The following is a 225,591-nucleotide window of genomic DNA, read 5'->3' as shown; positions in this document are numbered from 1 at the left end:
CGATCCGGTGGTGGCGCTGCGCACCGCGCGGGTCGGGGCGTACCGCGCGCTGGTCCGGGCCCGGGCTCTGGCACTCGCCCGGCTGGACCGGCGGGCGGAGGCCGCGGCGCCGCTGACCGCGCTGGCCCGGGAGCTGCCGCGGGACGAGGAGGTGCTGGCGGAGCTGCTGCGGTGCGAGGCCACGACCGCCGGGCGGGCCGCGGCGCTGACCCGGTACGACGCCTACCGCCGCCGGCTGCGGGACGAGCTGGGGACCGATCCGGGGCCCGGGATCAGATCGGTGTACCAGGAGCTGGTGCGGGCGGACGTGCCGAGGGTCAGGCACGGGGTGCCGCACGAGCCGAACCCCCTGGTGGGGCGGGACGCGGATGTCGCCGCCGTGGGCGGGTTGCTGCGCACGTCCCGGGTGGTGAGCGTCGTCGGCCCCGGGGGTCTGGGCAAGACCCGGCTCTCGCACGCGGTGAGCCGGGCCGCCGAGCAGCCCGTGGTGTACTTCGTCACCCTCGCCGGTGTCCTCGCCGACGACGACGTGGCCGGCGAGGTGGCCTCGGCCGTCGGCGCCGGGGAGGGCGGGCGGTTCAGCGGGGGCGGGGACCCGGTGAGCGTCATCGTCGCCGCGCTGGGCACCGGATCCGCGCTGCTGGTGCTGGACAACTGCGAGCAGGTGATCGCCGGTGCCGCCGGTCTCGTCCAGGCGCTGGTCTCGCGGTCGAGGGAGCTGCGGGTGCTGGTCACCAGCCGGGCTCCGCTGGGGCTGACCTCGGAGTCCGTGTACGCCCTGCCGGAGCTTTCGCCGGCGACGTCGGTCGAGCTGTTCGGGCAGCGGGCGCGGGCCGCGCGGCCCGGCGTGGAGCTGCCCGCCGACCAGGTGGCCGAGATCTGCCGGCACCTGGACGGGCTGCCGCTGGCCGTGGAGCTGGCCGCGGCCCGGGTGCGGGTGCTGTCCGTGGCCGACATCGCGCGCCGGTTGCAGGACCGTTTCACGCTGCTGCGCGGTGGCGCCCGGGACGCGCCCGAGCGGCATCGCACCCTGCGGGCCGTGGTCGAGTGGAGCTGGAACCTCCTGGAGGCCGACGGCCGGGCCGCGCTGCGTGCCCTGTCGGTGTTCCCCGGCGGCTTCACCGAGGAGGCGGCCGAGTACCTGCTCGAGGAGAGCGGGGACGCGCTGTCCCTGCTGGAGCAACTGGCCGGCCAGTCCCTGCTCAAGGTGGGCGACAGCCCGTCCGGGGTGCGTTTCCACATGCTGGAGACGCTGCGGGAGTTCGGTGCCGCCCGGCGCGCCGAGGCCGGCGAGGAGGAGGCGGTGACCGGCCGGTTCCTGGTCTGGGCCCGGGAGTTCGGGCGGGCCCACCACGACCTGCTGTTCAGCCACCGTCCGGGGCCCGCCTGGAGCCGTATCCGCACCGAGCAGGACAACCTCGTCCTGGCCCTGCGATACGCGCTGGCCCGCGCCGACGGACCCACCACCGCGGGCGTCGCCGCCGTACTGTCCTCCTTGTGGTCCACCGGCTCCCACTACGGCCGGCTGGCCTCGCTGGCCGCCGACACGGCGGGCCCCCTCTCCCACTTCCGGCCCGAGAACCCCGAGGACGTGGAACCGGCCCGCAGCGCGGCGGCGGTGTGCGCGGCGAGTCTCTTCATGGGCCACGGTCCGCACGCCGTACGCCAGTTGGTGACCCTGCGCCGGCTGCCGGCCGCCCAGCCGGACACCGTGCTGCGGGCGCTGTCCGTCGTGCTGTGCGCCGTGCCGGAGATACGGCCGCCGGAGTTCGCCCGGCTCCAGGAGTTGTGCGAGGCCGACGAACCGATGCTGGCGGGCATCGCCTCGGCCGTCGCCAGCTACGTCTGGGAGGCCGGGCACGACATGGAGCGGGCCCTGGGCAGCGCCCGCCGGATGCTCGACGCGCTCGCGCCGCTGAACAATCCGGCCATGCACCTGCTCAGCCACGGCCGGGTCAGCGAGCTGTGCCTGCAGTCCGAGCGGGGTGCGGAGGCGTACGACCATCTGCGTGCCGCGCTGACCGCGCTCGACGCGTTCGGCGACGGGTCGGACACGCTCGGCATCCGCTGGGGGCTGGTGCTGGCCTGTCTGCACAGGGGCGAGATCGACGAGGCCGAGTACTGGCTGGGCCTCGCCGCCGCGGAGCAGCCGCCGGAGTCGGACCAGGTGTTCAGCCCCGAGCTGCCGGCCAGGGCGGAGATCGCGCTGGCCCGGGGACTGACCGAGGTCGGGCTCGGGCAGTGGCGCCGGGCCGCGGAGCTGGTACGGGAGGCCGGTGACCTGTTCGCCGACGACCCCTTCGTGGACTCGTGGGTCCTTCAGCTGCAGTCGGCGGCGGTGGCCGCGCACGCGCAGCACGGCCTGCCGGATCCGGTCGCCGCGCTCACCGAGAAGTTGGGGGCGTACCTGCTCGGGCTGCTGTCCGGTGGCCCGGCCGACGGCTCATCGGCCGACGGGTCCCCGGTGGAACTGCCGGTGTACGGCACGCTGTTGCTGGCACTGGGACACGCCCGGCTGGCCAAGGGCGATCCGGCGGCCGTACGGCTGCTGGCGCTGACCGAACGGATGCCGGTGGTACGGGAGTTCCCCACCCTGTCCCTGGCCCGCTCCCGGGCGGCGGCCGAGGACGCGGACCGGGCCGCGTACGCCGACGCGAGGTCGGAGTACGCGGCCCTGGGGCGGGATCAGCTGCGGGTCGTGGCCCTGCACGAGCTCACTGCCGGGGCTCGCGGGTGAACCGCGCCCTGGACCACAGGTAGCCCAGCACGGTCAGCGCCAGGCCCCAGGCCAGGGCCAGCACGGCGTTCTTCGTACCGATCCCGCTGCCCAGCAGCAGGCCGCGCAGGGTCTCGATGAAGGGCGAGAAGGGCTGGTACTCGGCGAACCACCGGAACCAGCCCGGCATGGCGTCCACCGGCACGAACGCGCTGGACAGGAACGGCAGCATGACCAGCGGCGTCCCGATGTTGCTGGCCCCCTCGGGGTTGGGGCTGATCAGACCGATGCCGACCGCCAGCCAGGTCAGCGCGAGGCTGACCAGGGCCATCAGCCCGACCGCCGCGATCCACTCCACCGGCGTCGCGTCGGGCCGGAAGCCGATGGCCAGTCCGATGCCCAGGACCACCACCAGCGCCATCATCGTCTGGATCACGCTGCCGATCACATGGCCGACCAGCACGGAGGCGCGGGAGATCGCCATGGTGCGGAACCGGGCCATGATGCCCTCGGTCATGTCGGTGCACACGGACACCGCGGTGCCGAGCGAGGTCATCGCCACGGTCAGGAAGAGGATGCCGGGGACGAGATAGGCGACGTACTCGGACCGGTCGGCGTGGCCGCCGGTGATGCCTGCGCTCATCACGTTGCCGAAGACGTAGACGAACAGGAGCAGCAGGATGACCGGGGTGAGCAGGAGGTTCAGGGTGAGGGAGGGGTAGCGGCGGGCGTGCAGGAGGTTGCGCCGCAGCATGGTGAGATTGTCGCGGAGGGCGTAGGAGCCGGTGCTCATCGGACGGTCTCCTTGGCGGTGTTGATGGTGCTGTCGGCGTTGGCGGCAGTCGCGGGGTTGCCCGTCAGGGCGAAGAACACGTCGTCCAGGTCGGGGGTGTGCACGGAGAGTTCGTCGGCCTCGATGCCGGCGGCGTCGAGCCAGTCGAGGATGGCGCGCAGCTCGCGCTGGGTGCCGCCGCTGGGGATCTGCAGGGCGAGCGCCTCGTCGATGGGGGTCCCCCCGCGCGAGCGAAGCCGAGCGTGGGGGAGGGTGGTCTCGCGCAGCGCGGTGGCCGCCTGCTCGTAGGCCACCGGGTCGGAGAACCGCAGCCGTACGTGGCCGCCCGGGACGAGTCGCTTGAGTTCCTCGGCGGTGCCCTCGGCGACGAGCCTGCCGCCGTTGAGCACCGCGATGCGGTCGGCGAGCTGGTCGGCCTCGTCCAGGTACTGGGTGGTGAGGAAGACGGTGGTGCCGCCGGAGACCAGCTCGCGGATGATCTGCCACATGGTGTGACGGGAGCGCGGGTCCAGGCCGGTGGTCGGCTCGTCGAGGAAGATGATCCGCGGGCTGCCGACCAGGGTCATGGCGATGTCGAGGCGGCGCCTCATGCCGCCGGAGTAGGTGGACGCGGCCTTCTTCGCGGCCTCGGTGAGGTCGAAGCGCTCCAGCAGTTCGGCGGTGACCCGCCGTCCCTCGCTCTTGGAGAGGTGGTGCAGGTCGGCCATGAGGAGCATGTTCTCCTCGCCGGTGATCAGGCCGTCCACGGCGGAGAACTGCCCGGTGACCCCGATGGCGGCCCGTACCGACTGGGCCTCGGCGGTGACGTCGTGGCCGGCGATCCGGGTCTGGCCGGCGTCGGCGGAGATCAGGGTGGAGAGGATGTTGACCGCCGTGGTCTTGCCGGCGCCGTTCGGTCCGAGGAGGGAGAAGATCGTGCCGGCCGGCACCCGGATGTCGATGCCGTCGAGGACGCTCTTGTCCCCGTAGGCCTTGTGCAACCCGGTGGCCTCGATGGCCAGTTCGCTGTCTGTCGTCGTCATGCCGCAGAGCTTGCGGCCACGGCGGTTCAGCACGGCTTCAGCCGGGTTTCAGCGCGGGGCGGTCGGTTTCAGCGGACGGTTTCGGCAGACAGTCGCAGGGGAAGCGGACAGTCGCAGGGAAGCGGACAGTCGCAGGGAAGTGGAGGACACCGTTCCATACCTTTCCCATAGGAATGGTGGTTAAGGTCCGCCCCATGGATTCCACCGGCCCGATCATCATCGCGGGAGCCCTGGTCGGCTTCGCCGTGGGTCTCACCGGCATGGGCGGCGGAGCCCTCATGACCCCGATCATGGTCATGGTGTTCGGGGTGAACCCGACGGCGGCCATCGGCAGCGACCTGGCCGCGTCCGTGTTCATGAAGCCGTTCGGCGCGCTGGTGCACCAGCGCGCCGGCACCGTGCGCTGGGACATCGTGCGCCGGCTGCTGCCCACCGCGGTCCCGGCCGCCTTCGGCGGCGTCTTCCTGCTCCGCACCCTCGGCGACGGCGACGACCTGCAACAACGCGTCAAGTACGTCGTCGGTACGGCGCTGATGCTCGCCGTCGTCGGCATGCTCACCCGCCTGTGGCTCGACCGCCGCCGCGCCGCCACCGAGGCCGACGCCGAGGACGCCCATGTTCCGGTACGGCCGGTGGCGACGCTGCTCATCGGGCTGGTGGGCGGGGTGATCGTCGGGATGACCTCGGTCGGCTCGGGCTCCCTGATCATCGTGATGCTGATGCTGGCCCACCCCCGCCTCAAGGCGAACCATCTCGTCGGTACGGACCTGGTGCAGGCCATCCCCATGGTGGCCGCCGCGGCCCTGGGCCACCTGCTCGTCGGCGACGCCGACCTGGGACTCGCGGCCACCCTCCTGATCGGCGCCGTCCCGGGCGTCCTGCTCGGCTCCGTCGTCTCCAGCCGGGTGGCCGGAGGCGCGGTGCGCTGGGCGCTGGTCGTCCTGCTGACCGGGTCGGGTCTGTCGATGCTGAAGGCGTCGTCCACCGTCATCGTGCTCGGCTGCCTGGGGATGGCGCTGCTCGGCGGGATCGTCGGCGTGCGCGACCGCCGTACCGCGCACCCCCGGGCGGCGGCCGGGACGGCGGACGAAACGGCAGCCGAGACGGTGGGCGTCACCCACCAGACCGACCTGTTCGCGACGGTCCGCGAGGCGCTGCGCCTGCGCTGACCGGGACGACCGGGACCACCGCGCGCGCGGGTGGAGCGGCCGCCACCGCCCTCCCCCGCTTCCGTTCTCACTCCTCCGGCGGCGAGCCCGACTCGCGAAGGTCGCCGCCCGCGCGCGACCATGGCATGAGCCGGCCTCGAAGGAGCGCGCATGCGACGGAACCGACTGCTCACCTCGGCCGCGGCCCTGAGCGCGGCCGCCGCACTGGGCCTGGCGGTGCCCCACACCGCCGCGGCCGCCCCCGAGCACAGCTGTTCCTACGTGACGTCGGGCATCCGGCCCACCCTCACGTACGGCGACAGCGGCGCGGCGGTCCGGCAGGCCCAGTGCCTCAGCAACGCGTGGGGCGGCGAGCCACCCCGACTCGACCCCGACGGGCTCTACGGCACGCTCATGCTGAAGAAGATCGAGTGGATCCAGGTCTGCCACGGCCTCCCGGAGAGCGGCGTGATCGAGGGCCGCACCTGGCAGGCCCTCTACCACCCGGCCCTGGACTGCTACGTGCCGTACCCGACCTGACGGCCGCCCGGCCGCCCGGCCGCCCCCGGTTTTCACGTTCGCGCCAGGGCTCCCGCGCCCTGCCCCTTTCCTCTGCCTGCGCCACCCGTCCCTTGCCCCCTCCCCGCACCGCTCGTCGGCGTTCATCGGTCGGCCGTTAGGCTGTAGTTAAAGAAATCGCAAAGGGACAGCGGAACGAGTCGACGAGACAGGGGAGACAGCCTTGGGGGCGCCACGCCTGAGCAGGACGCCGTTGCCGGGAATCGGGGTCCGTTACGACCTCACCACGCGGGAGCAGCGCAGGCTGTCCGTGGTCGCGCACCGGGACGGTTCGCGGATCCTGAGCGCCTACCACCAGGACGACCCCGACGCCTGTGCCCTGTCGGTGCGGCTGTCCTCGGGTGAGACGGACGCGCTCATCGACGCGCTGATGCCGACGCACCACAGCCCGAACCTGCTCTCCACGACCGATCTGGGGCTGGTGGCCGAGCGGATCGAGCTGGGCGCGACGTCGTACTGGAACGGCCGGCTCCTCGGCGAGACCCGGATGCGTACCGAGACGGGGGTGTCCATCGTCGCCGTGCTGCGCCGCGCCGAGGCGGTCCCCTCCCCCACGCCCGACTTCCGGCTCGCCGGCGGGGACACGCTCATCGTGATCGGCACCCGCGAGGGCGTCGACGCGGCCGCCTCCATACTCGGGCGGGAGTGAGGCCACCGTGCACGACTCCGCCGTCTTCCTGATCGAGTTCGGGGCGATCATCCTCGGCCTGGGCCTGCTCGGCCGGCTCGCCGGACGCTTCCGGTTCTCGCCCATACCCCTCTACCTGCTGGCCGGGCTCGCCTTCGGCAACGGCGGGATCTATCCGCTCGGCACGAGCGAGGAGTTCGTCGCGATCGGCGCCGAGATCGGTGTCGTCCTGCTGCTGCTCATGCTCGGCCTGGAGTACACGGCCAGCGATCTCGTCTCCAACCTCAAGACCCAGTACCCGGCGGGCCTGGTCGACGCCGCGCTCAACGCGCTGCCCGGCGCCGCCATGGCCCTGCTGCTGGGCTGGGGCCCGGTGGCGGCCGTGGTGCTGGCCGGCGTCACCTGGATCTCGTCGTCCGGCGTCATCGCCAAGGTCCTCGGCGACCTGGGGCGGCTCGGCAACCGGGAGACCCCGGTGATACTGAGCATCCTGGTCCTCGAAGACCTGTCCATGGCCGTCTACCTGCCGATCGTCACCGCGCTGCTCGCCGGTGCCGGCCTGGCCGCGGGGAGCCTCACGCTGGCGATCGCCCTCGGGGTGGCGGGGCTGGTGCTGGTGGTGGCGGTGCGCTACGGCAGGCACATCTCCCGGTTCGTCTCCAGCGACGACTCGGAGAAGCTGCTCCTCGTGGTGCTGGGTCTGACCCTGCTGGTCGCGGGGATCGCGCAGCAACTCCAGGTGTCCGCCGCCGTCGGCGCGTTCCTGGTGGGCATAGCGCTCTCCGGCGAGGTAGCGGAGGGCGCCCACCACCTGCTCGCTCCCCTGCGTGACCTGTTCGCCGCCGTCTTCTTCGTCTTCTTCGGCCTGCACACCGACCCGGCGAGCATTCCTCCGGTACTGCTGCCCGCGCTCGCCCTGGCCGTGGTCACCGCGCTGACGAAGATCGCCACCGGCTACTGGGCCGCGCGGCGCGCCGGGATCTCCGCCAAGGGCCGCTGGCGGGCCGGCGGCACGCTGGTCGCCCGCGGCGAGTTCTCCATCGTCATCGCGGGCCTCGCCGTCACCGCCGGCATCGAACCCTCCCTGGGCCCCCTGGCCACGGCCTACGTCCTGATCCTCGTCATACTCGGCCCCCTCACCGCCCGCTACACCGAACCCCTGGCCCGCCGCCTCACCCGCGGGTCCGGGACGGCGGAGCCCCTTCCGGTCGAGGACGCGGTCCCCGTCCCGGCCGGCGCGGAAGAGCAGGACACGGTCGGCCGGGCCTGAACGGGACCGGTGCGGACCACCGGACCGCTTTCAGCCATTCCGGCTCTCCCAGGACGACGGGGCCGACCGAGTCGGCTGCGTCGCCGACCACTGGAGCAGGAAGCGAAGTGCCTCGTGCGACGCGGAGTCGGGTTCCGCGGTGTAGGCGATCAACTGCTGGTCGGGGTGGGTGTCCACCGAGAACTGGTGGACGTCGAGGGTGAGCGGGCCCGCCACCGGGTGGTGGTAGGTCTTCAGCAGCTGGCGGGGGCCACGCACCTGATGGCTGGACCACCAGGTCCGGAAGTCCCGGTCCTGGCTGGTCAGTTCGGCGATCAGCGCGGTCAGCGCGGGGTCGTGCGGGGTCCGGCCCGCCTCCATCCGGAGGACCGCCACGCATTCGCGGGCCGCGCGCGGCCAGTCCGCGTACAGGGCGCGGAAGGCCTCGTCCAGGAAGGTCAGGCGGATCAGGTTGCGTTCGGGCGGGGGCACCGCCGTGAAGTCGGTCAGCAGGGCGACGGCCGCGCCGTTCCAGGCCAGTACGTCCATGCGACGGTTGAGGACCATCGCCGGGACGTCGGGCATGGTGGACAGGAGGTGGCGCAGGTGCGGGGCGATCTCCGGCGGGCCCGGCCGGCGGACCGGACGCGTGGGTGCCGTCTCGGCGAGGGTGAAGAGGTAGTCCCGTTCGTCCGGGGCGAGTTGGAGGGCGTCGGCCAGCGCGTCCAGGACCGGGCCGGAGACCCTGCGGGTGCGGCCCTGCTCCAGCCGGACCACGTAGTCGATGCTCACGTGCGCCAGCTGGGCGAGTTCCTCGCGGCGCAGGCCCGGTACGCGGCGCGGCCGGCCGTCGTCCGGGAGGCCCGCCCGCTGCGGGGTGAGGGCGGCGCGGCGGGCGCGCAGGAACTCGCCCAGTTCGTTGTCGGAGGCGGCGGCACCGGGGCTGCTGGTCATGGGTTCAGTGTCCGCCCGGTCGGTCGCCCCGTGCCTGGTACTGGAGTGCATAGGCAGAGTCCTCCCTGGTGGCGGCCGTTCGTGCGGGGCGAACGTGGGGGCATGAGGACCGACATCACCTTCCCCAGCGCCGGACTGAAGATCTCCGGCCATCTGTACCTTCCCGACGAGGCCGCCGCCGGGCCGCGTCCCGCCGTCGTCGTCGGGCACCCCGGCACCGGGGTGAAGGAGCAGGCCGCCGGGCTGTACGCGCGGCGGCTCGCCGAGCACGGCTTCGTCACCCTGGCCTTCGACGCCGCCCACCAGGGCGAGAGCGAGGGCGAGCCACGGGGTCTGGAGGATCCCGCCCAGCGGGTCGAGGACCTCAGGGCCGCCGTCTCCTTCCTCACCACCCGGGAGGAGGCCCACCCCGACCGCGTCTCGGCGCTCGGCATCTGCGCCTCCGGCGGGTACGCCCTCGCCGCCGCCGCGACCGACCGGCGGATCAGGGCCGTCGCCACCGTCAGCGCCGTCGACATCGCCCGCCAGTTCCGCCACGGCGCCGACGGGGCCCAGGATCCCGCCGTCCTCCACGGCATGCTGGCGGCGGCAGCCGCGGCGCGCACCGCCGAGGCCCGGGGCGAGGGGGTGGGGAGCTTCCCGCTCTTCCCCGCCACCGAGGAAGAGGCGCTGGCCGGCGGGGAGCACGTGCACGCGGGGTGGGAGTACTACCGCACGCCCCGCGCCCACCACCCCCGCTCGGCCGAGACCCTGACCTGGAACAGCGTCGACCGCATCGCGTCCTTCGACGCCTTCCGCTCCCTCGACCTGCTCGGCCCGCGCCCGCTGCTCATGATCGCCGGACGGAAGGCGGTGACCTCCTGGATGAGCGTGGAAGCCTTCCAGCGGGTCTCCGGTCCCAAGGAACTGTTCTGGATCGACGGCGCGACCCACGTCGACCTCTACGACCAGGACGCGTACGTCACCCCGGCGGTCGAGAAACTGGCCGGCTTCTTCCGGTGATCCCTCAGTTGTTCCAGGTCTCGTCGTACGGGTCGGCCGGCGTCGGGATCGGCTTGGCCTCGGTGACCTGGAGGAACGGGATCGGGCCGCCGTTCACCGGGTCGCGGGTCTGCCGGGCCGTGTATGTGCCGGTCACCTGGAGCCAGGCGTCCGGCTGGAGGACCGGGGGGATCTTGCCGGTCAGGGCCACCTTCACCGGCTGGGCGTCCGCCGCGCAGCAGTTGAGGGCCATGCGGACCAGGTAGGGGGTGCCGGCGGTGTCCACGGCCACGAAGCCGGAGATACGGACGCTGTGGCCGTCGAGCGAGCGGCCGTGGTCGTACACCGCCCGGCCCGCGTAGTCGACCAGGGCGAGCGGTATCGGGTCCCCGGCCGGCAGCTTCGTGTAGCCGTACGGCTGTTGCAGGGCCGTGCCCGCGCGCAGGGCGCTGTAGGAGCCGAGCGCGGGCGGCGCGATGAGGATCAGGGCCAGGAGGGGGAGGACCAGGAGCCAGGAGATCCGGGGTTCGGGGTGGCTGTGGTCCGTAGCGGTGGAAGTAGCGGTCGATGCGGTACGACGGCGGCTGCGGCGCCACTCGTACCACGCCGTCGCCAGGGCCGAGACGATCAGGACCACGCCCGCCGCCAGCAGCAGCGGGCGCAGTCCCGCCTTCACGTAGCGCAGATAGAGGTCGGTGGCGCCCGCGTGCAGCAGGGCCGCCCCCACCAGGAACATCATCGCCGCCTGGGCCTGCCGGTTCACAGCAGCACCGCCCCGGTCAGGACGGCGCCGGCGATCGCCGCGGCGAAGGTGGCCGGGGCGAACCGCAGAGCGAAGCCGCGGCCGAAGGTGCCCGCCTGCATCGCGAAGAGTTTGAGGTCGATCATCGGGCCCACGATCAGGAACGCCAGCTTCGCGGTGAGCGAGAACTGGGTGAGGGACGCCGCCACGAAGGCGTCCGCCTCCGAGCAGATGGAGAGGAGTACGGCCAGGATCGACAGGGCGAGGATCGCGATCACCGGGTTGGCGGCGGCCGTCCGCAGCCACTCCGCCGGGGCCACCGCCTTCAGCGTCGCCGCCGCCATCGCACCGACGACCAGGAAGCCGCCCGCGTGCACGGTGTCGTGACGGACCGAGTCCCAGAACGCCTCGGCCTTGGTCTCGCCCTCGTGGTGCGCGTGCGCCGGCAGGCGCAGCCAGTCGGTACGGCCCAGGCGCTGCCACAGCCAGCCCATCCCGCACGCCACCAGCAGGCTGCCGGCGAACCGCGCCAGCACCATCTCGGGGTTGCGCGGGAACGCCACCGCCGTCGCCGTCAGCACGATCGGGTTGATCGCGGGGGCGGAGAGGAGGAAGGCGATGGCCGCGGCCGGGGTGACGCCCCGGCGGACCAGGGCGCCGGCCACCGGGACGGACGCGCACTCGCAGCCCGGCAGTACGGCGCCGGCCAGCCCCGCGACGGGGACGGCCAGCGCGGGGCGGCCGGGCAGGGCACGGGCGAAGAAGGACGGGGGCACGAAGACCGCGATCGCCGCCGAGAGCAGCACGCCGAGGACGAGGAACGGGAGCGCCTGGACGACCACCGCCACGAACACCGTCATCCAGCTCTGCATCACCGGCTTCGACAGCGCGCCGCGCACCGGGCCCTGGAACACCACGACCAGGAGGAGGAGCAGGGTCAGGGCCAGGGGGGAGCTGAGATGCCAGCCCTCCTGGCCGGGCGGGGTGCGGGTGTCGTCGCCGGGGGTCCCGTCCTCGGACGCGTGGCCGGGCGGGGCGGCTTCTTCGGTGATGGCCACGGGTGGGATACCTCCGGCACTTCGGTCAGATCCGGGATTATGCTCCCTCCCCTTCCCTACGGGCGGTTCGGGGCGGCTGTTCACTTCGTTGCTGGAACCATGCGTCCCGTTGAGGCAGTCTTTTCCCTTGTGGCGAGCGTTCCGTATCAAGGTGGTGGCGCCCCGGCGCCCATGGTGGTCTGCGGCGACGACGGGCTCGCGCACCGGCTGGCGGCCGAGTTGCGTGTCGTGTACGGCGAGCAGGTCACCCTTGTCGTACCGCCGAACTCGCGGATCGCCAGGCCGCCGGTGGTCGGACGGGCCCGGGCCGCCTCGGCCGCGCTGCTCGACCGGGTGGTCAGCGCCGCCGTCGGACGGGCCAACGGGAACGGCAACGGCAACGGCGGTACCGGCCCGGTCACCGGTGAAGGCCCGCGCGGGGAGCGGGTGCTGGAGGCCGTCGAGGCCACCGAGGCCGTGCTCGCCGAGGCGGGCGTGGAGCGGGCCGCCGCGCTCGCGCTCGTGTACGACGACGACGAGACCAACATCCGGGCCGCCCTCACCGCCCGCCGGCTGAACCCCCGGCTGCGGCTCGTGCTGCGGCTGTACAACCGGCGGTTGGGGCAGCACATCGAGGAACTCCTCGACCAGGCCGCCGTGTTGGCGGTCGGCGACACGGACGGCGGGGCGGGCGACACGTCCACGACCGTACTCTCCGACGCCGACACCGCCGCGCCCGCGCTCGCTGCCACCGCGCTGGCCGGTACCGGCAAGGTCATCCAGACGGACGGGCTGGTGCTGCGGGCCGTGGACCTGCCGCCGGGGGCCCTCGCCGGTCCTGACGCCGACCAGGGGCTGTGCACGCTGGCGCTGTTCTCGGCGAACAGCAACGGTCCCGAACCGGCCGAGGGCACCGGGGAGCAGGGGCCGCGGCTGCTGCCCGACGACGCGGAGGTACGGGCCGCGGGTGAGCGTGGCGTGATGGTGCTGGAGCAGGTGTCCTCGTCCGCGGCGGCGGCGCAGGACCGGCGCCGGGTCGGGGTCGGGGTCGGGTTCGTACCGCTGCTCGTGTCGCTGTTCTCGCGGCGGCTGCGGTGGTCGCTGGCCGGGGTCGTGGGGTGTGTGGTCGCGCTCGCGGTCGCACTGTCGGTGGTGACGGGTATTCATCCGGTACGGGCCTTCTACTACACGCTCCTCGACCTGTTCGCCATCGACGATCCCGCGATCGGACAGTCGCTCGGGCGGCAGATCCTTCAACTGCTCTCCGGGTTGATGGGGTTGCTGTTGCTGCCGGTGCTGCTGGCGGCGGTGCTCGAAGCGCTCGGTACCTTCCGGACGGCTTCTGCCCTGCGGAAGCCGCCGCGGGGGCTGAGCGGGCATGTGGTGCTGCTCGGGCTGGGCAAGATCGGGACGCGGGTGCTGACGCGGCTGCGTGAACTGCATGTCCCCGTGGTGTGCGTCGAGTCCGATCCGGAGGCGCGCGGGCTGGCGGTGGCCCGGCGGCTGCGGGTGCCGGTGGTGCTCGGGGATGTCACCCAGGAGGGGGTCCTGGAGGCCGCCAAGATCCATCGGGCGCAGGCGCTGCTCGCGGTGACCAGCGCGGACACGACGAATCTGGAGGCCGTGCTGTACGCGCGGGCGGTACGGCCGGACCTGAAGGCCGTACTGCGGCTGTACGACGACGACTTCGCGACGGCCGTGTACCGGACGCTGCGGGCCGCGCATCCGCGTGCGGTCACCCGGAGCCGGAGTGTGTCCTATCTGGCGGCGCCGTCCTTCGCGGGGGCGATGCTGGGGCGGCAGATTCTCGGGGCGATTCCGGTGGAGCGGAAGGTGTTGCTGGTGGCGGCGGTGGATGTGAGCGGGCATCCGCAGTTGGAGGGGCGGACGGTGGACGGGGCGTTCCGGGCGGGCGCGTGGCGGGTGCTGGCGCTGGAGGGGCGGCCGGTTGCCGGGGACTATCAGCTGCGGGCCGGGGACCGGGTGGTGGTCGCGGTCACTCGCAGGGGGCTGGCGGAGCTGTCCGGACGCCGGGTCCCGCCTGCCCACCCACCCGACTCGCTCGGTTGAGAGGTGGGGTGGGTGGGTCGCTCGGGCTCAGTCCGTCGGTGCGGTCGCCGTGGCTGTGAGGTGGGTTTCCGCGAACTCCATTTCCAGTCTCAGCTGCTTGATCCGTTCGTCGACGACCAAGGAGCCGTGACCCGCGTCGTAGCGGTAGACCTCGTGGGGAGCCGAGCGGGCGGCCAGGCGGGTGACGTAGTTGTCGATCTGGCCGATGGGGCAGCGGGGGTCGTTGACACCGGCCGAGATGTAGACCGGGGCCTTGACGTCGTCCACGTAGGTCAGGGGCGAGCTGGCGGCGAAGCGGTCCGGGACCTCCTCCGGCGTGCCGCCCAGCAGCGTGCGGTCCATCGCCTTCAGTGACTCCATCTCGTCGTGGTACGCCGTGACGTAGTCGGCGACCGGGACGACCGCGATGCCCACCGCCCAGGAATCGGGCTGGGTACCCAGGCCGAGCAGGGTCAGGTAGCCGCCCCAGGAGCCGCCGGTCAGGATCAGCCGGTCGGGGTCGGCCAGCCCGGACGCGATCGCCCAGTCCCGTACCGCCGCCACGTCCTCCAGCTCGATCAGGCCCACCCGGTGCTTCAGCGCGTCCGTCCAGGCGCGGCCGTAGCCCGTGGAGCCCCGGTAGTTGATGCGGACCACCGCGTAGCCGTGGTCCACCCAGGCCGCCGGGCCCGCCGCGAAGCTGTCGCTGTCGTGCCAGGTCGGGCCGCCGTGCAGGTCGAAGACGGTCGGCAACGGGCCCTGCGCTCCCGCCGGCTTCTGGATCAGCGCGTGGATACGGCCGCCGGGACCCTCCACCCAGGCGTCCGAGACCGGGACGGACGGGGGGCACTTCATGCCCGGAGGGTCCAGGACCACCTCGCCCGTCGTCGAGCGGACCACCGGCGGCTCGGCGGCGGAGGACCAGAGGTACTCGACGGTTCCGTCGGGGCGGGCCGTGGCCCCGGAGACCGAGCCCGCCGGGGTCGGGATCGGGGTCAGCTCGTGCGTCGCCAGGTCGTAGCGGAACAGTTCGCTGCGGGCCTTGTTGCTATGGGCGATCAGCAGCGCGCTGCCGTCCGGATACCACTCCGCGCTCACGTCACCCGGCAGGTCGACGGTCAGGTCCGTCTGCTCGCCGGTCACGACGTCCCAGACCAGCGGTTCCCAGCGGCCGCGCCGCTGGTGGCCGATGAGCAGCCGCGGGTCGCCGTCGACCGGGGCGAAGCCCAGCACCTCCAGGCCCAGTTCCTCCGTGCCGCCCTTGGTGTCGTCCAGCTCGGCGACCGGCGTGGCGTCCGGGCGCAGCACGCGCAGCGCCGAGTGCATCGCGTCACCGTGCTCGGTGTGCTCGATCGCGATCAGCGAGCCGTCGTGGGAGAGGTCGCCGACGCCCGCCGACTCGGCGTGGCGGTAGATCTCCAGCGGCGCCTTCCCCTCCTCGGCCAGGTAGATCGTCGTACCCTCGTCGTCCGTGGAGCGGCCGACGACCGCCGTACGGCCGTCCCGGCCCAGGGCCAGGCCCGAGGGGTACGACGGCTCCAGGCCCGGCGTCGCCTCCTCGTCCGCGCCGCCGCCGAAGGGCTGGCGGCGCCAGACGCCGAACTCGTCGCCGTCCTTGTCGTCGAACCACCAGATCCACGCGCCGTCCGGGGAGAGCAGCCCGTCCGTCGTGCCGTTCGGCCGGTTCGTCGCCTGGCGCTGCTCCCCGCTCGCGCGGTCCCAGGCGTACAGCTCATACGTCCCCGTCGCGTTCGACACGAACAGGGAACGGTGGGGGGCGTCCTCCGCCCAGTCCGGAAGGGAGACCCGAGGAGCGCGGAAGCGCTTCTCCCAGTCCGGCATGTCGCTCTCACTCATGGCCGCAGTCATGGCCCCATAGTGCCCGTCTCCGCCCACAATGCGCTGGCGGGTGTCCTCAGCCTGTGGATAACTTTGCGAGCGGCCGCACACGCGGGGCCGACCCCACTCCCAACCCCCCGCAAAGCGCCCCGTACCGTGGACGGCGTGTACCGCTTTCTGCTGACACCCCGTTGGTGGGGCATCAACGTCTTCGTGCTGCTCGCCATCCCGTTCTGCGTCTTCATGGGGTCGTGGCAGCTGAGCCGCTTCGAGTCGCGGGTCGCGGCGCACCGCAGCGCCGACAGGCAGGTCGAGGCCGCCCGGACGGAAGCGGCCCGGCCACTGGCCGACCTGCTCCCCGTCGACCAGTCGACCTCCGGCAAGCGGGCCACCGTCAGCGGCCGGTACGCCAAGCAGCTGCTGGTGCCCGACCGGCAGCTCGACGGCAGGAACGGCTTCTACGTCCTGACCCTGCTGCGCACCGACTCCGGCCAGGCCCTGCCCGTGGTCCGCGGCTGGCTGCCCGGCAAGGCCGACGCGGCCAAGGCGCCCGCCCCGCCGGCCGGCGAGGTCACCGTCACCGGCGCCCTCCAGGCCTCGGAGACGCCGGGGGACAACGGCGTCAGCGCCCAGGGCGGGCTGCCGTCGGGGCAGACGGCGGCGATCAGCGCGGCCTCGCTGGTGAACCTGGTGCCGTACCGGGTGTACGACGCGTGGATCACGCTGGAGAAGGCCGACTCGGGCATGAGGCCCGTGCCGGCGACCGCGCCGGACAACTCGGGGCTCGACCTGAAGGCGTTCCAGAACCTCGGCTACACCGGCGAGTGGTTCGTGTTCGCGGGGTTCGTGGTGTTCATGTGGTTCCGGCTGCTGCGCCGCGAGGCGGAGTTCGCCCGGGACGCGGCGCTCGGCCTGGTTCCGGACGAGGAGACCCAGGCCCAGCAGCCGACCGCCGTCTGACGGGCGCCGCCGGCGCCGCCCCCGCGCCGCCGGTCACACCGCCGGCAGGACCCCGGTCCAGTAGACCGTCCCGGCGCACGCGTTCGTCACCGTCGCGGAGCCGGTCGGGGACCCGGCCTCCGGGGTGTACGAGATCGCGACGCTGCCGTCGGCCGTGCCGTCCTCGGTGAGCAGCTGGGTGGTGGTGCCGTCCGACCCGGATGTGGTCGTACCGGTGCTGCTGCCGGTGTCCTCGGAGGGGCTCGGGGAGGGCGTGCTGCCGCCGGTGCCGCCGGTGTCGGTGGAGCCGTCGGTGCCGGAGCCGCTGGTCGGGCAGGTCTCCAGGGGTACGAAGCCGAACTTCTCGTCGTAGGCCGCGCCGGGTGCCAGGACCAGGCCGGTCAGCTCGGTGGACGGGTCGGGGAGCCCGGCCGCCGCGTCGCCCGAGGTGTGCCGGACCGCGCTGAGCTTGGTGCCGTCGGCCGCGCCCTGCGGGAGCAGGCCCACGCTGCCGGGGCCGCCGACCGTACAGCTCGTCTTCGAGACGTTCACGACGCGGAAGGTGCCGTAGACGACGCCCGTCGAGTCGGGGGCGTCGACGGTGGCGGTCGGGGTGGCGAGCTGGTCCGAGGTGCAGACCGGGGCCATGGTGTCGGCGCTGGCCGAGGGGACGACCTTGGTGCCGCCGACGGCGCCGGTGCTCTCGTCCTTGCCGCTGCCCTTGGTGCCGCCCGGACGCTGGCTGGCGGCCTGGCCGCTGGTGCCGCCCGCGGTGCTGGAGCCGCCGTCCGGGTTCTTGCCGCCGGTGGCGCCGCCCTGGGCCTGGGAGGCCTGGCCGGCCATGGACGTGTTGGGGTCGGTGCCGCCGGAGTTGGAGACGTGCACGAGGGCGGGGATCGCGGTGCCGATGAACAGGGCGGCGGCCGCCATGCCGACGGTGGCATGCCGCTTGCGGGCGCGGCGGGCCGGCACCGCGCGGCGCAGGTGGTCGAGGACACCGTCGCGCGGTGCGAGATCGTCGACCGCGGAGTGCAGCATCCGGCGCAGGGCCAGTTCGTCGCCGCCGAGCCCGTCATGCCCGGGGCCGAGCCCGTCAGAGCCCTGTCCGAGCTCCTCGGGGCCCTTTTCGTCGGGGCCGTGGTTCACAGTTCCGTTCCCAGCGTGCGATTGCGTGTGCTCTTGCTCGTGGTCCCGCGCCGGCTCTCGCCGACCGGCAGGTTCATGATCCCGCACCGGCTCCCCCACTTCGCGGGAACCCTGCGGCTCGTGACCGGCACCGCGCGGCACACCGTCCCCCGGTGCACCGTCCCGTGTCGGCTCGTGCCAAGCGTAGGGCTCGTGGCGATCATGTGAGTCGCCTCCCTCGGGGCTGTCCGTCATGCCAACGACTCCATCGCCACCCGCAGCGCCGCGATGCCGCGCGAGCCGTACGCCTTCACCGAGCCCAGCGAGATGCCGAGCGTCTCGGCGACCTGGGCCTCCGTCATGTCGGCGAAGTAGCGCAGCACGAGGACCTCGCGCTGGCGGCGCTGCAGGCCCTTCATCGCCTGGATCAGGTCGCGCCGCTCCAGCTGGTCGTAGGCGCCCTCCTCGGCGCTCGCCATGTCGGGCATCGGCTTGGAGAGGAGCTTGAGGCCGAGGATGCGGCGGCGCAGCGCGGAGCGGGAGAGGTTGACGACCGTCTGGCGGAGATAGGCCAGGGTCTTCTCCGGGTCGCGGACGCGTTTGCGGGCGGAGTGGACACGGATGAACGCCTCCTGGACGACGTCCTCGCAGGAGGCGGTGTCGTCGAGGAGGAGCGCGGCGAGGCCGAGAAGCGAACGGTAGTGCGCCCGGTAGGTCTCGGTGAGGTGGTCGACGGTGGTACCGGCCGCCGCCGTCTCCTCGGTGCCGTCGCGCTGGCTGGGTATGCGGGTGGGCCGCGCTGCGGGCATGGGCGCGATCACCGGCATGCCGCCGGCCGCGCCGGACACGCGGGGCCGCAGGCCCGCGCGGGGCGGCCGCAGGGCCGTCGCGCCGAGGGGCGCACTGAGTTCGAGTACCTCTGCCACGTCAGTTGGACACGCCTACCCCCGTCGAGGTTGTACGTGCCGGGCATTACTTTCGTGTCAGGCGCGCCGGGCGGGGTCGCGCCGGGCATGCCGGGTCGGCCGGCCCGCGCGGTCGAGACCGTTCTCCGCGCGCCCGGCAATACACCCGGCGGTGCCTCACATGCCGTCATGCGTCCCGCTCTTCCCTTGTATCCCATTTGAACGGGCGTCCCCACGCCCCGATCACGGCGTCCCCACGCCAGGATCATGCGTCCTCACGACCCGAGGGCCGGCCGCGTAAGCGCCCAGTAAGAGCGCGACCGCAAAGACGCTCCCCGCCGTCCGCGTGGTTGCGGAGGACGGGGAGGAAAATCTTCGAACGCCGAGGGGGCGGGATTCAAGTGGTTTGGACCATGCTCATGGCCACATTTCTTACCCGGACCCTGCATGTGGGCCCGCTCCCACCCGGGGCGTTTGCCGTGGTCACCGGCTGTTCACGCGAACTCCGCCAGGCCTGAACGGCCAGTCAGTTCCGCCGCCACCAGCTCGGCGATCTGCGCGGTGTTCAGAGCGGCACCTTTGCGAAGATTGTCCCCGCAGACGAAGAGCTCCAGCGCGGTCGGGTCGTCGAGCGCCCGCCGTACCCGCCCGACCCAGGTCGGATCGGTGCCCACCACGTCGGCGGGCGTCGGGAACTCCCCGGCGGCCGGATTGTCGAAGAGGACGACACCTGGGGCGGTGTCCAGGATCTCCCGGGCCCCGTCGACCGTGACCTCGCCCTGGAACCGGGCGTGCACGGTCAGCGAGTGCGTGGTGATCACCGGGACCCGGACACAGGTCACCGCGACCGGCAGCTTCGGCAGCCCGAGGATCTTGCGGGACTCGTCCCGCACCTTCATCTCCTCCGACGACCAGCCGTCCTCGCGCAGCGACCCGGCCCACGGTACGACGTTCAGCGCGACCGGCTCCGGGAACGGCCCGGTGAGGTCCCCGACGGCCCGCCGTACGTCACCGGGCTTGGTGCCCAGCTCCGTACCGGCGACCATCGACAGCTGGGCCCGCAGCGTCTCCACGCCGGCCCGCCCGGCCCCGCTCACCGCCTGGTACGACGACACCACCAGCTCGCGCAGCCCGAACTCGGCGTGCAGCGCGCCCAAGGCGACGATCATCGACAGGGTGGTGCAGTTGGGGTTGGCGATGATCCCGCGCGGCCGGCTGCGGGCGCAGTGCGGATTGACCTCGGGGACGACCAGCGGCACCTCCGGGTCCATCCGGAAGGCGCCGGAGTTGTCCACCACGACGACACCCTTGGCCGCGGCGATGGGCGCCCAGCGCGCGGACACCTCGTCGGGCACGTCGAACATCGCGACGTCGATCCCGTCGAAGGCCTCCTCCGACAGCGCGACGACCTCGACCTCCACCCCGCGCACGGTCAGCTTGCGGCCGGCCGAGCGCGCGGAGGCGATCAGGCGGATCTCGCCCCAGACGTCCGCCCGCTGGGACAGGATCTGGAGCATGACCGTGCCGACGGCCCCGGTCGCCCCCACGACCGCGAGCGTCGGCTTGGCGGTCATCGGCCGGTGCCTCCGTAGACCACGGCCTCGTCGCTGTCGGAGTCGAGCCCGAAGGCGGTGTGCACGGCGCGCACGGCCTCCGGCACGTCGTCGGCGCGGGTGACGACCGAGATACGGATCTCGGAGGTCGAGATCAGCTCGATGTTCACGCCCGCGTCGGACAGCGCCTCGAAGAACGAGGCGGTGACCCCGGGGTTGGTCTTCATACCCGCACCGACCAGCGAGATCTTCCCGATCTGGTCGTCGTACCGGAGCGAGTCGAAGCCGATGCCCGACCGGTTGCGCTCCAGGGCGTCGATGGCCTTGCGGCCCTCGGTCTTGGGCAGCGTGAACGAGATGTCCGTCAGGCCGGTGGCCGCGGCGGACACGTTCTGCACGACCATGTCGATGTTGACCTGGGCGTCGGCGATGGTCCGGAAGATCGCGGCGGCCTCACCCGGCTTGTCCGGCACACCGACGACCGTGATCTTGGCCTCGGAGGTGTCGTGCGCGACACCGGAGATGATGGCCTGCTCCACCTTCTTGTCCCCAATCGGCTGACTGCTGACCCACGTGCCCTGGAGTCCGCTGAAGCTGGACCGGACGTGGATCGGGATGTTGTAGCGGCGGGCGTACTCCACACAGCGGTGGAGCAGCACCTTGGAACCGGAGGCGGCGAGCTCCAGCATGTCCTCGAAGGAGATCCAGTCGATCTTCCGCGCCTTCTTCACCACGCGCGGGTCGGCGGTGAACACACCGTCGACGTCGGTGTAGATCTCGCAGACCTCGGCGTCGAGCGCGGCGGCCAGCGCCACGGCCGTGGTGTCGGACCCGCCGCGCCCCAGCGTGGTGATGTCCTTCTTGTCCGCGCTGACGCCCTGGAACCCGGCCACGATGGCGATGTTGCCCTCGTCCAGCGCCGTCCTGATCCGTCCCGGCGTGACGTCGATGATCCGGGCTTTGTTGTGGACCGAGTCGGTGATGACGCCTGCCTGGCTGCCGGTGAACGACTGGGCCTCGTGGCCCAGGTTTTTGATCGCCATGGCCAGCAGCGCCATGGAGATCCGCTCTCCGGCGGTCAGCAGCATGTCGAACTCACGCCCGGCAGGCATCGGGGACACCTGCTCGGCCAGATCGATCAGCTCGTCCGTCGTGTCGCCCATCGCGGAAACGACGACAACCACCTGGTTGCCGTTCTTCTTCGCTTCCACGATTCGCTTGGCGACGCGCTTGATGCCCTCGGCATCGGCAACGGAGGAACCTCCGTACTTCTGCACGACAAGGCCCACGTGCGCTCCTCGCTCGGTTTGTCTCTGTCGGCTCAGTTTAACGAGCGGTCGAATTCCACCAGCGTGCTCCCGCATGGTGAGACGTCCTGGCGGGGTGTTCCGCCGCTCGCTTCCGGGACGGAACATGCCCCGTGCGCGGCACACCACGCGGAAAGTGCCCCGGCTCACAGTGCCGCCGGCTCGCGTCCGCTCAGCCCCGCAGCAGGCTGACCCCGGCGCCGAGCGAGACGACGCCCATGCCGACGGCGGTCAGCACGCCCTGTGTGCCGTCCACGGCGAAGGGGGCGACGGCGGCGACGACGAGGTTGAAGAGGAAGAGGAACCACAGGACGGGGCGGGAGGAGAGCAGCGGCTTCATCGGGGAGATCCTTGTCGGCTGGTCGGGCTGGTTGACCTGGCGGGATCAACCATTCCGGCTCCGGAGGGCAGCGACGAGGGAGTGCGCTGCCCGACCGTTGGTGTAGGCAGGTACACCATGACGGCGCTGATCCTTCTCTCCGGCATCGTGCTGCTGGGCGCGAGCGTGCAGTGGCTGACCGGCATGGGCTTCGCGCTGGTCGCCGTACCGGCCCTGATCCTGCTGCTCGGCCCGGCCCAGGGGGTCGCCCTGGCGAACTGCGCGGCGGGCGCGATCAGCGTGGTGGGCCTGGCGGGCGGCTGGCGCCGGGTCCGCCCGGCGGCGATGGTCCCGCTGTGCGCGGCGGCGGCCTGCACGGTCCCGGCGGGCACCTGGGTCACCCGGCAACTCCCGCAGCCATTACTTCTGTTGCTGATGGGCGCCCTGGTGACGGTGGCGGTCGCGCTGGTCATGCGGGGCGCCCGGCTCCCCGCGCTGCACGGCCGGGCCGGGGCACTGACGGCCGGCGCGGTGGGCGGCTTCATGAACTCGGCGGCGGGCGTGGGCGGCCCCCCGGTCTCCCTGTACGCGCTCAACGCGGGCTGGACGGTACGGGAGTTCGTCCCCAACGCGCAGTTCTACGGCGTGGTCGTCAACGCGTTCTCGGTGACCGCGAACGGGATACCGGCACTGAACGCCGGGGAGTGGGCGGCGGCGGGCGGGGCGATGGCGGTGGGCGGGGTGATCGGCCGCGCGGTGGGCGACCGCATGCCGGACCGGCACGCCCGCCGACTGGTCCTCCTGCTGGCCCTGACGGGCGGGGTGACCGCGGTGGCGAAGGGGGTGTGGACGCTGTGACTGTCGCGGTAGGGCGCCTCAGTCCACGAACTCCTTGAGGGTCTCGGTGTCGAGAGTGATGTTCACCGGTTCCGGAAGCTTCACGGCGGCTCCGAACGGCAGTTTCTCCTCGTGCCGGTAGCGGCCGTCCTCCGGCTGGTTGAAGACGACGATCGAGCAGTCGTCACGGTCGATGAGGAGATAGACGGGGATGCCGGCGGCGGCGTAGCCGTCGGGCTTCTCGACGCGGTCGCGCTGGTTGGTGTCGGAGTCGAACGAAGTGATCTCGACGGCCATCGCCACGCCGCTGGTTTCCGACCACTCGCCCTTACCCTTGAGGCTGCCCTTGGGCACGAGAACGCCGTCCGCGCGGGCGCGCCCCTTGCGATACGCCTCCGTCTTGAGGCCTCGCTCAGGATGCAGCCTCAGATCAGGGCGCAGCTGCATGCACTGTTCCAGGAGCCACATGTAGATCTCGCTGTGGTTGCCGTCCGGCAAGGGCTTGACCTGGACCTTCCCATTGATGAACTCCAGCCACACGGTTTCGGGGGCATGGCGTTCGAGCTGCTCGAACTCCTCGACGGACATCTGCGGCTGGTGCTCGGTCCTGGGGGTCATGGCGTCGCCTCCTCGACTCCATACTGCCCTGACCGGCACTTCCTGCACGCTCATACGTCCCTCCCGGTCCGCGAACTCCCGAGCTTCGGACGCATGCCGCCTGCCGCCCGTACCTCCGCCGCCCGGCGGGCGACATCCACAACGTCCGGGCCCGGACCCGGCAGGAAGGTGTCGGGGACGTATCCGAGGGGCGGCTCGCCGGCTTCCTCCGCCTCCATCTCCGCGCGGCACTCGGGGCACAGACCGTTGACGATCTCCGTCGTCAGCTCGTCCTCGTCGCAGGTGACGCAGCACATGATCACGCGGGTGACACGGGCGCGGCGCGGGGCGGCCTTCTGCCGTACCTTCGCCTTCTTCGGGGGCATCTTGTCCTCCAGTCGTCTGCGGGCGAGTCCGCCCGGGTTGGTGACATCGGACGGGAGTCCGTCCGTCAGGGCGCGGACGATCTCCTGTGGTGTCGACCCACGTGACAGCCACTCGGCGGTGAGGGATTCGAGGGACCGGCAGTCGGACTCGGACAGCGGCATCCGGGGGTCGGCGTCACGGAGTCCGGCGAGGGTCCGGTACGCCGTGCTGGTCGCCGGTTCGGTGTCGGACTCGCAGACGGGCGCAGTGTCCGGCTCAGCCTTCTCCGCCGCGTCCTCCTCCTCGGCACGGGCCAGGCCCGGCCGGTAGTACTCGTCGACGATCCTCCCGTCGCGCTTGCGCGCGAACTCCGCCCACCACTCCGGTGACCTGGGCGTACGCGACCAGTACGTCCGCGTGACCCAGCGCATCGAGTTGTCCTCGACGGTGATGTGCTCCCTGATCTGCTTCAGGTGACCGGCGTCGCTCAGCCGCCGCAGCGACGTACGCGTGGCCTGCTGGCCGTAGCGGGGGTGTTCCGCCGCGATCGCCTTGTAGCCCATCGCGTGGCCGTCGTCGAGGTGGTCGACGAAGACGGCGAACTCGCGGTCACGGGGGCTCAGGTGTGCGAAGTCCGCGTCCGCGTGCGGGTCTTCGTCACCTGTTGAGCGCTTCCCGTAACCCGTTTTGGCCATGGGGTGTGACGGGGACGGCAGGGCAGGACTAGGCTGGCAGTAAGCCGCCATCGAAAGCTCGATTCGATGAGTAGGTCGAGGCCCCGGAGCCGGTGTTCCCGCACCGACCGGGGCCGATCTATTGCCGCGAACCTAGAGCGCCTTTACGTTCCGACGCAAGCCGATCACGGAACGTCACTCTTTCGAGGTAGGCGGGCTCAACTCACGTTCAGGCTTGGCTGGTTGGGTTGGTTTTCGACCATCCCCAAAACCCAGAAACCAATGGAGGAGCTCGAAGCCCGAGGCTCGGAGCCCGGGGCTCGGAGCCCGGGGCTCGGAGCCCGGGGCTCCGGTCGCAGCCACCGCCGGGATTACTCGTTCCGGAAGAAACTCGCAAGCCGACTTCGGCGTGTGGGAGCGGGAGTTTGCGGGACGACGGGGTCCGTGGCCTTCTTCAGGATGGCCAGTTCGGCGCGAGAAGGATGGCTGCGGCGCGCGAGCTGCAACAGCCCTGGAAACGTCGTGTCCTCGCCAGGGCCATTGCCCTGGCGCAACTTCACGAGGATGTCGCAGAGTTCCGTAAGCGACAGCATCCCGGCATAGTGGTCCATGAGCACTGCGCGCTCGTCCGTCTTGGCCATCCGGAGAGCATGGACCAGTTCGTCGGTGGAGCACGGTCCGGTGTAGGCGTGCAGAAACCGTGCGGCTTCCGCCGGCTGCGACGCAGCGGCCAGCGTTGCAGCGAGACGGGGAAACAGCCGGCGGCTCGCGGGGTCCTCACTTTCCTCGAACGCCGCTCCCGAATTGCGCAGTGACTCCAGCAGCAGGACCACGTCCGTGACCCCACGGTGCCTCAAGAACAACTCCAACGAACCGGGGTCGAGTCCGTCCTGATCGAGCAATGCCTTGTACACCATGGCCGAGACAAGGTCAGACCGCGGACAGATCCGCATGGCCCAGGGCTGGACAGCACTGGGCAGGAGCGCCTCGGCAGCCAGCAACTCCGGCGGAAGACACTCGGCCAGTTCGCCCAGGATGCGGTCGAGGCGCTCCCGGGACGCGAGGGGCCGTAAGGCCTCCAGTACGTCAGGCAACCGTCGGCCCTCAGCCGCCGCCGTCAGCAGGCGGCCGCGGCTCTCGCCGAGCGGCCCCGTCCCTGCCCCATTGACGACGGCGGCCAGTTCCATGGCCGAACGCCGCACGGCGGAGTCCAGCACGGCCGAAGCGGCCGCTGTCAGGCCCGCCTCACGCAGAACGCTCTCCTGGTCCAGCAATGCGGGCAGCAGTTGTCCGGCGAGGAACCCGCGAAAGGCCTGCCATTCGGGCGCGGGCGCTGCGGTGCCTGGATCCGGCCTCGTCATGCCCAGGCCCCGGACCAGCCCGGCCAGATCCCCCGGAGCCACCTGATCGAATGCGGCTCGCAGCACGAGCACGGCGGGCATGAACCGGTCGGCGCCGTTCAGGGCACCGGCGATCCGGGCCAGGCTCGTCGGCGGGGTGTGGGCGGCCAGGCCGTGCAGGATTCGCGCCTGTCGCAGCGCCTCGGGTGCCACGTCCCAGAGCAGCGTCAGCAGGTCGGTGAGCTCCTGGACATCACGGTGCCGTGCGGCGGCTCCCAGGAACTTCCGCGCCCAGTCCATCTCCTCCCGGGAGAACAGGCGACGCAGAGACTCCACGATCTCCGGAACCGGCCTGGCCTGGGCCGCCGTTTCCAGCACCTCCCGAGCCTCCGCACGCATCCTTCCACGGTCCAGCTGACGGATGAGTTCCGCCAGAGCCCTCGGATCCGACAACTCGGCGGCCAAGCTCAGCATGGTGCCGGCGTCGGCAGTAAGCTCCGCCGACCCCAGACGGTGCATCGTGTCGTATATCTTCCCTGCCCCTCCCCTCATGGCGACGCCGCGAAGGAAGAGCCGTACATCACGGGGCACATCGCCGCCCCTCCCGTCGGCTCGCATCCCACGCACCACCTCGACCACCGTCTCGGGCGGGGACCACCCGCCCAACTGGCACAGCACATGATCGGCGGCGGTGTTCGGGGCGCTTCGCCGCAGCCCCGTCACCAGTTCGCGCAGTACCTTGAACGGATTTTCGCTTAAGAGCAGTTCGACCATCCTGCGGGCGCTCCCCGTCGCCTCCCCGGTCGTCAACAGGTTCACCAGGGCGGTAGCAGAGCCGATGGGATCCCTTCGGCTGGCAACGGCGAACAGCTGGTCGGCCTCCGTGGTCATCCCCCTCGCGCCCAACCTGGTGGTCAGCAAGATCAGATCGACCACAGGCCGACGACTGGCCCCCTTCAAGATGGTTCGTACCGCGTCGTCAGCCCCGGCTTCTCCGAGCGCGCCGACCAGACCGGGCAAGTCGGCGACGGGGCGGTACTCACCCACGCGCTCCCCCATCTGTCGCCCGGCATCGCTGTTCTCCCTTGTGCTCAGGGTGCCGAGCAGATCGGTCAGCTCGTCGAGTGGGCGCCGCCCGGCCACCGCGTTGCGCAGAAAGACGTGCCATCTCGTCAGGCGCGCTCGAGGTACCAGGGCATCGGAGAGTTCGGCCAACGGCAGCCGCAGCGCGGCCCTCTCCGCCGCCTCCCGAATGTCGTCCTCGGCTCCCGCATCGCACAACTCCTCGCAGACCGAGGGCAGGTCATCCCGTACCCCCGGCGAGAACAGGCTCCCGATCAACCGCACTGCCTCCGTGCCCATCCCGGCGGTACGGATCGCGCGGCACACGTCGACGACGGCGGCCACGTCAAGCCCGGCGACCCCGGCCACAACGTGCTCGGCCTCCTCGTCGTGGCCGCTGACGGTCAGCGCCTCGATGAGGCGGGGCAACTCGTCGATGGGGCGGCCCCGCAGCCACAGTTCGAGCACGACCCGCACATCCCGGTCAAGCCAGCGCGAACCGAGCAGCCTGACCAGGCAGAGGAGCTCCACAAAGCCCCGGCGTCGGATGCAGTGACCCAGGAAGTCGTCGACCAGATCGTGCTCGACGTCCTCCTCACCGTGACCGACGTCCCTCAGCGACCTCACGACGTCGACCAATTGGGTCACCGTCAAACGATCGACCGCTGCCTCAAGTACCACGTTCACATACATGTCCGTGTCAGGGACGCGAGCGAGGAGGTGCAGCACCAAGGCGACCGCGACCGGTCCGGCCGTCGCCACGTGGCCCAACAACGCGGGCAGATACTGGTCCCGTTCCTCCGCCCGCAGCACCTGGACGCAGGCAAGCAGTTCCGGCGCCGCACGCCTTGCAGCCGCAGCCAGCAGCCGCTCGCGGTCGCCTCGACGCCCGCCCGGACCGCTCAACGCATCGAGCACGGCGCCGAGTCCATCACTCGGGCAATGCCGACCATATTGATCCAGGACGGCATTCGCGGCGCGCAGCAGTCCTGCCCGTCTCAGCACCGCGACCAGGGCGGGGAGTTCATCGGGCAGGCGGCTCCACACCGTGCCGTACAGCAATCGCCCCGACTTCTCGGCGAGCCCGCTTGCGTACAGCGCCTCCACGACCGCCACCACGCCGGCCGAGTCCCGGGTGGTCGCGAAGCGGTTGAACGTGTCCTCCACCGACCCCGGCGGTACGCCTTGGAACACTTCGTCCGCCGGACGGACACGCAACGCGGCGCTGAACACGGCGAGTTCCGTGTTCTCCAGCCCCATGCCGTGCAGCGTTCGCAGCAGGTCGAACAGGGCCGGCCCAGGGCGGCGCACCGCACAGGCGTCCCAGATGCGTGTCCGTGCCTCCTCGGGGACCAGCTCCGCCAGCTGGACGACGAGGGCCGGAGAACCGGTGGCGGCGAGATCGAGTAGCGGGCCGTCGTCGTCGTGGTGCAGGAACCGGTACTGGGCGAAGGCCAGTTTCCGCAAGGGGTCCTCGGCAGGGCCGTGGTCGGAGCCGTCCGAGCGCTCGTCCTCGTCCTGCTCGGTCGGCGGTTCCGCTTCCGTGTCCGCCAAAGGCCCTGCCACCGGGAAGTCGTCGCGGTCACCGCGGATACGCACCCGCTGCACGATCGTCGTCTTGCCGTAGGCCCTGTGCAGTTCCTCCACCCGGTCCTGGACGTCCTCCTCCAGAGCGCGCAGGTCCAAGGCGCCCCGGTGGCCCAGCAGCACGTCCCGGACCGCGCGGGAGAAGAGGCTGAAGGACTCACCGGACCGCGTGCCGCAGTCGACGCCGTCACGAACGCGTTCGTCCGCGCGTACGAACCGCGCTTTCTGTCCCTCCGAGCAGGCGTACACCCACGCAACCTTCTGGTGCAACGCATGGTCGATGTCGCCTCGCGACCAGCCCAGGCTCGGGCTCATGGTGTCACCGTGGAAACCCGGTCGGAGCCCGTCCCGGCAGGCATCGACAAGAATCACGATGCGGCCGGCCGGTGCGGCCTGCAACTCGCGCCGCCAGTCGAGAGCGACCAGGCCGGTGTGGAAGGGCTCGATCTCCGGATGCGCGTCCTCCGGCAGGAAGTAGTCCTGCGCCCCGGCGTGGTAGCCATGCCCGCTAAGACAGATCAACAGTGTGTCGCCGGACCTGGAGCGTCGGAGAAAACGGCCCACCTCCAGGTTGACGAAGTTCGCGCTGACCTGTTTCCGCGGGCGGGCGATGACGACGTCGTCGTACGACCGCTGCCGCAGGGCCTTGCCCAGCGCGGCCATGTCTTCCGGGACGAAGGGCAGCGGTGCGATGCCCGGTGCGTCGTAGTCACTCGCTCCGATCAGGAGCGCCATCATCCGGCCCATGATGCGCGTCCGGGCGCGTGCTACTGCCGGAAGACCAGCGTGATCGCGCGGGTGCCCTGCACCTGGGACGTACCGACGAGTTGGATACCGCCGCTCGCCGTTACCTGGAACTGCAGCTGTGCCTCCCGCAGGGGCAGCGTGCCGTCCTGTGCGGCCACGTCGGCGAAGACCTGCTGGAGTGCGGTGACCGTCTCGGTGAGGTTCTTGCGGAGCGGCCCGAGCGGCACCTGCCTCAGAACGGTCTCACCGCCGCGCCCGAACATCCCCATCGCATCGGAACCGTCGTCCTCGTCGGCCGACACCCAGAACGCCAGCGAAGGCTCACCCACCAAGACCTCATCGGCCGCACCAGTTTCACTGGACTCGCTCAACTGTCCCCCCGCACAACGAACTTCGGGCTCTGCGGAAACGCTCCCGAGCATGCACCCAGGTTAGCCCCGAGCCCGCCCATGCAGGAGCCGTCGGGGGCAGCATGAAGAGGTTCGCGCGTCTATTTCTTCGCCGGTCCCAGCCCCAGCGACCCGCCGATCTCCTCCTGCATGACCTGGCCCGCCTCGAACTCCAGCGTCTCGTCGCCGATCGTGTCCTGGTCCGTGTCCAGGCCGTCCAGCTCCGCCAGGGGCTGGTTGAGGCGGACGTGGATGAGGATGGACTGGAGGGCGCGCAGGGTGGCGGAGGCGGTGGGGCCCCAGTTGGAGAAGTAGGAGAACTGCCACCACCACAGGGCCTCCGTGGTGCGGCCGGCCCGGTAGTGGGCCATGCCGTGCCTCAGGTCGGTGATGACGTCGGCCAGGTCGTCCGAGATACGGGCCGGCACGGGCGCCCTGCGGGGCTCGTACGGGTCGAAGACCTCGGAGTAGACGTCGATGGGCTCCAGGAGGCGCGCGAAGTTCTCGCGGAGCTGGTCGACGTCCGGCTCGGGGCCCAGGTCCGGCTCGTAGCGCTCGTCGGGGACGATGTCCTCGTGCGCGCCGAGGCGGCCGCCGGCCAGCAGCAGCTGGGAGACCTCCAGGAGGAGGAAGGGGACCGCCGAGTCCGGCTCGTCGCCCTTCGCCACCTCCGTGACGGCCACCAGGAAACTCTCGACCTGGTCGGCGATCTGGACCGCGAAGTCGTCGGGGTCCTGGGCGGTAGCGTGCAGTGTGGCGTCAGACATCTAGGAGTCGTCTCCCCTCGAAGGCGCGGCCGAGGGTGACCTCGTCCGCGTATTCCAGGTCGCCGCCCACCGGGAGGCCGCTGGCCAGGCGGGTGACCTTCAGGCCCATGGGTTTGATCATGCGGGCGAGGTAGGTGGCGGTCGCCTCGCCCTCCAGGTTCGGGTCCGTGGCCAGGATGAGTTCGGTGACCGCGCCGTCTGCCAGACGGGCGAGCAGCTCCCTGATCCGCAGATCGTCGGGGCCGACGCCCTCGATCGGGCTGATGGCGCCGCCGAGCACGTGGTAGCGGCCGCGGAACTCACGGGTGCGCTCGATGGCGACCACGTCCTTGGGCTCCTCAACCACACAGATCACCGTCTGGTCGCGGCGCGTGTCGCGGCAGATGTTGCACAGCTCCTCCTGTGCCACGTTGCCGCAGGCCGCGCAGAAGCGGACCTTCGCCTTCACCTCCAGGAGGGCCTGGGCGAGCCGTCGTACGTCCGTCGGCTCCGCCTGCAGGATGTGGAAGGCGATCCGCTGCGCGCTCTTCGGACCGACGCCGGGCAACCGCCCCAACTCGTCGATGAGGTCCTGGACCACGCCTTCGTACAACGGACTGCCCTTCCTGGAGTCTTTCGGTACGTACCGTAGTTGGCTGCCGCCTGTCCTAGGAAGGCGGTGCGGGTGTCGCGTGGGCGACGAACATCAGAACGGCGTGATCACGGCGGTGGGATCAGAACGGCAGACCGGGGATTCCGCTGCCGCCGCCCAGGCCCTGCGCCAGCGGGCCGAGCTTCTGCTGCTGGAGCGCCTGGGCGTTCGCGTTGGCCGCCTGGACGGCCGCGACGACCAGGTCGGCGAGGGTCTCGGTGTCGTCCGGGTCCACCGCCTTCGGGTCGATCTTCAGCGCGCGCAGCTCGCCGGCGCCGGTCACGGTGGCCGTCACCAGGCCGCCGCCCGCCTGCCCGTCGACCTCCGTGTTCGCCAGCTCCTCCTGAGCCCGTGCCAGGTCCTCCTGCATTTTCTGGGCCTGCTGGAGCAGCTGCTGCATGTTGGGCTGGCCACCACCGGGGATCACGATCAGCTCCTGGGTCCGCGTCCGTGTCTTGTTGGTTCTGCTCTGCTGTGGATGAGCCTACGTGGTCGACGCAGCCATCGCCCCGCCACTCTTTCGAGTGAGAATCCTGGCGGCCCTATACCTGATCAAGGCCCACTTCCGAGCGGAAAAGAGGCGAAAGCAAGGCCTTCGCCACCCATTGGGCGGTAGGAAGGGTTCCCGTCGTCAGCATCCATTGTCACGTCCAGTGCGAGGGCCGGGGCCATGCGCAATGACGGTCTGATATCACGGAACGTGATCGGTTGTGATCAGTAGGGAGTGCCGGGTGGGCCAGCCGGAGATGCAGCCCGAGGGACCGCCTCAGGACGGGCGGGGCGAGGGTGCGGCCGGACTGCGGCCGGGTGATCTGACCGGGCGGCCGTTCCCGCTCGGGGACTGGGGCGAGCCGGCCGAGCGGCTCGACGAGCTGTACCGGTGGGTGGAGCGCGGGGCACTGGTGACCGCCGAGTGGTATCTGTCGGACCGGGTGTGGAAACGGCGGGGGGCCCGGGCGCTGCGGTGCGGCGCGGCCGTGGGCGCGGTACTGGGCGCCGCGCTGCCGCTCCTCGACCTCACCGGGGTGGTCAGCGGGGTCGCGCCCTGGGGATACCTCGCGCTGCTGATGGCGGTGGCGTGCGTCGGCATCGACCGGTTCTTCGGGGTGACCTCCGGCTGGATAAGGGACATGGCGACCGCGCAGGCCGTGCAGCGACGGCTTCAGGCGCTTCAGTTCGACTGGGCGGCGGAGAGCGTGCGGGAGGTGCTGGGACCGGCGGAGGGCACGGCGAGCGAGGCGGCCGAGCGGTGCCTGGCGGTGCTGCGGCGGTTCTCGGAGGACGTGACCGAGCTGGTCCGCACGGAGACGGCCGACTGGATGGTGGAGTTCCGCACGGGCCCGGCACCGCTCGGCATGCAGGCGACGGTGACGGCGGGCCCCCGCGCGGACGCGGGACATCTGAACGGCCGCTTCCCGCTGCCCCCGGGCACGAACGGAACCCGCCCGAACATGCCCAGACAGCGGCCGCCGGAACCCCGGTGAGCAGATTTGTTAAGACGGCCTAATGTCTTGACATCGGCGGAAGCGGCCCCGCATCGTGAGCGGACAGTCTCCGGAACGGTCCGAAGAGGGGCAGCCACATGGTGCGTACGCTCGGCGTCGCCGTCGTCGGGTTCGGCTGGATGGGGCGGGTGCACACCCAGGCCTACCAGCGGGTCCCCCACCACTTCCCGCAGCTGTCCGTACGCTCCGAGCTGGTGACCGTCGCCGAGGAGGTGCCGGGCCGGGCCGAGGAGGCCGCCGCACAGTTCGGGTTCGCGTCCACCACCCGGGACTGGCGCGAGGTCGTCGCCGACCCGCGCGTGCACGCCGTCAGCATCACCGCGCCGAACTTCCTCCACCGGGAGATCGGCGTCGCCATGGCCGAGGCCGGCAAGCACATCTGGATCGAGAAGCCGGTCGGTCTCACCGCCGAGGACGCCGGCGCGGTCGCCGACGCCGTCGGGAAGGCGGGCGTCCAGGGCACGGTCGGCTTCAACTACCGCAACGCGCCCGCCGTCGCGTACGCCCGTGACCTCATCGCCTCCGGCGACCTGGGCACCGTCACACACGTCCGCATCCGGCTCTTCAGCGACTACGCGGCCCACCCCGACGGCGCCCTGACCTGGCGCTACGAGCGGGCCCGCGGCGGTGGCGGGGTCCTCGGCGACCTCGCCTCGCACGGCGTCGACCTGGCCCGCTTCCTGCTCGGCGACATCGAGTCGCTGGCCGCCGACACCGCCGTCTTCATCCCGGAGCGCGCCCGCCCCACCGGCGCCACCGCCGGCCACACCCTGGCCACCGGCGGCGCACTCGGCCCGGTCGAGAACGAGGACTACGTCAACTGCCTGCTGCGCTTCGCCTCCGGCGCCCGGGGTGTCCTGGAGGCCTGCCGGGTCTCGGTCGGCGAGCAGAACAACTACGGCTTCGAGGTGCACGGCACCAAGGGCGCCGTCTTCTGGGACTACCGGCGGATGGGCGAACTCGGCGTCAGCCGCGGCACCTCCTACCAGGACCAGCCCGTCAGCACGGTCCACGTAGGCCCCGGGCACGGCGAGTACGGCGCCTTCCAGCCCGGCGCGGCCAACGCCATGGGCTACGACGACCTCAAGGTCGTCGAGGCCCGCAACTTCCTGCGCTCCATCGCCGAGGACACCCCGTACGGCCCGACCCTGCGGGACGCCGTGCACAGCGCGACCGCCCTCGACGCGATGAGCCGCTCGGCCGCCCAGGGCACCTGGGTGAGCCTCGACTGACCACCACGGCTCAGCGACCGGGCACCTGCCCGTGCGTGCGGATCACCGTTTGCTGTACGTGAGGCTCTCCTCGCCGTCCTTCTGGACCCGCTTCAGCCTGCCGTCCGACAGCAGGGTCACCTCGGTGGCCTTTCCGGCGCTGCACGACGAACGGGGCTTGCCTGTCGTGACCGAGGAAGGACCGATCTCCAGCGGGCCGTCCGAGCCGGGCTGCGCGGCGAGCTTCGCGTCGAACTCGCAGTGGTAGCCGGGGCCGTCGGCGACCAGGGTGAGGACCGTGTCGCCCACCGCGCCCTGGCGGATGGTCAGTTCGCGGGTGTTGTGGCCGGTGGAGTTGTCTATCGCCGTGGTCCAGGTGCCGAGGAAGGCCGTGGGCACGGTGTCGGCGGCGGGGGCCGAGGAGGAGGGCGACTCGCTGGGCGTCGGTTCCCCCGACGAGGTCGGGGCGGTCGCCGAGGGGGTGGGGGTGGCGGCGCCGCCCGCCTTGTCGTCGCCGCCGCCGTTGTTCATGAGCGCGTACACGGAGCCGCCGGCGGCCAGCAGCACGACCAGGGCGACGGTGACGAGGAGCGCGGTGGAACGGGAGGTACGGCGGGACTCGCCGTCGGGGGTGGGGTCGTACGGCGGGAGCGGCGGGGGTGTGTAGAGCGGCTGGGTGGGCTCGGGGGTGGCGACGGTGGTGTGGGGGGTGGTGTAGGGGTTGTACGGCTGCGGGTGCTGGTGGGGTTGGTTCGGGTAGCCGTAGGCCGGGTGGGCGGGGGCGTGTTCGGGGGAGGGCGGGTCGAAGGCCGGCTGCGGGTGGCTCGGGGCCGGCCGCACCCCCGCGGCGGCGGCCGCGGATTCAGCACTGCCCCGCGCCCACTGGTCGGCCGACCCGCTTCGGGGCGCCTCCGCCACGGTCCCGTACACCGTCGGGTCCTCCACCTCCAGCAACTCCACCGCGTGGCGGCCCAGTTGGGCCACCAGGGAACCGGGGAGCCAGGGGTCCCTGGAGCGGCCCTCCTCGACCGTGTCGACCGCTCCCGTCCTCGCCAGGATCGCGTCCAGGGAGGGGCGGGTCGCCGGGTCCTTGCGGAGGCAGTCGCGGACCACGTCGGCGATGCCCTCGGGGACCCCGGACAGGTCGGGTTCCTCCTGCGCGATGCGGAACAGCTGCGCGTGTGCGCCGCCCTCGGTCGAGCCGAAGGGGAGCCGGCCGGTGGCCGCGTAGGCGAGCACCGAGCCGAGGCTGAAGACGTCGGAGGCCGGGGTGATCCGGTCGCCGCGCACCTGCTCGGGGGCCATGAAGCCCGGCGAGCCGACGAGTGACCCGGTCTGGGTGATGCCCTCGCCGGGGAGGGTCTCCAGCGCCCGCGCGATGCCGAAGTCGATGACCCGGGGTCCCTCTATGGTGAGCATCACGTTGGAGGGCTTGAGGTCGCGGTGGACGATCCCGGCCGCGTGGATGTTGGTGAGCGCGTGCGCCAGCCCGGCGGCCATGATGCGCACCGACCGCTCGGGCAGTGGCCCGTGGTCGTGCTCGACGACCCGCTGGAGGCTCGGTCCGGCGACATAGCCGGTGGCCACCCAGGGCACGGCGGCCTCGGTGTCGGCGTCCAGGACGGGCGCGGTCCAGAACCCGCCGACCCGCTGGGCGTTGCGCACCTCCTGCCGGAAGCGGGCCCGGAAGTCCTCCTGCGCGGCGAGTTCCGTCCGTACCAGCTTCACGGCGACGGTACGGCCGCGCTCCGACCGGGCGAGATACACGTGCCCCATGCCGCCCGCGCCCAGCCGCGCCAGCAGCCGGTACTTCCCGATGTGCTGCGGATCACCGGGCCCCAGCTTCTCCATGGCAGATCCGCCCCTTCTCCACACTTGTGATCGAGCCGAGAATATTCCGGCCGCTCCGGCAGCCGGGACCCGCCTTGTCTACGGTTCCGTAACAGGTACCGTTCGCTCCGGTGTATCCGCGGCTGTGTCCACGGGCTGTGGACAACCTGTCGCGGAATCCCCCTGGCCATGGAACATGTCGCCGATATCGCGTCCGCACCGGGTACTCCTAGGCTCGGCGCCATGACCCCTCAGCCCAGTCCGCAGGCCGGAGCCGCCGTCAAGGCGGCCGACCGTGCGCATGTCTTCCACTCCTGGTCCGCGCAGGACCTCATCGACCCGCTGGCCGTGGCCGGCGCCGAAGGGTCGTACTTCTGGGACTACGACGGCAGGCGTTACCTGGATTTCACCAGCGGGCTCGTCTTCACCAACATCGGCTACCAGCATCCGAAGGTCGTCGCCGCGATCCAGGAGCAGGCCGCGAGGATGACCACCTTCGCGCCCGCCTTCGCCGTCGAGGCCCGGTCGGAGGCGGCCCGCCTGATCGCCGAGCGGACGCCCGGCGACCTGGACAAGATCTTCTTCACCAACGGGGGCGCGGACGCGATCGAGCACGCCGTCCGCATGGCCCGGCTGCACACCGGCCGCCCGAAGGTGCTGTCCGCCTACCGCTCGTACCACGGGGGCACCCAGCAGGCGATCAACATCACCGGCGACCCGCGCCGCTGGGCCTCCGACGGCGCCGCCGCAGGGGTCGTGCACTTCTGGGCGCCCTTCCTCTACCGCTCCCGTTTCTACGCGGAGACGGAGGAGCAGGAGACCGCGCGGGCGCTGGAGCACCTGGAGACCACGATCGCGTTCGAGGGGCCGGGCACGGTCGCGGCGATCGTCCTGGAGACCATCCCCGGGACCGCCGGGATCATGGTGCCGCCCGCCGGGTACCTGGCCGGTGTCCGGGAGATCTGCGACAGGCACGGGATCGTCTTCGTCCTGGACGAGGTCATGGCCGGGTTCGGGCGCACGGGTGAGTGGTTCGCCGCCGACCTGTTCGGGGTCGTACCCGACCTGATGACCTTCGCCAAGGGCGTGAACAGCGGGTACGTGCCGCTCGGCGGTGTCGCCATCAGCGAGCGGATCGCCGAGACCTTCGCCAGGCGGCCCTACCCCGGCGGGCTGACGTACTCCGGGCATCCGCTGGCCTGTGCCGCCGCCGTCGCCACCATCAACGTGATGGCGGAGGAAGGCGTCGTCGAGAACGCCAAGCGGCTCGGCGCGGACGTCGTCGGGCCCGCCCTGGCCGCGCTGGCCGAGCGGCACCCGAGCGTGGGCGAGGTGCGCGGTACCGGCATGTTCTGGGCGCTGGACCTGGTGAGGAACCGGGAGACCCGGGAGCCGCTGGTGCCGTACAACGCGGCCGGGGAGGCCAACGCACCGATGACCGCGTTCGCGGCTGCCGCCAAGCAGCAGGGTCTGTGGCCGTTCGTGAACATGAACCGGACGCATGTCGTGCCGCCGTGCAACGTCACCGAGGCGGAGCTGAAGGAGGGCTTCGCGGCGCTCGACGCTGCGCTGAGCGTGGCCGACGAGTACACGGTGTAAGGGCGCCGATTTCGGGTGCGGGGCGGTGGGGGCTGAGCGCGCAGTTCCCCGCGCCCCTAAAGGGGCGCTCATGCAACCCGAACGCGTAAGGTGGCGTGCTCGTAGATGTACATGTAAGCGAGCACGTCACCCGAATGCGTGAGGAGAGGCACCCGACGATGCCCGGCAACGGCGCTGTGACCCGCAGTACCCTGCGCCAGCAGATCGCGGACGCGCTCCGTGACGAGGTGCTCGCCGGGCGCCTCCAGCCGGGCCGGGAGTTCACGGTCAAGGAGATCGCCGAGCAGTACGGGGTCTCCGCCACACCGGTCCGCGAGGCGCTGGTGGACCTGTCCGCGCAGGGCGTCCTCGACGCCGACCAGCACCGCGGCTTCCGGGTCCCGGAGTACTCGCTCACCGACTACCGGAACATGATCGAGGCCCGCAGCCTGGTCATCGACGGGATGTTCCACGCCCTCGCCGAGGGCCACCACCCCGCGTTCAAGGACCCCCAGGAGCCGCGGGTCGCGGCCGCCCTGGCGGCGGTCCGCCGGCGCGGCGAGGAGGCCCAGCGGGCCGCGACCGCCGGCGACCTCACCGTGCTGATCGGCTACGACCTGCGCTTCTGGCGGGAGCTGTCCACGCTGTTCGGCAACCCCTATCTCGGGGACTTCCTGCACCGGCTGCGCGTGCAGTCCTGGGTGTGCGCGGTGCAGCAGCTGCGCCGGCTGCCCGATCTACGCGGGTATCTGTGGTCCCGGCACACGGAGTTGGTCGACGCGCTGTCCCGGCGGGACACCGAGGCCGCCCGGGGGATCGTCACCGCGTACAACACACACTCCCTCGCCCTCATCGAGCGTCTGTCGGAGAACGGATGACCGCGCCCCCGGAGACCGTCGACCTGTCCGTGGTCATCCCCGCGTACAACGAGGAGGGACGGCTCGGCCCGACGCTCGACGCCGTCACCCGTTACCTCGCCGACAACGAGTCCCGCTTCGGCACCTGGGAAGTGATCGTCTCCGACGACGGTTCCACCGACGGGACGCGCGAGGTCGCCGCCTTAGGGCATCCGCAGGTCCGGCTGGTCACCGCTGAGCGCAACCGCGGCAAGGGCAACGCCCTGCGCCTCGGGGTAGCCGCCAGCGGCGGCCGCCGGGTACTGGTGACCGACGCCGATCTCGCGGCCCCGATCGAGGAGCTGGAGCGGCTCGACAAGGCGCTCAGTGAGGGCAACGCGGCGGCGATCGGCTCGCGCGCGGTGGCGGGCGCGGAGATATCCGACCACCAGCACCGGCTGCGCGAGCTGCTCGGCCGCGCCGGGAACCTGCTGATACGGGCCACCGCGGTGCCCGGCATCAAGGACACCCAGTGCGGTTTCAAGCTGTTCGACGGCGACCGGGCCCGCGAGGCCTTCGCCGACTCCCGCCTCGACGGCTGGGGCATCGACGTCGAGGTCCTCCAGCATCTGCACCGGGGTGGCGGGTCCATCGCCGAGGTGCCGGTCCGCTGGAGCCACCAGCCCGGCTCCAAGGTCGGCCCGCTCGCCTACCCGAGGGTCCTCGCGGACCTGGCCCGCCTCCGGCTGCGCCGCCTGCGCCCGGCCGACCTCCTGGTTACGGTCCTCTTCCTGGCCCTGTCGATCGCCCTCTACTCGGGCCGCTTCTTCGACCCGGACCACCGCTATCTCACCGACTCCCTCCAGGACCAGAACCAGTGGGAGTGGTTCTTCGCGGTGACCGCGGACAACCTCGCGCACTTCCGCAACCCGCTCTTCTCCGACTTCCAGAACTTCCCCGACGGCGTCAACCTGATGGCCAACACGGTCATGCTCGGCGTCTCCGTCCCCTTCGCCCCGCTCACGCTCCTGGCCGGACCGGCCGTCTCGCTCTCCGTCTGCATGGCGCTGGGCCTGACCGCGACCGCCGTCGCCTGGTACTGGCTGATCGTGAAGCGGGTGGTACGGCACCGGGGTGCCGCCTTCCTCGGCGCGGCCCTCGCGGCCTTCGCGCCGCCGATGGTCAGCCACGCCAACGCGCACCCCAACTTCGTGATCCTGTTCATGATCCCGCTGATCATCGACCGTGCCCTGCGCCTGGCCACGGGCGCCCGGGTCCGGCGGGACGGGATCGTGCTCGGTCTGATGGCCGCGTACCAGATCTTCCTGGGCGAGGAGCCGTTCCTGCTGGCGGCGCTGGGCATGGTCCTGTTCGCCGTCGCCTACGCGGCCGTACGACCGCAGGTGGCGAAGGAGTCCTGGCGCCCGCTGGGCAAGGGCCTGCTGATCGCGGGCGCGGTCTGCCTCCCGGTCGTCGCCTTCCCGCTCTACTGGCAGTTCGCCGGGGCGCAGAGCTACCACAGCGTCCTGCACGGCGACAACGCCGGAAACAGCCCGCTCTCGCTTCTCGCCTTCGCCGAGCGCTCGCTGCTCTTCGGGGACGCGGGCCGCGCCAACGAGCTCGCCCTCAACCCCACCGAGCAGAACGCCTTCTACGGCTGGCCGCTGGTCCTGCTCGCCTTCGGGATCGTCGTACGGCTGTGGGAGCGGCCGCTGGTCAAGGCGCTGGCGTTCACGTCCGTGGCCGCGGCCGTCCTGTCCCTGGGCCCGAAGATCCGCGTCCCGCTGACCGACACGGTGTATCCCGGCCCCTGGGCGCTGGTGCGGAAGCTGCCGCTCTTCGAGTCGGTGATCGAGGGCCGGGTGGCGATGATCTGTGCCCCGGCGCTGGGTGTGCTGCTCGCGCTCGCGATCGAGAAGGTGCTGGCCACCCGCCGTATCGGCACCCAGTACCTCGGCCTGCTCGCCATCGCGCTCGCGGTGCTCCCGATCGTCCCCGCCCCGCTCAAGTCCGAGCAGCGGACGGCGGTGCCGGAGTTCATCGCGAGCGGGATGTGGAAGTCGTACGTAGGGAAGGGCGAGTCCCTCGTCCCGATCCCGCTCCCCGATCCCGGGTACGCGGAGGCGCTGCACTGGCAGACGTCGGCGGACGTCGGCTTCAAGCTCCCCGGCGGATACTTCAACGGCCCCTACGGCGACGACCGCATCGGTATCTACGGTGCCGTCCCGCGCTACACCTCCAGCATGCTGCGGGACGTCCGCTACAGCGGGAAGGTGCCGGTGATCGGCAAGAACTGGCGGGCGCAGGCGGCGAAGGACTTCGCGTACTGGAAGGCGGGCGTCCTGGTGGTCGCCCCCCAGCCCAACGACGACAAGCTGCGGCAGGCGGTCCGGGCTCTGACCGGAAAACCCGGTAAGTGGACGGGTGGGGTCTGGGTATGGGACCTGCACGAGGGGAGCTGACCGGCGCCGCACCGATTACTCTTCCCTGACCACCTAGCTGAGCACTTGCTGTGAACGCGCTGATATCGCGCTGATATGAGGAGCCCTCTTTGGCCTGTGACCTCTGGCTGGTACCGCTCGTCGACGTGTTGTGCCACACGCCCGACAACCCGTTCGCCGAGGAACTCGCGCAATACAACAAGGTGCTCGCCGAGGCCGGGCTGCCGCCGGTGCCGGTGTACCAGTACATGCCGGGCCTGTCCGGCGAGGTGGCCCCGGTGGCCGGCTTCGACTACGACGCGCTCCATTTCCTCCGCCGCGTGTACCTGCTCCAGGTCTGCGGTCTGCCGGTGACCCCGGTCGACGACCTGGGCGGCGACTACGAGCAGCTCCTGGAGATGTTCGAAGCGACGGCCCAGCAGTCCCACCTCGTCTGGCACTACGACCACGCGGGCGCGTACGTCCCGGTCGACTTCCCGAACCCGCTCTCCAGCGACGAGCTCCTCGCGAGCGGCGGCCCCTTGGGCTCCTCCCAGTCTCTGCTGCGCGAGCTGGAGTACGTCGCCCCGTCGATCGGCATCGACCCTGCGAACCCGCCGGCGGCCCCGCAGGCCCCTTCTGCCCCCACCGACCTGGAGGAGCCGGCGAACCCGGCCCCCTACGACCCGAGCCCCTTCGCCCGCGAACGCCACGTCTGGCTCGGCCTGCACGCGGCGGCGACGCGGAGCCTGGCGCAGGGGTCGATGATCGTGTTCAGCTGACGGCCGGGGCGCCAGGCGGAGAGGTGCCCCGGCCGTAATGCGGTTACCGCTGGTGCGGCAGCCTGATGGTGCGGACGAGGGGCATGTCGGCGTAGAGGTCGGGGTCGACGGTCACCACATGGCGCCCGTCGGGCCAGTCGACCGTCGGCCGGGACAGATGGACCGCGTGCCCGAGCCGCCATTCCACGCCGTCACGCAGCAGCGCGCCGACCGTGGAGGCACCGGCGAAGTCCAACTCCACGATCTCGACGGCCGGAAGCGCGCCGATGTGGTCCGCGACGCCCTTGCGCATGCCGTCGGCGGCGGCCAGGCAGAGTGCGGGGACGTAGACATGCCGGGTGGGCCCGTGCTCCGTGTTCGCCACGAAGTGGGAGGCCAGCGAATTTCCCGAGCCGAGCGCCAGCAGCGCGGACTCGTCGAATACGACACCGGTGGAACCGGTCCTCATCGCGCTCACAGACTGTCCACCGGCCGACCGGCTTCAAGGTCCTGCCAGATCTTCTCCACCCGGTCGTGCTCCTCGTCGGTGAAGGTCACTCCGAAGTGCGTCTCGCAGTACGCCTTTGCCTCTTCGTACCGCTTGCGCAGCTCCTCCTGCGTGGGCGTGGCCCCCGCGAGTTCGGCGATCAGGTCGCGCATGGTCATCCCGCGCTCTCGGGCGAGCACCATGAGGCGGTCACGGACAGCGGGGTCGACCTTGACGGTGGTGTCAGCCATGACGCAAGTATACCTCCGGTATACCGTGTCCGGCCGTTCCAGCAGGGCAGTCATTTCGTTCCTTTCGTTTTGGAGCTAGGCCGCCACGGGGTGAACTTTTTGCAATTCACCCACCGGGGGCCGAGATTCGTACGGCCTCTCGAATACTTCGCACACCGTCGAGTACTGCCGGGTCACCGGGTCCCGCGACACCACCCGCCGCAGATAACGCCGTTCCTCCAGCTCACGCAGGGAGGCGACAATCGCCATGCACCCTTCCCGGCGCCGCTCGGCGAGGTTGCGCTCCGTGATCCAGGAGCCGTTCGGAAGGCACAGGAGGTACGCCAGTACGCCTGCCGCGCCCCAGGACAGGCGCCGGTCCCCAGAAAGGGAGTTGGCGAGGGCTGCGAAGGCGCGCAGAGGCGCCGTACGATGAACGCGCATCGGGTGGTTCCTTACGCATCGGGACCTGATGTCGAGCCCCCGGGTGTTGGCGCACCGCGGGGGCAATCTGTTGATCGTGACTTTAGGGCCACACAAAGCGCCGCACGCAAGCCACAATCCCCTTTTCCTGGCTGCTTGTTCGCGCATTTCACTCCGGCGAGTGAAGCGTGGAGCGCAGCAGTCGCGTGTGCACGAAACGGTCGGGACAGGTCGGCCGATAGCGCCACGACAACGGCCAGGTCATGTCGTCCAGCGCGGGGATCGGGATGTACGACACCCGGGCCGGAGCGGCGGTCAGTCTGGTCACCTCCGCAGGCCACGGCAGGTGGTCCGTACTCCCGGCCGGCACCAGGAAGTACACACACCGCCGCCCGCCGGCGACCTCGATCACGGGCCCGGGGTCACCTCCCGTCAGCTCCGCGAGCCGGTCGGCGAGCCGCCGCCCCCACTCCCCGTCGTCCACCCGCACGGCGTCGAACTGCACACCGGCTTTGCGGAGTTGAACGCCGGAGGCGGGAAGCCAGCCGAGGTTTAAGGGGTCACTTTGCGTGTTCATGGGATCAGTGTCGGCACGTAGGGCTACCGTCGCCATAACTCAGAGTCAAGAGCAGCAAACTCTGGGAATTCGGGGTCCGGTGGTTGTGACCGTTTGAGTTCGGTTGAGTTCGGGGGTGACCGCAATGGCGCGGGCTGAGAACAAGGCGGAGGCGGGCAGCACGGCACAGCTCCTGGCCGCCCTCGCGAAGGCCTTCCGCGAGCAACAGGAGTTGACACAGGAGGAGTTGGGGAAACGCATCGGCTACACCGGGTCCGCGGTCAGCGCGATGGAGACGGGAGCGCAGCCCGCCAGCGACAAGATGCTCGCCAAACTGGAGGAGGCGATCGGCGGCGGGCTGGGGATCTTCGAGAAGGCACGCAGGTTCGTATTGCTGGACAAGTATCCGGCCCAGTTCAAGAACTTCGCGCTGGTGGAGCAGGAGGCGGTGACGCTGTCGTCGTACCAGACGTTCGTGGTCGACGGTCTGTTCCAGACACCGGAGTACGCGCGGGCGCTGATCGGCGGAGGCTTCCCGAAGCTGCCGGAGGAGAAGGTGGAGGAACTGGTCGAGGCTCGGGTGGCGCGGCGGGCGCTGTTCGAGCGGGCAGACCCGACGCCCATGATCGAACTGATCCTGGAGGAGTCGGCACTGCGGCGGCCGTTCGGAAGCTGGGAGGTGACGCGCGACCAATTGCGGTCGCTTGCGGAGGACGCGGAGAGGGACAATGTGAGCGTCCAAGTCATGCCGATGGAGCGGGGTTTGAGGGGTGGCCACGCAGGTGCACGCGGCAACATGGTGCTGGTGAAGACCAAGGAGCACCACGACGTGGTCTACCTGGAGATCGAGGAGGAAAGCTTCCTGGTCAGCGATCCAGCGAAGGTCGCTCGGCTCACCCATCGGTATGCGAAGATCCGAACGCAGGCTCTGAGTTCGGATGACTCACTAAGCCTCATCCGGAAGTTGGCGGGAGAAGACCGGACATGACCAACACTCTGCGGTGGTTCAAGTCGAGCTACAGCGACGACAGTGGCGGGCAATGCGTCGAAACCGCCTACACCTGGCGCAAGTCCTCCTACAGCAGCGCCACCGGGCAGTGCCTCGAAATATCCCCCCGCCCCCACACCATCCACATCCGCGACTCCAAAACCGGCCCCGACGGCCCCCGCCTCGCCCTCTCCCCCGCCGCATGGGTCGGCTTCCTCACGCATCTCGCGAAGTGACCGTCGGGCCACTCGCTTCTCGGCAGTGTCGTGCTTCCGCGAGGTGAGTCAAGGGCGCTCCACTCCGCTGCGCTGCGTTCCGCGTCGGCTACGCCGATGGGCCTCCGGCCCACCCTTGACACACCTCGCTCCAGCACGGGTCAGAAGCGAGCGAGCGGCCGGAAAGAAGCGGGGGCCCTGACCGGCGTTCGCGGTCAGCCGTCGGCCGCGTCCGCATCGTTGCCCGACGGGCGCGCTCGCACCTCGCAAGCACGCCGGGCCGGCCAAGCGGCGAACGGCCGAGTGTTCTGTCGTGGGCGCGCCCACACCTCACCACACGAGTCACGCGTTCCTCATCAGTCACGCAGGGAGGAGTGATTGGTGGATTTGTGCCAGGCCTCGGCCCGTCCTCCCAGGCAGAGCAGGCCCGGATCCGTTCGGACGTGGCACAAGTCCTCCAATCGTCCCCTCCCACTCCCACCTCCGCGCCCAACCATTCACCACCCCAACCCCTGACCCACCAGCCCTGCCCCCTGCACCGCCCCTCCCTCACCGGCCGCTCGCCGCTTAGCCGGCCCGGCGTGCCCCCGTGCCCCGCCCGCGCTCGTCGACCGGCGGTGCGGGTGCGGCCGACGGCCGTCGTGAACGCCGGTCGGGACCCCGTCTCTCCGGGCCGCTCGCTCGCTTCTGACCCGTGCTGGAGCGGGGTGTGTCAAGGGTGGGCCGGAGGCCCATCGGCGCAGCCGACGCGGAACGCAGCGCAGCGGAGTGGAGCGCCCTTGACTCACCTCGCGGAAGCACGACACTGCCGAGAAGCGGGCGGCCCCAACGGTCACTTGGTGGCGTGCGTGAGGCCCTGGGGCCATACCCCGGGCGATCGGGCGACCGGACGGCCTACCTGCGGGCCGTTGCCGTGATGGTGGCCGTGCCGATCACGTGGCTCGACATGGTGAACGTGGTGATCGCGGCCGGGGTCGCCGCGGGCAGTTGCAGGGTCGGGGTGTCCAGGGCGTAGACCGTGATCCGGTAGTGGTGGGTGATGTCGCCGACCGGCGGGCAGGGGCCCAGGTAGCCGGTCTGGCCGGCGCCGTTGGTGCCGGCCACCGCGCCGGTCGGCAGGGCGGCGCCCAGCTGGGTGTCCGTGGCGGGGATGTCCCAGGTCAGCCAGTGCCACAGGCCGGAGCCGGTGGGGGCGTCGGGGTCGAACATGGTGACCGCGTAGCTGCGGGTGTCCTTGGGGGCGCCGTGCCAGGACAGTTGTATCTGCTTGTTGCCGCCGGAGCAGCCGAACGAGTCGGCGTAGGAGGCGGCCGGGATGGTGCCGCCGTCGCGGATGTCCGGGCTGGTGACCTTGAAGCGGGCGGCGGAGTCGGGGACGCCCTGGCGGACCCTGGTGTAGCCGTATCCTCCGTCGTCGGCCCGGCCGGTGTGGGTGTCGGCGGTGGCGGTGGTCACGCCGGTGGTGACGGCGGCGGCGACCGCGGCCAGTGCGGCGGCGGCTCGGATCGGTGCTCTCATCGTGCCCTCCTGGGCGGCTGGTGCCTGTCGGTGCGTCCACGATCAAGGGCGCGGGGCGGCCGGAGGAAGGCGCTCGGGATCCTGGCATCCGGGATGCCAGGATCCGGGGTCGACAGGGCACGGGCCGGGTCAGGATCATGGCGGGCATGGCGAGCGACCGGGCACCGAAGCGGGCGGAACTGGGTGAGTTCCTGCGTGCCATGCGGGCGCGGCTGCGGCCCGAGGACGTCGGGTTGCCGGAGCTAGGCCGGCGCCGGACGCCGGGGCTGCGGCGGCAGGAGGTGGCGCAGCTCGCCGCCGTCAGCATCGACTGGTACATCCGGCTGGAGCAGGGCCGGGTCGGCACCCCGGGTGCCGCCGTGCTGGACGCGGTGGCGCGGGCGCTGCGGCTGTCGCCCTCCGAGCGGCACCATCTGCATCTCATCGCGCGGGACGAGACCCCGGTGACCCGGCACCTGTCCGCTCCGGTCGGCGACTCGCTGCGTGTGCTGCTGGCGGGGATGCCGCTGATCCCGGCCTATGTCGTGGACTTCCGTTTCGACGTGCTGGCGCACAACGCGGCCGCGACGGCCCTGTTCGGCGCGGACTTCGGCACCGCCGGGGAGGTCACCGGCAACACCGCGCGCGTGCTGTTCCTGGAGCCGGGGATGCGCGAGGTCCACCTGGACTGGGCGCGGGTGGCCCGGGAGACGGTCGGCAACCTGCGGGCGAACCTGGCCCGCCACCCGGACGACCCCCGGCTGCGTGAGGTGATCGCCGAACTGCGGGACCGGAGCGCGGAGTTCACCGCGTGGTGGGACGACCACACGGTGAAGCAGCGCGCCCACGGCCGCAAACGCCTCCGGCACCCGGTCGCCGGCGAACTGGCCGTCTGCTACGACACGCTGGCCACCCTCGACGACTCGGACCAGTGCCTGATCGCCGTCACCCCGGCCGACCCGGCGGCCGAGGCGGCCCTGCGCAGACTCATGACCGGCCCGGGTCTGCACGCCATCGGGGCCTGAGCCACGCGCCGCAGCACCCGGGCAGGTGCTCGTTCGAGAGTTCCGGCTCCCGCGAGGCGATGTCGGGTCAGGAGAAGACCGGCGTGCCGCCCTGCGTCAGCTTCCAGTTGGTCGCCGCGAACGTCGACGGGTCGATGCTGCCCTTGGCCGTGGCGTAGGCGACCATCAGGTCGCGGACCTGGTTGGTGGAGCTGTAGGCGATCTCCGCGGCGGCGATGTGCGGGTAGCCGGAGCCGCCGTTGGCGCGGTAGTTGTTGACGGCGACGACGAAGACCTGGTCGTCGGCGACCGCGGTGCCGTTGTAGGTCAGGTTCTTGATGCGCGAGCCCTCGGCGGCCGCGATGTCGATCTCGTAGTCGACGCCGGTCGCCATGTCGTACATGTAGTCCCAGAAGCTGTTGGCGTTGGTGAGGGTGGCGGTGTCCACCGCCGTGCCCACCGGGACCTGGTGGTAGTACTTCGCCGCGTACTCCAGGTAGTCCTTGACCTGGGCGCCGGTGAGCTTCTTGCCGTACAGGGTGTTCTCGTAGACGTACAGGCCCGCGACGTCGCGGATCGTGACGTCACCGGCCGGGATGGTGGCCGTGCGGCTGAAGCACGCGGCCACCGAGATCAGCGGGAGCGCGGCGTCCGCCGCCGACAGGCCCGCCTTCACCGCGTCCATCTGGACCTGCTGGATGAAGTCGATGGCGGGGACGTCCTTCCAGCAGGCCTCCGCCGTCGACATCGCCACGGTGCTGGTGCCGATCGCGGTGTTGACGTACTTGACCACCAACTCGTGGTCGGCGGTGAGGAGTTCGGTGATCCGCGGGTCCTCCGCGACCGTGTTGCTGTTCAGGGTGGTGGCGGTCTTCCTGGTGACCTTCCAGGAGTGGTTCACCAGCTCCAGCTCGAAGTCGAAGACGGAGAGGCGGTAGCCGTAGCAGTACGGCTCGGAGAGGAGGACGTCCTCGCCCGTCTCCGCGTTCTTCACCGTGTACGTCGGGACGTCGACGTGGGTGTGGCCGACGAGGATCGCGTCGATGCCGGGGACCTGCTCGGCGACCAGGTTCGACGCGTTCTCCACGTAGGGGAGTTCGTCGCCCCACGAGGTCGAGCCGTCCAGGCCCGAGTGGTCGGTGAGGAAGACGACGTCACAGCCGAGGGCGCGCAGCCGCGGCACGTACTTCTTCGCCTGCTCGACCAGGCCGGTGAAGGCCATCTTCCCGGAGACGTTGTCCTTGTCCCACAGGGCGATGCCCGGGTTGGTGAGGCCGAGGATGCCGACCTTGATGTCCGGGCCGTGGGGCACCTTGATGTGCTTGACGGTGTAGGGCCGGAAGGCGGGCTGCAGCGTCTTGGCGTCCAGGGCGTTGGCGCCGAGCAGCGGGAAGTCGCACTGCTTCTCGAAGGTGCGGACGACCTCGATGCCGTAGTTGAACTCGTGGTTGCCGAGGGCGGCCGCGTCGTAGCGCATCTCGTTCATGGCGATCGCCATGGGGTGCTTGGGGCCGCGCTTGCCGTTCTTGCCGGTGATGGGGTCGACGCTCGCGTAGTAGGAGGCGAGCGAGGTGCCCTGGATGATGTCGCCGGCGTCGACGAGGAGGACCCGGCCCTCGCCCTTCTCCTTGCGGATGTTCTTCACCAGGGTGGCGATGCGGGCGACGCCGTAGGTGTTGCCCTTGGCGTCGACGGGCGCCGCGTTGGTGTAGTAGTCCCAGTTGAAGACGTGGCTGTGCAGGTCGGTGGTGCCCAGGATGGAGAAGCTCCAGGTCTTGGGGGCCTTCGGCGGCTTGGGGTGGCCGTGGCCCTGCTCGGCGGCCTGGGCGCTGCCGGCACCGACGGTTCCCGCGACGGCCACGGCCGCACCGGTGACGGCCGACTTCTGCACGAACTCACGGCGGTTCATGGGATTGACGGGCATTCAGGACTCCTGGAAGGGCGGTGAGGACGGGCATGGCATGCGGGAGGCGGCGGGCTACCCGCGTAGATGCTGACCGTCGCCCGTTACCGGCGTAACCACGGAAAGCCCAAGGGCCGGTCAAGGATTGCCAAGACCGGCCCAAGTGCGTCGTCCAACCGCGGCCCTACAGGAACGAGTTGATCTCGATCGTCTCGTCGCGGCCCGGGCCCACGCCGATCGCGGAGATCGGGGCGCCGGACATCTCCTCCAGCGCCTTGACGTAGTTCTGGGCGTTCTTCGGGAGGTCCGAGAAGGACTTCGCCTTGGTGATGTCCTCGGACCAGCCCGGCAGGGTCTCGTAGACCGGCTTCGCGTGGTGGAAGTCGGTCTGCGAGTACGGCAGCTCCTCGACGCGCTTGCCGTCGATCTCGTACGCCACGCAGACCGGGATCTGCTCCCAGCCGGTGAGGACGTCGAGCTTGGTGAGGAAGAAGTCGGTCAGGCCGTTGACGCGGGTCGCGTAGCGGGCGATCACCGCGTCGAACCAGCCGCAACGCCGGTCCCGGCCGGTGGTGACACCCCGCTCGCCGCCGATCCGGCGCAGCGCCTCGCCGTCCGCGTCGAACAGCTCGGTCGGGAACGGGCCGGCGCCGACGCGGGTCGTGTAGGCCTTGAGGATGCCGATGACCCGGCTGATCTTCGTCGGACCCACGCCGGAGCCGGTGCAGGCACCGCCGGCCGTCGGGTTGGACGAGGTGACGAAGGGATACGTGCCGTGGTCGATGTCCAGGAGCGTGCCCTGGCCGCCCTCGAAGAGGACGACCTTGTCCTCCTCCAGGGCCTGGTTGAGGACCAGGACCGTGTCGGCGACGTACGGGGCGAGCTTGTCCGCGTACGTCAGCAGCTCCTCGACGACCTGCTCGATGGCGATCGCGCGCCGGTTGTAGAGCTTGGTGAGGACCTGGTTCTTGGCGTCGAGGGCCGCCTCGACCTTCTGGGTCAGGATCGACTCGTCGTAGAGGTCCTGGACCCGGATACCGACGCGGTTGATCTTGTCCGCGTAGGTCGGCCCGATGCCGCGGCCGGTCGTACCGATCTTCCGCTTGCCGAGGAAGCGTTCCGTCACCTTGTCGACGGTGACGTTGTACGGCGTGATGATGTGTGCGTTTCCGCTGATCAGGAGCTTGGACGTGTCGACGCCACGCTCGTTCAGACCGCTCAGCTCGGAGAGCAGGACCGAGGGGTCGACGACGACTCCGTTGCCGATGACCGGAACACAAGTAGGCGAGAGGATTCCGGAAGGGAGGAGGTGGAGCGCATACTTCTGGTCGCCGACGACGACCGTGTGGCCGGCGTTGTTGCCACCCTGGTAACGCACCACGTAGTCGACGGAGCCGCCTAGCAGATCCGTCGCCTTTCCCTTGCCTTCGTCACCCCACTGAGCACCGAGCAGCACAAGTGCGGGCACGCGCGTACACCCCTTCCGGGCGGGGCATGTCCAAGGTCAGGGGCGTACGCGTAAGGTTCGGCGCCGCGTACCACCGCGACCGTCGTTGGCCGCACAACCGTTGGACCGGATGCCCCGGAATAGACGAAGCCCCTGGCGCAATAGCGCAAGGGGCTCTTGCACAGTGATGCTACCCGAGGAAGCGAGGCACGACCGAGGTGGCGACATTCGCGACGTCCGATCAGCTGCTGGTGATCATCGATCCGGCGGCACGGCAGACGGACGGTGAGTCCGTCCGGATCGTGAAAGACGTGCTCAGCGCGGGTGCGACCACGAAGGTGTGTCTGCCGGACGGGCCCGAGGAATTCGCCCGGGTACTTTCCCGCAGGGGGTCGCGGCGGCCGGTGGTGGTGGGCGACGACGGCGCGCTGATCCGTGCGGTGACCTTTCTGCACCGGCAGCGGGAGCTGGCCGGATGTGCGCTGTCCGTGGTCCCGGTGGGCGGCTCGCTGGGCGTCGCGCACGCGCTGGGGGTGCCCACCGGTGCGGTGGCGGCGGCGCGGGCCGTCCTGGACGGGGTGGAACGGCGTCTGGACCTGCTGGTCGACGACAGCGACGGGGTGGTGCTCGGCGCCCTGCGGATCCCGCCGCTGGCGGCGGTACCGGGGACCGCGGATCCGGTCGCGTCCCGGGGCTGGCTGCGGCCGTACCAGACCCTCGTACGGTCCCTGTCCGCCCGCCCGGCCCAGGCCGTGCCCCGCCTGGGGCCCGCGCGGCTGCGGGTCGAGGTCGACGGGCGGACGGTGGTGGACCTGGACCAGCCGGTGGAGGGGATCTCGGTGACACCGGGCGGCCGCGGCGGGCTGGCCGAGGTGGAGGTACGGCCGCTGTCGGTGGGCGCGGAGGCCACGCCGGTTCGGGCCGCCGGGCGGACGGTGACGGTGACGGGCGCGGACTTCCGGTACCGGGCCGACGTGGCGGTGGCGGGCCCGGTACGGCGGCGGACCTGGCGGGTGGTGGAGGGAGCCTGGGGGCTTACGGTGCCAGGGACCCCGTAGCAGCGGGCTCGGCGGCGCCGGGGGCTGAATCGGATTCGTCCTTCAGCGCCACGCCGGTGACCCCCAGCTCCCGCGCCCTCCTCAGCAACCCCGCCAGCTTGCCCGCCGCGACCTCGTAGGCCAGCCCCAGCGGCGGCCGGATGTTGCTCAGGCAGTTGCGGTCCGCGTCCGTGGTCGTGCCCGGGACCGGCCGGTACGTCAGGTACGCGCCCAGGGAGTCCGCCGCCGACATGCCGGGGCGTTCGCCGATCAGGACGACCACCAGGGCCGTGTCCATCGTGTGGGCGATGTCGTCGCCGAGGGCCACCCGGGCCTGTTCGGCCAGCACGACCGGGGCGACGCGCCAGTCGGGGAGGCGGGTCGCCGTGGCCCGCACCATCGCCGCCGCGTGTTCGTGCACCGCCCGGCTGGACAGCCCGTCGGCGACGACGAAGACGACGTCCCAGTCGCCGGCCGGCAGGTGCGCCCGGTCCGTGGGGTGCAGGCGGCGGCCCAGGTCGGGGCGCTGGAGGTAGGTCAGCCGGTCGCCGGCCGCACTGCGGACCCGTACCGTCGACAGCCCCGACAGCCCCGCCAGGCCCGCCGCCACCGCGTCCGGGTCGAACGGCGAGTGCACCGCGTCCCGGGCGGCCGCGTGCGCGGCCTGGAGGCCCAGCCGGTGGCGGGTGGGCAGGGCGGAGCCGGAGCGGCCGAGGCCGATCCTGGCCTGGGTGTGGCGGCGCAGCAGCGGCCACAGGTCGTCGGGGCCGACGGTGGTCCCCTCGGGCAGGCCGGCCACTTCGGTCGTGCCGTTCACCTCGGCCGTGTCGGTCGCCTCGGTCATGCGGCCAGTTCCCTTCCGATCGCCGTCAGCGGATGGCCGCTGACCTCGCGCACGCCGCCGTCCCCGTCCAGCAGCCCCATCGACTCCAGCCACGCCTCGAACTCCGGCGCCGGGCGCAGGCCGAGCACCTCCCGCAGGTAGAGCGCGTCGTGGTAGGAGGCGGACTGGTAGTTGAGCATGATGTCGTCGCCGCCCGGTGTGCAGATCACGAAGGAGGCGCCCGCGACAGCGAGCATGGTCAGCATGGTGGCGATGTCGTCGTCATCGGCGTCGGCGTGGTTGGTGTAGCAGATGTCCAGGCCCATGGGCAGGCCGAGGAGCTTGCCGCAGAAGTGGTCCTCCAGGGCGGCCCGGAGGATCTGGCGGCCGTTGTAGAGGTACTCCGGGCCGATGAAGCCGACGACCGTGTTCACCAGGAGGGGCCGGTAGCGGCGGGCCACGGCGTACGCCCTCGCCTCCACCGTCTGCTGGTCCACGCCGTGGTGCGCGTCCGCCGACAGGGCGCTGCCCTGCCCGGTCTCGAAGTACATGACGTGGTCGCCGACCGTCCCCCGCCCCAGCCCGCGGGCCGCCTCGTACGCCTCGTCGAGCAGGCCGAGGGTGACGCCGAAGGAGGCGTTCGCCGCCTGCGTACCGGCGATGGACTGGAAGACGAGGTCCACCGGGGCGCCGCGCTCCATCAGGTCCACGCTCGTCGTGACATGGCACAGGACGCAGGACTGGGTGGGGATCGAGTAGCGGCCGATCACGCCGTCCAGGAGTTCCAGCAGGTCCCGTACCGCCTTCGGGCTGTCCGTGGCCGGGTTGATGCCGATCACCGCGTCGCCGGAGCCGAGGAGGAGGCCGTCCAGCAGGGCGGCCGCGACGCCCGCCGGGTCGTCGGTGGGGTGGTTCGGCTGCAACCGCGTCGCGAGTCGCCCCGGCAGGCCGATCGTGGAGCGGAAGGCGGTGACCACCCGCACCTTGCGGGCGACGGCCACCAGGTCGGCGTTCCCCATCAGCTTGGACACGGCGGCGGCCATCTCCGGGGTGAGTCCGGGCGCCACCGCGGCCAGGGTCGCGGTGTCCGCCGCCAGCAGCCACTCCCGGAACTCGCCGACCGTCAGCCCGGCCACCGGCGCGAAGGCCACCGGGTCGTGGGTGTCGAGGATCAGCCGGGTCACGTCGTCGGTCTCGTACGGGATCACCGGCTCGGTCAGGAAGGCGGTGAGCGGCACCTCCGCGAGCGCCCAGCGGGCCGCGACCCGCTCCCGTGCGCTCGCGGCGGCGAGGCCGGCCAGCCGGTCGCCGGAGCGTTCCGGGCTCGCGGCGGCCAGCAGGCGGGCCAGGGAGTCGAAGCGGTGGCGTTCGCCGCCGAGGGTGGCCGTGTACGTGCTCATGGCGGCGACCGTACGAGCCGGGTGTTGCCGACAGATTGCGTCAGATTTCTAAAGGTCTGGTTGACAAACATTTAACGCACCGAGACCCTCTACCGACTCATTCGGGCTACAGAGTTCCGATCCAGTACAGCCAGCGAGCAGCAGGAGAGGGGCCACCCCGATGGCAGTGGACGAGGGAGTCGCCCCAGCGGCGAAGACAGACGGCACGACAGACGGCGACGGCACGGTCCACCGGCTGAAGCCCAACGCGATCGGCCTGCTCGGGGTGGTCTTCATGGCCGTCGCGACCGCCGCGCCGATCACCGCGATGACCGGCAACGTGCCGTTCATGGTGTCGTCGGGCAACGGCATCGGGGCCCCGGCGAGCTATCTCGTCGCAATGGTCGTCCTGGCAATCTTTTCCGTCGGATTCACGTCGATGGCGAAGCACATCACGTCGACGGGCGCCTTCTACGGCTTCATCTCCTACGGTCTGGGCCGCACGGCGGGCCTGGCGTCGGGGCTGCTCGCCACCTTCGCCTACGCCGTGTTCGAGCCGGCGCTGATCGGTATCTTCTCGGTCTTCGCCAACACGACCCTGAAGGACCAGACGGGGCTCGACGTCCCGTGGTGGGCGTTCGCGATCCTGATGCTCGCCGTCAACGCGACCGGCACCTGGTTCGGCGTCAGCGTCGCCGAGAAGCTCCTCGTCGTCCTCCTCGGCACCGAGGTGACGGTCCTCGCGGCGATGGCGATCTCGGTCGCCCTGCACGGCGGCGGCCCGCACGGCTTCACCTTCGGCCCGGTCAACCCGGTCAACGCCTTCAAGGGCACGTCCGCGGGGCTCGGTCTCTTCTTCGCCTTCTGGTCGTGGGTCGGCTTCGAGTCGACGGCGATGTACGGCGAGGAGTCCCGCGACCCGAAGAAGATCATCCCCAAGGCGACGATGATCTCGGTCCTCGGCGTCGGTGTCTTCTACGTCTTCGTCTCCTGGATGGCCATCATCGGCAACGGCGAGACGGAGGCCGTCAAGGCCGCCTCCTCCGCCAACCCCCTCGCCCTCTTCTTCAACCCGACCGAGCACTACGTCGGCCACTGGGCGGTCGACCTCATGCAGTGGCTGATGGTCACCGGCTCGCTGGCCTGCGGCATGGCCTTCCACAACTGCGCCGCCCGCTACATGTACGCGCTGGGCCGGGAAGGGGTCCTGCCCTCGCTCCAGAACACCGTCGGCCGCACCCACGCCCGGCACGGCTCCCCGCACATCGCGGGCCTGGTCCAGACGGTGATCTCCGCCGTCCTGATCGGGGCGTTCTGGGCCGCGGGCAAGGACCCGTACAACGCCCTCTACGTCCTCCTCGCCATCCTCGGCACGATGGCGATCCTGGTCGTGCAGGCCGTGTGCTCGTTCGCGGTGCTGGCGTACTTCCGCAAGAACCACCCCGAGAGCCGGCACTGGTTCAGGACCTTCACCGCCCCGCTCGTCGGCGGCATCGCGATGCTCGCCGTGGTCGTCCTGCTGGTGTCCAACATGGGCGTCGCGGCGGGCACGGAGTCCGGCTCGCTGCTGCTGAAGGCAACGCCGTGGCTGGTGGCGCTGGTCGCCGGGACCGGCGTCGGCTACGCGCAGTACCTCAAGCGCAGGTCGCCGGAGCGGTACGCGCTGCTGGGGCGGACGGTGCTGGAGGAGACCAGGGAGCGGTAGGGGCGGGTGCGTCCAGCGGTTCGTGGAAGCGGGGTGAAGGTCCGGCCGTCCGGGCAGACGCCCCGCGTCCACGTCCCTAAGGTGCATGCATGTCAGGTGAATTACGAGCGGGACGTACGGTCGCCGCATTAGCGGGACGTACGGTCGCCGCATCGGCCGCCGGTGTCGTCCTCGTCGTCGCCCCCGGGACCGCGAACGCGGCAGCCGCTCCCCGCACCTTCCAGTACACCTGCGCGTTCGGCGCCCTCAGCGGCCAGCCGATGACGGCGTCGGTCGTGTGGGACGACTCGGACACCCACGTGGTCGGCCGGCCCACCCCGCGGCTACCGGTGAGCGCGTCGGCGACGGTCGGGGCGCTCATCCCGCAGACGCTGCGGGTGGCCGGCGCGACGAGCCTCGCGGGCACGGCGAAGGTGACGGCCGTGGTGGCCGCGCCGCAGGGGAACGTCCCCGTCACCGTACCGATGGACGTGCCCGTGACCCAGATCCCGTCCTCCGGGTCCATGACGGTCCCGGCGAACGGGACCGCGCCGTCGCTGACGTTCACCAAGGCGGGCACCGCGGACATCGTCGTCGGCGCGATCGACATGAGCATCACGCCGAGGCAGGCGGACGGCAGCACGACCATGCTGGGCACGGTGAACGCGTCGTGCAGCGCGGACTCGGGGCAGGACAAGGTTCTGTCGTCGTTCCGGATCCTGCCCAGGACGCGGCCGCAGCCGTCGCCCACGGCGTCGGGGGCGGGGGCAGGGGACGGCGGCCGTGGCTCCGGATCGGGGTCCGGGTCGGGGTCGGGATCCGGGGCCGGCTCCGGGGCGAAGGGTCAGGGGAGCTCGGGGACTCGTCCGGGCACCTCCCGCAGCCCCGACCCGACCGGCTCGGTCACCGCGAGCGGTACGGCGTCCGCGTCCGCGTCGGCCGCCTCGGGCGGTGCGCCGACCCTCGCCGCGCCCAAGTCCGACGCCGACCCGCGCGACAGCGCGCAGGACCGCACGGCTTTCCCGGTCCCGCTGCGCGCGGCGGCCGGCGTGCTGGTCGTGGCACTGGCCGCGGTGGGCAGCGCGATGTGGTTCCGGCGGCGGGGTGACGATGGCTGAGGAGGCGCCGGGCGGGGAGGAGCAGGCGCCGCACGTCATCAACGCGCAACAGAGCGGCAGCGGAACGCAGGTCGTCGCCAAGTCCATCAACGTGGTGAACATCGGCACCGGCAGGCCGGCGCAGGACGAACTGGCCGCGAGCGTCCTGCTGCGCCGACGGGACGAGCAGGCACAGCTCGGCATCCGGGACGGCCGACGGCTGCACGTCCGCTGGACGCCCCCTGACGACGAGGAGTTGGCGACGGAAGATCCGGAACTCGTCTGGGGAGACAGGACCAGGAAGAACCTGACCGGCCGGCTGGACCAGGTCGCCGAGGTCTACGAGCGGATTCCGACCGGCCGTCTGGTGGTGCTGGGCAAGGCCGGTTCGGGAAAGAGCGTGCTGGGCGCGCAGTTCGTCCTGCAGTGGCTGGCGAAACGCCCCGCCGGCGCGGCCGTCGCGGAGATCTTCAGTCTCGGTTCGTGGAACCCCGGCGAGGTCGGGCTGGCCCAGTGGCTGAGTGACCAGTTGAGCCGTGACCGGCCCTGGCTGGCCACGGTCCCCTCCGACGGGGGGATGACACTGGCCGAGAGACTGGTGAGCGCGGAACTGATCCTGCCGGTCCTGGACGGATTCGACGAGATCCCCGAGGGCCTCCGCGACGACGCACGGCGGAAACTCTCCACCACATGGCTGCGGTACGTCCTCACCAGCCGCTACGACGAGTACAAGGAAGCGGTCGAGGGCACCACGGGGCTGGAGCGCGCCGCCGTGGTCGTGCTGGCCGACCTCCCCCCTGACGACTCGGTGACGTATCTGCGGCGCACCAGTCCCCAGGCCGCCAGATCCGGCTGGGACCCCGTGCTGGACGACATGCGCGACAACCCCGACGGCCCGCTCCGCCAGGCGCTCTCCACACCGCTGATGGTCGCCCTGGCCGCGGCCGTCCACGGCGAGCGCGGCGCCAGGGGCCCGGACGCGCTGCTGGACGCCACGGAGTTCCCGACCCCGGACCGCCTTGAGCGGCACCTTCTCACCGCGTTCCTCCCCTCGGTGTACCGGCGCCCGGCGCAGGCGCGGCGCGCCCGGCGCTGGCTCACCTACCTCGCCCACGACCTCAAGCAGCGCGAGACTCCGACCCCCAACCTGGCCTGGTGGGAACTGGGTACCACGCTGCCGCTGCGGCAGCGGACCGCCGTGATCGCGTTCCTCGCCGGGCTGTCCTTCGCCGTCGTCACCGCGATCGGCAACATCCCCGTCGACCTGGTCGCCACCTCGCACGGGCTCGGCTTCGCCGTCCGGCGCGGGCTGCTCGTCGGCTCCCTGCACGGCCTGCTGCTCGGCGCGGCGTTCGGCTACATCTACCACCGGGCCAGCGGCAACGACCTGCTGAAACCGTCACCGATCGAGATCACGCTCCGCCGCGACGCCCAACGGCAGCTGGGGGAGAAGCTGTTGAGCAGAATCACCATCGGTTCACTGGTCGCTCTGGCGGGCGGGGTCGCCATCGTCGCCGTCGACCGCTCCGTCGTGCCCTGGCTCGGACTCGACGACGGGCTCGGCGGCGGGCTGGTGTCCGCGGCCCAGTTCCCGCTCATCGTGGGTCTCGGGACCGGGCTGGTGCTCGGCATCACGGCCTGGCTGGAGACGACGGTCGACCCGGACAAGTCCATGAGCTGCGTGGACCTGCTGCGGATGAACCGCAGGAACGTCCACGCCCACATCCTCGTCTGGGCACTCGTGTTCGGCTTCATCGCCTGGTTCGGGGGGAGCTTCACCGAGACCCCGCTCCGCAGCATCCAGCTGGGCCTCGTCTTCGGCATCGAGGGCGCGTTCGCCGGCGGCCTCGGGTACGGGCTCTGTCTGACCGCGTGGGGGCAGTGGGTCGCGCTGGCCCGGGTCTGGCTGCCGCTGACGGGCCGGCTGCCCTGGCGGCTGGTCACGTTCCTGGAGGACGCGTGCGACCGAAGGGTGCTGAGGCGGGCAGGGGCGGTGTACCAGTTCCGGCACGGGCGGTTGCAGGAGCAGCTGACGGCACCCGACGAAGGACCCTGAGAGCGCTTCAGTCCCGCCCGAAGAGCTCGTCCCGGTGCACCCGCCACCGCTCCATCATCTCCGCGACCGGGTCAGCATCATCCGTAACGGCCGTACGGTCGAGTCCGGTTCACTCGCCGACCTGCGCCATCTCACCCGCACCAGTGTGACCGCCGAACTCGCCGGTCCCCCCAACGGGTTGGCCCACCTCCCCGGTGTGCACGACCTCGACGTCCAGGGCCACCGCGTCCGCCTCCAGGTCGACTCCCAGCAACTCACCGCCGTCCTGCGCTCGTTGACCGAGACCGGCGTACGCTCCCTGACCTCCACCCCGCCCACCCTGGAAGAGCTCTTCCTGCGCCACTACCAGGACGAGGCGGCCGTCCGATGACCACCCTCACCGGCACCCTGCTGCGCTTCGCGCTGCGCCGCGACCGCCTGACCACCCCGGTCTGGGTCGCGGTGAACGCGCTGACGGTCCTCTCCATGCCGAACACCCTGAAGACCCTGTACGGCACGGAGTCCGAACGCACCGACCTCGTCCGCCAGTTGGAGACCAACGCGTCCTTCCGGGCCCTGATCGGCCCGCTCCACGACACCTCGCTCGGCGGCCTGACGGCGTGGCGGGTGGGCGTGTACGCCGGTGTCCTCGCGGCCGTCACCAGCCTGCTGGTCGTCGTACGGCACACCCGTGAAGAGGAGGAGGCCGGCCGTGCGGAGCTGCTGGCCTCCGGCGCGGTGGGCCGCCGGGCGTCGCTGACTGCGGCCCTGCTGGCGGCTCTGGTCGCGAACGCCGTACTGGCCCTGCTGATCACGGCGGGCCTGGCGGGACAGGGGGCCGCCGGGGCCCTGTCCTTCGGGCTCGGACTGGCGGCGACCGGCATGGTCTTCGCGACGGCGGCGGCGATCGTGGCGCAACTGACCGAGAGCGCGCGGCTGGCGAGGGGCCTGACGTCCGCGGTCCTGGGCACGGCCTTCGTGCTCCGCGCGGCGGGCGACTCCGCCACCGGCGACGGCTCGTCCCCGCTGACCTGGCTTTCGCCGCTCGGCTGGCTGGAGAATCTCCGCCCCTTCGCCGCCGAACGCTGGTGGGTGCTGGCGCTCTTCACGGCCGCGGTGCTCGCGCAGGCCGCGGTGGCGTACGTCCTGGCCGGCCGCCGTGACCTGGGGATGAGCTTCTTCCCCACCCGCCCGGGCCCGGCCACCGGCCGCCTCGGCTCCGCCGCCGCGCTGGCCTGGCGGCTCCAGCGGGGCGGCGTGCTCGGCTGGTCGCTCGGCTTCTTCCTGGCGGGGATCGTCTTCGGCGGACTGACGGACGGGGCCGCCGACCTCGTCGGCGACAACGCCAACGCCCGCGAGATCTTCGAGCGCATGGGCGGGCAGAACGGAGTGACGGACGCGTTCCTCGCCTCGATGGTCGGGATGCTGGGCCTGATCGCCGCGCTGTACGTCGTGGCGTCGGTCCTCCGGCTGAACGGCGAGGAGACCGCGGGCCGTGCCGAACCCCTGCTGGCCTGCGCGGTGGGTCGGCTGCGCTGGGCGGCCGGGCATCTGACGATCGCCCTCGGCGGCTCGGCCCTGATCATGCTGCTGGCGGGCCTGGGCTTCGCGGTCGGCTACGGCAAGGAGGTGGGCCCGGTCCTGGGCGCCTGCCTGGTGCAGCTCCCCGCGGTCTGGGTGGTCGGCGGCCTGGCGCTGCTGCTGTACGGGGTCGCACCCCGGCTGGCCCCGGCGGCCTGGGCGGTGGCCGTGGCGGTGCTGCTGATCGGCTGGGTGGGCCCGGCCCTGAACGCCCCCCGACCGGTCCTGGACCTCTCCCCCTTCGGCCACCTGCCGAAGCTGCCGGGCGGGGGGATGGAGTGGGGGCCGGTGACGATCCTGCTCGGGCTGGCGGTGGTACTGGCGGGCGGCGGACTCGCGGGGTTGCGGAGGCGTGACCTCACCAGCTGACGACGGCTCCTCAGTCGACATAGTCCCTGAGCTCCTCAGTGTCGAGTTCGATGCCGACGGGGTCCGGGAGAGTGACCTTGCCCCCGAGCTTCACGACATGGATGTCCCGGTATCCGACTTCCGGATCCGGATCGCTGTGGACCAGAATCGAGAGAGCGTCACGGTCGATCAGCAGGTAGACGGGAATCCCGGCCTCGGCGTAGGCCTTCGGCTTCTCCACCCGATCACGGTTGTGGGTGTCCGAGTCGTAGGAGGTGATCTCGACTGCCATCAATACACCGTCGGGGTCGGCCCAGTCGCCCTTCCCGTTGAAGTGTCCCGTCGGCGCGAGCACGGCGTCGGGCTTGGCGCGGCCCCTGCGATACGCCTCGACCTTCAACCCCTGACCGGTTGGATTGAGGGTGAGGTCGGGCCGTGCTTGCTTGCAGTGGAAGACCAACCACATCGCGATCTCGCCGTGGCTGCCGTTCGTCACCTTCTTGACCCCGATCCGTCCGCCGATGAACTCGAAACCGACGGTCTCGTCTTCACGGGCGGCGAATTCGGCAATCCGCTCGAACACGTCCACGGACAACTGTGACGACGCGCGCTCTGCCATAACCGTCATGGTGCCTCCCCTCGCAGGCAGGCACCAGCTTGACCGGTCATTCGCATCCATCTGCCGGAATCAGTCGGTGATCATCCGAACGGGTGATCACCTCACCTCCACGCTCAGCCCCTCCAAACCCCTGATCACGAAGTTCGGCTTTCGCCGCGGTTCCGCCGTCAGGCTCAGCGTCGGGGCCTTCTCCAGCAACGCCGTCATGGAGGCCGCCAGTTCGATACGGGCCAGTGGCGCGCCGATGCAGTAGTGGATGCCGGCGCTGAAGGAGATGTGCGGGTTCTCGCGGCGGGTGAGGTCGAGGTCGTCGGGGTGGTGGAACACGTCGGGGTCGTGGTTGGCGGAGCCGAAGAGCATGGCGATCTCCGCGCCTCTCGGGATCGTCGTGCCGTCGATCTCGATCTCGTCCAGCACCCAGCGTTCGAAGAGCTGGAGCGGGGTGTCGTAGCGCATCAACTCCTCGACGGCGGTGGGGACCAGGGAGTGGTCGGCGCGGAGGGCGGCGAGCTGGGCGGGGTTGCGGAAGAGGGCGTACCAGCCGTTGACCGTGGCGTTGACGGTCGCCTCGTGGCCGGCGTTGAGGAGCAGGACGGCCGTGGAGATCATCTCCTGCTCCGTGAGCCGGTCGCCCTCGTCGTGGGCCTCGATGAGCCCCGAGATGAGGTCCTCGCCGGGCTCCTCGCGCCGCTCGGCGATCAGCTCCCGCAGATAGTCGGAGAACTCCACCGAGGCCCGGACCGCCCGCGCGGCCGTCTCCTGCGAGGGGTTCAGCTCGTACATTCCGCAGATGTCCGCCGACCAGGGCCGCAGCGGGGCCCGGTCCGCCTCCGGGATGCCCAGCATCTCGGCGATGACGGCGACGGGCAGTGGTTCGGCGACGTCGGTGAGCAGGTCGCCGCCGCCCTTGTGGACCAGGCCGTCGACGAGTTCGCCGGCGAGCTTCGCCACGTACGGTTTGAGCCGCTCGACGGTGCGCGGGGTGAACGCCTTCGACACCAGGCGGCGGATACGGGTGTGGTCCGGCGGTTCGAGGTCGAGCATGCCGTGGTCGTTGAGCGTGTGGAACGGCTCGTGCTCCGGCGGCGGTGCGGTCCGCCCGAAGTCCTCGTGGGTGAACCGGTGCTGGTACGCCCGCCCCAGCCGCCGGTCCCGCAGCAGCGCCGAGACGTCGGCGTGGTGCGGGACCAGCCACTGGTCGGTGGGCTCGTAGTACTGCACCCGGCCCCGGGAGCGGAGGTCGGCGTAGGAGGGGTACGGGTCGGCGAGGAAGTCCGGGTCCCAGGGGTCGAAGGCTGCCATGGACGGACGTTAGACCGCCGGTCCCCCTCCTGACCAGGGGTGTCTCAGGGGCTTACGGGTTGGGCAGGGTCCACCACTGCCAGGTGTTGGAGCCGCAGTTGCGGACGTTGATCCCCGCGTGCTCGCGCTGGTCGCCGTTGTTCTGGATGCTCAGGCACTGGCTGTTGACGTCCGAGCGCAGCCAGCTGCCGTCCTTGGACCAGCGCTGGTTGGCCAGGCCGTGGCAGTCGCCGACGACCTGGGCCGCCGCGTTGACCTCGCCGTTCTTCACGTCGAGACAGTGCTGCTCGGCGCCGTTGACGAGCTTCTTGCCCGACCAGTACCAGAGCTGGTCGCCGGTGCCGGCGTTGCAGGTCTGCACCTCGACGTTGTCGCCGTTGGAGGCCAGGCACTTGCCGTTCAGCTGGGTGGTGATCTGGAAGTACTGCGGGACCGCGGTCGCCTGCACGGGCAGGGCGGTGAGAAGGAGGGGGACAGCGGTCAGCGCGAGCGCGGTGAGGCCGCGCTCCAGGTGCTTGATCATGTCTCCTGATGTAGCGGGACCGGGTCCCCCGCCGACAGGCTCCGAGCAGGGGCTTCACCCGACTGGCGGATCGGTTTCACCGGCCTTGAGGTGATCGTTGCGGGGGCCACCGAGCGCGACGAGGAGACCTGTGGACGTCAGGACATGAAACGCCGGGTCGGCACGGGCTCCGGGCGGCCGGTGGGCTGCGGGTCGGACTGGCCGCCCACGACCTCGGGGTCGAACATGACGATCGCCCCGGCCAGGACCAGGGCCGCGACCGGGCCGGCCAGCATGACCAGGAGGAAGGACAGCAGGCTCGTCGAGGACTGGCCGCCCGTCTGCATCTGCGGGATGTGGACGCTCACCGCGGCCATGCCGGTGTAGTGCATGGCCGACACCGCCGCGCCCATCACCAGGCTGGCCACCACGGTCGCCCACACCGCGCTGATCGACACCGCCGCCCAGAGCGCGGCGGTCGCGGCGAGCACGGCGATCAGTACGGAGAGGACGACGACCATGGTGTCGTAGTGCACGGTGCCGCCGGTGTGCACCGCGGTCATGCCGAGGTAGTGCATCGCCGCCACCCCGAGACCGGTGACCACGCCCGCCGCGCCCAGGGTGACGGGGCCCGAGCCCCGATAGCCGACCAGGAAGACGCCGACGGCGACCACCGCGATGGCGACGAGGAGGCTCAGCAGCGTCCGGCCGGCGTCGTAGTTCACCAGGGCACCGTCCACGCTGAAGCCGATCATCGCGATGAAGTGCATGGTCCAGATGCCGCAGCCGAGGGAGATCGCACCCAGGGCGAGCCAGCCCAGCCGCCGCTGTCCCCGCCCACGGCCTATCGAACGGGTCGTGCAGCGCAGGGCCAGCACGGCACCCAGACATGCCATCAGATACGCGGCTATCGGGGTGATCAGGCCGTAGTGGAACTCGGACACGTCAGCGGTCATCGCGGGCAACTTTCTTCACGCGAAACGGGGGCGCCGGCACCTCCCGCCGGAGGCAGCGGGAGGGATGCGAAAGGGTGGGGAGTCAAGGGAAGAAGGGGGAAAGGGGAATCAACAGGGCGGCCGAAACAAGCCATCTGGCTGATTCATTCACTATTCAAACACAACTGAAGCACACCATGTTCACAGTTGTGCGGCTCGCGATCGAATCGCAACAACGATCATGCTTGTGGCATGTGCGCCCAGAACGGCCCCCGTTCGCCCCCGCCCCCTCACCCTCACCCGCGCCCTTCGGCCGCTAGCCCGGTGTCACCAGGCGTGCCTCGTACGCGAAGACCGCCGCCTGGGTCCGGTCACGCAGGCCCAGCTTGACCAGGATGCGGCTGACGTGGGTCTTGATCGTGGACTCGGCCACCACCAGGCGTTCGGCGATCTCCGCGTTCGAGAGGCCCTGGGCGATGAGGACCAGGACCTCCGTCTCACGGTCGGTGAGGTCGCCGTAGGCCGCGTGGGCCGTGGGCATCAGACGCGGGGTGCCGGAGAGTCTGGAGAACTCCGTGATCAGGCGTTTGGTCACCGACGGGGCGAGGAGCGCCTCGCCCGCCGCCACCACCCGTACCCCATCCGCCAGTTGGCGGGCCGAGGCGTCCTTGAGGAGGAAGCCGGAGGCTCCGGCACGCAGCGCCTGGTAGACGTACTCGTCGAGGTCGAAGGTCGTCAGGACCAGGACCTTGGCCGTGTTGTCGACGGCCACGATCTCCCTCGTCGCCTCGATGCCGTTCAGCTCGGGCATCCGGATGTCCATCAGGACCACGTCGGGGGCGAGTTCACGGACGCGGTCCACCGCCTCACGGCCGTTGACCGCCTCGCCGACGACCTCGATGTCCGGCATCGCGTTCAGCAGGACCGAGAAGCCCTCGCGCACCATCATCTGGTCGTCCGCGATCAGTACGCGGATGGTCATGCATCACCTTCGGTCAGGGCGACGGCCGGCAGGAAGACCGTCACCTCGTAGCCTCCCTCGGCCGTCGGGGCCGCTGTCATCTCGCCGTTCAGCATCGACACGCGCTCCCGCATGCCCGTGATGCCGTGGCCGGCACCGGGAGAGGGCTTGAGGAGGGCGGGCCGGGGCGGGGGACCGTTGACTATGCGCAGCCCCAGGCCGCCGATCACGTATCCGATCTCCACCCGGGCGGGCGCACCCGGCGCATGGCGCAGGGTGTTGCTGAGAGCCTCCTGGACTATGCGGTACGCCGACAGCTCCACGCCCTGCGGGAGTTCACGGACCGCTCCGGTCACCCCCTTGTCGACGGTCAGACCCGCCTCCCGCACATTGGCGAGCAGCGCGTCCAGGTCGGCGAGGGTGGGCTGCGGGGCGTCCGGGGCCTCGTAGTCCTCGGCACGGACCACGCCCAGGACCCGGCGCAGCTCGGTGAGCGCCGCCACCGCGTTCTCCCGGATCGTGACGAACGCCTTCTCCAGCTCAGGCGGCGGGTTCTCCACCCGGTACGGGGCGGCTTCCGCCTGGATGGCGACGACGGACATGTGATGGGCCACCACGTCGTGGAGTTCCCGGGCGATCGTCGTGCGCTCTTCGAGGAGCGTGCGCCGGGAACGCTCGTGTGCCGTCTCCGACTGCTGCGCGGTCACCGTCTGCTCGGCCTCCCGGCGGATCTGCCGGACGGTGACGGTCAGCAGGGCGATCGCGGAGACGACCAGCATCGGGCCGACGTCGTTGGTGTAGTGGCTGCCGCCGAGGACCGAGACGAACGCGAAACCGTAGAACGCGGTGATCGCCCACATCCAGGCCGCCGTGCGCGGACGGGTGCGGACCGCGACGACCGTGAGCACCACCAGGTGGGAGATGAAGTTGCCCAGCGTCCACGGCCAGTCGTCCCAGGACCTGTCCAGCAGGGTGCCGGCCCAGCTCGCGACGAGCGACAGCCAGAAGGCGGCGACCGGACGCGCCAGCGTCAGCAGCACGGGTGCCAGGACGACCAGGCCGGCCAGCAGGGCCCCGGCCGATCCCGGCGAGCGGGCCGTGACGGTCGCCTGCAGCGCCACCACGCCGGCCGCGGCCACCGCGAGATGCGGGGTCCAGACCGCGTACTCCCGCATGCGGCCGGACATGCGGCGGATACGCGGGCCGTCACTGCTCAGCGGGGGCAACGGCCGGTAGGCGAAGGCATCCTGGAACAGGTCCTGCCGCAGCCTGCGCAGGGCGTCCAGCACCGCCCGGATCTCCGGGCTGCGCGGCTTGTACGGCTCGAACGCGCCGTCCGGTGGCTCCGATGGCATCGTGTGCGTCTGGGTCGTCTCGGTCACGTACACGACGGTATGCGGCGGCCGGGGTCACCGTCGTCACCAGTGAGTCGGGTCCTTCGGCATCCCCCTCAGGTACTACGAGGGCCCACCGAGGGTCCCGTATCCCGACGGCCGTACCAACCCCGACTCGTACGCGAACACCGCCGCCTGGGTCCGGTCCCTGAGGCCCAGCTTCACCAGGATGCGGCCCACATGGGTCTTCACGGTCTGCTCGGCGACGACCAGCCGCTCGGCGATCTCCGCGTTCGACAGCCCCTGCGCGATCAGCGAGAGGACCTCCGTCTCCCGCTCGGTCAGATCGCCGACGCGCGTCTTCAGCGGGGCGCGCACCCCGCCGCCGTCCAGCTGGGAGAACTGGGTGATCAGCCGACGGGTGACGCCGGGCGCCAGCAGCGCGTCGCCGGCCGCCACCACCCGGACCGCCTCGGCGAGCTTGTCCGCGGACGCGTCCTTGAGCAGGAACCCGGACGCCCCGGCCCGCAACGCCTCGTACACGTACTCGTCCAGGTCGAAGGTGGTCAGCACCAGCACCTTGATGTCCGGGCGTTCGCCGACGATCCGGCGGGTGGCCTCGATGCCGCCGAGCTCGGGCATGCGGATGTCCATGAGGACCACGTCCGGGACGAGTTCGGCGACCTTCACCACCGCGTCCAGCCCGTCCACCGCCTGGCCGACCACCTCGATGCCCGGCTGGGCGTTCAGCAGCACGGTGAAGCCCTGCCGGACCATCTGCTGGTCGTCGGCGATGACCACGCGGATGGGGCTGCTGCCGTTGCTGCTCGTCATGCGCGGCCGTCCTTCGAATCGAGGGCAGGGATGGTGCCGGTGCGATCGGTGGCACCGGGCGGGAGGCCGGGCGTGCGGCGGGGTGCCAGGACCTCGTCGGTACCGGCGGCCGGGAGCCGTGCGAAGACCTGGTAGCCGCCGTCCGGCCGGGACTCCGCCGTCAGCGCGCCGCCCAGCATCGCCGCCCGCTCCCGCATGCCGAGCAGTCCGTGCCCGGCGCCCGGCGACGGCGGAGCGGGCCGGGTCGGCCGGGTGTTGCCGACCCCCACCAGCAGCCCGTACGCCATGTACTCGATCTCGACATGGGCGGTGGCTCCCGGTGCGTGCCGCAGGACGTTGCTCAGCGCCTCCTGCACGATCCGGTACGCCGACAGCTCCACGCCCGGCGGCAGCGGGCGGCGGTCGCCGACGATCCGTGCGGTGACGGCCAGACCGGCCGCCCTGGTGTTCTCGACCAGCGCGTCCAGCCGGTCCAGGGTGGGCTGCGGGCTGTGCGGGCCGACGCCGGAGCCGTCGGGCGCGTCCTCGTCGGGGCCCTCCGAGCGCAGGACGCCCAGGACCCTGCGCAGTTCGGTCAGCGCCTCCAGGGCGTTGTGCCGGATGCCGTCGAGGTTCTCGCGCAGCTCCTCCGACGGGTTCTCCACCAGGTGGGGGGCGACCTGGGCCTGGATGGAGATCACCGACATGTGGTGGGCGACCACGTCGTGCAGTTCGCGCGCGATCCGGCTGCGCTCCTCCAGCAGGGTGCGCCGGGCCCGCTCCTCGGCGGTCAGCGTGGACTGGTGACTGAGCTCCGCGCGTGCCTCGCGGCGGCCGCGCAGCGCCGCACCGAACGGGACGACCAGCGCGGACAGGGCGATGGTCACCACCGTGGTGGACACGTGCGGCCGCGCGCCCAGCTGTCCCTCCAGGAAGAGGGTGACGAGCGCGGTCAGCACCAGCGCCTCGACGGCCACCCGGAACCGGACCCGTAGCGAGAGGAGCAGCAGGACCAGCAACTGCGCGATGATCCCGGACACCGGCCACGGCCAGGTGAACCGCATTCCCGGGGGCGTGTCCAGCCGGTCGAGCAGCGACACCGCGCCCACCACCATGCCGCCCGTCGACAGCCACCACGCCGGGATCGGCCGCCACATGGCGAGGGCGACCGAGCCGCCCTCCGAGAGCGCGAGCAGGAAGGCGCCGCCGAAGCCCAGCCGCCCGTGGTTCTGCAGCTCGGACAGGCCGGCGAACGTGATGACGACCGCCGTCAGCCACAACAGCCCGTGCGGCAGCCAGCGCAGCCACACCGAGAGGGGCAGGGGGTCCGTCCGGACGGTCCACAGGTCGTCGCGCACTGTCCGCAGCCCGAGCAGGACGCGGCCCGCGAACCCCCGCCGGCTCCCCGTTTCCGTCACGTCGGCCAGCCTAGACACGACGGGCTCCGATCGGTGCCGGCCGACCGGAGAGCGTGGTGCGGCGCAGCCTCTGGCGCAGCCATGGTCGGCCCCTCCCCGTTCGGTTCGCCCGGCCGTCGGACTTGTCTGATCGGGAAACTACGGAAGGGGCGACGTCGTTCGCGTCCCGCCAGAGAACTCACCTGTCAGGTAGCTCTCAGGTATTACGGGTATGTGGGGGGCGGCTCAGGGGCAGGCCGTCACGAGACCGGCCGGGTTCACCAGGCCAGTTGGGCGATCTCCTCCGCCACCACCGCGCACGCGTCCGCCGCCGGGTCGATCAGCGGGAAGTGGCCGACGTCCTCCAGCAGCGTCAGCCCCACCACCTCGCCCGCCTTCGCCGCCGCCTCCGCGTAGGACTCGGCGACCGCCTGCGGGACGACGTCGTCCGCGCGCCCCTGGACCAGGGTGGTCGCGATGCCGGTGGGGAGCAGCAGCGCCGGGTCGGCATAGCGCTGCCGGTCGGTGAACTGGTCGCCGCCGCCCAGGAGTTGGAGCGCCGCGTGACCGCAGACCTCCAGCTTCTCGGCCATCGCGAAGTCCGCGATCGGGGCCAGGGCCACCACGCCCCGCAGCGGCGCCGCGCCGGACGTGCGCCACGCGGCGTCCGGCGGGAGGACGTGCCGGGCCGCCGCCCACAGCGCCAGGTGGCCGCCGGCCGAGTGGCCGGTGAGGACCGTGCGGCGCAGGTCCGCCTGGGGCAGCGCCTCGCGGGCCAGCGCGGGCAGGGCGTCCAGCGCCGCCGCGATGTCGTCGAAGGTGTCCGGCCAGCGGCCGGCCACCGGGGCCGAGCCGCCCTGCGCGGGCAGCGTCGCACCGCGCCGGTACTCGACGTTGGCCACCGCGAAGCCGCGCCGGGCCAGGAAGTCGGCGAAGGGCGTGAGATGGCCGCGGTCGTACGGTGCCCGCCACGCGCCTCCGTGCAGGGCCACGACGAGCGGGGCCACGGTCTCGCCGCCGCGCGGGACGTAGAAGTCGATCACCTGGTCGGGGTGGTCGCCGTAGGCCGCCGTGGCGTCGGGCTCGACGTGCGGGTGCGAGAAGGCCGACTCCTCCTCGGCTGCGGCCCGTTCTGCTGCGGCGTCGTCCGGCATGCTCCAACCTCTCAGCGGCGTAATGAAATCGGCGGACCAGGTGGGGAATTCGGCCGTTGGCCGGGACGGTATCAGGCCGGTGACGTGCGGCGAGACGTGGATGTCACGCACGGTGAGGATTACACGGTTCTGTACCGTCCCGGCCTTTCCCAACCGGGTCGTCGTGTCCGTATGTCGACTCGCCGCAGGGTGCTACACGACCTCCGCCAGCACCCGCGCCGCCCGTTCCGCGTCCGCGAAACCGACGTACAGCGGGGTGAAGCCGAAGCGGAGGACGTCGGGATGCCGGAAGTCCCCGACCACCCCCCGCTCGATCAGCCGCTTCATCACGTCCCCGGCGTCCGGGCAGCGCAGCGCGATCTGGCTGCCGCGCTCCTCGTGCGCCACCGGGGTCACGCACTCGACGCGGCCCGCCGGCAGGTACGCCTCGACGCACTCCAGGAAGAAGTCCGTCAGGGCCAGGGACTTGGCGCGTACGGCGGCCACCGGCACCTCGTCCCAGACCTCCAGCGCCGCCTCCAGGGCCAGCATGGAGAGGATGTCCGGGGTGCCGACGCGGCCGCGCACCGCGCCCGCGGCCGGTTCGTACTCCGATCGCATCCCGAACGGCTCGGTGTGCGAGTTCCAGCCGGGCAGCGGCGAGTCGAAGCGGTCCTGGAGGTCGCGGCGGACGTACAGGTACGCCGGTGAACCCGGGCCGCCGTTCAGGTACTTGTAGGTGCAGCCGACCGCCAGGTCGACCCCGTGCTCGTCGAGGCCGACCGGGAGCGCGCCCGCGCTGTGGCACAGGTCCCAGACGGCCACGGCCCCGGCCGCGTGGACCGCGGCGGTGAGGGACGGCAGGTCGTGCAGCCGGCCCGTGCGGTAGTCGACGTGGTTGAGCAGGACGGCGGCCGTACGGTCGCTCAGCGCGGTGCGCACGTCCGCCGGCGCCACCGGCCGCAGCGTACGGCCGGTGAGCCGGGCCGCCGACTCGGCGATGTAGCCGTCGGTGGGGAAGGTGGTGGCGTCGACCAGGATCTCGGTACGCCCCTCCCCCGCGAGCCGTACCGCACCCACCAGTGCCTTGAAGACGTTGACACTTGTGGAGTCGCCGACCACGATCTGGCCGGCCGCCGCGCCGACCAGCGGGGCGATCCGGTCGCCGATCCGCTCCGGCGCCGTCCACCAGCCGCTCTCGTCCCAGGACCGGATGCGCAGCTCGCCCCACTGCCGCCGGACCACGTCCTCGACCCGGCCGGGGACGTGCGCGGGCAGGGCGCCCAGTGAGTTGCCGTCCAGGTACACGACCTCGTCGAGGACGAAGCGGGAGCGCACCCCGGCGAGCGCGTCCGCCGCGTCCAGGTGCTGTGCCCTCAGGGCCGGTTCAGACATGGGACCTCGCCGTCCACAGCTCCGGGAACACGTTCTTGCGGGCGCGCTTCTCCAGCCAGGCGACCCCGGCCGAGCCGCCGGTGCCGGGCTTGGCGCCCATGGCGCGGCGGGTGGCGACCAGGTGGTCGTTGCGCCAGCGCCAGACCAGTTCGGCCACGTCGGTCAACGCCTCGCCGAGCCGGGCGAGTTCGGCGTCCCCGTCGCCCGAGTAGACGGTGGCCCAGGCGGCCTCGACGGCGTCCGAGGCGTCGTACCGCCGGGACACGTCACGGTGGAGCACCGCGTCAGGGACCGGGTGGCCGCGGCGCGCGAGGAGCCGTACCACCTCGTCGTACAGGCTCGGCTCGTGCAGGGCCTTCTCCAGTTCCGCGTGGACGCGGGGGGCGCCGCGGTGCGGGACGAGCATGGACGCGGACTTCTCGCCGAGCAGGAACTCCATCCGCCGGTACATCGCCGACTGGAAGCCGGAGCCCTCGCCGAGGGCGGAGCGGTAGGAGTTGAACTGGGCGGGGGTGAGCTGCCCGAGCGGTTTCCAGGAGGCGTTCAGCGCCTCCAGCTCCCGGGTGGAACGCTTGAGCGCGGCGATCGCGGTGGGGATGTCGTCGGCGCGCAGGGCGGTCGCCGCGGTCTCCCACTCGTGGACGATGACGGTGAACCACAGCTCCATGACCTGGGTCGTGACCAGGAAGACCATCTCTCCGGGATCGTCGGAGAGGGTGTGCTGGAGGTGGGTGAGCACGTCCGCCTTGACGTAGTCCTCGTACGGCGTGGTGCCGGCGAAGTCGAGATGCGGGGTCTCGGGCTCCGAAGCCTCGTCGGGCTGAGCCTGAAGGGACATCGCTGTCTCCTGTTGTGTACTCCGGGTAGCGGTCCGCCCCTGCCGTTGTCGACACGGGGGCCCCGGTCCCCACCCGCATCTTCCGCAACGTACCCCGCACACGGCAAGACCCGCCCGCTGCCAGACGGGCCACACCGGTCACCACCGGCACCGGACCACCCGGTCGGCCGAGCGTTCCGGGCCACCGGAACCGGCTGGGCTACGACCGCGCGCGGATCGTCCGCCCCCGGTACAGCCGGCCGGGTACGCCGGTGAACTCCAGGTCCAGGCCGACCCCGTCGCGCTCGGCGTGGATGTGCAGGTGGGGTTCGGTGGTGTTGCCGCTGTTGCCGACCTCGCCGAGCAGCCGGCCCGCCCGGACCGTGTCGCCCTCGGCCACCGTCACCGAGCCGGGGCGCAGATGGGCGAGCTTGACGATCTCCCGGCCGGTGTCCAGGAAGACGTGGTTGCCGTAGGGCGGCTGGTAGCGGATCTCGCCGGGGTTCTGGTCCCGGACGGTGTCGACGGCGGAGATCACCGTGCCGTCGCAGGGGGAGCGCACCGGGCGCCCGTAGGCGGCGTAGGCGGTCGGTTCGCGGCCCCGCCGGGTACGGGTGCCGTACCGGCCGAGCGCGACCAGGTCGAGGGCGCCGCGCTGCTCGGGCACCCGGCCGTGGTGGTTCAGCAGGCGGCCGCCGCCCTGTACGACGTACCAGGAGCCCTCCAGCGGGAACAGCAGCGGCCGGGACAACGGTGCCCGCCATCGGTGCAGCCGGCCGGCGCCGACCGGCCATCCGACGGCGGCGAGGACCAGGGCTCCGACGGCGAGGCGGAGCACGCCGTGTCCGGTGGGCAGACCGGGCAGCCGCCACGCGGAGACGAGGGCCACGACCGCACCCGCCTCGACCGTGCGCCGCAGCGGGCGCGGGTGCATCACCGGTGCGCCCCAGCCCTCGACGACCACCCAGCAGGCGGCGAGGACCGCCAGGTCACCGGCCCAGGCCAGGCGGTCGGCGGCGGTCCAGAGGGCCACGACGTTCCAGAGAACGACCAGGCCCGCAGGGACCGCCCAGGTCAGGGAGGCCGGCAGGCGCGGGCGGTGGCGAGGCGGCGTGTAGGGGGCGCCTTCGATGCGCAGCGCGGTGAGTTCACCGTCCGGGCCCGCCTGGGCCCAGGCCCGCACCCGGCCCGTGCTGCCGGACACGATCAGCCCGTCCGGGCTGTCCGTGACGGCGTCGAACCCGCCGGTCCGGGCGGCCGTGGCGTGCACGATCCGCTCCAGCGTCGCCATCCCGACCGCCTCCGTCACCCGCGGGGCGAGCCGCGGCCAGTGCTCCGGGTCCGCGGCGAGGAACCGGGCCAGGACACGGGCCTCCGGCGGCTGCCCGCCGGGCATCGGATCACGCACGTGTGCTCCCCCCTGCCGTCACGTACGGGGCGGCGGTCTGGAAGACGGCAGGACGCGGGGGGAGGTTGCCCCCGGCGCACCCGCCCGGCGCCCTCCCCGGGCTCCGCAGCGGGCGGCGGTGGCAGACTGGCGCCATGACGACGCACACGAACCTGCTCGGCGGCCCGGAGCCGACCTATCTGCCCGAGAACGAAGAGGCGTACCGCCTGCTGGGCGAGGAGAAGCTGGCACCGGTCGAGGTGGCCGCGAAGTTCCCGACCTTCTCCCTGGCCTGGGCCCTGCTGGCCGACGACGCGTTCGAGCGCGGCGCGGTCGTCGAGTCGTACGCCTACGCGCGCACCGGCTACCACCGTGGGCTGGACGCCCTGCGCCGCGCCGGGTGGAAGGGACACGGCCCCGTGCCTTGGGACCACCGCGCCAACCGCGGCTTCCTGCGCTGCCTGGCCGCGCTCGGCCGGGCCGCGGGCGAGATCGGCGAGCAGGACGAGTACGAGCGGTGCCGGCAGTTCCTGAAGGACAGCAGCGCGGAGGCGTACGCCGAGCTGACGTGACAGCACGCCGGCGGGCGGAGGGCCCCGGCTACCGGCCCTTCGCCTCCAGCGGTGGCGAGATCACGTTCCCGTGGACGCGGCATTCCGGGCGGGCACAGCCCGGGGCCGGCCGGCGGACCAGCGCGAACGCCAGGGCCGACCCCACCACCAGCACCCCCGCGCAGATCGGCATCGCCCGGTCGAACGCCGCGTCGAAGGCGGTGGGCGACCGGTAGGCCTCCGGGCCCATCCCCGCGAGCAGCGGCAGCGCCGCCACCGCGATCAGGCTCGCCGCGCGGGCCGCCGCGTTGTTGATACCGCTGGCGATACCCGCCTGGGCGGTGTCCACGGAGGCGAGGACCGAGGCGGTGAGCGGGGCCACCAGGGTGACCAGGCCGACGCCCATGACCAGGACCGCCGGGAAGACGTCCGTCAGGTAGTTCGCGTGCTCGCCCACCCGCAGCATCAGCATCAGCCCCGCGGCGCAGAGCAGGGGTCCGACGGTGAGCGGCAGCCGGGGCCCGATCCTGTCGGCCAGGGCGCCCGAGCGGGCCGAGAAGAGCAGCATCAGCACGGTGGAGGGCAGCAGGGCCGTGCCGGCGCCCAGCGCCGAGTAGCCCGCCACCACCTGGAGTTGGAGCGCGGTGAGGAAGAAGTAGCCGCCGAACGCGCCGTACACGCACAGGGTGACCACGTTCAGCGCGGTGAACTGGCGGGAGCGGAAGATGTCCAGCGGGAGCATCGGGTCCGGGCGGCGCTTCTCGACGTACACGAAGGCCACGCCGGTCGCGAGGCCCGCGAGGGCGAGCAGCGACGTGGTCCCGGCGGCGATCAGCGCGTAGGTCACGAATCCGAGGGTCAGGGCGGCCAGTACCGCGCCGAGGACGTCGAAGCGGCCGTGGGCCCGCCCGTCGGTGGACTCCGGGACATGGCGCAGGGCGACCGGGACGCAGAGCAGGGCCAGCGGGACGTTCAGCAGGAACACCCACCGCCAGCCGGGGCCGTCCACCAGCCAGCCGCCCAGGAACGGGCCGATGGCCGCGCCGATGCCGCCGAACCCGGACCACAGGCCGACCGCCTTCGCCCGGTCGTCGGGATGGAAGGACGCCTGGATGAGGGCGAGGGACCCCGGTGTGAGCAGGGCGCCGCCGATGCCCTGGAGGGCGCGGGCGGCGATCAGGACGATGTCGTCGGGGGCCAGGCCGCACAGGAGTGAGGCGACCGCGAACCAGACGACGCCGAGCACGAAGATCTTCCGGCGTCCGTACTGGTCGCCCAGCGAGCCGCCGAGCAGGATCAGCCCGGCCAGCGTCAGCATGTACGCGTTGACCGTCCACTGCAGGGCCGAGAGGCTGGTGCCCAGGTCACGGCCGATGGTGGGCAGGGCGACGTTGACCACGGTCGAGTCCAGCAGCACCATGCTGGAACCGAGGACCGTGGTGAACAGGATCCACTTGCCCTGCGAGGAGGCCAGCCGCACGTCGGACATGGGTCCAGGTATACAGCGGACCCGGCGCCGTAGCACCGGGTCCGTGGAAATGCCTGGCTGTGCGTGACTACTTGATCTTGTTGCCCGCCGAGCGCAGGTTCTGCGTGGCCTCGACGACACGCGCGGCCATGCCCGCCTCGGCGAGCTTGCCCCAGGTGCGCGGGTCGTAGGTCTTCTTGGAGCCGACCTCGCCGTCGACCTTCAGGACGCCGTCGTAGTTCTTGAACATGTGGTCGGCGACCGGACGGGTGAAGGCGTACTGGGTGTCCGTGTCCAGGTTCATCTTCACCACGCCGTTCTCCAGCGCGGTGCGGATCTCCTGCTCGGTGGAGCCGGAGCCGCCGTGGAAGACGAAGTCGAACGGCGACTGCTTGCCGAACTTGGCGGCCACGCCGTCGGCCAGCTCCTTGAGCAGGTCGGGGCGGAGCACGACGTTGCCCGGCTTGTACACGCCGTGCACGTTGCCGAAGGAGGCGGCGAGCAGGTAGCGGCCCTTCTCGCCCAGGCCCAGCGCCTCGGCGGTGCGGATCGCGTCCTCGACGGTGGTGTAGAGGGAGTCGTTGATCTCGTGCGAGACGCCGTCCTCCTCGCCGCCGGTCGGGGTGATCTCGACCTCGAGGATGATGTTGGCGCGGCGGGCCTGCTCGAGGAGCTCCTGCGCGATGGCCAGGTTGTCGGCGAGGGTCTCGGCGGAGCCGTCCCACATGTGCGACTGGAAGAGCGGGTTGCGGCCGTTCTTCACGCGCTCCTCGGAGATCGCGAGCAGCGGACGTACGTACCCGTCGAGCTTGTCCTTCGGGCAGTGGTCCGTGTGCAGGGCGATGTTGACCGGGTACTTCTCGGCGACGATGTGCGCGAACTCGGCGAGCGCGACCGAGCCGGAGACCATGTCCTTCTTGTACTGGCCGCCGAGGAACTCGGCACCACCGGTGGAAATCTGGACGATGCCGTCGCTCTCCGCCTCCGCGAAGCCGCGCAGCGCCGCGTGCAGGGTCTGGGTCGAGGTGACGTTGATGGCCGGGTAGGCGAACTTGCCTGCCTTCGCCCGGTCGAGCATCTCGTTGTAGACCTCGGGGGTTGCGATGGGCATCTGTCCGCTCCTTGAGTGTGCGGGTCGGCTTACTGCTGGTTCTCTACGGCCCTGACCTAGACCTTGAGGTACGACGTCATCGTCGTCCCCATCTTTCCAGACATGAACCGATGCTCCGGGCGTCGGGCGCCGGTCGCGTCCGGGTCAATCCCACTCGTCGACCGGGGTGTCAGTCCAGCCCCAGTTCATCCTTCGAGAAGGCGAACAGGTACGGCACGCCCGCGCCCTCGCGGATCTTCTCGTCGGCGCCGGTGGCCCGGTCGACGATGGTCGCGACGGCGACGACCTCGGCGCCGGCCTCGCGCACGGCCTCCACGGCGGCGAGCGGGGAGCCGCCGGTGGTGGAGGTGTCCTCCACGACGAGGACCCGCCGGCCCTTGATCTCCGGCCCCTCCACCCGGCGCTGCAGCCCGTGCGCCTTCGCCGCCTTGCGGACGACGAAGGCGTCGAGGCGGCGGCCCCGCGCGGCGGCCGCGTGCAGCATCGCGCCGGCGACCGGGTCGGCGCCCATGGTGAGGCCGCCGACGGCGTCGAACTCCAGGCCGTCGGTCAGGTCGAGCAGCACCTGGCCGACCAGCGGGGCGGCCGTGCCGTCGAGGGTGACGCGGCGGAGGTCGACGTAGTAGTCCGCCTCCAGCCCCGACGACAGGGTCACCTTGCCGTGCACCACGGCCTTGTCCTTGATCTGTTGCAGCAGCTCAGCGCGTACGTCCGTCATGCCGACCAGCTTAGAGGCGGCGCCAGGTCCAGGTGGTGGCGGCTTCCAGCGGCTCCAGCGGGGTGACGAGACGGGGGAGCGTGTTGAGGCCGTTCGGCGGGCCGGTCTGCGGCTCCACGCACACGGCCGCCTCCTGCTCGTCGTAGACCACGACCCACTGCTCGCGGCTGGTCACCTTCAGCTCCAGCTGCCCCGGCCAGGTGAGGGTGACGTCGACGCCGTCGGGCATGCCGAAGCAGTCGTCCCAGGGGCCGGGTCGGGGGTCGATGCGGTTGCCGGTGGGCAGGTGGTCCGCGCCGCGCTCCTCCTGCCAGGCGGGGGTGAAGTCGAGCTGGGCGTCCTGGCCGCCGAGGTTGCGGTTGAACCAGGGGTGCCAGCCGATCTGCGCCGGGAAGGAGTTGTCGTACGTCTCCACGGCCATCGTCAGCGTCAACGAGTCCTCGGTGAGCCGCACGGCGTGCGTGACGCGGGCGGGGTGCGGCCAGGGGTCGCCGAGTTCGCACGTGATCACGGCCTCGTCCGCCGAGACCCGCGCGGTGCGCCAGGCGCCGTCGCGGGCGGTGCCGTGGATGGCGTGCGGCGGCGAGTTGAGCGGCATCTGGACGATGTCGGCGCCGTCGCGGAACCGGCCGTCCCGGATGCGGCCGCACCACGGCACCATCGGGAAGCAGCCGAAGCGGTCGCCCTGGCGGAGGAGTTCGAGGGAGCCGACTTCTAGTCCGGCGATGCGGCCGCCGTTGCCGGGGTGCAGGTGGAGGGTGGCGTCGCCTGCGGTCAGCGTGATGTCTTCGTTACTCACGGGATGACAGTACTGGGGGAGGGGCGCCGAGTTTCGGGTGCGGGTGGGTGGGGGGTCGCTCGCGCCCACGCGGCGGAGCCGCACATCAAATACAGCCCCGCGCCCCTAAAGGGCGCTTCCCAGCGCGAGCGCGGGCGAGTGGAGCCCCCTGCTGCTGCGGCCTCGCTCAGCGGCGTCTGCGCAGTGCTCTCGTGACCACGATCGCCGATGCCAGGGCCAGTGCCGCCGCCGGGGCGGCCCAGCGCAGTGCCGAACCCGCCGCCACCGTCTGCGGGGCCGGCACCGGCGCGTAGCGGCCGCGGGGCGGGGCATGGTCGACCTCCTCCGCGCTGCGGCCGATCATCGTGCGGCGGGCGTGGGCCGCCTCGGCGAAGATCTCGGGCAGCGGCTCCTCGACCGGTTCGGGCGCCAGGGACGGCGGCGGGACCTCCGCCTCGAAGAGCGACACCGGCTGGTCCGGGGGCTCGGGCCGCGCCTCCCCCAGGCCCTCCACGAAACGGTTGAGCAGCCTTGTCGCCGCCGACTCCACCGCCTCCGCCGGCAGTTCCGCGACCCGCCCGCCGGCGGACGCCGTGCCGGTCACCGTGACCTGGCAGCCCTCGTCGGTGTCCGCGAGGCGGAGCGTGAGCGCCAGTTTCACCGTGCCGGTGCCGCGGGCCTCGGTGGCGTCACCGTCGAGCGCGTACGAACCGTCGTCACGGGCGCTGACGCGCAGGGAGCCCCGGTAGGTGATCGAGTGGCTGCCGACGCGGACCTTGACGCGGCCGGTGCCGGGGGCGGCGCCCGTGTCCTGCTGGAGGCCGGGGAGCGCCCGGGCGACCCGCGCGGGGTCGGCCAGCGCCTCCCTGAGCCGCGAGGCCGGGGCCGGGACGTACACCTGGTGCTCCATGCCGACTGAGCCTACCCAGGAGTCGAGCCGACGTACCCTCCGCGACGCACGGCACCCTGCCGGGGCGCGGGACTCCCCGTGGACGGGCCCGTGCTCAGTACCGCGGATCCACCAACGTGGAGGCCGGCAGTCGCGTCGGCGGTGTCTCCAGCGCGTCTGCGCGCAGGTCCCGCCCGGTCAGCGTGTGCAGCCGCGGACCGTCGGCCGACAGCCGCAGCCGGGGCCCGCGCGAGGCCTCCGTCGCGAGGATGAAGCCCCAGTCGTGCGGGGCCCTGGACTCGCCCGCCGAGCGGTCGGGGCCGGCGGTGAAGCCGGGGTCGCGGCCGAGGACCCGGTAGGGGGTCGTGGCCAGGCCGGCGGCGCGCATGGTCGCCGCCACCGTCCAGAAGTCACGGGGGCGGGCCCGGACCGGGCCGGCGTGCACGACCAGCCGGCCGCCGGGGGCGAGGGCGCGGCGGGCCAGGCCGTAGAACTCCTCGGAGTACAGCTTGGTGCTGGCCGTGATGCCGGGGTCGGGCAGGTCGGCGATCACGACGTCGTACGCGGCGTGCGGCGCGGTCCGGCGCAGCCAGCAGAAGGCGTCGGCGGTGGCCACGTGGACGTGCGGGTCGTCGTAGACGTGGCCGTTGAGTGCGGAGAGGGCGGGGTCCTGGCGGGCGAGGCGGACCAGGCCCGCGTCGAGTTCGACGACGTCGACGCGGTCGACGCCGGGGTGGCGGAGCACCTCGCGCGCGGCCATGCCGTCACCGCCGCCGAGGATCAGCACGCGCGCGTGCGGGCCGCTCATCGCCGGGTGGACGAGGGCTTCGTGGTACCGGCGTTCGTCACGGCCGCCGACGCGCAGCCGGCCGTCGAGGAAGAGGTCGAGGGGGCGGCCGTGGGTGCCGCCGGTGAGGACGACCTCCTGGACGTCTGTCTGGAGGGCGACCCGGACGTCGTCGCCGTAGACCGCGTGCCGGGCGGCCCGTTCGAAGTCGTCGACGTGGGCGGCGGCGGAGGCGAGGACGCCGAGGACGGTCACGTTGGCGACGAGGAGGGTCCAGCGGGCCCGGCGGGACAGGTCGCGGCGGAACAGGCCGAGGACCAGGGCGCCGCCGACGACGACGTTGACCGTGCCGGTGAGCAGGGTGCCGGTCAACTGGCCCAGGAACGGCAGCAGGAGGAAGGGGAAGGCCAGGCCGCCGACCAGCGCGCCGACGTAGTCCGCCGCGAACAGGTCGGCCACCGCGCCGCCCGCGTCCTGGCGGCGGATGCGCTGGATGAGTTCCATCAGCAGCGGCACCTCGGCTCCGATCAGCAGGCCGATGGCGAGGGAGAAGGCGACCAGGAGGCAGCGCGGGCCGGCCGACCACAGGCCGCCCCAGCCGCCGGTCCAGGCGAAGACGGCGTACAGGGCCATGGCGCTGCAGCCGCCGATCAGCGCCAACGCGGCCTCCACCGCGCCGAATCCGGCCGCCGCGTGCCAGCGCAGCCGCTTCGCGGCCAGCGAGCCGACGCCCATCGCGAAGACCATCACGGACAGCACCACGGAGGCCTGGGTGACCGAGTCGCCGATCAAGTACGAGGCGAGGGCGACGAGTTCGAGTTCGTACACCAACCCGCAGGCCGCGCAGACGAAGACGCACGCGAGGACCAGGAACCGGCCCGTCCCCGGCCGCACGGGCAGCGGCGCGGGGGCACCCCAGGGCGGTGGTGCGCCGGGAGGGGCGGGTGCGTGCGGATCGATCACTCTGCGACGTTACGTCACTCGCTCGGTACGCTTCGTCACCCACACGTGTGGAAAACGGCCGCCCTTGACGCCCTGTTGGTTTATGTCATCCGGGGAGGGGTTGGGGCACCGGAACCCGTACGCCGACCCTCGTCCGGGTCGCCACCAACTGGCCGTCCTGCGGGTAGGCGTGCCAGGTCCGCCAGTGCACCTGGCCCTCGTGGCGCTGGGCGAGCAGTGCGGTGAACGCGTGCGGGCTGCCCGGGAAGACTCCGGCGAGGCCGTGCGGATGCTCGGAGACCAGGGCGAGCAGTTCCTGGGCGCGGCCGGCGAAGGAGCCCGGTGACAGCACCTCGACGCGGGCCGCGAACTCGTACTCCCAGTCGCCGATGCGCTTGGCGACCCCGAGCGGCAGGGGGGTGCTGGACCCCGGGATGCACGCCACCGTCTCCGAACAGCCGCCGCACTCCTCCTCCAGGAGCACCTGGTGGGACGCGCCCAGCAGTCTCAGCTGGAGTTTCGCCCCGGACAGTTCCAGGTCGAGGGTGGCCAGGGCGGGCAGCGGCTCGCGCCCCAGAGCCCAGGCGAGATCGGCCGCGCGCGTATCGGTGTAGGTGGTGTTCAGGGTCGTGAGCATGGATCGGCTCCGCTAACACGCAAATGGGGAGGAGGGTGGTCCGGCGCACCTCGGTGGACACCGGGAGATCGGCCCGGCCGGCCCAGCCGGGGGAGGGGTGTCGTCAGGACGTCCGAGGCGCTGCTTTGGTGATTTAGAGGGAATCATGAACTGTGGCGCTGCCACAGCGTTTTTACCCAACTTCGTGGGGTTTCCATCCCCTAGAGGGCTCCACAGCTCAACTGTTCAACCACGTTGTGCGCCCTGCTCCCTCTGGCGCACGCCGGGGCGCCCGGGGAGAGCTCCCCGCTCTCCGCCCGGACGCCCCGGTTCCCCCGGTCAGCTGCCCCCGCCGCAGCCGCCCCCGCCGCCGCAGGACGAGCCGCCGCCGCAGGAGGAGTGCCCTCCGCCGCACGAGTGACCCCCGTGTCCCCCATGCCCGCCGTGGCCTCCGTTCGAGGACGACGATCCCGAGTCCCCGGCCCACCAGCTGCCCGAGCTGTCGTAGGAGGAGCCGCCCCGGCCGGACGCCCCCCTGCTCATCCCGCCCTTGCGGGCCGCGGTCCTGACGATCGCCAGGCAGACGATCGCGGCCGCCACCACGATGAAGACGATGCCCATGGCGTCACCTTCTTTCCGTTCGCGCGGAGCGACCCCCCGTGGGCGCCCCGGCCGCCGCGTGACCGCGACGTGAGCCGGTGATGCCCGGCCCTGCCGACGGCCAAAGCAGAGTTGAGGAACTTCTGAGGGTCCATCCCGGAAAATCGCTCCTGACCTGCGCAGATGGTGCCGATGGCGCGGCAGGCACGCTCCCGGCTGTCGGACGTCAGGTGGACGTGCACCCGAGTGCCCGACTTGCGGATGCGCGCGGCCGACCGAACGCTTGAGCGGAGGGTGGGGACATGGGGGCGTGAACGTCCGCCTGGGCGTTCGAAAGGAGATCACATGTCTGTTCGAAGCATGACGTCGGCACGGCTCACGGACGGCCGCCCGCAAGTGTTCGCGGGAAGCAACCACGGGCTGTTCACCCGGTGGAAGGTGAGCGAGCTCCCGAACGCCGCCTGGACCGGCTGGCAGCAGTTCGACTTCGACCACGGCCGTGTGGTGTCGCTCGCCGCAGCCCCGCTCACGGACGAACGGCCGCAGATATTCGCCGTGTCCGACGGCGGCGAACTGTGGTCCACCTGGAAGGTGACCACCGACTCGAGCGCCGCCTGGGCCGACTGGACGAAGTTCAACGGCCTGCCGGGATCGGCCCGCAGCGTGGGTGTGGCCACCCTGACGGACGGCCGTCCACAGATCGTGGTCGGCACCGACTCCGGTTCGGTGTCCTCCTGGAAGGTGAGCACCCACCCCGACGCCGCCTGGACCAACTGGTCCCCCTTCGACGGCCCGCCCGCCTGATCCCCGAGGCGCACGGCAGGTGACCAACTGGCTGTGGCCAGACGGCGGATGAGGCGCTCGGCCGGGCCTTCCCGGCCGAGCGTTCCGCGTGGGCGGGCGCATCGCCGCAGGTGTCCGCCCCCGTGGGCAAGTTGAGGAACTCCGGAGTCTGGGCGCAGGATGGCCGGCATGACCTCCAGCGAACGCCCTCTCCTCAACCGCCGGCTCGCAGAGTTCGGGACCACGATCTTCGCCGAGATGTCCGCCCTGGCGCTCAGCACCGGGTCCATCAACCTCGGTCAGGGCTTCCCGGACACCGACGGCCCCGAGGAGGTCAGGGAGGCGGCCGTGCGGGCGCTGCGCGCGGGGCGCGGCAACCAGTACCCGCCGGGGCCGGGCGTCCCCGAGCTGCGCACCGCGATCGCCGCACACCAGGAGCGGTGGTACGGGCTGTCGTACGACCCGGACGCGGAGGTGCTGGTCACGGCGGGCGCCACGGAGGCGATCGCGGCCGCCCTGCTCGCCCTGGTGGAGCCGGGTGACGAGGTCGTCGCCCTGGAGCCGTACTACGACTCCTACGCGGCCTGCATCGCGATGGCCGGCGGCACCCGGGTCCCGGTCACCCTCCGCCCGGACGGCGCCACCTTCCGCCTCGACCTCGACGAACTGCGCGCCGCCGTCACCCCCCGCACCCGCCTCCTCCTGGTCAACACCCCGCACAACCCGACCGGCACGGTCCTCACCCGCGCCGAGCTGACCGCGATCGCCGAGCTCGCGGTCGAGCGGGACCTGCTGGTCGTCACGGACGAGGTCTACGAGCACCTGGTCTTCGACGCGGCCGGGCACCTCCCCCTCGCCACCTTCCCCGGCATGCGCGAACGCACGGTCACCATCGGGTCGGCCGGCAAGACCTTCTCCTTCACCGGCTGGAAGGTCGGCTGGGTGACCTCGACGCCGGAACTGGTCACGGCGGTGCGCTCGGCGAAGCAGTTCCTGACCTACGTCTCCTCGGGCCCCTTCCAGTACGCGGTCGCGGAGGCCCTCGCCCTCCCGGACTCCTACTTCGAGGCCTTCCGCGAGGACATGCGGACCAAGCGCGACATCCTCGCGGCGGGCCTGGCGGAGGCGGGCTTCAAGGTCTACGACACCGCCGGCACGTACTTCATCACCACCGACATCCGGCCCCTTGGTGAGAGCGACGGCTTCGCCTTCTGCCGTGCGCTGCCGAAGCGCTGCGGGGTGGTCGCGATCCCCAACGCGGTCTTCTATGACCACCGCGAGCAGGGCGCGCCCTTTGTCCGCTTCGCGTTCTGCAAGCGCCCGGAGGTGCTCAAGGAGGCGGCGGAGCGGCTGCGACGGCTGGGGTAGCCGGGCCCGATACCACCCCCGGGCTCGCCGGCGGCCCGCGCCACGCCAGGAGGCGTGCCTCTCCGCTACCCCATCGGACGCATATCTCTCGCACTTCGCCCCGGTGCCCCGCAGGGTGCGAATGTGAGCCACGCCAGCACCACCGCCAGTACGACCACCGGCACGACCACCGGCACCGCCGCTCTCGCCCCGTCCCTCGTCACCGCGGGCGGCGTCGCGGTGGGGCTGTTCGCGGCGGCCCGGCTCACCGGCATGGCCGTGGTCGCGCTGGCCGCCTGGGCGGCCGGCAGGCATCCGCTGACCCTGCTCGGCCGGTCCTGGGACTCGGTCTGGTACCTGGGCATCGCGGCGCACGGCTACGGCCGGACCCTGTACTTCCGCCCCGACGTCATCCACAGCGACCTGGCGTTCTTCCCGCTCTACCCGGCCCTGATCCGGATCCTGACGACCGTCACCCCGCTGAGCGGGGCGGGTGCCGGCCTGCTGGTGTCCTGGGCGGCCGCCGCCGTGGCCGCCGCCGGCATCTACGCGGTGGGCGCCCGGCTGCACGGCCGCGCGGTGGGCACGGTCCTCGTCCTGCTCTGGGGCCTGCTGCCGCACTCCGTGGTGCTGTCCATGGCGTACACGGAACCGGTCCTGACCGCGTTCGCCGCCTGGTCCCTGTACGCGGTCCTGGCCGGGAACTGGCTGTGGGCGGGCGCGCTGGCCGCCCTGGCGGGCCTGTCCCGGCCGAACGGCTTCGCGGTCGCGGCGGCCGTCCTGCTCGCCGCCGGCTGCGCGATACACCGCTCCCGCGGCCGGGTTACCCACAGGCTGTGGACGGGCGCGGCACTCGCCCCGCTCGGCTGGCTCGCGTACGTCCTGTGGGTGGGCCGCCGCACCGGCGATCCGCTCGGCGGCTACTTCGGCGTACAGCGCCTGTGGGGCTCACGCTTCGACTTCGGCCGGGGCTCGCTGCTCTTCGTCCGCGGCCTGCTGCTGCGCGGCGACCGCTTCGTCTTCCCGATGGCCCTGGTGATCGTGGCGACGGCGGTGGTCCTCTTCGCGCTCCTGCTGCTGGACCGGGCCCCGCTGCCGCTCCTCGCCTACACCGCCGTACTCCTGCTGATCGCGCTCGGCGGCTCGGGCTTCTTCGAGTCCAAGCCGCGCTTCCTCCTGCCGGCCTTCCCGCTCCTCCTCCCGCCGGCCCGGGCGCTGGTCCGCACGGCGAGAGCCCGGCCCTGGCACGCGTCCGTGGTGGTCGCGGCCCTGGCCGGGCTCTCGTTCGGCTACGGCGCGTATCTGGTCGTCGTCGCCGGCACGCCCCTGTAGAGCTGCCTACTCCTCGTCGTCGCCCTCGGGCTGGTCGGCCCCGTCGACGGCCTCCTCCAGGCCGAGCTGCTCGACGAGCCACTTGTCGAACTCGATCGCGGCCCGCACCCAGCTGACCGTGGACGACACGAAGTGGTTGATGTCGACGCCCATGCCGATCAGCATCTGCGCCTCACCGATGAGACGGACGGTGCCGTCGTCGTGGGTGTGGGTGTAGACCTTGGGCCACAGCGTCCGGCGGTTCCAGTCGTCGATGGACTCCAGGAGCTGGGGCTTCTCGTCGATCTTGTGGGGGCGGTCGTAGAACGTCCGCACCGAGAAGACGGACTGCTCGTCCTCGCCACGGAACATGAAGTACGTACGGAACTGCTCCCACGGCGCCGCGAGGTCGCCCTCGTCGTCGACGACGTACTTGAGCTCCATCTGGTCGAGGAGCTGCTTCACAAGATCCTGATCCGGGACGACGGGGCCCGCCGGTCCTTGGGGCTGCGGCTCGGGCTGGCCCCCGAAGCTCGGAATCGAGGACGGGTCGATGGACATATGTGAACACTCCTGCGGTCGTCTGGCTCGTCCGGTCATCGCTGAGACCAGACGTAGGTCCCACCCTCTCTCCCTTGGACCGCGACCGGCAACCCGCTCCGCCCCGAGCCGCCGATTCACGCCGGATCATGGCGTGGGGCCCACCGGGTGACGGGCCTGCCTCTCGCGGTCGTCACAGGGTCTTACCGGTGCCTTCGGCGGCGCTCTCCGCGGTCACCGGACCCACGATCAGGCCCTCCCCGAAGGCGTCCACGCGGATCGTGTCGCCGTCCTTGACCTCGCCGGACAGGATCTCCTTGGCCAGGCGGTCGCCGATGGCGGTCTGGACCAGGCGGCGCAGCTGCCGGGCGCCGTACGCCGGGTCGTTGCCCTCCTCGGCGAGCCAGGCCAGGGCCTCGGGAGTGATCTCCAGGGCGAGGCGGCGGTCGGCCAGGCGCTTGGCCAGCCGGTCGATCTGGAGCCGGGCGATCCGGGCCAGCTCGTCCTTGGCCAGGGCGGAGAAGACGACCAGGTCGTCCAGGCGGTTGAGGAACTCCGGCTTGAAGGACTGCCGGACCGTCTCCAGGACCTGCCGCTTCTTCTCCTCCTCGCCGAGCACCGGGTCGACCAGGTACTGGCTGCCCAGGTTCGACGTCAGCACCAGGATGGTGTTGCGGAAGTCGACCGTGCGGCCCTGGCCGTCGGTGAGCCGGCCGTCGTCCAGCACCTGGAGGAGGATGTCGAAGACCTCGGGATGGGCCTTCTCCACCTCGTCCAGGAGGACCACGGTGTAGGGGCGGCGGCGGACCGCCTCGGTCAGCTGGCCGCCCTCCTCGTAGCCGACGTATCCGGGCGGGGCGCCGACCAGCCGGGCCACGCTGTGCTTCTCGCTGTACTCCGACATGTCGATCCGGACCATCGCCCGCTCGTCGTCGAAGAGGAAGTCGGCGAGCGCCTTGGCCAGCTCCGTCTTGCCGACACCGGTCGGGCCGAGGAAGAGGAAGGAGCCGGTCGGGCGGTCCGGGTCGGCGATACCGGCACGGGACCGTCGTACGGCGTCGGACACCGCGCGTACGGCCTCGGTCTGGCCGATGAGGCGGCGGCCCAGCTCGTCCTCCATGCGGAGCAGCTTCTGGGTCTCGCCCTCCATGAGGCGCCCGGCGGGGATGCCGGTCCAGGCGGCCACCACGTCCGCGATGTCGTCGGAGCCGACCTCGTCCTTGACCATGGTGTCCCGGGCGGTCTCCTCCTCGGCCTCGGACGCGGCCTCCAGCTCCTTCTCCAGCTGCGGGATCTCGCCGTACAGCAGCTTGGAGGCGGTGTCGAAGTCGCCGTCGCGCTGGGCGCGTTCGGCGGTGCCGCGGAGTTCGTCGAGCTTCTCCTTCAGCTCGCCGACCCGGTTCAGGGACTGCTTCTCGCGCTCCCAGCGGGCGTTGAGGCCGCGCAGGTCCTCCTCCTTGTCGGCGAGGTCGCGGCGCAGCTTCTCCAGGCGCTCCCGGGAGGCCGGGTCGGTCTCCTTCTCCAGCGCCAGCTCCTCCATCTTCAACCGGTCGACGGAGCGCTGGAGTTCGTCGATCTCGACGGGCGACGAGTCGATCTCCATGCGGAGGCGGGAGGCGGCCTCGTCGACGAGGTCGATGGCCTTGTCGGGGAGGAAGCGGGAGGTGATGTAACGGTCGGAGAGGGTCGCGGCGGCCACCAGCGCGCTGTCGGCGATCTGGACCTTGTGGTGGGCCTCGTAACGGCCCTTCAGGCCACGGAGGATGGCGATGGTGTCCTCGACGGTCGGCTCCGCCACCAGCACCTGCTGGAAGCGGCGCTCCAGCGCCGGGTCCTTCTCGATCCGCTCCCGGTACTCGTCGAGGGTGGTCGCGCCGACCATGCGCAGCTCACCGCGGGCCAGCATCGGCTTCAGCATGTTGCCGGCGTCCATGGCGGAGTCACCGCCGGCTCCGGCGCCGACGACCGTGTGCAGCTCGTCGATGAAGGTGATGATCTGCCCGTCGGAGTCCTTGATCTCGGCGAGGACGGTCTTCAGCCGCTCCTCGAACTCGCCCCGGTACTTCGCGCCCGCGACCATCGCGCCCAGGTCCAGCGCCACCAGCCGCTTGTTCTTCAGCGACTCCGGCACGTCCCCCTTCACGATCCGCTGGGCGAGGCCCTCGACCACGGCGGTCTTGCCGACACCCGGCTCACCGATGAGCACGGGGTTGTTCTTGGTACGGCGGGACAGCACCTGCACGACCCGCCGGATCTCCTGGTCCCGCCCGATGACGGGGTCGAGCTTGCCGTCCCGGGCGGCGGCCGTGAAGTCCGTCCCGAACTTCTCCAGCGCCTTGTACTGCCCCTCCGGGTCGGCGGTGGTCACCCGGCGCCCGCCGCGCGCCTTCTGGAAGGCCTCCACCAGCTTCTTCGCGGTGGCTCCCTGCCGGTCGAGCACCTCGCCGGCCGCGCCGCCCTTCGCGGCGATGCCGATGAGCAGGTGCTCGGTGGAGAGGTAGTCGTCGCCGAGTTCCTTGGCACGCTCGTCGGCGTCGGCGAGGACCGCGAGCAGTTCGCGGCTGGGCTGCGGGGGCGCGACCGTGGAGCCGGTCACGCTGGGCAGTGCGGCCAGCGCGCGCTCGGCGCCCTGGCGTACGACGGCCTGGTCGGCGTCGACGGCCGCGAGCAGGTCGGTGATGTTCTCGTTCTCCTGCCCCGCCAGCAGAGCCAGCAGCAGGTGAACAGGCGTCAGATCCGCGTGCCCCTCGGTCACGGCCCGGCTGCTGGCCGCGTTGATCGCGTCCCGGCTCCTGTTGGTCAGCTCGGCGTCCACGTTCGCGTTCTCCTCCTCGGCATCGTTCGGCTGACTCAGCCAACGTACACAAAGTTGAGTCTATTCCACTCAAGGTAGAGACGGGAGCCTTTCCCGGGACCAGCTTCGGGGGGTGCGAGGGGGGACCCTCTGTGGCAGGCGTCGAAGGCGCGGGGGCGGGATCGAGCCGGTGCCCCGGGGTGGCCGCCCTGTTCCGCCGGGGTTCCGTCGACGGGTTTCAGCCACCGTGAACCTTGGCCGAAACCGGCCGATACGCCGAAATGTCCCCCGAAAACTGCAGCGGCGTCACCGTGTTCAGGTCACGGTGACGCCGCTGCGGGGGGAAGCACCTGAGCGATCTTTTACGACGGGGGAATCGCGTCAGGCACTGCGGGGGGTGGCCGAGATGGTCCTCACGTCCGGTACCTCCGGCTCAGCCAGCCGGTGGTCCCGTTGGTCCAGATTCACAAAAATCATTCCGTACCGGACGGCGCACCGCACGGGCTGCGGCGCACCCCGGGGTTTGCGCAGACACCGGTAGGCCCGTACGTCCTCTTCCTCGTCCCGCGTGACGACGACCGGCTCACCGAAGACGGTCACCATCAGCGAGTCACCGCTGTGGGGGATGGCGGTGACCAGATCGATGAAGTGCCAGCCGGAGCGGTAGGCGGTGGCCATCTCGCGTCGGAAGGATCGGTCGTCGGGTGGGGTGGTCACTTCAGCTCCCGGCTCCATCGGTCACGGAATCAGTAGTGCCAGCAGTCTCGGAGGTCGCGGCCACCGCCGGCCAGCTGCTGTTCGCACGAACCTCACTCTTCCCGGTGGGCGAAAAGCCACTGAGTACTCCGAGGGCTGCGACGGCTGAGAAGGCGGCAACAAGCACCGAGCGAAGCAGTTTGTTACGCATCTTCGGCTTCGTCCTCACTTGAAGGTCCCCTTTTCCCCCGTCAGGTACGACGATGGCTCATTCGGGCACGTCGTGGCCACACAATCGGTGCATCATGTTCCTGCATGTTCAGGACCCTGGGGGGTGGAGTTTTGGTAACAAGTCACTCAAATGCGACACATCCCCACGCCTTGAACGAGTTGTGCACGGAGGGTAGTCGCCTGTATGCGGCCGCGCTCCGCGCGGGACGGATCGCTCGCGCGGACGCGGAACCGGCTCCCTGCCTGATGGATTCCGCCCTGCTGCATCCCGACCCCGACGATCCGAACTGGTTGCGTCCGGTGCCGCCGGCGATCGCACTGGCCCAGCGTCTCAATCCCATCGAGCGCGAGATCAGCACACGCCGTCAGCTCGCCACCGACATCGCCGGCACCTTCGAGCCCTTCCTGTCCATCGGCGGTCAGTCGGAGTCGGGCGGCGGGTCGATCACGGTGCTGGAGGGCGGCGAGCGCATCAACGCCGCGCTCAACCTGGCCACGGCCCAGTGCCATACGGAGATGCTCACCGTCCAGCCGAGCGACCGGATGCCCGAACGCAGCATGCTGCGCGGACTGGAACGCGACAAGCCGCTCATAGAGCGGGGCGTACGGATCCGCACCCTGTACCAGCACACCGCCCGCTACAGCCAGGAGAAGCTGGCCTACGCGGCGCAGCTCGCCGACGGCAAGGTGGAGTACCGCTCCATAGACGAGCTGGTGGAGCGCCTGATCATCTGTGACGAGACGGTCGCCTTCATCCCCATTCGGGACGACCAGCAGGTCGCTCTGGAACTGCGCCATCCGGGCCTGGTCCGCTACCTGGTCAAGGTGTTCGAGTTCATGTGGACCCGAGCGGTCCCGCTGAGCGCCGGCGCCCCCTACGAGACCGCTCCCGACGGCATCACCGACATCCAGCACTCCATCGCGAAGCTGCTCGTCGAGGGCCATGTCGACGAGGCCATCGCTCGCCGCCTGGGCATGAACGTCCGCACCTGCCGCGCCCATATCGCCAAGCTGGCCCAGGTGCTCGGCAGCGGCAGCCGTGCACAGCTCGGCTACCTGATCGCGCAGTCCGGGATCCTGGACCAGAGGCTCCCCGAGGAGGGCGGGGCCGGGTGACATCGGCTCCGCACACCGAGCACGGCATCGAGAGCCTGTGCGCCGCGGGGACCGAGCTGTACGAACGTGCCCTGGCCGAGGGACACATATCCGCCCGGGACGCCGCCGAAGCGCCCTGTCTCGTCGACCTCGGTCTGCTGCACCCGGCCCTGGACGACCTCGGCCGACTGGAGCCCGTGGCGCCCGCCATCGCCCTGAACCGGCTGCTGCGCGCCACCCGCGCCGGCATCGCGGACGCCCACCGCCGCGAGAACCTCCTGGTGGACACCTGGGAGTCACTGCTGCGGCTGGGCCTCCGCCCGATCGCGGACACGAGCACCGACATCCCGCCGCTGCTCCTGCACAGTGGCACCGCACGGATCAATGACGCCATCACCGACGCCATGACCGAGGCGGACCGAGAACTCCTCTGCGTCCAGCCGCACACCGGTCGTGTGGGCCCGCGCGGCGACGCCGCCAGCGAGATCTCCTTCGACCGGGACCAGCGGTTCCTGGACCGCGGAGGCCGTATCCGCACGCTCATGCAGCACTCCTTGGCCCATCTGCCGGGCGTCGTCGCCTACAACGAGATACTGAACGGCGACACCATGGTGCGCGGCCTGGACGAACTGCCCGACCGGCTGATCGTCATCGACCGCACGATCGCCTTCCTCCCCGCCGACCGGAACGGCACGCTCGCCCTCGAAGTCCGGCACCCCGCCTTGATCCGTTACCTCGTCACCACCTTCGACCGTCTCTGGCGCCTGGCCACCCCGATGTTCCCCAAGGCCGAGCAACGCCCCACCGTCAACGGCATCACCCCCCGCCAGCAAGCCATCGCCGCCCTCCTCGTGGAAGGCCACACCGACGCCGTCATCGCCGAGCGCCTCGGCATGAACATCCGCACCGCCCGCGACCACATCGCCAAGCTCGCCACCACCCTCGGCAGCGAGAGCCGGGCCCAGCTCGGCTACCTCATCGGACGCTCGGGGATCCTTGATCAGGAAGGCTGATCACGGCCGGCGCCCCGCTCGCCTCGCCCGGCGGCCGGTCCAGCCCCACCTGCGCTATCCGCACGCCCAGTTGGGTACGGCTGGCCGCGCCCAGCGTCTCCGAGAGGCGGGCGATGTGGGCGCGGCAGGTACGGACGCTGATGCCCAGGCGTTCGGCGATCACCGCGTCCTGGTGGCCCTCTGCGAGCAGCGCCGCGATGGACTGCTCCCGGTGCGAGATGCCCTCGATGCCGGTGTCGGGGAGCGGGGCGGTGAGCGGGATCGCGAGGCGCCACAGCCGTTCGAAGACGGTGACGAAGTACTCGACCAGGGCGGGGTGGCGCAGCTCCAGGGCCATCGTGCGGTCGGCGTTCGCGGGAATGAACGCCACCGTGCGGTCGAAGAGGATGAGGCGGTCGATGACCTCGTCGAGCGTCCGGGCCTCCACCGCGTCGCCCATCAGCTCCAGGTAGTTGAGCAGGCCCTGGCCGTGCCGGGCGACATGCGTGTACAGGTCCCGCATGCGCACGCCCCGGCCGCGCAGGGCGACCGCCCGGTGCAGTCCCTCGGTCAGCTCCGACTCACGGCGGATACCGCCCGGCTGCACGGTCAGCACCTCGCTGGTGCATGCCTCCGTCGCCTGGTCCATCGCCGCCTGGATCCGTGACAGCCCGTCCAGGACCCGGATCGCCGCCGTGCCCTCGGCGGAGGCCGACACGGCCTGCAGCTGCCGGCCTAGACCCGCGTACCACTCGAAGGCCTCGACCGCCGAGCCCATCCGCCGCTGGCTGTCGGTGACCTCGTCGTAGACCCCGCGCAGCAGCCGGGTCATGACCTCCTGCGGGGCGGTCGGCACCAGCCAGTCCATGTCGTCGGGGTCCGGGTGCAGCAGTGCCAGTTCCAGCAGGCAGGGCACCGCGTCGGCGTCCGTGCGCGCAACCCGGCCCCGGCGCACGGCACGGGAATACACGCGATCCCCGGCGGCGCACAGTCGGTCGGCACCGTGTGGATGCTTCTCCGTCCCGTGCCCGGCCATCGCCCATTCCACCCCCGGTTTGCTGCCTCTTCCGCAGCGCAACTATGAGCGGTCCGGACCGGGTCCGCAACACGGCTCCCCTCGCACCGGGTGCCGTAATGGACGGATGCGCCCGGGTATCTCCCGGCCTCCGCAGTCCGCACTGCAACAAGATGACGGTGGTGGCGGCGGGACCACAGGAGCATCGTGGCTGTCGCTTACCACGGGTGTTCGCCGGACACCCGGAGGGGCCCGGACCGGCCTCCCCCGATCGGTCCGGGGCCCTCGCAACGCGCCCACGGGGGTGGCGCGTTGCGAGGAGGGCCGCTCGCGGGCACGTCACGCGGGGACCTGGCGAATCCCCGAAATCCGCCGGTGATCACCGCGTTACGTGCCCGCTCTAACGTCCCTTCATGGCGGACATATTTGACGCGTACGCGTTGGCCGACGCGTGGGACGAGATGTTTGTGCGGCCGGGTGAGGTCAGGACCGCCTACGAGCCGGTACTGGCGGCACTCCAGCCGATCGAGCCCGGTGAACTGCGCTTCCGGGCCGACCAGATGGCCCGCGCCTTCACCGACCGTGGCGTGACCTACGCCTTCGCGGGCGAGGAGCGGCCCTGGCCGCTGGACCTGGTGCCCAGAATCCTCGACGCCCTGGAATGGGATCTCGTACGAAGAGGCGTGGCCCAGCGGGTCAGAGCCCTGGAGGCCTATCTCGCAGACGCCTACGGGCACGCCCGGGCCTTCGAGGACGGGGTGGTGCCCTGGCGGCTGCTGCTGTCCTCGCCGCACTTCCACCGGGCGGCGCACGCGGTGGAACCGCCCGGCGGGGTGCGCATCCACGTGGCCGGAATCGACCTGGTGCGGGACGAGGCCGGGGAGTTCCGGGTGCTCGAGGACAACGTGCGGGTGCCGAGCGGGGTGTCGTACGTCATCGAGAACCGGCGGGCGATGACCCGGATCTTCCCCTCGCTCTTCGCCGAGCAGCATGTGCTGCCGGTGGACGGCTACGCCGGGCGGCTGCTCGCCGCGCTGCGCGCCGCAGCGCCCGGCGGGGCGGCGAGCGATCCCCGGGTCGTGGTGCTCACCCCGGGGCCCGGCAACGCGGCCTACTTCGAACACGCCCTGCTGGCCCGGCTGATGGGCGTGCAGCTGGTCGAGGGTCACGACCTGGTGTGCCGCAACAACCGGGTGTGGATGCGGACGACGCGCGGCGAGGTGCCCGTGCACGTCGTATACCGGCGCCTCGACGACGACTTCCTCGACCCGCTGCACTTCCGCCCGGACTCGGTGATCGGCTGCCCCGGCATCCTGAACGCCGCCATCGCCGGTCACGTCACACTCGCGAACGCCGTGGGCAACGGCATCGCGGACGACAAACTCCTCTACACCTACGTCCCGGATCTCATCCGCTACTACCTCGGTGAGGAACCGATTCTCCCCAATGTCGAGTCCTACCGACCTGATGAACCCGGCCAGTTGGAGGCGGTCCTCGACCAGCTCGACCAGCTGGTCGTGAAGCCCGTCGACGGTGCCGGCGGACAGGGCATCGTGATCGGGCCGAAGGCCGACGCCGAGACCCTGGAACGCACTCGCAAAGCCGTGGTCGCCGACCCGCGCGGCTTCATCGCGCAGCGTCCGGTCGCCCTCTCCACCTCTCCCACCCTCGCGGGTGAACGCATGGCACCCCGCCACATTGACCTGCGTCCGTTCGCCGTGAACGACGGCGACGACATCTGGGTGCTGCCCGGCGGACTGACCCGGGTCGCCCTCCAGGAGGGCAACCTGATCGTCAACTCCAGCCAGGGCGGCGGCTCCAAGGACACCTGGGTGCTCGCCGAGGGTCCCGCCGAGCGGCCCGTACCGGCCCCGGCCGGCACCGTCGTCCCGGAGATCGCGCCACGCCTCCTGGGCCCCGACGGCACCCGTCCCGACGTACCGGAAGGAGCGCAGCAGTGAACGACGTGATCCTCTCCCGTATCGCCGAGGCACTGACCTGGACCGGACGGTACGTCGAGCGCGCCGACGCCACCGGCCGCATCCTCGACGCCTACCTGCACCGGATGCTGGAGGACCCCTGGCGCGACGAGGACACGGCCTGCCGGTCGCTGTACGCGATCCTCGGAGTCGACGCCGGCCCGGAGCCCGTGGACATGCAGCAGGTCCTGGACCAGCTCGCCTTCGACGCCCGCTCGACGGGGGCGATCGAGGGCGCGCTGGGCGCCGCCCGCCGGAACGCGCGCAGCGCCCGTGAGGCCGTCTCCTCCGAGATGTGGGAGTGCCTCAACTCCACCTGGCACGCCCTCGCCGGGCAGCGCCTGGCGGCCCGCCGCACCGGCCCCTACTCCTATCTGGAGCTGGTACGGCGCCGGGCCGCCCTCTTCTTCGGTCTCGCCGACTCCACCATGAGCCGCGACGACAGCTGGCGGTTCGTCGTCCTCGGCCGGAGCCTGGAGCGGGTGGACATGACCGTACGGCTGCTGTCGGTGCGCGTGCTGGACGCGGCGCACGCGCCGGACTGGCCGACGCTGCTCAGCGCGAGCGGCGCCGACGAGGCCTACGCGCGGGTGCACAGCGGGTTCGGGGACACCCCGAGAGTGGCCGGGTTCCTGCTGCTCGACCGGGACTTCCCGCGTTCGGTGCTGCACGCGCTGACCACGGCGGAGGAGTGTCTGGCCGCGCTCGGACGGCCGCGCCAGGATCCGGCGCGGTCGCCGGTCGGGCGGCTGCGGACCCGGCTGGAGTACCTGGACACGCAGACCCTGGAGGATCAGCTGCCGGTGCTGCTGCGGGATCTGCAGCAGGCCTGCATGGCCTCCGCCGACGCGGTGGCGGAGCGGTTCTTCCCGTACCAGGGGCCCGTCGAGTGGGCCCAGGAAGGAGCCTGAGATGGCTCGTCGCCTCCGTATCCGGCACGTCACCCGCGTCGCGTACGCGCGGCCCGCGGCCTCCTCGCACAACGAGGTCCGGATGACCCCGCTGACCCTGCCGGGGCAGACCACGCTGGACGCGCGGGTCACCGTCACTCCGGCGACCGCCGTCTGGTCGTACTGGGACTACTGGGGGACCCAGGTCACCGGGTTCGACCTGCTGGAGCCACATGAGGATCTGACCATCACGGCGTCGAGCCTGGTGGAGACCTCGGCGCCGGGGCCGCTGCCGGAGCCGCCGGGCTGGGCGGAGGTGGCCGAACGGTCGGGCGGGTCACGCCTGTTGGAGTTCGTGACCGGGACGTCCCGGACGACGGTGCCGAAGAAGCTGGTGAAGAAGGCACGGGAGGCCGCGGCCGGGCTGGGGCCGCACGAGGCCACGGTGGCCGTCTCCGGGATGGTGGCCGACCGGGTGGCCTACCTGCCGGGCGCGACCAGTGTGAACACGTCACCGGCCGAGGCGTGGGCCCAGCGGGCCGGGGTGTGCCAGGACATCACGCATCTGACGATCGCCCTGCTGCGGGGACTGGGGCTGCCCGCCCGGTACGTCTCGGGGTATCTGCACCCGGAGCGGGAGGCGGAGCTGCACCGCCCCGTCGCCGGGCAGAGCCATGCCTGGATCGAGTACTGGGCGGGTGACTGGTGCGGCTACGACCCGACGAACCGGGTGCGGGCCGACGAGTCGCATGTGGTGGTGGCCCGGGGGCGGGACTACGACGACGTCACGCCCCACAAGGGGATCTACCGGGGGGTTCCCGGCGGGGAGCCGGAGGTGACGGTGGAGTTCACTCGGGTCGCGTAGCCGGCTGGAACAGCCCCGCGCCCCTCTGAGGCGCGCACAGCGGCCCCGTTCCCCTTGCCGGGAACGGGGCCGTTGGCAGGGCCTTACTTGAGGCCGGCCTCGTCGCAGGCCGTCTTGTACGCGGCGGTGCAGATCTGCGAGATCTTGTAGATGCCGTCCGCGACGACGGTGTCCTTGATCTTGCTCTTCGTCACGGCGTTCACCTGCACCAGCTGGGCCGGGATGTCCTTGTTGGTCGGGCTGTCGACCTGGTCCTGGGTGAGCGCGTCGAACTGGATGTCCTTGCCCTGCACCTTGTAGACGGCCATCTCGGCGGCGGCCTCGGCCTCGTCCGGGTAGGGCTTGTAGACGGTCATGTACTGCTCGCCGGTGAGGATCCGCTGAATGGCGTCGAGGTCCGCGTCCTGGCCGGTGACCGGCGGCAGGTCGGTGATGCCGGCCGCCTTGAGGGACTTGATGATCTCGGCCGCCATGGCGTCGTTCGCGGAGTAGACGGCGGCGACGTTGTCCTTGCCGATCGCGTCGATCGCCTTGGTCGTCTCCTTGCCGGCGGTCGGCGGGTCCCAGTCCTTGGTGTCGAACATGGCGTCGGCCGGAATCGTCACCTTGCCGGTCAGCTCGGACAGGGCGCCCGTCTTGAACTGCTTGGCGTTCGGGTCCGTCGGCGAGCCGTTGATCATGATGACCTTGTCGGAGGTGTCGGCGTTCGGCCCGAGGCCCTCCAGGAGCGTACGGGCCTGCACCTCGCCGACCAGCTCGTTGTCGAAGGAGACGTAGCCGGCGATCGGGCCCTCGGCGAGGCGGTCGTAGGCGATGACCGGAATGCCCGCCTTCTCGGCATTCTTCACCGTGTCGGCGATGGCGTGCGAGTCGACCGAGTCCAGGATGACCACGTCGACCTTGTCGTCGATCATCTTCTGCAGCTGCTTCGCCTGCGTGGGGGCGGACGACGCGGCGTTCTGGTAGTCGACCCGGCCCTGCTTGTTGGTGAGCTCGGCGATCTTCGACTTCATGATCGGGTAGTCGAAGTTGGTGTACCGGGTGTTGATCTTGTCCGGCATCAGCACACCGACCGTGATGTCGTTGCCCTTGGTAGGGGTCGCGGTGGTCGACGATCCCGTCGCGTTGAGCACGCCGCAGCCGGCGAGCGAGAGGGACATCGTGGACGCGGCCACAAACATGGCTATACGACGCATTCGGGGGCTCACTTCAGGTGCGTTCCGGACATGGGACTGCTTGCGACCCAGATGTCTGAAAAGACAACGCGTAGGCCACACCCGGCGTCAAGCGGAACCACTTAACGAGTGCGCAACACTACGCTCCGCTGTCTCTGTGAAGGGTATGCGGAATCCCCTGCAAACACCCTTTACGGACCCTCCATCCAAAGGGAGTTCACGGGCAGGCAAAGATCAGTACAACCAACTCCTTTCCTCATGAGTCGACATCGGGACGGCTCCGCCCGTCAACCGGATACGACCAGAGGATCGAATGAACCCAGCCAGACGCACCGCGGCCGGCACCGTGGTGCTCGCCATCGCCGGAACCCTGCTCGGCGGCGCGGTCGGCACCGCCTCGGCGGCCACGAACTGCACCTCGCCGGTCTACAAACGGCAGTTCTTCGCGAACACCACCTTCAAGGGCACCCCCAAGAAGACCGACTGCGACTCCGCGATCAGTGAGAGCTGGAGCGGCGCCCCCGCCTCCGGCCTGCCCAAGGACAACTTCGGGGTGCGCTGGAGCGTGACCCGGGACTTCGGCTCCGGCGGACCCTTCGCCCTCGCCGCCTCCGGACTCGACGGAATCCGGGTGTACGTCGACGGCAGCCGCAAGACCGACCTGTGGAAGAACACGACCAAGACGGTGAGCAAGACCGTCAACGTGACGATCCCCAAGGGCCGGCACACCCTGCGGATCGACTACGCCAACTGGACCGGCGCCGCCAAGGTCAAGTTCACGTACACGCCCCGCACTTCGGCCGCCGTCGACAAGGTCAAGCCCCTCACCCCGCTGGACCCGCTGGTCTCCTACGACAGCGACGCCAACACGACGAAGCTGAACTGGACGAAGAACCAGGAGATGGACCTCGCCGGCTACCGGGTCTACCGGCGCCTGCGGGGCAGCACCAGCTGGACGAAGGTGGGAACGACCACGGCCACGTCCCTGACCGACGCCCCGCCCGCGACCGGCGCCCTCTACTACTACGAGATCCGCGCCTACGACAAGGCGGGCAACGAGTCGACCGGCACCGCCGACGCCCTCGTCACCAGCACCGTGCTGCAGGCGCCTGCCCAGTTCACCGCGTCCGCCACCGACACCGGCGCCGAACTGAACTGGTCGGGGGTGCACGCCGCGGTGAAGTACCGGGTGGAGCGGACCGACTTCTACGGCGTCGTCACCAAGTCCTGGGAGCTCAAGTACACCGTGAGCCTCACCGACGACACGCTCGCACGGGGCGAGACCGCCAGGTACCGGATCGCGGCCGTGGACGGCTCGGGCCACGCGTCGCCGTTCACCGACCTCCACGGGGTGACCCGCCCGCTGGCCGCACCCCGCGAGCTCACGGCGACCGCGGGCATCGGCAGCGCGACCCTCCAGTGGACGGTGAAGCCGGAGGACGCCCCGTACGACGAGTTCCGCGTCTACCGCTCGACCACGCTGCCCGTGGACACCTCGACGGCGCGGTGGGTGACCTGTACGACCAGCTTCACCACCCTCTCCGACGGGTCCCGCCGGTACAGCTGCGGCGACTTCACGGCCGAGGAGGGCACGACGTACCACTACGCGGTGCAGAACGTGCAGTGGCCCCAGGTCTCCCCGCTCTCCGACACCGCGACCGTCACCACGCTGGTCTCGGACAAGCCGCCCGCCCAGGTGACCGGGCTGACGGCGACGGCCACGGAGTACGGCGTCGAGCTGGACTGGGACGACAACACCGAGCCCGACCTGAAGCGGTACGCGGTCTACCGGGGCGTGGTGCTCGGCGAGGAGGGCGACGAGCAGGTCTGCTCCGGCTCGGAGTGGGCGTGGCTGCCAGCGGGCACCTCCCACTACCGGGACGTACGGCTGCCGGACGGCGACCACGCCTGCTACTGGGTGGACGCGATCGACAACGCGGGCAACTCCAGCAGATGGCTGGGGCCCGTGTCCGCGGTCACCGTCGACGAACTGGACCTGACCCCGTCGGTGGCGACCCCGGAGGGCTCCCCGCTCACCCTGACGACGGACCCGACCGACTCGGGTGTCGGCCTGTCGTGGAACGCCGTCGACTCGGCGACGGGCTACCAGGTCTACCGCTGGAACCCGGCCACGCGGACGTACGAGAAGCTGGCGGCCACCACGGACCGCTCCTACGACGACACCACGGCCGCCGCCGGCACCACCCACTACTACTGGGTGACCGCGCTGTACGCCGACGGCACGGAGTCGGTGCCCGGTGCGGACTGGGCGATCCTGGAGCCGTGACCGGCATGGGAAAGGGCCCGGAGGTTCACCACCTCCGGGCCCTTTCCCGTGTGCTCAGTCCTTGGCCTTCTTCGGCCGCCACACCACCAGCGCGCTGGTCTGCTGGACCTCCTGGTACGGGACCAGGTCACGGCGGTACGAGGCGTGTACCGCCGCTTCGCGCTGGCGCATCGCGGCCGCCGCGCCGTCCAGGGCCGCTTCCATCTCGGCCACACGGGCCTGGAGCGCGGCGACCTGGTTCTCCAGTTCGATGATGCGCTTGATGCCGGCCAGGTTGATGCCCTCGTCCTGCGACAACGCCTGCACCTGGCGGAGCAGTTCGATGTCGCGGGCCGAGTAGCGCCGACCCCGCCCGGCCGTGCGGTCCGGGGAGACCAGGCCCAGGCGGTCGTACTGGCGCAGCGTCTGCGGGTGCAGGCCGGAGAGCTGGGCCGCCACCGAGATGACGTAGACCGGGGTCTCCTCGGTCAGTTCATAAGGTCCCCGAAAATTGTCACTGCGTCGACGGCCGTCCATCTCTGTCATGCTCCCTTCGCGGCCTCGAACAGCTCGGCCCGCGGGTCCTCGCCCGCGGTCGCCTCGCGATACGCCTCCAGCGCGTCACGAGCATTCCCCGACAGGTCCTTCGGGACACTCACCTCGACGGTGACCAGAAGGTCGCCACGGGTGCCGTCCTTGCGGACCGCGCCCTTGCCACGGGCGCGCATGGTGCGGCCGTTGGGCGTGCCCGGGGGCAGCTTCAGGGTGACCGGCGGCCCGCCCAGGGTGGGCACCCTGACCTCGCCGCCGAGCGCCGCCTCGGTGAAGGTCACCGGGACGGTCACCGTGAGGTTGTCCTCCTTGCGGCCGAACACCGGGTGGGTGTCGACGTGGACCATGACGTACAGGTCGCCCGCCGGACCGCCGCGCTCGCCCGGTGCGCCCTTGCCGCGCAGCCGGATCCGCTGGCCGTCGGTCACCCCGGCGGGGATGCGGACCTGCATGGTCCGGGACGACTTGGCGCGGCCGCTGCCCTTGCAGTCGAGGCAGGGGTGCTCCGCGATCAGGCCGCGGCCCTTGCAGTCCGGGCAGGGGTCGGTGAGCGAGAAGCCGCCTCCGGATCCTCGCGCCACCTGGCCGGTGCCGACGCAGGTCGGGCACACGCGCGGTGTGCCGTTCTTGTCGCCGGTGCCCGAACAGGCCTTGCAGGGGGCCTGCGAGGACATCCGCAGCGGGACCGTGGCGCCCTCGATGGCCTCCGTGAAGCTGAGCGTGACCTCGGACTCGATGTCCTGGCCGCGCCGGGGCTGGGTGCGCGTGCCCGCGCCGCCGCCCCGGTTGAACAAGCCCCCCAGGACGTCGCCGAAACCGCCGCCGAAGCCGCCCCCGCCCTGTTGCTGCGGGTTGCCCCCGAAGAGATCGCCCAGGTCGAAGTTGAAGTTGCCGCCGCCCGCGCCCGGCCCGGGACGGAAGCCGCCGTTGCCGAAGAGGGCGCGTGCCTCGTCGTACTCCTTGCGCTTCTTGGGGTCGCCGAGGATGTCGTTCGCCTCGGAGATCTCCTTGAAGCGCTCCTCGGCCTTGGCGTTGCCCTTGTTGGCGTCCGGGTGGAACTCGCGGGCGAGCTTCCGGTACGCCTTCTTGATCTCGGCCTCGGTGGCGTCCTTGGGGACGCCGAGGACCTTGTAGTAGTCCTTCTCGATGAAGTCCTTGGTGCTCATCCTCGACGCGCCCCCTTTCCGGTGTTCCGCTCAATCTCTACGACTTCAGCCCTCCTCAGGGCCGTTGTCCTTCTCGTCGCCGGCCGCGGGGGCCTCTTCGGTCCCCTCGGCCTTCCCCGGTGTCGCCCCCGGCTGCGGTTCGGCGACCGCCACCCGCGCGGGGCGGATGGTGCGCTCGCCGATGCGATACCCGGGCTGCAGAATCGCCACGCACATCGTCTCGGTGACGTCGGGCGCGTACGAGTGCATCAGGGCCTCGTGGATGGTCGGGTCGAAGGGCTCGCCCTCCTTGCCGAACTGCTGGAGTCCCATCTTCGCGGCGACGGTCTCCAGCGACTCGGCCACCGACTTGAAACCACCGACCAGTTCGCCGTGTTCCCGGGCCCGGCCGATGTCGTCGAGCACCGGCAGGAGTTCGGTCAGGAGGTTCGCGATGGCGATCTCCCGGACCGTGATCCGGTCGCGCTCCACTCGGCGGCGGTAGTTCTGGTACTCGGCCTGGAGCCGCTGGAGGTCCGCGGTGCGCTCGGTGAGCGCGGTGCGCACCTGGTCCAGCTGCGCCGTCAGACCGGCCAGCTGTGCGCTTGAGTCCCCGGCCGGGGCCGCCCCCTGTGCGGGAGCGGCCTTCGGCTCGGCGTCGTCGGAGGTGGCGCCGGAGGGGACGTCGGGCTTCTCCTCGAAGCCCGGGGTCTCCTCCGTCACGCGGCACCGTCCTTGCGCTCGTCGTCGACGATCTCGGCGTCCACCACGTCGTCGGCGGCGTCACCGGCAGGCGTGGCGCCGGCGGTGGCCCCCGACGCCTGGGCGTCGGCGTACATGGCCTGGCCGAGCTTCTGGGAGACGGCCGCGACCTTCTCGGTGGCGGTGCGGATCTCGGCTGTGTTGTCGCCCGCGGCGGACTCGCCCTTGAGCGTCTCCTTCAGCTCGGCGATGGACTCCTCGACCTCGGCCTTGATCTCGCCCGGGACCTTGTCCTCGTTGTCCTTGAGGAACTTCTCGGTCTGGTAGACGAGCTGCTCGCCCTGGTTGCGGGTCTCGGCGGCCTCGCGGCGGCGGTGGTCCTCCTCCGCGTACTGCTCGGCCTCCTGGCGCATCCGGTCGACCTCGTCCTTCGGCAGCGAGGAGCCGCCGGTGACGGTCATCTTCTGCTCCTTGCCCGTGCCAAGGTCCTTGGCCGTGACGTGCATGATGCCGTTGGCGTCGATGTCGAAGGCGACCTCGATCTGCGGGACACCGCGCGGGGCCGGCGGCAGACCGGTCAGCTCGAACATGCCGAGCTTCTTGTTGTACGCCGCGATCTCGCGCTCGCCCTGGTAGACCTGGATCTGGACGGAGGGCTGGTTGTCCTCGGCGGTGGTGAAGATCTCGGACCGCTTGGTCGGGATCGTCGTGTTCCGCTCGATGAGCTTGGTCATGATGCCGCCCTTGGTCTCGATACCGAGGGACAGCGGGGTCACGTCGAGGAGCAGGACGTCCTTGACCTCACCCTTGAGGACACCGGCCTGCAGGGCGGCGCCGATGGCGACGACCTCGTCCGGGTTGACGCCCTTGTTGGCGTCCTTGCCGCCGGTCAGCTCCTTGACGAGCTCGGCGACGGCGGGCATACGGGTGGAGCCGCCGACGAGGACGACGTGGTCGATCTCGCCGAGCTGGATGCCGGCGTCCTTGATGACGTTGTGGAACGGCGTCTTGCAGCGCTCCAGGAGGTCCGCGGTCAGCTGCTGGAACTGGGCGCGGGTGAGCTTCTCGTCCAGGTGCAGGGGGCCCTCGGCGGACGCCGTGATGTAGGGCAGGTTGATCGAGGTCTCGGTGGACGAGGACAGCTCGATCTTGGCCTTCTCGGCGGCCTCGCGGAGGCGCTGGAGGGCCATCTTGTCCTTGCCGAGGTCCACGCCGTGGCCGGCCGCGAACTGCTTGACCAGGTAGTCGACGACGCGCTGGTCCCAGTCGTCACCACCGAGGTGGTTGTCGCCGTTGGTGGCCTTCACCTCGACGACGCCGTCGCCGATCTCCAGGAGGGACACGTCGAAGGTGCCGCCACCGAGGTCGAAGACGAGGATCGTCTGGTCGTCCTTGTCGAGGCCGTACGCCAGCGCGGCGGCGGTGGGCTCGTTGACGATGCGCAGGACGTTCAGGCCCGCGATCTCGCCGGCCTCCTTCGTCGCCTGGCGCTCGGAGTCGTTGAAGTAGGCCGGGACGGTGATGACCGCGTCGGTCACCTTCTCGCCCAGGTAGGCCTCCGCGTCCCGCTTCAGCTTCTGCAGGATGAACGCCGAGATCTGCTGGGGGTTGAAGTCCTTCCCGTCCAGCTGGATCTTCCAGTCGGTGCCCATGTGACGCTTCACGGACCGGATGGTGCGATCCACGTTGGTGACCGCCTGGCGCTTGGCGACCTCGCCGACCAGAACCTCGCCGTTCTTGGCGAAGGCGACGACGGACGGCGTGGTCCGGGCACCCTCGGCGTTGGTGATGACGGTGGGCTCGCCGCCTTCAAGAACGCTGACGACAGAGTTAGTCGTGCCCAGGTCGATGCCGACCGCACGTGCCATGGTGATTTCCTCCAGCTGACTTGAGTGGAACGGACTCAAGTGTGCATCAAGGCTCGCTGCGGGTCAACAGACCTGAGCCGCGAAGGCTCAACTCTTATCCGTTCCTTACACGCAAGTGCCCGCTGACCTGCGTCGATTCCAGGCTGCTGCCCCTTCGGGCTCCATAAACCGGCACCCGAAGGAGTAGCAGCACGACGCTGACGGTGACGCAGGCGACGCATGTGGCGCCCGTCCGCCCGATCCAGCCGCCGTGCACGAGCACCCCGACGAGCACCCCCGCGAAGGCTGCGACGCCCAGGACGACGGTCGCGCCCGGCGGGGTGAGCCCCAGCCGCCGCAGCCGGTGCGCGAGATGGTCGGGCCCCTGCCGCAGCACCGGCCGCCCGGCGAGCAGCCGCGACAGCACGACGAGCAGCACGTCGGCGCTGGCGACGCCGGTGAGCGCGAACAGCACGCCCGCGCTGGCGACCGGGTCGTGCCCGGTCCGGGTGATCAGCGCGGCCGCGGCCAGCACGAACCCCGCGAACAGCGAGCCGGTGGCGCCCAGCGCGATCCGCGCGGGATGCCAGTTGTGCATCAGGAACCCGGTGAGCGCGGCCGCGAGCACGCTCAGCAGCACGGCCAGGCCGTCCATGACCTCGGCGGTGGCACAGGCCCCCACCCCGAAGGCGGTGATCACCCCCACGGTCCCGGCCAGCCCGTCCGCGTGGTCGAGTCCCTTGAAGGCGACGGCGACAAAGGCGATCCATCCGACCCCGAGCAGCCCTTCGGCCACCCCGAACTCCCCGTACGGCACCACACACGCGGCCGCCACCGCCGTACCGACCAGCAGGAACCGGGTCTTCAGCCGCCACACGTCGGCGACCAGCCCGAGCAGCGACACGGCTCCCCCGGCGATCAGCAGCTCCCCGACCCCGGCGCCGAGCGGGGCGACCCCGGTCCAGTCGCCGGCGCCGGCGACCAGACAGGTGGCGCCCACGACGGCGAACCCGCCCAGCACCGGGACAGGCCGCGCCCGCCGACGGTCGACGAGCCGCAGCCGCAGCGCGAGCGGCCGGATCAGCGCGGCGAGGACGGCGGCGAGCAGCAGGGCGGTGGTGGCGGCGGCGATCCCGTAGAGCACAGGTCTAAATTAGACCTGAATGTAACAATTCCTTACGAATAACACGAATAACACGATCACTTTGCCGACGCACGGCAGCGGCAGGTCAGGCACACCTCAGCGATTCAGATCACCCCGCACCTGACTACAGTGCGAGTAAAGATGCGGGTAGTCTCAGACCGACTGCATAAGTTACCGCTTAGTAATTTCGGGAACCCTCTCTCGCGAAGAGGCCCGAAGAGACCCCTCGCAGGCCCGAGGAGCCCCCATGCAACTCGCCGCGATCATCGTGTCGCTGGTTCTGATCGTCGTCGGCGTGGCGTTGTTCGCCCGCGCCGTCGTACAGATCTACAACTTCATGCGGCTCGGCCAGAACGTGCCCGCCGGCACCCGTACCGACGAGCCCGTGCAGCGGACCGTCACGGTGGTCAGGGAGTTCCTCGGCCACACGCGGATGAACCGCTGGGGCATCGTCGGCGTGGCGCACTGGTTCGTCGCGGTCGGCTTCTTCTCGCTGCTGCTGACGATCGTCAACGCCATCGGCCAGCTGTTCCAGGCCGACTGGCTGCTGCCGGTCATCGGCGAGTGGCCGCCGTACAACGTCTTCGTCGAGTTCATCGGCACCATGACGGTCCTCGGCATCCTGGTGCTGATCGTCATCCGCCAGCTGAGCAAGCCGAACCGGCCGGGCCGCAAGTCCCGCTTCGCCGGCTCCAACTTCGGCCAGGCGTACTTCGTGGAGACGGTCATCCTGGTCGTCGGCGTCTGCATCTTCATGCTGCACGCCCTGGAGGGCGCCCAGCACCACGTGGACTCCTACGAGGCCTCCTTCTTCATCTCCTACCCGGTGGTCTCCTGGCTGCGGGGCATGGACGTCTCCACGCTCCAGAACCTCACCTACTTCTTCGCCGGCCTGAAGATCGCGACCTCCTTCATCTGGATGATCGTGGTCGCCCTCAAGACCGACATGGGCGTCGCCTGGCACCGCTTCCTGGCCTTCCCGAACATCTGGTTCAAGCGCAACGCCACCGGTGAGACCTCCCTGGGCGCCCTGCTGCCGATGACCTCCGGCGGCAAGCCGATCGACTTCACCGACCCCGGTGACGACGACGTCTTCGGTGTCTCCCAGGTCGAGCAGTTCTCCTGGAAGGGCCTGCTGGACTTCTCCACCTGCACCGAGTGCGGCCGCTGCCAGTCGCAGTGCCCGGCCTGGAACACCGGCAAGCCGCTCTCCCCGAAGCTGCTGATCATGTCGCTGCGGGACAACGCGCACGCCAAGGCGCCGTACCTGCTCGCGGGTGGCGGCAAGACCGCCGAGGGCGAGGAGAAGGGGTCGGAGGAGCAGCTGGCCGGGGTCCCCGCGGCGGCTCTCGCGGAGGCCGAGCGCCCCCTCATCGGCACCGCCGAGGAGAACGGCGTCATCGACCCGGACGTGCTGTGGTCCTGCACCACCTGCGGCGCCTGCGTCGAGCAGTGCCCGGTGGACATCGAGCACGTCGACCACATCGTCGACATGCGCCGCTACCAGGTGATGATCGAGTCCGCGTTCCCGTCCGAGGCGGGCACGATGCTCAAGAACCTGGAGAAGAAGGGCAACCCCTGGGGGCTGGCCAAGAAGCAGCGCCTGGAGTGGCTCAAGGAGGTCGACTTCGAGGTCCCGGTCGTCGGCAAGGACATCGAGGACCTCACCGAGGTCGAGTACCTCTACTGGGTCGGCTGCGCCGGCTCCCTCGAAGACCGCGCCAAGAAGACCACCAAGGCCTTCGCCGAGCTGCTGCACATCGCGGGCGTCAAGTTCGCGATCATGGGCGGCGACGAGAAGTGCACCGGCGACTCCGCCCGCCGCCTGGGCAACGAGCCCCTGTTCCAGGAGCTCGGCATGGAGAACGTCATGGCGCTGAACACGGCGTTCGGCGAGGAGCTGGACGACGACGGCAAGGTGACCGAGGAGTCCCGCAAGCCGAAGTCGGCCAAGAAGATCGTCGCCACCTGCCCGCACTGCCTCAACACCATCGGCAACGAGTACCCGCAGCTCGGCGGCGACTACGAGGTCATCCACCACACCCAGCTGCTCCAGCACCTGGTGGACGAGGGCAAGCTGGTCCCGGTCACCCCGGTCGAGGGCATCATCACCTACCACGACCCCTGTTACCTGGGCCGCCACAACAAGATCTACACGCCCCCGCGCGAGATCATCGCCAGCGTCCCCGGCATCCGCAACGAGGAGATGCACCGCCACAAGGAGCGCGGCTTCTGCTGCGGCGCCGGCGGTGCCCGGATGTGGATGGAAGAGCGCATCGGCAAGCGCATCAACAACGAGCGCGTGGACGAGGCGCTGTCGGTCAACCCCGACATCGTCTCGACGGCCTGCCCCTTCTGCCTCGTGATGCTCACCGACTCGGTCAACGGCAAGAAGAACGAGGGCAAGGCCAAGGAGTCCATCACCGTGGTCGACGTGGCCCAGCTGCTCCTCGACTCCGTGCGGACGCCGGTCGACCCGGCGGGCGAGGCGGAGCAGGAGAGCGCGCCGGAGCCGGAGCCGGTGAAGTAACCCGTGCACACGAGGAACGCCCCCCGGCCCACTGCGGGCCGGGGGGCGTTCTGCTGTGGTCCGCCTCGGTCAGGCGCGCGGGCGCTCGAAGGTCAGCAGCAGGCCCTCGACGGCTCCGGGGCCTATCCGGCCCTTGACGTCGGCGGAGGTGATGGCCTTGAGGCCCCAGCCGTCCTCGGCGTGCTTGTTGAGGACCTTCTCCAGCTTGTCGCTGTCCAGCGCGTCGCCGATCAGCGACTCCCGGAAGGTGACGACCTTGTACTCGTACGCGTAGGCACTGCTCATGACTGCGGGATCCTCCTGCCGGCCGGGGCCGGGTCGGGACGGGGTTGCCGGGGCCAGACAATCACCCCGGGGCACCGCCGCACACCGCGGGACCGGAATTACGGGGCGCCGGCCGCGTCAGGCCGCGGTGGCGGGCGCCTACGCCGGCCCGTTGACCCGGAGGTGCTCGATGCCGGTGTCGAGGGCCGCCTTGAGGTGGGTCGAGTCACCGGTGGACATCATGATCGAGACACCGCCCTGGATGCCCGCGAGCAGTGCGGCGGACGTCCGGTCGACGTCGAGGTCCGGTGACACCAGACCGTTCGCCTGGAGGGCGCGCATACCGCGGGTGAGCTGCCGCTGCCACTGGCGCATCAGCTCCGTGACGATCGCCCGTGCGCCGGGGCTGGACCGGCCGACCTGGAGGAACAGGGAGCCCAGGGGGCACTGGTCGCCCTGGAGTTCATAGCGTTCCACCACCGCGTCCCGCCACTGCCGCCAGGACTCCCAGGAGTCCAGCCGCCCCAGGTGCGGCTGCTGGTCCGCCAGGACGCGGTCCGCCTCGAACTGGGCCACCGCGAGCAGCAGGGCGTCCTTGCCGTCGGGGAAGTAGTGGAAGAGCTGGCTCTTGCTGGTGCCGGTGCGGCCGCGGATGTCGTCGAGCGTGGTGGCGGCGACACCCTGCGCGCGCAGCACCTCGGCAGCCCCCTCGACGATCCGGGCCCGGGTGGCGCGCCCCTTCGCGGTCAGCGTCTCCGGCATCCGGCTCCTCCTCCGACCCCGTCAGGGCCCGTCCGCGCGGGTCGACTTTCTGGACTTGCTGGTCCATTTTATCCGACGCACAGTGGACCGCACACCGCTCGGCACAGCAGACGGACTGAGGGAGACTGCGTCATGAGTGAACGGCTGCGGAACAAGACGGCCCTGGTCACAGGGTCGACCAGCAACATCGGGCAGGCGATCGCCGAGGCGTTCGCCGCCGAGGGGGCACATGTCATCGTGTCCGGGCGCAATGCGGAACGGGGCGCACAGGTCGTGGCGGGGATCCGCGCGTCCGGCGGCCGGGCCGACTTCCTGGCGGCGGACCTCGACGGCAGCCCGGAGGCTTCCCGGGACCTGGCCGCCCGGGCCCGGGAGACCCTGGGCGGGCGGATCGACATCCTGGTGAACAACGCCGGCATCTATCCGTCCCCGGGCACCACCGGCACCGACGAGAAGACGTTCGACAAGGTCTACGGGGTGAACGTGAAGGCGCCGTTCTTCCTCACCGCAGCCGTCGCCCCGGCTATGGCCGAGGCAGGCGGCGGGGCGATCATCAACCTCGGCTCGTGGATCGCCCGGCTCGCCGTCCCCGTCGGCGCGCTCTACAGCTCCACCAAGGGGGCCATGGAGACCCTCACCCGGGCCTGGGCGGCGGAGTTCGGCCCCCAGGGCGTGCGGGTCAACGCCGTCTCGCCGGGCGTGATCCTGCCACCGGCCCCGCCGGGCGCGGAGCCCCACCCGGGCGAGGTCATGATGAAGGGCACCCCGGCCGGCCGGGTCGGCACCCCGGACGCCATCGCCCAGGCCGTGGTCTGGCTGGCCGGCGACGAGGCGGCCTTCGTGCACGGGACCGTGGTGGATGTCGACGGGGGCAGGACCGGGGTCGCCGTCATCGCCGCGTAGCGCGGCCGATCCGCTAGTCCAGGCCGATCGCCGCGCAGTCCGCCGCGTACTTCGGGGTGCAGATCTGGTCGACGGTGTAGACGCCGTCCGCGACCACCGTGTCCTTGATGTTGTCCCTCGTGAGGGAGACCACCGGCACGAGCGTCGCGGGGATCTTCCGTCGGGTCGGGCTGTCGACCGTGTCCTGGGTCAGCGCGTCGTACTGGATGTCACGGCCCTGCGCCTTGTACACCGCCATCTGGGCGGCCTGGGTGGCCTCGTCCAGGAACGACTTGTAGACGGTCATGTACTGCTCGCCGGAGACGACCCGCTGCACCGCGTCCAGGTTCGCGTCCTGCCCGGTCACCGGCGGGATCGTGGTGGCCCCCGCTTCCTTCATCGCGTCGATGACGGCGCCGGCCATGCCGTCGTTGGCCGAGTAGACGGCGGCGATGTTCTTGAGGCCGACGGCCTGGATCGCCTTCTTCATGTTCGCCCCGGCGACCGCCGGCGACCACTTGTCGGTGTCGTACTCCTTCGCGATCCGGACCTTGTTCCGGAACTCGTCGAGGGCACCCGACTTGAAACTGGCGGTGTTCGGGTCCGCGGGGTCGCCGTTCATCATGACGATCTCGCTGGTCGCCGCCTTGCTGCCGAGCGCCCCCAGGATGGCGCGGCCCTGCACCTCGCCGACGAGTTCGTTGTCGTGGGAGACGTACGCGTCGATCGGGCCCTGGGCGAGGCGGTCGTAGGCGATGACGGGGATGTCGGCGTCCTTCGCCTTCTGGACGTCCGGTGCGATGGCCTTGGCGTCGACCGCGTCCACCAGGATGATGTCGACCTTCTGGTCCACCATCCGCCGGAACTGCCGGCTCTGGGTGGCCGGATCCGCCTCGGCGTTGGCGTAGACGACCTTGCCCTTGCCGTGGGTGAGGGAGGCGACCTCCTTCTTGAAGATGGGGTGGTCGAAGGCCTCGAACCGGGCCGTGTCCTTGTCGGGCAGGAGCAGCCCCACCGTGATGTCGTCGCCCTTCGCCGCGGACGCGGAGTCACCGCTCCCGCCGATGCTGTCGACGACACCGCACGCGGTGAGCGTGAGAGCGGACGTGGAGGCGGCCAGGGCCAGGGCGATACGGGGCACGGGGGTGCCGCAGAGGACAGGAGCGCTCACATCAGGCGCCTTCCGAGTGGGGGGAGCATCATGCGCAACCGATGATGTGAAGGAAGCAAACGCGGAGCGGCCGGGTGCGTCAAGACGTAAGGACAACAAGGCTGTTGGGGTGAGCGGGGTACAGCGCGGCGGGACGTGGCGGCGGTGTGATGGTTGTCGCTGGTCAAGAGGGTGCCGGTGAAGGTGCGGTGTGGATCGCCGGGTTGGCGGGATTCCGGCGGGGCCGGACCGGGGTGCCGACCGAAGGCGCGGGACGCCCCGATCACTTCGCGGGCGCTATCGCCGGGACGGTGTTCCCGGCCGCTCTCCACTGTCACCGTTGCCCGTGTCCGCCGTGCGGCCCGGTGCGGTTGTGGTGCACTGGCGGGGACACGGCGAAGGCACGGCGAAGACACGGCGAGGACCTGGCAAGAGTTGTCGCGAGGGAGTCCGATCATGGCGTTGGCCTTGTTCTGCGGAGACATCGCGTTCGACGTCGCGCTGCGCGTCGCCCGTTTCCCCGAACCGGACGAGAAGACGCACGCGTTCGAGAACCTGGTCGGCGCCGGCGGAGTGGTCGCCAACTCGGCGGTCGCCTGTGCCCGGCAGGGCGTCGGCGCGGCTCTGCTCGCCGTCGTCGGGGACGACGTGTTCGGCGCCTACGCCACCGGCTACCTCGCGGCGCGCGGCGTCGGGGTCACCGGTGTCACCACGACACCGGGCAGGACGGCGGTGTCGGTGTGCACCCTGGCCGAGGACGGGGAGAAGCGGCTCGTCTACACCTCGTCGGTCTCGCAGTACCCGCCGCCGGAGCGGCTGCGCGACGCCGACCTGGACGGCGTGGACTGGATCCACACCTCGTGCCTGCACCCCGAGGCCGCCGCGGTCCTTGCGGAGCGGGCGCGGGCCGCCGGCATCCCCCTCTCCGTCGACCTGGAACCCCATGCGCTCGGCCACGGCGTGGCGGCCCTCGCGCCGGCCCTGTACGGGGCGGAGGTGGTCTTCCTCAACGACCGGGCCGCGGCCGAGGTCGGCGACGTCCGCGCGTTCTCCGCCCGGCACCGGCTCGGGGCGGTCGTCCGCACCCAGGGGTCACGTGGGGCGGTCCTGACGGACGGGTCGGGGGATGCCGCCGTCGCGGCGCCGCCGGCCGGCCGGATCGTCGACACCACCGGAGCGGGCGACTGCCTGGCCGGGGTGTACATAGCCCGCTCCCTGTCCGGCCAGGATCCGCGCACGGCGTTACGGGCGGCGGTGGCCTCGGCGACGTACGCCTGCGGCCACCTCGGAGCCCAGGGGGGCTACCCGGACCGGGAGACGACGGACGGGCTCCTGCGCTGAAGCCCTGGTCGGCGGCGAGCGGCAGCCGACACGGCGACCGCAATGTTGGGCACTCCATTGACGGCAGCAGAAAATCAGCCCTACATTCCTGGACGCCTTCGTTCAGTGCACTGAGTACCGCGCCGAGTACTCCCCCACGTACACGTACAAGGAGCCGCCCCCATGCCTGCCGTCCACCCGCCCCCGCGCCTCCCGCGCCCGGCTGCGCGTCGCCCTCACCGCCCTGGCCACGCTCGCGTCCTCGGTCCTCACCGCCCTGCCCGCGACCGCCGCCGAAGCGGACCCCGCGACCGCCGGCCGGCTCACCGGCACCCTCTCCGACGGCGCCACCTGGATCGCGGAGGTACCCGAGCAGTGGAACGGCACCCTGCTGCTGTTCAGCCACGGCTTCGGCCCCACCGTCGCCCAGGACGCCCCCACCCCCGCCGTGCGCACCGAGCTGCTCGCACAGGGGTATGCGCTGGCTGGGTCGTCGTACGACCCGAACGGCTCGATGTGGGCCCTGGACAGCGCCGAACGCGACCAGTTCGCGACCCTCGACGCGGTCACGGCGGAGATCGGCACGCCCCGCCGCACGCTGGCCGTCGGCCAGTCCATGGGCGGCCTCGTCAACGCCCAGCTGGCCCGGGACGGCGGCGGCCGTATCGACGGCGCGCTCGGCCAGTGCGGCCTGGTCGCGGGCGGCACCGACCTGGCCAACTACCAGCTGGACGCCGAGTACACGATCGCCCGCCTGCTCCTGCCCGGACAGGACGTGAAACTCGTACGGTTCGACACCGCCGCCGACGCCGCCGCCACCGCCGCCCTGCTCACCGGCGCGGTCACCGCCGCCCAGGGCACCCCGCAGGGCCGCGCCCGGATCGCGCTGGCCGCCGCCTTCCTCAACCTGCCCGCATGGTCGCCCGGAAAGGACCGGCCCGCCGCGACCGACTGGGCGGGGCAGGAGGCGCAGCAGTACGACTGGTTCGCGCAGGGCATCGTGGCGTTCGTCGAGGGCGGCCGGTACGCCATCGAGCAGTCCGTCGGCGGCAGCAACTCCTGGAACCGGGGCATGGACTACGCCCGGCTGCTCGCCGGTTCCGAACAGACGCCCCAGGTCCGGGCCCTGTACCGGGCGGCCGGCCTCGACCTGGACGCCGACCTGCGCACCCTGACCGAGCACGCCACGACCACCGCCGATCCGGGCGCCGTCCGCACCGCCCAGCGGACGTCCTCCGCGGGCCAGGGCCTCGATGTGCCGTTGCTCGACATGCACACCACCGCCGACAACCTGGTGCCCGTCCAGCAGGAGAACCGCTTCGCCGCCCGGGTGCGCGCCGCCGGTGACGGCGCGCTGCTGCGGCAGGCGTATGTCGAGCGGCAGGGCCACTGCGCACCCCCTGCCGCTTACTGGGAGCCGTACACGGTCTCGGACCGCAACCTCTACACCGGCCAGAACCCGGCTTCCTCGGGGCCTCTCGCCGAGGAACTCGTCGCCGTCCTGTCCGGAACCGCCCGCTGAGGAACCGGAGGCCGCGCCCCGGCCGGGATCATTCGCCGCCCAGGTCCAGCAGGACCTTGGACGCCCTCGTGCGGTCGCCGGCCAGGTCGAACGCCTCGACCGCGCGGCTCAGGGGCAGGGTGTGGCTGACGACCGGGCCGACGCCCAGGCCCGAGGCCAGGAGCGCGAGCGCGTCGTCGAACTCGTGGTCGAAACGGAAGGCGCCCCGGAGGGTGATCTCGCGGGTGACGACGACGTTGCCGAGGAAGCCGGTCTCGCCGGGCGGGAGCAGTCCGAGGAGGACGACCGTGCCGCCCCGGCGGACCCGCTGGACACAGGTGCCCAGGCCCGCCCCGGAGCCGGACGCCTCCACGGCCACGTCGACGTCGTCGGGCCAGGCCGGGTCGTCGGGGCGGTCCGCCCGGACGGTGGCCGTGGCGCCGACGCTCCTGGCGATGTCCAGTGGGGCGTCCAGCAGGTCGCTGACGATCACCTCGGCGGCTCCCGCGTGCTGCAGCGCGGCGACCACCAGGGAACCGATCGGACCGGCGCCGGTGACCAGCACCCGCCTGCCGGCCACCTCCCCGGCGCGGCGCACCGCGTGCAGGGCGACGGAGAGCGGCTCGGCGAGTACGGCGCGACGCGGGTCGAGCCCGGCCGGCAGCGCCCGTACCTGGTCGGCGGGGACGACGAACCGCTGGGCGAAACCGCCCTGGACGTGCGGCATCCGGGCGGCGCTGCCGAGATAGCGGGCGTGACCGCACACGTTGCGCCGGTCGCGCGCGCACTCCGGGCAGGTCCCGCACGGGGCGGCCGGGTGGACCGCCACCGGGGTGCCGATCGCGGGGCCGCCCTCGGGACCGGGGCCGAGCGCGGCGACCCGGCCGACGACCTCGTGGCCGAGCACCAGGGGTTCGCGGAGCTGGAAGTCGCCGACCGAGCCGCGGTGGTAGTAGTGCAGGTCGGAGCCGCAGATGCCGCCCAGGGACGCGGCCACGAGCACCTGCCCGGGGCCGGGCAGGCCGGGGTCCCACTCCTCGACCCGGAGGTCGCCCGCCTTGTGGACCACGCATGCGTGCATGTGATGCTCCTTCCCTCGGGTCACAGGACCGACAGCATGCCGCCGTCGACGTACAGCACCTGCCCGTTGACGAAGTCGGACGCGGGGGACGCCAGGAAGATCAGGGCGCCGATCAGGTCGGAGACCCGGCCCCACCGGCCGGCCGGGGTGCGCCCCCGTACCCATGCGCTGAACTCCTCGTCCGCGACCAGTGCCGCGGTGAGTTCGGTCTCGAAGTAGCCCGGCCCCAGGCCGTTGACCTGGATGCCCGAGGGGCCGAGGTCCGCGCACATGCCCTTGGTCAGCAGCTTCAGCCCGCCCTTGGTGGCGGAGTAGGGGGCGATGCCGGGCCGTACCGTCTCGCTCTGCACCGAGAGGATGTTGACGATCTTCCCGTGCCCGCGCGGGACCATCCGGCGGGCGACCTCCCGGCCCATCAGGAAGGCGCTGGTGAGGTTGGTGCCGAGCAGGCGGTGCCAGTCGTCGTCGGTGAAGTCGACCAGCGGCGCGCGGTGTTGGGCCCCGGTGTTGTTGACGAGGATGTCGATCGGGCCCACCTCGGCCTCGATCGCGGCGATGTTGGCGGCCACGGCGGCGGAGTCGGTCACGTCGAAGGGGTAGGCGAACACGGGGGAGTTTCCGGCGAGTTCGTCGCGGGTGCGGGCGAGGGCCGTCTCGTCACGGCCGTTGAGGACGACCGTGCAGCCGGCCTCCAGCAGGCCCTGGGCCAGCGCCCGCCCGATGCCGCGGCTGGAGCCGGTGACCAGCGCGACGCGCCCGGCGATGTCGAACAGGGGGCTGGGTGTCATGCCGGCTCCGCCTTCGTGCCCGGCAGCGGCGTGCGGGCCGGGCGCCCGTCGAGGACGTCCAGGACGTTGTCCACGGCCAGGTCCACCATCGCCGCGCGGGTCGCCTCGGTGGCCGAGCCGACGTGCGGCAGGGCGAACAGGTTCGGCCGGGCGGTCAGATCGGCCACGTCCGCGCCGCGCGGCTCGCGTTCGTAGACGTCGAGCCCGGCCGAGTGCAGGCGGCCCTCGTCGAGGGCGTGCAGCAGGGCGGCCTCGTCCACCACCCCGCCCCGGGAGGTGTTGACCAGCGTGGCGGTCGGTTTCATGACCCGCAGTTCCGCGGCGCCGATCAGGTGGCGGGTGGCGTCGGTGAGCGGGACGTGCAGCGAGACGATGTCGGACTGGGCGAGGAGCTGCGGCAGTGCGACCGGGGTGGAGAGGCCGTCTGCGGCCGAGCCGGACCGGTCGTGGTGCAGTACGCGCATGCCGAAGCCGGTGGCGCGCCTCGCCACCGCCCGGCCGATCTGCCCGTAGCCGACCAGGCCCAGGGTGGCTCCGTGCACGTCCAGGCCGAGGTAGTCATCCATCCGGAACAGGTCCCAGGCCCCGGAGTGCAGCGCGTCACGGGCCACACCCAGTCGGCGGCGGGCGGCCAGGATCAGTGCGAACGTCAGGTCGGCGGTCGTCTCCGCCAGCACTCCCGGGGTGTGGGTCACCACGACCCCGCGCTCGGCCGCGGCCCGCTGGTCCACGCTGTCGAACCCCATGCTGGCCAGGCCGACCACCTTCAGGGAAGGACCGGCCGCGTCCAGCAGTTCGGCGTCGATCCGGTCGTTGCCGAGGGCGAGAACGGCACTCACGCCTCCCCCGGCCGCGGCGAGCGAGGCCAGTTCGGCCGGCTCCGGCCGGCCCGTGCCCGTCCAGCGCACGACGTCCGTGTCCGGACGGGACGCCAGCCGGCGCAGCCCCCCGCCGGGCAGAGTGTCACGAGTACTGAGCACGCGCTCTTTCATCCACCACTCCCACGCTGCTTCCGCGTTACGACGGTGAAAACGTTAGTCAGCGCTCAGCCGACGCGACCAATACCGGATTCGTGTGACGTCATCGGACTTCGGGATTCCCGCCGAATTCGTTGATCAGCTCGTGAAAGAGATCGTGTACGGCGAGGGCGGGTTCCGACAGCGGCTGGTGATCGGACGTGCACAGGGAGAGCTTGACCTCGATCGTGGGGTCCACGATCCGCCGTACCACCAGACTCCGTACGTCGAGTATGGCCTGGGCCGCCGACCAGGGCAGCACGGTGGCGCCGAGACCGGCACCGACGGCACTGGTCAGGGTCAGGACCGACTCGATCTCGCCGACGACCCTGGGTTCCAGGGAGACATGGCGGAAGGCGGCGTCCACGACGTGCCGGATGGTGTGGATACGGCTGGGCAGCAGCAGGCCCACCCCGGCCAGCTCGGCGATGGAGACCTCGTCCCGGTCGGTCGCCGGACCGGTGTCCGGCGCGGCGACCAGGTACAGGTCCTCGGTCCGCATCGGCTCGAACTGGACACCGCGTACCGGACCGGCGTCGTAGATGAACGCCATGTCCATCCGGCCGGTCATGATCGCCTCGCTGATGACACCGCCGAAGTTCTCGTTGATGTGCAGCAGGATGTCCGGGTAGCGCTCGCGCACGGCCCGCAGCAGCGGCAGGGCCAGCGCGGCGCCGGTGCTGTACGGGGCCAGGCCCACCGAGACGCTCCCGGCCGGCGCCCGCCCGGACACGTCGACCGCCGCCTGCGCGTGTTCGAGCTGGCGCAGGATCAGCTGGGCATGGCGGTAGAGGGCGCGGCCGGCCTCGGTCGGTGCCACCCCGCGCTTGCTCCGGATCAGCAACTGCTGCTTGAAGTGCGTCTCCAGCATCGAGACCTGCTGGCTCAGCGCGGGCTGCGCGATGTGCAGGATGTCGGCGGCGCGCGTGATGCTCCCGGCGTCGACGATCTTCACGAACGAGTACAGACGCCTGGTGTCCATCGGCGACCTCCAGCCTGACAGGAGGGCTCATCGTACGGGCGGCCCGGGCGGCCGGAGCGTGAGCGGAGTCATATCCCGCCCTTATCACGTCACACACAACGGGTATTTGAAGCGCGGATCCTCCGGTACTACGGTCACCGAAACGCGAAATTCCCGGCCGGCGGCGACCCGCCGAAGAAATTGCAACAGCCACGTTAACCGCGTTTCGGATTCATTTCCCCGGCTCCCCCTATTCCCGGTTTCCCGGTTTCCCGGTTTCCCGGCTTCCCGGTTTTCCTTTCCTGGCGGAGGACGACATGACACTCACGGTCGATCTCGTGGCCGACCTCGGCGAGGGGTACGGCCCCTGGACCATGGGGGACGACGAGGCCCTCCTCTCCGTCCTCACCTCGGCCAACATCGCCTGCGGCTTCCACGCCGGCGACCCGCGGATCATGGACGCCACCGTCCGCCACTGCGTGGACCGCGGCGTCGCCGTCGGCGCCCACCCCAGCTTTCCCGACCGCGTCGGCTTCGGCCGCCGCGCGATGGACCTGACCCCGGACGAGGTCCGCACCGACGTCCTCTACCAGGTCGGCGCGCTCCAGGCGTTCGCCGCCGCGCACGGCACCCGGGTGGGGCACGTGGCCCCGCACGGCCGGCTCGGCAACCTCGTCGCCACCCGGCAGGACTACGCGGTCGCCGTGACCGAGGCGATCGCCTCCCTCGACCCCTCGCTGATCGTCCTGGCGCAGGACGGCGCACTCGCCGACGCCGCCCGCGCCCGCGGCCTGCGCGTCGCCATCGTCGGCATCGCCGACCGCGCCTACCAGGACGACGGGACCCTCGTACCGAGGAGCACACCCGGAGCGGTCATCCACGACGAGCGGGAGATCGCCGCACGCACGGTCCGGATGGTGACCGAGGGCGTCATCCGCAGCGTCGGCGGCCGTGACATCCCCGTCGACTGCGACACCGTCCTGCTGCACGGCGACACGCCCGGCGCCATCTCCCTCGCCCACCGCATCCGCAAGGAACTCCTGGCGGCGGATGTCGCGATCGTCCCGCTGACGGCCGTACTCGACGGCAAGGGCGCCTGATGAACGGCGGCATACGCGTCGCGGACTGCGGTGACTCGGCCGTCGTGGTGAAGGCCCAGGGCGCGGGGGCCTGGCGGCTCGTCCACGCCCTCGCCGACGCGGTCGAGGCGGCGGCGGTGGCCGGCGTGTACGGCATCGTCCCGGCCTATGACTCCCTCCTCGTCGAGTTCGACTGCGCCACCACGGACCACGACACGGTCCGCCGTGCCCTGCGGCGGGCGACAGCCCGACTCACCGACGGCACACCCCCGTTGCCGTCCCCCCGGCGCTTCACCGTCCCGGTGGTCTACGGCGGTGAGCACGGCCCCGATCTCCCCGTCGTCGCGGACCGGCTCGGCCTGACCGAGCGGGAGGTGGTGGAACTGCACACCGCCCAGGACCTGACCGTGCGCTGTCTGGGCGCACCCGTGGGGGCGCCGATGATGGACGGTCCCGCCTTCCCCGCACCGGTGCCGAGGCTGGCCTCGCCGCGGACCAGCGTGCCGCCCGGCTCGGTCGCGGTGGCCGGCCGGCAGGCCGTGATCTGCCCGCTGCGGTCTCCCGGCGGCTGGCCCCTCCTCGGCCGTACCCCGCTGCGCGTCCTCGATCTCGACGCCGAGCCGCTGACGCCGTACCGGCCGGGCGACACCTTCCGGTTCGTGCCGATCACCGCGGAGCAGTGGCCCGACCACGACGGCGCGATGCTCGCGGCCGAGGCGGTGGCCCATGGCTGACACCCTCATCGTCCACCGCGCCGGACTCACGACCGTCCAGGACCTCGGCCGCCCCGGCCGCTCCCGCCACGGCCTCCCCGTCAACGGCGCGCCCGACCAGTACGCCGCCCGCGTCGCCAACGTCCTGACCGGCAACGACGAGAGCGCGCCGCTGCTGGAGATCACCGCGGCGGACTTCGGCTGCACGCCCTCCGCCGACGTCCTCGTCGCCGTGACCGGCGCCCCCGCCGACCTCACCGTCGACGACGTCCCGCGCCCCCGCTGGGAACCCGTCGTCGTCCGCGCGGGCGAGACGATCCGCGTCACCGGCATCAGGGTCGGCGTCCGCGCCTACCTCGCCGTGCACGGTTCGGTGGAGACGCCGTATCTGCTGGGCAGTTGTGCCCCCGACACGATCCTCGGCTTCGGCCGCACCCTGCGCGACGGCGACCAGATCGCCGTGCGTACGGCCCTTCGCGCCCCGATCGGCCACCCGGTCTACGGCATCCCGCTGTTCCGTGTGCACGCGTCCGTACCGCGTCTCGCCGAGACGACGGCATGGACGATCGACGTCACCGACGGCCCCGACCTGGCGGAGTTCGGCGACTCGGCGGACCGGCTGTTCCGCTCGGAGTTCACCGTCACCCCGCAGAGCAACCACATCGGCCTGCGCATGTCCGGCGACGTGCCGCGCAGGACCGCGACCGGCGAGGTGCTCTCCCGCGGCGTCCCCGTCGGCGCGATCGAGGTGCCCGCGGGTGACGAACTCCTCGTTCTGCACCGGGGCCGCGGTGTCACCGCCGGCTATCCCGTCCTCGCGGTCGTCACCTCGACCGGCCTGGACGCGCTCGGCCAGGCCCGCCCCGGCCAGGCCGTCCGCTTCCGGCGCCGGACGGTCGCCGAGGCGGTGGCCGCGTACCGCTTACAGCGCGCCGGCGTCGAGGCCCTGAAGACCCGCGTCCGCACGGTGTTCGACGCCCACCGCATCCCCTGACTCCCCCATGCACGTCCCCGCACGTCAGTGACACCCCGTCCCCGAAAGCGCACGAACGTCATTGAAGGAGACCGCCATGGCCACCGTGGCCGCACAACCGACCCCCAACACGGTCGATCCGAGAACCGCTCGCAAAGTCACCCTCGCCGGCTGCGTCGGCATCTTCGCCGAGCTCTACGACAACGGCATCTTCGGCTTCATGGCGGGCACCCTCGGTGCCGTCTTCTTCCCCGACTCGGCCAACGCCGTCCAGCTGGTCTTCCTCGGCTACGCCGTCTCCTTCTTCTTCCGCCCGCTCGGCGGTGTCATCTGCGGCCACCTCGGCGACCGCATCGGCCGGCAGCGGATGCTCGTCTTCGTGATCATGCTGATCAGCGCGGCGACGGCGGCCATCGGCCTGCTGCCGACCTACGCGGCCATCGGCATCGCCGCACCCGCCCTGCTCATCCTGCTCCGGGTCGCCCAGGGCTTCTCGGTCGGCGGCGAGGCGTCCGGCGCGATGAGCTTCCTCGCCGAGCACGCGCCGGAGGGCAGGCGCGGCCTCTACACCAGCTACGCCCAGATCGCCTCCTTCCTCTCCCTGCTCACCGGCACGCTCATCGCGGCCGCGCTGACCAGCGGCCTCGGCGCGGACCGGATGGAGTCCTGGGGCTGGCGGATCCCGTTCCTGCTGGCCATCCCGCTCGGCGTCACCGGCATCCACATCCGCAGGCGGATCAGCGACACCCCGAACTTCACCCGCCTCCAGGAGAGCGGCGGCCTGGCGAGGAACCCGCTGAAGGAGGCGTTCTCCTCCGCCGAGCACCGCCGCGCGATGCTCCTCGCCCTCTTCATCCCGCTGATGAACGGCTCCGGCTACTACGTCCTGTTCAGCTACATGCCGACCTTCATGAGCAGCGAACTCCACTTCAGCAAGGTGCAGGGCCTGCTCGTCACCGCGAGCAGCCTGGTCGTCATCTCGGTCGCCATCCCGTACATGGGCCGGCTCTCCGACCGGGTCGGGCGCAAGAAGGTCCTCGCGGGCGCCGCGATCGCCATGGCGGTCGTCGCGATCCCCTGTTACCTGCTCATCGGCACCGGCAACGTCCCGCTCGCCGTCCTCGGCGCGTGCGTCATGGCCGTCGTCTTCGCCGGCCACACCGGCGTCATCCACATCCTGCTGGTGGAGCTCTTCCCGACCCGGGTGCGCTACTCCGCCTACGGCCTCGGCTACAACATCTCCTCCGCCCTCTTCGGCGGCACCGCACCCCTGCTGATGACGTGGCTCATCGCCGAGACCGGCAACGTCAACATGCCCGCCTTCTACGCCGTCGTCACCGCGCTGGGCACGCTCGCCGCCGTGTCCAGGGTCCAGGACCGGGCGCACCAGCCCCTGCGCGACGCGTGATCACGCCACCCACGCCACCCACTCCACCCCCCCCACCCCGCACCTCTGGGAGTAGTTCACATGCCCTTCTCCGACTACAAGACCGCGCTCGTGACCGGTGCCTCCACCGGCATCGGGGCCGTGGTCGTCGAGCGCCTGGTGAAGCAGGGGCTCGAAGTCCACGCCGTGGCCCGCAACGCCGACCGCCTCGCCGACCTGGCCCGGCGCACCGGCTGCGTGCCGCACGCCGTCGACATCACCGACACCGCCGCCCTCACCGAGGCCCTGCGGGGCATCGAGGTCGACGTCCTCGTCAACAACGCCGGTGTCTCCCGCTCCGGGAACATCCTCACCGCCGACGAGTTCGCCGTCGACGAGCAGGTGGCGGTCAACATCCAGGCGGTACTGCACCTGGTCCGCCTGCTCATGCCGGGGATGGTGGAACGCGACCTCGGGCACATCGTCAACATCAGCTCGATCGCGGCCGTCTACAACTTCGGCGGCAACACGATCTACCACGCCACCAAGGCGGCCGTACACACCCTCTCCCGGCAGCTCCGCGTCGACGGCTACGGCCACCGCATCCGCGTCACCGAGATCTGCCCCGGCCGGGTGGAGACGGAGATCTTCGGCCGGCTGCTCGGCGACATGGAAGAGGCCCAGCGCGTCTACTACGACGGCTACGAGTCCCTCAAGCCGGAGGACATCGCCGACGCCATCGACTTCGCCATCGACTCACCGCGCCACGTGAACATCGGCCACGTGGAGATCCTGCCGACCTTCCAGGTGCCGGGCGGCCTCAACTTCGAACGGCGGGCCGACTGACATGACGGACACGGCAGTCACGGCCCTGGCCCGGCGGGTCGACCGCATCAAACCCTCCCCCAGCACGGCGGCGGCCCAACGCGTCCGCGAACTCAAGGCGCAGGGCCACCGGATCCTCGACCTCACGGTCGGCGAACCGGACTTCGACACCCCCGACCACGTCAAGGCGGCGGCGGTCGAGGCGATCGGCCGGGGCGAGACCAAGTACACGCCCGTGAACGGCACCCCCGAACTCCGCGCCGCCATAGCCGGCAAGCTCACCCACCGCCACGGACTGACCTACGCCCCCGACCGGATCACCGTCGGCGGCGGGGCGAAGCAGATCATCTTCCTCGCCCTGATGGCCACGCTCGACGCGGGCGACGAGGTCATCGTCCCCGCCCCCTACTGGGTGTCGTACCCCGACATGGTCCTCGCCAACGACGGCACCCCGGTCGTCGTCCCCTGCCCGGAGTCCGACGGCTTCAAGCTGACGCCGGACCGCCTGGAGTCCGCGCTCACGGACGCCACCCGCTGGCTGATCCTCAACGCCCCGAACAACCCGACGGGCGCGGCCTACACACCGGCCGAACTCCGCGCCCTGGCTGACGTGTTGCTGGCCCACCCGCACGTCCTCGTCCTCACCGACGAGATCTACGACGAGATCTGGTACGGCGACGAGGGCTCCGACGGACTCCCCACCACCCTCGCCGCGGTCGAACCCCGCCTCACCGAGCGGGTGTTCCTCACCAACGGCGTCTCCAAGACGTACGCCATGACGGGCTGGCGGATCGGCTACGGCGCCGGCCCGGCCGGCCTGGTCGGCGCCGTCAACAAGCTCCAGTCCCAGATCTCCTCCTGCCCCTCGTCGATCAGCCAGGCGGCCGCCACGGCCGCGCTCACCGGCGACCAGGGCTTCATCGACGACTGTGTCGCCGTCTACCGGGCCCGCCGGGACGAGACGGTGAAGATGCTGACCGACATCCCGGGCCTGACCTGCACACCGCCCAGCGGCGGCTTCTACGTCCTGGTCAACTGCACGGGACTGCTGGGCCGGCACACCCCGGCCGGTGAACGCATCACCACGGACGAGGAGTTCGCCGCCCACCTCCTGGAGTCGCAACAGGTGGCGGTGATCCACGGGGCGGCCTACGGAGCCCCCGGCTACTTCCGCATCTCCTTCGCGACGTCGAGCGCGGTCCTCACGGAGGCCTGCGAACGCCTCTCCACCGCCTGCGCCGCCCTGACCTGACCGTTGCCCTTGTTCCGCTCCTTGTACCGCTCCTCGGAGAGAGACCCATGCTGCGTGTGAACACGAAGTTCGACCGCCCCGATCCGGACCTGGTCGAGCGACTCGGCACCTACTCCTCGGCCACCGTCCACGAGGCACAGGGCCGGCTCGGCGCCCTGAGCTCGAAGATCAAGCCGGTGTCGGACACCATGTCCCTGTGCGGCCCGGCCTTCACCGTGCGCTGCGCGCCCCGGGACAACATCATGCTCCAGGTGGCCATCGCGCACGCCCGGCCCGGCGACGTCATCGTCGTGTCCGCCGGTGAGTACGCGGAGGCGGGCTCCTTCGGCGACGTACTGGCCAACGCCTGCGTCGCCAAGGGCCTCGGCGGACTGATCACCGACACCGGTGTCCGCGACACCCGGGAACTGCGCGACCTGGGCTTCCCGGTGTTCTCCCTCGGCGTCTCCATCAAGGGCACGGTCAAGGAGACCGTCGGCCCGATGGCGGAGCCCGTCCTGGTCGGCGGGGAGCTGATCCGCCCGGGCGACGTGGTGCGCGGTGACGCCGACGGTGTCGTGGTCGTCCGCCGCGAGGACCTGGCCGACACGGTCCGCCTCTCCCAGGAACGCGTCGACGCCGAGGCCGCGTACATCGCCGCCTACCGATCCGGAAAGAGCGTCATCGAGGTCAGCAACCTCGCCGAGGTCCTCGAAGCGAAGGGCCTGGTCGTCGAGGAGTGACACCGTGCCACCGGTTCAGGCGCCCACGCTCCCGTCGATGCCCTCCCGCAGGAAGTCGGCGTGGCCGTTGTGGCGGCCGTACTCCAGGAGGACGTGGGTCATCACCATCCGCAGCGACACCTCCTGCTGCCACCTCGGCTGGTATCCGGCCTGGTCCAGGGAGGCGGCCTCGCGTTCGATCCGGCGTGAGGTCTCCACCTCGGCCTGCCAGGCCGTGAACGCCTCCTGACGGGTCGACCTGCTCGCGTCGTACGCCGCCTGGAAGTCGACCTTATCGGACCAGACCATGGGCGCCTCGCCGTCCTCGAACACCCGCCGGAACCAGGTGCGTTCCACCTCCGCCAGGTGCCGTACCAGGCCGAGCAGCGAGAGCGTGGACGGCGGCATCGACTGCCGGCGCAGCTCCTCGTCGGTGAGCCCTTCGCACTTCATGGCGAGGGTGGCCCGGTGGTAGTCGAGAAACGCCCGCAGCGTGTCGCGTTCACTTCCGAAAGCGGGCGGTCCTATGCGGTTGTCGCTGGTCACTGACCGTACTCCTTGTCCGTTCCGGCATCGGGGGGCGGCGGCGTCGTCGCCTCACCGGGGCCAGTATTGGGCAAGGGCCCCTTCCCGGTACGGGGCGGGGCTGACACTGAGCTCACCGGCGAAGGGACGGTCCAGGACGAAGACCAGGAGCAGGCTGAAGCCGACGAGTCCGGCGACCGAGGCGACGAACAGGATCTGGACCCGCAGTTTGCGCATGCCGTAGAGGAACGTGAGCGGCACCAGGACCAGCGCACCGCCGACGGCCAAGGCCTGGAGCAGCGGCGGAAGTTCCTGGCGCGCCATGGTGATGCGGGCCCGCCGCTGGGAGGCCACGTCGTCGAGATGGCCGACGGCCTGCTCGTAGAAGACCTGCTCCTGCTCGGTCTTCGGCCCGTACGTCTGGAACACCCGGAAAGCGTCCTGGAGATGGACCTCCGTGGCGCCGTAACTCGGGTGCCCCGCGCGCATCCGGGGCCACTGGTCCTCGACGACCGCGTGGACGTAGCCACTCAGGGCGGCGTCGAGACGGGCCCGCACCGACGCCGGGAACGAACCGGCGTCGCGCGTGATGAGCGCCACGTCGGTGGCCTCGGAGGCGACGATGGTCTGGGTGTCCTCCAACTGCGTCCACAGGGTGACGATCACGAACGCGAGGATGATGCCGTAGATGGCGCCGAACATCCCCAGCGTCACGCCGACCATGTCGTTGTGCTCTCCGCGGGCCAGCGACGGGTACCTGCGGCGCAGCAGCACACTGCCCGCGACAGCCAGGACGACAGTCCCCCCGACGGTGCAGACGGCCAGCGTGAAGGTGCTGAAGTGGTTGAGCAGCCATAGGGACATGTGCGCGGAGTCTAGGCGGGACACAACACCCCAAAACCACCGCGCTGAAAGCCGCTGCGGGTATGACGGGAAGAAGTTCACACCACCGAGTGAGCCCGATCCCGCACGGCTGCCCCGGGAACTGCCCTCGCGGACCTGTGGGCGGTGGCGGGGTTCCGGTAAGGATGGGCGGGGAGTCGTACGGGGCGAAAGGAACGTCATGCACGCGCGGGCAGAGCGGGACCGGTCGTCGGACGAACGGGACACCGCCCAGCGCGTGATCCGGCCCAGTGCGCTGGTCCAGCGGATGCTGGACCTCCAGCAGACGGCGGGCAACACCGCGGTGGCCCGCATGGTCGAGCAGGAGCGGCACCAGCACGGCCCGGGATGCGAGCACGTGGACCCGGCCGTCCAGCGCCGGGAGGCCACAGGGCACAGCCACGACGGTGCCGAGGACACCCACCCGGCCGCCCATCGCAGCCTCATCGACGCCGCGATGGCAACGCCGAGCAGCCCGCTCCCGGGCCCCTTCCTCACCAAGGCGAAGGCGTTCTACGGCAACGACGCCCTCTCCGCGGGCCGCGTCCACGACGACACGACCGCCCAGCGCGCCACCGCCGCGCTGGGCGCGCAGGCCATGACGATCGGAAGCCACATCTTCCTCGGCTCGTCGGCCGTCGGCGACACCGAGGTCCTCGCCCACGAGACCAGCCACCTCGACAAGAACCTCCGGGGAATCCGCGAGACGGGCAACGACAACGGCGCCGGTGTCACGGTGACCGACCCGGGGCAGGGCTCGGAGCGCGCGGCCGTGGCCGACGGCGCCGCCTTCACGGCGGGAGCGGCCACCGCGCCGTCGGTCGTCGCGCAGCGCGCGGTCGCCCACGAGGCGGACGGTGCGGAGCGGACCGCCCAGCGGGTCCCGGACGCCGGGACGGCCCAGGTGCGGGACGGCGGGACGGCGGTCCAGCGCACGGTCTGGGAGTTCGACCAGGCCGCCAGCTTCAGCGACCCCCGCCTCGGCCAGGAGACCCGCTGGCGCAACAGGAGCAACCAGGACGACGTCCGCACCGCCACCCAGCTGGGCATCAACGGCCAGGGCGCACCGCGGCACGGGGACGTCTACGACGACGCCACCCAGCAGGTGCACAGCAGCGCGAACGCGAGGTTCTCCAAGAAGGGCACCATCCCGGATCGCGAGTACCCGCAGCGCGAGTCCCAGACCCGGCGGGCCCTGGTCGAGGCCAAGCAGGCCATCACGACGGCCCTCGCCCTGCTGACGGCGGCGGGAGACGCGCCGGGCGGCCGGCTGCTGACGGCACTCCAGTCGGCCTTCCCGGCGTTCCGGGCCGCGACGCCCGAGCAGGTCGCCGCCTTCCTGCCGCGGATCGTCGAGGTCGTGCGGCGCATCCAGGCGGGGCTGAACGCCCAGGGGGCGGAGATCGCCCTGGTGGGCGAAGGCAACGTTCCTCGCGGAGTCGCGGGCTGGGTCGGCTCCAGCTGGTACGACGTGTACAGCCGCGTGACCAACCCGGACCAGCAGAAGAGCGAGGAGCTGCCGACCCTGGACACCGGCCGCAGCGGCCCGATCAACCTCACGGACGAGGGCCAGAACGCCTGGTACATCATCCACGAGGCGACGCACCGGTTCGCCGGCACGCTCGACTACCAGTACAGCCCGCGCGCCTCGGAGTTGCAGGAGGAGGAGTACAACGCCGAGATGGCCACCATCGCCCCCGAGGCGGCGGCGGCGAGCGACGCGGCCACGCTCGCCAAGCGCGCCCTGCGGGACCCCGCCGGGTACAGCGGTGAGAACAACGACTCCAGCCGCCAGCCGAACTGGTACGCCATGGGCCGGCGCGCCCTGATGAACGCCGACTCCTACGCCCAGTTCGTCCTCACCGCGGCGGGGGCCCGGGCCCCGCGGTTCTGACCCATGACCACCCTCCGGCGGGCCGCCGCGGCCCCTGTCACAGAGCCGGCAGGCGCAGGGCGAGGAGGGCCACGTCGTCGGTGCTGCCAGGCGGCATGCGGGCGAGCAGCTGGTCGCACAGCGTGTCCAGCGGTGCGTCGGCGAGCGCGAGGGCGTGGCGGCGCAGCTCGCCCAGGCCGGTGCCGAGGTCGCCGCCGGGGACCTCGACCAGCCCGTCGGTGTAGAGCAGCAGGGTGGAGCCCGGTGGCAGGGACTGGGTGGCGTCGGGTCGGCTCGCCGTACTGCCCGGGAGGGCGCCGAGGAGGATGCCCTGTCCGGCTTCGAGGTAGCGCGCGTGTCCGCCCGGGGTCAGCAGGAGAGGCGGCGGATGGCCGGCGCTGGTCCACCGCAGTGTCCACGGCCCGGTGTGCGGATGTCCTTCGACCCGGGCGAGGACGAGGGTGGCCATGGAGACGGTGGTGATGGCGGGCATGGCGTCGTCGAGACGGTCGACGACGGCGCCGGGCGGCCCGGTGTGGTCCCAGGCCAGTGAGCGCAGGATGCCGTGCAGTTGGGCCATTCCGGCCGCCGCGGTCAGGTCGTGGCCCACGACGTCGCCGATGACCAGCGCGAGCGTGCCGTCCTTCAACTCGAACGCGTCGTACCAGTCACCGCCGACCTGGGAACCGGCCGGGGCGGGCTGGTAGCGGGCGGCCAGCCGCAGGCGGCCGGGCTGGGGCAGGGGGGCGAGCAGGTTGCGCTGCATGGCCTCGGCGACCGCGCGCTGGCGGCCGAACCGCCGTGCGTTGTCGATGACCAGGCCGACCCGCCGCCCGATGTCGCTCACCACCCCCAGGTCGGCGGCGTCGAAGGGGTGTGCCGGGTCGGTGCGCACCAGCGTCAGGGCGCCGGTGATCTGGCGTCCGGAGCCCAGCGGCACCGCGAGGACGGACCTCGCGCCCACCGTCCGCAGAAACCCGCTGTACGCCGCGGCCAGCGGGGAGCCGGGCGGCGCCACCGTCCGGGCCTCGTCCTGAAGCACGGGATCACCGCTGTTCAGTACGTGGGCGAGAGGTGAGCGGTCCCCCTCCCCGGGATCGGGAAGCCGCTCGCGCCCGCCCTCCAGCGCGGCGTCCCGGCCCGCGGGACCGGTCACCGCCATGCGGCGGACCTGCCCGGAACGGGTCAGGAGGTCGATCGCCGCCCAGTCGGCCAGGCGGGGAACCAGCAGGCGGCCCAGCCGGGCGAGGGCCTCGTCCGTCTCCAGGGTCTGGCCCAGTACGTCGGTGATCTCCGCGACCAGCGTCAGCCGCTCGTTGAGGTCCTCCAGGGCGCTCGTATAGGCCGCACGTTCCCGACGCGCGCCGTGGTCGCCCGTGACGTCGGTGAACATCAGGGCGATGCCCTTGAAGGAGGCGCCGTCCCGCAGGGGGGAAGCGGACCAGGAGATCGTGATCAGGCGGCCGTCACCGCGCAGGTAGCTGTCGCCCTCCCCGTGCGCGGGGGCCTCCTGGGCCAGCGCCTGCAGCAGGGGGCACCGCTCCCGTTGGAGCGTGCCGCCGCCCGCGTCCCGGTGCAGCAGGTCGTGCGCGTCCCTTCCGCGCATCTCGCCGGCGGCACGGCCCAGCAGCCGCTCGGCGGCCGGGTTGAGGGCGACGATCCGTCCGGCCGGATCCACCACCATCAGTGCCGTGCTCAGCTGGGCGACGACCTGCCACCAGAAACCCGGCTCGGCCGCCGGCCACTCCCGCCCCTCGTCTCCCGCACCAGGCACCGCACCCGCACCACGCACCCGCCACCACGCACCCTCCAGCCGTTCGCGGCCTCGCACCGGAGACCGCGGGCACGTCAGGGAAGCCGACACACCCGTGTCCGATGGTCCCCCGGCCGGAGCCCGCCCGCATGGCCGACACGACGATCCGCTCCCGCACCTCCCGAGTGCCCGCCCCACCGGACGGTCGCCGCCGGCGGACAGAACGCCGCCGAGTGGCCGCTCCCCCCTCGGCCGCCCCGAGCCGTATCCCCTGACGCGTCGGCATGACCGTCGCCGGTGTGTCTCCCCGGGCCCGCTGCGTCGTCAGGGGCAGAGCAGGAGGGCGGAGGGGGCGCCGCCGGTCTCGTCCTTCCCGGGCCGCGGGGTTCCGGTGCGGGCCCGTTCCGCCGTCATGAGCGTGGCCGCGGTCATCGACGGGCCGCTGTCCGCACTCGCGGCGGCCATCAGCCGGGCGGCCGAGAGGGCGCCGGTTTCCGGGGGGATCACGAGGAGGTCCCAGCGGCCCGCGGTGTAGGACAGCAGCAGGATCTCGTGCGGATCCAGCTCCGAGGCGGACCAACCGACCTTCACCACGTGGCCGTTGGCGGACATCCTGGAGGGGAGGACCGGCCAGTGGCGGGGGTTGACCGCAATACGGGTGATCCGTCCCCACAGCGGATCCAGCACATCCGCCAGGGCGGAGAGCTCGCTCGGCAGGTCACGTGAACGGGGCCACCACGCGCCGTCCAGCCCGGCGGCCCCTCGGGAAGGACTCACGGATCTCAGCGCGATGCGCGCAGTCGGAACCCTGAAGGGACTGGAGGGACCAGACGGACCAGACGGACTGGCGGGAACGGGCCGTGGAGAGACACGAGGCGTGGTTGCGGACATTGCGCGGACCCGTCTCCGGACCCCTGCGGAAGGGCAGCCGCCCGGTGTCGTCGCTCACCGGGAACGGCACCGGCGTCGGAGCCGGTGTGCGAAATGCTCCCGGTGACTCAACGCTACTCCGCGCCGGCGCCGGAGGAGCCGTTCCCGGACGCCGTCCCGCCTCCGTCGGCGGCCCGCCGCCCGGACTGGCTGGTTTCGAGCCAGGACCGTGCGGGTTCTGCCGCGCGGGTGGTGTCCACGGTGAGGTCGAGCAGGGTTCCTCCGTCGGGGCCCGCGGGATAACTGCGCTGCTCGGCGGCGGCGAAACAGTGGCGCAGCACCTCCGCCACCCGGCGGGCGACCTCGGGCGAGGCGGCGACGATGCGGACCGCGGCAAGCCCGTCCGAGGGTGTTTGCATGGGCTGCACGGCGACCTCGGAGTTCGGTGTCCCGGTATGAGACGGACTCGGACTGGATCATCCACTCTACTCCGGCGTGTTCCGCGGCCCCACGGGTGACCGGCGGAGCCCCCGGCCGCCGCCGGACAGACCCTAGGTGCGCAGCAGCCGTTGGGTGATCTCCCGGTACTGCCTCAGCGCGAGCCGGAGTTCGGTGGAGTCCGTCCCGGGGTCCCGGTCCTGCCAGCCCGCGCGGAGGGTCTGCCGCAGTTCCGCGAGGGCCTTCGTGAGCTGGGCGGCGGCTTCGTCGAAGGCGCCCTCGGCCTCCTCCAGGGCCTCGCGCGGGGTGTCCGCGAAGGTGTTGACGGCATGTCCGAGGCGGCGCACGATCTCGTCCCGTTCTTCCGGGGCGAGCAGCGGCTCCGGGCCCGTGGTGCGGCGTTCGCCGGAGCCCGGGGGCCGGTCCGCGGGCTGCTGGGCGCGTGTCTGGTCGTACATCGTCGTGTGTACCGCTTCCGTTGCGATGGGGGGCACCGCCTGAAGACGGCCTTCGCGTCACCTTCTCGACGGCCTGCTCCAGGCTTCCGGGGACCCGGTCGGCCCTGCCTCATGGCCTGGCCCTCGGTCGTCCTGCCAGTCAATGTCCGGCGACGACGGGTGTCAACGCGACGCGGGCCCGGGCGCGTCCGGCCGGCGGGCGCCGGTCGACGCACTCCCGGTATCCCGTGCACAAGGAGTATGAGGGGGTACGTTGGGGGGAGCGAGGGTGCGTCGTGCCTACCGACAGGTCGTCTCCAGCACACCACCCACCCCTCAGGGGCAGCCCGTGACCCCGGCCGCACCTCCTTCCGAGCGGCCTTCATCCAGGTCAAGGAGCCCCACCATGCCGTCCACTCCCATAACCCCCATAGCCCCCGTACCCCCCACCACACCCGTCGCTCCGAGCCCGCCGGACACCGCCGCGCCGCCCCGGGTCTACGACGGCGTCTCGCCCTTCCCGCCGGACGGACCGGCGCCCGCGCGCCACGGCGGGGAGCGGCTGTACGTGACCGTGACGGCGGTGATCGTCGTCCTGCCGTTCGTGGCTCTCGGCCTGGTCGGCTGGCTGCTGTGGGGCCGTCTCGTCCATCCCGCCGACATCCTGCTCGCCGCCGTCTTCTACACGGTCACCGGTCTGGGCGTCACGGTCGGCTTCCACCGCGGCCTCACCCACGGCAGCTACCGTGCGGTACGTCCCGTGCGCATCGCGCTCGCGGTGGCCGGTTCGATGAGCTTCCAGGGCAACGTCATCGGCTGGGTCGCCACCCACCGTCGCCATCACGCCTTCGCCGACCGGCCCGGCGACCCGCACTCCCCGTACCGCTACGGCACTCACCTGCGCGGCCAGTTGCGCGGACTCCTGGACGCCCACGTCGGCTGGCTGTTCCGCAACGACCATACGCCCGCCGAATGTTACGCCCCGGACCTGCTCGCCGACCCGGACATCCGGGCCGTCTCGCGCGCCTTCCCACTGCTGTGCGTCCTCACCCTGGCCCTGCCGTTCGGGGCGGGCTGGGCCATCGGCGGCAGCTGGGTGTACGGCCTGACCGCGCTGCTGTGGGCGGGACTTGTCCGCATCGCGCTGCTCCACCATGTCACCTGGAGCGTCAACTCCCTGTGCCACATGATCGGGGAACGCCCCTTCCGCACCCGCCGCCACGACCGCGCCACCAACCTGTGGCCGCTCGCCCTGCTCTCCTTCGGGGAGAGCTGGCACAACCTCCACCACGCCGACCCGACCAGCGCCCGGCACGGCGTCGACCGCGGCCAGATCGATCCGTCGGCCGCCGTCATCCGCCTCCTGGAACGCCTCGGCTGGGTGTACGACGTGCGCCGGCCGACGCCGGACCGGGTCGCCGCGCGCCGTGTCTGACGGCAACCACGCATCCACCTACCGCAGTTGGCAGGAGCCTCATGACGACCACCGCACTGCAGCCCGCGCTTCCCTCCCACCCCGTCCTCCGCCTGCACCTGGCGCCCCACGGCGACCTGCCCCGGCCCATCGACGGAGCATGGTGGCCGCGCTCCTACGACCTCCTCGTGGAACTCCCGCGCCTGCTGGCCGGGCTGCCGCGCGACTGGGGCCATATCGCCAGCGTCACCGTCAACGGGGCGGCGTGGTCGGCGACGCCCGGCCGGATACTCGTCTCCAACCAGGTCGTACGTCTGCGCAGAGCCCTGGCGGCGAACGCCCCGCACACCGTCGTCCTGCTCGCCCCCGGCCGCGGACGCTGGGACCTCGTGGTCGTGCCTCCGGACACCGCCGAGGACGCCGCGGAATCGCTCATGGCGGCCGCGGCGGGTGCCCTCGGGCACGACTGACCCCGGGCGCCCTGTCGCCACAGCTCCGCCACTTGCCACGGTTCGCGAAAATGTTTCGTAACCGAGGCATTTCCCTCGCTTGTCCCTGCCGTGAATCCCGTGTCAGTGTCCCGGCCAGCAGGCAGGCCGTCGGCAACCTCGCGTACGAAAGCCTTTCGTACGAGTCCCCGATCTGCCTCGCTCACCGACGGTATGGGGATACAAGAGAGGCACGACCATGCGGAGAACACCGGTCAGCGGACATCTCGGAAGCCCGCGCGTTCGTCACGCCGTGGCGTCCGCCGTAACCCTGGCGGCGGCCATGGCCCTTGCCGCGTGCGGGACTTCGGGACCGTCCGGATCGTCGGCGGGCTCCGCGAAGGGCCTGACGATGTGGGCGCTCAACGACCAGACGATCCTCAAGGAGTCCGTCGACGCCTACAACAAGGACCACCCGGACGCGCAGATCACCCTGCGGCTCTTCGCGAACGACGACTACAAGCAGAAGCTGCGTGTGGCCTTCGGCGCGAACCAGGCCCCGGACATCTTCTTCAGCTGGGGCGGCGGAGCCCTCGACGACTACGTCAAGGCCGGCAAGGTCGACGCGCTGACGCAGGCCGAGGCGGGCACGGACCGGTACACGCCGAGCGTGATGCAGAGCGCCACCTTCGACGGCAAGGTCTACGGCGTCCCCGCCAACGGCCTCGCCCCGGTCGTCCTCTACTACAACAAGAAGGTGCTGGCCGACGCGGGCGTCCAGCCGCCGAAGACGTACGACGACCTGCTGGCGGCCGTGAAGAAGCTCAAGGGCAAGGGCGTGACCCCGCTGTCCCTCGCCGCGAACTCCAAGTGGCCGACGCTGATGTACCTGGAGTACCTGCTCGACCGGCAGGGCGGCTCCGACGTCTTCACGAAGATCGCCTCCGGTGACGCCGAGGGGTGGAAGGACGCGTCGGTCAGCAAGGCCAACCAGGACCTCCAGGACCTGGTGAAGGCCGGTGCCTTCGGCGACAACGCCTCCTCCGTCAACTACGACCAGGGCGCCTCCACGGCCCTCCTCTACACCGGCAAGGCCGCGATGGAGGTGATGGGCACCTGGGAGTACGCCAACATAGCCAAGGCCGCCCCGGACTTCCTGAAGAAGGGCGACCTCGGCTACACCGCCTTCCCGTCGGTGTCCGGCGGCGCCGGGGACCCGAAGAGCATCGTCGGCAACCCCTCGAACTTCCTGTCCCTGAACTCCTCGACGAAGAACAGGTCGGCCGCCCTGACCTACCTCAAGGACTACGTCCTGGACGGCTCCCAGGTCGACGCCTATCTCGCCGCCGGAAGTGTGCCGCCGGTCAAGGGCCTGGAGTCGAAGCTGGCCGCCGTGAAGTCGTCGTCCGACAAGCAGTGGCTGACGTTCGTCTACGACCTGGTGCAGAACGCCCCGGGCTTCCAGCTCTCCTGGGACCAGGCACTGCCGTCCGACCAGACGGACCCGCTGCTGACCAACACCGACAAGTCGTTCCTGCGGCAGATCTCGCCCGCCGAGTTCGGTACGAACATGAGCAAGGCGGGGTCGTGACCACCGCTGTCGCCGCCGGCCGTAAGGCAGGCCGCCGTTCGAGCGGCCTGCTCATGGCCGCCCCCGCTCTGCTCCTGTTCGGCCTGTTCGGTCTGGTCCCCCTCGTCGGCGTGCTGGCGCTCAGCCTCGCCGACTGGGACGGCCTGGGCTCCATCGGCTGGGCCGGCTTCGCCAACTGGGCCGACGTCCTGACCGACGGCGCGACCTGGCAGGCGCTCGGGCTCACCGTCAAGGTGATGGTGGTGAGCTGGCTGGTCCAGACGCCGATCGCGCTGGCCCTCGGCGTCTTCCAGGCGCCGAAGGGGAAGCTGCGGGCGCTGTTCGCGGTGCTGTTCTTCCTGCCGCTGCTGTTGTCCGCGGTGGCGATCGGCCTGACCTGGCAGGCGCTGCTCGACCCGTCCTTCGGCATCGGCGCCACACCCGGCCTGCACTGGCTGGCGAAGCCGCTGCTCGGCTCGCCGGACCTCGCGCTGTATACGGTGATCTTCGTGATCGCCTGGCAGTTCGTGCCGTTCCACGCGCTGCTCTACCAGGCCGGGATACGGCAGATCCCCACCGCGCTGTACGAGGCCGCCGCCCTCGACGGCGCGGGCCCGGCGGCCCGCTTCCGGCACATCACCCTGCCGCAGCTGAAGTACACGATGGTCACCTCCAGCACCCTGATGCTCGTCGGCTCGCTGACCTACTTCGACCTGATCTTCGTGCTGTCCGGCGGAACCGGCGGCCCCGGCACCGCCACCCGGGTCCTTCCCCTGGCCATGTACATCACCGGATTCCAGACCCACGACATGGGCCGGGCCAGCGCCGTCGCCACCCTCCTGGTGGTCTTCGGCCTCGGCCTGTCGCTGCTGACCACCCGGCTGTCCGGCTTCACCCGGATGGACAGCCGGCAGGAGGGCATGTGAGCACCACCGTGACCGAGGCCCGCGCCGCCACCGCACCGGACGACCTCCCCGCCCGGGGCACGGCGACCCCCGGGCCGGTACGGCCCAACCCCCTGCCCGGCATCCTCCGCCGCGCCCTCAGTGGCAGCGCCACGATCGCGTGGACGGCGATCGTCGTCGTACCCGTCTACTGGCTCGTCGTCACCAGCCTGCGCGCCCGCGCCGACTTCACCACCGACAGCCCCCTGGCGCTCCCCGCCCACCCGACGTTCGACAACTACCGGGCCGTGCTGGACGGCGACTTCACCACCTACCTGCTCAACAGCGTGGTCGTCACCGCCGGGACGGTGGTGCTCGCGGTCGCCTTCGCCCTCATGGCCGCGTTCGCGATCGTCCGCGGCGCCGGCAGCCGCCTGTCCCGGCTGTCGTTCCGGCTGTTCCTGCTGGGCCTGGCGATCCCGCTGCAGGCCGTGATCATCCCCGTGTACCTGCTGATCATCAGGATGCGGCTCTACGACAGCCTGCTCGCGATCGTGCTTCCGTCGGCCGCGTTCGCGCTGCCGATCACCGTGATGATCCTGGTGAGCTTCCTGCGTGACGTGCCCCGCTCGCTGTTCGAGGCCATGATCGTCGACGGGGCCGGCGACTGGCGCATGCTCTGGTCGCTGGCGGCGCCGCTGGCCCGCCCGGCCCTGATGACGGTCGCCGTGTACGACGGACTCCAGGTCTGGAACGGCTTCCTCTTCCCGCTCATCCTCACCCAGAGCGGCGACAAGGCCGTACTGCCGCTGGCGCTGACCCTCTACAAGGGCCAGTTCGGCATCGACGTACCGGCCACCATGGCCGCGGTGGTGCTCTCCACCCTCCCGATGCTCGCGCTCTTCATCCTCGCCCGGCGCCAGCTCGTCGCCGGCCTCACCGCCGGCTTCTCCAAGTAACCAAGTAGCCCATACCACCGGGAAGTCGACCCCCGTACGACGGCCGGGCCCCGCGCCCGGCCCCGTCGGCATGCCCGCGCAACTCCCCGAGGAGTCGTGAATGACGACCACCATGCCCGACCACGGCGGCCTCCCCCAGGAGGAGGACGGCCGTCCCTGGACCGACCCCGCCCTCCCCGTCGCCGAACGGGTCGAGGCACTGCTCGCCCGGCTCACCCTCGCCGAGAAGGTCGCGCAGCTCAGCAGCGCCTGGGAGGACGTCGAACCGGCCGGCCCCGAGGTGGCACCGGGCACCAGCATCTTCGACCGGGTCGGCGACCTCGCCGAGACCGCCCGGCACGGCCTGGGCCAGCTCACCCGCCCGTACGGCACCCTGCCCCGGCCCGCCCTGGAACACTCCCGGGCGCTGGCCGACCGGCAGCGGCAGGTCATGGCACAGAGCAGGCTCGGTATCCCGGCCATGGCGCACGACGAGTGCCTCACCGGCTTCACCGCCTACGGGGCGACCATCTACCCCACCTCACTCGCCATGGCGGCCACCTTCGACCCGGAGCTGATCCGGCGGGTCGGCGCGGCCATCGGCGCCGACATGGCCGAGGCGGGCGTCCACCAGGGGCTCGCCCCGGTCGTCGACGTGATCCGGGACTACCGCTGGGGCCGCTGCGAGGAGACCTACGGCGAGGACCCCCACCTGGTCGGGGAGATGGGCGAGGCGTACGTCACCGGCCTGCAGAGCGCGGGCGTGTACGCCACCCTCAAGCACTTCGCCGGGTACTCCGCCTCCATGGGCGGCCGCAACCACGCCCCCGTCCAGGCCGGCCCCCGCGAACTCCACGACGTCCTGCTGCCGCCGTTCGAGCGCCTGGTCGCCGCGGGCGTGCGGTCGGTCATGAACTCGTACGCCGAGATCGACGGCGAGGCCCCCGCCGCCAGCCGCCGCCTGCTCACCGACGTCCTCCGGAACGCCTGGGGGTTCGAGGGCACCGTCGTCTCCGACTACTGGTCGCTGCCCTTCCTGGTGACCGCCCACCGGGTGGCCGCCGACCTGCCCGACGCCGGGGTGCTCGCCCTGCGCGCCGGGATGGACGTCGAACTCCCCGACCAGCGCGGCTTCGGCGACGCGCTCGTGCACTCCGTGGAGCAGGGCGCCATCGACGAGGACCTGGTCGACCGCTCGGTGCGCCGGGTGCTGCGACAGAAGGCCGAACTCGGGCTGCTGGACGCGGACTTCGACCCACGCTCCCCCGCCCTGCGCGCGGGCGAACTGGACCTCGACAAGCCGGGCAGCCGTGCGCTCGCCCTGGCCGTGGCCCGGTCGAGTGCCGTCCTGCTCTCGAACGACGGCACCCTGCCCCTTCCGTCCGGCGGCCGGATCGCGCTGATCGGCCCGTGCGCCGACGACGTCCGCACCATGTTCGGCTGCTACAGCTTCCCCAACCATGTCCTCGCCGGCCGCGACGACCTCGGCAACGGTGTCGAGGCCGTCTCCCTCCGCACCGCGCTGGCCGAGGAACTCCCCTCTGTGGAGTGGGAGTTCGTCCAGGGCTGCCCGGTCCGGGACGAGGACCGCTCCGGTGTGCCCGCCGCCGTGGCGGCCGCGGCCGCCGCCGACCTCACCGTCCTGGTCGTCGGCGACAAGGCGGGCATGTTCGGCATCGGCACCTCCGGCGAGGGCTGTGACGTGGAGGATCTCCGGCTGCCGGGCGCCCAGGAGGAACTGGTCGAGGCGGTGCTGGCGACCGGGAAGCCCGTCGTGCTGGTCGTGAGCAGTGGCCGGCCCTACGCCGTGGGCCGGTTCGCGTCCGCCGCGGCGGCCATGGTGCAGGTGTTCCTGCCGGGCGAGGAGGGTGGCCGGGCGGTGGCCCAGCTCCTCGCCGGGAAGGCGAACTTCAGCGGCAGGCTGCCCGTGCAGATCCCCACCTCGCCGGGCGGCCAGCCGTACACCTATCTCCACCCACCGCTCGGCGACCGGCAGAGCTTCCTGTCCAACCTCGACCCGACCCCCGCGTTCCCCTTCGGACACGGGCTGTCGTACACGACGTTCGAGGTGGACCAGCTGTCCGTGGGCCGCGAACAGGTGCCCACGGACGGGGAGTTCACGGTGCGAGCGCGGGTGCGGAACACGGGGGCGGTCGCGGGCGCCGAGACCGTCCAGCTGTACGCGATCGACCCGGTCGCCCAGGTGACCCGCCCGGTGCGCGCGCTGCTGGCCTTCGCCAAGGTCGCCCTCGAACCCGGCGAGGAGGCGACGGTCCGCTTCCACGTCCACACCGACCGCCTGGCCTTCACCGGACTGGCCGGCCACCGCGTCGTGGAGCCCGGCGAGATCCTGCTGGAGGCGGGCTCCTCCAGCCTGGACACCCCGGTGCGGACCGCGATCCGGCTGGTGGGCGAGGTGCGGGACGCGACGGTGCTCCGGCAGCACGGGGTGCCGGTGAGCGTCGAGCGGGAGTAGCGAGCACGGCTGCGCCCCTGAAAGTGGGGCGCAGCCCCAGCTTTTCAGGGGCGCGGGACTGTGCCTGATATGCGGCTCCGCCGCGTGGGCGCGACCAGCCACGACGCACCCGCAGCCGACGCGCCGACCTGCCGGCGAAGCGCCTAGCTTCGGCTCCACTGCTGGGTCGCGGTGCCCAGCCCGGTCCACAGCTCGACCTTCGAGCCGTTGGCCGTCCCCCAGTTGGTCACGTCGATGACCAGGCCGTTGGAGCGGTTGACGATGGTGCCGTCCACGCGGAACGCCCACTTCTGGCTGGACTTCCCGTTGCAGGTCCAGAGGATGAGCGTGGTGCCCGCGGTCGTACCGTCGCCGTTCGCGGCCAGGCAGTTGCCGGAGACGCGCAGTTCGCCGGCCGTGGTCCGGGTGATGGTCTGGTTGGCGTTGCCCGAGCAGTCGTAGATCTGGACCTGGACGCCCGTCTGGCCGTTCGGCACGTCGAGGCAGCGGCCGGAGTAGGTGCCCTTCAGGGTGAAGGTCGAGGCCGTGGGGAGCGGGTCCTGGACCAGCTGCCAGTCCTGTGAGCCGTCGGTGGTCGCGGCCGCCACGGTGACGGCACCGCCCGCGGCCGAACCGGTCATGTAGAGGCTGGAGTTGAGGACCGAGCGGAGCTTGTAGTAGCCGCTGGTCGACGACGCGACCTGGGTCCACTGTTTGTCGGTGGCGCCGTCGTCGACCCACTGCGCGAGCTTCTGCCCGGCCGTGGCGGTGCCGGTCCAGATGGCGACCGAGCGGCCCCCCGCCTTGTTGAGCAGGGTCACGTTGCCGCCCTTGGCGGTCAGGTGCCAGCGCTGGGTGTTGTCGGTCGAGCTGGCCGCGCCGAGGACGAGGTCGGGGGTGTTGCCGGTGAGGTTCGCGTCCTGGGTCCTGCCGGACGCGGTGGTGAGGACCTGGCCGGTCAGCCGGTTGACGAGGCTGTAGTACGCGCCGTCGGAGCGGCCGAGGTCGACCTCGGCGTACTTCACGGGGCCGACGCTGGTGCCGCTCCAGGACGCCTGGAGGATCAGGACGCGTCCGGTGCCGTCGACGTACTGGAGAGTGCGGCTGTATCCGGCGGCGATCGGCGTCTTGTACTCCTTCCAGGTGCCGGTGGACAGCCCGGACTCGTTGACCCAGACGTCGCCGCTGCCCGCGGCGTTGTAGACGATCCGGCCGTCCGGCATCGGCAGCAGGACCGGGCTGCCGCCGGTGGACAGGGCGGCCCCGCCCGAGGGCACGGGCAGCGAGGTGATCGCGGCGTCCGTGGCGGAGAAGAACTTCGTTGGGTCGTCGGAGATCCGGTAGCGGACGTTCGTCCCGCCGCCCCAGTACTCGTACGTCAGCAGCCACTTGCCGTCGGTCGTCGGGGCGATGGTCGTCATGCCCGGGCGGCCGCCGCCGATCTCCGTCTTTCCGCTGCCCATGCTCACCGTGGCGCCGGGGACGTCCACGACCGGGCTGCTCCAGGCCGAGCCGCTGGTGCCGTTCCAGGTCCGGTGCAGGAGGACCTGGCCGCCGGAGTCGGTCGCGGTGTCGTTGGCCGGGTCGAGGGTCGGGGCGCCGGTGGTGGTGTTGTAGCCGGTGTAGTCGTCCTCGTCGGAGTAGTAGGCGATGAGCTGGCCGTTGTGGGCGAGCAGGTGCGGCTCCCAGACGGGGTCGACCTGGGCGTTGGTGTTGGCGGTCGAGACCCGGCCGACGCTGCCCGCGCTGCCGCCCTGCCAGCCGCCGGCGGCGATGATGTTCTGGAAGCTCCAGGTCGCACCGTCATCCGTACTCGCGTACAGGGCCAGCGCCACGTCCTTGCGGTCGCCGTCACTGGTGGGCGTCCAGCCGGAGTTGGCGGCCTTCTGCTCCTCGTAGTAGTAGTCGTCGCCCGAGACGATGCTCGCGAGCAGCAGCGTGCCGGCGCTCAGGGAGCCGACGCTCTGCGGGAGGACGTACAGGTACGGGTTGGTCCAGTTGCTCGTGTACTTGGCGTACGCGGAGTCGGTGGAGAGGTAGGCGGGGGCCTTGACGTCGGCGAGCTTCGCCCATGTCGTGCCGGAGTCGTCGCTCTTGTAGATGGGCAGCGTCTGGCCCACCGGGGCGCTCTGGCTGTTCTCGAAGGTGGCCACGAGCCGGCCGTCCGGCAGCTGGGCCGACTTCGGGTAGAGGACACAGGGGCTCTTGTTGCAGGCGGCGGTGTTGTCCGCCGTATACAGGTTCGCGGGGCTCGGCTGATACGCCGACGCGGCCGTAGCGGAGGCGAGGGCGACCACCACGCCAATACAGAGGGCCGTCGCCGAAGCGAAGGCCTTTCGCGCCCAGGATCTTTTCACCGGCGTTCCTTTGCCACGGGGGTGCGGGGAGGAGGCCAGTATTCGTAGGCGGCCCGGCACTGTCACCGGCACATTGCGAAAGGGTTTCGCGCGGTCGCGGGTTACGGGGTATTGACGCGATGGCGAACGGACGTCGAGGTGCGCACCACGAGTTCCGTGGTCAGCTCGATCCGCGGGGACGCGGGCGGGCGGCCCTGGGCGAGGTCCATGAGCACCCGGGTCGCCTCGCGTCCCAGTTCCTCGAACGGCTGGCGCACCGCGCTCAGCGGCGGGCAGGCCATGGCCGCCACCAGGGTGTCGTCGAAGGACATCACCGACAGGTCGCCCGGTACGGCGAGCCCCTGCTGCCGGGCCGCCTCCAGCACGCCGAGCGCCTGCGCGTCGCTGGCCGCGAAGACGGCCGTGGGCGGGTCGTCGGCCCGCAGGATCTGGAGGCTGGCGGTCAGCGCCTCGGCGTAGTCGAAGTCGGTCGAGCGGACGATCACCGGATCGTAGGCGACCCCGGCCTCCTCCAGCGCGGCCCGGTAGCCGTGCACGCGGGCCGCCCCGGCCAGGGAGTGCGAGCGGCCGGCGACCATGCCGATCCGGGTGTGTCCCAGGTCCAGCAGATGCTGGACGGCGTCCCGGGCGCCGCTCCAGTTCGTCACGCCGATGCTCGGGATGTCCTCGGACGGGGCGCTGAGCGGGTCGATCAGCACGACCGGCAGCCGCTGTTCGACGATCCTGCGCTGGTCCTCCTCGGCCAGCATCGAGATCACGATCACCAGCCCGGCCGCGCCGAGCGCCACGCACTCCTCCAGCCACGCGGAGATCGAGCGCCGGCTCGTCGTGCCGGTCACCACGTCGATGCCGAGCTCACCGGCCGCGTCCACGATCCCCCGGGCGACCTCCAGGGTGTACGGGCCGGACAGGTCGCGGAAGACGACGATGATCTGCCGGGGCGTCTCGGGATCCCGCTCCCACGGGCGGACGTACCCGTACCGAGCCAGCAGTTCCTCGACCCGGTCCCGGGTCACCGCGCCGACGTCCCGGCGCCGGTGCACCACCTTGGACACGGTGCTGAGCGAGACCCCCGCCTCGGCGGCGATGTTCGTGAGCAGGCCGTGCTGCGCCTCCTGCCGGCCCTTGCCTCGACCTGTCACCCGATGTCCGTTCCGTACGCCGCGCGTCGATGCGCCGGACGCACCGCACCGCGTGCCTGGCCGCAAGCCCCGCCGCAAGGTAACGGGGGCCGGTACGGGGAGGCAATACCGGGGACCGCCGGCCACGGCGAACCGGGCCGGTCGATCCCGCTGCCCCTCGTGCATGATGAGCCTCCGCCACACGGGAGGGCGTACCAGAGGCGAGTGTGACGCAGGTCACGGGAAGTCGGTGCCCGGTGCCGCACAGCTCAATGACGTGAGCACTCATATGCGAACCCGGGTACGGGCCGGGGATTCGAGCGCGTTCTCCGAGCTCTTCGACACCTACGCCCGCGCCGTCTACAACCACGCCTTCCGGCTGACCGCCGACTGGTCGACGGCCGAGGACGTGATGGCCGCGACCTTCATGGAGGCGTGGCGGCTGCGCGAGAAGGTCGATCCGACCGGCGGTTCCCTGCGGCCGTGGCTGCTGGGCATCACCACCAACACCGCGCGCAACCAGTACCGGAGCAACCGGCGCTACCGGGCGGCGGCGACGGCGGCCGCGGCGGCCGAGCTGTCGGTGCCCGACCACGCCGAGGAGGTGGCGGCCCGGCTCGACGACCGGGAACGCCTCGCGACGGCACTGACCGCGCTCGCGTCGCTGCGCCGCCCGGAGCGCGAGGTCATCGCGCTCTGCCTCGGGGAGGGCCTGGACTACGAGGCCGCGGCGGAGGCGCTCGGCATCCCGGTCGGCACGGTCGCCTCCCGGCTCTCCCGCGCCCGCAGGAAGCTCCGCAAGCTCGCCGACGCCGAAACGGCACGACGTCGGAAAAATCTTGGAGCAACTCCCGGGAATCGGGAAGGCGGCCGCCCCGGCCGACAGACAAGAGGCGATCACGCACACGCGATCCGGCCCGCACAGGAAGGAAACCGATGAACGCGAACACGTCCCGGCAGAACGCTGCCGAACGGGACGAGGGCGACCGGCTCTTCGACCGGACGACGCGCGACCTGCCGCCGGGCCGTCACCAGTTCCACAAGGAGCGCATGATGGCCCAGATTCACCAGACCCAGGCGGCGGAGCGCACGGCCGAGCAGCCGGCGGACCGGGCTCGACGGCTGCGGCTGCCGCGCCCCGCGATCGCCCTGCCCGCACTGGCCGCCGCCCTCGCCGGGGTGGTCGTCGTGGGGGTGGCCGCCTCCGGTGGCGGCAACGGCGTCAAGGACGAAGGCGTCGCCACCGGACCGGCCCTGACCACCACCGTCGGCGCCGCGACCAGCAACGGCGTACCGCAGCTGCTCGACCGGATCGCGCTGGCGGCGGCCGACACATCCCACCCGGACGTCAAGCCCGGCCAGTACGTCTACGTCGAGTCCAAGTCGGCCGACACCTTCGTGAAGTCCACCGACGCCGGGACCTCCCTGGCCAGCCACGAGCTGCACACCCGCCAGGTGTGGAGGTCCGCCGACGGCACCAAGGGCTGGCTGATCGACCCGGCCGTCAACGACAGCCCCGCGGGCGAGACCCTGAGCCTGCCCGACGAGCAGGGCAACACCCCGACGGCGAACCTGAACTCTCCGTCGTACGACTACCTGGCCAAGCTGACCACCGACCCCGACGCCCTGCTGGCCAAGATCTACAAGGAGACCAAGGGGCAGGGAAACTCCCCCGACCAGGAGGCGTTCGCCACCATCGGCGACCTGCTCGGCGAGAGCTACCCCCCGGCGAAGCTCTACCCGGCGCTCTTCAAGGCCGCCGCGAAGATCCCCGGCGTCGTCGTGGTGAACGACGCGGTGGACGCGGCCGGCCGGCACGGTGTCGCGGTGGCCCGGCTCGACGAGACCAGCGGTGAGCGCGAGGAATGGATCTTCGACAGGAAGAGCGACGTCTTCCTGGGCGAGCGCACGGTCCAGGTGGAGCAGAGGACCGACGCCGACGCCCTCATCAAGCCGGGCACCGTGCTGTTCACCAACGCCGTCATGAACCGCGCCATCGTCGACGGCATCAAGCAGACCCCGTCCCAGTCCGGCTGACACGTCCGGGGTCTCGCCATGGGAGACCCCCGGGTGAACAATCTGGGGGTCTTTCCTGAACGAGACCGGAACCCGGCAGGCGATCCCTCCGTCTTCCCTCATCGGACAGGTGTCGTCGTCTAACAAATCGGCCGGAAATTGAGATCCATACCACCGCGGGTTCCTTCGCAAAGAAGCAGTGGAACACCGCTCTCCCTGTGGCGTCGACCGGGGGCGAGACCCTGGGCCGTGGCGGGTGTCGCGGCCCTCGGGTTCCTCCTGGCACTCGAGATCGCCGCACGACGCTACGGCCTGCCAGGGCCGATCACCGACCAGGCGCGGGAGGTGATCTTCGCCCCCAAGTCGGGTTTCCTTCTGTACGCCGGCATGGCGCTGATGATGACGGTGCTCACCTGGCGACAGCGGTTCGTCGCCCTCGCCGCCGCGATCGGTATCGACATCGCCATCGCGGCGGTCCGCTGGGCACTCGACGCCCCGGTGACCGACGGCCATCCCTTCGGCAACGGCGCCCTGTGGGTGATCCTGGGCCACGCGGTCACAGCGGTCACCCGCCGCACCGGCCGGGAACGGGTCCTGCTGCTCAAGGGCGTCGGGCTGGGCCTGCTGCTGGTGACCGGCCGCAAGACCGGCGACACCTGGCTGCTCCTCACCTCGAAGACCCGCCCGACGGTGCTCGACCAGTACGTGGCCACCGCCGATCACGCGCTGGCCGAACCGTCGTGGCTGGTCGGCCGGATCGTCACCGCCGCCGGTCCGGTCGGCTTCAACCTTCTCGACGTCGTCTACGGCCAGCTCGCCGTGGCCGCGGTCGTCGTCGCGCTGTACCAACTGCGCCACGTGGCGGTCGAACGGCGCTTCCCACGCCATCACCTGGTGCGCACCTTCCTGGTGATCGGCCTCCTCGGGCCGGCCGTCTACATGATCTTCCCGGTGGTCGGGCCGGTCTTCGCCTACGGCACCGGTGCCGAGCACTGGGCTTCGGTCAGCCTGTGGCCGGACCCGCCGCCCGGCGGCCACTTCCACGACCACGACCACGGCCACGGCCTCGGCCTCGGCCCTGGCAACGGCCACTGGGCGGTGGCCGACTGGTGGCCGCGGACGACGCCGCCGGTCGATCGCCCGCGCCCCATGCCGTTCGACGGGTTCACCCCGCGGAACTGCATGCCCAGCCTGCACACGGCCTGGGCCGTCGCGATCTTCATCCACTCCCGGAACGGCCCGCGCCTGCTCCGCTTCGCCGGCGCGTTCTGGCTGGTCGCCACCCTCACCGCGACGCTGGGATTCGGCTACCACTACGGCGTGGACCTCATCGCCGGCGTGGTGTTCACGCTCACGGTCGAGGCGGCGCTGCGCTCCTTCGACCGCGGCTGGGACCGGTCGGGGCTCCGGTTCGCCGCCTACGGCGCGACGGTCTTCGCCGCGCTGCTGGTGTCGTACCGCTGGCTGCCGTGGGAGATGGCCAGGCACCCGTGGGCGTCCGGCCCGCTGCTCCTGCTGGCGCTGGCCTCGGTGGTCTACGGCTACCTGCGGACACAGCACCGGCCCATGGGAGAAGTTCTCCTGAGACCCCGTCAGCCCGTACGGCCGGGGGCGATGCGGTAGACCGGCACCGGGCGGGACGGGCCTGCCCCGCCCGGTGCGCACGGCAAGGCGGTACGGCTGCGCCCAGGCGGATTCCCGGTGCGGGAGTAGCGTGGAACTCATGACCGAAGACACGCTGATCGCACACGAGTCAGGGACCTTCGAGATAGCCGGCAAGCAGGTGGCCCGGCTGGGCTTCGGGGCGATGCGGCTGACCGGACCCGGGATCTGGGGCGAGCCGGCCGACCGCGAGGAGTGCCGGCGGGTCGTCCGCCGTGCGGTCGAGCTCGGCGTCCAGCTGATCGACACCGCCGACTCGTACGGGCCCCATGTCAGCGAGGAGATCATCCGCGAGGCGATCCACCCGTACCCCGACGACGTCCTGATCGCCACCAAGGCGGGCCTCACCCGCTCGGGCCCGGACGAGTGGGCCCCGGTCGGACGGCCCGAGTACCTCCGGCAGGAACTCGAGATGAGCCTGCGGCGGCTCGGCCTGGACCGTATCGACCTGTTCCAGCTGCACCGCATCGACGCGAAGGTGCCGCTGGAGGACCAGATCGGCGAGCTGAAGAAGTTCCAGGACGAGGGCAAGATCGTGGCGATCGGGCTCTCCGAGGTCACGGTGGACGAGATCGAGGAGTGCCGGCGGATCGCGGAGATCGTCACCGTGCAGAACCGCTACAACCTCACCGACCCCACGTCGGAGGACGTGGTCGACCACTGCACGCGCGAGGGCATCGGCTTCATCCCGTGGGCGCCCGTCGCCGCGGGCGAGCTGGTCGAGCCGGGCCGTCTCGTCGACACGATCGCCAAGCGGCACGAGGCCACCCCCGGTCAGGTCGCGCTGGCGTGGCTGCTGGCCCGCACGGAGGTCATGCTGCCGATCCCCGGCACCTCCCGTGTGACCCACCTGGACGAGAACGTCAAGGCCGCCCGGCTCGCCCTCGACCCCGAAGAGGTCGACCAGCTCACCCGGGCGGCGCGCGAAGCGGCCTGAGCCACCGGTTCACGGGGCGTACACCGGCGGGCGGCGGGCCTCGGTGTGTGCCTATGGTGGCCAGGTGACGGGCGTTTCGCCGTGGACGCGGGTGCGCTCCAGGCTCCGGGCTCAGGGGCCGACGGCGGCCCGCATCCTGGTGATCGCGGTGCTCTGCTGGCAGGCCGCGCTGTGGGCCGGTGCCGATCAGCCGCCGGTGTTCGCCGCCATCGTTCCGCTGCTGTGCCTGCGCGGTGATTCCGCCTCCTCCCTGACGGCACTGCTGCTGAGGATCCTCGGCGTGATGGCCGGGGTGGCCCTGGGCGTCACCGTGGTCCACTTCTTCCGGCCGACCACGGCCGTCCTCGCCGTCGTGCTGGGCCTGGCCCTGCTGTGCGGGACCGTCATCAGTTCCGGCACGGCACTGAACGTGCAGGTCGCGGTGACCTCGCTGCTGGTCTTCGCCAACCCGACACCAGAGTCCTACGGCTTCGCCCGGTTATGGGAGAACGCGCTGGGCGGCGCGGTCACCGCTGTCCTCGGCCCGCTGCTCTGGCCGCGGAACCCCCGCCGGGAGGCGGCGACGCTGGCACGGGAGTACGCGGACGATCTGACGGAGGGCCTCGTACGCAGCACACGCGCGATCGGCTCACCGGACGCCGCGTACGCGAACCGGACGCACACCCAGGCGGAGGCGGACCGGCTGCACCGCTACGGGGAGAAGGCCCGGGAAGCGGAGAAGGCCATGCGGTTCAATCCGCTGCACCGCCGCCACCGGACCGAGGTGGCCGAACTGAGCGACCGGATCCGCCGCGCCACCCGGGCCGCGCCCCACCTCCTCGCGCTGGCCGCCGAGGTCGACTTCTTCACCGCGCGCGACGGACCCACCCCGGCCCTCTTCCGGGCCCGGACAGCCCTCCTCCCGGTCGCCGAGGCCACCGGCCGCGCCCTGAAAGCCCTCCTCGAAGGACGGGACCCGCACGAGGACACGGCCGCCGCCCGCACCGCACTGGCCCGGTACACCAGGGACGACGCGGCCCCGGTGGCCGTACTGCTCCGCAGACCGTTCACCAAGATCCTCGACCTCTGTGACGGCTCCCCGGGCTGAGGACGGATCAGAGAGGCGATCGGCCTTCGCCGGCGGTCCAGGTGACGTGCGGGGGCTCGACGCGGGCGCACAGGGGGCCGCCGGCCGCGTCGGTCAGACCGAGACGGCCGACCAGCAGGCCGTGGTGCGCGGCGGCGGCGAGCACGTCGGCGGGGACGGCGTCGAGCATGAGCTTGGCGCGACGGAACATGACGAAGACGCCCGAGTCGTCGACCGTGCACCAGGACAGGTACACGAACCGGCGGCCCAGACGGTGCTGCACGTACGGGCCCGTCACCTCGATGCCGTCGGGTGTGGCGGTCGCCGTGCACTCCAGGGTCCAGGTCGCGGACGCGGCGTCGGCGGGCTGTGGTCCGAGGAGTTCGCCCGGCCGGTCACGGCGCTGCACGGCGACATGGATGCCGGCGTAGGCGGGGCCGTCGTCGCCGACGGGGGCCGGACGGGTACGGCCGGGCAGGTCGACGGCGTCGATACGGATACGCATACCGGCCATCATCCGCCCGCCGGTGCGGGTCCCCGTCCGGTGCCTGTCCCCATCCGGTGCTCATGTGGGGCGGCCAAGTACGTCGTCGGCGCTTCTGGGCTCGGTGCGGGGCTGCTGGTTGAGCTTGTGGCGCTCGATGGAGGATCGCCGGTAGACCTCTTTGCGGGCCCGCATGATGTTGCCCAGGGGCGCGTGCTCGGCGGTGACCCGCCAGGGTGTGAAGGACAGCGCGTCCATCTTCTCCAGGTTCTCGGGGCTGGAGATGTCCTGCTGCGGGAGCCGCAGCTTGGCCACCGTGAAGGCTGGCGACAGCTGCTCGGGCCACTCCACGGTGGTGTCCTCCACCGGCATGCGCTCCAGGTCGGTGCAGAGCTGGACCTGGATGTCGAAGACGTAGGGCCCCTCCCGCAACTCGGCCTGCAGGGCCGGCCGGAAGACCTCCGCCGCCGAGGCCGGGTCGATGGTGCGCCGGACCACCCCGGCGGCGGACGTCGGGTCGGGGGTGATGCGCACCTTGGCGATGTAGTCCCCGTGCCGGACCGCGCCCATCGTCCAGTAGCTCGACAGCAGCAGGTTCGCCGGAGGCGTCTTCGACAACCGCAGGAACGCCAGGAACTCGTCCCACGCCCAGTCGTCCCGGTCCAGCGTTCCCTTTCCGGTCACGAAGTCGCTGTAGAAGCGGCGTGCGCCGGGCCGGCCCTGGGAGAAGTAGGCCGGCGCGTTCAGGAACAGCTCCTGGATGAACAGGTAGTGCTCGACCGTGTTGCAGAAGAAGATCGGTCCGTTGATGTTGGCGTAGTCGAAGGTGCCCGAGTCCGGTTCGTCGTCCAGCAGGGTCGGGCCGGGAATGCCGAACATCTTCAGCGCCAGTCCGGTGGCGGCGCCCAGCCGTGCGTCGGCTCCGGCGTGGGGCGAGCCGTTGGAGAAGCGGATCAGCGCGTCGTGGGTGCCCGGGGTCGCGTAGATGCCCTGGGCGTACTCCGGGGGCAGCCCGTCCAGGATCTCCACTTCCCCTCGGACCAGCCCGTAGCCCTTGGCATGGGCGTCGCGAAGGGCCCGCCCGGTGCCGCCGGCCTCGACGGACTCGGCGATGTAGCCCTCGGTCTTCTCGATCACCGTCTGCACGTCGCGGTCGAAGTCCGGTGCGTCGTCTTCGACGTCGGGCGTGTAGCGGACGAACTGTGCTGCCATGACTGCGGCCTCTCCTCGGAGAGCGTGATGGACCTCGGCGTGATCGGATCTCAGGGCGTGGGAATCGCCGTCAGTCCTCCAGTTCGGCCAGCCAGCCCAAGGCACGCAGGCCCGGCAGGAAGCAGTACTCGCCGCCGCGGGTGACCACGAAGCTGGGCAGGTTGCGCAGGCGCCGCCGGACCGGCTTCTCCGGGATGGTGACGCTGCCGGTCCCGCCGTGATGCCCGGCCACCGGGTCCTGCTCGCCGGGGTAGCCGATGAAGTTGCCGTCGTTGACCCATTCGGCCTTGATGAACTCGAACTGCCGTTCCAGGTGGGCCCCCATGAACACGCCGACCAGGCCCCGGTCGGCGCCGTCGTCCTCCAGCACACCCTCGGGCAACGGCGGGCCGTAGGTGGTGCCGCGACGGATGAGTCGGTGCATCCGCGCGTCGCCGATGATGGTGGCGTCGCGGGGGTTGGTACGCCGGATGTGCGCGCCGGCGGGGCACCGGTACCCCCGGTCGTCGTCCTCCCGGTACAGGAAGTCGTTGACGCGGTGCGGATCGGCCGCCAGCTCCGGATCGTCGTGCTCCGGCGCCAGCGCCAGCGGCGCCCCGCTGGGCCAGCGCCCGACCATCTTCGCCGCCAGCAGCGCCTCCTCCTCGGCGCCGGCGCTGTTCGCGCGCAGGTAGCGGCGCCAGGCCGCCACATCGGTGTGGATCTTCCGCACGGCCACGTAGGTCCCGTTGCGCCCCAGCACGTCAGGGCTGGGCATGGGCGCCGGGTTACCGGTTTCGTCGGGGTAGCCGAGGATGAACTCCCCGGCCTTGATGGGGGCTTCCCGCGGGTTGGACCCGGGCAGTCCGACGCCCTCGATGTTCGGATGGCTGATGCCGTCACGGAAGCCGAAGGTGGTGCGCCCGGTGGGGAGTTGCTTGACCTCCTGCTGCCAGATCACGTGCACACCGGGCGTGTCCTCGTAGGCGGCACGGGCCCGCTCCAGCTCCTGGTCCAGCTGTGCCGCGTCGGAGGAGAGGGCGCTCAACGCGATATGGACGTCGCCCGTTCCGAACGGTGCCTCCCAGTGGGCCGGGGCGCTCTGGCCGACGTCGCCGATCCGCTCCGCGCGCGCGGCCATGCCCTCGCGGAACGCCCGGGGAAAGCTGTCCAGCGACTCCTGGGGCACCCCGAGGGCCGCCAGCCCCTGACAGGTGAACGCCACGGCGACCCAGGCATCCCGGCTCCGGTCCGCGTCCGGCAGGCCGCCCGAGGTCACCGGGAGCAGCCGGCGCAGCAGCGCGCGGCCGGCCCGGGGTTCGTCCACGCGCAGGAAGACGAACCTTCCCTCGTAGGGCACGGGCCGTGGCCGCAGGGCCCCGCTCTGGACGTCGTCGATGTCGACGCGCACGCCTGCCGCGCTGCCGCTGTCCACTGTGTTCATGGGCGCTTGTGCCTCCGGATCGGTCTCTGCCTGGACAGCCGCCCCGCAACGGCCGGCTCGCAACGGCGGGTGCTAGGGCCTGTCCGGCGGATCAGGTCGCAGGAGAACAACGGCACATCATGCACCCCCGGCCGAAGGCTGGGGGACGTTGACAACCGACGACAACGCCGCAGGTGGACGTGGCAGGCCCCGCGATCCGCCGGACAGGCCCTAGGCCGAGGCTTCTTCCAGCAGCTTCTGGAAGGCCGGCGTGGACACCAGCTCCGCGTTGGCCGGGTTCTCCAGCGCCGCCCGGAACTGGGGGGTGTCCAGCACCTCCTGGAACGCGTCGTCCACGCGGTGGTCCTTGAAGATCTGCTGGACGGTCAGATCGGGATAGGCGCTGACGAAGACCCCCGCGGGCTCCTGGTGAGCGACGAACCAGTCCTTCACCCCCGGATCGGTGACGCCGGGGAACCCTTCACTGTGCGAGAAGACCTTGTCGAAGCGGGCCCCGACCACCGTCTGGGCGAAGTCGTCGATGTAGTTGTCCCAGGAACCGTCGAAGACGCTGGCGAACATGAACCGGGTGTCGTCGTCGAAGATCACGTGCCGGGCGTCATGCAGGGTGCCGATCTGGCGCACCGCCGCATGGACCTTCTCGTCGTCCGCCGCGTCGGCGAGCTTGGCGAGATCCTTGCGCAGCTCATCCGCATGCCCCGGCTTGATCTTGGTGAAGACGGTGAACTCGTTGCAGACCCCGTCCGACCTGCCCGGGCGCTCGGGGTGAGCCGACTGGGGTGCACCTGTCGTCGCAGTCATCGTGGGACTCTCCTGCCACGGATCGGTGCGAGGGGCACCAAGCGCCCGAACATGAGGCGCCATCGCCCTCACCCCTCAATCCTCACCACGGACGCCCTGCCTCGCATCCGGGGGGAAGCCCCGGCACTCCGGCCCGTAGACCGAGAGGCTCCCGAGGACAGACCCGGCCGGGCGCAGGAAGATGGAAGCAGTGGGACGTGCCGAGTGCACGGTGGCGCAGCCCATCGCACGCCGGCCTGTCGCGCCGCCCAGGCGGTCCGGCACACTCGCGCCAAGCCCTGGTCGGCCGGATCGCCACCCGACCCCACGCGGAGGCAACCATGGGGGCAGTTCTCGGTGACGTACTGGGATTCGCGGCCGGCGTCGCGGTCAGCCCGCTCCCCATCATCGCCGTCATCCTCATCCTGGCCACGCCTCGGGGACGTCTCAACGGCGTTCTCTTCACCGTCGGCTGGATCCTGGGACTCGCGGTACTGGGCGCGGTGATGCTGGCGATCGCCTCCCCGGCAGGCGCCTCCAGCCACAACCACCCGGCCACCTGGGTGGGAGCCCTCAAGCTCGCCCTCGGCCTGTTCCTCGTCCTCTTCGGCGCCCGGCAGTGGCACCGGCGTCCGAGGGATCCCTCCCAGGCCCGGCTGCCGAAGTGGATGAGTGCGATCGACGGCCTCACGCCGGTCAAGGTCTTCGCACTCGGACTGGCCCTGGCGGCGCTCAATGCCAAGAACGCCCCGCTGACCATTGCCGCGGGAGCCGCGATCGGCTCGGCCGACCTGCCGCTGGGGCAGCAGATCGGCTCTCTGGCGATCTTCGTCGTGGTCGCCACCCTCGGCCTGTTGGCCCCGCTGGCGGTCTTCCTGCTCGGGGGAGAGCGCGCCAAGACCACGCTCGGCAACTGGAAGGACTGGGCGGCTCAGCACAATGTGGCCGTGATGGCGGTCCTGTTCTTCGTCCTCGGCCTGAAGCTGCTCGGGGACGGCATCTCCGTCCTCACCTCCTGACCCGCGAGGTCGGACGTACGGCGTCCGATGCCGGAGACCCTCACCAATAGTGGCGGCGGCCGGCCACCGCGTGCCCCATGGATCCCAGGATCCAGAAGGCGGCACCGATCACCGCCAGAATGATGCCGAGCGTCCACAGGATGGATATGCCCGTGACGAACCCGACGACGAGCAGAATGATTCCGACAGCGATCATGGCCGTACCTCCTGGTGTTTCCTGAAGCCTGCTGGTAGGTGCCGGGTTCCCCGAAGCGGCGAGGTCATCCCGAAGCGGGCCGCATCAGATTCGTCCGCGTCTCGCGTTCTGCCGCCGGTCAGACGTCGCGCCAGCGCGCGTTGGCCCAGGAGAAGACCCCGAAGGCCATCAGGCCGACCGCTATCAGCGCCAGCAGCCAGGGGCCCGCCGGGGTGTCGGCGAACGTACGCAGGGTGTCGTCCATGCCCTTGGCCCTGCCGGGCTTGTGCTGGACGGCCGCGGCGATGGCGAAGCAGCCCGCGGTGGCGAAGACGACGCCCCGGGCCGTACCGCCGAACACGCCGAAGAAGGAGACGACCTTGCGTGTTTTCTGCGACACCTCCGACATCCTGAGGTGCTTCTCGAACTTGCGCAGGACGGCCCGGACGGCGATCCACAGGCCGGCAGCGGTCACCGCGGCACCCACGACGCCGACGATCCACTGCCCGCCAGGCCAGTCCAGCGCCTTCGCCGTGACGTCCTGGGAGTTCTTGTCGGAACTGCCGCTGCCGCTGTTCTTGTCCCCGGCCGCGTAGGAGAGCACGGAGTACGCGACGAATCCGTAGAAGACGGAACGGCCCGCGGCCATCGCCCTCTTGCCCGGTTTTCCGCCGTCGGGACCCGCCTGCCCGAAGGCGGCCTCGGACAGCCGCCACAGGGCCATCCCGGCCAGGGCGATCCCGAGCAGCCACAGCAGTACGGTGCCGAAGGGCTTCTGGGCGATCTCGGCGATCGCGCCGCCCCGGTCGGCCTGCTCGCCCCCGCCGGAGAAGGCGACCCGCAGGGAGAGGACGCCGATCAGTGCGTAGATGACCCCGCGGGCGACGAAGCCCGCCCGGGCCGCTGCCGCGATCGCCTTGCTGTTCGCCGCACGTCGAACCTGACCGCGTCCGCGTGCCGTTGCCGATCCAGTAGCCATGCCCTACCGGATGCCCCCGAAGACCGAGGCCATCCCGGGACCGACTCTCCGCTTCGTCTTCGGGCGCACTGTCGGGGAAGGTGGCGCGGAGGAGGCCGGCTGGGATCCTCGACGAGCGGGCCCGGCGCACGGGACACCGGCGGACCCGATGACCCTCGGCGGACCTCGGCAACCGCATCACGGACCCGCCGCCGCGGTGGGACGCCTGCGGGTGCGCGGCGACCGCCCCGGCCCGTCAGGTGGGCCCGTCAGGGCTCCGGGAGAAGGCCGTGTCGCCGGCCATCGCCACGATCGCGTCCTTGACGAGCAGCACGCGCGGCGGGTAGCTCTGCGCCTTGTCCCCGGGGTCGGCCAGTGCGGAGGTGCGCCAGACCTCCGCTCCGGTGCGGCTGTCCAGCGCCAGCAGACGGCCGAAGCGGTTGGAGAAGTAGACCCGCTTGTACGTCGCCGACACCGCGGGCGCGGACAGGCTCTCCACGTCCGTCACCTTCTGCCAGAGTTGTCTGCCGCTGTCCGCCGACACCGCGGTGACCGACCCGTCGGACCGGACGAAGTAGACGACGCCGTCCACCAGGGTGGCCGCGCCGGTCAGCGGACGAGCCAGCGGTACCCGTCTGACCTGCCCGGTTTCCGAGGACACCCGCAGCAGCGCGTTGTACGGCCGTTCGTATCCGGCTTCGTAGACGTCCTTCGCGGTCTGCGGGGCGAGGAACAGGGGTTGCCCGCCGACCGTGCCGAGCGCTTCCGCCTTCTTGGGGAGTGTGGCGGTTTCGGTCAGGCTGCCGGGTCCGAGCTTCATCAGCTCGACCGGGGCCTGGCCTGACTCGGTGCCCTGCGAGCACAGGGCGTAGGGGTCGCCCCCCAGCACCGACGGAGTGCAGTACTCGTCCAGGGAGGGCGCCTGCCACAGCTCCTTGCCGGAGGACCCGTAGGCCACGAACGACGAGTAGTCGGGGGACAGGGTCAGCAACCCGCCGTCGTACAGGACCGCGGCCTCGGACTTGTTGATGTCGCGTTGCCACCGCCGGTGCCCGGTCGTGGCGTCGAGGGCCAGCACGCGCCTGGTGTTGTCGTCCGGATCCTCGTACACGTAGACCAGCCCGTCGCGGACGCCGATCGGCTGCGCCCCCTGAGGGCGGGTGCCGGTCCGCCACAGGGTGCGGCCGGAGGCCGCGTCGACCTTGGTGACCGTGGCGCCCGTACCGCCGCAGAACAGGGCGCTTCCCTCCGTCACGCAGCCGGGGCTGTTGTAGTCGAGAGGGACACCCTGCACGTCGTACCGCAGCTCCGTGCGCCACGGCCGCCAGCCGTCGGGCAGTGACGCGGCACGGGCGGTGGCCTTGGCGGTGGTCTTGGCGGTGGCGGTGGCGTCCGAATCGGACACGAAGACACCCACTCCGACACACAGCGCGGTGACGGCCAGCACCGCGCCGAGGCCGGTGAGCAGCATCCGGGCCCGGCGTCGCCTGCCGGAGCCCGAGCCGGAGCCGGTGGCCGTGCCGGAGCCGGTGCCGGTGGCCGTGCCGGTCGCGGCGCCCGCGGAGGTGGTGGCCGCGCTCCGGGCGGCGGGGCGGCGCCGGGATTCCGCGGACTGGCCCGTCTTCGGAGACCCGATGACGTCGGACTCCGGCAGCGCCTGGAGCATGCGGTGTATGTCCGTCAGTTCCGGCCGTGCGGCCGGGTCCTTGTCCAGGCAGCGCTCGACGACGCCCAGGAGCGCTTCGGGCACCCCGCCGAGGTCCGGGGTCCCGTGCACCACCTGATAGCCGGTTATGTACGGGCTGTCGGCGTCGAACGGTCCCGTGCCGACGGCCGCGAACACCAGCAGTGACCCCAGCGAGAACACGTCCGAGGCCGGGGTGACGTCCCGGGGAGCGGCCAGCTGCTCCGGCGACATGAAGGGCGGAGTGCCGATCATCCGCCCGGTCGTGGTGAGGTTCTGGTTGTCGGAAGCGCGCGATATGCCGAAGTCGATGACGCGCGGCCCGTCCTCGGTCATCAGGACGTTGCGCGGTTTGAGGTCCCGGTGGACCAGACCCGCCCGGTGGATGTCGCGCAGCGCCTCGGTGAGCCCCAGCCCCAGCGCGCGCAACTCCCGCTGGTTCAGCGGGCCGTCCTTCTCCACGGCTTCGGCGAGGTTGCGCCCCGGTACGTAGAGCGTCGCCATCCACGGCCGGTCGGCGTCCGGGTCGGCGTCCAGGACCGGTGCGGTGAAGGCGCCGCTCACTCTGCGCGCTGCCACGATCTCCTGCCGGAAGCGGGTGCGGAACTCCTCTTCCTGGGCGTACGGCCCGTGTACGAGCTTGACCGCGACCTGCCGTCCCGAGGCGGAGACTCCCAGATAGACGACTCCCATGCCGCCCGCCCCGAGCCGGCCGAGAAGGGTGTACCCGCCTATGGACTCCGGGTCCCCGGTACTCAGGGGCGTCATCGCCGATCGTCCTTCCCAGCGCCTGTCTGCCTCACGGGGATCAGAGTAGGGCCTGCCGCCCCGGAAACGGAGCCGCTCATTTCCCGCGTCGGTGTCCTCCCTGTGCCCTGAGTCGCGCGCTGGACCAGCCGTCCGGATGAGGCCTCAACTCCTGTCCGCCTCTGCGGAACCGGCGGTCTCGACAGGCGCCACCACCCTCCTCCATCCCGTTCGGCATCCCAGGAAGACCACGTTTCCGCAGTTCAGAGCCGGTTTGATCATTCCAGCATCCCGAAACTCCGGTAGGGAATGGCGGTTGGAACGCCGCAGGGCACAGGCTTGGGTCATCCGAGCACGGCGCCTCACCGGACATGGCGATCGTCCTCGTTCAACCCCGCGTTCACGGCTCGCACTTGCGGCGCCCCCACGCCCACCACACGCAGCACACCCAGGACAGAACCGACCGGCACAGCCCACAACCGGAAGATCACATTCCGGATATCCAGAGGGAGCAACCCACTCATGCGTATCGCCACTCGTTTCGCTTCCCGCGCGGCCGCCTCCTCCATGGTGGTCGCCGCCGCCCTCGCGCTCGTCGGCTTCCAGGCCACCGAGCAGACGGCCTCCGCCGCCACCAAGAAGGCCCCCTCGGTCGTCACCTGCACCGCGGCGAACACCAAGCTGACCGTCACCGAGGTGTCCCGCCCGATCAACCACCTGCTGCTCAAGGCCACCAACACCGGCACCAAGCCCTGCTACGCCTACATCGCCCCCTTCCTGAGGGCCGGCGCCGACGCCCAGGCCCCCCTGGCGTGGGCCGAGGAGACCACGCCGCAGGCCGTGGTGACGCTCGAGCACGGCCAGTCCGCGTACGCGGGCATCACGACGTCCACCCCCGACGGCGAAGGCGGGGCCAAGGAGAAGACCCTCGGCGTGATCTTCACCGACAGGAAGGGCAACGCGACCAACAAGGAGAAGACCCTGAACCTGCCGAAGGGCGGGATCTTCTTCAACAGCGCCGCCACCGTCACCTACTGGCAGGACAACGCGGCGGACGCCCTGTCCTGGTAGCCGCCCGCGAGCCCTCCCCGGGGCTCGCTCCCCCGGTCGGGTGTGGGCACTCGCGTGCGGACCTGTCGGACTCGTGAGGCGTGGGGCCGCGGCACCCGCCCAGGCCCGGCGCGCCTTCGTCGCGGGCTCAGTCGAGGGTGGCGAGATGGTCGGCGTCGCCGCCTCGCCACTCGATGAGGAAGATGGTCGCGTCGTCGCTCGTGGCGCCGCCCCGTTCCTGTTTCAGGGCGTGGGAGAGGGCTCGTACCACCGCCCGTACCTGGGTGCGCTCGCGGAGGATCCGGTTGGTCCACTCGACGAGCTGCTCCTCACCGAACTGTTCCCCGCCGGTCTGGTGCTCCTCGATCAGGCCGTCGGTGAAGCACAGCAGCCGGTCCCCGGGGGCCAGCATCCGCTCGCTGACCACCGGCTCCTCGCCGCCGAAGCCGACCGGCAACGTGGTCGGGCTCTCCAGCCGGTCCACCACCGCGTGGTCCCGGATCAGGAACGGGGCCGGGTGGCCGGCGTTGACCCAACGCAGCCGGCCTGTGGCGATGTTCAGAACCATCATCTGCGCGGTGACGAAGTGGTCGGGGCCGAACTGCTCGTTGATGGCCCGGTCCATGAACGCGTACACCTGGGACAGCTCCGTGTCGGCGCGTCGTGTGTGGCGATAGGCGCCGATGGCCACCGTCGCCATGGTCGCGGCGTCCAGCCCGTGGCCCATCGCGTCGATCATGGCCACGTGAAGGGTGTCGCCGTTGAGGGCGTAGTCGAAGCTGTCTCCGGCCACGTCGTAGGCGGGCTCCAGGATTCCGGCCACCTCGACCTGGGGAACGGTCATCGACAGCGGGGGCAGCAACGACCACTGGATCTCCGCGGCCACGCTCATCGGGGCGCTGCGGCGGGCCTGGAAGAACAGGTCGGTGTAGGCGTCCTTGGTGACGATCATGTCCGCGACCAGACCGGCGAGTCTGCGGAGCAGTCGCCGGTCGTCGTCGTCGACCCGGTCCAGGGTGACGGCCATCGCCCCGATCTGGTCGCTGCCGTCGAGCAGCGGCAGGTACATCCGCACACTGCCGTCCCGTGGCACCTCCACCGTTCTGCGGCTCAGGAACGCCTCGCCGGCGGGCGAGTCCTCGACCGGCTCGGGGGCGCCGACCCTCAGCCTCCGGCCCGGCAGCGGCACCAGCAGCACCTGCTCGTAGTCCTGGAGGAGGATGGAGACCTCCCGCCCCCCGACCCTGGCCACCTCCTCCGCGACGAGTGGGGCGATCAACTCCGGCGGCATCTCGTGGGCCCGGTCCAGCAGCACACCCAGCAGTCGTTCACCGAACCCCTCCGACCGGTCCACCCCGATCCTGCCCGGCGTGTGCCCACCGTCCGTCATCGCTGCTTGCTTCCCTTCCCCCCGCGGCGCGAACTGCCCGAGGACCTCATTGGACGGCCGTGTCCACGCGGTCTTCGCGGACAGCCCGGCAGCCCGGCGCCCCGGCCGCGCGGTCTTCGCCCCGAGCGAGCGGCCCGGTGCCCCGACCGCGTCGTACCGCGGCCGGTGTGGGGCGGTGCCGGCCGGGGAACGGCGCCGGCGCCATCGACACCCGATCCGACCGCCTGTCACGACTCCCGGTGCCCCGACGCAACGCACCCCGGCCTCTCGGATCCACCCGGCGGTCAGTGGCGATCGGCGTGGCACAACGCTGTGGACCGGCCCAAGCTTGCATCGCCGACAGGTCCGACGAGCCGATTACGCCATGGGTGGCATGTCAGTCGGCCGTCCTCCAACGACCCCGGCGTATACACACCGGGGTCGCCCTTCCAGGCCGGTCGCACGTGAGAGTGTGCCGACCCGCTTTCAGCCTATGCCTGATACGCATTTCGGGCATCAGGGGTTTCGTGCTCCGCTCGGGGGGCCCGCTGGGAGCAGGGCGTATGACCAGGTCTCTTCCCCGGCGGTACGCCTCCTGGAGCCACCGTGCGGGATCGTCCTGGGACCGGGCCCGTCCCCAGGCGCCCGTCCGGAGGAGGAGCGGAAGGGTGCGGTTCATGCGCCGACGCGACGCTCCGTTCGGCTTGTCCGAGGAGTACGCTGGCATTACCGAGGATATTTCGCGCACCGGCCACCACGCTCGTGTCGTTTTCGGCGATTGAAATAGGCCGGACCGATCGCGGTCGGCCCGGGGCAGGGTTCGCGTCATGACTGCGACCATTTCCTTCTCGCCGACACTCGAAGACCGGTTGTCGCCGTCCGCTCCCTCTTCGTCCCCGCTCCGCCTGTCGCTGGCTCCCGCCGGCGCCACGTCGGCTCTCCTGGACGGCGCATGGTGGCCCCGCTCCCGTGATCTCGGGGCGGAGCTCCCCACCCTGACCGCCGTGCTGGACCCGCTGTGGGGGCGGATCACCCGGGTCACGGTGAATCCCACCCACTGGCCGGTCGTTCCTCGCAAGGTGCCCGTCGGCGGGCACGTGGTGAAGGTGGGCTGGTTCCTGGCCGAGCAGGACCCGCACGAACTGCTGCTGCTCTCCTACCGCGTGGGCCGGTGGAACCTGCTGGTGATACCGCCGGAGACGGACCCGGTCTCGGCCGCCTGGCTGATGGCCGCCGCGAGCGACCCCCTGGGTACGTCGACCGCGAGCCGGTTGATGGAGGAGGCGGCGCGGCTGCGGACGGTGTCCGAGACCGACCGGGCCGTGGAGTCGGTCTGGGACTCCGAGGGCGGACACACGGCCAACAATCCGGCCGCACCGCCTCGGCCCCGGATGGGGATGGCGCAACGGCCGGTACCCGGGTGGTAATTCTGTTCCCACCCTCGGAGCCGGCGGCTGCCGTGTTCCTCGGAGGTGATCGGGCACGCGAAGGACCCGGCGAGTTCGCTGTCCGCGGTCATCGGACCTTCATGACGTGAGATGACGGCGCCGCCCTGCACGCGGCACTCGGGCCCGGCGCGCCTTGGGCAGGGGCCGCTTCCGGGCACGCCCCCAGGCCGATGACGCCGATCCCGGCGCCGGACGGCGCACCGCACCAGCCGTGCCCCGCGCTCCCGGCAGCCAACCGGCCTCCGGGGACTCGCCGCTCTTCTCGTAGACCCCCTCCGATGAGCGACATCGGTGAGGCACACCGATGCGAGGGCGTCACCTGGCCACCGCGTGATCGCCCCCTTCGACCGACAAGGTGCCCCTCAACAAGCCGTGAGCGAGGGGCCGTTGGGCGTGCCGCTGGGTGGAGGAGCGCCGTGGCACCGCCGGCCGGACCGGTTACCGGGCACTGGACGTCAGTTCGACGAATGGAAATAGAGTATTCACCGGCGCCGATCACATCGACCGTCCGTCCGACACACACGTGATCCACACTCCTCTGGTTGATGATCCATCACCCGGCACGAATGGCCGTGTCCGTAATCGATTCGGAGAGTCACCGGAATGTCAGTGCGGCGGGACGGGACTTCGACGGCGTACGAACGCTATCTGCACACCGATGAGTTACTCAGGCTGCAGCGGGACGCGGAGGGGCGCGTCGACCCCGACGAGATGATCTTCATCGTCGTGCAGCAGTCGTCGGAGCTGTGGCTCAAGCTCATCGCGTACGAGATGGAGTCCGCCGTTTCCGCGACGCGCTCCGATGCCGTTCTCTCGGCCGTCCGGCACCTGCGCAGGGTCCATTCCTACCTGGTGAACCTCATGGGACAGCTCGACGCGCTGGACCACATCCCGCCGTGGTCGTACCAGAGGATCCGGACCCGGTTGGAGGACGGCTCGGGGTTCTTCTCGCCGGGATGGTCGAGCACCCGGAGACAGGCCCGGGCGCTGGGTGAGGAGTTCACCGCGTTCATGGCACGCCGGGCCGTCGGGCTGCACGAGGTCTACACGCGCCATACCGAGTTCGAGGACCTCTACCAGCTCGCGGAGAGCCTCGTCGACCTCGACAGCGCCTGCATGCTGTGGCGCACGCGCCACCTGAAGGTCGTCGAGAGGATGGTCGGCGTCGACGCGGTGGGCGTGGCCGGGACTCCGATCCACGTGCTGGCGAAGCTCTCCACCGAGCGCCTCTACCCGGAACTGTGGCGCATCCGGTCACAACTCACCAGCGAGGCCGGCGAGTACTTCGCCACCGAGCCGACGCCCACCCCCTGACCGAAAGGCCGAGATGCCCGAGTTCTCCCGCGAGTCGTTCACGGACTGGGACCGCGTCGTCGCCGCCGTACGCCCCCACCTCGACGCTCTCCTCGACACCCAGCGCGCTCCGTGGACACGGCCGGTCACCAGCGACGACAAGGCGTTCTACGAGCGCTCGCGGGATGCGGGAGCGGCTCCGGAGCGTGGTACCCCGCTTCCGGAGCTGTTGACGGAGATCACCTCGACGGTCCTTGACCGCGGGTATCTCAACGGCGCCCACCCGCAGTACTTCGGCTACTTCCACCCGCGGCCGCTGCCGGTGGCCGTCCTCGGCGACAGCATCGCGTCCCTGCTCAACCAGAGCCCGGCGGCGTGGCGGATGGGGCCGGCCGCCACGGCCATGGAGACGGAGTCACTGTCCTGGGTGGCGGACTTCATCGGCTACCCGAACGCGACCGTCCCCGGCGGCATCTTCACCTCGGGCGGGACGATGGCCAACATATCCGCGTTGAAACTGGCCCGGGACGCCGTGCTGGGCGACACGGTGCGGGAGAACGGGATCACCGGCGGCGGCACCGTGTACGTCTCGTCCGAGCTGCACTACTCCATCTCCAGGGCGATGGACTTCCTCGGCATGGGGCGGGCGGCGCTGCGCGTCGTACCGACCGACCGTGCGGGGCGGATCGTTGTCCCGGCGCTGCGGGAGCGGATCGGCGCCGACGTGCGCGCCGGGCACCGGCCGGTCGCGGTCGTCGGCCTGGCGGGGGCGACGGCCACCGGTTCGATCGACCCCCTGGCGGACCTGGCACAGGTCGCGGCGGATCACGGCATGTGGTTCCACGTCGACGGTGCCGCGGCGGCGGTGTTCGCCGACCTTCCGCGCACTCAGGAACTGTTCACCGGACTCGCGTCGGCGGACTCGGTCACCTTGGACCCGCACAAGTGGATGTTCGTGCCGTACGGGTTGGGGTGTCTGCTGGTGCGCGACGCGAGTCGGCTCTCCGCCGGCTTCGCCGACCAGGCGCACTACTGGAACCACGACTCCCGCACCGATTTCGTGTTCCTGGGTCCGGAGGGCGCCCGGCCGTGGAAGTCGCTGGGACTGTGGCTGGCCATGCGTCACCTCGGCCGCGAGGGATACGCGGACCTGTTGCTGGGCAACCTGGACGTCGCCCGGCACCTGGCCGACCGGGTACGCGCCACCGACGGTCTCGAACTCCTGGCCGACCCGGTACTCCCGATCTGCTGCTTCCGCGCGCTCCCCGAACGGGACGGCGTGGACCTCACCGAGTACACCGAGCAACTGCACCGCGCGGTGGTGGAACGTGGCGACTTCCATCTCACGGTCTGCCACCCGAACGGCGAGCCCTACCTGAGAGTGGCGGTGAACAACTACACCACCCGGAACGAACACGTCGACGCCCTGTTGGAGGCCGTGCTCTACGCGCGCGCCGCGCTCGACGCCTGAAGGTTCGGACAGGAGCCCGCGCCCTCGCCTGAAAGGATCCGGCCGGTGCCGGACAGGACGGGCTGTGGAATCCATGACGGAAGAGGAGTCGCGCCAGAGGCAGCGGGCGCGCTTCGAAGGACTGGCGCACGTGGTGGTGGAACCGTTGCACCGGTATCTGCTGCGACGGACGAGCGCCGACATGGTCGACGACATCCTGGCGGAGGCGATGCTGGTGCTGTGGCGCCGCATTGACGGCGTCCCCGGCCTGGGGGCGGCGCCGGACTCCCCGCCCGACCCCGATGACGTGCTGCCGTGGTGCTACGGGGTGGCGCGGGGCTGCCTGGCGAACGCCCGCCGCGCCGACGGACGCCGGCTCCGGCTGCTGGAGCGGTTGATCCGGACGCAGGAGCGGCAGCCGGCCGGCGCCGCCGACCACAGCGATCTGCACGCCGCGCTCGCCGCCCTCGGGGCGCTGGACCGCGAGGTGGTGCGGTTGTGGGCGTGGGAGGGGCTGGCGCCCCGGCAGATCGCGGAGGCGACCGGGCTGACGTCCAACGCGGTGAGCATCCGGCTGAACCGGGCGAAGAAGAAGCTCGCCCAACAGCTGCGGCGAAAGCATGACGAACCGTCCGGACACAAGAGGGATGAAGGAAGGAGCGGTCAGTGAACGACGACGAGTTGCTGGCCCGGCTGAAGGCCGCGGACCCGGCACTGACCCCACATGCTCCGCTGCCCGACATCGACCGACTTGTGGAGGACATCTTGACCACCGACACCGCGCTCCTTAACGGCAGTACGGTCCCCGCGCCGACCGCCGCGCGACGGAGCCGCCGTCAGCTCCTCGGACTCGCGGCGGCCGCCGGTCTGCTTCTGCTCGGCGGCGGCATCGCCGGAGGAGTCATGGCGAACCACGACAACGGGCAGCCGGCCTCGGCCGGCCCGCTGACACTCACCACCCACAGCGGCTTCGGCGGCCAGAAGTGTGCGGCCCCCAGCCCCGACACCCTGCGCGGGTACCCGACCCTCTTCGTGGGAACGGTCACCTCCATCAAGGGCGCCACGGTCACCTTCCGCGTCGACTACTGGCTGAAGGGCGGCGACGCCAAGACGGTCGTGCTCGACAGCGACGCGAGCCGGCCGGAGGCGCTGACGTTCTCGGACGGTGAGCGCTACATCGTGGCCGCCGAGAACGGCGTCGTCCCGGTGTGCGGCGCGAACGGGGCCACGGACGAGACCGTCGACGAGTTCCGCCAGGCATTCGGGAAGTAACGGGAAGCAGCCGCACGGACGTTCCGAGCCCACCGACGGCCGCGGTGCGCTCGGACCGCCCCTCCCGTCCCGGTACGTGCATGCACCGTTACCCGAAGCGCCGGGATTAATTCGAATGATCCACGACGGGGCCCGCAAGGAAGACGGACGATGACTCTGCGAACCACTGCCACCAACTCCGACCTCGACTGGCTGCTCGACCGCTTGGTCGACCAGGTTCCGGGTACCAGGAACGCCATCGTGCTGTCCGACGACGGCCTGGTGGTCAGCCAGTCCAGCAGTATCGACCGGGTCGACGCGGAACGCCTGACCGCCATCGCCACCGGCCAGCAGAGCCTGGCCCGCGGCGTCGGTGAGGTCTTCGGCGGCGGCCCGGTCCACCAGGTCATCATCGAGCTCCGTGACCTCTGGCTCTTCGTCAGCTCCGCGGGCCGGGGCACGCACCTGGCGGTCGTGGCGGACCAGGAGGTGGACGCCGAGGTGATGTCGGTGGCGATGCACACCCTCGTACAGCAGGTCGGGCAGCGCCTGGGCACCGAGGTCCGTGTGGTGCCGGACGATGCCGAGGGACCGGCGTCCCGCCGCTCCGGCGACGCCGAGAGTGGGGGAGGTCGTGGGTGAGCCACTGGGCGGACGCGGCACCGGATGACGAGGACGCGGAACAGAGCTTTGTCAGGCCGTACACGATCACCCAGGGGCGCACGACCTCGGCCCGGAACGACCTCACCCTCGTCACCGTGATCGCGACCGTCGTCGCGCCCGGTGAGGAGCCCTCGAACCGTGGCCTGCAACCCGAACACAGGCTGATCCTCCAGCAGTGCCGCCACCCCGGTGGCTCTCGCCGAAGTCGCCGCCGGGCTGAACCTGCCCGTGGCGGTGACGAAGATCCTTGTCTCCGACCTGATCACGCTCGGCAGGGTGACAGCCCGGGCACCGCTGGCGGTCGCGGACGGCCAGGCACTGGACATGACACTCCTTCAGGCGGTGAAAGCTGGCCTACTCAGACTCTGACGACCAGGTCGGGACGGACGCGACGCACGCCACCGCGGCCCAGGCTCCGGCGGCGGTGAAGATACTCGTCGCGGGCGGATTCGGCGTCGGCAAGACCACCATGGTCGGTGCCGTGAGCGAGGTCGTGTCCCTGAACACCGAGGAGCATCTGACGGTCGCGGGCGTCGACGTGGACGGCATCGACGGGGTGGACCAGAAGGCCACCACGACGGTGGCCCTGGACTTCGGCCGGATCACCGTGAACGCGCAACTCGTGCTGTACCTGTTCGGCACACCCGGCCAGGAGCGCTTCTGGTTCATGTGGAACGACCTGGTGCACGGGGCGCTCGGCGCCGTCGTCCTCGTGGACACCCGGCGGCTGAAGAGCAGTTTCGCGTCGATCGACTTCTTCGAGAGCCGCGGCATCCCGTTCGTCGTCGGCGTCAACTGCTTCGACGGCCGCCAGGACCGCACCGAGCCCGAGGTCCGTGAGGCACTCGACCTCGACCCGCACACCCCCATCGTCATGGGCGACCTCCGGCAGCGCTCGGCAAGCCGCGACCTGTTGCTGGCCCTGATCGAACTCCTGATGACCGGCCCGACCCCGCTCCCGAGCCAACCGGCCACCGCGCTGCCGGGCACGGTCAGGGGTCAGTCCACGGTGAAGGTGTAGGCGTAGGGGATCAGTTGGATGCCGGAGCGGGTCGTCGCGTAGACCTGGAGGCCGTAGGAGCCGGCCGAGTCCGGAGTCCACTCGATGCTCGCGGTGCCGTCGGCTCCGGCGGCGACCGTGACCTCCGGTTCCGTGTCGAAGGAGTACGACGGCAGCGGCCTGTCCCGCAGCGACCGGATGACCGCCGACGCGCTCTCCGCCATCGCCGCCCTCGCCGTCGACACCCACCACCAGGCCAAACTCTGGCCGATCCTGGCGGGACTGCCGGTCGCGGGCGTCGACGGCACCCTCAGCACCTCCTACGGCCGTTTCACCACCGCACCCGCCTCCTGCGCCGTGGGAAAGGTCGATGCCAAGACCGGCACATTGAGCGATGTGTCCGCCCTGGCCGGGGCCGCCAAGGGCGCGGACGGCCGCTGGAAGAGCTTCGCGTTCGTCGAGAACGGCACAGCGCCCACCGCCACCGTCACCCAGGGCCTGGACGGCCTCGCCGCGACGGTCGAGGGCTGCTGGTAGCACCGACCGCCGGTACGAAGACCCCCCTGGTATCCGGCGCCGACAACCGTCGCGGTGGCGAGGCCATCTGGTTCACCATGGGGTGTGCGATTCGATTCCGTGCCCATGCCGGCGGCCGTCGAGGCCAGGCCTCGTGACAGCCGCGGCTACCCCGTACCCGCCATCACCCCGTGGGAGGACGACGAGCCCCGGTTCGCGCTCACCGACTACGGGTGCAGTGCCGAGTGCGCACGACAGCGTCTGTGTTCCGTCTGCAACACCCTGATCCCCAAGGGTCCGGTGTGGCGGGTGGTCGGCGCCGCGGAGAGTTCCGCGATCGGCGAGGCGCTTGCCGCCGGGCGGCCGTACCGCAACATGGCGGCGACCCTGGAGGCGCCGGGGCACCGCGCGTGCATGCTCTACGCCTCGATGGTCTGCCCGTATCTGGCGCACCCCAACGCGCGGCGGGGGCTGACGGCACAGAGCCCGGACGACATGACCGCGCATGTCGTCCGGGGCGCTGTTCGTGGGGACATGGGTGCCGTGGTGGGGTACGGCGACTACGAGTTCGCCGTCACCAGGACCCAGGTCCTGTTCCGTTTCCTCGATGTCGTCGAGTACCTGCCGCACGACACCGCCGACCAGCACCTGCCCGAGCTCCAGGCTGAACTCGCTCGTTCCGGCGGCCGGTTGGGTGGCGGTCAGCCGCGGTAGGCGGGCAGGCCGGTGTGCTTGGAGACCTTGACGGGCTTGCCGAAGCCGTGGGCGGTCTTCGTGATGGTGTACGTACCGGTCGGGGCGCGGAAGGCGATGGTCTTGCCGTTGGGCGACCAGGTGGGCTCGGTGTAGTCGGCGGTGGCGTTGGGGGTGACGTCCTTGACGACCTGGGTGGAGCCGCCGAAGTCCTCGACGAAGAGGTGGTCGTGCCCGTGGACGGAGCGGACGAAGACGACCTCCTCGTTGTCGGGGGAGAGAGCCGGCTCGGAGCCCTTGGTCAGGGCGCCGCCCTGCTGCCGCAGGTAGTCGTCGCGGATGTAGACCTCGCCGGTGTGGGTGTTCTCGTAGACGGCCGAGCCGTAGCCGCCGCCGACATTCGGCCAGGTGTTGTCGGTCTGGGGGACGTTGCCGTCGCCCGGGTCGCCGTTCAGGCTGATCCTGGCCGGCTTGCCGTGGTTGCTGGTGGCCTTGACGCCCTCCAGGACGGTGTGGCCGTGGATCTTGGCCGAGAAGATGAGGTTGTTCTTCGCGGGGATCTGGTTCGCCCGGTCGGCGGCGGTCACCTGCCAGGTGGGGTGGGACCAGGTCTGCCCGCCCGGGTTGGCGGCGACGGTGACGCGGTGGCTGCCGTCGGGGTTGGAGACGACGAGGTCGCCGTGCCCGTCGACGAAGGCGGCCTTGCTGCCGCTGGGGTTCCAGGCCAGGTCACGGACGACGGTGCCGAAGTCGATCGACTTGCCGTTGACCAGGACGTGGCGGGTGCCGTCGCTGATGGTGAGTCCCCTGGGCACGGTGACCGTGTGCGACGGGGCGGCCGTCGCGGTTGCGGCCGTGCCGCACAGGGTGAGCAGTGCGGCGGCGGCGCCTGCGGTGGTGACGGCTGCGGTGTTCCGACGGTTACGAGCGGACATCGAGGTTCCCCCAGGGATGTGAGTGGCACTGCGATGAGAGTGTCGCGGGAACCGCCTGCCGTCCCCGGGACCCACACCGGTCCGTCGGCTTGCCGCCCTTCGCGCTGAGAGAAGTCTTCCCACAGGGGGTGACAGCGCTGTGCGCTCGCTGTCACAGCCGTGCAATAGCGGGTCAAATGACACGCAAAAACGTCAGGATCGACACCGACGCACAAAGCACAAACCCCAGGTCGCCGACCTGGGGTTTGACGTCACCGGTCGAGGTCCGCCACCTCCTTCTCAGGCGCGCCGATGTCCGAGAAGATGGCCCGCGCCTGTCGCCTCATCATTCCGGCGGCGGCGCCATCGGTCTTCCGGTGGGCGCGGGCGAGTGCCATGAGGGCGCGGGCCTCGCCGAGTCGGTGGCCGGTCTCGCGGTGTACGACGAGGGCCTCCTGGCCTAGCTCGACGGCTGTGCCGTGTGCTTCCTCGGCCTCCGCTGTCTCGCACAGGGCTGTCACCCCGAAGTCTCTCTCCCCCACGTCATCGGAATTTCATCAGAATTGCAGCACCCCCAGCCAGGGTGATGGACACGACATCGAACAACCCGCACAACCGAAGGGGGTCCGAGTGACCGAAGTGGAGTCGGTGGCCACCGCGTTGGCCACAGGGGTGGCGTCCGGACTCACCGACACCTCACGAGGCGTCGTCCACGACCTCCACGCCGTGCTGAGGGAGGCGGTCCGCCGACGGTTGTCCGGTGGCGACGCCGACGTGGGGCGCGGATACGGCATACGGGTGCTGAACGCGCACGAGACGGACCCCGATGTGTGGCGAACCCGGTTGCTCCAGGTGCTGGCCTCCGGGCCGGAGATGGACGAGGAGATCCTCAGGGCGGCCCGCGCAGTGCTCCGCGCGGACCGCCGGGCAGGGCACGTCATCGTGGACGTGGTCGGCTCATGACGGGGTGCGCGACTCTTCCGGCCGCGAACTGGGGCGGGAATCCCGCAGACAGCAGACACCCGTACGACATCATGTCCGGGTTGCGAAGGATCCGACCGCAGCTTCCGCCGACCGAAACGGAGTGAAGCGAAGGCCGGGAGTGCCCTCCTCGGCAAGTCGACCGCACCGGTGCGAGGAAACAGCGGGCTGACGGCTCTCGTACCCGAACGCCGCCGGTAAGCGCCATGCAACCGCAGGTCAGCGGCATGCTTCGGCGGCGGGAGATCGCACCGCTGTCGACCGTGACTGACCGGTCTTAAGAGCACGCCATGGGCACGCCTCCGATTCGGAGGGGTGGGGAGCCTCTCTTGGCGGCTGACGAGCGGTGCGAAGTCCTGGAAGCGGGCGCCGACCGGAAGGGCCCAATTGCTTTGGGCTACCGCTCACCGCGAATGGCTCGGACAACCTCAGCGGCACTGGCCAGGACCCGCGCACGGTGTCGCGAGTCAGTGCCCGCGTGTGTTCCTTCCTGCCGTCGCCCGCCACACGCAGGCCCTCGGTGCAGAAAAGGGCCTACGGGCGCTGTGCCACGACCCATCTCGGACCGATCCGGACGCACACCCGGTCCGCGCAGCTCAGAAGGTACTTGTCGCATGTCCGACTCGGACCGGTCGGATCTTCGGCGAACGTCAGGGGATGCGTGAGCATGCCACGCAACACCGACGACAAGTCAGCTGGGCTGCTCCAGCAGAAGCTGCATCGACTCGAAGATCAGGTACGAGCCCATGGCGGCGTGTACAGCCGGGCCGCAGCCGCTGAAGTCGCCGGCCTCAGCGCGAAGACGGTCGGTGAGTGGTTCAACAGGCCTCGCGTTCCTCGACACTTCGAGCCGCTTTGGGCGTTCCTGCAAGTCCTCCTGCTGCGCGTCTCCGGCCGCGGTCAGGACACCCAGGACGACCGGGCCTGGTGGGCTCATCAGCGCGTTCAGTGGCGGTACTTGTGGAAAGGGGCGAAGGAAGTACAGGAGGCGTTGCCGCCCCGTTCGCCCGTCGAGGACTCGAAGCCCGTCTTGAGGAGCGGCACACGGTCGATGGAGGAGTTCCTCGCTGATTCAGGCGAAGGCAGCCGCCCTCCAGAGCACGGACAGCTTGTCGGCGACCTGCGCGACCCGATTGCCCTGGAAGTCCACCCCACCATCCGCACGACCCCAACCGCGGCTGAACTGCCGGTTCTCACCCCCTATATCGAGCGCGACCACGACCATCTCCTCAGGCAGAGGGTGCAGGAGGCAGCCGACGGGCAGAGCTCGATCGCCGTGCTCGTAGGCGACTCCTCCGCAGTGCCCACGACGTGCGTACCAAGCGAGGGATGCGGTGACGGCGACTTCGTGACGGCTTGAGCAGCCGTGGGAAGCAAGGAAGCAGTCTCGGGGCAAATGCTCCCTGAAGGCCGGGCATCACCCTTCCGGAGCACACCGAAGAACGAGGGCCGTCCAGGGAATCACGGCCGCCTCCACGACCCTGATGCCCAGCAACCCGGTGATCTGCGTCAGGTACTTGGGCCGGACCGCCGGCACGGGCCACCGCCTGCAACAGCCGGTAGAGACCCCGTCCGGCCCGGCCCCGGGAAGTCGTCCGGGCGATCTCCTTCGCCTCTCCCTGCCGGATGGCATCCTTCGCCCGCAGGTCCGCGATCAGAAGGTCCCGCTCAGCGCCGCCCGTCTTGGGACGAGCCGGCTTCCCTCAGCCGTCGTGCTGGTCGAGGTGATCCACCCGGAGATCAACGACGCGCCCGGGATCCCGGAGGGTGTCCTGTGTGATGGTCTTGCGGCTGGTGTCCGGAAGCCGAGCCGTACAGGACGACGACAGCACCCGCGGCCTCCTTGCCGGACACGTTCGCGCAGGGCGTGCGCAGGACCGCGTTGCGGTAGCCGTCGCCGTTGAAGTCGCCGGGGCCTCCCCGTGCAGGGCGACCGCGGGACGTGCGAAGGCGCCCGGTGACATCAAGTCACCGGGCGCCTTTGGCGGGCCGAACTCGGCGCCTACGAAAGGGCCTTGTAGCCGCTCCAGCCGCTCGCGATCTTCACCCGCGCACCGAACGAGCCCTTTCCGTCGCCGCTGGTGCGCCACACGTTGCCGCTGGTGTCGCGGGAGACCAGGTCGGGCCTGCCGTCGTCCGTGATGTCGCCGACCCCGACGACCGCGTTGTACGAGCCGCCCCAGTTCGACAGCACCTTGACCCGGGCCGCGAACGTGCCGTCGCCCTTGCCGTTGTAGCGGTAGAGGTTGTTGGACGTGTCCTGGGCCAGGAGGTCGGCCTTGCCGTCGCCGGTGATGTCACCGGTGCCGACGATCTTCTTGTAGCCCTTCCAGTTGTCGTAGAGCTTGACGCGGGCGGCGAGCTTGCCGGTGCTCGTCCCCTTGTAGAGGTAGACCGCTCCGGTGGACGAGTTCCTCGCGATCAGGTCAGGGCGTCCGTCACCGCTCACGTCGCCGGGCGAGGTGAGCGCGTTGTACTGCGTCCAGCCGCTGGTCCCGAGGGTCGTGTACGACGTCGACGGCTTGACCGCCGCCCCGCAGCCCGGCTTGTACAGCCGCAGCGCGCCGCTGCTGTAGCGGACGAGGACGTCGTTGCAGCGGTCGCCGCTGAGGTCACCGAAGGGGATCGCCATGACGGTCGTGGGCCAGCCGGTGCCCGTGTACTTGTCGCCGAGCTTGCCCGTCCCGGTGCCGCTGTGGAAGGTCAGCCCGCCCGAGGAGTTCAGGGTGAGCAGGTCGCCGCGGCCGTCCGGGCCGTCGGGGCTGACGAAGTCGCGGCGCACCGCGGCTCCGCGCTGCAGGAAGCCCTCGCCGCTGCTCACCGTGTTCGCCGTGGCGGTGCCGAGGCCGGTCGCCTTCAGGGTCCAGGTGAAGTGGCCGTTGGGGAAGTAACTCCCGCTCGCCGTCTTGCCGTTCCAGTTCGCCGTCACCCGGGCCGGGGTCGCACCGCCGGTGAGCGTGCGGGTGGCCTTGCCGTTCGCGCCGCTCTGGACCGAGGTGAAGGTGAGCGACCAGGAGGTAACCGGGCGGGACAGCACCCAGGCGCCCTCGAAGGGCATCCCCGGGTCGACATAGCTGCCGGCCGACGTCTCGAACGCCGTCACGGCGGACGGGGCGATACCCGTGGTGGTGACGTGGGTGCGCTCGTAGTCGTCGAACCAGGCGACCAGGCCGGTGTACTCGTCGACCGTCCAGCGGTAACGCCGGTCCACGGTCAGGCCCTTGTCGGCCAGGCCGGAGGCGATCGTGCGGGTGGTGCCGGTGGCCGCCTCGGTGAGGACCAGCGTGTCCGTGCCGTGGTCGTGGCGGACGGTGAAGCCGTCGCCGAGCAGCACGTCGCCGGGGGTGACCGCCCTCGACGTACCGGCCTTGGTGTCGTACACACCCGCCGAGTCCGTCCCGCAGGCCCAGTACACCCAGCGCCCCGCCGCCTGGAGTTCGCTCGGCACGCAAGCCAGGCCCGGGACGGTCACCGTGGTGAGCGTCTTCTCCTGCGGGATGCTGTACGAGGTCAGCTTGCCGACGGTGCCGGCGCTCCACAGGGTGGAGCCGTTCAGGGCGGCGGCGCGCACCGACCGCTTCAGCTTCTGCCCCTGGCCAAACTCGCCGACATACTGAGCCGGGGAGGCGCCGCCGGAGTCGAAGACGGCGTAGCGGTCGGAGACGTCGACGATGTGGCCGCCCTGGCCGCCGAAGTCCAGGTCGTTGCCGCCGATCTCCACCAGCCGGTCGTCGCCGAGGCCCTCGCCCTCGTCGGTGCCGCCGTTCGCGTCGAGGTAGACGTCCCGGGCGTTGAGGTTCCCCCACAGCGCCGAGCACGTGGTGCCCTCGTACGGGCAGAGGGCGGCGTAGATCGAGCGGCTCGCCGTGGCCTCGGACGCCGTCAGCGTGGCGGAGCCGTCGGTGGTGAGGGTGCGCACGGACGTGGTGTCCGCGGTGGCCTTCGGGTCGTCCTCGGCGACCCGAAGGCTGCCGCGGCTGAGCGCGATGCCCGTCTTGGCGTTCTCCACCGCCGGGGCCTGCTGGACCTTCGTCTGCTTCAGCGTGCCGTCCTCGGCCTGGCTGACCCGCCGTACCCACCAGTCGGTGGCGTCGGTGCCGCCGGTGACCAGCGCGCTGCCGTCACCCGCCGCCAGCGTGTACTCGCCGGCGCTCGCCAGCACGGTCTGCTGCACCGAGGGGTCGTCCACATTGACCGCGAGCAGCTGGGAGCCGAGCGCGCTGGAGGACAGCGGCAGCAGCAGCCAGTCGCCGACCAGGACCGGGTCACCGTCGAGCGCGCCCGGGTGGGCGGGCAGCGTGACGACCTGCTCGGCGGCGGTGAGGTCGGTGCGGGACTTCAGGTGCAGCTCGGCGGTGGCGGCGTCGTACCAGCCGATGCGGTCCTCGCTCATCACGTAGTGCGAGGCGTAGGCGGCGTCGGTGAACGCGTGGGTGTTCACGGCCGAGGCGACGTCGATGTAGCCGATCGTGCTGGAGTCGACCGACCAGAGCACACCGGCGGAGTCCGCCGCGAGGACGTCCTCGCTGCCCAGGCCCGTCCAGTCACCGGTGACCTTGCGGGTGCGCCACTCGCCGTCGACCTTGTCGATCAGGGAGTTGGTGGTGACGATCGTGTCGCCGGCGAGGGCCCGGTAGTAGCCCTGGCCGTACTGGAGGGAGCCGTTCCAGCTCACCTTCTTGGAGGTGGCCGTCGCCGGGTCCCACAGGGTGGCGTACGCGTCGTTGGCCGTGGCCGGCAGAGCGACCAGGTGGCCGTCCGAGCCGTACCAGGCGTTACGGCACTCGGAGCCGATGGACGTGCAGCCGGTGCCCGGGGTGTAGACGCCATCGGCGTTCTCGACGGTGACGGTCCTGCCGGTCGCGTAGTCGGTCCACAGCAGTCCGGTCCTGCCGGTCTGCCGGTGCAGGAAGCCGATGTCGCCCGCGACGTACGGGCGGTCGGTGCGTGGTGTGGTCGAGCCGGGGTCGACCAGTGTGATCGCGGCGGTGTCGGCCTCGGTCGCTTCCGCGGAGCCGCCGCCCTCCGACAGGACGACGGACGCGGCCACGACGGCGACCGCGAGCGAGGAGACGGCGGCGGCCAGACCGCCCCGTCTCAGGGCGTGTCTGCCCACGTGATGTTCCCTCCCCTACGAGGGTCCGTACCCTCGCACAAGTGGCCGGATCTTACCAAGGTTTGGTAAAGACGGGGAGGCTCCCGCAGGTGAGAGGCACGGGCGGGCCACCCGGTACAGGCGGGCAGCGGCTTGATCACGCCTACAACAACAAACCCCAGGCCACTGACCCGGGGGTTTCACACTGGAGCGGGTGACGAGAATCGAACTCGCGCTCTCAGCTTGGGAAGCGACTGCGCTTGGGGAACCGGACGGCTTCTGACCTGGTCCTACGCGGCACGCCGCTCGGTTGGCGCCGGCGAGCCCCTCGCGGAGGCCGGCAAGGCCGGGACGAACCCGTTTCTCGACCGTGTCGGCCAGCACCGCCGTCCTCGGCCCGCTGTCGACCACAACGGCCCGACCATGCGGGGAGGCGAGGGCTACTTGTTCTTGCCGTTGCCCTGCCCGCCGTTCGCCTCGCTGTTGGCGGACGCGTTGCCGGAAGCGCCGGTGCCGCCCGCCGTGCCGTTGGCGGAGCTCGCGGCACCCTTGCCGGACTTGCCCGCACCGGCCGAGTGGGTCGGCTTGGCCGTCGCCCCTGCCAGCTGCTCGGAGCAGTAGGCGGCAACCTTGTCCGCACCGCCGGCCGCCGCGACCAGTCGCTGCCAGGCCGTCGCAGCCAGCGCCTTGCCATGGCCCTGGACGTGCGCGTAGGCACGGCAGTGGGCTTCGGTGTCCAGGGCGGTGGCGGGCCGGTCCGGCGGCCGTGCACTACCGGACGGGTGGGACGCGGCCCCGCCGACCGCCCGGTGCGAGGCGGTCGCCGACGGGGGCGTCGTTCCCCGGCCGTCGCCCGCGCCCTCGTCGGCGGAACCGGCGGAACCGATGGCCGCGACCGCCACACCCCCCAGCGCGAGGCTGGCGAAGACCACGCCGAACGTCAGTTTCGCCGGGCGCCGGGCCTGCCGCACGGCCGTCGGCCGCCAGTCGTCCCGGCGCCGGGTACGTGCGCGATGCGCACCCGAGGCGCGGGCGGCCCGGAATGCGGCCACGGCCTGCCGCTCGCCCTGGGACGCGAGATCGCCTGCCCGAACTGCGGCGGCCAGTGCCGTCTCCAGCGCGGCGTCGTCACCCGTGTCCCGGGGGTCGGACGGGGCGCCGCCGGGCTGCACACGTCGACGGCCCCATACCCCGTCGCCGCCCAGCCGTTCACCCATGTCCGCTTCCGTTCCCGTCCGACCGCTTCGATTCGTCCGCTGCTCCGGATCCGGCGCCTGCCGGTCGGTCCTGCCGCGGTTGTCGTTCATGTCGACTCCCCCAGCGCACGGGAAGCCACATCCGTCACACCCTCCTCGGCTTCGCCACCGATGCCCAGCTGACGGCCGAGGCGTTTCAGGCCCCGGTGGGCGGCCGTGCGCACCGCGCCCGGCCGCTTGCCCAGGACCCGTGCCGCGGCGGGACCGTCCAGACCGACCACGACCCGCAGGAGCACGGCCTCGGCCTGGTCCCGCGGCAGTCCGCGGAGCAACTCCAGAGCCCATTCGGTGGAGAGGGACTCCAGAGCCTGCTCATGAGTGTTGTGCGGGCCCGCCAGTCCCAGTACGTCCTGGTCGGTACCGCCTGCCTGGGGCCGCACCCGCCGACGACGCAGGTGGTCCAGCGCCCGGTGCCGGGCGATGGTCGCGGTCCAGCCGCGGAAGCCCGCGCCGTCGCCCTTGAAACGCCCGAGGTCGCGGGCTATCTCCAGCCAGGCGTCGGACGCCACGTCCTCCGCCTCCTCGCCGACGACGCCGCGAAGGTAGCCGAGCAGGCCCGGCTGCACGATCCGGTAGGCGACCTCGAAGGCGGCCTCGTCGCCGTCCTGGGCGCGCGCGACCGCCGCGCCCAGTTCCCCGTCGTACTCCTGTACGCGCCGAGGTTGCCGCCCCTGGCCCAAGATTGCCCTCGTTCGCACCGATCACAACCGATTTCACACCGTCCGTCGTGCTCCGGTCGCAACGACGGCCCCACGATGACCAGCGCGCACTCTCACAGAAACGTCACAACGCCCCAGGAGCCCTGTCCGGTATCAACCGTCTCCCAGCGCTCGGCCGCTGGATTCGGCAGGCGCGACCGCAACGGAGCAGGACCGGCGCCGTCCGGGTCGGGTGGCGCTTCCCGTAGGCCCTGCGCCGGGGAGCAGGACGGGCTCTGCACCGACCGCACGGGCCGCGGCGATCCCCGCCGATGACGGCGCCGCGACCCCGAGCCCCTCACCGAGGGACGGCCGACCGACCGGCAGCGGGCGATCGGCAACGCGCCGAAGCCCGCCACGGCCGCCGCCCCGAGCCCGGGGCCGCCAGGCCGCGTGATGCTTCGGCGGCCTCGTGCGCTCCCACTGTCATGAGTACCTACCTCCGTCTGCGAGCGGTACCGGCCCCGGCACTGCGCAACAGTCCGGCTTGGCTGGAACGGCTTTTCGCGAGCGATGCGGCGACCGTCCGGCACCAGCCCGGCCAGTGCCCCGAAGAGGTGCTGGACGAGTGCTGCCTGGACCAGGAGCGCATCTACACCGGCGCTCCACCGGCCGGTCCCCCGGAACGGCCCCAGGCCCAGGTGGTGCTCGGCGGCCGCCCCGTGTTCCGCACCGACCGGCAGAAGCCGCCGTTGCTGGTCCTCACGGCCGCCCAAGCCCGCCGGGTGGCCGAATTCCTGGAGCAGACCGACTTCGACGCGCTGTGGGACTCGGCCCGGGACGGACTGCTGCCCCGCTACGGCGGAGCGACCGCGGAGCCCGAGACGTCGCGTGCGTTCGCCACCACGCACCGGGAGCTGCGGGAGTTCTACGCGCACACGGCCGCGTGCGGGAACGCGGTGGTGAAGTGCCGTTCCAAGGCGTGAGGAGTGGCGATCCGAGACGGGAGAGGTGCCGCTGCGAGGCGGGACATGTGAGTGTCCGGAGTGGGACATGTGACGGTCCGAGGCGGGAGGTGTAACAGTTTCGGCCCGCTGCGCTCTTTCCATGCGGACGACCACGTCGGTCGGCCAGGGGAGGAGGCGGGACTCGTGCGGTGGACGGACGACAGCGGCGCAGGGTACGGCGGGGAGCCGTATGCCGACGTCGGGTACGGGTACGGGTACGCCCACGGTCGCGAGGGCACCGGCGGCACCACCGCCGACACGGCCACGGCGGAGCCGGAGACCCGGACCGCCGGTGCACCACTGCTCGTTGCCGGGCCGGACCACCTCGCCAGGGCGGAGTGGGACTCTCCGCACGGTGCCGTCATCACCGTGCTGCCGACGGGCCTCGACGACTCCGACCGTCCCGCATCCCAGCAGGACACGCCGGAGAGCGATCCGGCGCGGCCCGTCTTCGTGGACGCCTCGGGGCGCCGCCAGCGCCGCGTGCGGCGCGCCGCACGGCTGCTGGTGATCCCCGCGGGCGTCTATGTCGCCCTGCTGGTCAGCACGTTGCTGGGTGGCCCCACCCTCAGCGCTCCGTTCGTCCCGCTTCCTGACACCACGCACCCGGCCGCACCCCGCGCGACCACCCCCGGCTCTCCCGTCGGCACAGGGCGCACGGCGCGGAGCACGGTCTCCGGCGCAGGGGACGAGAACGCCCGTCCCACGACGCCGCGGACGGCCTCCGGCCAGACCGGCGGGCAGACGGCCGCGACCACCCCCGTCGCCACGTCCGCCACCACCGCGACGCCCACCGGAACCACCTCCCCGACCACGACCGCAAGTCCCGCCACCAGCGCCACCACCAGCGCCACCAGCACCGACGCTCCCTCCGCGAAGGGGCACGGCAAGGCCGCGTCCCACAGGCCCGTGAAGTGACCCAAGGCCCCGACGTGACCGATCCGACCGATCGCCGGCACCGCACCGCCGTGCCCCGACGCAATCCCGTGCCCCGCCTCCGCGGCCGTACCCGCCGGGTCGTCCCCCGTACCCACTGGCTGCTGCTCTGCGTGCTCGTGGTGACCCTGTCGGCAGCCCTCCTGTTGCAGGGCTACACCCACCACATGTTCGGGATCACCTCGGACGACGTGACCGGCCCCCGCGGCCGGGCCGACACGGTGCCCGGCCAGGTGGCCCACGGCGGCCCCGTGATCGCGGACGCCGCCGGTTCCCCGCACACCGCCCGGCCGAAGGCCCGGACCATCGCCCTCACCTTCGACGACGGCCCCGACCCGGTCTGGACCCCGCGCATCCTCGACGTACTGCGTCGCAACCATGTGCACGCGACCTTCTTCGTCGTCGGCACCCAAGTCGTGGCCCACCCGGAGATGGTCCGCAGGATCGTCGCCGAGGGCCACCAGATCGGCATCCACACCTTCACCCACCCCGACCTCTCCCGCCTCGCCCCGTGGCAGCGCTCCCTGGAACTGCGCGAGACCCAGCTGGCGGTGGCCGGCGCGGCCGGCGTCACCAGCGCGCTGCTCAGGCCGCCGTACTCCTCGGAGAACGACGCCCTGGACGACGCCGACTGGTCCGTCCTCAAGCAGGCCGACTCGGCCGGGTACGTCACGGTGCTCTCCACCCTGGACGCCGAGGACTGGCAGCGCCCCGGCACCGCCCGCGTCCTCGCGAACGCGACACCGCACGGCAAGGCCGGGCAGATCGTGCTGATGCACGACGCCGGCGGCGACCGCTCCCAGACCGTCGCCGCCCTGAACACCCTGATCCCCCGGCTCAAGGCACAGGGCTTCCGGTTCACGACGGTCGGCGCCGCCGTCGGCATGGCCGGCCCCGTCCAGCCCGCCGGGCTGGGCAACCGCCTCCAGGGCATCGCCCTCATCAAGATGCTGCAGCTCGGCGACGGGACCATCCGGCTGCTCGGCGTGCTGATGTACACGGCCGGAGCGATCAGCGTGCTGCGCGCGGCGGTCGTACTGGTCGCGGCCCGCCGGCACCGCCGGCTGCGCACCGGGCGCCGGGCCAGGCCCTGGGGACCGCCGGTGACCGAACCGGTGAGCGTCATCGTCCCGGCGTACAACGAGAGCGCCGGAATCGAGGCGGCCGTACGCTCCCTGCTCGCCTCGGACCATCCGGTGGAGATCATCGTGGTCGACGACGGCTCCACCGACGGGACCGCCGACCTGGTGGACTCCCTCGGTCTGCCGGGAGTGCGAGTGATCCGGCAGCGGAACGCGGGCAAGCCCGCCGCGCTCAACACCGGCTTGGCTGCCGCCACTTGCGACCTGGTGGTCATGGTCGACGGCGACACCGTCTTCGAACCCGACGCCGTCCGCACGATCGTGCAGCCCTTCGCCGACCCCCGGGTGGGCGCCGTCTCCGGCAACGCGAAGGTCGTCAATCGCGGCGGCCTGCTGGGCCGTTGGCAGCACATCGAGTACGTGGTGGGCTTCAATCTCGACCGTCGCCTCTTCGACCTCGCCGAGTGCATGCCGACCGTGCCCGGAGCGGTCGGGGCGTTCCGCCGCCGCGCCCTGCTCGCCCTCGGCGGGGTCAGCGACGTCACCCTCGCCGAGGACACCGACCTCACCATGGCACTGTGCCGCGCCGGCTGGCGTGTGGTGTACGAGGAGGGGGCGGTGGCCTGGACCGAGGCGCCCGCGTCCCTGGGCGCCCTGTGGCGGCAGCGGTACCGCTGGTGCTACGGCACCCTGCAGGCGATGTGGAAGCACCGCGGCGCGCTGGTGCAGGGCGGCGCCGCCGGCCGGCTCGGCCGCCGGGGCCTGGTCTACCTCCTCCTCTTCCAGGTCCTGCTGCCCCTGCTCGCCCCCGTGGTCGACGTCTTCGCCCTCTACGGCCTGGTCTTCCTCGACCCGCTGCGGATCACCGCCCTCTGGCTCGCCTTCCTGCTCCTGCAACTGCTGATGGGCCTGTACGCGTTCCGCCTGGACGGAGAACGCCCCGGGCCGCTGTGGAGCCTGCCGCTGCAGCAGTTCGTCTACCGCCAGTTGATGTACCTGGTGGTCATCCAGTCCGTCTTCACCGCCGTGTCGGGCTCACGGCTGCGATGGCAGCGCATGGAGCGTTACGGCACCCTGCGGGCACCGGCAGGTGCGGAGACATCCGACGAGGGCCGCCCTCCGCGCATTCCCGCCTGAACCGGGGTGCGCCCCGGGCCCCTGGACGACGACACCGGTCCGCAGCGCAGTGATCCACATCACCACGGCCTGATTCCTGTGACGTTCACCAACCCCACTGCACGGGCCGTGCACCAGTCCGGCAGGACGGTGACGACCTCTTCGCTGACCGCCGTGGCGGAGACGGCGTCGCCGACGTTCGCCACCAGCCCGGCGCTGTCCCTGCGCACCGGCACGGTCAGCACCACCGCCATACCGGTAGCCCTTCGCTGGAAGGCGACCGACAACACGGCCCTGCGGTCCGTCAACCCGCTGTCCCCGTCGACCGCGACCTTCGGCCCGACCACCACCAGCTCCAACCGGACCGCGACATCCGGCACGGCGACCACCTGGTCGATGCGGGCCTATGACTACGCCGGCAACTACCGCACGTCCTCCCCGTCCTACACCCCGGTGATCCTGCAGGAGTCCGCCGCGACCAGGTACGGCAGCTGGACGACGCGCTTCTCCACCGGCTGTCTCGGCGGCAAGTCGTACTCCACCGGCGGGGTGAAGGTCACGACTGTCGACCTGAAGTCCGCCACCACTCTGTACCGGCAGGCGATCTGGACGAAGACGTGGCCGAGCAGTGCCAAGCACACCGTGAAGATCGTCGTGGCCGGCACCAGCGGCCGCCCGACGATCACCACGGACGGCCTCGTCTACATCAAGTAGCCCCGCGACGGACGAAGCAGGACGTCGGCCTTCACGACCCGTGGTGATCGTGAAGGCCGACGCCGTCGAGAAGGCCGCCGATGCCGTGCCGATACCGCAGAGCGTGAGGCGTCAGAGGACCGCGGCACACCTCAACCGCTGGGCGCCGCCGAGCTTCGCAGCGCAGCGAACGGAGCGCCTGAGCAAAAAGGCCCTGTGCTTGGTTCGGCTGACTCACCTGTCGAACTCGGCGAGCGCTTCGCCGGCGCACAGCCCTCCGGTGAAGCCCTCTCCGGCACCTGGCCCACTTGCCGGCTTCTGGGCCGTACCTCTGAAGTGTCCGGCCGGTGACGGCGGCAGCACTCGAAGTCCCGGTCGGTACTGCGTTGTCCGCGCTGGGTAAGGATCTCCTGAACCTGCCAGGACCGGTCCTAGGTGCGGTCGTGGACCGGCACCCGGCAGAAGGCAAGCGCATGTCCTCGATGCCCTGCGCGAAGGACGGCCGTTCGCACCACACGCAGGAGCCGGGTTTCTGCTGGAGTGGGTGACGAGAATCGAACTCGCGCTCTCAGCTTGGGAAGCGACGGCGCTCGCCGAGCTGGATAGCTTCTGACCTGGGCATATGCGCTCCGGTATGGCGCCCGGGGGTGTGGGATCGCACCACTGTTGACCGTGGTTTGCCGACCATAAGGGCATGCTATGAGCACGTCGTCGACTCGGAGGGCGGCTCGGCAGTGACGGAACATCTCGGGCGTACGCGCGGGCCGGGAGGTGCTGGGATGCGGTGGTGGGCCGGGGGATGGATGGTCGCCGTGGTGGTTGTCCTGGCGGGGTGCCACGCGTCGGAAGGTGGCGGATCGGTGGGAGGACCGTCGGAGAACAACAACTCGGCGGGGCCGTCGGCCAGTGCGTCGACGCACACGCCGGCAGCGCCGTCTGCGAGCCGGACCGGGGGAAGCCCGTCGGTGTCGGCCACCAGTCCCTCCCCTGCGCCGGGGAGCTGTGCCGCTGGGCATACCGAGGTCACCGTCAGTCCTGGTGACGCGGTCGAACAGCGGCTCTGTGTACGGCCCGGGACTGTGGTGTCGCTCGTCCTGCGGCCTCGCACGGATGACAGGCGGTGGACGGCCGTGCGGAGTTCCGCGCCGGTTCTCGTCCTGGCGTCCGGATGGCGGGTGGACGCGGACGGTACGTCCCACGCCTCGCTGCGGTGTGCGGGGACCCGGGCCGGTGCGGCCGAGGTCACCGCGTCGGCGAAGGCGCCGGATGTGGCGGGTGCGGCAAGGGTCGCCTTCACTCTGCACGTGAGTGTGGTGCCGTACACGACGCAGGGGTGACCCCGGCAACCCGGGATCACCCCTGCGACACCCGCCGCGTCAGCGGCAGTCGCGCACGTCGATCGTGTAGATGCCGCGGCCGTGGGTGGCCGCGTACAGCGTCCTGCCGTCCGGGCCCAGCTTGAGCTGGAGCACGGCGACGGCCGGGAGGTTCCCGATGCGCTGCCAGGTCGTGCGGCCCGGCGCGCGGTAGACGACGCCGAGGTCGGTGGCGACGGCGAGGCCGCCGTTCGGTGTGACGACCGCGGAGTTGGTCGGCACGTCGGGGAGGTTCTTCGAGATGTCCTTCCAGGTGGTGCCGCCGTCGGTGGACTCGAAGACATGGCCGACGCCGGCGCCGGGGCCTTCGGTCCAGTGCCGGGAGAAGCCGTTGACCGCGAGGTAGACGTGGTCGGCGTTCTTCGGGTCGACGGCGAAGCCGGCGAGGTAGCGGTTGGGTACGGTCGCGTCCACCGGCAGGGTCACGTCGTGCCAGCCGGTGCCGTCCGCGTTGCCGACGGAGATACCGCGGGCGAAGCCCTGGTTGTTGCAGGGGCCGCACCAGGCCGCGTACACCTTGCCGCCCGAGGCCGCGACGGCGGTCGCGGTGCGGCCGGCGCCGAGGTCGTACACGCTGGTCCACTCGTCGCCGCTGCGGATGGCGTAGCCGCGGGTCTGGACCCAGATGTGGCGGCCGCCGGCGATCCAGGTCGAGCTGTTCTTCGCGTCGGCCGTGATCGGGGCGATGAAGCGGGCCTCGCCGGTGGCGTTGTCGGCCGGGGCGACGTTGTACGACGTGACCTTGCTGGGGTCGGTGACCCAGCTGCCGTCGTTCACGGCGCAGTTCTGGGTCACCTGGATGGCGAGGTAGACGTACTCCTCTGCGATGTTGCAGCCGTTGGCCGGGTCGGTGAGGGTGTCGCCGCCGTCGCCGCCGAAGTCGGAGCCCATGACCTTGTCGTTGCTGCGCAGGATGGACTGGCCGTTGTCCTGCAGGCCACCGGTGACGGAGACGCCGCCGTAGGTCAGGTCCTTGCCGACGCCCACCGAGTAGTACTGGAGGGTGTCGATGGTGCCGTCGTTGAGCGAGGTCCAGTCGGTGGCGTGCCCGGAGGCGTCCTGTGAGCCGTTGAGCGGGCGCTTGTAGACGCCGCCGTCGTTGCCGACGTAGACGAAGCTCTTGCCGTGGTAGCTGCCGATCGCGACGCCGTGCTGGTCGGAGTGGGTGGTCTGACTGCAGTCGCCCGTCTGCTTGGCCGGGTCGATGCTCCAGCAGGGGAAGCCGAAGTTCCAGTACGGGCCGACGGTCGACCAGCTGGTGCCGCCGTCCTTGGTCTCGTAGACCTCTTCGAGGCCCGCGTACACGTGCTCCGCGTTCGCCGGGTCGACGGTCAGGAACTGGTTGTACCAGGCCTGCACGCCCGGCATGTAGCCGCTGGAGGTGAGCGCCGAGCCGTCGGCGGCCAGGCCCTGGTAGTCGGCGATCTTCGTCCAGGGGCCGGTGGGCGAGCCGGACTTGGAGACGTAGATGCCCTCCAGACCGCTGTCCGGATTGGTGTTCAGCTGCTCCGGGGACTGGTCGATGGCGTAGTAGCGGGAGCCGTCGGCGGAGCGGGCGAAGGTGACGTTGCCGACGTTGTCCGCGTCGGCGGGCAGGTCGCCCAGGCCGCTGGTGATCCGCGTCCAGGTGCCGTCGGAGCCCTTGGTGTAGAAGCCGTTGTAGTCGTCACCGCTGCGCCAGCCGACGGCGAGGACCACCTTGGAGGGGTCCTTCGGGTCGATCGCGATGTCGTTGGCGATGTTCTTGTACGCGGCCGAGTCGTCGTTCGCGAGGGAACCACCCGGCAGGTAGTCGGGGTTGGGTGCGAACTCCAGCTTCCAGGCGCCGCTGAGCTTCTTCGTGGAGTGGCTCCACACGCCCTCGCTGGTCGCCGCCCACACCTTGCCGCCGCCGAAGCGCAGCTCGTGGATGGTGGTGGACTCCAGCTCGTCGCCGCCGACCCGGCTGCGGGCGGAGAACGTGCCGCGGTGCGGATCGGACAGGACGTAGACACCGCTGCCGAGGTAGGCGTCCGCGTTGGTCGTCGCCTCGCCGGTGCCCAGCCACAGCCGCCCGGCGCCGTCCAGCGCGAGCGCGCCGGTGGACTGCGAGGGCAGCTTGTCACTGATGGGCTGCCAGCGGCCGCCTCCGCTGCGCGAGCGCCACACTCCGCCGCCCGCGCTGCCCGCGTACACGTACCCGCCGTCGTCGGCGGCCATCGCGGCCATCCGGCCGGTCACGTTGCCCGACCCGCCACTGGAGTTGGAGTCGTAGTCGCGGTAGCGCGGATCGTCGGAGTTGTACGGCAGGTCGGTGATGTTGCGCCAACTGCCGCCAGTGCTGGGCAGGTTGGTCAGACTCGTCCAGGCGGCGCCGTACGCGCCCGGTGCGACGACGCCGGGTGAGGTGCGGGCCTCGGCGTACTGGTCCGCACCCTCGGCTATCTCGTCGGCCTCGTTGCCGTCGTCACCGCCGCCGTCGTCCTCGGCCTTGGCCTTGGCTTTCGGGCTGACGGCATCCACCGACTGCCCTCGTTCGGCGGCCAGTTGAGCCAGTGCGCGGGCCCCGAAGGGGCTGCCGGCTCCGCCGGGCGCGGCGCCGGCGGGTATCGCCACGAGCGCGGCGGATGCGGTGATGGCGCAGATCGTGAACCAACGTCTCTTGCGGCTTGGTGCTGACACCAGGTCCTCCCGAACAGGCACGGATACAGCCGTCGGGGACGACCCGACCACCGGCGGCGGGAGACGTCCGGCACTTGGACAGCCTTTGACCAGAACCTGTCACTACGCATGGCCGGAAGTCGACCGGCTCATCGCGCCTTCATCGGGGACTCCGGGTCACAGAGCCACGGTCCGCCCGCGGGCAATGACCGGCAGCACACCGGCGAGGGCCAGCGCGATACCGCCGGAGATCAGCAGCGGAAGATGGCCGTCGGCGCCCCAGGCGAGGCCGGCCCACACGCCCGCGAGCAGGACGGCGGCGCCGGTGGCGCCCTGGTAGAGGCCCTGCGCGGTGCCCTGCTGGTGGTCGGGGACAAGCGTGGAGATCCAGGCTTTGCCGACGCCGTCGGTGCAGGCCGCGAAACCGCCGTAGAGCGGCAGCACCACGAACACCGACCAGGGGCTGTGGATCAGCCCGAGGCCCAGGTAGCCGATCGCGAAGAAGGCCAGACCTGCGGCGAAGACCAGCGGGCGCGGCAGTCGGTCGGACAGCGCCCCCGCGGGATAGGACAGGGCGGCGTAGACGAGGTTGTAGACCGCGTACGCGCCCACCACCCCGGCCGTCGAGAGGCCCAGGTCGTGCGCACGCAACAGCAGCAGCGCGTCAGGGAAGTTGACGAGGTTGAAGGCGAGCAGCACCCCGAGAACCCGCCAGTAGGGGCGGGGCAGGGACCGCCAGGGTGTGCGGGCGGCCCGCGTCGAGGAGTCGCCCGCCCCGTCGGGTCGGGGGTCGCGGACGGCGGCGACCAGCGCGACCGACGCGACGGCGGGGATCACGGCGATCCAGAACAGCGGTCGCAGCCGGTGGTCGAGCGCCTCGTACAGGACCAGCCCGACGAGCGGACCGACCACCGCGCCGGCGGTGTCGGCGGCCCGGTGCAGGCCGAACACCTTGCCGCGCTGTCCGTTCGGAACGCCCTCGACGAGCAGGGCGTCGCGAGGCGCCCCGCGCATGCCCTTGCCGAGCCGGTCGGTGACCCTGGCGACGAGGACCAGCGGCCAGGCGGTCGCGAGCGCGATGAGCAGCTTGCCCACCGCGGCCAACCCGTATCCCGCACCGATCAGCGGACGACGGGCGAACCGGTCGGCCAGGAGACCGGCGGCCACCTTGGTGATCGAGGCGGCCCCCTCGGCCGCTCCCTCGATGGCGCCGACCGCGACGGGCGGGGCGCCGAGCACCACGGTCAGGAAGATCGGCAGGATCGGATAGAGGAGCTCGCTGGCCGCGTCCTGGAGAAAGGACACGCCGCACAGCACCCGCACGTTGCGGGTCAGCCAGGCGGGGCGGCGTCCGGTCGGCCGCGGGGCGCTGCTGGGTTCTGTCACGGGTACACGATCTCCAGGAAGCGGTCGAGCGCCCTGGCGACGTCGGCCGGGACGAGGGCTGTCGCGGCGACCCGCTTTGACACGAGGTCCCGCTGCCAAGCATCCACTCCCGCACGCGGTTTGGCCTTCTCCTTCCGAGATGTGGTGGCGGCTGAGTGCCCGGCGTCTTTCCGGAACGGTGGGCTGAGTGCTCCGGCCGCACGAACTGCCTGATGATCGACATGAGGATCCACATCTGGAGCCGACCGCGGCTCGCGGGTCCGGGCAGCAGTCGCTGGATGGCGTCGATCCGCGCGGCGATCATACGGTTGCCCATGGCTGTACCGGGGATCATGCACGCACACCACGCTCGGCAACCGTGCCGCCGTCCGGGCCGTGCCGACGGAGAAGCTGGACCTGATGGGGCTGGCGGCGTACGGGCCGCGGAGCGCGGTGGACAAGGTGCTGAAGGGCGCACGGATGCATACGCGACTGAATCTCCACAGCGAATGCGCAACTGCGGCACGGGTGCATTCGGTTGGTGCGGAGTTGTCCTGGTCGGAACTGCCGTGGCAATAGCTGTCGGTTTCCTATGCGGGGCTGCATGTAGAGAAGCTGCCCTCAATTCGTGTGCATGCGTGCATGGATGAGTAGTCGACTGTTTCAACTGCCCTGCTGGGTGCGGTCACCGACTGGATGCCGGGCACGCTCCGTGATTTGATCCTTCGCGCCGCCGGGATCGCGCCAAGGTGTTCGGAAACGGATGGCGCGGACCTGCGGTCGCGGCCCATCGGCTATCCCCAGCTTGGCCGCTCCCCCTTGTGGAACATCCATACGAAGGGCAGTTTCATCATGAACTCCGCTCCCCAGGTTCAGACCCTTGAAATCTCTGACGCCGAACTCGACACCGTTTCCGGCGGCCTGAGCCCGCAGGTCGGCATCGCCGCCGGCCCCACGGCGATCAGCAGCTCGGACCTCGTGGCTCAGCTCGGCGCGGTCAAGGACGAGGTCCTGGACACCGTCGGCCAGTACCACCAGGTCGGCGTCACCGTCTCCTTCTGATCGTCGACAAGCCCCCTACCCGCGGGTCTTCGCTGGTAGGGGGCTTGATCATTAGAGGTTGCTTCTTCTTGTCCCGGGTCTTGTCGGGGATCTTGGTGACCCGCGCTTTCCCTGCTCAGCAGGGGGTGGGCCCTTGCGCCTGGCGGTCGCCCTTGAGCGGCTTGGAGTGACACCTGAGCACCCCTCGGGCGGCCCACATGCCTGAACTTAGGACACACAGAGGCATGCCTACCCTGGATTGGACTAGACAACAAACAAACCCCAGGCCACTGACCTGGGGTTTCTCTCTGGAGCGGGTGACGAGAATCGAACTCGCGCTCTCAGCTTGGGAAGCGACGGCGCTTGGGGAGCCGGATGGCTTCCGACCTGGGCGTATGCGCCCTCGTGCGGCGGCCGGAAGCGCAGAATCGCACCGCTGCTGACCGTGGTTCACCGGTCTTATGGGCACGCTTTGGGCACGACGCCGTGACGTGAACAAGTGCGGTATCCGTGTCGCCTTCTCGGCACTCGGGGCTGGTCGACGCGGAGGCCGGCCGAGGGGAGGCGTCGCGACTGCACATGGATGCACCGACCTGAAGTACACCGGTGGACCCGTGGGTTCAGGCTGAAGGGCCTTCGGTTTCCTTGAACCCACGGGGGTCTTGGCCCCGAAGTCCTGGCCCGGACACGAGGGACCAAGTAACCCGCGGTGGCCCCGCCCCGGGTCAGGCGGTGAAACCGCCGTCGGTGGAAAGGCAGGCCCCCGTGATGCGGGACAGTGCGAGCCACTGGAGCATGGCGTCCGCGGCCGGGCTGTCGGCCGACATACGGTCGTTGGCGGCGGGGCCGGGTTGGATGTTGTTCACGTTGATGCCTCGCGGGCCCAGGTCCCTTGCCAGACCGCGCACCAGTCCGGCGATGGCGTCCAGGCCAGGGCTTCAGGCGTCGCCGGCAGATGAGTGCGCATCCGAGGGTGATGGATGCTTCGTGGATGTCGTCGCGTATCTCCCAGCGGATCCGTAGGCGACGGAACCCGTGCAGGTGGGCGAATGCTCGCTCCACGACCCAGCGTCGGATGCCCAGACCGGAGCCGTGCTCGGTGCCACGAACGGGCGATCAGTGGCCTCACGCCAAGATCCCGGACCACGGCGGTACTTGTCGTGGTCGTACCGCGGTCGCCCAGCACCACGTCAGGGCGTCGCCGAGGCCGGCCGCGTTTGCCCCGCACGCGCGGTACCGCCTGAAGCAGTGGGATCAGCTGGGTGACATCGTTGCGGTTGCCGCCGGTCAGGGTGGCGGCGAGCGGGATGCCGGTGGCGTCGGTCATCAGGTAGGGCGTTCGCGCTGCGGAGCTTGGCGAGGAGCGCCTCATGGAGCTGGGGCCACACGTCGGCCTCGGTCCACTCGGCGAGGCGGCGCCAGCAGGTCATGCCCGACCCGAAGCCGAGCTCCTGCGGCAGGTGTTCCCAGGCAGTCCCGGTGTGCAGCACGAACAGGATGCCCTGAAACACCAGCCGGTCCGGATGCCGCTTGCGCCCCGGATGCCGGGTCCGCCGTTCGACTCTGGGCAACAGCGGCTCGATCACCGCCCACAACTCGTCATCGACTTCCCAGGGCACGCAGCCCCAGCTCCATCCCGTCGCTCCCACGACAGCCGACGGTGTAGTCACCCCGACCGCGGGACTTCCGGCCCGTACTCTCGTGTGGCCACCACAAGGCGCTCCGGGTGGCCCGCGCCCACGCGATCAGCTGGAACCGGAGGAGCTGCCGGCCGCCTCGTCCGCGGCACGACGGTACTCGGCGTTGATGCGCTGAGCTTCCTCGAGCTGGTCCTCGAGGATGACGATGCGGCAGGCGGCCTCGATCGGGGTGCCCCTGTCGACGAGCTCGCGGGCACGAGCGGCGATCCGCAGTTGGTAGCGGGAGTACCGGCGATGCCCACCCTCCGAACGGAGCGGAGTGATCAGACGAGCCTCGCCGATGGCTCGAAGGAAGCCCGGGGTGGTGCCGAGCATCTCGGCTGCCCGGCCCATCGTGTAGGCGGGGTAGTCGTCGTCATCCAGAAAATCACTAAGAGGGTTGTCCGCTGTCATGTCACCTCGCTGTGCAACGCGTCGAGGGGCCTTGGTGCCGTACGGCACCAAGGCCCCGAAGGAAATTCAACACCATCTGTCGGCCCTACTGCTGTGCCGACCTTCTGTTTCCGCTACCCGGCCCGGCAGAGGGCGGGGTAGCGGGGGATCGCAGCTGCTTGACCGGGGACCACCATCCATTCCGGGGTCTTGCGGTACCCGGGCCGAGTGCTTTCTCGGGCCGGGCGATCCTGATGGCGTCTGCTCCTCCGTTCCTCTCTGAACCAACCACTGGATGAAATCGGCACTGCGGTACTGCTGCGGCAGCTCCTCGACACGCGAGCCGCCCAGTGCGGCTCCCAGCTCCGTCGCCGTTCTGGGAAACCTTGGCTTCGAGGCTCAAGAGCCGCACTGACCTGCGAACTTCGTGTACAGCTACCCGCCAGTTCGTTTCTGCCGGGTCTCGTTCGACCGTCTTCTACGACAGGAAGCTTAACCATGCCTCGAGGTAATGTCTACTGTGGCAAGAGTAGATTTCACCCCTATGGCAGAGGAGGAATCCTGCCAGCTGCGACGATGGCCTCCCCCTGGGCCGTCGCGCGCGGCGCCACGACGGATGGGGCCCTCGCCGCTCGGCCAAGAACCGCCTCCCGCGGCCGCGAAGCCGCTTCACCTCCCGCGGGGCGGGCCCGAGACAGGCAGCTGAATAGGATCTGCTCTCATGTCGAACCCCGATGAACTGCTTGTCGCTCTCTCCGCCGCGGTGGAGTCCGAGCGAAGCAATCAGATGTCGCTGACCGTGGTCGTCGGCGGCGCCGTCATCACCGGCCGGCTGGCGCCCGAGGCCGTGTGGAGGGAGCGGGTGGCGGAGGTCCTGAAGGGATCGGACCGCCTCGGCCCGTTCTCCGACGTCTTCACCGGCGGCCCACGAGGGGAACGGCCCGGCCGCGGCGGAGATCCCACGCATCTGCACTTCCATCTCGCGCGGATCCTGCAGGGCAGCCTCGGTATCCCGGAGACGGGCGGCATGTACCGAGTCGCGATCAAGGACGTCAGCGCATGGACCGTGGGTGATTTCAGCTACTTCGACCGGTGAGACGCCGTCCCCGCCCGCTGCTCGGCCAAGAGTCTCCGAGCGGACGAGGACACAGCGGTGGGGGCTCTGTCGACACGCGTCGACAGAGCCCCCACCGGGATACTGAGGGCGGTTACCCGCCCGTCCTCACACGTCCACAGGGCAGGTGCCGTCGACCAGTGCCGACGGGGCCCGGAGCGGAAGGGGAACGCTCACGGGCGCGGCCTCGGGGCCGTCGTGGCAGGTGAAACCGAGGCGCGCCATGGCCCGGGTGACTTCGCCGACGGTGAAGTCACGGCGGTCCTGTCCCGTGGTGACCTGGCCCACCTGCTTGACGGGGTAGCGGCGGCGGCCGATGGTCACGGACGCGCCCGTGACCAGCTCGGGCTTGACGCCCTTCATCGAGGCCAGCACCCCGATCTTGGTCAGGTCGAACGGGTACCGAGCGATGACACAACGCATGATGCCTCCCAGGCATGACGGAAAGGAACTCACCCGGGCGGGGTGGATCAGCCGCGGCCCGGAACAGGCCGAAGCCGGCTGCCGAGGACGTCCCGCAGACGGATGCGGTCCGTGTACGTGGAACTGGCACGGAGAACGGCGAGTCGGGCCAGAGTGATCGAACCCGTGCTCTGGTCGTCGCCGTCGCACACAGTCAGGGACTCGACACGTGCACCCGCCATGACGGCCAGAGCCACCTCGACGGTCATGTCGTCACAGACCCGAGGCCCGTACGCATCCATGCCGTCGACCACGGTCGTCGATGCGGGGTCCGCCACGCGGCACTGCGTCTGAGTGGGCGTCACAAATGCCTCCTGCGGTACGGGTTGGTCGGCTTGGTGGCCATTGCGGCCCGGGGAGACCGCTGCGGCTCCGGGGTCGTGCAGGGCCTAGGCCGCCGAGTCGGCGGTGGTGCGCCGCGGTGCCCTGCGGCGCACCGCCGCGCCGGCGGGCCGCCCCTGGCCGGTGCGGCCCTGACGGCCACGGGACGGAGAAGACGTGCGGCGGGGACGCTCCACGGCCGGAGCGGTGATGACGACCGGGACACCGGACGGCGCCTGGGCGCCGGTGATGCGGCTCAGCTCCGCCTCACCCGAGCGCACCGGAGTGACGCGCGGGGTGATGCCGGCCGAGGCCATCAGTCGGCTCATGCCGCGGCGCTGGCCGGGTGTCACCAGGGTGACGACGCTGCCGGACTCCCCCGCACGGGCCGTACGACCGCCACGGTGCAGGTAGTCCTTGTGGTCGCCGGGCGGATCCACGTTGACGACCAGGTCGAGGTTGTCGACGTGGATGCCGCGGGCCGCGACGTTGGTGGCGACCAGCACCGTGACGTGACCGTCCTTGAACTGAGCCAGGGTCCGGGTGCGCTGCGGCTGGGACCTGCCACCGTGCAGGGCGGCGGCGCGGACGCCGCTGCTGAGGAGGTGCTCGGTCAACCGGTCCACGGCGTGCTTGGTGTCCAGGAACATGATGACCCGGCCGTCCCGTGCCGCGATCTCGGTGGTCGTCCGGTGCTTGTCCGCGTCGTGCACGTGGAGTACGTGGTGTTCCATCGTGGTGACGGCACCGGCCGACGGGTCGACGGAGTGGACCACCGGGTCGGTCAGGTAGCGACGGACCAACAGGTCCACGTTACGGTCCAGGGTCGCCGAGAAGAGCATCCGCTGGCCCTCCGGCCGCACCTGATCGAGCAGGGCGGTGACCTGGGGCATAAAGCCCATGTCGGTCATCTGGTCGGCCTCGTCCAGGACAGTGACGGCGACGTCCCGCAGTCGGCAGTCGCCCCGGTCGATCAGGTCCTTGAGCCGCCCCGGTGTCGCGACGACGACCTCGGCCCCGGCCCGCAGCGCACTGGCCTGCCTGCCGATCGGCATTCCGCCGACCACGGTGGCCAGCCGCAGCCGGACGGCGCGGGCATACGGGGTGAGCGCGTCGGTGACCTGCTGGGCGAGTTCACGGGTGGGTACGAGGATCAGGGCCAGCGGCTCCCCTGGTTCGGCGCGCCGGCCTGCCGTGCGGGCCATTACCGCGAGGCCGAAGGCGAGCGTCTTGCCCGACCCGGTACGGCCACGACCGAGTACGTCACGGCCGGCCAGGGAGTTCGGCAGGGTCGCCGCCTGGATGGGGAACGGTACGGTCACGCCCTCGTGGCCGAGCGCGGCCAGCAACAGCGTCGGCATGGCGAGATCGGCGAACGTCTCGACGGCGGGCAACGCCGGTGTGGTCGTCTTCGGTGGTGCGAACTCACCTTGTGCGGCCTGCCGGTTTCCGTTGCCCTTGGAGCGGCTCTGAACACCGGAGCGGCCGACAGCAGCACTTCCTCCGAAGCGGTCGTATGTGCGAGTCGTGCGTGTGCGAGTCGTGCGTGTGCGGTTCATGTGGAACCTTCCTCGACGTGGGCGCGTATCAAGGAATTTCCGCAGTAAAACGAACGGCGCAGAGAATCGCGAGAACGAGCCGAAAAAAAACAGGGCTGAATCGCCCTGAAAATGAAGCGAGCTGGGGCCCGCACCCCAAGGTGCGGGCCCCAGCTGCGAAGTATGCGTCAGTGCCGACGCGTCACGCGGGAACGATGTTCTCGGCCGTCGGGCCCTTCTGGCCCTGCGCGATTTCGAACGACACCTTCTGGCCTTCCAGCAGCTCACGGAAGCCCTCGGCGGCGATGTTGGAGTAGTGGGCGAAGACGTCGGCGCCGCCGCCGTCCTGCTCGATGAAACCGAAGCCCTTTTCCGCGTTGAACCACTTCACGGTGCCAGTAGCCATTTTGTTTCTCCTTCGGAGACGGTGTCAGGAATACGCTCTTTGCGCTTTCCGTGTCGCCGTGATGATCAGCCGCCGGAAAAACCATTCTGGCAACCACACCTGCAACTGATACTGACAGTAGCACGGCGTGAGCGACCCCACGCGGTGAATAATTCCTGACCGTCTCCCATCTCAGGAATATTTCTCGTGCGCCGTGTTGATTTCTCACTTTGTCACCACAGGAATTGCTCTCCCGGGCCGCACTGTTGCCGTCGAGTCTGTCCGGTCGCAGCGCCGTGACTTCCTTCGACGGCTTGGGCGCGGCTGCCGTCGCCATCAACTGACGACATGCCGAGAACGCGCCGAGACCCCAGCAGCGAGAGGAAGGCCACACGGCGGTTCCGGCGGGGCGGCCGCGGCGGTCTTGCGGCCCGCGGGCCGATCGAGCTCCGCACTTGGACGCGATTCTCACCCTCGACCGGTGCGACTTCCGGGCTGTCTGCCCGCTGGGCCGTCACAAGGCATTCCGGGTGCTGCCCGACGATCCGCCACTTTGACGCGAGCGTCCTGGTCTTGAAGCCCCCTCCACAGACAGGACCTGGTCAGCCGTCGCCTTCAGGCGCTGGGGCACGTGACTCGGCCTCACCGAGGGAACGGCAGGCCGAGGGCCAGGACATGCGAACGTTTGCCAAGTCAGCCACGAACCTCAGGCCGTCGGCGCCCTTTGGCAAACGTGAGCGGTGGCTGCGTGGCATCCGCCAAGCACTCGTGCCCTCCCCGTGCCCGATCTTCGTGTGCTCGACGGGTCGGCGTCCGGGGGATTCTCCAGCAACACACAGACCCCAGGTCACTGACCTGGGGTCTCATCATGGAGCGGGTGACGAGAATCGAACTCGCGCTCTCAGCTTGGGAAGCGACGGCGCTTGGGCAGCCGGATGGCTTCTGACCTGGGCATACGTGCTCTGGTGTGACGCCCTGGAGCACAGGATCGCACCGTTGTTGACCGTGGTTTACCGGTCTTATGGGCACGCTACGGGCACGCCGTCGGTTCCGAGACGTCGAGAGCCCTTCGAGGCGGTCGGCGGGCGGACGAGCACGGGAAGCGTGCGCCGGCCGGAAGGACGCCGTTGCGGGAGCACATCGAGGGCAGGGATTGTCGAGCACGGAGTATCGGCGCGATCCTTGCCGCCGTGACTCAGATGCGGTAGGCGCCCGCCGGTACGCCGTGGACGACACCGTACGGAGTCAGGGCGATGACGCCGGTGCCGCGTGACGGTGTGTCGGCAGTGACGTCGAGTGGGCTTACGGCGCCCAGGGAGCGGGCGATGTCCGGGGCGAGGTCGTGAGCGGTCCACCGCCACTCGTCCTCGTCGTCCTCGCTCTCCTGCGCAGGGTCCCAGTCGGGGTGCAGACCCAGTTCCGTGCGGCGTGCTCGTTCGTACGGCAGCGGCTCGCCGAGCGTCAGCAACTCGTCCTCCGCCTCGCCGGTTTCGCCGTAACGCCGGATCACCGTGCCGTGCTCGGCAACAAGCCAGGCGGAGCCGTCGCCTTGGCCACCGTAGTAGTACGCCTGGGCCCGGCCGTAACGGGCACTGAGTTCGGTGCACAGGCGCAGCACGTCCTCACGGCGCTCCTGACCGTGCGGGTCGCACCAGGCGCCGAGGACGAGGGTCCAGCCATCGAGTTCCGGGGTGACGAAGACCCGTTCGTAGCCGGTGTGTTCGTCCGTGTCGCAGCCGTGGCCGTCTGCGTCAACGATGTCGTTGCCGAGCGCGAAGGTCACGGGCCGTGCGGCGGTCAGGCCGAGGACGCGCATGATCCCGGCCTGGTCTCCGCTGGGGACGGCCATCCAGTAGTTCCAGCAGGCCCACAGCGGTTCGGGGCGATCGTCTCGGAGCTTGATGCGGATGAGTCGCTCGATCGCGGCCATGTCGGCGCGCGACAGCGCCGGTTCGCCACCGAGTTCGGCGAGTACGGTCAACGCCCGCGCCCGCTGCCGGCCCGGCCCCCGCTCCCGGACGTGCCGGAGCAGCGGAAGCACGTGCTCGCCTGTTCGGATCAGAGTGTCCTGGGCCTGCCGCGCGACCTGTTGGTCCGGGTCGCCGAGCAGCGGCAGCAGGACGGCGGCCGACTGGCCGGCCTCGCCGCAGTGCTCGATCCCACGGACGGCCTGACGGCGCACGAGCGGCGCGGGGTGGGCGAGGGCTGCGGTGTAACGGTCGAGAACGGCCACGCCGAGCTGGGAGAACGCGAAGCCGACTCGCTTGAGGGACTCCTCGGTGGACGCGGAGACGAGCCCCTGGAGCAGACCGTCGAACCCTGCCTCCCCGATCCGCCCGAGTACGGCGGTGATCGGCCGCCAGTCCACCGGGGACTCCGCGTCCATCACCTCCCGCACCAACTGCTCCACCCCGTCGGCGCCGAACGTGACCAACGCGTCTGCTGCTGCCTCGTACCGGTCTGACCTGCCGAGGTCCCGTATCAGGTCGGCATTCACCACGTGCCCCTCCAGCAAGGTCGACCCGGCTTCCGAGCGTCATGATTCCGCAGGGGTCTGACATCGGCTGAGCGGTCCCGCTACTCGTACGTGCCCCGGGCAGGCCGTTCGTCCAGGAACGCCGCTCCGTGATGCGGTCGTGGTGTGCCACCTACCGGACTGGACAACGAACAAGGCCAAGGTCTCGGACCTGGCCCTCAATTCTGGAGCGGGTGACGAGAATCGAACTCGCGCTCTCAGCTTGGGAAGCTGCGGGCATTCGCGGCTCGTTCGTGCACTGACCTGGGCGAACGGCCGCGATGCGGTCCCGTCGGGTCTGGCCGCTTTCACCGTGGTTCCCCGCTGTTCCCTGCTCGATCTGGTGCGCTTGTGGTGCAGGGCTGCCGCGCCGCATGCCGGGTATCCGTCCCTGCATGCTGGCCATCGTGTACCGGTCCTACGACGCAGCAACGACCGTTTGGGCGTTCGTGCTGTTGCTTCTGGTCGTGCTGGTTGCGGGTTGGCACGTCCGGCGTCGCAGGTAGGTGTGACCAGCGCATTAGGGGTTCGATCCCTCGGCTTACCTTTAGCCGTGATTGGCGCCGGCGAAGTCACGATTGAGCCCGGAGCAGCCGGACAAGCATCGGTCGCAGTTGAGCTGTACGCCGGGGTGGAACTTTGGGCCCAAGGCGGCGCTGAGTTCCGCCGTCGTCCCCGCCGGGATGCTGGTGAACCTGGTGACCAGTTGCCGCGGGTTGGTCACAATGGCCACGGCCGTTGCCTCGGCCTTGGTGATGACGCTCATGCACTCTTGGCCGTCGTACATCTCGCCGGGCAGGTGATCGCAGTCCTCCGGGTCGAGGTTGCAGATCGAACACTCGGACTCCAGCACTCGGATCTCAGGGCTCAGGCCCACCCGCAGATGGGCGAGATCCACCGGGCACTCGCGGTAGTAGGAGCCGTCGCGGTAGGGCAAAATACAGGATTCGGAGTAGTGACGACGGAGAAGCGTTCCGACCTCATCCACGAGTTCATGGGCTGACTCGAAGAGGGCTGGATCGCGGAATTCTGAGCGATCCATGACCTCCTTGAGCTGGCTACGCAGCCCGAGCAGGGTCGCTTTCGCTGCTGCATCGGGATGTTGAGATGTCCGCGCGTTTTCCAGGTTGGCGACGCAGCGCTCGTACAGTTCCTGCTCAGTCCTCGGGGAGCTGACCATGCTCGTTCCCTCCGCGCCAGTCGATCTCCTCGATCGCCTTCAGGACGGCCTCGGGCGGTCCGTCGAGCCGCAGGTTGGTCCGGTCACCTTCCCTGATGACCTCAAGATGCAGGATTACCGGCGGAGGGATGACCTCCTCGGGGGATGGAGGGTTGGCCCCGCGCTGTCGCTTCACGATGTAGCGGGTGATCACCGCAGTCACTGCTGCGACGGCCAGGTCCTTACCCACATCCCTGGCGAACTCGATGACGGGCAGCCAGATGTCGGCCGAGTCGTGTGTGTGGTAATCCCGCTCCGGCTTAGCGTCCTCGAACTCTACGGTCACCCCGGCAGCCCGAAGGACTTTGGCCACGACGATTGCCTCGTACGGGTAGTTCCCCCGGTCGCCCTGGCGGGGAACCCTCGGAAGCCCCGAAATGCCCCGCCTGATCAGTACATCGGCCAAGATGACCCCTCCCGTGATCATTGCTGAGAGTTAGTCTCTCATAGCGCTGGGTCGCTACGGTCGCGGTTGCTTGGCCAACAGGTCGCGTGATAGCCGGTCTGCCTGGCGCGGGCCACACCCGGACCGGTCGGTGATCACGACTTGATGCGCACCCAAGGTCGGTGGAGTCTCAATGACTGAGTCAAGGCGGTGGCCCCCGACCGATGGTGCGCATGACGCCCGTGTCAGGGCCCAGGCTTTGAGGTCTGGCCTCATCCTTATCAGGTCGACCATCGGGGGTCGGCGACGACGGTCAACCGGTCGTGGTCTTCGGCTGACCGTCCGCCAAGGTTCGGCGCTGATCGCCGGTGCCCGTACCTGTTGGTGTCAGGCGTTGGTGTCAGATACGAGGCCGAAGCTTGACACTCTCTACGGCGCGAAGCTGGTGGCCTCGGCGAGACCACCAACTACGCCCCGGACCGACAATCGCCGCTGGTCTCTGGTCGCGCAAAGCGAACGGCCCGCTGCCTGCACGAGAGCCTCGCCAGTCCGCGCCACTACAAGGATGACCACGACGGCCACCAGCCACGTAGCGGCGCCACCGTCGCCCAGGTCGACGCCCTCGCCGACGCGATCGGGATTCGCTGGCGCCTCATGGTCTACCTCGGTGCGTACGGTCCGATGCGGCCCGAGGAACTCGCCGGCCTTCGCCGCCGAGATGTTGACCTCGACAACCTGCTGATCCACGTCCGCGTCGCCGAACCCCAGCGGACCAACGGCAAGCGGGCTCCCGGCGAGACCAAGAGCGATGCGGGTGTTCCGTACGGTCGTCCTCCCGGCCTTCCTCCACAAGGATCTGAGGCGGCACCTCGACTGGTACGCCGAGAAGGGACCCAATGGTCTTCTCTTCGTCGGCGAGAAGGGCGCGGCCTTCCGACGCTCGTCCTTCGGTCGGAAGTGGCGGCGGGCCCGAGAGGTTGTCGGGCTTCCGGACGGCTTCCGGTTCTACGACCTTCGTCACACCGGACACACCCTCTCCACCCGATCAGGCGCCACGCTCAAGGACACGATGGTCCGCGCGGGCCAGTCGTCCGAGAAGGCCGCGATGATCTACCAGCACTCCGACGCCGAGCGGCAACGGGAGGTCGCCGCCGGGCTGGACGGAATGGTGCGCGCCGAACGTCGGAAGCAGGAGCACGACCAGGCGCAGCAAGCCAGCTCGTGACGACGGGGCCACTCCACGCATGGGGAGCAACGGTGCTCACACGCACGCCGGTTAGCGAAGAGGAGGGGGGAGTAAGTACTTGGAAAAAATTCGCGAACCAGTGTGTTCGTACTCAAGTAGCCTTACCTCCTCCCATTCGAGACGGGAAGGCACATGAGTAGCGTCACACCGCAGCAGTACCGTGAGGTCGCCGAGAAGCTGATCGCCAACTACCGGACGGTCGGCCCTATCGAGACGAAGCAGCGCAAGTACCGGTCCGTTCTCATTGGGCATGGCTGGTGCAACGAGGTGCACCGTCTTGCGGAAGCGTCCCTGAATCTCGTCGACCACGGATACCGCCATGAGGCGCTGATTCTGCTCCGCACCATGTTCGAGACCACCATCAGCCTGCACTGGCTCTCGCAGAAGGGCGACCCTGGTGCACTCGGCGTGTTTGCTGAGGGAGGACGACTGAACCGGGCCGCTGCCGAGGACATGCGAAAGGGGTTCAACGTGCCGCAGGACCTCATAGACGCGATCAAGGGCGAGCCGGTCGAGAAGACCGACGAGAGCGAGATCTTTCGCAAGTTCCAGGCACAGTGCGACGAGGTCGACCCCAAGAGGCAGCTCTACTCCGTGTACCGCTATCTCTGCAGCTTTGCCCATCCGAGCGCAACGAGCGCTTCCGCCTTCGTCGAGTGGTCGACCGAACCCCCGAGCCTGCGCAGCGAGCCCAGGGAGGATGCCGCCTCTGTGGTAGAAGCAACCGTGGCCATGTGCCTGATCTGGGCGGGACGGGCCTTCGACGAGATGGTCAACGGCAAGCCGCGCAAGCAGTTCCTGCGCTCGGCCGCCAAGAATCTTGGCTTGCCCCCGATCCTGCCTCCGATCATGTAGCCGAGTGGTGCGGTTGGCCATAGTGGTGCGCTAGTGGTGCGGCCCTAGCCCACCGGTCTAGACAACAAAGAACCCCCAGGTCCACGACCTGGGGGTTTCTGCTGGAGCGGGTGACGAGAATCGAACTCGCGCTCTCAGCTTGGGAAGCGATGGCGCTTGGGCGGACTCCATGGCTTTGACCAGCACAGTTGCCTCGGCCTTGGGGGTGGTCGTGTGGGCCGGAATACACCGCTGTTGACCGTGGCTTTCCGTCCTTACGGGCACGCGGAGGGCACGGAATCCCGGAAGGGGGAGGCTGGCGCCGCCGGGGGACAACTCCGCGCCGGCTGTCCCGTGCGGAGATCGGCTGTTGAAGCGGCGTTGCGGCTGCATACGCCCACCAGCCTCCGGCGCTGGATTCCTCCGCGATGGTCGGAATCCCGCGCATTTGCCACGCGCTATGCCATTTTTAATGGCATACTCGAAGCATGACTGATGAGGACGTGGACTTCCTGCCCGGCGACGGCCCCACCAGTGGTATCTCCGTCACCCTGACTGCCGGAACTCTGCAGGCGATCCGTGAGCGGGTCGGCAAGCGGGGCGTCTCGGCCTACCTGGAGAAGGCGGCCCAGCGGCAGATCGAGCGGGACAACCTGGACGAGCTGATCGCGGACTTCGACAAGGTGCACGGCCCGGCCGACCCCGAGGCCGTGGCGGCCAAGCGTGCCCGGCTGACCGGTGGCGCTTCACATGCCGGAGCAGCCGCGTGAGCGGTGCCCTGGTCCTGGACAGCGAGGGCCTGGCGAAGGCCGTACAGCGTGATCGGGAAATCCACGAGTGGCTGACGGCGGCTCGCGACGCGGACCTGCCAGTGATCACCTCAGCCGCCGTGCTGGTCGAGGTGATCCACCCGAAGATCAACGATGCCGCACTGAAGTGGACCCTGTCCCGCCTGAGTGTCGAGCCGGTGACCCAGGCCGTCGCGCAATCCGCCGGCGCTTTGCTGCGCGCAGCGGGGCTGCACGGCCACAAGTACGCCATCGACGCCATGCTGTGCGCGACCGCCCTGCAGCATCCCGGCCGGGTGACGATCCTGACTTCCGATGTGGAAGACATCGGGCTGCTCACCGCCGAGCACCCACGCGTGAGTTCGGAGAAGGTCTGAGCCGAGGCGCTTGAAGGACCTGTCCGGCCGATCATGCGACTGTCTCATGGCTGGGGCGTTGAAGTGGGCATGGGGCGGGGTGATCTGACGGATACTGAGTGGGAGCGGCCTGAGCCGTTTCTGCCGGTCACGAATGGCCGTTGTGGCGATATCACCGTCAGGCGATCGACGGGATTCTGCACCGGGTACGGACCGGCGTTCAATGACGGGATCTGCCGGAGCGGTTCGGGCCGTGGAAGACGGTCTTGAACGCCATCGGCTCTGGTCGGCCGACGGCACCTAAGAACGCTTGCTGCAGCAGGTGCAAGCCGCGGCCGATGCCGCGAGGGAGATCGACTGGGACATCGCGGTGGACTCCGCCATCGTGCGTGCTCAACAGCATGCGGCCGGCGCCCGGACCGACCCGCCGCCGGAGCCCGCGTCAAAGGGAAGTTGGCCCGCACGAAGCGGACGAAGTCCGTGTCCCTGATCGACGGTATCGCTGCCTCTGTGAGCATGTGGAGTACGTCCAGGCTGCCACCGTTCGCGGAAGTGCCCGGGATGCAGAGGTTGGCACCAGCCGCTCGCGCCCGGAGTTCGTCTCGTTCAACGAGCCGATCAGATCGGCCACCGCTCCAGCGCCGTTCACGAGTCAGCTCGTAGGCGGTTGACGGGATCCCGTCCGATCACTTCGATCGGGCGGGATCTCTGCGTTTCGCCGGATGGGCGGCAGGCACCCCTGGCGGGCGGCGCCCGTAAACCGCTGTTCACCGCCTCCTTCGCGAGCAAGAATCGTCCGCATGTCTGCGATCCCCGGTGGCACGACCGCCTTCCACGACCTGCCCGCGTTCCTCGCCCAGGCTCGCGTCAACTCCCTTGCGCTGTCCGCCGACGGAGGCCGTCTCGTCGCCGCCGTGCAGACGCTGTCGGAGGACCGGAACAGGTTCGTGTCCGGGCTGTGGGAGATCGATCCGGCCGGGGAGCGCGAGGCGCTGCGCCTGACCCGGTCGGGGAAGGGCGAGTCCGGGCCCGCGTTCAGCCCGGACGGGGTGCTGTACTTCCTGTCGGAACGCGAGGACGACAGTGAGGAGGACAAGCACGAGGGTGCCGCGCTGTGGGCGCTGCCCGGGCGTGGTGAGGCCGCCGTCGTGGCCCGGCACCCGGGCGGGATCACCGCGTTCACCGTCGCCCGGGACTCCGGCGCGCTGGCCCACACCGCCGGGCTGCTGCCCGGGGCCGCCGACGCCGACGCGCACGGCAAGCTGCGCACGGCGCGCAAGGACGCGAAGGTCACCGCGATCCTGTACGAGGCCGGGCCGACCCGCGCCTGGGACCGCGATCTCGGCCCCGAGGCACAGCACACCTTCGTGCGCGCGGGGGCCGAGAGCGCCGTGGTCGACGCCGGCGGGCAGGGCGCCGGCCTCGAGCACCCCGGGGATGTGGCGCTGTCGCCCGACGGGACGCGAGTGGCCTACACCCGGTTCGTACCCGGCCGGGTGCCCGCCGAGAACCGCACCGCCGTGGTGGTGGCAGACGCGGCCACCGGCGAGGAGGTCTTCGTCCTGGGCGATGTGGAGCACCTCTACGAGGCGCCGGTGTTCACGCACGACGGCTCGGCGGTCGTGTGCTCGCGGATGACGTGGCCGACTTACGACGAGTCGATGGACATGACGCTCGTCCGGGTCGGCGTGGACGGCGGCGAGGCCGTCGATCTGCTGCCCGGGTTCGACAACTGGCCCGTCGGCGCCATCTGTTCACCGGTCGACGACGCCCTCTTCTTCGTGGCCGATGTGGAGGGGCACGCGCCCGTCTTCCGGCGGGACACGGACGGCACCCTGACCCGGCTCACCGCCTCGGGCGCGTACGGCTCGCTCTGCGTGGCCCCCGACGGGCGGACGCTGTACGCGCTGCGCAACGCGATCGACTCGCCGCCGCGGCCGGTCAGGTTCGAGGCCGGCGTCGCCGACCAGACGCCGGTCGAGCTGCCCGCCCCCGGTGCGTTCGACGCGCTGCCGGGCACCCTCACCGAGGTGCACGCCAACGCAGTGGACGGGTACCGGCTGCGCGGCTGGCTCGTGCTGCCAGAGGGCGCGTCGGCCGAGAACCCCGCGCCGCTGCTCGTCGCCGTGCACGGCGGGCCGCAGGGCAGCTGGAACGGCTGGACCTGGCGGTGGAACCCGTGGCCGTTCGCGGCCCGCGGCTACGCGGTGCTGCTGCCCGACCCGGCCCTGTCGACCGGCTACGGTCAGCAGGGCCACCGGCGCGGCTGGGGGCAGTGGGGCGGGGTCCCGTACACGGACGTGATGGCGCTGACCGACGCAACCGAGGCCCGTGACGACATCGATGCCGCGCGCACCGCGCTCGGGGGCGGCTCCTACGGCGGCTACATGGCCAACCGGGTCGCCACGAGCACCGATCGGTTCAAGGCGATCGTGAGTCACGCGGGCCTGTGGGACCTGCGGTCCTTCCAGGGCGACACCGACGCGCCCTGGTACTTCCAGTGCATCTTCGGGGACCCGGTGACCCGGCCCGAGCGGTACGAGGCGCACTCCCCGTATCTGGACGCCGCGAAGATCCGTACGCCGATGCTGGTCATCCACGGCGCGAAGGACTACCGCGTGCCGGTCGGCCAGGGCGCCGCGCTCTTCCAGGATCTGCAGCGGTTCGAGGTGCCTGCGAAGTACCTGTACTTCCCGGACGAGAACCACTGGATCCTCTCCCCGGGCCACATCCAGGTCTGGTACGAGGCGTTCCTGAACTTCCTCGACCACCACGTCCTCGGTGCCGAGTGGCAGCGGCCCGGACTGCTGTGACCGCGGGCGGGCGTCGGCCTTCGACGAGGCGGGATCCCCGCTTTTGGGCAGGAACGGACGCCGGTTCACCGCGGCCGACGCGTTGGCAGACGCCAGGTGCAGCGACACCCCGGCCCGGCAGTTGGTGACCTCGCCTGCGACGCAGGTGTACTGCCGGGGCACGCGGGTGGCGATGTCGACGGAGTGGTGGGACGATTCCACGCCGACGAACGTGTGGCCGGCGGGGCGTGGGGCGGCTGCTGTCGTCGGCGGCCAGTCCGGCGGGGCCGCGAGCAGCGGGCTTCCAGAGTCCGGCAGTTGTACCCGTCCGATCATTTCGATCGGGCGGGATCTCTGCGTTTCTGGGCGCTCGCCCCGTGGCACTGCTCGCCGCTGGCATCGTGTCGCTTTCCGATCCGTGCCGACGGCGGCAGCCGTCCTTCTGGGGTGCAGCCACTACCTGCCGATTTGGCACGCGAAGGGCACGTGGCACTCGAATTGGACTAGACAACAGACAAGGCCCAGGTCTCTGACCTGGGCCTTAGTTATGGAGCGGGTGACGAGAATCGAACTCGCGCTCTCAGCTTGGGAAGCTGATGTTCTACCATTAAACTACACCCGCGAAGGACGCCGACGGGTCGGTGTCCGAATGCTCGCTCACTGTACCTCATGACGGACCCCCGGTGCTGAGACCGTGGGGTCCGGGTGCGTTTCAGGGGGTGGGATCCGGGTGCGGGCGGCCGGAGTTGGGGCGTACCGTGGAGGTGCGGGAGAGGGGCCCGGTGGGCCGGAGTGCCGCCTGGAGAGCCGTCCCTTTGATCCCGTAATGTGGCTTTCCGTCGTCACGGCAGTAAGCCCGACGCGGCTCCTGGGGAAGGGACTTAAGGGACTTGATGGAACGCACCGTCGTCCGCTGTGCCGAAGGGCACGTGTTCAGCACCACTACGTTCCCGATGCAGCAGGCCGAGCGGCTCGGCCCCGGTCGGCTCGTCCGGTGTCCCAAGTGCGCCCGGCTGCGCAGCGTCGTGCCGGTCGCCCTTGAGAAGCATTAGCGGCAGAAGAGGACAGCAGTAGCGGGGGCGCGTGGACTGTCACGATTGTCGTGGGTCCGCGCGCCTTGCGTATCCTCGGGACGTGCTTCTCTCAGACAAGGACATCCGGGCCGAGATCGACGCCGGGCGGGTACGGATCGATCCCTACGACGAATCCATGGTGCAGCCGTCGAGCATCGACGTGCGGCTGGACCGCCTCTTCCGGGTGTTCGAGAACCACCGGTACCCGCACATCGACCCCTCCGTCGAGCAGCCGGACCTGACCCGGCTGGTGGAGCCGGAGGGCGACGAGCCGTTCATCCTCCACCCCGGGGAGTTCGTCCTCGCGTCGACGTACGAGGTCATCTCGCTGCCCGACGACCTCGCCTCGCGGCTGGAGGGGAAGTCCTCGCTCGGGCGGCTGGGGCTGGTCACGCACTCCACGGCCGGGTTCATCGACCCGGGGTTCAGTGGGCACGTGACCCTTGAGCTGTCCAATCTCGCGACCCTCCCCATCAAGCTGTGGCCGGGCATGAAGATCGGGCAGCTGTGCATGTTCCGGCTCTCCTCCCCCACCGAGCACCCCTACGGCAGTGAGCGCTACGGCTCCCGTTACCAGGGGCAGCGCGGACCCACCGCCTCCCGTTCCTACCTCAATTTCCACCGGACGCAGGTGTGAGGAACCGGCATGAGCAGTGACGTACGGGAGAACCTCACCTACGAGCGGTTCGGCGTCGCCGTGCGCGAGCTCGCCCAGACCATCGCCGACGACGGGTTCGAACCCGACATAGTGCTGAGCATCGCCCGCGGTGGCGTCTTCGTCGCCGGCGGGCTCGCCTACGCCCTCGACTGCAAGAACCTGCACCTGGTCAACGTGGAGTTCTATACCGGGGTGGGGACGACTCTCGAGATGCCGGTCATGCTCGCGCCCGTCCCCAACGTCATCGACTTCAGCGACAAGAAGGTGCTGATCACCGACGACGTCGCCGACACCGGCAAGACGCTGAAGCTGGTCCGCGACTTCTGCCTCGACACCGTCGCCGAGGTCCGGTCCGCGGTGATCTACGAGAAGTCCCACTCCCTCGTGAAGTGCGAGTACGTATGGAAGCGGACCGACGACTGGATCAACTTCCCCTGGAGCGTCTTGCCTCCAGTACATAAGTCGGGAGCGGCTCCGAAAGAGAACAGGGAAGCTCTCTGAGCCTGCTGAGGCAGGCAGGTCCAGGGTGCGGGTGCGCCCTTCGCGGCACCTGCGGCCGTGCGGCGACGGCCACACGGGTTGCAGTCCCGGAGCCGGCGGATTGCGGTGATGCTGTCAGGGGAGCGCAGCCGGCTTCGCACGGCCCGTGTGCGTCGGTGACCGCGCCTACCGGAAGGGAGGCTGCTGCCATGACAACGGTGCCGAACAGGACACAGCGCGGGCCCGACAGCGGCGTGACGATGACCGGCGCCTCTTCGTTCGCCGGAATCCTGATGATGCTCAGCGGGACCCTCAGCATTCTGATGGGCGCGGCCGGCATCGCACACGACACCCTGTTCGCCGCGTCCCGGTACGCCTACCGGTTCGACCTGACCGCCTGGGGCTGGATTCACCTGGTGATCGGAGTGGGACTCGTCGTCGCCGGCCTGGGTGTGCTGACGGACCAGAGCTGGGCTCGCGGGGCCGGCGTGGCGGTGGCAGTGATCAGCCTGATCACCCAGTTCATGTTCGTCCCGTACTACCCGCTGTGGTCCATCCCTGTGATGACCCTCGACCTCCTGATCCTGTTCGCGCTGACCAGGGTCCATCTGGAGACCAGCGGCGGTCGGTGAACCAGCGGCCGGCATCCCGAAGCGCATGAGAAGGGCCCCCGGCGCGGCAGCCGGGGGCCCCTTCTCGGGTGCGGGTCGGGGGCTAGAACGTGCCCAGCTTCACGATCGACAGCAGTGCGATCAGCTGGATCGCCGACGCGCCCAGCGCCTTCGGCCACGGCAGGTCGTGGGACTTGCCGACCATGAGCGTGAGGAGGGCGCCGGCCGCGATCCAGGTCGCCCAGCCGAGAATCTGCACGAAGCCCGCGTCGCCGCCGAAGAACATGGCGAACAGGAGACGGGGGGCATCGGTGATCGACATGATCAGCATCGACAGGCCGACGGTCGGCTGCCAGGCCCCGTCGCCGCCCAGCTGGCGGGCCAGGGTGTGGGTCACCACGCCCAGCACGAAGGAGGAGAGCACCATCGCGACCGCCGTCGTCAGCACGATCGGGATCGCGTTGGTGAGGGTGGCGCTTATCGCGTCCGCGCGGGCGCCGTCGAAGCCGAAGACCGCGAGCAGGCCGTAGAGGAAGGTCACGATGAGGGCGGGCCCCCACATCGTGTAGTCCCGCATCTGGAGGAACGTCTGGTTCGGGGCGAGCACGATCCCCTTCAGCAGGTCCTTCCAGTGCAGGCGGGGGCCGATCGGGCCGGACGGCGCCGCCGAACCGGCGTGGTAGGTCGCGCCCTGCGTGTAGGCGTCGGCCTCGCCGACCGAGAAGGCCTGGGTGTGGCCCGGCTGGTTCGCCGCGTACGGGTCGGGGGTGCCGGCGCCCTGACCGCCGTAGCCGTGGTCGTCGCCGAAGTACTCCGGGCCGTCGCCGCCGGGCTGCCCCTGCCCCGGGTAGCCGCCGCGGCCCTGCGGCCAGCCGCCGCCTCCGCCGTTCTGCGGGTACGGCTGCGGGGCCGACGGGTACCCGTACGACGGTCCCGCCGGCTGCCCGCCGAAGCTCTGGGGCGGCGCCTGCTGCCCGTACGCGGGTTGTTGCGGTCGCGTTTGCGGGGCACGGGCGTCCCGGCCGCCGCGTCCGATCCTGAATCCAGCCACGTCATCGAACGTACCTGGTCCTGGAGAACCTTGGGGCGGGCTCGGCCGTCCGAGCCCGCCTTTGCCGCAGAGCTGTGACATCCCCTAAGGGCCCCTAAGGGCCCCTAAGGGATGCCCCAAGGGGTGCCCCGAGGGGCCTCCGGGACCAGCCCAGGGGCCCCGGACCCCACTGCCCTCACTGCCCGAACACCATTCCCAGCTGCGACCACGATCCCGGCAGGCCCACCGAGGTCGCCCCGAAACTGACCGCGCCCGTCGTCGTCAGCCCCGTGGACGAGCCGCGCAGGGACCATACGGCGCCCTGGCCGCCGTTCTCGTACCGGGCGCCGACCGCCAGGTCGGCCTTGCCGTCGCCGTTGAGGTCGGCCAGGCGGACGGCGGAGCCGAAGAACTCGTTGTCCTCGTCCAGGTCCGGGACGCCGGGCGTGTTCTGGGTCCACCGCGTCGAGCCGGCACCCGTGAGACCGGCGGCGGAGCCGCGCAGCACGGTGACGGTGCCGGTCTGCCAGGCCGAGCCGACCGTCTCGTAGGGCGTGCCGACCGCAACGTCGGCGTAGCCGTCGCCGTCGACGTCACCGACGGTGAGCGAGTCGCCGAACGAGCTGGTGCCCGACGCACGGGTGGTGCCGGGGACACCCGGGCTGTCCTGGGTGAGCGCCGCCTGGGGCGTGGGGCTGATGTCGTGCGCGCTGCCCAGGTAGACACTGACCGTGCCGGGTCCGGCCTTGGAACCGTAGAAGGTCGGGTAGGAGGTGACGACGTCGTCGTACCCGTCCCCGTTGACGTCACCGAGGACCGCCAGATCCCCGCCGCCGCTGACCAGCGTCCGCAGCGCCCTCGGCCGGGAGGCCCCGCCCAGGTACACCAGGTTGGCCTCGATGTACTCGCCGTTCCCCGCGCGGATCGCCCCGCTGACCACCAGGTCGGCGACGCCGTCGCCGTTGATGTCGCCCGCGGCCAGGGACCTAGAGCCGTAGCCGGAGCCGGTCTTCATCGAGGGCACCACCCAGGTGCGGGACGCGGCGCCATGGGTCTTGGTGAAGCCGCCGCGGAAGATCTGTATGTCGGCGCCCGTGCTGCCGACGGCCAGGTCGGCCCGGCCGTCCGCGCTGAAGTCGCCGACCGCCAGGGACATGCCGAACCGGGTGTGGGACGAGCGTGCCGGGTCGGCGACGATACGGCCGCCGGTCAGGCCCTTCTTGCTCCCCCAGACGATCGTCACCGACCCGGCCTCGCCGTCCTCGCCCTCTGAGCCCACGACCAGGTCGGCGTACCCGTCCCGGTTGAGGTCGCCGAAGGCGAGCGACGAGCCGAACGCGTCGTCCTTCTCGGCCGTGCCCGGGACGCCCGCCGAGTTCTGGGTGACGACGGTACGGCTGGAGGCCTTGACGCCGGACTTGGAGCCGTAGGTGACGACCACCGCGCCCGCCCGCGCCTTGCCGCCGACCGTGGCGCCCGGGGCGGCGGTGGCGAGGTCGCGGTAGCCGTCGCCGTTGAAGTCGTCGGCCAGACCCGAGGGGGCGGCGGTGGCGGCGGGCAGGGCGGTGAGCAGGCCCGTGGTGAGGGCCGTGGCGAGGAGCAGGGTGGTGCGCTTGGGCATGGATTTCCCCCGTGAGGTGGTGAGGTGACGCGGCGTCAAGGGGTGCGTCTCCTTGGTGAGGGCACGTCAGCCGGTGAGGCCCGAGCCGAACGCGCCGTACGTGCGGGAGAGCCCGAACGTGCCCGGGCCGAAGGACTTGGCACCCGTGGCGGTGATGCCGGAGGCGCTGCCGCGCAGGGCGGTGACCGCGCCGACGCCCTCGTCCTCGAAGGAGGCCCCGACGGTCAGGTCCGCCTTGCCGTCCTTGGTGACGTCCGAGAGCACGAGGTCCGAGCCGAAGTAGTCCATGGACTCGGCGGTGCCGGGGACCCCGGCGGTGTTCTGGGAGATGGTCCGGGCACCGGTACGGGAGACGCCGCCGGCCGAGCCGTTCATCAGCACGACGAGACCGGTGTCCTCGGCCGCGCCGATGTCCTTGAAGACGACGCCGATGGCCAGGTCGCCGTAGCCGTCGCCGTTGGTGTCCCCGATGGAGACGGCGCCGCCGAAGCCGTCGCCCTCCTTGTCGGTGCCGGGGACGCCGGTGGCGGACTGGGTGAGCTCGGCCATGGGGGCGTCGCCGTTGACCGGGCCGCCCTTGCTGCCGCTGATGACGACGACCTGGCCGCCGAGGGTGCCGGTGTGGTCGTCGTCCTTCGCGAAGACGTTGCCGATGGCGATCTCGTCGTAGCCGTCGCCGTTGATGTCGCCCAGGGCGAGGGAGGTGCCGCCGTTCAGCGGGCGCGGCTGGGTCGCGACCACGCCGCCCGAGGCGCCGAGGTAGGCGGCGCCCTTGGACCAGCTGCCCGACGGGTCCGAGGTGAGCGCGGTGCGGTAGGTGAGGACGAGGTCGGCCTTCTTGTCGCCGTTGGTGTCGCCCGCGGCGAGCGCGTCGATGCCGTACTTCGCCTTGTCCGGCGTGGGCACCTTCTGCGTGCCGCCGGTGGTGCCGGACTTGGTGAAGCCGCCCTTGACGATGTAGGCGTACGACCCGGCCGTGCCGGACGCCAGGTCGGCCTTGCCGTCGCCGTTGAAGTCACCGGCGGCCAGGACCGAACCCCAGGCCTCGTGCTTGGTCGCCGAGGGGTCCTTGACGTTCGTACCGTTCTTCAGGCCGCTCGCCGAGCCCCACAGGATCGTGACCGAACCGCCTTCGGAGTCCGAGCCGTTGTCCTCGCCGGGCGCGCCGACGGCGAGGTCGGTGTAGCCGTCCTTGTTGAAGTCGGCCACGGCGAGCGCACGGCCGAAGAAGTCCTCGGTCTCGGCGGTGCCGGGGACACCGGTGGTGTTCTGGCTGACGATCGTCCGCTTGGCGGGGTTGAGTCCGGAGGCGCTGCCGTAGACCACGGCGACGTACCCGGCCATGCTCTTGCCGCCGACCTTGGCGTAGGGGGCGGCGAAGGCGACGTCGCCGTAGCCGTCGTGGTTGAAGTCGGCCTTGTAGGCGTGCGCCGTGGCGGCGGACGCGGCGGGGGCCGAGAGGGTCAGCAGACCACCGGTCAGCGCGGCGGCGGTGACCGTCGCGACGGCGAGGCGGCGGCGGTGACGTGCGTTCACGAGGACGTTCGCGGAGACGTTCGCGGAGACGTTCACGGAGACGTTCACAGGGCGGGATCTCCTGAGATCAGCGGCGTGGGTGCCGGAGGTACGCGGAGGCGGTGCTGGCGGCAGGGCGGAACTTTTGCGCGGGACCGGGAGCGGGAGGGACCGGGAGCGGGCAGGCCTGTGGTCGTGCGATCGACGGGCCTGCCCGTACGCGGTCCGGAGCAGCTCTCCCGGTCAGTCGGCGAAGAGGGCGCCGAGCTGCGGGGTGCCGGACGTGGACACGCCCAGCTTGCTCGCGGTGAGGACCCGGGACCCGGTCGTGGTGATCTTCGAGCCGTTGGACGGCAGGTAGGTGACCGCGCCGTCACCGCCGTTCTCGTACGAGCCGACGACCAGGTCCGCCCTGCCGTCGCCGGTGACGTCGTCGAGCTTGACGTCGGCGCCGAAGAGGTCGGCCTTCTCGTCGTCGCCGGGGACGCCCGCCGTGCTCTGCGCGAAGGACTGGGCGCCGGAGGCGATGTTGATCCCGGTCTTCGCGCCGTAGAAGACGGTGACCTGGCCGGTGTTGGTGTTCTTGCCGATGTCCTCGTTCGGGGTGGAGACGACCAGGTCGGCACAGCCGTCGCCGTTGACGTCGCCGAGGTCGAGGTCCCAGCCGAAGCCGTCGCCCTTCTCGGAGGTGCCGGGGACGTTCCCGGAGTTCTGGTTGAACATGGTGGCCTTGGCGGGCCCGGCGGCGGACCCGTAGGTGACGGCCACCCGGCCGCCCTTGGCGGAGTCGGGCACCGCGGTGCCGTCGTCGGTGGCGGTGTCCCAGGAGGCGCCGCTGACGATGTCGCCGAAGCCGTCGCCGTTGATGTCGCCGACGCCGGTGACGATGCCGCTCTTCAGCGCCTTGGCGCCGGTCGCGGTCAGGCCCCTGGAGGTGCCCGGCAGCCAGTAGTTGGTGTTCCAGTGCCGGGAGGTCGTCGTCTCGTAGCCGTCGACGACCAGGTCGGTGCGGCCGTCGCCGTTGACGTCACCGGCGGTGAGGTTCATCGGGCCGTACGGGTTCGCGTCGCTGCCCGGCTCGATCGGCGGCTTGACGGTGTACCGGCCGCCGGGCGTGCCGTTGCCCGCGATGCCGCCCTTGAGCACCCACAGGGTGGCGGCGGAGCTGCCGACGGCGAGATCGGCCTTGCCGTCGCCGTCGAAGTCGCCGGCGGCGAGGTTCAGGCCCCAGTAGTCGTGGCCGCTCGGGGAGGGGTCCTTGAGGTCGACGCCCTTGCCGGTGAGCCCGCTCCTGGAACCCCAGAGGAGCGTGACGGTACCGCCGTTGGTGTCGCTGCCGACCTTCTCGTACGGCGAGGAGACGGCGAGGTCGTCGTAGCCGTCGGCGTTGAAGTCGGCGTACGCCAGCTCGTAGCCGAAGCCGTCGCCGGCCTCGGCGGTGCCGGGGACGCCGGCGCTGTTCTGGCTGAGGGTGGTGCGCTTGGCGGTGGTGACGCCGGAGGCGGAGCCGTAGAGGGCGACGACCTGGCCGGCGCCCTTGTGGCCGCTGACGTAGGAGGTGGCGGCGGAGGTGGCGATGTCGCCGATGCCGTCGCCGTTGAAGTCGGCGCGCGCGACCTTGAAGGAGTCCGCGGCGGTCGCCGAGGCGGCGGAGAACGTGAGCAGACCGCCCGTCAGCGCGGCCGCGGCGGCCGTCGCGAGGGCGAGTCGCGGGAACGTGTGCATGCGGATCGTCTCCTGCGGCATGCGGGGGCCGCCCGCGATCCGGCGGACGGCCGGAGTCAATGAGGTGTCCGGCGATCAGGAGACCCGCGCTGGGGAGTAAGGGTTGTACATAAGTTCGGTGAATTCTTCGATGCCGCTGGAGACGTCGGCGGTTGGTGAGCCGTCGCTCAGCCTGCCGCCGGCCGACGGCCGACGAGCCCGAGCAGCCGCTCCAGGTCGGGAGCGCCTGCGGAGATCTCGACCACCGGGGCGAACGAAGCCCTCGGCCGGTCGTCGGACGGTGCTCCGGTCGGGATCAGCGCCGCGACCTTGAGTGAGTGGCCGACGAGGTCGGCGCCCGGGTCGTAGGCGACGCCGATGGTCTGCGCGACGTCCCAACCGTGGACCACGCAGTCGAGCACGTGCATGCCGAGCGCGACCCGGCCGGGAAAGAACCCGAACTCCCTGATCTGGAGCGAACGGTCCAGGACGTCCTCGGCGAACGCCGTCGTCATGGCGTCGGCCGAGTCGAGGTACGCCTGGTAGGGATCCCCGCCCAGGTCGCCCTGGTCCCAGGCCCGGAGGTCACCGGTGACGCCTGCCGCGGCGGCTGCGAAGCCGAGGTTCTCGCTCACTTGGTGGCGGAGCAGACCGTGCAGCGTCCAGTCGGCACATGGCGTCGGAAGACGAAGCTGGTCCGGGCCGATCTGCGCGATCACCGCTCCCAGGGTGGCGAGGGCACGGCGGTCCAGCTCCCTGATATCCACGGCCGCGACGTTAGCCGTGCCCTGTTTTCCGAGCCACTCGTTTTCGGAGCCGACCTGGCCTGCCGGGCGGACGTGCCCACTTGAACATGGCCGCGGAGGCTACGGCAGTGCCACGGAAACGCCGTCACCGACTGGGAGATGCACCCGGCCACGGGTCCTGGTCGCTCACGCCCTCAATGTCGTCGCTCGTTCCCAGCGGATCCGCAGCCGGTGGAAGCAGTGCGACCACGCGACCGTGCGCTCGACCACGTAGCGGACGTTGCGCCGCTTCCGTGTTCCTGGCCTCGTTCGGCGATGACCGGGCGGATGCCACGGGACCGGAGCAGGCGACCACGTCTTCCATGCGGACCCGCAAGCCGGACCGCCAGGGCAACAGCACCGGAATTGAGGCCTGCAGGTCGGGCCGGCCGCCATCCTGCATTTTGATCACAGGACAGAGTCGCGCTTTCTGGTTAGGCTGGGCGTGAGATCTTTTACGGGCCGGGGTTCGGGGATGGTACGCATCTGTTGCAGCTCTGAGGGGTGTGACCTTCGTGAGTGCAAGGATCAATCTTGTTGTGGCGTCAACCCTCCTGATCGCGGTGTGCGGGTCTGCGTCTGCGAGAGCAGACGAACCCTCTCCCGGAGATCACGAGCAGGCGAAGGCTGCTGTGGTGCAAGTGCTGGGAGACTCCATGGCCGGCACTGGTTTCGTTTACGACGCCGGCAGAGGTCTCATTGTTACCACCGCATCCAACATTGCGGGGGAGAGCAGCCACGAGGTGCTCGGAGCCGGCGAGCAACAGCCGGTGCCTGCCCAGCTGCTGGGTAGTGACCCCTGTCAGGATCTGGCGGTGCTGAAGCTTACGTCTCCGCAACAAGGATTGACGGATCTGCAATTCGGCGACAGCGACCTGGTCACTGCCGACGATCCCATCACATCTCTTGGTTACCCGGATGCAGGTGACGCGGCAGCGCATGTTGCCGCTACCGTCGGCGAAGCGACGGACGAACCCGACGTGCGCGACCTGGGCGACGTTGCATCAACCCCCGACTATCCCTCCGTGATCACCCACTCTGCGGACGTGAAGCCGGGAGACACAGGAGGGCCGGTACTCAACAGCGACGGGGAAGTGGTTGGCATCAATACCAGCGTATTCATAGCGGAAGATCCCCTGGTAGGGGACAAGCATCGAACTTCTTCTGTGGCCATAAGCAGCAATCAAATGAGGTCAAAGCTTGCCGACCTGGCTGCCGGCGTGCAGAAGAAAGACCCCGGATGGCAGCTTGACGCGGTGTCAGACCCTCTGCTCCCACAGGACGCGACGCTGGCCGGGCTTCCGAAAGGTTCAACACAGGACGCACAGAAGCACCTTCAGAAGGAGGAAATTGACGGGCTATTCCTTCTCGATATGCGGAAGAACTCTCCGGCCGGCAGCACAAAACTTCAACAAGGCGCCGTGATTACCACTATCAACGGGGAGAACGTGTCCTCGATCTCCGGTCTGTGTGACGTACTCGAGCCTGCTTCAGCTGGTGACAAGCTGAACCTTGAAGGGGTTTATTCGGGAGTCGGTTCAGCTGGGCACAAGTTTGGGGACCCGTGGACCGCCGAGCTGGTATTGGGAAGGTAATTCACCCCTGCGTTGAGAGAGGTGCGTGAAGTCTCAACCCATCGGCGCAGGAGCCATGTTGGTCCCTGATCCTGCCGCGCTCGACCTGCCCCATGCGCTCATCACCCCATGCGCTCATCAAATGGGCCGCCACTGCCGGCCGCTCGCACCTCGCACCCCCGGCCCGCTGCACGCAGGTGCGGGACAGCCTTCAAGTCACTCACGCTCTCCTGATCACCTTTGCGTCAGGATGGGCCCATGAGCGTAGTCAAGATCAACGTACTGACCGTGCCGGCAGAACAGCGGGAGACGCTGGAGAAGCGGTTCGCCTCGCGGGCGCATGCCGTGGAGAACTCGGACGGGTTCGAGTGGTTCGAGCTGCTGCGGCCGGTCGAGGGGACCGAGCAGTACCTGGTGTACACGCGGTGGCGGGACGAGGAGTCGTTCCAGGCGTGGATGGAGGGGCCGATGAAGACGGCTCATCAGGGCGGCGCCGAGGGCGAGCGTCCCAGGCCGGCGGCCTCCGGGTCGACGCTGTGGTCCTTCGAGGTGGTGCAGTCGGCGGGGCCGAAGGGCGAGTGAGCGCCGGTCCGGACCGGCGGACGCGGGGCGGCGCCGACGCCCCGCGCTCCCACGGGCGGGGTCAGGCCGGGGTGGCTGTCTTCTCGGCCTGCCGGGTCGGCTGGGGCAGGGTGCGGCGGGGGCGGGTCGGGAGGGCGAGTGTCGGGTTGGCGACGGCCCAGGCGGCGCCCTTGCAGACCAGTTCCTTGTAGAGGGCGGCGGTACGACCCGTCAGGGCCGCCCGTACGGCGCGGTCGTCCGCGGTGACGTACTGGATCAGGCCCTGCCCGCGGCCCAGCGAGATGCACTGGTTGAAGTAACGCAGCGGCACCTTCGGGAGCTTTCCGCCGGTCAGGCGGGCCGCGAGGGCGTCGGCGGCCTGCCACGCCATCGGGGCGCCGGTCGCGCACGACATGCGCAGCGGCTTGTCGCCGGGGCCCGTCGCCATCGCCGCGTCGCCGACGGCGTACACGTCCGGGTGCGAGACCGACCGCATGGTCCCGTCGACCACGATCTGCCCGGAGCCGGTGACCTCCAGCGCGGTGGCCCGCGCGATGGGGTGGACGGCGAAGCCGGTGGTCCACACCGTGACCGCGGCGGGGATCGTCCCGCCTTCGGCGGTGGTGACCCGGTCGGCCGCCACGGCGGTGACGGCGGTGTGCTCGTGCACGGTGACGCCCAGCCCGTCGAGGACCTTCCGGAGATGCCGGCGGCCCTTGGGCGAGAGCCAGTCGCCGAGGCCGCCGCGGGCCGCGAGGGCTACGGCGAGGTCCGGGCGGGCCTCGGCGATCTCGGTGACGGCCTCCAGGCCGGTGAGCCCGCCGCCGACCACGAGCACCGGCTCTCCGGCCGGCAGGGCGGCGAGGCGGTCGCGCAGCCGGAGCGCGCCGGGGCGGCTCGCGATCTGGTGGGCGTGCTCGGCGGTGCCGGGGACGCCCTGGTCGTTCCAGGCGCTGCCGAGGGCGTAGACGAGGGTGTCGTACTCCAGGACCTCCGTCTCCTCCCCGGGGCCGACGACGGTGACCGTCCTGCGGTCGACGTCCACGGCGGTGACCCTCGCCGGCCTCAGCTCCACGCCGGTGCCCGCGAACATCTCGGTGAGGGGCCGGGTCTTGAGGTCCTGGCCGGTCGCGAGCTGGTGCATCCGGACGCGTTCGACGAAGTCGGGTTCGGCGTTGACGAGGGTGAGGGCGACGTCTTCGCGGTGCAGCCGCCTGGCGAGACGGCCGGCGGCGATGGCTCCGGAGTATCCGGCGCCGAGGACGACGATGCGGTGCTGCATGTCCGTGCTCCTGTCGGGAAACGGCAAGTCGAGCGGATCGCCCCTTGAACCGGGCAGCCCGCCGTTTCCTGACAGGAACGCGGAGTGAAGCAGCTCACACAGGGTCGGAGAAGAGCCGGAGCAGGGGTTCGCCGTGGCCGGTGGCCGCCCACTGCCGGGTCGCGCGTTCGAGCTTGTCGGGGTTGACCTGGTTGCGGAACACGGCGATGCCCCCGGTGGTGATCTCCAGGCACATGACGCCGAAGACCCGGCCGTCGACGACCGCCACCAGGGCGGGGCCCTCGTTGGCGGTCGCGGCATGGATCTCCACCGGGCCGCCCGCCAGGGCCCGCTGCGCCGGGCCCGGTTTGAACAGGCCCCGCAGGAACTTCGCGACCGCGAGGGCACCCTTGAACCCCTTGGCGCCGGCCGGCACCTTCCCGCCGCCGTCGCCGATCGCGACGGCGTCCTGGGTGAGCAGCCGGACCAGCGGCTCGGTCCGGCCACTGGTCGCGGCCGCGAGGAACTCCTCGATGATCCGCCGGGCGGCGGCCTCGTCGACCTCGGCGCGCGCCTTGCCGGCCGCGACGTGCTTCCTGGCCCGGTGGAAGGTCTGCTGGCTGGCGGCCTCGGTGATGTCGAGGATCCGGGCGATCTCCCGGTGCGGGTAGTCGAAGGCCTCCCGCAGCACGTACACGGCGCGCTCGCCGGGCGTGAGCCGCTCCAGCAGGGTCAGGACGGCGTACGACACCGACTCGCGCCGTTCGGCGGTGTCGGCGGGGCCGAGCATCGGGTCCCCGGCGAGCAGCGGTTCGGGCAGCCACTGGCCCACGTAGGTCTCGCGCCGGGCGCGGGCGGAGGTGAGCTGGTTGAGGCACAGGTTGGTGAGCACCTTCGTCAGCCAGGCCTCGGGGACCTCGATACGGCCGGTGTCGGCGGCCTGCCAGCGCAGATACGTCTCCTGCACGGCGTCCTCGGCCTCGCTCGCGGAGCCGAGCAGGCGGTAGGCGATCGCCGCCAGCCGGGGCCTGGCCGCCTCGAACCGGTCCACCTCGCTCATGGTCTGCGCCATGGCCCGGATCCTAGCCCGCACGGTGCACGCCGACCGCGACCCCGTCCACAGCCCTCCACCGCCGACCGCCTCCGCGAGCCCGCATCAGCGTGCGCATCACCCCCGGCGCGGAGACGGCGGCCGCGCCGCCCGTCGGCACGGAACCCGCCCCGACCACTCCCGGCCGCCTCTACCAGCTGATCCACCAGGCCGTCGCGCTCACCGAGACGGTGACCACCCAGGACCTCGTGGCGTTGATCGCGGACCAGATCATGCCGGCGTTCGGCGCCCAGGGGCTGGTGCTCAGCGTCGCCGAGGCGGGCCGCCTCCGGATCGCCGGGCAGCACGGCTACCCCGCCGACGTCGCCGAACGCCTCGACGCCCTCCCCCTCGACACCGACCTGACCCCCGCCGGCCGGGCCCTGGCCAGCGGCGTCCCGGCCTACTTCGGCAGCCCCGCCGAGCTGGCCTACAGCTATCCGCGCGCCCCGCTGATCAGCGGAAAGCAGGCGTGGGCCGTGCTGCCCCTGGTCATCTCGGGGCGTCCGGTGGGCTGCTGCGTCCTCTCCTACGACCGCCCGCACATCTTCACCGCCGAGAACGCGCCGTCCTCACCCCGCTGGCCGGCCTGCTGGCCCAGGCCCTGGACCGGGCCCGGTTGTACGACACCCAGCACCACCTCGTCCACCAGCTCCAGCAGGCGCTGCTGCCCCGGCTCGGAGGAGAGATCGGCGAGCAGCCGGTTGGTGCGGGCGATGACCTGGTCCGGGGCGGCTCCGGCGGTGGCGTGGGCGTGGATGGCGGTGCGGACCTGCCCCATCAGGGCGGCCGCGGCCATGCTGTGGCCCTCCACGTCCCCGATGACGGCCGCCGCGTGGGTGGCGTCGAGGCGCAGCAGGTCGTAGAAACCGGATGCCCCGTCCGCCGCCGACGTCGATGCCGTGCCCGGACGGCAGACAGCGGGCGGCGACGTCGAGACCGGGCAGCGTGAGCAGGCAGCACGTGGCGGTGCTGCTGCTGCGGACGGCCGCGACGGCGAGGACCGACCGGAGTGCGCTCAGTTGTGGTGGCCGTACGTCGTAGTGGCCGTTCCGGCGCGGGCGGCCGCTTCGGCGGCGCGGTTCCTGGCCCGGCCGGCATCGTCGGCATGGCCGGCGCTGTCCAGCACCCGGGCCAGGTTGTTCCAGGTCAGGGTCATGGCGTACCAGTTGTCGGAGTCCTGCCGGATCCGGAGGGACTCCCGCAGGGCGGCGACGGCCGACTCGGTCCGGCCCGCCGCGTACTGCACGCAGCCGAGGCTGTTCAGCGAGTCGCCGTGCAGGAAGCGGTTGTCGGTCCGGTGGTGCAGGGCGCAGGCCCGCCGGAACGCGGCCGCCGCCTCGTCGTACCGGCCCAGGCCGTCCAGCGCCAGACCGAGGTTGTGCCAGGCCCGGCCCTCGTGGGAGCGGTCACCGGTGGCGCGGAAGCGCTCGCAGGCCTGCCGGTGGGTGACGAGGGACTCGTGGAGACGGCCGGACCTGCGCTGCGCGAGACCGAGGTTGTTCCACGCCACGCCCTCGCCGTTCGGGTCGCCGAGTGCGCGGAACAGGTCCGCGGCGTGGACGAGGGGTTCGATGGCCTCGGCGGACCGGTCGGCCCGCAGCAGCGCGTTGCCGAGGTTGTTGCAGACGGCCGCCTCCAGGTGCCGGTCCCGCGAGCGGCCCGCCAGGTCCCGGGCGGCGCGGCCGACGGCGACCCAGTCCTCGAAGAACCGCCGCTCGCGCAGGAAGTCGGCGAGGTGCAGCGCGAGTTCCACGGTGTGTGGCGGCTCCTGGTCGTGTTCGTCGGGCCACTGGGCGGCGGCGACGAGGTTGACCCGCTCGGCGTCCAGCCAGCCGAGTGCCTCCGCCCGGCCCTTGAACAGGTCGGGCAGCGGGCCGTCGCCGGGCGCCCGCAGATGGCGGTCGGCGGCCTCCGCCCTGGTCCGGTAGTGGTGGCGTATCCGCCGGCGTGCCTCGCGTCCCTCCGCGACGAGCGCGGGGTCCTCGGCGGCCAGCGCGGTCGCGTAGTCGCGGACCAGGTCGTGGATGCGCCAGCGCTCGGGGAGGTCGCCGCCGTGCCCCTCGCCGGTGATCAGATGGGTGCCCACCAGGTCGTCGAGGAGTTCCAGTGCCAGCGGCCGGTCCTGGCCGGTGGCCACCACCGCCGTCTCGGTGCTGAAGTCCGGGAAGGGCACCTGGGCCAGCCCGCACAGCGCGCGTCGCCGGTCCGGGGGCAGCCGGCGGAACGACATGTCGAACACCGGGGCCAGCGCGAGGACCCTGCCGTATTCGTCGACGCCGCGGCTGTGCAGGACACTGCTCCGGTCGGCGGCGGCTCTCAGCTCCTCGACCAGGGAGCCGAGCGGGTTGTCGCGGACCCGGCGCCGGTGCAGCCGGGCGGTGGCTATCCGCAGGGCGAGCGGCATACGGCAGCACAGCCGGGTCAGTTCGCCCACCGCCTCGGTCTCCTCGGGCGTCCACTCGGCCTCGGCGGTGGGCCGGCGCAGCGCCGGGGCGATCAGGCGGACGGATTCGTCGGGGCTGAGCGGTCCGAGGGGTAACTCGACGGCCGTCAGGGACTCGTGGCACTCCCGCGAGGTGATCAGGACGCAGTGCAGGCCGCTGGCGGGCAGCAGCGGTGAGACCTGGGCCGAGTCCGAGACGTTGTCCAGTACCAGCAGGACCCGCCGGCCGGCGTCGGCGAGCGCGGCGAGGTGGCTGCGGTACGCGTCGAGCTGGTGACCCTCCTCCCCGAAGTGGCCGACCCGGTCCGCGCCGGTGTCGAAGTCCCCCGCGGCCAGGGCGTGCAGCAGGGACGTCACCGCCTGGGTGGGGGTGACCGGGTTGTCGTCGTAGCCCGCGAGGTCGAGGAAGAGGGCGCCGCCGGTGAACCAGCCCGCTGTGCGTGCCCGGTGCGCGGCCTTCAGGGCGAGGGCGGTCTTGCCCATGCCGCCGAGTCCGGTGACGACGCAGACGACCGGTGCGTCCGGGGCCGGGTCGGCGGGCGCCCGCAGCCGGGTCTCCAGCGCGGCCAGTTCCGCCGTCCGCCCGGTGAAGCCGGCCTGGACCATGGGCAACGTGCACGGACCGGTCCGGTCGGGTCGGCCCCCGTGCTGCACGACCATCGTCCCGACGACGGGCCCCAGAAAGGTGCTGCGTCGGAAGTCGACGCGGTCGCCGGCTCGGCCGCTGCCCGGGTCCTGGCCGTCGCCGCCGGGGGCCGGTTCGTCGTTGCCGGAGTCCGGTGTCCGGCCGTCACCTGCGTGCACCCGTGGCTCCCCTTCGGCCGGCATCCGCCAGGCTCGGACCGCTTTGAGGGGCTTCACGGTAGAGCATCCCCACCGTCCGGGGGACGGCTTCGCCCATCCCCGCCCGCCCTGCCCGGTCACCGGCGGTTCCGCGTTCGCGGGGAGGCCGGGTGACTGCTTGGCTACCCTGGGACTTAACCGGTCACAAGAGGCGAGTTGCTACGAAATACCACAAGGAACCGAAGAGGGGTCCCGCCGCCAGCCTTCCGAAGCGCGGGTCCCTGTCCCGTGCGGCGGCAGCGGTCGCGGTCGGCACCGGGCTGGCGCTGAGCGGTGCCTGCGGCGAGAGCGGGCAGGGCGACGGTCCCAGCGTCGGTGTGCTGCTGCCGGGCGCCGGGGCCTCCCGGTTCGGACGGTTCGACCAGCCGCTCATCGAGCGGAAACTGAAGCAGGTGTGCCCGCGCTGCCCGGCACCGACCGTCTCCGCCACCGCCGAGGCGGAGGTCCAGCAGCAGCAGCTCGAAGCCATGATCACCCGGGGTGTGGACGTCCTGATCGTCGCCGCCATCGACCCCAGGACGCTGCGCTCCTCCGTCGAGGCCGCCCACCAGGCCGGCATCCCCGTCGTCGCCTACGACCGGCTCGCGCTGGGCCCTGTCTCCGGTTACGTCACCTTCGACGGTGCGGCGATCGGCCGGCTCCAGGGCGAGGGGCTCCTGAAGGCCATGGGCCCCGAGGCGGACGGCGGCCAGATCGTCATGGTGAACGGCGCCTCGGCCGACCCGAACACGGCCTGGTTCAAACAGGGCGCGCTCTCGGTGCTGCGCGGCAAGGCGCGGATCGGCAAGTCGTACGACACCCCCGGCTGGCGGCCGGAGAACGCGTACACCGAGATGACCGGCGCGGTCGCCGCCCTCGGCGCCGACGCCATCGACGGTGTGCTGGCCGCCAACGACAGCCTCGCCGGTGCCGTGATCGCCGCCCTCGACGCCGCCGCGGTCCGGCCGCTGCCCCCGGTGACCGGCCAGGACGCCGACCTGGTGGCCGTGCAGCGCATCCTCGCGGGCCGGCAGTACATGACCGTCTACAAGTCCTACCGGGCCGAGGCCGACGCGGCCGTCGAGATGGCGCTGGCCCTGGGACGCGGTGAGCCGGCCGGGTCCGTCGCCACGGCCACCGTCGACAGCGCGACCACCAGGAGGATCCCCTCGGTGCTGCTGCCGTCGTATCCGGTGACGGCCGGCACGATCAAGGACACTCTGGTGAAAGACGGTATATACACGATCGACCAGATATGCACCCCCGAGCTCCGGTCCGCCTGCGCCCAGGCCGGACTCACCCCATGAACGCCTGCCACGACGGCGGACGGAGGAGGTGGCCCCGTGGTTCAGCCCCTGCTGGCGCTGCGTGGTGTGTCCAAGCGCTTCGCCGCCGTCCAGGCGCTGGTGGACGTCGAGCTGGAGATCCGGGCCGGGGAGGTGGTCGCCCTGGTCGGCGGGAACGCCGCCGGCAAGTCCACGCTGGTCAAGGTGATCTCGGGGGTCGGCCCGCCGGACCGGGGCGTCATCGAGTGGGAGGGCCGCCCCGTCCCCATCAAGTGCCCCCATGACGCCCGGGCCCTCGGTATCGCGACCGTCTACCAGGACCTCGCGATGTGCGGGAACCTCGACGTCGTCGGCAACCTCTTCCTCGGCCGGGAGATCCACCGCCACGGCATCCTCGACGAGGTCGAGATGGAGCGCCGCGCCCGCGAACTGCTGCGGACCCTGCCGGTCGGCATCCCGGACGTGCGGGCGCCGCTCGGCACGCTCTCCGGCGGCCAGCGGCAGGTCGTCGCGATCACCCGCTCGTTCCTCAGCGCGCCCCGGCTGCTGCTGCTCGACGAACCGACCGCCTCCCTGGGCCTCGAACAGACCAACCGACTCCTCGACCTCGTCGAGGAACTCCGCGACCGGGGCACCGGAGTGCTTCTCATCAGCCACAACATGGGAGACATCAAGGCCGTCGCCGACCGGGTCGCCGTGCTGCGCCTCGGCCGCAACAACGGCCTGTTCGACGTGGGCACCACCTCCCAGGAGCAGATCATCGCCGCCGTCACGGGCGCCGCGGAGCACCCCGGACGGCAGCGCCCCGCGGCCGACCCGGAGGAGAGATGGTCGTGAGGGGGCCCCGCGCCGGACGGCTGAGGGAGTACGCGGGCGCGGCCCGCCGCCGGCTGCACGAGGGCGGCCTCGGCCCGGCCCCGGTCCTGCTCGCCCTCGCCGTGATCTGGGCGGTCTTCCAGAGCATCAACGCCAACTTCCTCTCGCCGCGCAACCTTTCCGTGCTCAGCGTGGACATCGTCGGCACCGGGATGGTCGCCGTCGGTGTCGTCTTCGTCCTGCTGATCGGCGAGATCGACCTGTCGGTGGGCTCGCTCGCCGGCCTGTCGGGCGCCCTGTTCGCGACGCTGAACGTGAACCAGGGCATGCCGGAGTGGCTCGCCGTGCTCGTGGCGGTGGCGGCGGGTGCGGGCGCCGGGGCCTTCCACGGGTTCGTGTTCACCAGGACCGGGGTGCCCGCGTTCGTCGTCACCCTGGCGGGGCTGCTGGCCTGGGACGGCCTGATGCTCTACCTGCTGGGCCCGGAGAGCGCCATCGACTTCAGCGCGGACGGCCTGGTCGCCATGCTGACCAGCCGCCACTTCGGCGCCGCCGTCGCCACCTACGGCCTGGCGGCGCTCGGTACGGCCGGGTACCTCGCCGTCTGCCTCCACGACCGCCGGCGCCGCGTCGCCACCGGGATGCCGTACCGCCCGGCGGCCCGGATCTGGGCCCGTACGGCCCTGCTCGCCGTCACCGCCCTCGCCGCCGCGTACGTCCTCGACCAGTTCGAGGGCCTGCCGCTGGCGCTCCTGCTCTTCCTCGCCGTCCTCGTCGCCTCGGACCTGCTGCTGCGCCGCACCCCCTACGGCCGGCAGGTCCTCGCGCTCGGCGGCGGCACCGAGGCCGCGCTGCGCGCCGGGGTCGGGGTGGCGCGAGTACGCGTCTCGGTGTTCCTGCTGGCGGGAGCGCTGGCCGCGGTCGGCGGCCTGTTCGTCGCCTCCCGGCTGACCTCGGCGACCCAGGTGCCGGGCTCCGGCATGCTGCTGGTCAACGCGATCGCCGCCGCCGTCATCGGCGGCACCAGCCTCTTCGGCGGCCGCGGCTCGGCCTGGTCGGCGCTGCTGGGCGTCCTCGTCATCCAGTCGATCGCCTCGGGCATGGCCCTGCTGGGGGTGCAGCCCGCGGTCCAGTTCATGATCACCGGCGGGGTGCTGCTCGTCGCGGTGGTCTTCGACTCGCTGGCCCGGCGCACGGGGCCCGCCGCGCGGCGGGCCTGACCGGCCTCCCGGCCGCACGCCCCCGGCGTCGGTTGAAGGGCGCACGGTGGGGCGGGATGCTGGGAGCGGGTGCGGGCACCCGGACGGCCGGGCGCGCGGGCATCCGGAGGCACCATGGAGGGACGTGTACCGGCGGACCTGGCGGTCGTACCGGACGACCTCGCGGTCGTGGTCGACGCCGACGGGGCGGTCCGGGTGTGGAGCGCCGGTGCCCGGCGGCTGCTCGGGTACGAACCCGCCGAGATCGTCGGCCGCCCCGCCCGGACCCTGCTCGCCACCGAGCTGCCCGCGTCCGCGCGCCGCCACATCGCCGACGCGTACCGCTGGTCCACCGAGGTGGCCCTGCGGCACCGCAACGGCGACCGGATCGTCGTACGTCTGCAGGGCATCCCGCTGGCGGACGCGGGCATCCGGCCGCTCTGGCTGGTGACCGCCGCCGCGCGGACGGCCGTGTCCGGGCACGACCAGCCCGGGGCGGCAACCCTGTGGGACCTCACGCTCGCCCAGCTGCCCATGCCGGTGGCGATCTACGACCGCGAGGCCCGGCTGGTCGCCGCCAACGAGGTCATGACCCGGATCATGGGCCTGCCCGTGGCGGAGATGCGCGGCCTGACCCTGCCGGAGATCGAGTCCGCCCCGCCCTTCGACGAGTACGACCGCCTTCAGCGGCAGGTCCTGCGCACCGGGCGGACCATCTTCCACGAGCAGCACGGCCAGGCACCCGGGGAGACCCGCGAGCACGCCTGGTCGATGTACTTCTCCCCGCTGAAGGACGAGACCGGCACGGTGCAGGGGCTGTCCGCGGTCGTCTTCGACACCACCGAGCAGTACTGGGCCCGCCGCCACCTGGCCGTCCTCAACGACGCCAGCCTGCGCGTCGGCAGCACCCTGGACGTGACCCGGACCGCCGAGGAGCTGGCCGAGGTGGCCGTGGGCGGGTTCGCCGACTACGTCACCGTCGACCTGCTGGAGTCCGTCGCCCTCGGCGACGAGCCGGCACCGCTGCGGCCGGGCGAGCCGATCACCGTACGCCGTACCGCACAGCGCTCGGTCCTGGCCGGCTGCCCGGAGAAGGTGGCCGACCCGGGCGATCCGGTCGACTACCCGGTGGACACGCCCCCGATGTGGACCCTGCTCGCCGGCCACGGCACCCGCCACCGGCCCGGCGACCCCGGCATGCCGGAGTGGATCGGCGCCTCCCAGGCCCGCGCCGACTCCGTCGCCCGGCACATGATCCACTCGGTGCTGATGGTCCCGCTGCGCGCCCGCGGTGTCACCCTCGGCCTGGTGCACTTCCTCAGGCACCGCACCCCCGAGTCCTTCACCGAGGACGACCAGCGGCTCGCGGAGGAGATCGTCGCCCGGGCCGCGGTGTGCGTGGACAACGCCCGCCGCTACACAGGGGAGCGCCGCACCGCCCTGGCCCTGCAGCGCAGCCTGCTCCCGGGCCGGCCGCCGCCCGGCCTGGAGGCGACCGAGGTGGCCTACCGCTATCTCCCCACGGGTTCCGGCGCGGACGTCGGCGGCGACTGGTTCGACGTGATCCCGCTGTCCGGCGCCCGCGTCGCCCTGGTCGTCGGGGACGTCGTCGGCCACGGCATCCGCGCCTCGGCGACGATGGGCCGCCTGCGGACGGCGGTACGGACGCTCGCGGACGTCGACCTGGCCCCCGACGAACTCCTCACCCAGCTGGACGACCTCGTCATCCGGCTCGCCCGCGAGGAGGACCCGGAGACCACCTCGGGCGAGGTCGGCGCGACCTGCCTGTACGCCGTGTACGACCCGGTGTCCCGCCGCTGCACCCTGGCCCGTGCCGGCCATCCGCCGCCCGTCCTGGTCACCCCCGGCGGCGAGCCCCGCCTCCTGGACCTCCCGGCCGGCCCGCCGCTCGGCCTCGGCGGCCTGCCCTTCGAGTCCACCGAGACGGAACTGGCGGAGGGCAGCCTGCTCGCCCTCTACACCGACGGCCTGGTGGAGACCGCCGACCACGACATCGAGGTGGGCCTGGGCCTCCTCCAGCGGGCCCTCGACGCCCCGGCCGCGCCCCTGGAGGAGACCTGCGACCGTATCCTGCACACGGTGCTGACCGACCGCCCGGCCGACGACATCGTGCTCCTCCTGGCCCGCACCCACGCCCTGGACACCGGCAAGGTCCACACCTGGCAGCTCCCCCAGCGCCCGGCGGCGGTCGCCGGAGCCCGCAAGGTGGCGGGCCGGCAACTGGAGGCATGGGGTCTGACGGACGCGGCCTTCGCCACCGAGCTGATCGTCAGCGAGCTGGTCACGAACGCCGTCCGCTACGGCGAGGGCCCGATCGCCCTCCGCCTGATCCGCGACACGTCCCTGATCTGCGAGGTCTCCGACTGCAGCAGCACGGCCCCGCACCTGCGCCGGGCACGTGTCTACGACGAGGGCGGCCGGGGTCTGCTGCTGGTCGCCCAGCTCTCCGAACGCTGGGGCAGCCGCCAGACGCCGACCGGCAAGACGATCTGGGCGGAACAGCCACTGCCCAGCTCGGCGCTCGCCTAGTAGTGCTTCGTTACGTCGGGTGATCTCGCCTGGTAGTGGGCATCGTCTTGGTATGAGGCTGGGGGGAAGTGGAACGGCTCCGGGGTGAGTTATCGGAGTTCGTTGCCGATGTGTTCGGGTCGTTGCCGCGGCGGGATCAGCGGCGGTGGGGCGAGT

Annotated in this window: 196 protein-coding genes, 1 tRNA gene and 11 pseudogenes (1 of these 208 only partly in view); 98 read left to right on the top strand and 110 right to left on the bottom strand. The window is 71.0% G+C overall.

The features are described 5' to 3' along the window. Positions 1–2,737 carry the 3' portion of an ATP-binding protein gene (locus ACGFZQ_RS40380; protein ID WP_393844597.1) on the top strand. It extends 419 nt beyond the left edge of the window, so only the last 2,737 of its 3,156 coding nucleotides appear in the window; its start codon lies beyond the left edge, outside the window; its stop codon occupies positions 2,735–2,737. Here ACGFZQ_RS40380 and ACGFZQ_RS40375 read toward each other — a convergent pair. Together ACGFZQ_RS40375 and ACGFZQ_RS40370 are read right to left on the bottom strand one after the other, a co-directional pair. Next, on the bottom strand, positions 2,715–3,509 hold the full coding sequence (locus tag ACGFZQ_RS40375; protein WP_393844596.1) for an ABC transporter permease: 795 nt from the start codon (positions 3,507–3,509) through the stop codon (positions 2,715–2,717). The two genes, ACGFZQ_RS40380 and ACGFZQ_RS40375, sit on opposite strands and share 23 nt — an antisense overlap. After that, complete coding sequence (locus ACGFZQ_RS40370; protein WP_393844595.1) at positions 3,506–4,531, bottom strand: ATP-binding cassette domain-containing protein; 1,026 nt, start codon at positions 4,529–4,531, stop codon at positions 3,506–3,508. The genes ACGFZQ_RS40375 and ACGFZQ_RS40370 overlap by 4 nt, the downstream gene beginning before the upstream one ends. A 194-nt stretch (positions 4,532–4,725) precedes the next feature. Here ACGFZQ_RS40370 and ACGFZQ_RS40365 point away from each other — a divergent pair, with 194 nt between their 5' ends. The 4 genes from ACGFZQ_RS40365 to ACGFZQ_RS40350 all read left to right on the top strand — a co-directional run bounded on the left by ACGFZQ_RS40365 (position 4,726) and on the right by ACGFZQ_RS40350 (position 8,156). After that, positions 4,726–5,700, top strand: a complete 975-nt coding sequence (locus ACGFZQ_RS40365) for a sulfite exporter TauE/SafE family protein (RefSeq protein ID WP_393844594.1) — start codon at positions 4,726–4,728, stop codon at positions 5,698–5,700. A gap of 150 nt (positions 5,701–5,850) precedes the next feature. Then, positions 5,851–6,219, top strand: a complete 369-nt coding sequence (locus ACGFZQ_RS40360) for a peptidoglycan-binding protein (RefSeq protein ID WP_393844593.1) — start codon at positions 5,851–5,853, stop codon at positions 6,217–6,219. 202 nt (positions 6,220–6,421) lie between these two features. Further along, entirely contained in the window at positions 6,422–6,907 is a 486-nt protein-coding gene (locus ACGFZQ_RS40355) for a TrkA C-terminal domain-containing protein (protein WP_351740413.1), read from the top strand. Between the two features lie 7 nt (positions 6,908–6,914). Beyond that, positions 6,915–8,156 carry a cation:proton antiporter gene (locus tag ACGFZQ_RS40350; RefSeq protein WP_393844592.1) on the top strand — a complete coding sequence of 414 codons (1,242 nt, stop codon included), beginning with the start codon at positions 6,915–6,917 and terminating at the stop codon, positions 8,154–8,156. 30 nt (positions 8,157–8,186) lie between these two features. Here the strand turns inward: ACGFZQ_RS40350 and ACGFZQ_RS40345 are convergent, their stop codons facing one another. Beyond that, entirely contained in the window at positions 8,187–9,089 is a 903-nt protein-coding gene (locus ACGFZQ_RS40345) for a helix-turn-helix transcriptional regulator (protein WP_393844591.1), read from the bottom strand. A gap of 102 nt (positions 9,090–9,191) precedes the next feature. Between ACGFZQ_RS40345 and ACGFZQ_RS40340 the strand changes: the two genes are divergently transcribed. Further along, positions 9,192–10,091: an alpha/beta hydrolase gene (locus tag ACGFZQ_RS40340; RefSeq protein ID WP_393844590.1), complete on the top strand. Its 900-nt coding sequence runs from the start codon at positions 9,192–9,194 to the stop codon at positions 10,089–10,091. Between the two features lie 4 nt (positions 10,092–10,095). Here the strand turns inward: ACGFZQ_RS40340 and ACGFZQ_RS40335 are convergent, their stop codons facing one another. Next, positions 10,096–10,833 carry a TIGR03943 family putative permease subunit gene (locus tag ACGFZQ_RS40335; RefSeq protein WP_393844589.1) on the bottom strand — a complete coding sequence of 246 codons (738 nt, stop codon included), beginning with the start codon at positions 10,831–10,833 and terminating at the stop codon, positions 10,096–10,098. Further along, a complete protein-coding gene (locus ACGFZQ_RS40330; RefSeq protein ID WP_393844588.1) occupies positions 10,830–11,870 on the bottom strand; it encodes a permease in 1,041 nt (346 codons plus the stop codon). The genes ACGFZQ_RS40335 and ACGFZQ_RS40330 overlap by 4 nt, the downstream gene beginning before the upstream one ends. A 171-nt stretch (positions 11,871–12,041) precedes the next feature. Here ACGFZQ_RS40330 and ACGFZQ_RS40325 point away from each other — a divergent pair, with 171 nt between their 5' ends. Continuing rightward, positions 12,042–13,919, top strand: coding sequence for an NAD-binding protein (locus ACGFZQ_RS40325; RefSeq protein ID WP_393844587.1), 1,878 nt, complete (start codon positions 12,042–12,044; stop codon positions 13,917–13,919). Between the two features lie 27 nt (positions 13,920–13,946). Here the strand turns inward: ACGFZQ_RS40325 and ACGFZQ_RS40320 are convergent, their stop codons facing one another. Further along, a complete protein-coding gene (locus tag ACGFZQ_RS40320; protein ID WP_393844586.1) occupies positions 13,947–15,755 on the bottom strand; it encodes a prolyl oligopeptidase family serine peptidase in 1,809 nt (602 codons plus the stop codon). Between the two features lie 147 nt (positions 15,756–15,902). Between ACGFZQ_RS40320 and ACGFZQ_RS40315 the strand changes: the two genes are divergently transcribed. Next, positions 15,903–16,697 (top strand): SURF1 family protein, encoded by a 795-nt coding sequence (locus ACGFZQ_RS40315; RefSeq protein ID WP_393844585.1) that lies wholly within the window; start codon positions 15,903–15,905, stop codon positions 16,695–16,697. A gap of 33 nt (positions 16,698–16,730) precedes the next feature. Here the strand turns inward: ACGFZQ_RS40315 and ACGFZQ_RS40310 are convergent, their stop codons facing one another. From ACGFZQ_RS40310 to ACGFZQ_RS40290, 5 genes are all read right to left on the bottom strand, one after another. Further along, the gene (locus ACGFZQ_RS40310; RefSeq protein WP_393844584.1) at positions 16,731–17,822 is read right to left on the bottom strand and encodes a hypothetical protein; all 1,092 of its coding nucleotides are present in this window, start codon (positions 17,820–17,822) and stop codon (positions 16,731–16,733) included. 230 nt (positions 17,823–18,052) lie between these two features. After that, positions 18,053–18,727, bottom strand: coding sequence for a SigE family RNA polymerase sigma factor (locus ACGFZQ_RS40305; protein WP_393844583.1), 675 nt, complete (start codon positions 18,725–18,727; stop codon positions 18,053–18,055). 473 nt (positions 18,728–19,200) lie between these two features. Then, the gene (locus tag ACGFZQ_RS40300) at positions 19,201–20,280 is read right to left on the bottom strand and encodes an aspartate-semialdehyde dehydrogenase (RefSeq protein WP_393844582.1); all 1,080 of its coding nucleotides are present in this window, start codon (positions 20,278–20,280) and stop codon (positions 19,201–19,203) included. Beyond that, positions 20,277–21,548, bottom strand: coding sequence for an aspartate kinase (locus ACGFZQ_RS40295; RefSeq protein WP_351740445.1), 1,272 nt, complete (start codon positions 21,546–21,548; stop codon positions 20,277–20,279). Before ACGFZQ_RS40295 ends, ACGFZQ_RS40300 begins: the two co-directional genes overlap by 4 nt. 190 nt (positions 21,549–21,738) lie before the next feature. Then, the gene (locus ACGFZQ_RS40290; protein WP_351740448.1) at positions 21,739–21,906 is read right to left on the bottom strand and encodes a hypothetical protein; all 168 of its coding nucleotides are present in this window, start codon (positions 21,904–21,906) and stop codon (positions 21,739–21,741) included. Positions 21,907–22,023: 117 nt separating this feature from the next. Between ACGFZQ_RS40290 and ACGFZQ_RS40285 the strand changes: the two genes are divergently transcribed. Then, positions 22,024–22,743, top strand: a complete 720-nt coding sequence (locus ACGFZQ_RS40285; protein WP_393844581.1) for a TSUP family transporter — start codon at positions 22,024–22,026, stop codon at positions 22,741–22,743. An 18-nt stretch (positions 22,744–22,761) separates the two neighbouring features. Here ACGFZQ_RS40285 and ACGFZQ_RS40280 read toward each other — a convergent pair whose 3' ends face one another. From ACGFZQ_RS40280 to ACGFZQ_RS40250, 7 genes are all read right to left on the bottom strand, one after another. Then, on the bottom strand, positions 22,762–23,340 hold the full coding sequence (locus ACGFZQ_RS40280; RefSeq protein WP_393844580.1) for a Uma2 family endonuclease: 579 nt from the start codon (positions 23,338–23,340) through the stop codon (positions 22,762–22,764). 50 nt (positions 23,341–23,390) lie between these two features. Then, positions 23,391–24,380, bottom strand: coding sequence for a hypothetical protein (locus ACGFZQ_RS40275; protein WP_393844579.1), 990 nt, complete (start codon positions 24,378–24,380; stop codon positions 23,391–23,393). Between the two features lie 350 nt (positions 24,381–24,730). Further along, positions 24,731–29,086, bottom strand: coding sequence for a caspase family protein (locus ACGFZQ_RS40270; protein WP_393844578.1), 4,356 nt, complete (start codon positions 29,084–29,086; stop codon positions 24,731–24,733). Between the two features lie 29 nt (positions 29,087–29,115). Then, a complete protein-coding gene (locus ACGFZQ_RS40265) occupies positions 29,116–29,424 on the bottom strand; it encodes a hypothetical protein (protein ID WP_393844577.1) in 309 nt (102 codons plus the stop codon). 161 nt (positions 29,425–29,585) lie between these two features. Then, positions 29,586–30,251 carry a DUF5063 domain-containing protein gene (locus ACGFZQ_RS40260; RefSeq protein ID WP_393844576.1) on the bottom strand — a complete coding sequence of 222 codons (666 nt, stop codon included), beginning with the start codon at positions 30,249–30,251 and terminating at the stop codon, positions 29,586–29,588. Further along, positions 30,244–30,843 carry a recombination mediator RecR gene (gene recR, locus ACGFZQ_RS40255; protein WP_351740456.1) on the bottom strand — a complete coding sequence of 200 codons (600 nt, stop codon included), beginning with the start codon at positions 30,841–30,843 and terminating at the stop codon, positions 30,244–30,246. The genes ACGFZQ_RS40260 and recR overlap by 8 nt, the downstream gene beginning before the upstream one ends. 121 nt (positions 30,844–30,964) lie before the next feature. Then, on the bottom strand, positions 30,965–31,309 hold the full coding sequence (locus tag ACGFZQ_RS40250; RefSeq protein ID WP_351708258.1) for a YbaB/EbfC family nucleoid-associated protein: 345 nt from the start codon (positions 31,307–31,309) through the stop codon (positions 30,965–30,967). A 304-nt stretch (positions 31,310–31,613) separates the two neighbouring features. Between ACGFZQ_RS40250 and ACGFZQ_RS40245 the strand changes: the two genes are divergently transcribed. After that, positions 31,614–32,366 carry an SLATT domain-containing protein gene (locus tag ACGFZQ_RS40245; RefSeq protein WP_351708254.1) on the top strand — a complete coding sequence of 251 codons (753 nt, stop codon included), beginning with the start codon at positions 31,614–31,616 and terminating at the stop codon, positions 32,364–32,366. 98 nt (positions 32,367–32,464) lie between these two features. After that, a complete protein-coding gene (locus tag ACGFZQ_RS40240) occupies positions 32,465–33,619 on the top strand; it encodes a Gfo/Idh/MocA family protein (RefSeq protein ID WP_393844575.1) in 1,155 nt (384 codons plus the stop codon). A 42-nt stretch (positions 33,620–33,661) separates the two neighbouring features. Here ACGFZQ_RS40240 and ACGFZQ_RS40235 read toward each other — a convergent pair whose 3' ends face one another. Continuing rightward, positions 33,662–35,449 carry a protein kinase gene (locus ACGFZQ_RS40235; RefSeq protein ID WP_393844574.1) on the bottom strand — a complete coding sequence of 596 codons (1,788 nt, stop codon included), beginning with the start codon at positions 35,447–35,449 and terminating at the stop codon, positions 33,662–33,664. A 222-nt stretch (positions 35,450–35,671) separates the two neighbouring features. Between ACGFZQ_RS40235 and ACGFZQ_RS40230 the strand changes: the two genes are divergently transcribed. The 4 genes from ACGFZQ_RS40230 to ACGFZQ_RS40215 all read left to right on the top strand — a co-directional run bounded on the left by ACGFZQ_RS40230 (position 35,672) and on the right by ACGFZQ_RS40215 (position 41,044). Further along, complete coding sequence (locus ACGFZQ_RS40230; RefSeq protein WP_393844573.1) at positions 35,672–37,027, top strand: aspartate aminotransferase family protein; 1,356 nt, start codon at positions 35,672–35,674, stop codon at positions 37,025–37,027. Positions 37,028–37,185: 158 nt separating this feature from the next. After that, positions 37,186–37,884, top strand: coding sequence for a GntR family transcriptional regulator (locus ACGFZQ_RS40225; RefSeq protein ID WP_393844572.1), 699 nt, complete (start codon positions 37,186–37,188; stop codon positions 37,882–37,884). Beyond that, a complete protein-coding gene (locus ACGFZQ_RS40220; protein WP_393844571.1) occupies positions 37,881–40,304 on the top strand; it encodes a dolichyl-phosphate beta-glucosyltransferase in 2,424 nt (807 codons plus the stop codon). Before ACGFZQ_RS40225 ends, ACGFZQ_RS40220 begins: the two co-directional genes overlap by 4 nt. A gap of 89 nt (positions 40,305–40,393) precedes the next feature. Then, the gene (locus tag ACGFZQ_RS40215; RefSeq protein ID WP_351740475.1) at positions 40,394–41,044 is read left to right on the top strand and encodes a hypothetical protein; all 651 of its coding nucleotides are present in this window, start codon (positions 40,394–40,396) and stop codon (positions 41,042–41,044) included. A gap of 43 nt (positions 41,045–41,087) precedes the next feature. On the opposite strand, the gene ACGFZQ_RS40210 is transcribed toward ACGFZQ_RS40215, so the two are convergent. The 4 genes from ACGFZQ_RS40210 to ACGFZQ_RS40195 all read right to left on the bottom strand — a co-directional run bounded on the left by ACGFZQ_RS40210 (position 41,088) and on the right by ACGFZQ_RS40195 (position 42,740). Further along, positions 41,088–41,492, bottom strand: a complete 405-nt coding sequence (locus tag ACGFZQ_RS40210) for a hypothetical protein (RefSeq protein ID WP_393844608.1) — start codon at positions 41,490–41,492, stop codon at positions 41,088–41,090. Between the two features lie 5 nt (positions 41,493–41,497). Then, entirely contained in the window at positions 41,498–41,761 is a 264-nt protein-coding gene (locus tag ACGFZQ_RS40205) for a hypothetical protein (RefSeq protein WP_393844570.1), read from the bottom strand. Between the two features lie 75 nt (positions 41,762–41,836). Continuing rightward, the gene (locus tag ACGFZQ_RS40200; RefSeq protein WP_393844569.1) at positions 41,837–42,184 is read right to left on the bottom strand and encodes a hypothetical protein; all 348 of its coding nucleotides are present in this window, start codon (positions 42,182–42,184) and stop codon (positions 41,837–41,839) included. A 148-nt stretch (positions 42,185–42,332) separates the two neighbouring features. Next, entirely contained in the window at positions 42,333–42,740 is a 408-nt protein-coding gene (locus tag ACGFZQ_RS40195) for a hypothetical protein (protein WP_393844568.1), read from the bottom strand. 115 nt (positions 42,741–42,855) lie between these two features. Between ACGFZQ_RS40195 and ACGFZQ_RS40190 the strand changes: the two genes are divergently transcribed. Both ACGFZQ_RS40190 and ACGFZQ_RS40185 read left to right on the top strand, forming a co-directional pair. Next, the gene (locus ACGFZQ_RS40190) at positions 42,856–43,707 is read left to right on the top strand and encodes a helix-turn-helix transcriptional regulator (RefSeq protein WP_393844567.1); all 852 of its coding nucleotides are present in this window, start codon (positions 42,856–42,858) and stop codon (positions 43,705–43,707) included. After that, the gene (locus ACGFZQ_RS40185) at positions 43,704–43,943 is read left to right on the top strand and encodes a DUF397 domain-containing protein (protein WP_393844566.1); all 240 of its coding nucleotides are present in this window, start codon (positions 43,704–43,706) and stop codon (positions 43,941–43,943) included. The genes ACGFZQ_RS40190 and ACGFZQ_RS40185 overlap by 4 nt, the downstream gene beginning before the upstream one ends. Before the next feature lie 873 nt (positions 43,944–44,816). Here the strand turns inward: ACGFZQ_RS40185 and ACGFZQ_RS40180 are convergent. Beyond that, positions 44,817–45,440 carry a YbhB/YbcL family Raf kinase inhibitor-like protein gene (locus tag ACGFZQ_RS40180; RefSeq protein WP_393844565.1) on the bottom strand — a complete coding sequence of 208 codons (624 nt, stop codon included), beginning with the start codon at positions 45,438–45,440 and terminating at the stop codon, positions 44,817–44,819. Positions 45,441–45,586: 146 nt separating this feature from the next. Here ACGFZQ_RS40180 and ACGFZQ_RS40175 point away from each other — a divergent pair, with 146 nt between their 5' ends. Then, positions 45,587–46,444: a helix-turn-helix transcriptional regulator gene (locus ACGFZQ_RS40175; protein WP_393844564.1), complete on the top strand. Its 858-nt coding sequence runs from the start codon at positions 45,587–45,589 to the stop codon at positions 46,442–46,444. A gap of 67 nt (positions 46,445–46,511) precedes the next feature. Here ACGFZQ_RS40175 and ACGFZQ_RS40170 read toward each other — a convergent pair whose 3' ends face one another. Together ACGFZQ_RS40170 and ACGFZQ_RS40165 are read right to left on the bottom strand one after the other, a co-directional pair. Then, complete coding sequence (locus ACGFZQ_RS40170; RefSeq protein ID WP_393844563.1) at positions 46,512–48,347, bottom strand: bifunctional metallophosphatase/5'-nucleotidase; 1,836 nt, start codon at positions 48,345–48,347, stop codon at positions 46,512–46,514. 163 nt (positions 48,348–48,510) lie between these two features. After that, on the bottom strand, positions 48,511–49,794 hold the full coding sequence (locus tag ACGFZQ_RS40165; RefSeq protein WP_393844562.1) for an adenylosuccinate synthase: 1,284 nt from the start codon (positions 49,792–49,794) through the stop codon (positions 48,511–48,513). A 197-nt stretch (positions 49,795–49,991) separates the two neighbouring features. Between ACGFZQ_RS40165 and ACGFZQ_RS40160 the strand changes: the two genes are divergently transcribed. Further along, positions 49,992–50,831 carry a diacylglycerol kinase family protein gene (locus tag ACGFZQ_RS40160; protein WP_393844561.1) on the top strand — a complete coding sequence of 280 codons (840 nt, stop codon included), beginning with the start codon at positions 49,992–49,994 and terminating at the stop codon, positions 50,829–50,831. On the opposite strand, the gene eutC is transcribed toward ACGFZQ_RS40160, so the two are convergent. Further along, a complete protein-coding gene (eutC, locus tag ACGFZQ_RS40155) occupies positions 50,809–51,654 on the bottom strand; it encodes an ethanolamine ammonia-lyase subunit EutC (RefSeq protein WP_393844560.1) in 846 nt (281 codons plus the stop codon). The two genes, ACGFZQ_RS40160 and eutC, sit on opposite strands and share 23 nt — an antisense overlap. Further along, positions 51,651–53,033, bottom strand: a complete 1,383-nt coding sequence (locus ACGFZQ_RS40150; protein WP_393844559.1) for an ethanolamine ammonia-lyase subunit EutB — start codon at positions 53,031–53,033, stop codon at positions 51,651–51,653. Before ACGFZQ_RS40150 ends, eutC begins: the two co-directional genes overlap by 4 nt. A gap of 160 nt (positions 53,034–53,193) precedes the next feature. Here ACGFZQ_RS40150 and ACGFZQ_RS40145 point away from each other — a divergent pair, with 160 nt between their 5' ends. The 5 genes and pseudogenes from ACGFZQ_RS40145 to ACGFZQ_RS40125 all read left to right on the top strand — a co-directional run bounded on the left by ACGFZQ_RS40145 (position 53,194) and on the right by ACGFZQ_RS40125 (position 59,778). Then, on the top strand, positions 53,194–54,717 hold the full coding sequence (locus ACGFZQ_RS40145) for an APC family permease (RefSeq protein WP_393844558.1): 1,524 nt from the start codon (positions 53,194–53,196) through the stop codon (positions 54,715–54,717). An 89-nt stretch (positions 54,718–54,806) separates the two neighbouring features. After that, positions 54,807–55,814 (top strand): DUF6801 domain-containing protein, encoded by a 1,008-nt coding sequence (locus ACGFZQ_RS40140; protein WP_393844557.1) that lies wholly within the window; start codon positions 54,807–54,809, stop codon positions 55,812–55,814. Beyond that, on the top strand, positions 55,807–57,849 hold the full coding sequence (locus tag ACGFZQ_RS40135; protein WP_393844556.1) for an NACHT domain-containing protein: 2,043 nt from the start codon (positions 55,807–55,809) through the stop codon (positions 57,847–57,849). Before ACGFZQ_RS40140 ends, ACGFZQ_RS40135 begins: the two co-directional genes overlap by 8 nt. A 49-nt stretch (positions 57,850–57,898) precedes the next feature. Continuing rightward, positions 57,899–58,219: pseudogene (locus ACGFZQ_RS40130) on the top strand (DUF4162 domain-containing protein); the annotation flags it as partial. Next, a complete protein-coding gene (locus ACGFZQ_RS40125) occupies positions 58,216–59,778 on the top strand; it encodes an ABC transporter permease (RefSeq protein WP_393844555.1) in 1,563 nt (520 codons plus the stop codon). The pseudogene ACGFZQ_RS40130 and the gene ACGFZQ_RS40125, both read left to right, overlap by 4 nt. A 10-nt stretch (positions 59,779–59,788) precedes the next feature. Here the strand turns inward: ACGFZQ_RS40125 and ACGFZQ_RS40120 are convergent, their stop codons facing one another. From ACGFZQ_RS40120 to ACGFZQ_RS40065, 12 genes are all read right to left on the bottom strand, one after another. Continuing rightward, on the bottom strand, positions 59,789–60,385 hold the full coding sequence (locus ACGFZQ_RS40120; protein WP_393844607.1) for a Uma2 family endonuclease: 597 nt from the start codon (positions 60,383–60,385) through the stop codon (positions 59,789–59,791). An 87-nt stretch (positions 60,386–60,472) separates the two neighbouring features. After that, positions 60,473–61,678 carry a cytochrome P450 gene (locus ACGFZQ_RS40115; RefSeq protein ID WP_393844554.1) on the bottom strand — a complete coding sequence of 402 codons (1,206 nt, stop codon included), beginning with the start codon at positions 61,676–61,678 and terminating at the stop codon, positions 60,473–60,475. A 52-nt stretch (positions 61,679–61,730) separates the two neighbouring features. Next, a complete protein-coding gene (locus tag ACGFZQ_RS40110) occupies positions 61,731–62,201 on the bottom strand; it encodes an RICIN domain-containing protein (protein WP_393844553.1) in 471 nt (156 codons plus the stop codon). Between the two features lie 137 nt (positions 62,202–62,338). Beyond that, a complete protein-coding gene (locus ACGFZQ_RS40105) occupies positions 62,339–63,136 on the bottom strand; it encodes an MHYT domain-containing protein (RefSeq protein WP_351740532.1) in 798 nt (265 codons plus the stop codon). A gap of 295 nt (positions 63,137–63,431) precedes the next feature. Beyond that, positions 63,432–64,097 (bottom strand): response regulator transcription factor, encoded by a 666-nt coding sequence (locus ACGFZQ_RS40100; protein ID WP_351740535.1) that lies wholly within the window; start codon positions 64,095–64,097, stop codon positions 63,432–63,434. After that, positions 64,094–65,458, bottom strand: coding sequence for a sensor histidine kinase (locus ACGFZQ_RS40095; RefSeq protein ID WP_393844552.1), 1,365 nt, complete (start codon positions 65,456–65,458; stop codon positions 64,094–64,096). Before ACGFZQ_RS40095 ends, ACGFZQ_RS40100 begins: the two co-directional genes overlap by 4 nt. A gap of 75 nt (positions 65,459–65,533) precedes the next feature. Next, positions 65,534–66,244, bottom strand: coding sequence for a response regulator (locus ACGFZQ_RS40090; RefSeq protein ID WP_393844551.1), 711 nt, complete (start codon positions 66,242–66,244; stop codon positions 65,534–65,536). Then, entirely contained in the window at positions 66,241–67,641 is a 1,401-nt protein-coding gene (locus ACGFZQ_RS40085) for a sensor histidine kinase (RefSeq protein ID WP_393844550.1), read from the bottom strand. Before ACGFZQ_RS40085 ends, ACGFZQ_RS40090 begins: the two co-directional genes overlap by 4 nt. A 257-nt stretch (positions 67,642–67,898) precedes the next feature. Beyond that, a complete protein-coding gene (locus ACGFZQ_RS40080; protein WP_393844549.1) occupies positions 67,899–68,774 on the bottom strand; it encodes an alpha/beta hydrolase in 876 nt (291 codons plus the stop codon). Between the two features lie 192 nt (positions 68,775–68,966). Continuing rightward, positions 68,967–70,148, bottom strand: coding sequence for a kynureninase (gene kynU, locus ACGFZQ_RS40075; protein WP_393844548.1), 1,182 nt, complete (start codon positions 70,146–70,148; stop codon positions 68,967–68,969). Then, a complete protein-coding gene (locus ACGFZQ_RS40070) occupies positions 70,141–70,986 on the bottom strand; it encodes a tryptophan 2,3-dioxygenase family protein (protein ID WP_382541832.1) in 846 nt (281 codons plus the stop codon). Before ACGFZQ_RS40070 ends, kynU begins: the two co-directional genes overlap by 8 nt. 199 nt (positions 70,987–71,185) lie before the next feature. Then, a complete protein-coding gene (locus ACGFZQ_RS40065; protein WP_393844547.1) occupies positions 71,186–72,373 on the bottom strand; it encodes a M23 family metallopeptidase in 1,188 nt (395 codons plus the stop codon). A gap of 134 nt (positions 72,374–72,507) precedes the next feature. On the opposite strand from ACGFZQ_RS40065, the gene ACGFZQ_RS40060 reads away from it, so the two are divergent. After that, a complete protein-coding gene (locus ACGFZQ_RS40060; RefSeq protein ID WP_382538370.1) occupies positions 72,508–72,924 on the top strand; it encodes a DUF3151 domain-containing protein in 417 nt (138 codons plus the stop codon). 28 nt (positions 72,925–72,952) lie between these two features. Here the strand turns inward: ACGFZQ_RS40060 and ACGFZQ_RS40055 are convergent, their stop codons facing one another. The 8 genes from ACGFZQ_RS40055 to ACGFZQ_RS40020 form a co-directional block, all read right to left on the bottom strand. Beyond that, a complete protein-coding gene (locus tag ACGFZQ_RS40055; RefSeq protein WP_393844546.1) occupies positions 72,953–74,392 on the bottom strand; it encodes an MFS transporter in 1,440 nt (479 codons plus the stop codon). Between the two features lie 67 nt (positions 74,393–74,459). Next, on the bottom strand, positions 74,460–75,482 hold the full coding sequence (fbaA, locus tag ACGFZQ_RS40050) for a class II fructose-bisphosphate aldolase (protein ID WP_351740563.1): 1,023 nt from the start codon (positions 75,480–75,482) through the stop codon (positions 74,460–74,462). A gap of 169 nt (positions 75,483–75,651) precedes the next feature. Beyond that, positions 75,652–76,200 (bottom strand): orotate phosphoribosyltransferase, encoded by a 549-nt coding sequence (gene pyrE, locus ACGFZQ_RS40045; RefSeq protein WP_351740566.1) that lies wholly within the window; start codon positions 76,198–76,200, stop codon positions 75,652–75,654. Positions 76,201–76,210: 10 nt separating this feature from the next. After that, entirely contained in the window at positions 76,211–76,999 is a 789-nt protein-coding gene (locus ACGFZQ_RS40040; protein WP_382538380.1) for an aldose 1-epimerase, read from the bottom strand. A 166-nt stretch (positions 77,000–77,165) separates the two neighbouring features. Continuing rightward, entirely contained in the window at positions 77,166–77,888 is a 723-nt protein-coding gene (locus tag ACGFZQ_RS40035) for an SRPBCC family protein (RefSeq protein WP_382538383.1), read from the bottom strand. A 94-nt stretch (positions 77,889–77,982) separates the two neighbouring features. Continuing rightward, positions 77,983–79,617: a polyamine aminopropyltransferase gene (locus tag ACGFZQ_RS40030; RefSeq protein ID WP_393844545.1), complete on the bottom strand. Its 1,635-nt coding sequence runs from the start codon at positions 79,615–79,617 to the stop codon at positions 77,983–77,985. An 85-nt stretch (positions 79,618–79,702) separates the two neighbouring features. Next, positions 79,703–80,233: a DUF2617 family protein gene (locus ACGFZQ_RS40025; protein WP_351740575.1), complete on the bottom strand. Its 531-nt coding sequence runs from the start codon at positions 80,231–80,233 to the stop codon at positions 79,703–79,705. Positions 80,234–80,551: 318 nt separating this feature from the next. Continuing rightward, positions 80,552–80,833, bottom strand: coding sequence for a hypothetical protein (locus ACGFZQ_RS40020; protein WP_393844544.1), 282 nt, complete (start codon positions 80,831–80,833; stop codon positions 80,552–80,554). A gap of 324 nt (positions 80,834–81,157) precedes the next feature. Between ACGFZQ_RS40020 and ACGFZQ_RS40015 the strand changes: the two genes are divergently transcribed. The 3 genes from ACGFZQ_RS40015 (at position 81,158) to ACGFZQ_RS40005 (ending at position 84,274) form a co-directional block, all read left to right on the top strand. Further along, the gene (locus ACGFZQ_RS40015; protein ID WP_393844543.1) at positions 81,158–81,616 is read left to right on the top strand and encodes a hypothetical protein; all 459 of its coding nucleotides are present in this window, start codon (positions 81,158–81,160) and stop codon (positions 81,614–81,616) included. A gap of 159 nt (positions 81,617–81,775) precedes the next feature. After that, positions 81,776–82,963, top strand: a complete 1,188-nt coding sequence (locus ACGFZQ_RS40010) for a pyridoxal phosphate-dependent aminotransferase (RefSeq protein ID WP_393844542.1) — start codon at positions 81,776–81,778, stop codon at positions 82,961–82,963. A 123-nt stretch (positions 82,964–83,086) separates the two neighbouring features. Then, positions 83,087–84,274: a hypothetical protein gene (locus tag ACGFZQ_RS40005; protein WP_393844541.1), complete on the top strand. Its 1,188-nt coding sequence runs from the start codon at positions 83,087–83,089 to the stop codon at positions 84,272–84,274. A 6-nt stretch (positions 84,275–84,280) separates the two neighbouring features. On the opposite strand, the gene ACGFZQ_RS40000 is transcribed toward ACGFZQ_RS40005, so the two are convergent. From ACGFZQ_RS40000 to ACGFZQ_RS39990, 3 genes are all read right to left on the bottom strand, one after another. Continuing rightward, positions 84,281–84,814, bottom strand: a complete 534-nt coding sequence (locus ACGFZQ_RS40000) for a YbjN domain-containing protein (protein WP_393844540.1) — start codon at positions 84,812–84,814, stop codon at positions 84,281–84,283. Positions 84,815–84,986: 172 nt separating this feature from the next. Next, the gene (gene clpB / locus ACGFZQ_RS39995) at positions 84,987–87,608 is read right to left on the bottom strand and encodes an ATP-dependent chaperone ClpB (RefSeq protein ID WP_393844539.1); all 2,622 of its coding nucleotides are present in this window, start codon (positions 87,606–87,608) and stop codon (positions 84,987–84,989) included. 360 nt (positions 87,609–87,968) lie between these two features. Beyond that, entirely contained in the window at positions 87,969–88,265 is a 297-nt protein-coding gene (locus ACGFZQ_RS39990) for a (2Fe-2S)-binding protein (RefSeq protein ID WP_351708361.1), read from the bottom strand. A 333-nt stretch (positions 88,266–88,598) separates the two neighbouring features. Here ACGFZQ_RS39990 and ACGFZQ_RS39985 point away from each other — a divergent pair, with 333 nt between their 5' ends. After that, entirely contained in the window at positions 88,599–89,630 is a 1,032-nt protein-coding gene (locus ACGFZQ_RS39985; protein ID WP_382538411.1) for a helix-turn-helix transcriptional regulator, read from the top strand. Further along, on the top strand, positions 89,627–90,622 hold the full coding sequence (locus ACGFZQ_RS39980) for a helix-turn-helix transcriptional regulator (protein ID WP_393844538.1): 996 nt from the start codon (positions 89,627–89,629) through the stop codon (positions 90,620–90,622). The genes ACGFZQ_RS39985 and ACGFZQ_RS39980 overlap by 4 nt, the downstream gene beginning before the upstream one ends. On the opposite strand, the gene ACGFZQ_RS39975 is transcribed toward ACGFZQ_RS39980, so the two are convergent. Continuing rightward, positions 90,585–91,637, bottom strand: coding sequence for a LuxR C-terminal-related transcriptional regulator (locus ACGFZQ_RS39975; RefSeq protein ID WP_393844537.1), 1,053 nt, complete (start codon positions 91,635–91,637; stop codon positions 90,585–90,587). The genes ACGFZQ_RS39980 and ACGFZQ_RS39975 overlap by 38 nt on opposite strands. Before the next feature lie 392 nt (positions 91,638–92,029). Between ACGFZQ_RS39975 and ACGFZQ_RS39970 the strand changes: the two genes are divergently transcribed. The 3 genes from ACGFZQ_RS39970 to ACGFZQ_RS39960 are packed head-to-tail and all read left to right on the top strand — an operon-like array spanning position 92,030 to position 95,350. Further along, complete coding sequence (locus tag ACGFZQ_RS39970) at positions 92,030–93,577, top strand: circularly permuted type 2 ATP-grasp protein (protein WP_393844536.1); 1,548 nt, start codon at positions 92,030–92,032, stop codon at positions 93,575–93,577. Then, the gene (locus ACGFZQ_RS39965) at positions 93,574–94,506 is read left to right on the top strand and encodes an alpha-E domain-containing protein (protein WP_393844535.1); all 933 of its coding nucleotides are present in this window, start codon (positions 93,574–93,576) and stop codon (positions 94,504–94,506) included. Before ACGFZQ_RS39970 ends, ACGFZQ_RS39965 begins: the two co-directional genes overlap by 4 nt. 1 nt (position 94,507) lies before the next feature. Then, positions 94,508–95,350: a transglutaminase N-terminal domain-containing protein gene (locus ACGFZQ_RS39960; RefSeq protein WP_393844534.1), complete on the top strand. Its 843-nt coding sequence runs from the start codon at positions 94,508–94,510 to the stop codon at positions 95,348–95,350. Between the two features lie 83 nt (positions 95,351–95,433). On the opposite strand, the gene ACGFZQ_RS39955 is transcribed toward ACGFZQ_RS39960, so the two are convergent. Then, positions 95,434–96,546: a sugar ABC transporter substrate-binding protein gene (locus ACGFZQ_RS39955; RefSeq protein ID WP_393844533.1), complete on the bottom strand. Its 1,113-nt coding sequence runs from the start codon at positions 96,544–96,546 to the stop codon at positions 95,434–95,436. 292 nt (positions 96,547–96,838) lie between these two features. Here ACGFZQ_RS39955 and ACGFZQ_RS39950 point away from each other — a divergent pair, with 292 nt between their 5' ends. Beyond that, positions 96,839–98,812: a PA14 domain-containing protein gene (locus tag ACGFZQ_RS39950; protein ID WP_393844532.1), complete on the top strand. Its 1,974-nt coding sequence runs from the start codon at positions 96,839–96,841 to the stop codon at positions 98,810–98,812. A gap of 54 nt (positions 98,813–98,866) precedes the next feature. Here the strand turns inward: ACGFZQ_RS39950 and ACGFZQ_RS39945 are convergent, their stop codons facing one another. The 5 genes from ACGFZQ_RS39945 to ACGFZQ_RS39925 form a co-directional block, all read right to left on the bottom strand. Then, positions 98,867–99,328: a heat shock protein transcriptional repressor HspR gene (locus ACGFZQ_RS39945; protein ID WP_362574813.1), complete on the bottom strand. Its 462-nt coding sequence runs from the start codon at positions 99,326–99,328 to the stop codon at positions 98,867–98,869. Between the two features lie 5 nt (positions 99,329–99,333). Next, the gene (dnaJ, locus tag ACGFZQ_RS39940; protein ID WP_351740609.1) at positions 99,334–100,509 is read right to left on the bottom strand and encodes a molecular chaperone DnaJ; all 1,176 of its coding nucleotides are present in this window, start codon (positions 100,507–100,509) and stop codon (positions 99,334–99,336) included. Between the two features lie 45 nt (positions 100,510–100,554). After that, on the bottom strand, positions 100,555–101,211 hold the full coding sequence (grpE, locus tag ACGFZQ_RS39935; protein WP_351740612.1) for a nucleotide exchange factor GrpE: 657 nt from the start codon (positions 101,209–101,211) through the stop codon (positions 100,555–100,557). Next, positions 101,208–103,058: a molecular chaperone DnaK gene (gene dnaK / locus ACGFZQ_RS39930; RefSeq protein WP_393844531.1), complete on the bottom strand. Its 1,851-nt coding sequence runs from the start codon at positions 103,056–103,058 to the stop codon at positions 101,208–101,210. The genes grpE and dnaK overlap by 4 nt, the downstream gene beginning before the upstream one ends. 94 nt (positions 103,059–103,152) lie before the next feature. After that, entirely contained in the window at positions 103,153–104,181 is a 1,029-nt protein-coding gene (locus ACGFZQ_RS39925) for an MraY family glycosyltransferase (protein ID WP_393844530.1), read from the bottom strand. 247 nt (positions 104,182–104,428) lie between these two features. Between ACGFZQ_RS39925 and ACGFZQ_RS39920 the strand changes: the two genes are divergently transcribed. Continuing rightward, positions 104,429–106,711, top strand: a complete 2,283-nt coding sequence (locus ACGFZQ_RS39920) for a (Fe-S)-binding protein (RefSeq protein ID WP_393844529.1) — start codon at positions 104,429–104,431, stop codon at positions 106,709–106,711. A 69-nt stretch (positions 106,712–106,780) separates the two neighbouring features. Here ACGFZQ_RS39920 and ACGFZQ_RS39915 read toward each other — a convergent pair whose 3' ends face one another. Both ACGFZQ_RS39915 and ACGFZQ_RS39910 read right to left on the bottom strand, forming a co-directional pair. Continuing rightward, positions 106,781–106,996 carry a DUF4177 domain-containing protein gene (locus ACGFZQ_RS39915; RefSeq protein ID WP_351740622.1) on the bottom strand — a complete coding sequence of 72 codons (216 nt, stop codon included), beginning with the start codon at positions 106,994–106,996 and terminating at the stop codon, positions 106,781–106,783. A 138-nt stretch (positions 106,997–107,134) separates the two neighbouring features. Beyond that, positions 107,135–107,737 carry a TetR/AcrR family transcriptional regulator gene (locus ACGFZQ_RS39910; RefSeq protein WP_393844528.1) on the bottom strand — a complete coding sequence of 201 codons (603 nt, stop codon included), beginning with the start codon at positions 107,735–107,737 and terminating at the stop codon, positions 107,135–107,137. Between the two features lie 132 nt (positions 107,738–107,869). Here ACGFZQ_RS39910 and ACGFZQ_RS39905 point away from each other — a divergent pair, with 132 nt between their 5' ends. Continuing rightward, entirely contained in the window at positions 107,870–108,640 is a 771-nt protein-coding gene (locus ACGFZQ_RS39905) for an SDR family NAD(P)-dependent oxidoreductase (RefSeq protein ID WP_393844527.1), read from the top strand. 13 nt (positions 108,641–108,653) lie between these two features. On the opposite strand, the gene ACGFZQ_RS39900 is transcribed toward ACGFZQ_RS39905, so the two are convergent. After that, entirely contained in the window at positions 108,654–109,790 is a 1,137-nt protein-coding gene (locus tag ACGFZQ_RS39900) for a sugar ABC transporter substrate-binding protein (protein WP_393844526.1), read from the bottom strand. A gap of 435 nt (positions 109,791–110,225) precedes the next feature. Between ACGFZQ_RS39900 and ACGFZQ_RS39895 the strand changes: the two genes are divergently transcribed. Together ACGFZQ_RS39895 and ACGFZQ_RS39890 are read left to right on the top strand one after the other, a co-directional pair. Beyond that, positions 110,226–111,110, top strand: coding sequence for a carbohydrate kinase family protein (locus tag ACGFZQ_RS39895; protein ID WP_393844525.1), 885 nt, complete (start codon positions 110,226–110,228; stop codon positions 111,108–111,110). 166 nt (positions 111,111–111,276) lie between these two features. Beyond that, positions 111,277–112,611, top strand: a complete 1,335-nt coding sequence (locus ACGFZQ_RS39890; protein ID WP_393844606.1) for an alpha/beta hydrolase — start codon at positions 111,277–111,279, stop codon at positions 112,609–112,611. A gap of 28 nt (positions 112,612–112,639) precedes the next feature. Here the strand turns inward: ACGFZQ_RS39890 and ACGFZQ_RS39885 are convergent, their stop codons facing one another. From ACGFZQ_RS39885 to nac, 4 genes are all read right to left on the bottom strand, one after another. Continuing rightward, positions 112,640–113,671, bottom strand: a complete 1,032-nt coding sequence (locus ACGFZQ_RS39885) for an L-idonate 5-dehydrogenase (RefSeq protein WP_393844524.1) — start codon at positions 113,669–113,671, stop codon at positions 112,640–112,642. A 20-nt stretch (positions 113,672–113,691) separates the two neighbouring features. Further along, a complete protein-coding gene (locus tag ACGFZQ_RS39880) occupies positions 113,692–114,459 on the bottom strand; it encodes an SDR family oxidoreductase (RefSeq protein ID WP_393844523.1) in 768 nt (255 codons plus the stop codon). Continuing rightward, entirely contained in the window at positions 114,456–115,451 is a 996-nt protein-coding gene (locus tag ACGFZQ_RS39875) for a 2-hydroxyacid dehydrogenase (RefSeq protein WP_393844522.1), read from the bottom strand. Before ACGFZQ_RS39875 ends, ACGFZQ_RS39880 begins: the two co-directional genes overlap by 4 nt. 88 nt (positions 115,452–115,539) lie before the next feature. Further along, positions 115,540–116,457 (bottom strand): nitrogen assimilation transcriptional regulator NAC, encoded by a 918-nt coding sequence (gene nac / locus ACGFZQ_RS39870; RefSeq protein WP_393844521.1) that lies wholly within the window; start codon positions 116,455–116,457, stop codon positions 115,540–115,542. 296 nt (positions 116,458–116,753) lie between these two features. Between nac and ACGFZQ_RS39865 the strand changes: the two genes are divergently transcribed. The 7 genes from ACGFZQ_RS39865 to ACGFZQ_RS39835 all read left to right on the top strand — a co-directional run bounded on the left by ACGFZQ_RS39865 (position 116,754) and on the right by ACGFZQ_RS39835 (position 123,366). Then, entirely contained in the window at positions 116,754–117,536 is a 783-nt protein-coding gene (locus tag ACGFZQ_RS39865) for a LamB/YcsF family protein (RefSeq protein ID WP_393844520.1), read from the top strand. After that, positions 117,536–118,249, top strand: a complete 714-nt coding sequence (locus ACGFZQ_RS39860; RefSeq protein ID WP_393844519.1) for an allophanate hydrolase subunit 1 — start codon at positions 117,536–117,538, stop codon at positions 118,247–118,249. The genes ACGFZQ_RS39865 and ACGFZQ_RS39860 overlap by 1 nt, the downstream gene beginning before the upstream one ends. Beyond that, complete coding sequence (locus tag ACGFZQ_RS39855; RefSeq protein WP_393844518.1) at positions 118,242–119,222, top strand: biotin-dependent carboxyltransferase family protein; 981 nt, start codon at positions 118,242–118,244, stop codon at positions 119,220–119,222. Before ACGFZQ_RS39860 ends, ACGFZQ_RS39855 begins: the two co-directional genes overlap by 8 nt. Before the next feature lie 76 nt (positions 119,223–119,298). Then, on the top strand, positions 119,299–120,609 hold the full coding sequence (locus tag ACGFZQ_RS39850) for an MFS transporter (protein ID WP_393844517.1): 1,311 nt from the start codon (positions 119,299–119,301) through the stop codon (positions 120,607–120,609). Between the two features lie 60 nt (positions 120,610–120,669). Then, entirely contained in the window at positions 120,670–121,413 is a 744-nt protein-coding gene (locus ACGFZQ_RS39845; protein WP_393844516.1) for an SDR family oxidoreductase, read from the top strand. Between the two features lies 1 nt (position 121,414). Beyond that, positions 121,415–122,644, top strand: coding sequence for an aspartate transaminase (locus ACGFZQ_RS39840; protein ID WP_393844515.1), 1,230 nt, complete (start codon positions 121,415–121,417; stop codon positions 122,642–122,644). A gap of 47 nt (positions 122,645–122,691) precedes the next feature. Beyond that, entirely contained in the window at positions 122,692–123,366 is a 675-nt protein-coding gene (locus ACGFZQ_RS39835; RefSeq protein WP_393844514.1) for a 4-carboxy-4-hydroxy-2-oxoadipate aldolase/oxaloacetate decarboxylase, read from the top strand. A 15-nt stretch (positions 123,367–123,381) separates the two neighbouring features. Here the strand turns inward: ACGFZQ_RS39835 and ACGFZQ_RS39830 are convergent, their stop codons facing one another. Together ACGFZQ_RS39830 and ACGFZQ_RS39825 are read right to left on the bottom strand one after the other, a co-directional pair. Further along, entirely contained in the window at positions 123,382–123,891 is a 510-nt protein-coding gene (locus tag ACGFZQ_RS39830) for a DinB family protein (RefSeq protein WP_393844513.1), read from the bottom strand. A gap of 51 nt (positions 123,892–123,942) precedes the next feature. Then, positions 123,943–124,734, bottom strand: a complete 792-nt coding sequence (locus tag ACGFZQ_RS39825; RefSeq protein WP_393844512.1) for a DUF4239 domain-containing protein — start codon at positions 124,732–124,734, stop codon at positions 123,943–123,945. A gap of 199 nt (positions 124,735–124,933) precedes the next feature. Here ACGFZQ_RS39825 and ACGFZQ_RS39820 point away from each other — a divergent pair, with 199 nt between their 5' ends. Continuing rightward, positions 124,934–126,646, top strand: a complete 1,713-nt coding sequence (locus ACGFZQ_RS39820) for a DUF4157 domain-containing protein (protein WP_393844511.1) — start codon at positions 124,934–124,936, stop codon at positions 126,644–126,646. 37 nt (positions 126,647–126,683) lie between these two features. On the opposite strand, the gene ACGFZQ_RS39815 is transcribed toward ACGFZQ_RS39820, so the two are convergent. The 4 genes from ACGFZQ_RS39815 to ACGFZQ_RS39800 all read right to left on the bottom strand — a co-directional run bounded on the left by ACGFZQ_RS39815 (position 126,684) and on the right by ACGFZQ_RS39800 (position 130,144). Continuing rightward, a complete protein-coding gene (locus ACGFZQ_RS39815; protein WP_393844510.1) occupies positions 126,684–128,399 on the bottom strand; it encodes a SpoIIE family protein phosphatase in 1,716 nt (571 codons plus the stop codon). A 303-nt stretch (positions 128,400–128,702) separates the two neighbouring features. Beyond that, the gene (locus ACGFZQ_RS39810) at positions 128,703–129,155 is read right to left on the bottom strand and encodes a DUF5994 family protein (protein ID WP_351740709.1); all 453 of its coding nucleotides are present in this window, start codon (positions 129,153–129,155) and stop codon (positions 128,703–128,705) included. 227 nt (positions 129,156–129,382) lie between these two features. After that, complete coding sequence (locus tag ACGFZQ_RS39805) at positions 129,383–129,667, bottom strand: hypothetical protein (protein WP_351740712.1); 285 nt, start codon at positions 129,665–129,667, stop codon at positions 129,383–129,385. A gap of 132 nt (positions 129,668–129,799) precedes the next feature. After that, positions 129,800–130,144 (bottom strand): hypothetical protein, encoded by a 345-nt coding sequence (locus ACGFZQ_RS39800; protein WP_351740715.1) that lies wholly within the window; start codon positions 130,142–130,144, stop codon positions 129,800–129,802. A 385-nt stretch (positions 130,145–130,529) separates the two neighbouring features. Between ACGFZQ_RS39800 and ACGFZQ_RS39795 the strand changes: the two genes are divergently transcribed. The 6 genes from ACGFZQ_RS39795 (at position 130,530) to ACGFZQ_RS39770 (ending at position 137,833) form a co-directional block, all read left to right on the top strand. After that, a complete protein-coding gene (locus ACGFZQ_RS39795; RefSeq protein ID WP_393844509.1) occupies positions 130,530–131,558 on the top strand; it encodes an acyl-CoA desaturase in 1,029 nt (342 codons plus the stop codon). A gap of 41 nt (positions 131,559–131,599) precedes the next feature. Further along, on the top strand, positions 131,600–132,007 hold the full coding sequence (locus ACGFZQ_RS39790) for a DUF5994 family protein (protein ID WP_393844508.1): 408 nt from the start codon (positions 131,600–131,602) through the stop codon (positions 132,005–132,007). Positions 132,008–132,278: 271 nt separating this feature from the next. After that, on the top strand, positions 132,279–133,556 hold the full coding sequence (locus ACGFZQ_RS39785; RefSeq protein WP_393844507.1) for an extracellular solute-binding protein: 1,278 nt from the start codon (positions 132,279–132,281) through the stop codon (positions 133,554–133,556). Positions 133,557–133,609: 53 nt separating this feature from the next. Beyond that, positions 133,610–134,461 carry a carbohydrate ABC transporter permease gene (locus ACGFZQ_RS39780; protein ID WP_382538627.1) on the top strand — a complete coding sequence of 284 codons (852 nt, stop codon included), beginning with the start codon at positions 133,610–133,612 and terminating at the stop codon, positions 134,459–134,461. Further along, a complete protein-coding gene (locus ACGFZQ_RS39775) occupies positions 134,458–135,378 on the top strand; it encodes a carbohydrate ABC transporter permease (protein ID WP_393844506.1) in 921 nt (306 codons plus the stop codon). The genes ACGFZQ_RS39780 and ACGFZQ_RS39775 overlap by 4 nt, the downstream gene beginning before the upstream one ends. Before the next feature lie 100 nt (positions 135,379–135,478). After that, a complete protein-coding gene (locus tag ACGFZQ_RS39770) occupies positions 135,479–137,833 on the top strand; it encodes a glycoside hydrolase family 3 N-terminal domain-containing protein (protein ID WP_393844505.1) in 2,355 nt (784 codons plus the stop codon). Positions 137,834–137,976: 143 nt separating this feature from the next. On the opposite strand, the gene ACGFZQ_RS39765 is transcribed toward ACGFZQ_RS39770, so the two are convergent. Further along, positions 137,977–140,169 carry an RICIN domain-containing protein gene (locus ACGFZQ_RS39765; protein ID WP_393844504.1) on the bottom strand — a complete coding sequence of 731 codons (2,193 nt, stop codon included), beginning with the start codon at positions 140,167–140,169 and terminating at the stop codon, positions 137,977–137,979. A gap of 101 nt (positions 140,170–140,270) precedes the next feature. Continuing rightward, positions 140,271–141,311, bottom strand: coding sequence for a LacI family DNA-binding transcriptional regulator (locus ACGFZQ_RS39760; RefSeq protein ID WP_393844503.1), 1,041 nt, complete (start codon positions 141,309–141,311; stop codon positions 140,271–140,273). Between the two features lie 268 nt (positions 141,312–141,579). Between ACGFZQ_RS39760 and ACGFZQ_RS39755 the strand changes: the two genes are divergently transcribed. The 5 genes from ACGFZQ_RS39755 (at position 141,580) to ACGFZQ_RS39735 (ending at position 146,992) form a co-directional block, all read left to right on the top strand. Next, positions 141,580–142,230, top strand: a complete 651-nt coding sequence (locus ACGFZQ_RS39755) for an RNA polymerase sigma factor (RefSeq protein ID WP_393844605.1) — start codon at positions 141,580–141,582, stop codon at positions 142,228–142,230. Beyond that, on the top strand, positions 142,227–143,327 hold the full coding sequence (locus tag ACGFZQ_RS39750) for a CU044_5270 family protein (protein ID WP_393844502.1): 1,101 nt from the start codon (positions 142,227–142,229) through the stop codon (positions 143,325–143,327). Before ACGFZQ_RS39755 ends, ACGFZQ_RS39750 begins: the two co-directional genes overlap by 4 nt. Before the next feature lie 228 nt (positions 143,328–143,555). After that, positions 143,556–144,929 (top strand): DUF5933 domain-containing protein, encoded by a 1,374-nt coding sequence (locus ACGFZQ_RS39745; protein ID WP_393844501.1) that lies wholly within the window; start codon positions 143,556–143,558, stop codon positions 144,927–144,929. Positions 144,930–145,029: 100 nt separating this feature from the next. Beyond that, positions 145,030–145,905, top strand: coding sequence for an aldo/keto reductase (locus ACGFZQ_RS39740; RefSeq protein ID WP_393844500.1), 876 nt, complete (start codon positions 145,030–145,032; stop codon positions 145,903–145,905). Between the two features lie 64 nt (positions 145,906–145,969). After that, on the top strand, positions 145,970–146,992 hold the full coding sequence (locus tag ACGFZQ_RS39735; protein ID WP_393844499.1) for an aromatic acid exporter family protein: 1,023 nt from the start codon (positions 145,970–145,972) through the stop codon (positions 146,990–146,992). Between the two features lie 7 nt (positions 146,993–146,999). Here the strand turns inward: ACGFZQ_RS39735 and ACGFZQ_RS39730 are convergent, their stop codons facing one another. From ACGFZQ_RS39730 to ACGFZQ_RS39715, 4 genes are all read right to left on the bottom strand, one after another. Then, entirely contained in the window at positions 147,000–147,476 is a 477-nt protein-coding gene (locus tag ACGFZQ_RS39730; RefSeq protein ID WP_393844498.1) for a DUF5990 family protein, read from the bottom strand. Positions 147,477–147,536: 60 nt separating this feature from the next. Further along, positions 147,537–148,667, bottom strand: a complete 1,131-nt coding sequence (locus tag ACGFZQ_RS39725) for a catalase family protein (protein ID WP_393844497.1) — start codon at positions 148,665–148,667, stop codon at positions 147,537–147,539. Positions 148,668–148,737: 70 nt separating this feature from the next. Continuing rightward, complete coding sequence (locus ACGFZQ_RS39720; protein WP_393844496.1) at positions 148,738–150,090, bottom strand: Dyp-type peroxidase; 1,353 nt, start codon at positions 150,088–150,090, stop codon at positions 148,738–148,740. 210 nt (positions 150,091–150,300) lie between these two features. Next, entirely contained in the window at positions 150,301–150,891 is a 591-nt protein-coding gene (locus ACGFZQ_RS39715; protein ID WP_393844495.1) for a hypothetical protein, read from the bottom strand. A 320-nt stretch (positions 150,892–151,211) separates the two neighbouring features. Here ACGFZQ_RS39715 and ACGFZQ_RS39710 point away from each other — a divergent pair, with 320 nt between their 5' ends. Then, entirely contained in the window at positions 151,212–151,889 is a 678-nt protein-coding gene (locus ACGFZQ_RS39710) for a GAP family protein (protein WP_393844494.1), read from the top strand. A gap of 40 nt (positions 151,890–151,929) precedes the next feature. Here the strand turns inward: ACGFZQ_RS39710 and ACGFZQ_RS39705 are convergent, their stop codons facing one another. The 3 genes from ACGFZQ_RS39705 to ACGFZQ_RS39695 form a co-directional block, all read right to left on the bottom strand. Next, positions 151,930–152,085: a DUF6131 family protein gene (locus tag ACGFZQ_RS39705; protein WP_351740761.1), complete on the bottom strand. Its 156-nt coding sequence runs from the start codon at positions 152,083–152,085 to the stop codon at positions 151,930–151,932. Positions 152,086–152,203: 118 nt separating this feature from the next. Continuing rightward, complete coding sequence (locus ACGFZQ_RS39700; RefSeq protein ID WP_393844493.1) at positions 152,204–153,043, bottom strand: DUF1206 domain-containing protein; 840 nt, start codon at positions 153,041–153,043, stop codon at positions 152,204–152,206. A gap of 235 nt (positions 153,044–153,278) precedes the next feature. Continuing rightward, positions 153,279–155,474 (bottom strand): PQQ-binding-like beta-propeller repeat protein, encoded by a 2,196-nt coding sequence (locus ACGFZQ_RS39695; RefSeq protein ID WP_393844492.1) that lies wholly within the window; start codon positions 155,472–155,474, stop codon positions 153,279–153,281. A 501-nt stretch (positions 155,475–155,975) separates the two neighbouring features. Here ACGFZQ_RS39695 and ACGFZQ_RS39690 point away from each other — a divergent pair. After that, positions 155,976–156,524, top strand: coding sequence for a DUF4232 domain-containing protein (locus tag ACGFZQ_RS39690; RefSeq protein WP_393844491.1), 549 nt, complete (start codon positions 155,976–155,978; stop codon positions 156,522–156,524). Between the two features lie 127 nt (positions 156,525–156,651). On the opposite strand, the gene ACGFZQ_RS39685 is transcribed toward ACGFZQ_RS39690, so the two are convergent. Continuing rightward, positions 156,652–157,893, bottom strand: coding sequence for a PP2C family protein-serine/threonine phosphatase (locus tag ACGFZQ_RS39685; protein ID WP_393844490.1), 1,242 nt, complete (start codon positions 157,891–157,893; stop codon positions 156,652–156,654). Between the two features lie 806 nt (positions 157,894–158,699). On the opposite strand from ACGFZQ_RS39685, the gene ACGFZQ_RS39680 reads away from it, so the two are divergent. The 9 genes and pseudogenes from ACGFZQ_RS39680 (at position 158,700) to ACGFZQ_RS39640 (ending at position 164,998) form a co-directional block, all read left to right on the top strand. Continuing rightward, positions 158,700–159,299 (top strand): DUF5994 family protein, encoded by a 600-nt coding sequence (locus ACGFZQ_RS39680; protein ID WP_393844489.1) that lies wholly within the window; start codon positions 158,700–158,702, stop codon positions 159,297–159,299. A 624-nt stretch (positions 159,300–159,923) separates the two neighbouring features. After that, complete coding sequence (locus ACGFZQ_RS39675; protein ID WP_393844488.1) at positions 159,924–160,634, top strand: tryptophan 2,3-dioxygenase family protein; 711 nt, start codon at positions 159,924–159,926, stop codon at positions 160,632–160,634. 13 nt (positions 160,635–160,647) lie between these two features. Beyond that, positions 160,648–162,084: a pyridoxal phosphate-dependent decarboxylase family protein gene (locus ACGFZQ_RS39670; protein WP_393844487.1), complete on the top strand. Its 1,437-nt coding sequence runs from the start codon at positions 160,648–160,650 to the stop codon at positions 162,082–162,084. Between the two features lie 73 nt (positions 162,085–162,157). Next, on the top strand, positions 162,158–162,733 hold the full coding sequence (locus ACGFZQ_RS39665; protein WP_393844486.1) for an RNA polymerase sigma factor: 576 nt from the start codon (positions 162,158–162,160) through the stop codon (positions 162,731–162,733). After that, positions 162,730–163,335: a hypothetical protein gene (locus tag ACGFZQ_RS39660; protein WP_393844485.1), complete on the top strand. Its 606-nt coding sequence runs from the start codon at positions 162,730–162,732 to the stop codon at positions 163,333–163,335. Before ACGFZQ_RS39665 ends, ACGFZQ_RS39660 begins: the two co-directional genes overlap by 4 nt. A 150-nt stretch (positions 163,336–163,485) precedes the next feature. Next, on the top strand, positions 163,486–163,956 hold the full coding sequence (locus ACGFZQ_RS39655) for a roadblock/LC7 domain-containing protein (RefSeq protein WP_393844484.1): 471 nt from the start codon (positions 163,486–163,488) through the stop codon (positions 163,954–163,956). Then, positions 163,953–164,105 (top strand): annotated as a pseudogene (locus ACGFZQ_RS39650) (DUF742 domain-containing protein); the annotation flags it as partial. The gene ACGFZQ_RS39655 and the pseudogene ACGFZQ_RS39650, both read left to right, overlap by 4 nt. Positions 164,106–164,166: 61 nt before the next feature. After that, complete coding sequence (locus tag ACGFZQ_RS39645; protein ID WP_393844483.1) at positions 164,167–164,346, top strand: DUF742 domain-containing protein; 180 nt, start codon at positions 164,167–164,169, stop codon at positions 164,344–164,346. Between the two features lie 55 nt (positions 164,347–164,401). Beyond that, entirely contained in the window at positions 164,402–164,998 is a 597-nt protein-coding gene (locus ACGFZQ_RS39640; RefSeq protein WP_393844482.1) for an ATP/GTP-binding protein, read from the top strand. On the opposite strand, the gene ACGFZQ_RS39635 is transcribed toward ACGFZQ_RS39640, so the two are convergent. Beyond that, on the bottom strand, positions 164,977–165,201 hold the full coding sequence (locus ACGFZQ_RS39635; RefSeq protein ID WP_393844481.1) for a hypothetical protein: 225 nt from the start codon (positions 165,199–165,201) through the stop codon (positions 164,977–164,979). The genes ACGFZQ_RS39640 and ACGFZQ_RS39635 overlap by 22 nt on opposite strands. Between ACGFZQ_RS39635 and ACGFZQ_RS39630 the strand changes: the two genes are divergently transcribed. Together ACGFZQ_RS39630 and ACGFZQ_RS39625 are read left to right on the top strand one after the other, a co-directional pair. After that, positions 165,176–165,514: a D-alanyl-D-alanine carboxypeptidase gene (locus ACGFZQ_RS39630; RefSeq protein WP_393844480.1), complete on the top strand. Its 339-nt coding sequence runs from the start codon at positions 165,176–165,178 to the stop codon at positions 165,512–165,514. The genes ACGFZQ_RS39635 and ACGFZQ_RS39630 overlap by 26 nt on opposite strands. A 105-nt stretch (positions 165,515–165,619) precedes the next feature. Then, on the top strand, positions 165,620–166,207 hold the full coding sequence (locus ACGFZQ_RS39625) for a hypothetical protein (protein ID WP_393844604.1): 588 nt from the start codon (positions 165,620–165,622) through the stop codon (positions 166,205–166,207). Here ACGFZQ_RS39625 and ACGFZQ_RS39620 read toward each other — a convergent pair. Next, positions 166,195–167,121 (bottom strand): TolB family protein, encoded by a 927-nt coding sequence (locus tag ACGFZQ_RS39620; protein WP_393844479.1) that lies wholly within the window; start codon positions 167,119–167,121, stop codon positions 166,195–166,197. The genes ACGFZQ_RS39625 and ACGFZQ_RS39620 overlap by 13 nt on opposite strands. A gap of 251 nt (positions 167,122–167,372) precedes the next feature. Next, positions 167,373–167,642 (bottom strand): hypothetical protein, encoded by a 270-nt coding sequence (locus ACGFZQ_RS39615; RefSeq protein WP_393844478.1) that lies wholly within the window; start codon positions 167,640–167,642, stop codon positions 167,373–167,375. A gap of 88 nt (positions 167,643–167,730) precedes the next feature. Here ACGFZQ_RS39615 and ACGFZQ_RS39610 point away from each other — a divergent pair, with 88 nt between their 5' ends. Continuing rightward, the gene (locus tag ACGFZQ_RS39610; protein ID WP_393844477.1) at positions 167,731–168,063 is read left to right on the top strand and encodes a hypothetical protein; all 333 of its coding nucleotides are present in this window, start codon (positions 167,731–167,733) and stop codon (positions 168,061–168,063) included. Between the two features lie 685 nt (positions 168,064–168,748). After that, the gene (locus ACGFZQ_RS39605; RefSeq protein ID WP_393844476.1) at positions 168,749–169,441 is read left to right on the top strand and encodes a hypothetical protein; all 693 of its coding nucleotides are present in this window, start codon (positions 168,749–168,751) and stop codon (positions 169,439–169,441) included. 642 nt (positions 169,442–170,083) lie between these two features. Here ACGFZQ_RS39605 and ACGFZQ_RS39600 read toward each other — a convergent pair. The 3 genes from ACGFZQ_RS39600 to ACGFZQ_RS39590 all read right to left on the bottom strand — a co-directional run bounded on the left by ACGFZQ_RS39600 (position 170,084) and on the right by ACGFZQ_RS39590 (position 175,112). After that, the gene (locus ACGFZQ_RS39600; protein WP_393844475.1) at positions 170,084–173,197 is read right to left on the bottom strand and encodes an FG-GAP repeat domain-containing protein; all 3,114 of its coding nucleotides are present in this window, start codon (positions 173,195–173,197) and stop codon (positions 170,084–170,086) included. A gap of 419 nt (positions 173,198–173,616) precedes the next feature. After that, a complete protein-coding gene (locus ACGFZQ_RS39595) occupies positions 173,617–174,393 on the bottom strand; it encodes a hypothetical protein (RefSeq protein WP_393844474.1) in 777 nt (258 codons plus the stop codon). Positions 174,394–174,479: 86 nt separating this feature from the next. After that, entirely contained in the window at positions 174,480–175,112 is a 633-nt protein-coding gene (locus ACGFZQ_RS39590) for an RNA polymerase sigma factor (protein WP_393844473.1), read from the bottom strand. A gap of 446 nt (positions 175,113–175,558) precedes the next feature. Here ACGFZQ_RS39590 and ACGFZQ_RS39585 point away from each other — a divergent pair, with 446 nt between their 5' ends. The 5 genes and pseudogenes from ACGFZQ_RS39585 to ACGFZQ_RS39565 all read left to right on the top strand — a co-directional run bounded on the left by ACGFZQ_RS39585 (position 175,559) and on the right by ACGFZQ_RS39565 (position 181,241). Further along, a complete protein-coding gene (locus tag ACGFZQ_RS39585; protein ID WP_393844472.1) occupies positions 175,559–176,056 on the top strand; it encodes a DUF1877 family protein in 498 nt (165 codons plus the stop codon). A gap of 165 nt (positions 176,057–176,221) precedes the next feature. After that, positions 176,222–176,995, top strand: coding sequence for a hypothetical protein (locus ACGFZQ_RS39580; RefSeq protein WP_393844471.1), 774 nt, complete (start codon positions 176,222–176,224; stop codon positions 176,993–176,995). Positions 176,996–177,009: 14 nt separating this feature from the next. Continuing rightward, positions 177,010–179,232, top strand: a complete 2,223-nt coding sequence (locus ACGFZQ_RS39575) for a bifunctional polysaccharide deacetylase/glycosyltransferase family 2 protein (protein WP_393844470.1) — start codon at positions 177,010–177,012, stop codon at positions 179,230–179,232. 102 nt (positions 179,233–179,334) lie between these two features. Continuing rightward, positions 179,335–179,925 (top strand): annotated as a pseudogene (locus ACGFZQ_RS39570) (N-acetylmuramoyl-L-alanine amidase); the annotation flags it as partial. A 1,109-nt stretch (positions 179,926–181,034) separates the two neighbouring features. Continuing rightward, positions 181,035–181,241 carry an acetyl-CoA synthetase gene (locus ACGFZQ_RS39565; protein ID WP_351709297.1) on the top strand — a complete coding sequence of 69 codons (207 nt, stop codon included), beginning with the start codon at positions 181,035–181,037 and terminating at the stop codon, positions 181,239–181,241. A 39-nt stretch (positions 181,242–181,280) separates the two neighbouring features. Here the strand turns inward: ACGFZQ_RS39565 and ACGFZQ_RS39560 are convergent, their stop codons facing one another. After that, positions 181,281–183,941, bottom strand: a complete 2,661-nt coding sequence (locus ACGFZQ_RS39560; RefSeq protein WP_393844469.1) for a glycosyl hydrolase — start codon at positions 183,939–183,941, stop codon at positions 181,281–181,283. Positions 183,942–184,097: 156 nt separating this feature from the next. After that, positions 184,098–185,306, bottom strand: a complete 1,209-nt coding sequence (locus tag ACGFZQ_RS39555) for an MFS transporter (protein WP_393844468.1) — start codon at positions 185,304–185,306, stop codon at positions 184,098–184,100. A gap of 354 nt (positions 185,307–185,660) precedes the next feature. On the opposite strand from ACGFZQ_RS39555, the pseudogene ACGFZQ_RS39550 reads away from it, so the two are divergent. After that, a pseudogene (locus ACGFZQ_RS39550) lies at positions 185,661–185,771 on the top strand (DUF2000 family protein); the annotation flags it as partial. A 366-nt stretch (positions 185,772–186,137) separates the two neighbouring features. Continuing rightward, complete coding sequence (locus ACGFZQ_RS39545) at positions 186,138–186,347, top strand: hypothetical protein (RefSeq protein ID WP_351748430.1); 210 nt, start codon at positions 186,138–186,140, stop codon at positions 186,345–186,347. Between the two features lie 704 nt (positions 186,348–187,051). Here ACGFZQ_RS39545 and ACGFZQ_RS39540 read toward each other — a convergent pair. From ACGFZQ_RS39540 to ACGFZQ_RS39530, 3 genes and pseudogenes are all read right to left on the bottom strand, one after another. Then, the gene (locus ACGFZQ_RS39540; protein WP_393844603.1) at positions 187,052–187,237 is read right to left on the bottom strand and encodes a hypothetical protein; all 186 of its coding nucleotides are present in this window, start codon (positions 187,235–187,237) and stop codon (positions 187,052–187,054) included. A gap of 40 nt (positions 187,238–187,277) precedes the next feature. After that, positions 187,278–187,945 (bottom strand): annotated as a pseudogene (locus ACGFZQ_RS39535) (transposase); the annotation flags it as partial. A 126-nt stretch (positions 187,946–188,071) separates the two neighbouring features. Next, positions 188,072–188,419: a MerR family transcriptional regulator gene (locus ACGFZQ_RS39530; RefSeq protein ID WP_393844467.1), complete on the bottom strand. Its 348-nt coding sequence runs from the start codon at positions 188,417–188,419 to the stop codon at positions 188,072–188,074. Between the two features lie 700 nt (positions 188,420–189,119). Here ACGFZQ_RS39530 and ACGFZQ_RS39525 point away from each other — a divergent pair. After that, positions 189,120–189,494 (top strand): hypothetical protein, encoded by a 375-nt coding sequence (locus ACGFZQ_RS39525; protein ID WP_351748381.1) that lies wholly within the window; start codon positions 189,120–189,122, stop codon positions 189,492–189,494. Positions 189,495–189,620: 126 nt separating this feature from the next. Here ACGFZQ_RS39525 and ACGFZQ_RS39520 read toward each other — a convergent pair whose 3' ends face one another. The 4 genes from ACGFZQ_RS39520 to ACGFZQ_RS39505 all read right to left on the bottom strand — a co-directional run bounded on the left by ACGFZQ_RS39520 (position 189,621) and on the right by ACGFZQ_RS39505 (position 192,239). Next, positions 189,621–189,935 carry an SCO5918 family protein gene (locus tag ACGFZQ_RS39520; protein WP_351748383.1) on the bottom strand — a complete coding sequence of 105 codons (315 nt, stop codon included), beginning with the start codon at positions 189,933–189,935 and terminating at the stop codon, positions 189,621–189,623. Positions 189,936–189,982: 47 nt separating this feature from the next. After that, positions 189,983–190,279 (bottom strand): CBS domain-containing protein, encoded by a 297-nt coding sequence (locus tag ACGFZQ_RS39515; RefSeq protein ID WP_393844466.1) that lies wholly within the window; start codon positions 190,277–190,279, stop codon positions 189,983–189,985. An 84-nt stretch (positions 190,280–190,363) separates the two neighbouring features. After that, positions 190,364–191,854 (bottom strand): DEAD/DEAH box helicase, encoded by a 1,491-nt coding sequence (locus ACGFZQ_RS39510; RefSeq protein ID WP_393844465.1) that lies wholly within the window; start codon positions 191,852–191,854, stop codon positions 190,364–190,366. 181 nt (positions 191,855–192,035) lie between these two features. After that, on the bottom strand, positions 192,036–192,239 hold the full coding sequence (locus tag ACGFZQ_RS39505) for a cold-shock protein (protein ID WP_393844464.1): 204 nt from the start codon (positions 192,237–192,239) through the stop codon (positions 192,036–192,038). A gap of 437 nt (positions 192,240–192,676) precedes the next feature. Between ACGFZQ_RS39505 and ACGFZQ_RS39500 the strand changes: the two are divergent. Continuing rightward, positions 192,677–192,775: pseudogene (locus tag ACGFZQ_RS39500) on the top strand (VapC toxin family PIN domain ribonuclease); the annotation flags it as partial. Between the two features lie 638 nt (positions 192,776–193,413). Here ACGFZQ_RS39500 and ACGFZQ_RS39495 read toward each other — a convergent pair. The 3 genes from ACGFZQ_RS39495 to ACGFZQ_RS39485 all read right to left on the bottom strand — a co-directional run bounded on the left by ACGFZQ_RS39495 (position 193,414) and on the right by ACGFZQ_RS39485 (position 196,358). Beyond that, positions 193,414–194,718, bottom strand: coding sequence for a HEAT repeat domain-containing protein (locus ACGFZQ_RS39495; RefSeq protein WP_393844463.1), 1,305 nt, complete (start codon positions 194,716–194,718; stop codon positions 193,414–193,416). Between the two features lie 562 nt (positions 194,719–195,280). Continuing rightward, entirely contained in the window at positions 195,281–195,913 is a 633-nt protein-coding gene (locus ACGFZQ_RS39490; RefSeq protein ID WP_393844462.1) for a hypothetical protein, read from the bottom strand. After that, entirely contained in the window at positions 195,891–196,358 is a 468-nt protein-coding gene (locus ACGFZQ_RS39485) for a hypothetical protein (RefSeq protein ID WP_393844461.1), read from the bottom strand. The genes ACGFZQ_RS39490 and ACGFZQ_RS39485 overlap by 23 nt, the downstream gene beginning before the upstream one ends. Before the next feature lie 567 nt (positions 196,359–196,925). On the opposite strand from ACGFZQ_RS39485, the pseudogene ACGFZQ_RS39480 reads away from it, so the two are divergent. The 6 genes and pseudogenes from ACGFZQ_RS39480 to ACGFZQ_RS39455 all read left to right on the top strand — a co-directional run. After that, positions 196,926–197,562 (top strand): annotated as a pseudogene (locus ACGFZQ_RS39480) (tyrosine-type recombinase/integrase); the annotation flags it as partial. A 153-nt stretch (positions 197,563–197,715) separates the two neighbouring features. Next, a complete protein-coding gene (locus ACGFZQ_RS39475) occupies positions 197,716–198,438 on the top strand; it encodes a DUF5677 domain-containing protein (RefSeq protein WP_393844460.1) in 723 nt (240 codons plus the stop codon). 467 nt (positions 198,439–198,905) lie between these two features. After that, a complete protein-coding gene (locus ACGFZQ_RS39470) occupies positions 198,906–199,187 on the top strand; it encodes a hypothetical protein (RefSeq protein ID WP_393844459.1) in 282 nt (93 codons plus the stop codon). Continuing rightward, a complete protein-coding gene (locus tag ACGFZQ_RS39465; RefSeq protein WP_393844458.1) occupies positions 199,184–199,582 on the top strand; it encodes a type II toxin-antitoxin system VapC family toxin in 399 nt (132 codons plus the stop codon). Before ACGFZQ_RS39470 ends, ACGFZQ_RS39465 begins: the two co-directional genes overlap by 4 nt. A gap of 69 nt (positions 199,583–199,651) precedes the next feature. Further along, a pseudogene (locus tag ACGFZQ_RS39460) lies at positions 199,652–200,009 on the top strand (transposase); the annotation flags it as partial. Positions 200,010–200,361: 352 nt separating this feature from the next. Further along, entirely contained in the window at positions 200,362–202,374 is a 2,013-nt protein-coding gene (locus ACGFZQ_RS39455; protein WP_393844457.1) for a S9 family peptidase, read from the top strand. A gap of 12 nt (positions 202,375–202,386) precedes the next feature. Here the strand turns inward: ACGFZQ_RS39455 and ACGFZQ_RS39450 are convergent. Together ACGFZQ_RS39450 and ACGFZQ_RS39445 are read right to left on the bottom strand one after the other, a co-directional pair. Then, positions 202,387–202,689, bottom strand: a pseudogene (locus tag ACGFZQ_RS39450) (transposase); the annotation flags it as partial. 212 nt (positions 202,690–202,901) lie between these two features. Further along, positions 202,902–202,975: transfer RNA gene (locus ACGFZQ_RS39445), tRNA-Gly, on the bottom strand. Positions 202,976–203,246: 271 nt separating this feature from the next. On the opposite strand from ACGFZQ_RS39445, the gene ACGFZQ_RS39440 reads away from it, so the two are divergent. The 4 genes from ACGFZQ_RS39440 to ACGFZQ_RS39425 all read left to right on the top strand — a co-directional run bounded on the left by ACGFZQ_RS39440 (position 203,247) and on the right by ACGFZQ_RS39425 (position 205,196). Next, positions 203,247–203,405: a hypothetical protein gene (locus ACGFZQ_RS39440; protein WP_351738584.1), complete on the top strand. Its 159-nt coding sequence runs from the start codon at positions 203,247–203,249 to the stop codon at positions 203,403–203,405. An 82-nt stretch (positions 203,406–203,487) separates the two neighbouring features. After that, positions 203,488–204,063: a dCTP deaminase gene (gene dcd / locus ACGFZQ_RS39435; protein ID WP_351709320.1), complete on the top strand. Its 576-nt coding sequence runs from the start codon at positions 203,488–203,490 to the stop codon at positions 204,061–204,063. A gap of 9 nt (positions 204,064–204,072) precedes the next feature. Further along, entirely contained in the window at positions 204,073–204,585 is a 513-nt protein-coding gene (locus ACGFZQ_RS39430; RefSeq protein WP_382534612.1) for a phosphoribosyltransferase, read from the top strand. A 188-nt stretch (positions 204,586–204,773) separates the two neighbouring features. Next, positions 204,774–205,196, top strand: a complete 423-nt coding sequence (locus ACGFZQ_RS39425) for a hypothetical protein (protein ID WP_393844456.1) — start codon at positions 204,774–204,776, stop codon at positions 205,194–205,196. An 82-nt stretch (positions 205,197–205,278) separates the two neighbouring features. On the opposite strand, the gene ACGFZQ_RS39420 is transcribed toward ACGFZQ_RS39425, so the two are convergent. The 5 genes from ACGFZQ_RS39420 to ACGFZQ_RS39400 all read right to left on the bottom strand — a co-directional run bounded on the left by ACGFZQ_RS39420 (position 205,279) and on the right by ACGFZQ_RS39400 (position 211,812). Beyond that, positions 205,279–206,307 carry a YIP1 family protein gene (locus ACGFZQ_RS39420; RefSeq protein WP_351738577.1) on the bottom strand — a complete coding sequence of 343 codons (1,029 nt, stop codon included), beginning with the start codon at positions 206,305–206,307 and terminating at the stop codon, positions 205,279–205,281. A 94-nt stretch (positions 206,308–206,401) separates the two neighbouring features. Next, on the bottom strand, positions 206,402–207,826 hold the full coding sequence (locus ACGFZQ_RS39415; protein WP_393844455.1) for an FG-GAP and VCBS repeat-containing protein: 1,425 nt from the start codon (positions 207,824–207,826) through the stop codon (positions 206,402–206,404). 66 nt (positions 207,827–207,892) lie between these two features. Next, entirely contained in the window at positions 207,893–209,410 is a 1,518-nt protein-coding gene (locus ACGFZQ_RS39410) for an FG-GAP-like repeat-containing protein (protein ID WP_393844454.1), read from the bottom strand. Between the two features lie 174 nt (positions 209,411–209,584). Beyond that, a complete protein-coding gene (locus ACGFZQ_RS39405) occupies positions 209,585–211,066 on the bottom strand; it encodes an FG-GAP and VCBS repeat-containing protein (RefSeq protein WP_393844453.1) in 1,482 nt (493 codons plus the stop codon). Positions 211,067–211,233: 167 nt separating this feature from the next. Next, positions 211,234–211,812: a TIGR03086 family metal-binding protein gene (locus ACGFZQ_RS39400; protein WP_393844452.1), complete on the bottom strand. Its 579-nt coding sequence runs from the start codon at positions 211,810–211,812 to the stop codon at positions 211,234–211,236. A 674-nt stretch (positions 211,813–212,486) separates the two neighbouring features. On the opposite strand from ACGFZQ_RS39400, the gene ACGFZQ_RS39395 reads away from it, so the two are divergent. Then, positions 212,487–213,425: a S1C family serine protease gene (locus ACGFZQ_RS39395; RefSeq protein ID WP_393844451.1), complete on the top strand. Its 939-nt coding sequence runs from the start codon at positions 212,487–212,489 to the stop codon at positions 213,423–213,425. 237 nt (positions 213,426–213,662) lie between these two features. Next, positions 213,663–213,986, top strand: a complete 324-nt coding sequence (locus ACGFZQ_RS39390; RefSeq protein ID WP_351738551.1) for an antibiotic biosynthesis monooxygenase — start codon at positions 213,663–213,665, stop codon at positions 213,984–213,986. Between the two features lie 61 nt (positions 213,987–214,047). Here the strand turns inward: ACGFZQ_RS39390 and ACGFZQ_RS39385 are convergent, their stop codons facing one another. Further along, positions 214,048–215,247 (bottom strand): NAD(P)/FAD-dependent oxidoreductase, encoded by a 1,200-nt coding sequence (locus tag ACGFZQ_RS39385; protein WP_393844450.1) that lies wholly within the window; start codon positions 215,245–215,247, stop codon positions 214,048–214,050. A 94-nt stretch (positions 215,248–215,341) separates the two neighbouring features. Continuing rightward, a complete protein-coding gene (gene sigJ, locus ACGFZQ_RS39380; RefSeq protein WP_393844449.1) occupies positions 215,342–216,298 on the bottom strand; it encodes an RNA polymerase sigma factor SigJ in 957 nt (318 codons plus the stop codon). Positions 216,299–216,549: 251 nt separating this feature from the next. On the opposite strand from sigJ, the pseudogene ACGFZQ_RS39375 reads away from it, so the two are divergent. Then, positions 216,550–216,816, top strand: a pseudogene (locus ACGFZQ_RS39375) (phosphatase); the annotation flags it as partial. A 176-nt stretch (positions 216,817–216,992) separates the two neighbouring features. Here ACGFZQ_RS39375 and ACGFZQ_RS39370 read toward each other — a convergent pair. Both ACGFZQ_RS39370 and ACGFZQ_RS39365 read right to left on the bottom strand, forming a co-directional pair. Then, positions 216,993–217,263 (bottom strand): annotated as a pseudogene (locus tag ACGFZQ_RS39370) (PP2C family protein-serine/threonine phosphatase); the annotation flags it as partial. Between the two features lie 71 nt (positions 217,264–217,334). Next, positions 217,335–219,566, bottom strand: a complete 2,232-nt coding sequence (locus tag ACGFZQ_RS39365) for a tetratricopeptide repeat protein (protein ID WP_393844448.1) — start codon at positions 219,564–219,566, stop codon at positions 217,335–217,337. Between the two features lie 260 nt (positions 219,567–219,826). Here ACGFZQ_RS39365 and ACGFZQ_RS39360 point away from each other — a divergent pair, with 260 nt between their 5' ends. The 4 genes from ACGFZQ_RS39360 (at position 219,827) to ACGFZQ_RS39345 (ending at position 225,435) form a co-directional block, all read left to right on the top strand. Then, positions 219,827–220,891 carry a sugar ABC transporter substrate-binding protein gene (locus ACGFZQ_RS39360; protein WP_393844602.1) on the top strand — a complete coding sequence of 355 codons (1,065 nt, stop codon included), beginning with the start codon at positions 219,827–219,829 and terminating at the stop codon, positions 220,889–220,891. 36 nt (positions 220,892–220,927) lie between these two features. Then, positions 220,928–221,707, top strand: a complete 780-nt coding sequence (locus tag ACGFZQ_RS39355; RefSeq protein ID WP_393844447.1) for an ATP-binding cassette domain-containing protein — start codon at positions 220,928–220,930, stop codon at positions 221,705–221,707. Then, the gene (locus ACGFZQ_RS39350; protein ID WP_393844446.1) at positions 221,698–222,906 is read left to right on the top strand and encodes a sugar ABC transporter permease; all 1,209 of its coding nucleotides are present in this window, start codon (positions 221,698–221,700) and stop codon (positions 222,904–222,906) included. Before ACGFZQ_RS39355 ends, ACGFZQ_RS39350 begins: the two co-directional genes overlap by 10 nt. Before the next feature lie 114 nt (positions 222,907–223,020). Continuing rightward, positions 223,021–225,435, top strand: coding sequence for a SpoIIE family protein phosphatase (locus ACGFZQ_RS39345; RefSeq protein ID WP_393844445.1), 2,415 nt, complete (start codon positions 223,021–223,023; stop codon positions 225,433–225,435). Positions 225,436–225,591: the final 156 nt, after the last annotated feature.

This window comes from Streptomyces sp. NPDC048254, from assembly GCF_043201895.1.
GTDB lineage: Bacteria > Actinomycetota > Actinomycetes > Streptomycetales > Streptomycetaceae > Streptomyces.
The sequence above is the reverse complement of the archived record's forward strand: the minus strand, read 5'-3'. Positions and strand labels throughout refer to the sequence as shown.

What these genes read in the sequence shown, in the direction of transcription:
- ACGFZQ_RS40375 (WP_393844596.1), bottom strand. Translation starts at nt 3,509, where the DNA reads ATGAGCACCGGCTCCTACGCCCTCCGCGACAATCTCACCATGCTGCGG.
- ACGFZQ_RS40370 (WP_393844595.1), bottom strand. Translation starts at nt 4,531, where the DNA reads ATGACGACGACAGACAGCGAACTGGCCATCGAGGCCACCGGGTTGCAC.
- ACGFZQ_RS40365 (WP_393844594.1), top strand. Translation starts at nt 4,726, where the DNA reads ATGGATTCCACCGGCCCGATCATCATCGCGGGAGCCCTGGTCGGCTTC.
- ACGFZQ_RS40360 (WP_393844593.1), top strand. Translation starts at nt 5,851, where the DNA reads ATGCGACGGAACCGACTGCTCACCTCGGCCGCGGCCCTGAGCGCGGCC.
- ACGFZQ_RS40345 (WP_393844591.1), bottom strand. Translation starts at nt 9,089, where the DNA reads ATGACCAGCAGCCCCGGTGCCGCCGCCTCCGACAACGAACTGGGCGAG.
- ACGFZQ_RS40340 (WP_393844590.1), top strand. Translation starts at nt 9,192, where the DNA reads ATGAGGACCGACATCACCTTCCCCAGCGCCGGACTGAAGATCTCCGGC.
- ACGFZQ_RS40325 (WP_393844587.1), top strand. Translation starts at nt 12,042, where the DNA reads ATGGTGGTCTGCGGCGACGACGGGCTCGCGCACCGGCTGGCGGCCGAG.
- ACGFZQ_RS40320 (WP_393844586.1), bottom strand. Translation starts at nt 15,755, where the DNA reads ATGAGTGAGAGCGACATGCCGGACTGGGAGAAGCGCTTCCGCGCTCCT.
- ACGFZQ_RS40300 (WP_393844582.1), bottom strand. Translation starts at nt 20,280, where the DNA reads ATGACCGCCAAGCCGACGCTCGCGGTCGTGGGGGCGACCGGGGCCGTC.
- ACGFZQ_RS40290 (WP_351740448.1), bottom strand. Translation starts at nt 21,906, where the DNA reads ATGAAGCCGCTGCTCTCCTCCCGCCCCGTCCTGTGGTTCCTCTTCCTC.
- ACGFZQ_RS40285 (WP_393844581.1), top strand. Translation starts at nt 22,024, where the DNA reads ATGACGGCGCTGATCCTTCTCTCCGGCATCGTGCTGCTGGGCGCGAGC.
- ACGFZQ_RS40280 (WP_393844580.1), bottom strand. Translation starts at nt 23,340, where the DNA reads ATGACCCCCAGGACCGAGCACCAGCCGCAGATGTCCGTCGAGGAGTTC.
- ACGFZQ_RS40275 (WP_393844579.1), bottom strand. Translation starts at nt 24,380, where the DNA reads ATGGCCAAAACGGGTTACGGGAAGCGCTCAACAGGTGACGAAGACCCG.
- ACGFZQ_RS40270 (WP_393844578.1), bottom strand. Translation starts at nt 29,086, where the DNA reads ATGATGGCGCTCCTGATCGGAGCGAGTGACTACGACGCACCGGGCATC.
- ACGFZQ_RS40260 (WP_393844576.1), bottom strand. Translation starts at nt 30,251, where the DNA reads ATGTCTGACGCCACACTGCACGCTACCGCCCAGGACCCCGACGACTTC.
- ACGFZQ_RS40240 (WP_393844575.1), top strand. Translation starts at nt 32,465, where the DNA reads ATGGTGCGTACGCTCGGCGTCGCCGTCGTCGGGTTCGGCTGGATGGGG.
- ACGFZQ_RS40235 (WP_393844574.1), bottom strand. Translation starts at nt 35,449, where the DNA reads ATGGAGAAGCTGGGGCCCGGTGATCCGCAGCACATCGGGAAGTACCGG.
- ACGFZQ_RS40230 (WP_393844573.1), top strand. Translation starts at nt 35,672, where the DNA reads ATGACCCCTCAGCCCAGTCCGCAGGCCGGAGCCGCCGTCAAGGCGGCC.
- ACGFZQ_RS40225 (WP_393844572.1), top strand. Translation starts at nt 37,186, where the DNA reads ATGCCCGGCAACGGCGCTGTGACCCGCAGTACCCTGCGCCAGCAGATC.
- ACGFZQ_RS40220 (WP_393844571.1), top strand. Translation starts at nt 37,881, where the DNA reads ATGACCGCGCCCCCGGAGACCGTCGACCTGTCCGTGGTCATCCCCGCG.
- ACGFZQ_RS40210 (WP_393844608.1), bottom strand. Translation starts at nt 41,492, where the DNA reads ATGAGGACCGGTTCCACCGGTGTCGTATTCGACGAGTCCGCGCTGCTG.
- ACGFZQ_RS40205 (WP_393844570.1), bottom strand. Translation starts at nt 41,761, where the DNA reads ATGGCTGACACCACCGTCAAGGTCGACCCCGCTGTCCGTGACCGCCTC.
- ACGFZQ_RS40200 (WP_393844569.1), bottom strand. Translation starts at nt 42,184, where the DNA reads ATGCGCGTTCATCGTACGGCGCCTCTGCGCGCCTTCGCAGCCCTCGCC.
- ACGFZQ_RS40195 (WP_393844568.1), bottom strand. Translation starts at nt 42,740, where the DNA reads ATGAACACGCAAAGTGACCCCTTAAACCTCGGCTGGCTTCCCGCCTCC.
- ACGFZQ_RS40185 (WP_393844566.1), top strand. Translation starts at nt 43,704, where the DNA reads ATGACCAACACTCTGCGGTGGTTCAAGTCGAGCTACAGCGACGACAGT.
- ACGFZQ_RS40180 (WP_393844565.1), bottom strand. Translation starts at nt 45,440, where the DNA reads ATGAGAGCACCGATCCGAGCCGCCGCCGCACTGGCCGCGGTCGCCGCC.
- ACGFZQ_RS40175 (WP_393844564.1), top strand. Translation starts at nt 45,587, where the DNA reads ATGGCGAGCGACCGGGCACCGAAGCGGGCGGAACTGGGTGAGTTCCTG.
- ACGFZQ_RS40170 (WP_393844563.1), bottom strand. Translation starts at nt 48,347, where the DNA reads ATGCCCGTCAATCCCATGAACCGCCGTGAGTTCGTGCAGAAGTCGGCC.
- eutC (WP_393844560.1), bottom strand. Translation starts at nt 51,654, where the DNA reads ATGACCGAGGCGACCGACACGGCCGAGGTGAACGGCACGACCGAAGTG.
- ACGFZQ_RS40150 (WP_393844559.1), bottom strand. Translation starts at nt 53,033, where the DNA reads ATGAGCACGTACACGGCCACCCTCGGCGGCGAACGCCACCGCTTCGAC.
- ACGFZQ_RS40145 (WP_393844558.1), top strand. Translation starts at nt 53,194, where the DNA reads ATGGCAGTGGACGAGGGAGTCGCCCCAGCGGCGAAGACAGACGGCACG.
- ACGFZQ_RS40140 (WP_393844557.1), top strand. Translation starts at nt 54,807, where the DNA reads ATGTCAGGTGAATTACGAGCGGGACGTACGGTCGCCGCATTAGCGGGA.
- ACGFZQ_RS40135 (WP_393844556.1), top strand. Translation starts at nt 55,807, where the DNA reads ATGGCTGAGGAGGCGCCGGGCGGGGAGGAGCAGGCGCCGCACGTCATC.
- ACGFZQ_RS40125 (WP_393844555.1), top strand. Translation starts at nt 58,216, where the DNA reads ATGACCACCCTCACCGGCACCCTGCTGCGCTTCGCGCTGCGCCGCGAC.
- ACGFZQ_RS40120 (WP_393844607.1), bottom strand. Translation starts at nt 60,385, where the DNA reads ATGACGGTTATGGCAGAGCGCGCGTCGTCACAGTTGTCCGTGGACGTG.
- ACGFZQ_RS40115 (WP_393844554.1), bottom strand. Translation starts at nt 61,678, where the DNA reads ATGGCAGCCTTCGACCCCTGGGACCCGGACTTCCTCGCCGACCCGTAC.
- ACGFZQ_RS40110 (WP_393844553.1), bottom strand. Translation starts at nt 62,201, where the DNA reads ATGATCAAGCACCTGGAGCGCGGCCTCACCGCGCTCGCGCTGACCGCT.
- ACGFZQ_RS40105 (WP_351740532.1), bottom strand. Translation starts at nt 63,136, where the DNA reads ATGACCGCTGACGTGTCCGAGTTCCACTACGGCCTGATCACCCCGATA.
- ACGFZQ_RS40100 (WP_351740535.1), bottom strand. Translation starts at nt 64,097, where the DNA reads ATGACCATCCGCGTACTGATCGCGGACGACCAGATGATGGTGCGCGAG.
- ACGFZQ_RS40090 (WP_393844551.1), bottom strand. Translation starts at nt 66,244, where the DNA reads ATGACGAGCAGCAACGGCAGCAGCCCCATCCGCGTGGTCATCGCCGAC.
- ACGFZQ_RS40080 (WP_393844549.1), bottom strand. Translation starts at nt 68,774, where the DNA reads ATGCCGGACGACGCCGCAGCAGAACGGGCCGCAGCCGAGGAGGAGTCG.
- kynU (WP_393844548.1), bottom strand. Translation starts at nt 70,148, where the DNA reads ATGTCTGAACCGGCCCTGAGGGCACAGCACCTGGACGCGGCGGACGCG.
- ACGFZQ_RS40070 (WP_382541832.1), bottom strand. Translation starts at nt 70,986, where the DNA reads ATGTCCCTTCAGGCTCAGCCCGACGAGGCTTCGGAGCCCGAGACCCCG.
- ACGFZQ_RS40060 (WP_382538370.1), top strand. Translation starts at nt 72,508, where the DNA reads ATGACGACGCACACGAACCTGCTCGGCGGCCCGGAGCCGACCTATCTG.
- ACGFZQ_RS40055 (WP_393844546.1), bottom strand. Translation starts at nt 74,392, where the DNA reads ATGTCCGACGTGCGGCTGGCCTCCTCGCAGGGCAAGTGGATCCTGTTC.
- fbaA (WP_351740563.1), bottom strand. Translation starts at nt 75,482, where the DNA reads ATGCCCATCGCAACCCCCGAGGTCTACAACGAGATGCTCGACCGGGCG.
- pyrE (WP_351740566.1), bottom strand. Translation starts at nt 76,200, where the DNA reads ATGACGGACGTACGCGCTGAGCTGCTGCAACAGATCAAGGACAAGGCC.
- ACGFZQ_RS40035 (WP_382538383.1), bottom strand. Translation starts at nt 77,888, where the DNA reads ATGGAGCACCAGGTGTACGTCCCGGCCCCGGCCTCGCGGCTCAGGGAG.
- ACGFZQ_RS40025 (WP_351740575.1), bottom strand. Translation starts at nt 80,233, where the DNA reads ATGCTCACGACCCTGAACACCACCTACACCGATACGCGCGCGGCCGAT.
- ACGFZQ_RS40020 (WP_393844544.1), bottom strand. Translation starts at nt 80,833, where the DNA reads ATGGGCATCGTCTTCATCGTGGTGGCGGCCGCGATCGTCTGCCTGGCG.
- ACGFZQ_RS40015 (WP_393844543.1), top strand. Translation starts at nt 81,158, where the DNA reads ATGTCTGTTCGAAGCATGACGTCGGCACGGCTCACGGACGGCCGCCCG.
- ACGFZQ_RS40010 (WP_393844542.1), top strand. Translation starts at nt 81,776, where the DNA reads ATGGCCGGCATGACCTCCAGCGAACGCCCTCTCCTCAACCGCCGGCTC.
- ACGFZQ_RS40000 (WP_393844540.1), bottom strand. Translation starts at nt 84,814, where the DNA reads ATGTCCATCGACCCGTCCTCGATTCCGAGCTTCGGGGGCCAGCCCGAG.
- ACGFZQ_RS39990 (WP_351708361.1), bottom strand. Translation starts at nt 88,265, where the DNA reads ATGGCCACCGCCTACCGCTCCGGCTGGCACTTCATCGATCTGGTCACC.
- ACGFZQ_RS39985 (WP_382538411.1), top strand. Translation starts at nt 88,599, where the DNA reads ATGTTCAGGACCCTGGGGGGTGGAGTTTTGGTAACAAGTCACTCAAAT.
- ACGFZQ_RS39975 (WP_393844537.1), bottom strand. Translation starts at nt 91,637, where the DNA reads ATGGCCGGGCACGGGACGGAGAAGCATCCACACGGTGCCGACCGACTG.
- ACGFZQ_RS39970 (WP_393844536.1), top strand. Translation starts at nt 92,030, where the DNA reads ATGGCGGACATATTTGACGCGTACGCGTTGGCCGACGCGTGGGACGAG.
- ACGFZQ_RS39960 (WP_393844534.1), top strand. Translation starts at nt 94,508, where the DNA reads ATGGCTCGTCGCCTCCGTATCCGGCACGTCACCCGCGTCGCGTACGCG.
- ACGFZQ_RS39955 (WP_393844533.1), bottom strand. Translation starts at nt 96,546, where the DNA reads ATGCGTCGTATAGCCATGTTTGTGGCCGCGTCCACGATGTCCCTCTCG.
- ACGFZQ_RS39950 (WP_393844532.1), top strand. Translation starts at nt 96,839, where the DNA reads ATGAACCCAGCCAGACGCACCGCGGCCGGCACCGTGGTGCTCGCCATC.
- ACGFZQ_RS39945 (WP_362574813.1), bottom strand. Translation starts at nt 99,328, where the DNA reads ATGGACGGCCGTCGACGCAGTGACAATTTTCGGGGACCTTATGAACTG.
- dnaJ (WP_351740609.1), bottom strand. Translation starts at nt 100,509, where the DNA reads ATGAGCACCAAGGACTTCATCGAGAAGGACTACTACAAGGTCCTCGGC.
- dnaK (WP_393844531.1), bottom strand. Translation starts at nt 103,058, where the DNA reads ATGGCACGTGCGGTCGGCATCGACCTGGGCACGACTAACTCTGTCGTC.
- ACGFZQ_RS39920 (WP_393844529.1), top strand. Translation starts at nt 104,429, where the DNA reads ATGCAACTCGCCGCGATCATCGTGTCGCTGGTTCTGATCGTCGTCGGC.
- ACGFZQ_RS39915 (WP_351740622.1), bottom strand. Translation starts at nt 106,996, where the DNA reads ATGAGCAGTGCCTACGCGTACGAGTACAAGGTCGTCACCTTCCGGGAG.
- ACGFZQ_RS39910 (WP_393844528.1), bottom strand. Translation starts at nt 107,737, where the DNA reads ATGCCGGAGACGCTGACCGCGAAGGGGCGCGCCACCCGGGCCCGGATC.
- ACGFZQ_RS39905 (WP_393844527.1), top strand. Translation starts at nt 107,870, where the DNA reads ATGAGTGAACGGCTGCGGAACAAGACGGCCCTGGTCACAGGGTCGACC.
- ACGFZQ_RS39895 (WP_393844525.1), top strand. Translation starts at nt 110,226, where the DNA reads ATGGCGTTGGCCTTGTTCTGCGGAGACATCGCGTTCGACGTCGCGCTG.
- ACGFZQ_RS39885 (WP_393844524.1), bottom strand. Translation starts at nt 113,671, where the DNA reads ATGCACGCATGCGTGGTCCACAAGGCGGGCGACCTCCGGGTCGAGGAG.
- ACGFZQ_RS39880 (WP_393844523.1), bottom strand. Translation starts at nt 114,459, where the DNA reads ATGACACCCAGCCCCCTGTTCGACATCGCCGGGCGCGTCGCGCTGGTC.
- ACGFZQ_RS39875 (WP_393844522.1), bottom strand. Translation starts at nt 115,451, where the DNA reads ATGAAAGAGCGCGTGCTCAGTACTCGTGACACTCTGCCCGGCGGGGGG.
- nac (WP_393844521.1), bottom strand. Translation starts at nt 116,457, where the DNA reads ATGGACACCAGGCGTCTGTACTCGTTCGTGAAGATCGTCGACGCCGGG.
- ACGFZQ_RS39865 (WP_393844520.1), top strand. Translation starts at nt 116,754, where the DNA reads ATGACACTCACGGTCGATCTCGTGGCCGACCTCGGCGAGGGGTACGGC.
- ACGFZQ_RS39860 (WP_393844519.1), top strand. Translation starts at nt 117,536, where the DNA reads ATGAACGGCGGCATACGCGTCGCGGACTGCGGTGACTCGGCCGTCGTG.
- ACGFZQ_RS39855 (WP_393844518.1), top strand. Translation starts at nt 118,242, where the DNA reads ATGGCTGACACCCTCATCGTCCACCGCGCCGGACTCACGACCGTCCAG.
- ACGFZQ_RS39850 (WP_393844517.1), top strand. Translation starts at nt 119,299, where the DNA reads ATGGCCACCGTGGCCGCACAACCGACCCCCAACACGGTCGATCCGAGA.
- ACGFZQ_RS39845 (WP_393844516.1), top strand. Translation starts at nt 120,670, where the DNA reads ATGCCCTTCTCCGACTACAAGACCGCGCTCGTGACCGGTGCCTCCACC.
- ACGFZQ_RS39840 (WP_393844515.1), top strand. Translation starts at nt 121,415, where the DNA reads ATGACGGACACGGCAGTCACGGCCCTGGCCCGGCGGGTCGACCGCATC.
- ACGFZQ_RS39835 (WP_393844514.1), top strand. Translation starts at nt 122,692, where the DNA reads ATGCTGCGTGTGAACACGAAGTTCGACCGCCCCGATCCGGACCTGGTC.
- ACGFZQ_RS39825 (WP_393844512.1), bottom strand. Translation starts at nt 124,734, where the DNA reads ATGTCCCTATGGCTGCTCAACCACTTCAGCACCTTCACGCTGGCCGTC.
- ACGFZQ_RS39820 (WP_393844511.1), top strand. Translation starts at nt 124,934, where the DNA reads ATGCACGCGCGGGCAGAGCGGGACCGGTCGTCGGACGAACGGGACACC.
- ACGFZQ_RS39805 (WP_351740712.1), bottom strand. Translation starts at nt 129,667, where the DNA reads ATGCAAACACCCTCGGACGGGCTTGCCGCGGTCCGCATCGTCGCCGCC.
- ACGFZQ_RS39800 (WP_351740715.1), bottom strand. Translation starts at nt 130,144, where the DNA reads ATGTACGACCAGACACGCGCCCAGCAGCCCGCGGACCGGCCCCCGGGC.
- ACGFZQ_RS39795 (WP_393844509.1), top strand. Translation starts at nt 130,530, where the DNA reads ATGCCGTCCACTCCCATAACCCCCATAGCCCCCGTACCCCCCACCACA.
- ACGFZQ_RS39790 (WP_393844508.1), top strand. Translation starts at nt 131,600, where the DNA reads ATGACGACCACCGCACTGCAGCCCGCGCTTCCCTCCCACCCCGTCCTC.
- ACGFZQ_RS39780 (WP_382538627.1), top strand. Translation starts at nt 133,610, where the DNA reads ATGGCCGCCCCCGCTCTGCTCCTGTTCGGCCTGTTCGGTCTGGTCCCC.
- ACGFZQ_RS39770 (WP_393844505.1), top strand. Translation starts at nt 135,479, where the DNA reads ATGACGACCACCATGCCCGACCACGGCGGCCTCCCCCAGGAGGAGGAC.
- ACGFZQ_RS39755 (WP_393844605.1), top strand. Translation starts at nt 141,580, where the DNA reads ATGCGAACCCGGGTACGGGCCGGGGATTCGAGCGCGTTCTCCGAGCTC.
- ACGFZQ_RS39750 (WP_393844502.1), top strand. Translation starts at nt 142,227, where the DNA reads ATGAACGCGAACACGTCCCGGCAGAACGCTGCCGAACGGGACGAGGGC.
- ACGFZQ_RS39740 (WP_393844500.1), top strand. Translation starts at nt 145,030, where the DNA reads ATGACCGAAGACACGCTGATCGCACACGAGTCAGGGACCTTCGAGATA.
- ACGFZQ_RS39730 (WP_393844498.1), bottom strand. Translation starts at nt 147,476, where the DNA reads ATGCGTATCCGTATCGACGCCGTCGACCTGCCCGGCCGTACCCGTCCG.
- ACGFZQ_RS39725 (WP_393844497.1), bottom strand. Translation starts at nt 148,667, where the DNA reads ATGGCAGCACAGTTCGTCCGCTACACGCCCGACGTCGAAGACGACGCA.
- ACGFZQ_RS39720 (WP_393844496.1), bottom strand. Translation starts at nt 150,090, where the DNA reads ATGAACACAGTGGACAGCGGCAGCGCGGCAGGCGTGCGCGTCGACATC.
- ACGFZQ_RS39715 (WP_393844495.1), bottom strand. Translation starts at nt 150,891, where the DNA reads ATGACTGCGACGACAGGTGCACCCCAGTCGGCTCACCCCGAGCGCCCG.
- ACGFZQ_RS39710 (WP_393844494.1), top strand. Translation starts at nt 151,212, where the DNA reads ATGGGGGCAGTTCTCGGTGACGTACTGGGATTCGCGGCCGGCGTCGCG.
- ACGFZQ_RS39705 (WP_351740761.1), bottom strand. Translation starts at nt 152,085, where the DNA reads ATGATCGCTGTCGGAATCATTCTGCTCGTCGTCGGGTTCGTCACGGGC.
- ACGFZQ_RS39700 (WP_393844493.1), bottom strand. Translation starts at nt 153,043, where the DNA reads ATGGCTACTGGATCGGCAACGGCACGCGGACGCGGTCAGGTTCGACGT.
- ACGFZQ_RS39695 (WP_393844492.1), bottom strand. Translation starts at nt 155,474, where the DNA reads ATGACGCCCCTGAGTACCGGGGACCCGGAGTCCATAGGCGGGTACACC.
- ACGFZQ_RS39690 (WP_393844491.1), top strand. Translation starts at nt 155,976, where the DNA reads ATGCGTATCGCCACTCGTTTCGCTTCCCGCGCGGCCGCCTCCTCCATG.
- ACGFZQ_RS39685 (WP_393844490.1), bottom strand. Translation starts at nt 157,893, where the DNA reads ATGACGGACGGTGGGCACACGCCGGGCAGGATCGGGGTGGACCGGTCG.
- ACGFZQ_RS39680 (WP_393844489.1), top strand. Translation starts at nt 158,700, where the DNA reads ATGACTGCGACCATTTCCTTCTCGCCGACACTCGAAGACCGGTTGTCG.
- ACGFZQ_RS39675 (WP_393844488.1), top strand. Translation starts at nt 159,924, where the DNA reads ATGTCAGTGCGGCGGGACGGGACTTCGACGGCGTACGAACGCTATCTG.
- ACGFZQ_RS39670 (WP_393844487.1), top strand. Translation starts at nt 160,648, where the DNA reads ATGCCCGAGTTCTCCCGCGAGTCGTTCACGGACTGGGACCGCGTCGTC.
- ACGFZQ_RS39665 (WP_393844486.1), top strand. Translation starts at nt 162,158, where the DNA reads ATGACGGAAGAGGAGTCGCGCCAGAGGCAGCGGGCGCGCTTCGAAGGA.
- ACGFZQ_RS39655 (WP_393844484.1), top strand. Translation starts at nt 163,486, where the DNA reads ATGACTCTGCGAACCACTGCCACCAACTCCGACCTCGACTGGCTGCTC.
- ACGFZQ_RS39630 (WP_393844480.1), top strand. Translation starts at nt 165,176, where the DNA reads ATGACCGCCGACGCGCTCTCCGCCATCGCCGCCCTCGCCGTCGACACC.
- ACGFZQ_RS39635 (WP_393844481.1), bottom strand. Translation starts at nt 165,201, where the DNA reads ATGGCGGAGAGCGCGTCGGCGGTCATCCGGTCGCTGCGGGACAGGCCG.
- ACGFZQ_RS39625 (WP_393844604.1), top strand. Translation starts at nt 165,620, where the DNA reads ATGCCGGCGGCCGTCGAGGCCAGGCCTCGTGACAGCCGCGGCTACCCC.
- ACGFZQ_RS39620 (WP_393844479.1), bottom strand. Translation starts at nt 167,121, where the DNA reads ATGTCCGCTCGTAACCGTCGGAACACCGCAGCCGTCACCACCGCAGGC.
- ACGFZQ_RS39605 (WP_393844476.1), top strand. Translation starts at nt 168,749, where the DNA reads ATGCCACGCAACACCGACGACAAGTCAGCTGGGCTGCTCCAGCAGAAG.
- ACGFZQ_RS39595 (WP_393844474.1), bottom strand. Translation starts at nt 174,393, where the DNA reads ATGGGTGAACGGCTGGGCGGCGACGGGGTATGGGGCCGTCGACGTGTG.
- ACGFZQ_RS39585 (WP_393844472.1), top strand. Translation starts at nt 175,559, where the DNA reads ATGAGTACCTACCTCCGTCTGCGAGCGGTACCGGCCCCGGCACTGCGC.
- ACGFZQ_RS39545 (WP_351748430.1), top strand. Translation starts at nt 186,138, where the DNA reads ATGAACTCCGCTCCCCAGGTTCAGACCCTTGAAATCTCTGACGCCGAA.
- ACGFZQ_RS39530 (WP_393844467.1), bottom strand. Translation starts at nt 188,419, where the DNA reads ATGACAGCGGACAACCCTCTTAGTGATTTTCTGGATGACGACGACTAC.
- ACGFZQ_RS39525 (WP_351748381.1), top strand. Translation starts at nt 189,120, where the DNA reads ATGTCGAACCCCGATGAACTGCTTGTCGCTCTCTCCGCCGCGGTGGAG.
- ACGFZQ_RS39520 (WP_351748383.1), bottom strand. Translation starts at nt 189,935, where the DNA reads ATGCGTTGTGTCATCGCTCGGTACCCGTTCGACCTGACCAAGATCGGG.
- ACGFZQ_RS39510 (WP_393844465.1), bottom strand. Translation starts at nt 191,854, where the DNA reads ATGAACCGCACACGCACGACTCGCACACGCACGACTCGCACATACGAC.
- ACGFZQ_RS39505 (WP_393844464.1), bottom strand. Translation starts at nt 192,239, where the DNA reads ATGGCTACTGGCACCGTGAAGTGGTTCAACGCGGAAAAGGGCTTCGGT.
- ACGFZQ_RS39490 (WP_393844462.1), bottom strand. Translation starts at nt 195,913, where the DNA reads ATGGTCAGCTCCCCGAGGACTGAGCAGGAACTGTACGAGCGCTGCGTC.
- ACGFZQ_RS39475 (WP_393844460.1), top strand. Translation starts at nt 197,716, where the DNA reads ATGAGTAGCGTCACACCGCAGCAGTACCGTGAGGTCGCCGAGAAGCTG.
- ACGFZQ_RS39470 (WP_393844459.1), top strand. Translation starts at nt 198,906, where the DNA reads ATGACTGATGAGGACGTGGACTTCCTGCCCGGCGACGGCCCCACCAGT.
- ACGFZQ_RS39455 (WP_393844457.1), top strand. Translation starts at nt 200,362, where the DNA reads ATGTCTGCGATCCCCGGTGGCACGACCGCCTTCCACGACCTGCCCGCG.
- ACGFZQ_RS39440 (WP_351738584.1), top strand. Translation starts at nt 203,247, where the DNA reads ATGGAACGCACCGTCGTCCGCTGTGCCGAAGGGCACGTGTTCAGCACC.
- ACGFZQ_RS39430 (WP_382534612.1), top strand. Translation starts at nt 204,073, where the DNA reads ATGAGCAGTGACGTACGGGAGAACCTCACCTACGAGCGGTTCGGCGTC.
- ACGFZQ_RS39425 (WP_393844456.1), top strand. Translation starts at nt 204,774, where the DNA reads ATGACAACGGTGCCGAACAGGACACAGCGCGGGCCCGACAGCGGCGTG.
- ACGFZQ_RS39420 (WP_351738577.1), bottom strand. Translation starts at nt 206,307, where the DNA reads ATGTCACAGCTCTGCGGCAAAGGCGGGCTCGGACGGCCGAGCCCGCCC.
- ACGFZQ_RS39415 (WP_393844455.1), bottom strand. Translation starts at nt 207,826, where the DNA reads ATGCCCAAGCGCACCACCCTGCTCCTCGCCACGGCCCTCACCACGGGC.
- ACGFZQ_RS39405 (WP_393844453.1), bottom strand. Translation starts at nt 211,066, where the DNA reads ATGCACACGTTCCCGCGACTCGCCCTCGCGACGGCCGCCGCGGCCGCG.
- ACGFZQ_RS39395 (WP_393844451.1), top strand. Translation starts at nt 212,487, where the DNA reads ATGGCCGGCACTGGTTTCGTTTACGACGCCGGCAGAGGTCTCATTGTT.
- ACGFZQ_RS39390 (WP_351738551.1), top strand. Translation starts at nt 213,663, where the DNA reads ATGAGCGTAGTCAAGATCAACGTACTGACCGTGCCGGCAGAACAGCGG.
- ACGFZQ_RS39385 (WP_393844450.1), bottom strand. Translation starts at nt 215,247, where the DNA reads ATGCAGCACCGCATCGTCGTCCTCGGCGCCGGATACTCCGGAGCCATC.
- sigJ (WP_393844449.1), bottom strand. Translation starts at nt 216,298, where the DNA reads ATGGCGCAGACCATGAGCGAGGTGGACCGGTTCGAGGCGGCCAGGCCC.
- ACGFZQ_RS39350 (WP_393844446.1), top strand. Translation starts at nt 221,698, where the DNA reads ATGGTCGTGAGGGGGCCCCGCGCCGGACGGCTGAGGGAGTACGCGGGC.
- ACGFZQ_RS39345 (WP_393844445.1), top strand. Translation starts at nt 223,021, where the DNA reads ATGGAGGGACGTGTACCGGCGGACCTGGCGGTCGTACCGGACGACCTC.